Origin of the sequence: Allobosea sp. RAF48 (genome assembly GCF_052114025.1) — a bacterium.
Taxonomy (GTDB): domain Bacteria; phylum Pseudomonadota; class Alphaproteobacteria; order Rhizobiales; family Beijerinckiaceae; genus Allobosea.
On the sequence record NZ_JBFRDZ010000004.1, the window covers coordinates 228,438 to 428,084 of the forward strand.

The 199,647-nt window shown below is 65.6% G+C and carries 182 protein-coding genes, 3 tRNA genes and 5 pseudogenes (1 of these 190 cut by a window edge); 86 read left to right on the forward strand and 104 right to left on the reverse strand.

What is annotated here, in order from left to right; all coding sequences use genetic code 11:
• The 5 genes from AB4Z10_RS09925 to AB4Z10_RS09945 form a co-directional block, all read left to right on the forward strand.
• Nucleotides 1-45, forward strand: the end of a protein-coding gene (locus AB4Z10_RS09925) for a DUF1684 domain-containing protein (RefSeq protein WP_441470228.1). It extends 627 nt beyond the left edge of the window; the window shows 45 of its 672 coding nt (coding positions 628-672); its start codon lies beyond the left edge, outside the window; the stop codon is at nt 43-45.
• Between the two features lie 119 nt (nt 46-164).
• Nucleotides 165-1,040, forward strand: coding sequence for a glycine betaine ABC transporter substrate-binding protein (locus AB4Z10_RS09930; RefSeq protein WP_441470229.1), 876 nt, complete (start codon nt 165-167; stop codon nt 1,038-1,040).
• Between the two features lie 124 nt (nt 1,041-1,164).
• Entirely contained in the window at nt 1,165-1,794 is a 630-nt protein-coding gene (locus tag AB4Z10_RS09935) for an ABC transporter permease (protein ID WP_441470230.1), read from the forward strand.
• Entirely contained in the window at nt 1,794-2,429 is a 636-nt protein-coding gene (locus tag AB4Z10_RS09940) for an ABC transporter permease (protein ID WP_441470231.1), read from the forward strand. Before AB4Z10_RS09935 ends, AB4Z10_RS09940 begins: the two co-directional genes overlap by 1 nt.
• On the forward strand, nt 2,426-3,394 hold the full coding sequence (locus tag AB4Z10_RS09945) for an ABC transporter ATP-binding protein (protein WP_441470232.1): 969 nt from the start codon (nt 2,426-2,428) through the stop codon (nt 3,392-3,394). The genes AB4Z10_RS09940 and AB4Z10_RS09945 overlap by 4 nt, the downstream gene beginning before the upstream one ends.
• A gap of 33 nt (nt 3,395-3,427) precedes the next feature.
• Here AB4Z10_RS09945 and AB4Z10_RS09950 read toward each other — a convergent pair whose 3' ends face one another.
• On the reverse strand, nt 3,428-5,434 hold the full coding sequence (locus AB4Z10_RS09950; RefSeq protein WP_441470233.1) for a B12-binding domain-containing radical SAM protein: 2,007 nt from the start codon (nt 5,432-5,434) through the stop codon (nt 3,428-3,430).
• 225 nt (nt 5,435-5,659) lie between these two features.
• On the reverse strand, nt 5,660-6,886 hold the full coding sequence (locus AB4Z10_RS09955; RefSeq protein ID WP_441470234.1) for an MFS transporter: 1,227 nt from the start codon (nt 6,884-6,886) through the stop codon (nt 5,660-5,662).
• A 332-nt stretch (nt 6,887-7,218) separates the two neighbouring features.
• On the opposite strand from AB4Z10_RS09955, the gene AB4Z10_RS09960 reads away from it, so the two are divergent.
• The 6 genes from AB4Z10_RS09960 to AB4Z10_RS09985 all read left to right on the forward strand — a co-directional run bounded on the left by AB4Z10_RS09960 (nt 7,219) and on the right by AB4Z10_RS09985 (nt 13,121).
• Nucleotides 7,219-8,256 carry an ABC transporter ATP-binding protein gene (locus AB4Z10_RS09960; RefSeq protein ID WP_441470235.1) on the forward strand — a complete coding sequence of 346 codons (1,038 nt, stop codon included), beginning with the start codon at nt 7,219-7,221 and terminating at the stop codon, nt 8,254-8,256.
• A 53-nt stretch (nt 8,257-8,309) separates the two neighbouring features.
• Nucleotides 8,310-9,599: an ABC transporter substrate-binding protein gene (locus AB4Z10_RS09965; protein ID WP_441470236.1), complete on the forward strand. Its 1,290-nt coding sequence runs from the start codon at nt 8,310-8,312 to the stop codon at nt 9,597-9,599.
• Nucleotides 9,600-9,723: 124 nt separating this feature from the next.
• Nucleotides 9,724-10,602 (forward strand): carbohydrate ABC transporter permease, encoded by an 879-nt coding sequence (locus AB4Z10_RS09970; protein ID WP_441470237.1) that lies wholly within the window; start codon nt 9,724-9,726, stop codon nt 10,600-10,602.
• On the forward strand, nt 10,599-11,441 hold the full coding sequence (locus tag AB4Z10_RS09975; RefSeq protein WP_441470238.1) for a carbohydrate ABC transporter permease: 843 nt from the start codon (nt 10,599-10,601) through the stop codon (nt 11,439-11,441). Before AB4Z10_RS09970 ends, AB4Z10_RS09975 begins: the two co-directional genes overlap by 4 nt.
• 16 nt (nt 11,442-11,457) lie before the next feature.
• Nucleotides 11,458-12,300, forward strand: coding sequence for an endonuclease/exonuclease/phosphatase family protein (locus AB4Z10_RS09980; protein WP_441470239.1), 843 nt, complete (start codon nt 11,458-11,460; stop codon nt 12,298-12,300).
• On the forward strand, nt 12,297-13,121 hold the full coding sequence (locus AB4Z10_RS09985; protein ID WP_441470240.1) for an inositol monophosphatase family protein: 825 nt from the start codon (nt 12,297-12,299) through the stop codon (nt 13,119-13,121). Before AB4Z10_RS09980 ends, AB4Z10_RS09985 begins: the two co-directional genes overlap by 4 nt.
• 75 nt (nt 13,122-13,196) lie before the next feature.
• On the opposite strand, the gene AB4Z10_RS09990 is transcribed toward AB4Z10_RS09985, so the two are convergent.
• From AB4Z10_RS09990 to AB4Z10_RS10005, 4 genes are all read right to left on the reverse strand, one after another.
• Complete coding sequence (locus AB4Z10_RS09990) at nt 13,197-14,096, reverse strand: metallophosphoesterase family protein (RefSeq protein WP_441470241.1); 900 nt, start codon at nt 14,094-14,096, stop codon at nt 13,197-13,199.
• Nucleotides 14,097-14,164: 68 nt separating this feature from the next.
• Nucleotides 14,165-15,730 carry an ABC transporter substrate-binding protein gene (locus tag AB4Z10_RS09995; RefSeq protein ID WP_441470242.1) on the reverse strand — a complete coding sequence of 522 codons (1,566 nt, stop codon included), beginning with the start codon at nt 15,728-15,730 and terminating at the stop codon, nt 14,165-14,167.
• A gap of 45 nt (nt 15,731-15,775) precedes the next feature.
• The gene (locus AB4Z10_RS10000; protein WP_441470243.1) at nt 15,776-16,678 is read right to left on the reverse strand and encodes an ABC transporter permease; all 903 of its coding nucleotides are present in this window, start codon (nt 16,676-16,678) and stop codon (nt 15,776-15,778) included.
• A 5-nt stretch (nt 16,679-16,683) separates the two neighbouring features.
• A complete protein-coding gene (locus tag AB4Z10_RS10005; protein ID WP_441470244.1) occupies nt 16,684-17,607 on the reverse strand; it encodes an ABC transporter permease in 924 nt (307 codons plus the stop codon).
• Nucleotides 17,608-17,778: 171 nt separating this feature from the next.
• Here AB4Z10_RS10005 and AB4Z10_RS10010 point away from each other — a divergent pair, with 171 nt between their 5' ends.
• Together AB4Z10_RS10010 and AB4Z10_RS10015 are read left to right on the forward strand one after the other, a co-directional pair.
• Entirely contained in the window at nt 17,779-18,537 is a 759-nt protein-coding gene (locus AB4Z10_RS10010; protein ID WP_441470245.1) for an HAD-IIA family hydrolase, read from the forward strand.
• Complete coding sequence (locus AB4Z10_RS10015) at nt 18,534-19,457, forward strand: MurR/RpiR family transcriptional regulator (protein WP_441470246.1); 924 nt, start codon at nt 18,534-18,536, stop codon at nt 19,455-19,457. Before AB4Z10_RS10010 ends, AB4Z10_RS10015 begins: the two co-directional genes overlap by 4 nt.
• An 82-nt stretch (nt 19,458-19,539) precedes the next feature.
• Here the strand turns inward: AB4Z10_RS10015 and AB4Z10_RS10020 are convergent, their stop codons facing one another.
• Genes AB4Z10_RS10020 through AB4Z10_RS10030 form a run of 3 tightly spaced genes read right to left on the reverse strand, consistent with a single transcriptional unit; the run spans nt 19,540 to nt 22,938 of the window.
• A complete protein-coding gene (locus AB4Z10_RS10020; RefSeq protein ID WP_441470247.1) occupies nt 19,540-21,261 on the reverse strand; it encodes an SUMF1/EgtB/PvdO family nonheme iron enzyme in 1,722 nt (573 codons plus the stop codon).
• Between the two features lie 52 nt (nt 21,262-21,313).
• Complete coding sequence (locus tag AB4Z10_RS10025) at nt 21,314-21,769, reverse strand: DUF4399 domain-containing protein (protein ID WP_441470248.1); 456 nt, start codon at nt 21,767-21,769, stop codon at nt 21,314-21,316.
• Nucleotides 21,766-22,938 (reverse strand): DUF4399 domain-containing protein, encoded by a 1,173-nt coding sequence (locus AB4Z10_RS10030; protein ID WP_441470249.1) that lies wholly within the window; start codon nt 22,936-22,938, stop codon nt 21,766-21,768. The genes AB4Z10_RS10025 and AB4Z10_RS10030 overlap by 4 nt, the downstream gene beginning before the upstream one ends.
• 258 nt (nt 22,939-23,196) lie before the next feature.
• Between AB4Z10_RS10030 and AB4Z10_RS10035 the strand changes: the two genes are divergently transcribed.
• The 6 genes and pseudogenes from AB4Z10_RS10035 to AB4Z10_RS10060 all read left to right on the forward strand — a co-directional run bounded on the left by AB4Z10_RS10035 (nt 23,197) and on the right by AB4Z10_RS10060 (nt 28,633).
• Nucleotides 23,197-24,651 (forward strand): caspase family protein, encoded by a 1,455-nt coding sequence (locus tag AB4Z10_RS10035; protein ID WP_441470250.1) that lies wholly within the window; start codon nt 23,197-23,199, stop codon nt 24,649-24,651.
• Between the two features lie 50 nt (nt 24,652-24,701).
• Nucleotides 24,702-25,880, forward strand: coding sequence for an OmpA family protein (locus AB4Z10_RS10040; RefSeq protein ID WP_441470251.1), 1,179 nt, complete (start codon nt 24,702-24,704; stop codon nt 25,878-25,880).
• A 136-nt stretch (nt 25,881-26,016) separates the two neighbouring features.
• A pseudogene (locus tag AB4Z10_RS10045) lies at nt 26,017-26,640 on the forward strand (lysophospholipid acyltransferase family protein); the annotation flags it as partial.
• 11 nt (nt 26,641-26,651) lie between these two features.
• A complete protein-coding gene (locus AB4Z10_RS10050; protein WP_441470252.1) occupies nt 26,652-27,602 on the forward strand; it encodes a phosphatidate cytidylyltransferase in 951 nt (316 codons plus the stop codon).
• The gene (locus AB4Z10_RS10055) at nt 27,587-27,988 is read left to right on the forward strand and encodes a hypothetical protein (RefSeq protein WP_441470253.1); all 402 of its coding nucleotides are present in this window, start codon (nt 27,587-27,589) and stop codon (nt 27,986-27,988) included. Before AB4Z10_RS10050 ends, AB4Z10_RS10055 begins: the two co-directional genes overlap by 16 nt.
• A 3-nt stretch (nt 27,989-27,991) precedes the next feature.
• Nucleotides 27,992-28,633 (forward strand): CDP-alcohol phosphatidyltransferase family protein, encoded by a 642-nt coding sequence (locus AB4Z10_RS10060; RefSeq protein ID WP_441470254.1) that lies wholly within the window; start codon nt 27,992-27,994, stop codon nt 28,631-28,633.
• Nucleotides 28,634-28,731: 98 nt separating this feature from the next.
• Here the strand turns inward: AB4Z10_RS10060 and acnA are convergent, their stop codons facing one another.
• The 6 genes from acnA to AB4Z10_RS10090 all read right to left on the reverse strand — a co-directional run bounded on the left by acnA (nt 28,732) and on the right by AB4Z10_RS10090 (nt 37,136).
• Complete coding sequence (gene acnA / locus AB4Z10_RS10065) at nt 28,732-31,368, reverse strand: aconitate hydratase AcnA (RefSeq protein ID WP_441470255.1); 2,637 nt, start codon at nt 31,366-31,368, stop codon at nt 28,732-28,734.
• A gap of 115 nt (nt 31,369-31,483) precedes the next feature.
• Nucleotides 31,484-32,146: an aspartate/glutamate racemase family protein gene (locus AB4Z10_RS10070; RefSeq protein WP_441470256.1), complete on the reverse strand. Its 663-nt coding sequence runs from the start codon at nt 32,144-32,146 to the stop codon at nt 31,484-31,486.
• A gap of 10 nt (nt 32,147-32,156) precedes the next feature.
• Complete coding sequence (locus AB4Z10_RS10075) at nt 32,157-33,224, reverse strand: ABC transporter ATP-binding protein (RefSeq protein ID WP_441470257.1); 1,068 nt, start codon at nt 33,222-33,224, stop codon at nt 32,157-32,159.
• Nucleotides 33,217-34,902: an ABC transporter permease gene (locus tag AB4Z10_RS10080; protein ID WP_441470258.1), complete on the reverse strand. Its 1,686-nt coding sequence runs from the start codon at nt 34,900-34,902 to the stop codon at nt 33,217-33,219. Before AB4Z10_RS10080 ends, AB4Z10_RS10075 begins: the two co-directional genes overlap by 8 nt.
• Before the next feature lie 24 nt (nt 34,903-34,926).
• A complete protein-coding gene (locus AB4Z10_RS10085; protein WP_441470259.1) occupies nt 34,927-36,027 on the reverse strand; it encodes an ABC transporter substrate-binding protein in 1,101 nt (366 codons plus the stop codon).
• Nucleotides 36,028-36,167: 140 nt separating this feature from the next.
• Nucleotides 36,168-37,136 (reverse strand): GntR family transcriptional regulator, encoded by a 969-nt coding sequence (locus tag AB4Z10_RS10090; RefSeq protein WP_441470260.1) that lies wholly within the window; start codon nt 37,134-37,136, stop codon nt 36,168-36,170.
• A gap of 87 nt (nt 37,137-37,223) precedes the next feature.
• On the opposite strand from AB4Z10_RS10090, the gene AB4Z10_RS10095 reads away from it, so the two are divergent.
• From AB4Z10_RS10095 to AB4Z10_RS10110, 4 genes are read left to right on the forward strand one after another with little or no spacing between them, the layout of a single operon-like run.
• Nucleotides 37,224-38,300, forward strand: a complete 1,077-nt coding sequence (locus tag AB4Z10_RS10095; RefSeq protein WP_441470261.1) for an isocitrate/isopropylmalate dehydrogenase family protein — start codon at nt 37,224-37,226, stop codon at nt 38,298-38,300.
• 2 nt (nt 38,301-38,302) lie between these two features.
• Nucleotides 38,303-39,079 carry a transporter substrate-binding domain-containing protein gene (locus AB4Z10_RS10100; RefSeq protein ID WP_441470262.1) on the forward strand — a complete coding sequence of 259 codons (777 nt, stop codon included), beginning with the start codon at nt 38,303-38,305 and terminating at the stop codon, nt 39,077-39,079.
• 16 nt (nt 39,080-39,095) lie between these two features.
• A complete protein-coding gene (locus tag AB4Z10_RS10105; protein WP_441470263.1) occupies nt 39,096-39,329 on the forward strand; it encodes a class II aldolase/adducin head domain-containing protein in 234 nt (77 codons plus the stop codon).
• 5 nt (nt 39,330-39,334) lie between these two features.
• A complete protein-coding gene (locus AB4Z10_RS10110; protein WP_441470264.1) occupies nt 39,335-39,715 on the forward strand; it encodes a methylglyoxal synthase in 381 nt (126 codons plus the stop codon).
• Nucleotides 39,716-39,822: 107 nt separating this feature from the next.
• Here the strand turns inward: AB4Z10_RS10110 and sorB are convergent, their stop codons facing one another.
• From sorB to AB4Z10_RS10140, 6 genes are all read right to left on the reverse strand, one after another.
• Nucleotides 39,823-40,143, reverse strand: coding sequence for a SorB family sulfite dehydrogenase c-type cytochrome subunit (gene sorB / locus AB4Z10_RS10115; RefSeq protein ID WP_441470413.1), 321 nt, complete (start codon nt 40,141-40,143; stop codon nt 39,823-39,825).
• Between the two features lie 17 nt (nt 40,144-40,160).
• Nucleotides 40,161-41,378, reverse strand: a complete 1,218-nt coding sequence (sorA, locus tag AB4Z10_RS10120; RefSeq protein WP_441470265.1) for a SorA family sulfite dehydrogenase catalytic subunit — start codon at nt 41,376-41,378, stop codon at nt 40,161-40,163.
• A gap of 83 nt (nt 41,379-41,461) precedes the next feature.
• Nucleotides 41,462-42,262: an anti-sigma factor gene (locus AB4Z10_RS10125; protein WP_441470266.1), complete on the reverse strand. Its 801-nt coding sequence runs from the start codon at nt 42,260-42,262 to the stop codon at nt 41,462-41,464.
• The gene (locus AB4Z10_RS10130; protein ID WP_441470267.1) at nt 42,252-42,770 is read right to left on the reverse strand and encodes an RNA polymerase sigma factor; all 519 of its coding nucleotides are present in this window, start codon (nt 42,768-42,770) and stop codon (nt 42,252-42,254) included. Before AB4Z10_RS10130 ends, AB4Z10_RS10125 begins: the two co-directional genes overlap by 11 nt.
• An 80-nt stretch (nt 42,771-42,850) precedes the next feature.
• Complete coding sequence (locus AB4Z10_RS10135) at nt 42,851-43,921, reverse strand: YeiH family protein (protein WP_441470268.1); 1,071 nt, start codon at nt 43,919-43,921, stop codon at nt 42,851-42,853.
• 17 nt (nt 43,922-43,938) lie between these two features.
• Nucleotides 43,939-44,226, reverse strand: coding sequence for a hypothetical protein (locus AB4Z10_RS10140; protein WP_441470269.1), 288 nt, complete (start codon nt 44,224-44,226; stop codon nt 43,939-43,941).
• A gap of 85 nt (nt 44,227-44,311) precedes the next feature.
• On the opposite strand from AB4Z10_RS10140, the gene AB4Z10_RS10145 reads away from it, so the two are divergent.
• Genes AB4Z10_RS10145 through AB4Z10_RS10155 form a run of 3 tightly spaced genes read left to right on the forward strand, consistent with a single transcriptional unit; the run spans nt 44,312 to nt 49,147 of the window.
• Nucleotides 44,312-46,261 (forward strand): PrkA family serine protein kinase, encoded by a 1,950-nt coding sequence (locus AB4Z10_RS10145; protein WP_441470270.1) that lies wholly within the window; start codon nt 44,312-44,314, stop codon nt 46,259-46,261.
• Between the two features lie 19 nt (nt 46,262-46,280).
• A complete protein-coding gene (locus AB4Z10_RS10150) occupies nt 46,281-47,588 on the forward strand; it encodes a YeaH/YhbH family protein (protein WP_441470271.1) in 1,308 nt (435 codons plus the stop codon).
• Between the two features lie 11 nt (nt 47,589-47,599).
• Nucleotides 47,600-49,147 carry a SpoVR family protein gene (locus AB4Z10_RS10155; protein WP_441470272.1) on the forward strand — a complete coding sequence of 516 codons (1,548 nt, stop codon included), beginning with the start codon at nt 47,600-47,602 and terminating at the stop codon, nt 49,145-49,147.
• Nucleotides 49,148-50,353: 1,206 nt separating this feature from the next.
• On the opposite strand, the gene AB4Z10_RS10160 is transcribed toward AB4Z10_RS10155, so the two are convergent.
• The 11 genes from AB4Z10_RS10160 to AB4Z10_RS10210 all read right to left on the reverse strand — a co-directional run bounded on the left by AB4Z10_RS10160 (nt 50,354) and on the right by AB4Z10_RS10210 (nt 62,454).
• Complete coding sequence (locus AB4Z10_RS10160) at nt 50,354-50,665, reverse strand: hypothetical protein (RefSeq protein WP_441470273.1); 312 nt, start codon at nt 50,663-50,665, stop codon at nt 50,354-50,356.
• Between the two features lie 261 nt (nt 50,666-50,926).
• The gene (locus tag AB4Z10_RS10165; RefSeq protein WP_441470274.1) at nt 50,927-51,970 is read right to left on the reverse strand and encodes an ABC transporter ATP-binding protein; all 1,044 of its coding nucleotides are present in this window, start codon (nt 51,968-51,970) and stop codon (nt 50,927-50,929) included.
• A complete protein-coding gene (locus tag AB4Z10_RS10170) occupies nt 51,967-53,547 on the reverse strand; it encodes an ABC transporter permease (protein ID WP_441470275.1) in 1,581 nt (526 codons plus the stop codon). The genes AB4Z10_RS10165 and AB4Z10_RS10170 overlap by 4 nt, the downstream gene beginning before the upstream one ends.
• A 55-nt stretch (nt 53,548-53,602) precedes the next feature.
• On the reverse strand, nt 53,603-54,610 hold the full coding sequence (locus tag AB4Z10_RS10175) for an iron ABC transporter substrate-binding protein (RefSeq protein ID WP_441470276.1): 1,008 nt from the start codon (nt 54,608-54,610) through the stop codon (nt 53,603-53,605).
• 201 nt (nt 54,611-54,811) lie between these two features.
• Nucleotides 54,812-55,759, reverse strand: a complete 948-nt coding sequence (locus tag AB4Z10_RS10180; RefSeq protein ID WP_441470277.1) for an SIS domain-containing protein — start codon at nt 55,757-55,759, stop codon at nt 54,812-54,814.
• 73 nt (nt 55,760-55,832) lie between these two features.
• The gene (locus tag AB4Z10_RS10185) at nt 55,833-56,789 is read right to left on the reverse strand and encodes a carbohydrate kinase family protein (protein ID WP_441470278.1); all 957 of its coding nucleotides are present in this window, start codon (nt 56,787-56,789) and stop codon (nt 55,833-55,835) included.
• Complete coding sequence (locus AB4Z10_RS10190) at nt 56,789-57,856, reverse strand: ABC transporter ATP-binding protein (RefSeq protein WP_441470279.1); 1,068 nt, start codon at nt 57,854-57,856, stop codon at nt 56,789-56,791. The genes AB4Z10_RS10185 and AB4Z10_RS10190 overlap by 1 nt, the downstream gene beginning before the upstream one ends.
• Entirely contained in the window at nt 57,856-59,373 is a 1,518-nt protein-coding gene (gene argH / locus AB4Z10_RS10195; RefSeq protein ID WP_441470280.1) for an argininosuccinate lyase, read from the reverse strand. The genes AB4Z10_RS10190 and argH overlap by 1 nt, the downstream gene beginning before the upstream one ends.
• 5 nt (nt 59,374-59,378) lie before the next feature.
• Complete coding sequence (locus tag AB4Z10_RS10200) at nt 59,379-60,221, reverse strand: carbohydrate ABC transporter permease (protein WP_441470281.1); 843 nt, start codon at nt 60,219-60,221, stop codon at nt 59,379-59,381.
• Nucleotides 60,221-61,156 (reverse strand): carbohydrate ABC transporter permease, encoded by a 936-nt coding sequence (locus AB4Z10_RS10205; RefSeq protein WP_441470282.1) that lies wholly within the window; start codon nt 61,154-61,156, stop codon nt 60,221-60,223. Before AB4Z10_RS10205 ends, AB4Z10_RS10200 begins: the two co-directional genes overlap by 1 nt.
• Nucleotides 61,157-61,194: 38 nt before the next feature.
• On the reverse strand, nt 61,195-62,454 hold the full coding sequence (locus AB4Z10_RS10210; RefSeq protein WP_441470283.1) for an extracellular solute-binding protein: 1,260 nt from the start codon (nt 62,452-62,454) through the stop codon (nt 61,195-61,197).
• A 163-nt stretch (nt 62,455-62,617) separates the two neighbouring features.
• On the opposite strand from AB4Z10_RS10210, the gene AB4Z10_RS10215 reads away from it, so the two are divergent.
• Nucleotides 62,618-63,877: an ROK family transcriptional regulator gene (locus AB4Z10_RS10215; RefSeq protein WP_441470284.1), complete on the forward strand. Its 1,260-nt coding sequence runs from the start codon at nt 62,618-62,620 to the stop codon at nt 63,875-63,877.
• 46 nt (nt 63,878-63,923) lie between these two features.
• On the opposite strand, the gene AB4Z10_RS10220 is transcribed toward AB4Z10_RS10215, so the two are convergent.
• The 8 genes from AB4Z10_RS10220 to AB4Z10_RS10255 form a co-directional block, all read right to left on the reverse strand.
• On the reverse strand, nt 63,924-64,469 hold the full coding sequence (locus AB4Z10_RS10220) for a carboxymuconolactone decarboxylase family protein (protein WP_441470285.1): 546 nt from the start codon (nt 64,467-64,469) through the stop codon (nt 63,924-63,926).
• 17 nt (nt 64,470-64,486) lie between these two features.
• Nucleotides 64,487-64,741 carry a nitrilase-related carbon-nitrogen hydrolase gene (locus AB4Z10_RS10225; RefSeq protein WP_441470286.1) on the reverse strand — a complete coding sequence of 85 codons (255 nt, stop codon included), beginning with the start codon at nt 64,739-64,741 and terminating at the stop codon, nt 64,487-64,489.
• Between the two features lie 63 nt (nt 64,742-64,804).
• The gene (locus AB4Z10_RS10230; protein ID WP_441470287.1) at nt 64,805-66,379 is read right to left on the reverse strand and encodes a hypothetical protein; all 1,575 of its coding nucleotides are present in this window, start codon (nt 66,377-66,379) and stop codon (nt 64,805-64,807) included.
• Between the two features lie 291 nt (nt 66,380-66,670).
• A complete protein-coding gene (locus tag AB4Z10_RS10235) occupies nt 66,671-67,087 on the reverse strand; it encodes a GFA family protein (protein WP_441470288.1) in 417 nt (138 codons plus the stop codon).
• A gap of 85 nt (nt 67,088-67,172) precedes the next feature.
• Nucleotides 67,173-67,631 (reverse strand): SRPBCC family protein, encoded by a 459-nt coding sequence (locus AB4Z10_RS10240; RefSeq protein ID WP_441470289.1) that lies wholly within the window; start codon nt 67,629-67,631, stop codon nt 67,173-67,175.
• Nucleotides 67,628-67,957 carry an ArsR/SmtB family transcription factor gene (locus AB4Z10_RS10245; protein ID WP_441470290.1) on the reverse strand — a complete coding sequence of 110 codons (330 nt, stop codon included), beginning with the start codon at nt 67,955-67,957 and terminating at the stop codon, nt 67,628-67,630. The genes AB4Z10_RS10240 and AB4Z10_RS10245 overlap by 4 nt, the downstream gene beginning before the upstream one ends.
• 156 nt (nt 67,958-68,113) lie before the next feature.
• Nucleotides 68,114-69,457, reverse strand: coding sequence for an oxygen-independent coproporphyrinogen III oxidase (hemN, locus tag AB4Z10_RS10250; protein WP_441470291.1), 1,344 nt, complete (start codon nt 69,455-69,457; stop codon nt 68,114-68,116).
• 167 nt (nt 69,458-69,624) lie between these two features.
• A complete protein-coding gene (locus AB4Z10_RS10255; RefSeq protein WP_441470292.1) occupies nt 69,625-70,527 on the reverse strand; it encodes a LysR family transcriptional regulator ArgP in 903 nt (300 codons plus the stop codon).
• Between the two features lie 68 nt (nt 70,528-70,595).
• Here AB4Z10_RS10255 and AB4Z10_RS10260 point away from each other — a divergent pair, with 68 nt between their 5' ends.
• On the forward strand, nt 70,596-71,222 hold the full coding sequence (locus AB4Z10_RS10260; protein ID WP_441470293.1) for a LysE/ArgO family amino acid transporter: 627 nt from the start codon (nt 70,596-70,598) through the stop codon (nt 71,220-71,222).
• 103 nt (nt 71,223-71,325) lie between these two features.
• Nucleotides 71,326-72,243 (forward strand): dihydrodipicolinate synthase family protein, encoded by a 918-nt coding sequence (locus AB4Z10_RS10265; protein WP_441470294.1) that lies wholly within the window; start codon nt 71,326-71,328, stop codon nt 72,241-72,243.
• 59 nt (nt 72,244-72,302) lie between these two features.
• On the opposite strand, the gene AB4Z10_RS10270 is transcribed toward AB4Z10_RS10265, so the two are convergent.
• From AB4Z10_RS10270 to AB4Z10_RS10295, 6 genes are read right to left on the reverse strand one after another with little or no spacing between them, the layout of a single operon-like run.
• Nucleotides 72,303-73,385 (reverse strand): hypothetical protein, encoded by a 1,083-nt coding sequence (locus tag AB4Z10_RS10270; RefSeq protein ID WP_441470295.1) that lies wholly within the window; start codon nt 73,383-73,385, stop codon nt 72,303-72,305.
• A 1-nt stretch (nt 73,386) separates the two neighbouring features.
• Complete coding sequence (locus AB4Z10_RS10275) at nt 73,387-74,922, reverse strand: AMP-binding protein (RefSeq protein ID WP_441470296.1); 1,536 nt, start codon at nt 74,920-74,922, stop codon at nt 73,387-73,389.
• Between the two features lie 9 nt (nt 74,923-74,931).
• Complete coding sequence (locus tag AB4Z10_RS10280) at nt 74,932-76,695, reverse strand: ABC transporter permease subunit (RefSeq protein ID WP_441470297.1); 1,764 nt, start codon at nt 76,693-76,695, stop codon at nt 74,932-74,934.
• Nucleotides 76,692-77,750, reverse strand: a complete 1,059-nt coding sequence (locus AB4Z10_RS10285) for an ABC transporter ATP-binding protein (RefSeq protein WP_441470298.1) — start codon at nt 77,748-77,750, stop codon at nt 76,692-76,694. The genes AB4Z10_RS10280 and AB4Z10_RS10285 overlap by 4 nt, the downstream gene beginning before the upstream one ends.
• 23 nt (nt 77,751-77,773) lie before the next feature.
• Nucleotides 77,774-78,841 carry an ABC transporter substrate-binding protein gene (locus tag AB4Z10_RS10290; protein ID WP_441470299.1) on the reverse strand — a complete coding sequence of 356 codons (1,068 nt, stop codon included), beginning with the start codon at nt 78,839-78,841 and terminating at the stop codon, nt 77,774-77,776.
• A 53-nt stretch (nt 78,842-78,894) separates the two neighbouring features.
• Entirely contained in the window at nt 78,895-79,668 is a 774-nt protein-coding gene (locus AB4Z10_RS10295; protein ID WP_441470300.1) for an enoyl-CoA hydratase/isomerase family protein, read from the reverse strand.
• Nucleotides 79,669-79,789: 121 nt separating this feature from the next.
• Here AB4Z10_RS10295 and AB4Z10_RS10300 point away from each other — a divergent pair, with 121 nt between their 5' ends.
• The 4 genes from AB4Z10_RS10300 (at nt 79,790) to AB4Z10_RS10315 (ending at nt 83,528) form a co-directional block, all read left to right on the forward strand.
• On the forward strand, nt 79,790-80,614 hold the full coding sequence (locus AB4Z10_RS10300; RefSeq protein ID WP_441470301.1) for an IclR family transcriptional regulator: 825 nt from the start codon (nt 79,790-79,792) through the stop codon (nt 80,612-80,614).
• Between the two features lie 91 nt (nt 80,615-80,705).
• A complete protein-coding gene (locus AB4Z10_RS10305) occupies nt 80,706-81,020 on the forward strand; it encodes a (2Fe-2S)-binding protein (protein WP_441470302.1) in 315 nt (104 codons plus the stop codon).
• Nucleotides 81,013-82,377, forward strand: coding sequence for an FAD/NAD(P)-dependent oxidoreductase (locus AB4Z10_RS10310; protein ID WP_441470303.1), 1,365 nt, complete (start codon nt 81,013-81,015; stop codon nt 82,375-82,377). Before AB4Z10_RS10305 ends, AB4Z10_RS10310 begins: the two co-directional genes overlap by 8 nt.
• Nucleotides 82,374-83,528, forward strand: a complete 1,155-nt coding sequence (locus AB4Z10_RS10315) for an NAD(P)/FAD-dependent oxidoreductase (protein WP_441470304.1) — start codon at nt 82,374-82,376, stop codon at nt 83,526-83,528. The genes AB4Z10_RS10310 and AB4Z10_RS10315 overlap by 4 nt, the downstream gene beginning before the upstream one ends.
• A 27-nt stretch (nt 83,529-83,555) precedes the next feature.
• Here the strand turns inward: AB4Z10_RS10315 and AB4Z10_RS10320 are convergent, their stop codons facing one another.
• Entirely contained in the window at nt 83,556-84,947 is a 1,392-nt protein-coding gene (locus AB4Z10_RS10320) for a sensor histidine kinase (RefSeq protein WP_441470305.1), read from the reverse strand.
• On the reverse strand, nt 84,934-85,599 hold the full coding sequence (locus AB4Z10_RS10325) for a response regulator (protein ID WP_441470306.1): 666 nt from the start codon (nt 85,597-85,599) through the stop codon (nt 84,934-84,936). The genes AB4Z10_RS10320 and AB4Z10_RS10325 overlap by 14 nt, the downstream gene beginning before the upstream one ends.
• A 129-nt stretch (nt 85,600-85,728) precedes the next feature.
• On the opposite strand from AB4Z10_RS10325, the gene AB4Z10_RS10330 reads away from it, so the two are divergent.
• From AB4Z10_RS10330 to AB4Z10_RS10340, 3 genes are all read left to right on the forward strand, one after another.
• On the forward strand, nt 85,729-86,508 hold the full coding sequence (locus AB4Z10_RS10330; protein ID WP_441470307.1) for an ABC transporter ATP-binding protein: 780 nt from the start codon (nt 85,729-85,731) through the stop codon (nt 86,506-86,508).
• Nucleotides 86,509-86,524: 16 nt separating this feature from the next.
• Entirely contained in the window at nt 86,525-87,391 is an 867-nt protein-coding gene (locus AB4Z10_RS10335) for an ABC transporter permease (RefSeq protein ID WP_441470308.1), read from the forward strand.
• A gap of 143 nt (nt 87,392-87,534) precedes the next feature.
• A complete protein-coding gene (locus AB4Z10_RS10340; RefSeq protein WP_441470309.1) occupies nt 87,535-88,551 on the forward strand; it encodes an ABC transporter substrate-binding protein in 1,017 nt (338 codons plus the stop codon).
• Between the two features lie 90 nt (nt 88,552-88,641).
• Here AB4Z10_RS10340 and lhpI read toward each other — a convergent pair whose 3' ends face one another.
• The 3 genes from lhpI to AB4Z10_RS10355 form a co-directional block, all read right to left on the reverse strand.
• A complete protein-coding gene (gene lhpI, locus AB4Z10_RS10345; protein ID WP_441470310.1) occupies nt 88,642-90,336 on the reverse strand; it encodes a cis-3-hydroxy-L-proline dehydratase in 1,695 nt (564 codons plus the stop codon).
• 259 nt (nt 90,337-90,595) lie between these two features.
• Nucleotides 90,596-92,017, reverse strand: coding sequence for a TRAP transporter large permease subunit (locus AB4Z10_RS10350; protein WP_441470311.1), 1,422 nt, complete (start codon nt 92,015-92,017; stop codon nt 90,596-90,598).
• Complete coding sequence (locus tag AB4Z10_RS10355) at nt 92,014-92,526, reverse strand: TRAP transporter small permease subunit (protein WP_441470312.1); 513 nt, start codon at nt 92,524-92,526, stop codon at nt 92,014-92,016. Before AB4Z10_RS10355 ends, AB4Z10_RS10350 begins: the two co-directional genes overlap by 4 nt.
• A gap of 351 nt (nt 92,527-92,877) precedes the next feature.
• Here AB4Z10_RS10355 and AB4Z10_RS10360 point away from each other — a divergent pair, with 351 nt between their 5' ends.
• The 5 genes from AB4Z10_RS10360 to AB4Z10_RS10380 are packed head-to-tail and all read left to right on the forward strand — an operon-like array spanning nt 92,878 to nt 97,269.
• A complete protein-coding gene (locus AB4Z10_RS10360; protein ID WP_441470313.1) occupies nt 92,878-93,180 on the forward strand; it encodes a hypothetical protein in 303 nt (100 codons plus the stop codon).
• Nucleotides 93,180-94,931, forward strand: coding sequence for an ABC transporter permease (locus AB4Z10_RS10365; RefSeq protein ID WP_441470314.1), 1,752 nt, complete (start codon nt 93,180-93,182; stop codon nt 94,929-94,931). Before AB4Z10_RS10360 ends, AB4Z10_RS10365 begins: the two co-directional genes overlap by 1 nt.
• Before the next feature lie 22 nt (nt 94,932-94,953).
• Nucleotides 94,954-96,285: an ABC transporter ATP-binding protein gene (locus AB4Z10_RS10370; RefSeq protein WP_441470315.1), complete on the forward strand. Its 1,332-nt coding sequence runs from the start codon at nt 94,954-94,956 to the stop codon at nt 96,283-96,285.
• A gap of 35 nt (nt 96,286-96,320) precedes the next feature.
• Nucleotides 96,321-96,665, forward strand: a complete 345-nt coding sequence (locus AB4Z10_RS10375; protein ID WP_441470316.1) for an ATP-binding protein — start codon at nt 96,321-96,323, stop codon at nt 96,663-96,665.
• A complete protein-coding gene (locus AB4Z10_RS10380; RefSeq protein WP_441470317.1) occupies nt 96,658-97,269 on the forward strand; it encodes a response regulator transcription factor in 612 nt (203 codons plus the stop codon). Before AB4Z10_RS10375 ends, AB4Z10_RS10380 begins: the two co-directional genes overlap by 8 nt.
• 41 nt (nt 97,270-97,310) lie before the next feature.
• Here AB4Z10_RS10380 and AB4Z10_RS10385 read toward each other — a convergent pair whose 3' ends face one another.
• Nucleotides 97,311-97,718: a hypothetical protein gene (locus AB4Z10_RS10385; RefSeq protein WP_441470318.1), complete on the reverse strand. Its 408-nt coding sequence runs from the start codon at nt 97,716-97,718 to the stop codon at nt 97,311-97,313.
• Nucleotides 97,715-98,590, reverse strand: coding sequence for an undecaprenyl-diphosphate phosphatase (locus AB4Z10_RS10390; RefSeq protein ID WP_441470319.1), 876 nt, complete (start codon nt 98,588-98,590; stop codon nt 97,715-97,717). Before AB4Z10_RS10390 ends, AB4Z10_RS10385 begins: the two co-directional genes overlap by 4 nt.
• Before the next feature lie 644 nt (nt 98,591-99,234).
• Here AB4Z10_RS10390 and AB4Z10_RS10395 point away from each other — a divergent pair.
• From AB4Z10_RS10395 to AB4Z10_RS10405, 3 genes are all read left to right on the forward strand, one after another.
• Nucleotides 99,235-100,233 carry an ABC transporter substrate-binding protein gene (locus AB4Z10_RS10395; protein WP_441470320.1) on the forward strand — a complete coding sequence of 333 codons (999 nt, stop codon included), beginning with the start codon at nt 99,235-99,237 and terminating at the stop codon, nt 100,231-100,233.
• Nucleotides 100,234-100,333: 100 nt separating this feature from the next.
• On the forward strand, nt 100,334-101,158 hold the full coding sequence (locus AB4Z10_RS10400; protein WP_441470321.1) for an ABC transporter ATP-binding protein: 825 nt from the start codon (nt 100,334-100,336) through the stop codon (nt 101,156-101,158).
• 11 nt (nt 101,159-101,169) lie between these two features.
• Nucleotides 101,170-102,045, forward strand: coding sequence for an ABC transporter permease (locus tag AB4Z10_RS10405; protein WP_441470322.1), 876 nt, complete (start codon nt 101,170-101,172; stop codon nt 102,043-102,045).
• Nucleotides 102,046-102,049: 4 nt separating this feature from the next.
• Here the strand turns inward: AB4Z10_RS10405 and AB4Z10_RS10410 are convergent, their stop codons facing one another.
• The 5 genes from AB4Z10_RS10410 to AB4Z10_RS10430 all read right to left on the reverse strand — a co-directional run bounded on the left by AB4Z10_RS10410 (nt 102,050) and on the right by AB4Z10_RS10430 (nt 110,009).
• On the reverse strand, nt 102,050-103,444 hold the full coding sequence (locus AB4Z10_RS10410) for a sensor histidine kinase (RefSeq protein WP_441470323.1): 1,395 nt from the start codon (nt 103,442-103,444) through the stop codon (nt 102,050-102,052).
• Nucleotides 103,441-104,109: a response regulator gene (locus AB4Z10_RS10415; RefSeq protein ID WP_441470324.1), complete on the reverse strand. Its 669-nt coding sequence runs from the start codon at nt 104,107-104,109 to the stop codon at nt 103,441-103,443. Before AB4Z10_RS10415 ends, AB4Z10_RS10410 begins: the two co-directional genes overlap by 4 nt.
• A 522-nt stretch (nt 104,110-104,631) precedes the next feature.
• Nucleotides 104,632-106,182: an acyltransferase family protein gene (locus AB4Z10_RS10420; protein WP_441470325.1), complete on the reverse strand. Its 1,551-nt coding sequence runs from the start codon at nt 106,180-106,182 to the stop codon at nt 104,632-104,634.
• 299 nt (nt 106,183-106,481) lie between these two features.
• Nucleotides 106,482-107,525, reverse strand: a complete 1,044-nt coding sequence (gene ligD, locus AB4Z10_RS10425; protein ID WP_441470326.1) for a non-homologous end-joining DNA ligase — start codon at nt 107,523-107,525, stop codon at nt 106,482-106,484.
• A gap of 234 nt (nt 107,526-107,759) precedes the next feature.
• Nucleotides 107,760-110,009 carry an autotransporter outer membrane beta-barrel domain-containing protein gene (locus tag AB4Z10_RS10430; RefSeq protein WP_441470327.1) on the reverse strand — a complete coding sequence of 750 codons (2,250 nt, stop codon included), beginning with the start codon at nt 110,007-110,009 and terminating at the stop codon, nt 107,760-107,762.
• Between the two features lie 554 nt (nt 110,010-110,563).
• On the opposite strand from AB4Z10_RS10430, the gene AB4Z10_RS10435 reads away from it, so the two are divergent.
• Complete coding sequence (locus tag AB4Z10_RS10435; protein ID WP_441470328.1) at nt 110,564-110,752, forward strand: hypothetical protein; 189 nt, start codon at nt 110,564-110,566, stop codon at nt 110,750-110,752.
• A gap of 134 nt (nt 110,753-110,886) precedes the next feature.
• Here the strand turns inward: AB4Z10_RS10435 and AB4Z10_RS10440 are convergent, their stop codons facing one another.
• From AB4Z10_RS10440 to AB4Z10_RS10460, 5 genes are all read right to left on the reverse strand, one after another.
• Complete coding sequence (locus AB4Z10_RS10440) at nt 110,887-111,312, reverse strand: DUF1488 family protein (RefSeq protein WP_441470329.1); 426 nt, start codon at nt 111,310-111,312, stop codon at nt 110,887-110,889.
• Nucleotides 111,313-111,520: 208 nt separating this feature from the next.
• On the reverse strand, nt 111,521-112,867 hold the full coding sequence (locus AB4Z10_RS10445) for an HlyD family type I secretion periplasmic adaptor subunit (RefSeq protein WP_441470330.1): 1,347 nt from the start codon (nt 112,865-112,867) through the stop codon (nt 111,521-111,523).
• A 45-nt stretch (nt 112,868-112,912) separates the two neighbouring features.
• A complete protein-coding gene (locus AB4Z10_RS10450; protein WP_441470331.1) occupies nt 112,913-115,111 on the reverse strand; it encodes a cadherin-like domain-containing protein in 2,199 nt (732 codons plus the stop codon).
• Nucleotides 115,108-116,922, reverse strand: a complete 1,815-nt coding sequence (locus AB4Z10_RS10455) for a type I secretion system permease/ATPase (protein WP_441470332.1) — start codon at nt 116,920-116,922, stop codon at nt 115,108-115,110. Before AB4Z10_RS10455 ends, AB4Z10_RS10450 begins: the two co-directional genes overlap by 4 nt.
• A 79-nt stretch (nt 116,923-117,001) precedes the next feature.
• Entirely contained in the window at nt 117,002-124,831 is a 7,830-nt protein-coding gene (locus AB4Z10_RS10460; RefSeq protein ID WP_441470333.1) for a peroxidase family protein, read from the reverse strand.
• A gap of 342 nt (nt 124,832-125,173) precedes the next feature.
• Between AB4Z10_RS10460 and AB4Z10_RS10465 the strand changes: the two genes are divergently transcribed.
• The 3 genes from AB4Z10_RS10465 (at nt 125,174) to AB4Z10_RS10475 (ending at nt 128,999) form a co-directional block, all read left to right on the forward strand.
• Nucleotides 125,174-126,688, forward strand: a complete 1,515-nt coding sequence (locus AB4Z10_RS10465) for a sensor histidine kinase (RefSeq protein WP_441470334.1) — start codon at nt 125,174-125,176, stop codon at nt 126,686-126,688.
• Nucleotides 126,681-127,325 carry a response regulator gene (locus tag AB4Z10_RS10470; RefSeq protein ID WP_441470335.1) on the forward strand — a complete coding sequence of 215 codons (645 nt, stop codon included), beginning with the start codon at nt 126,681-126,683 and terminating at the stop codon, nt 127,323-127,325. Before AB4Z10_RS10465 ends, AB4Z10_RS10470 begins: the two co-directional genes overlap by 8 nt.
• 285 nt (nt 127,326-127,610) lie before the next feature.
• Nucleotides 127,611-128,999, forward strand: a complete 1,389-nt coding sequence (locus AB4Z10_RS10475; RefSeq protein WP_441470336.1) for a sensor histidine kinase — start codon at nt 127,611-127,613, stop codon at nt 128,997-128,999.
• Between the two features lie 28 nt (nt 129,000-129,027).
• Here AB4Z10_RS10475 and AB4Z10_RS10480 read toward each other — a convergent pair whose 3' ends face one another.
• A complete protein-coding gene (locus AB4Z10_RS10480) occupies nt 129,028-129,705 on the reverse strand; it encodes a response regulator (protein WP_441470337.1) in 678 nt (225 codons plus the stop codon).
• A gap of 625 nt (nt 129,706-130,330) precedes the next feature.
• On the opposite strand from AB4Z10_RS10480, the gene AB4Z10_RS10485 reads away from it, so the two are divergent.
• A complete protein-coding gene (locus AB4Z10_RS10485) occupies nt 130,331-132,991 on the forward strand; it encodes an arylsulfatase (RefSeq protein ID WP_441470338.1) in 2,661 nt (886 codons plus the stop codon).
• Between the two features lie 89 nt (nt 132,992-133,080).
• On the forward strand, nt 133,081-134,388 hold the full coding sequence (locus AB4Z10_RS10490; protein WP_441470339.1) for a TAXI family TRAP transporter solute-binding subunit: 1,308 nt from the start codon (nt 133,081-133,083) through the stop codon (nt 134,386-134,388).
• Nucleotides 134,389-134,586: 198 nt separating this feature from the next.
• Here the strand turns inward: AB4Z10_RS10490 and AB4Z10_RS10495 are convergent, their stop codons facing one another.
• Nucleotides 134,587-134,787, reverse strand: a complete 201-nt coding sequence (locus AB4Z10_RS10495) for a hypothetical protein (protein ID WP_441470340.1) — start codon at nt 134,785-134,787, stop codon at nt 134,587-134,589.
• Nucleotides 134,788-134,846: 59 nt separating this feature from the next.
• Here AB4Z10_RS10495 and AB4Z10_RS10500 point away from each other — a divergent pair, with 59 nt between their 5' ends.
• Nucleotides 134,847-135,098, forward strand: coding sequence for a hypothetical protein (locus AB4Z10_RS10500; RefSeq protein ID WP_441470341.1), 252 nt, complete (start codon nt 134,847-134,849; stop codon nt 135,096-135,098).
• A gap of 157 nt (nt 135,099-135,255) precedes the next feature.
• On the opposite strand, the pseudogene AB4Z10_RS10505 reads toward AB4Z10_RS10500, so the two are convergent.
• Nucleotides 135,256-135,528: pseudogene (locus AB4Z10_RS10505) on the reverse strand (Ku protein); the annotation flags it as partial.
• A 156-nt stretch (nt 135,529-135,684) separates the two neighbouring features.
• On the opposite strand from AB4Z10_RS10505, the pseudogene ku reads away from it, so the two are divergent.
• The 3 genes and pseudogenes from ku (at nt 135,685) to AB4Z10_RS10520 (ending at nt 137,847) form a co-directional block, all read left to right on the forward strand.
• Nucleotides 135,685-136,486 (forward strand): annotated as a pseudogene (gene ku / locus AB4Z10_RS10510) (non-homologous end joining protein Ku).
• Between the two features lie 289 nt (nt 136,487-136,775).
• Nucleotides 136,776-136,910, forward strand: coding sequence for a DUF7696 family protein (locus tag AB4Z10_RS10515; protein WP_441470342.1), 135 nt, complete (start codon nt 136,776-136,778; stop codon nt 136,908-136,910).
• A 94-nt stretch (nt 136,911-137,004) separates the two neighbouring features.
• Nucleotides 137,005-137,847 (forward strand): hypothetical protein, encoded by an 843-nt coding sequence (locus AB4Z10_RS10520; RefSeq protein WP_441470343.1) that lies wholly within the window; start codon nt 137,005-137,007, stop codon nt 137,845-137,847.
• 605 nt (nt 137,848-138,452) lie between these two features.
• Here the strand turns inward: AB4Z10_RS10520 and AB4Z10_RS10525 are convergent.
• Nucleotides 138,453-138,719: a hypothetical protein gene (locus AB4Z10_RS10525; protein ID WP_441470344.1), complete on the reverse strand. Its 267-nt coding sequence runs from the start codon at nt 138,717-138,719 to the stop codon at nt 138,453-138,455.
• Between the two features lie 454 nt (nt 138,720-139,173).
• Here AB4Z10_RS10525 and AB4Z10_RS10530 point away from each other — a divergent pair, with 454 nt between their 5' ends.
• Nucleotides 139,174-139,587 carry a hypothetical protein gene (locus tag AB4Z10_RS10530; RefSeq protein WP_441470345.1) on the forward strand — a complete coding sequence of 138 codons (414 nt, stop codon included), beginning with the start codon at nt 139,174-139,176 and terminating at the stop codon, nt 139,585-139,587.
• Here the strand turns inward: AB4Z10_RS10530 and AB4Z10_RS10535 are convergent.
• A pseudogene (locus tag AB4Z10_RS10535) lies at nt 139,547-140,440 on the reverse strand (IS3 family transposase); the annotation flags it as partial. The gene AB4Z10_RS10530 and the pseudogene AB4Z10_RS10535 overlap by 41 nt on opposite strands.
• A gap of 61 nt (nt 140,441-140,501) precedes the next feature.
• Here AB4Z10_RS10535 and AB4Z10_RS10540 point away from each other — a divergent pair.
• Entirely contained in the window at nt 140,502-141,536 is a 1,035-nt protein-coding gene (locus AB4Z10_RS10540) for an IS110 family RNA-guided transposase (RefSeq protein ID WP_441470346.1), read from the forward strand.
• Between the two features lie 253 nt (nt 141,537-141,789).
• On the opposite strand, the pseudogene AB4Z10_RS10545 reads toward AB4Z10_RS10540, so the two are convergent.
• Nucleotides 141,790-142,044, reverse strand: a pseudogene (locus AB4Z10_RS10545) (transposase); the annotation flags it as partial.
• 263 nt (nt 142,045-142,307) lie between these two features.
• Between AB4Z10_RS10545 and AB4Z10_RS10550 the strand changes: the two are divergent.
• Nucleotides 142,308-143,015 carry a hypothetical protein gene (locus tag AB4Z10_RS10550; protein WP_441470347.1) on the forward strand — a complete coding sequence of 236 codons (708 nt, stop codon included), beginning with the start codon at nt 142,308-142,310 and terminating at the stop codon, nt 143,013-143,015.
• Between the two features lie 70 nt (nt 143,016-143,085).
• Here AB4Z10_RS10550 and AB4Z10_RS10555 read toward each other — a convergent pair.
• Nucleotides 143,086-143,162: transfer RNA gene (locus tag AB4Z10_RS10555), tRNA-Asp, on the reverse strand.
• Between the two features lie 116 nt (nt 143,163-143,278).
• Nucleotides 143,279-143,815: a hypothetical protein gene (locus AB4Z10_RS10560; protein WP_441470348.1), complete on the reverse strand. Its 537-nt coding sequence runs from the start codon at nt 143,813-143,815 to the stop codon at nt 143,279-143,281.
• A 45-nt stretch (nt 143,816-143,860) separates the two neighbouring features.
• On the opposite strand from AB4Z10_RS10560, the gene AB4Z10_RS10565 reads away from it, so the two are divergent.
• A tRNA-Val gene (locus tag AB4Z10_RS10565) sits at nt 143,861-143,936 on the forward strand.
• Nucleotides 143,937-144,062: 126 nt separating this feature from the next.
• On the opposite strand, the gene lon is transcribed toward AB4Z10_RS10565, so the two are convergent.
• The 5 genes from lon to AB4Z10_RS10590 form a co-directional block, all read right to left on the reverse strand.
• Nucleotides 144,063-146,489, reverse strand: a complete 2,427-nt coding sequence (lon, locus tag AB4Z10_RS10570; protein WP_441470349.1) for an endopeptidase La — start codon at nt 146,487-146,489, stop codon at nt 144,063-144,065.
• A 349-nt stretch (nt 146,490-146,838) separates the two neighbouring features.
• Nucleotides 146,839-148,107, reverse strand: coding sequence for an ATP-dependent Clp protease ATP-binding subunit ClpX (clpX, locus tag AB4Z10_RS10575; protein WP_441470350.1), 1,269 nt, complete (start codon nt 148,105-148,107; stop codon nt 146,839-146,841).
• A gap of 273 nt (nt 148,108-148,380) precedes the next feature.
• On the reverse strand, nt 148,381-149,004 hold the full coding sequence (locus AB4Z10_RS10580; RefSeq protein ID WP_441470351.1) for an ATP-dependent Clp protease proteolytic subunit: 624 nt from the start codon (nt 149,002-149,004) through the stop codon (nt 148,381-148,383).
• Nucleotides 149,005-149,166: 162 nt separating this feature from the next.
• Nucleotides 149,167-150,597: a trigger factor gene (gene tig, locus AB4Z10_RS10585; RefSeq protein WP_441470352.1), complete on the reverse strand. Its 1,431-nt coding sequence runs from the start codon at nt 150,595-150,597 to the stop codon at nt 149,167-149,169.
• Nucleotides 150,598-150,688: 91 nt separating this feature from the next.
• Nucleotides 150,689-150,773 (reverse strand) — tRNA-Leu (locus AB4Z10_RS10590).
• A gap of 189 nt (nt 150,774-150,962) precedes the next feature.
• Between AB4Z10_RS10590 and AB4Z10_RS10595 the strand changes: the two genes are divergently transcribed.
• Nucleotides 150,963-152,399, forward strand: a complete 1,437-nt coding sequence (locus AB4Z10_RS10595) for a multicopper oxidase family protein (protein WP_441470353.1) — start codon at nt 150,963-150,965, stop codon at nt 152,397-152,399.
• A gap of 10 nt (nt 152,400-152,409) precedes the next feature.
• Here AB4Z10_RS10595 and AB4Z10_RS10600 read toward each other — a convergent pair whose 3' ends face one another.
• The 3 genes from AB4Z10_RS10600 to AB4Z10_RS10610 form a co-directional block, all read right to left on the reverse strand.
• Nucleotides 152,410-152,934: a gluconokinase gene (locus AB4Z10_RS10600; protein WP_441470354.1), complete on the reverse strand. Its 525-nt coding sequence runs from the start codon at nt 152,932-152,934 to the stop codon at nt 152,410-152,412.
• Nucleotides 152,935-152,939: 5 nt separating this feature from the next.
• A complete protein-coding gene (gnd, locus tag AB4Z10_RS10605; protein ID WP_441470355.1) occupies nt 152,940-153,935 on the reverse strand; it encodes a phosphogluconate dehydrogenase (NAD(+)-dependent, decarboxylating) in 996 nt (331 codons plus the stop codon).
• Between the two features lie 73 nt (nt 153,936-154,008).
• The gene (locus AB4Z10_RS10610) at nt 154,009-154,881 is read right to left on the reverse strand and encodes an AraC family transcriptional regulator (protein WP_441470356.1); all 873 of its coding nucleotides are present in this window, start codon (nt 154,879-154,881) and stop codon (nt 154,009-154,011) included.
• Between AB4Z10_RS10610 and AB4Z10_RS10615 the strand changes: the two genes are divergently transcribed.
• The 3 genes from AB4Z10_RS10615 to AB4Z10_RS10625 all read left to right on the forward strand — a co-directional run bounded on the left by AB4Z10_RS10615 (nt 154,880) and on the right by AB4Z10_RS10625 (nt 156,159).
• Nucleotides 154,880-155,290 (forward strand): DUF2000 family protein, encoded by a 411-nt coding sequence (locus tag AB4Z10_RS10615; RefSeq protein WP_441470357.1) that lies wholly within the window; start codon nt 154,880-154,882, stop codon nt 155,288-155,290. The two genes, AB4Z10_RS10610 and AB4Z10_RS10615, sit on opposite strands and share 2 nt — an antisense overlap.
• A 100-nt stretch (nt 155,291-155,390) precedes the next feature.
• Nucleotides 155,391-155,819, forward strand: a complete 429-nt coding sequence (locus AB4Z10_RS10620) for a MerR family transcriptional regulator (RefSeq protein WP_441470358.1) — start codon at nt 155,391-155,393, stop codon at nt 155,817-155,819.
• A complete protein-coding gene (locus AB4Z10_RS10625; RefSeq protein ID WP_441470359.1) occupies nt 155,755-156,159 on the forward strand; it encodes a carboxymuconolactone decarboxylase family protein in 405 nt (134 codons plus the stop codon). Before AB4Z10_RS10620 ends, AB4Z10_RS10625 begins: the two co-directional genes overlap by 65 nt.
• 48 nt (nt 156,160-156,207) lie before the next feature.
• Here the strand turns inward: AB4Z10_RS10625 and urtE are convergent, their stop codons facing one another.
• From urtE to urtA, 5 genes are all read right to left on the reverse strand, one after another.
• Complete coding sequence (gene urtE, locus AB4Z10_RS10630; RefSeq protein ID WP_441470360.1) at nt 156,208-156,903, reverse strand: urea ABC transporter ATP-binding subunit UrtE; 696 nt, start codon at nt 156,901-156,903, stop codon at nt 156,208-156,210.
• Between the two features lie 188 nt (nt 156,904-157,091).
• Nucleotides 157,092-157,856, reverse strand: a complete 765-nt coding sequence (urtD, locus tag AB4Z10_RS10635) for an urea ABC transporter ATP-binding protein UrtD (protein WP_441470361.1) — start codon at nt 157,854-157,856, stop codon at nt 157,092-157,094.
• 5 nt (nt 157,857-157,861) lie between these two features.
• On the reverse strand, nt 157,862-158,974 hold the full coding sequence (gene urtC, locus AB4Z10_RS10640; protein WP_441470414.1) for an urea ABC transporter permease subunit UrtC: 1,113 nt from the start codon (nt 158,972-158,974) through the stop codon (nt 157,862-157,864).
• Nucleotides 158,975-158,997: 23 nt separating this feature from the next.
• Complete coding sequence (gene urtB / locus AB4Z10_RS10645; protein ID WP_441470362.1) at nt 158,998-160,599, reverse strand: urea ABC transporter permease subunit UrtB; 1,602 nt, start codon at nt 160,597-160,599, stop codon at nt 158,998-159,000.
• A 299-nt stretch (nt 160,600-160,898) separates the two neighbouring features.
• Nucleotides 160,899-162,194, reverse strand: coding sequence for an urea ABC transporter substrate-binding protein (gene urtA / locus AB4Z10_RS10650; protein WP_441470363.1), 1,296 nt, complete (start codon nt 162,192-162,194; stop codon nt 160,899-160,901).
• 649 nt (nt 162,195-162,843) lie between these two features.
• On the opposite strand from urtA, the gene rnr reads away from it, so the two are divergent.
• The 6 genes from rnr (at nt 162,844) to AB4Z10_RS10680 (ending at nt 167,606) form a co-directional block, all read left to right on the forward strand.
• On the forward strand, nt 162,844-165,135 hold the full coding sequence (gene rnr, locus AB4Z10_RS10655) for a ribonuclease R (RefSeq protein ID WP_441470364.1): 2,292 nt from the start codon (nt 162,844-162,846) through the stop codon (nt 165,133-165,135).
• Complete coding sequence (locus AB4Z10_RS10660) at nt 165,135-165,581, forward strand: DUF983 domain-containing protein (protein WP_441470365.1); 447 nt, start codon at nt 165,135-165,137, stop codon at nt 165,579-165,581. Before rnr ends, AB4Z10_RS10660 begins: the two co-directional genes overlap by 1 nt.
• Complete coding sequence (locus tag AB4Z10_RS10665) at nt 165,578-166,312, forward strand: NUDIX hydrolase (RefSeq protein WP_441470366.1); 735 nt, start codon at nt 165,578-165,580, stop codon at nt 166,310-166,312. Before AB4Z10_RS10660 ends, AB4Z10_RS10665 begins: the two co-directional genes overlap by 4 nt.
• 165 nt (nt 166,313-166,477) lie before the next feature.
• On the forward strand, nt 166,478-166,645 hold the full coding sequence (gene rpmG, locus AB4Z10_RS10670) for a 50S ribosomal protein L33 (protein WP_038367996.1): 168 nt from the start codon (nt 166,478-166,480) through the stop codon (nt 166,643-166,645).
• A gap of 354 nt (nt 166,646-166,999) precedes the next feature.
• Complete coding sequence (locus AB4Z10_RS10675) at nt 167,000-167,275, forward strand: hypothetical protein (RefSeq protein ID WP_441470367.1); 276 nt, start codon at nt 167,000-167,002, stop codon at nt 167,273-167,275.
• A 172-nt stretch (nt 167,276-167,447) separates the two neighbouring features.
• On the forward strand, nt 167,448-167,606 hold the full coding sequence (locus AB4Z10_RS10680; RefSeq protein ID WP_441470368.1) for a hypothetical protein: 159 nt from the start codon (nt 167,448-167,450) through the stop codon (nt 167,604-167,606).
• A gap of 446 nt (nt 167,607-168,052) precedes the next feature.
• On the opposite strand, the gene AB4Z10_RS10685 is transcribed toward AB4Z10_RS10680, so the two are convergent.
• Both AB4Z10_RS10685 and AB4Z10_RS10690 read right to left on the reverse strand, forming a co-directional pair.
• A complete protein-coding gene (locus AB4Z10_RS10685; protein ID WP_441470369.1) occupies nt 168,053-169,429 on the reverse strand; it encodes a PleD family two-component system response regulator in 1,377 nt (458 codons plus the stop codon).
• 18 nt (nt 169,430-169,447) lie between these two features.
• Nucleotides 169,448-169,819 carry a response regulator gene (locus AB4Z10_RS10690; protein WP_441470415.1) on the reverse strand — a complete coding sequence of 124 codons (372 nt, stop codon included), beginning with the start codon at nt 169,817-169,819 and terminating at the stop codon, nt 169,448-169,450.
• 129 nt (nt 169,820-169,948) lie between these two features.
• Between AB4Z10_RS10690 and AB4Z10_RS10695 the strand changes: the two genes are divergently transcribed.
• Both AB4Z10_RS10695 and AB4Z10_RS10700 read left to right on the forward strand, forming a co-directional pair.
• Nucleotides 169,949-170,239 carry a DUF3572 domain-containing protein gene (locus AB4Z10_RS10695; protein WP_441470370.1) on the forward strand — a complete coding sequence of 97 codons (291 nt, stop codon included), beginning with the start codon at nt 169,949-169,951 and terminating at the stop codon, nt 170,237-170,239.
• The gene (locus tag AB4Z10_RS10700) at nt 170,236-171,585 is read left to right on the forward strand and encodes a DNA polymerase IV (protein ID WP_441470371.1); all 1,350 of its coding nucleotides are present in this window, start codon (nt 170,236-170,238) and stop codon (nt 171,583-171,585) included. The genes AB4Z10_RS10695 and AB4Z10_RS10700 overlap by 4 nt, the downstream gene beginning before the upstream one ends.
• On the opposite strand, the gene AB4Z10_RS10705 is transcribed toward AB4Z10_RS10700, so the two are convergent.
• On the reverse strand, nt 171,542-172,402 hold the full coding sequence (locus AB4Z10_RS10705; RefSeq protein WP_441470372.1) for a cell envelope integrity EipB family protein: 861 nt from the start codon (nt 172,400-172,402) through the stop codon (nt 171,542-171,544). The genes AB4Z10_RS10700 and AB4Z10_RS10705 overlap by 44 nt on opposite strands.
• A gap of 194 nt (nt 172,403-172,596) precedes the next feature.
• On the opposite strand from AB4Z10_RS10705, the gene AB4Z10_RS10710 reads away from it, so the two are divergent.
• From AB4Z10_RS10710 to AB4Z10_RS10745, 8 genes are all read left to right on the forward strand, one after another.
• Nucleotides 172,597-173,070 (forward strand): RidA family protein, encoded by a 474-nt coding sequence (locus tag AB4Z10_RS10710; protein WP_441470373.1) that lies wholly within the window; start codon nt 172,597-172,599, stop codon nt 173,068-173,070.
• A complete protein-coding gene (locus tag AB4Z10_RS10715; RefSeq protein ID WP_441470374.1) occupies nt 173,070-173,846 on the forward strand; it encodes a glycerophosphodiester phosphodiesterase family protein in 777 nt (258 codons plus the stop codon). The genes AB4Z10_RS10710 and AB4Z10_RS10715 overlap by 1 nt, the downstream gene beginning before the upstream one ends.
• Nucleotides 173,843-175,081: a GNAT family N-acetyltransferase gene (locus AB4Z10_RS10720; protein ID WP_441470375.1), complete on the forward strand. Its 1,239-nt coding sequence runs from the start codon at nt 173,843-173,845 to the stop codon at nt 175,079-175,081. The genes AB4Z10_RS10715 and AB4Z10_RS10720 overlap by 4 nt, the downstream gene beginning before the upstream one ends.
• Nucleotides 175,074-175,850 carry a 2'-5' RNA ligase family protein gene (locus AB4Z10_RS10725; protein ID WP_441470376.1) on the forward strand — a complete coding sequence of 259 codons (777 nt, stop codon included), beginning with the start codon at nt 175,074-175,076 and terminating at the stop codon, nt 175,848-175,850. The genes AB4Z10_RS10720 and AB4Z10_RS10725 overlap by 8 nt, the downstream gene beginning before the upstream one ends.
• Nucleotides 175,851-175,937: 87 nt before the next feature.
• A complete protein-coding gene (locus AB4Z10_RS10730) occupies nt 175,938-176,366 on the forward strand; it encodes an HIT family protein (RefSeq protein ID WP_441470377.1) in 429 nt (142 codons plus the stop codon).
• 62 nt (nt 176,367-176,428) lie between these two features.
• Nucleotides 176,429-176,899, forward strand: a complete 471-nt coding sequence (locus AB4Z10_RS10735; protein ID WP_441470378.1) for a carboxymuconolactone decarboxylase family protein — start codon at nt 176,429-176,431, stop codon at nt 176,897-176,899.
• A gap of 69 nt (nt 176,900-176,968) precedes the next feature.
• The gene (locus AB4Z10_RS10740) at nt 176,969-177,436 is read left to right on the forward strand and encodes a carboxymuconolactone decarboxylase family protein (protein ID WP_441470379.1); all 468 of its coding nucleotides are present in this window, start codon (nt 176,969-176,971) and stop codon (nt 177,434-177,436) included.
• Between the two features lie 21 nt (nt 177,437-177,457).
• Nucleotides 177,458-178,348 (forward strand): sigma-70 family RNA polymerase sigma factor, encoded by an 891-nt coding sequence (locus tag AB4Z10_RS10745; RefSeq protein WP_441470380.1) that lies wholly within the window; start codon nt 177,458-177,460, stop codon nt 178,346-178,348.
• Here AB4Z10_RS10745 and AB4Z10_RS10750 read toward each other — a convergent pair.
• From AB4Z10_RS10750 to clpS, 5 genes are all read right to left on the reverse strand, one after another.
• Nucleotides 178,345-178,707: an AzlD domain-containing protein gene (locus AB4Z10_RS10750; protein ID WP_441470381.1), complete on the reverse strand. Its 363-nt coding sequence runs from the start codon at nt 178,705-178,707 to the stop codon at nt 178,345-178,347. The two genes, AB4Z10_RS10745 and AB4Z10_RS10750, sit on opposite strands and share 4 nt — an antisense overlap.
• Complete coding sequence (locus AB4Z10_RS10755; protein ID WP_441470382.1) at nt 178,704-179,429, reverse strand: AzlC family ABC transporter permease; 726 nt, start codon at nt 179,427-179,429, stop codon at nt 178,704-178,706. The genes AB4Z10_RS10750 and AB4Z10_RS10755 overlap by 4 nt, the downstream gene beginning before the upstream one ends.
• Before the next feature lie 148 nt (nt 179,430-179,577).
• Nucleotides 179,578-179,817 carry a hypothetical protein gene (locus AB4Z10_RS10760; protein WP_441470383.1) on the reverse strand — a complete coding sequence of 80 codons (240 nt, stop codon included), beginning with the start codon at nt 179,815-179,817 and terminating at the stop codon, nt 179,578-179,580.
• A 55-nt stretch (nt 179,818-179,872) separates the two neighbouring features.
• Nucleotides 179,873-182,401 carry an ATP-dependent Clp protease ATP-binding subunit ClpA gene (clpA, locus tag AB4Z10_RS10765; RefSeq protein WP_441470384.1) on the reverse strand — a complete coding sequence of 843 codons (2,529 nt, stop codon included), beginning with the start codon at nt 182,399-182,401 and terminating at the stop codon, nt 179,873-179,875.
• Between the two features lie 45 nt (nt 182,402-182,446).
• Nucleotides 182,447-182,788, reverse strand: a complete 342-nt coding sequence (gene clpS, locus AB4Z10_RS10770; RefSeq protein ID WP_441470385.1) for an ATP-dependent Clp protease adapter ClpS — start codon at nt 182,786-182,788, stop codon at nt 182,447-182,449.
• A gap of 575 nt (nt 182,789-183,363) precedes the next feature.
• Between clpS and kdsA the strand changes: the two genes are divergently transcribed.
• Both kdsA and AB4Z10_RS10780 read left to right on the forward strand, forming a co-directional pair.
• Nucleotides 183,364-184,233: a 3-deoxy-8-phosphooctulonate synthase gene (kdsA, locus tag AB4Z10_RS10775; RefSeq protein WP_441470386.1), complete on the forward strand. Its 870-nt coding sequence runs from the start codon at nt 183,364-183,366 to the stop codon at nt 184,231-184,233.
• Entirely contained in the window at nt 184,226-185,422 is a 1,197-nt protein-coding gene (locus tag AB4Z10_RS10780) for an MFS transporter (RefSeq protein ID WP_441470387.1), read from the forward strand. Before kdsA ends, AB4Z10_RS10780 begins: the two co-directional genes overlap by 8 nt.
• 216 nt (nt 185,423-185,638) lie before the next feature.
• Here the strand turns inward: AB4Z10_RS10780 and queF are convergent, their stop codons facing one another.
• Nucleotides 185,639-186,094 (reverse strand): preQ(1) synthase, encoded by a 456-nt coding sequence (gene queF, locus AB4Z10_RS10785; RefSeq protein ID WP_441470388.1) that lies wholly within the window; start codon nt 186,092-186,094, stop codon nt 185,639-185,641.
• Nucleotides 186,095-186,362: 268 nt separating this feature from the next.
• Between queF and AB4Z10_RS10790 the strand changes: the two genes are divergently transcribed.
• On the forward strand, nt 186,363-186,557 hold the full coding sequence (locus AB4Z10_RS10790) for a hypothetical protein (protein WP_441470389.1): 195 nt from the start codon (nt 186,363-186,365) through the stop codon (nt 186,555-186,557).
• A 14-nt stretch (nt 186,558-186,571) separates the two neighbouring features.
• Here the strand turns inward: AB4Z10_RS10790 and AB4Z10_RS10795 are convergent, their stop codons facing one another.
• Nucleotides 186,572-186,697, reverse strand: coding sequence for a hypothetical protein (locus AB4Z10_RS10795; RefSeq protein ID WP_441470390.1), 126 nt, complete (start codon nt 186,695-186,697; stop codon nt 186,572-186,574).
• 204 nt (nt 186,698-186,901) lie between these two features.
• Here AB4Z10_RS10795 and eno point away from each other — a divergent pair, with 204 nt between their 5' ends.
• Nucleotides 186,902-188,185: a phosphopyruvate hydratase gene (gene eno, locus AB4Z10_RS10800; protein ID WP_441470391.1), complete on the forward strand. Its 1,284-nt coding sequence runs from the start codon at nt 186,902-186,904 to the stop codon at nt 188,183-188,185.
• Between the two features lie 21 nt (nt 188,186-188,206).
• On the opposite strand, the gene AB4Z10_RS10805 is transcribed toward eno, so the two are convergent.
• The gene (locus AB4Z10_RS10805) at nt 188,207-188,863 is read right to left on the reverse strand and encodes a hypothetical protein (RefSeq protein WP_441470392.1); all 657 of its coding nucleotides are present in this window, start codon (nt 188,861-188,863) and stop codon (nt 188,207-188,209) included.
• A gap of 171 nt (nt 188,864-189,034) precedes the next feature.
• Here AB4Z10_RS10805 and AB4Z10_RS10810 point away from each other — a divergent pair, with 171 nt between their 5' ends.
• Complete coding sequence (locus AB4Z10_RS10810) at nt 189,035-189,991, forward strand: DMT family transporter (protein WP_441470393.1); 957 nt, start codon at nt 189,035-189,037, stop codon at nt 189,989-189,991.
• Here the strand turns inward: AB4Z10_RS10810 and AB4Z10_RS10815 are convergent.
• The 3 genes from AB4Z10_RS10815 to AB4Z10_RS10825 form a co-directional block, all read right to left on the reverse strand.
• Complete coding sequence (locus tag AB4Z10_RS10815; RefSeq protein WP_441470394.1) at nt 189,935-190,720, reverse strand: hypothetical protein; 786 nt, start codon at nt 190,718-190,720, stop codon at nt 189,935-189,937. The two genes, AB4Z10_RS10810 and AB4Z10_RS10815, sit on opposite strands and share 57 nt — an antisense overlap.
• Complete coding sequence (gene tgt, locus AB4Z10_RS10820; RefSeq protein ID WP_441470395.1) at nt 190,717-191,880, reverse strand: tRNA guanosine(34) transglycosylase Tgt; 1,164 nt, start codon at nt 191,878-191,880, stop codon at nt 190,717-190,719. Before tgt ends, AB4Z10_RS10815 begins: the two co-directional genes overlap by 4 nt.
• A 182-nt stretch (nt 191,881-192,062) precedes the next feature.
• Nucleotides 192,063-192,419 carry an ArsC family reductase gene (locus tag AB4Z10_RS10825; RefSeq protein WP_441470396.1) on the reverse strand — a complete coding sequence of 119 codons (357 nt, stop codon included), beginning with the start codon at nt 192,417-192,419 and terminating at the stop codon, nt 192,063-192,065.
• 125 nt (nt 192,420-192,544) lie between these two features.
• Here AB4Z10_RS10825 and AB4Z10_RS10830 point away from each other — a divergent pair, with 125 nt between their 5' ends.
• Nucleotides 192,545-193,135, forward strand: coding sequence for a phosphoribosyltransferase family protein (locus AB4Z10_RS10830; protein ID WP_441470397.1), 591 nt, complete (start codon nt 192,545-192,547; stop codon nt 193,133-193,135).
• A 14-nt stretch (nt 193,136-193,149) separates the two neighbouring features.
• On the opposite strand, the gene AB4Z10_RS10835 is transcribed toward AB4Z10_RS10830, so the two are convergent.
• The 4 genes from AB4Z10_RS10835 to AB4Z10_RS10850 form a co-directional block, all read right to left on the reverse strand.
• Nucleotides 193,150-193,854, reverse strand: coding sequence for a glutathione S-transferase N-terminal domain-containing protein (locus tag AB4Z10_RS10835; RefSeq protein WP_441470398.1), 705 nt, complete (start codon nt 193,852-193,854; stop codon nt 193,150-193,152).
• An 83-nt stretch (nt 193,855-193,937) separates the two neighbouring features.
• Nucleotides 193,938-194,162, reverse strand: coding sequence for a hypothetical protein (locus AB4Z10_RS10840; RefSeq protein ID WP_441470399.1), 225 nt, complete (start codon nt 194,160-194,162; stop codon nt 193,938-193,940).
• Nucleotides 194,163-194,245: 83 nt separating this feature from the next.
• Complete coding sequence (gene guaA, locus AB4Z10_RS10845) at nt 194,246-195,814, reverse strand: glutamine-hydrolyzing GMP synthase (RefSeq protein ID WP_441470400.1); 1,569 nt, start codon at nt 195,812-195,814, stop codon at nt 194,246-194,248.
• A gap of 45 nt (nt 195,815-195,859) precedes the next feature.
• Nucleotides 195,860-197,158 (reverse strand): RsmB/NOP family class I SAM-dependent RNA methyltransferase, encoded by a 1,299-nt coding sequence (locus tag AB4Z10_RS10850; protein WP_441470401.1) that lies wholly within the window; start codon nt 197,156-197,158, stop codon nt 195,860-195,862.
• A gap of 182 nt (nt 197,159-197,340) precedes the next feature.
• On the opposite strand from AB4Z10_RS10850, the gene AB4Z10_RS10855 reads away from it, so the two are divergent.
• Both AB4Z10_RS10855 and AB4Z10_RS10860 read left to right on the forward strand, forming a co-directional pair.
• Nucleotides 197,341-197,481, forward strand: coding sequence for a hypothetical protein (locus tag AB4Z10_RS10855; protein WP_441470402.1), 141 nt, complete (start codon nt 197,341-197,343; stop codon nt 197,479-197,481).
• 168 nt (nt 197,482-197,649) lie between these two features.
• Nucleotides 197,650-198,810 (forward strand): glycerophosphodiester phosphodiesterase, encoded by a 1,161-nt coding sequence (locus AB4Z10_RS10860; protein WP_441470403.1) that lies wholly within the window; start codon nt 197,650-197,652, stop codon nt 198,808-198,810.
• Between the two features lie 113 nt (nt 198,811-198,923).
• Here AB4Z10_RS10860 and AB4Z10_RS10865 read toward each other — a convergent pair whose 3' ends face one another.
• On the reverse strand, nt 198,924-199,202 hold the full coding sequence (locus AB4Z10_RS10865; RefSeq protein ID WP_441470404.1) for a PepSY domain-containing protein: 279 nt from the start codon (nt 199,200-199,202) through the stop codon (nt 198,924-198,926).
• A 166-nt stretch (nt 199,203-199,368) separates the two neighbouring features.
• Nucleotides 199,369-199,647 (reverse strand): AAA family ATPase (locus AB4Z10_RS10870; protein WP_465247581.1); only part of this gene is annotated, 279 nt, incomplete at its 5' end.

Sequence of the window (199,647 nt, forward strand, 5' to 3'; positions counted from 1 at the left end):
AAAGCGGTCCGAGGCGGCGAACGGAACCCGCTGCCCACCGGATAGTTCGAGCATGAGCCGATCGGGCGCCGGCCAACGCGGCAGGCCAGCTTCCCGCCCCGTCGCTTGCACCGGCCGCCCCGCTTGCTAGCCTGTCACCCACCGACGCTCAGGAGCTTACCGCCATGCGTCTCATCTCCATGCTCTTCGCGGCTGCTGCGCTCATCGCCTCTTCCGTGACGGCCGTTACGGCACAGACCATCAAGATCGGCTCGAAGAACTTCACCGAGCAGTTCATCGTGGCGGAGCTCTATGCCGCCGCCCTGGAGAAGGCCGGCTTCAAGGTCGAGCGCAAGATCAACCTCGGCGGCACGCTGGTCGCGCACGAGGCTCTGAAGAGCGGCGCGATCGATCTCTATCCGGAATATACGGGCACCGGCTTCAACGCGGTGATGAAGGCGACGACGACCGAGACCGACCCAGAGAAGGTGCGCCAGATCGTCAAGGCCTACTACGAGAAGGAGTTCAACCTGACCTGGCTGAAGCCGTCCAACATCAACAACGGCTATGCCATCGTGGTCCGGCCGGAGACGGCCAGGGACTACAACCTCAAGACCCTCAGCGATCTCGGCAAGGTGGCGAACAAGCTCAGCCTCGGCGCCGGCACCGAGTTCGTCGACCGGCGTGACGGCATCGCCGGGCTGAAGGAGGTCTATGGCGCCGAGTTCCGCGAGTTCAAGCAGTTCGCCGCACTGCGCCTGCGTTACGACGCGCTGACGCAGAAGCAGATCGACATCGCCAACGGCTTCTCGACCGACTGGCAGATCGCAGCCGAGAAGTTCGTCGCGCTCGATGACGACAAGGGCCTGTTCCCGCCCTATTTCCTGGCGCCCGTCGTCCGCCCCGACATCGCGAAGAACGAGAAGGTCGTCGCGACACTCGAGAAGGTGAACGCCCTGCTCGACAACCCCGTCATGCAGGAGCTCAACCGCCAGGTCGAGGTCGACAAGAAGGAGCCACGCACAGTCGCGGCCAGCTTCCTGAAAGCCAAGGGGCTGTGAGATTCAGCGCTCGAGCATTTTCGTATTTCGATTCAAGAGAACGCCCTATCTCTCTGTTTTGTCGCATTTTCTTCACGCGAACCGGTGCCCACTTCACTCGAAAATGCTCTAGGCGATCCCTCTCATGACCTGGACGTTCGAGAACTACGACCGCCTGCTCGTGGCTCTCTGGGAGCATATCCAGCTCGTGGGTACGGGCCTTCTGATCGCGCTGGCGATCGGCCTGCCGCTCGGCGTCTTGTCGGCGCGGCGCCCTCGCCTCGCGCTCGGCGTCCTGCTGGTCGCCGGTGCGCTCTACACCGTGCCTGCCCTGGCGATCTTCGCGCTGCTCATTCCCTATCTCGGCCTCGGCTTCTGGCCGGCCATCGTCGCGCTCGTCGCCTATGCGCTCCTGATCATCATCCGCAACACCGCGACGGGTTTGCGCGAAATCCCGCGGGATATCCTCGATGCCGCAGATGGCATGGGCTACGGCCCATGGCGCCGCCTCTTCGCCATCGAGCTGCCGCTGGCGCTGCCCGTGATCATCGCGGGCATCCGCATCACCGTGGTGACGCAGGTCTCGGTCGCCACCGTCGCCGCATTCATCAATGCCGGCGGGCTCGGCGACATCATCTTCCAGGGCATCACCCAGGACTTCGGCGAGAAGGTCTTTATCGGCGCCGTCGTGACCTCGGCGCTGGCCATCTTCTGCGACGAGAGCCTGCGCAGGTTCGAGATCCGGCTGCGCGCCCATCAGGCGGAGCAGGCCTGATGTATGGCTGGATCTCGGCACATCCGGAGACCTTCGTCACCGCCCTCCGGAACCACCTCTGGCTGAGTGCGGTATCGCTCGCCGCCGTGCTGTTGATCGCCCTGCCCGCCGGCCTCGCCCTGACGCGTCATCGCAGCTGGGCTCAGCCCGCCATTGCGCTCGCCAACATCCTTCGGACTATTCCTTCGCTGGCGCTGCTCGTGCTCCTGCTCCCTGTTCTGGGAACAGGCTTCCTGCCCTCGGTGGTCGCGCTGACGCTCTACGGTCTGCCGGCCCTGCTGCTCAACACCTATACCGGGGTGAGCGAGGTCGATGCCGACATCGTCGACGCCGCGCGCGGCCAGGGCCTGTCCGATGCCCAACTGCTGACGAGGATCGAGATTCCGCTGGCCCTGCCCGTCATTTTCGCCGGCATCCGCACCGCCGCCGTCCAGATCGTATCGGCGGCGACGCTGGCCGCTTTCATCGGCGGCGGCGGGCTGGGCGAGTTGATCACCAGCGGCATGGCCAACTTCAATTTCCCGCAGTTGATCGCCGGGGCTGTCGCGGTCGCGGCCCTGGCCTTCGCGACGGAGATCATCTTCGCGGGCCTCGAAAGGCTGGCGGCCCATCGGATGCAAACGAAACCAGCATGACGATCCGCCTGGAACAGGTCACCAAGCGCTTTCCCGGCACTGCGCAGCCGGCCGTCGAAAGCCTCGACCTCACGGTCGAGGCCGGCAAGCTCTGCGTGCTGATCGGCCCGTCCGGCTGCGGCAAGACCACGACGATGCGCATGATCAACCGGCTGATCGAGCCCAGTGCGGGCCGCATCCTCGTCGGTGACCGCGACATCGCCCAGGGCGATGCGGTCGAGCTCAGGCGCCATATCGGCTACGTCATCCAGCAGGTCGGCCTGTTCCCGCACATGACGATCGCCGAGAACGTCGCGACCGTGCCGAGGCTGCTCGGCTGGGATGTCGCGCGCATCCGGGTGCGTAGCGAGGAGATGCTGGCGCTCGTCGGCCTCGACCCGGCGCAGTACCTGTCGCGCTATCCGCGCCATCTCTCAGGAGGGCAGCGCCAGCGCGTCGGCGTGGCGCGGGCGTTGGCGGCCGACCCGCCGGTGATGCTGATGGACGAGCCCTTCGGCGCCGTCGATCCGATCCTCAGGAGCCGCCTCCAGGAGGAGTTCCTGGCTATCCAGAAGCGCCTGAGAAAGACAGTGATCTTCGTCACCCACGACATCGACGAGGCGATCCGCATGGGCGACGTCGTCGCCATCATGCGCGACGGCAAGCTCGTCCAGTACGACACGCCCGATCGTCTGCTTGCCGCACCGGCCGACGATTTCGTTGCCGATTTCGTCGGCGCCGACCGTGCGCTGCGCCGGCTCTCACTGGTGAGCGCCGCCGACGCCGTCGAGCCGGGCCATGCGCTCGATGGCTTCGAACTTCCCGGCTCCCTCCAGCTTCGGGGCGTGCTGTCGGCGCTGCTCGCGGAGGGCCGCGATGCCGCGACCATCGTCGACGAGCACGGTCGGCCCCTTGGCCAGATCACGCTGGCGGCGCTGCGGGCGCGCAGCGCCGGTCGCGCCACGGCCGGGAGCGACGTGGCCTGACTCAATGCGGCGCGGCCGCATCGTCACGCGCGCTCAGCTTGCCGCTGCCGTTCTGGCCACAAGGGAGCTTGCTGCGTACGGGCTGGAAGGGGCTTTCGGCGAATGGTCGATCTGTCGTTGGACCTGAGCGACGACATGCCGGGAAAACGGCCCCAGATGGAGATAGAGCGCGACCATCATCATCACATAGGGCAGCGCCTGGCGGTTGTGCGTGAGGCAGTCGACCACGGTCTTCCAGAACTCGCGACGGACGCCTCCCTTCGCCGTCGTCATTCGCCAGATCAGGCGCCAGGAAGACTGCAGCTCTTGCCACTCCATCGATTTCGGCAGCTCCAGGCGACGATTGCTGCAGTCGAGCATGCGCCCTACCCGCCGAACGCGGCCGAAGAACGCCTGAGGCGCGTAGACGGCTTCCAGCACCGCCTTGTAGTCCTCCAGAATAGCGCGGCGCGGGCGGCTGGTCATGAAGTTGAGCCCTGCGGTGCATTGGTCGCCTAAGCCCTGCGCATGGTCGGCATCATTGGGGATGGACAGGCGGCCTTCCCGATCAAGGCGCCGGGTCAGCTGGGTGTTGGGCAGCGCATAGAGAAGGCCGACCATGCAAACCGGAATCGCCGTGTCCTCGATGCAGTCGATCATGCCCCGCGCGACACTTCCCTTCTCGCTGTCGAAGCCGAGGATGAAGCCGGCATTCACGAACAGGCCGGCCCTATAGATCCGGTGAACGCTTTCCTCGAGGCTGCGGCGGGTGTTCTGCTTCTTCTGCGTCGAGATCAGCGTATCGGTATCCGGGCTCTCGATGCCGACGAAGATCGTGAAGAAGTTGGCCTCGCTCATGGCCTGCATCAGGGCAGGATCGTCCGCGAGATTGATCGAGGCCTCGGTCGAGAACTCGAAGGGGAAATTCCTGTCCCGAATCCACTGGATCAGGACGGGCAGGAATTGCTTGAGCGCCTTCTTGTTGCCGATCAGGTTGTCGTCGACGAAGTCCACATGGCCGCGATATCCGAGGGCGTGGAGGGCCTCCAGCTCCCTGACGATCTGCGCGCTCGTCTTGGTGCGGGGCACGCGCCCATAGAGCTCGATGATGTCACAGAACTCGCAGTTGAACGGGCAGCCGCGCGAGAACTGCACGCCGATGTGCAGGTAATGCGCGAACTTAAGGAGGTCGAAGCGCGGTGTCGGGCTCTTGGTGACGTCGGTCTTGCCCATCTCGGAACGGAAGACACCGCTCCGGGTCCCCGCGCTCCAGGCCTCGACGAAGCCGTCCATGATCTCCTCTGCCTCGCCCAGCACCAGAAAATCGGCGGCTTCGTAGATCTCGGGAGTCGAGGTTGCGTCGGGGCCACCGACCACGACCGGCTTTCCCGAGGCGCGACACTGCGCGATGACGGCGAGCGTTCCGTCCTGCTGCGGCAGCATGCCTCCGGTCATGACCAGATCCGCCCAGGCGAGGTCCGGCTCGCCAAGTTCCTCCGCGTTCAGGTCGACGAGCCGAATCTCCCATGTCGCGGGAAGCAGGGCAGCGACGGTGATCAGGCCCAGCGGCGCGGCCGGGTGGCGCGCACCGGCCAGTTCGCAGGTCGCCTTGTAGTTCCAGAAGGAATTCGGGTTGAACCGCGGATAGATCATCAACACTCGGCAGCGATCGCTCGACATGTCATCTTCCCTGTTCGTGCGCAGCGAGGCGACGCAGGGCGCGTGGACCCTGCCTCCGGTCACGACGAGGCAACCGCTCCCGCCGGACCTGATGCCCGGCAGCCGTAGAGGATTTCGCTGCTTTGGATTGCAAGGCCTATGCCCGGAAGTCTGGGGTGCGATTTCCTCGATCGAACAATACGTTGGGTGAATCGGCCCCCTTGGGGGACCTCCAAAGATGTGGCGGCACGACAAAATTTGGGGGAACCTTAAGGATGGCCAACGCAACCGGCGTGCGCGTCGACCGCCGCCGCCAGGATCGCGGGAGAGTTCACTCCAGCGTTTGCCGACGTGCTGATTGCTGGGCCTGCTCGCAGCGATATGGCGAGGCCGCAGCACCATCCGCGATGCACTGACCCGGGACGGAAAGGTTGTCTCAGGGCCGGCATGATGCCGCCAACCAAATTGTCGGAGCTGCAGCCCTGGCTTACCTAAGGGCTGGCCGATCAAAAATCTGAAGGGCTCTGAACCAACTCAACGCGGAACCTCTGGGACAGCAAGCGTCACAGCGCGGATTGAGGCGCACTCGTCCGGCATCCCTGAGCGAATAGCGTTGCTCAAGCTGTATCAATGTGCCGGGCGCGCTCCGGCAGCGGTGTCGTTGAGTCGGGGCAGGAACCAGGCGAGGAGGCCGACCATCGGGATGAACGAACAGATCCTGTAGACGGTCTCAATGCCGAGCAGGTCCGCGAACTCGCCGAGCAGCGCCGCCGCCAAACCGCCGAGTCCGAAAGAGAGCCCGTAGAAGAAGCCGCCGACGAGCCCGACGCGGCCGGGGAGCAATTCGAGCGCATAGATCAGAATCGCGGCAAAGGCGCTCGACATGATCAGGTTGATCACGATGGTCAGCACGCCCGTCCAGAACAGATCGGCATAGGGCAGGATCAAGGTGAAGGGCAGCGCGCCCAGGATCGAGAACCAGATGATCTTGTTGCGGCCGATCCGATCGCCCAGCATGCCGCCGCCCAGCGCGCCCACCGCCGAGGAGGCGAGGAACAGGAACAGCATGACCTGCGAATTCTGCACGGAGATGCCGAATTTGCCGATCAGATAGAAGGTGTAGAACGAGGTGAAGCTGGCGGTGTAGGCGTTCTTCGAAAACAGCAGCACGATCAGGATCGTGATCGCGAAGGCGACCGAGCGACGGCCCGGCCGCGCGGGCGCTGCGCTCCTTGCTGCGGCGGCCTTGGGCGGACGAGCGCGGTCCAAACGGGCATAGCTCGATGCCGTCCAGATCATCAGCATCATCGCGACGAGCGCCGCGACCGAGAACCAGGCGAGGCTTCCCTGCCCGCGCGGCACGATGATGAAGGCAGCAAGCAGCGGTCCGAGCGCGCCGCCGGTCTGCCCCCCCACCTGAAAGATGCCTTGCGCAAAGCCATGCTGTCCGCCGGAGGCATTGCGCGCCATCCGTGTTGCCTCCGGATGGAAGATCGACGAGCCAATTCCGACGCAGGCCGCCGACAGGAGCAGGAACCCGTAGCTCCCGGCATAAGAGAGACCGATGAGACCGGCGAGCGTGAAGCCCATGCCGACGACCATCGAATAGGGCATCGGATGCTTGTCGGTATAGAGCCCGACCGCGGGCTGCAGCAGCGAAGCCGAAACCTGGAAGGTCAGCGTGATCAGGCCGATCTGACCGAAGTCGAGGCGATAAGCTTCCTTGATGATCGGGTAGGTCGCCGGGATCAGCGATTGGATCATGTCGTTGAGCAGATGCGTCACGCTGAGCGCGATCAGCACCGGCATCATGGCACGCTGGGGCAAGGAGGCGGTCTGTGCGCTGGTGGTCATCGCGGAGCCTTCCAGCACGCCCGGCCGGAACGATTCCCACCCGGCATGCAGAAAGCGCTCTCTAGACGATCTCCTGGGCGCAAACAATTTCGTGAGCCGGCGCCACGGCGATGCAAATAATGCATGCGCTGGCCGTAAGCCAGCCGTTGGACGCGGTATCCGGACCGCCAGCACCGTGCGTCCTTCGCTCATCGGCGCAGGAACGTGTGGTCAGGCGTGGCCCCGCTCTTGTCTCCGCACCGATTTTATCTTCAAGTTCGCCCGTCACATAGCCGACAGTCGCAGCGTCCAGCGTCGGCACGATATGGATTGCTTGGACGGCCGGGTTGCGAATGGTTTCGGTAGAGCTCAAGACCGTTTCGAAGAGCTGGGGCGGAGCCGCGGCCGTCGATGCCATCAGCTTCACCGTCGAAGGCGGCAATCTCGTCGCGCTGCTCGGCCCTTCGGGCTGCGGCAAGTCGACCACGCTGAGGCTGATCGCCGGGCTGGAGGAGACCAGCAGCGGCACGATCGCGATCGGCGGGCGAGACGTCACCCACTCCTCGCCCTCGCAGCGCGGCATTGCCATGGTGTTCCAGAACTATGCTTTGTTCCCGCATCTGAGCGTGGCCGAGAACATCATGTTCGGGCTCAAGGTCCGCAAGGTCTCGCGTGCCGAGCGCGACGAACGCCTCGCCCGCGCTGCCTCGATCCTCGGGCTTTCCGCCCTGCTCGAGCGCAAGCCGTCGCAGCTTTCCGGCGGCCAGCAGCAGCGCGTTGCGCTCGGTCGCGCCATCGTCGCCGAGGCGCCCGTCTGCCTGATGGACGAGCCGCTCTCCAACCTCGACGCCCAGCTGCGCGTCGAGATGCGCCGCGAGATCCGCGAACTGCAGCAGCGCCTCGGCATGACCATGGTCTACGTCACGCATGACCAGGTCGAAGCGATGACGATGGCCGATCAGGTCGTGCTGATGCGCAACGGCAAGATCGAGCAGGATGCTCCACCCGACGTGCTCTACGAGAACCCGGAGACGATCTTCGCGGCACGCTTCGTCGGCACGCCGCCGATGAACGTGCTCCCCCTCGCCACCGTGCAGGCGCGCGGCGGCACGCTGACCCCGCCCGCCGGCCTCGACCCGGCGGGGCTCGCGGTCGGCATCCGTCCCGAGATGATCGAGATCGCGGACAGCGGTGTCGCCGCCGATGTCGTCGCGGTCGAGTATCTCGGCTCCGACACGCTGCTCGAAACCCGCATCGACGGCCATTCCTTCATCATCAAGCGGCCCGGAAAAGTCCGGGCCACAGCCGGCGAACAGGTCTACATCACGTTGTCACAATCGGCGCTGCACTGGTTCGATCTGGCGTCCGAACGGAAGGTGGTTCGCAACTGAACCGGCCGAAGCGTCGGACGTGCGGACCATCCCAGCAAGGGAGAGAGGATATTATGGACAGGCGTGAATTTCTTGGCGGCACGGCCGCCCTTGCGGGCGCGACCGCACTCCCCGGCATCGCCCGGGCGCAGAGCACGGAGCTTTCGTTCTTCTATCCGGTCGCCGTCGGCGGGCCGATCACCAAGCTGATCGACAACTACGCCGCCGGCTTCGAGAAGGAGAACCCCTCGGTCAAGCTGAAGCCGATCTATGCCGGCACCTATCAGGAAACCATCGTCAAGGCGCTGACCGCGCATAAGAGCGGCACGCCGCCGGTGCTCTCGGTGCTGCTCTCGACCGACATGTTCACCCTGATCGACGAAGAGGCGATCGTGCCCTTCGACGACTTCATCAAGACCGACGAGGACAAGAAGTGGCTCGCCAGCTTCTTCCCCGGCTTCATGGAGAACAGCCAGACCGGCGGCAAGACCTGGGGCATCCCGTTCCAGCGCTCCACCGTGGTGCTCTACTGGAACAAGGAGCTGTTCAAGGAAGCCGGCCTCGATCCCGAGAAGCCGCCGAAGACCTGGGCCGAGCAGCTCGAATTCGCGCAGAAACTGACCAAGCGCGACGCCGCCGGCAACGTCACCCAATGGGGCATCCAGATCCCCTCCTCCGGCTTCCCCTATTGGCTGTTCCAGGGGCTATCGACGCAGGCCGGTGCGATCCTCGCCAATCCGGCGGGCGACAAGACCGATTACGCCAACCCGGGCGTGGTCGAGGCGCTGCAATACTGGGTCGACCTCGCGCAGAAGCATAAGGTCCACCCGCCTGGCATCGTCGAATGGGGCACCACGCCGCGCGACTTCTTCGAGAAGAAGGTCGCGATGATGTGGACCACCACCGGCAACCTCACCAATGTCCGTGCCAACGCCAAGTTCCCCTTCGGCGTCGCGGTGCTGCCCGCCGGCAAGAAGCCGGGCAGCCCGACCGGCGGCGGCAACTTCTATCTCTCGAAGAAGGCGACCAAGGCCGAGCAGGAAGCTGCCTTCAAGTTCGTGCGCTGGATCACCACGCCCGAGCGCGCGGCGCAGTGGAGCGCGGATACCGGCTATGTCGCGGTGACGCCGGCCTCCTACGAGACCGAAGCGATGAAGAAATACGTCGCCGACTTCCCGCAGGCGCTGGTCGCGCGCGACCAGTTGCCGAGCGCAGTGGCCGAGCTCTCGACCCATGAGAACCAGCGCGTCACCAAGGCGCTGAACGATGGTCTGCAGGCGGCGCTGACCGGCACCAAGACGCCGCAGAAGGCGATGGAAGATGCGCAGGCCGAGGCCGAGCGCATCCTCAAGCCCTACCGGTAGAGTATGTCGATGAAGTTCAGCCGTCATTGCGAGCGCAGCGAAGCAATCCATGGGACCGTCGAGCCCTGCCGTCCCTGGATTGCGTCGTCGCTCGCACTCCTCGCAATGACGGGGCGGTAAGCCGATGACGAACCGCGCGACCGCAACGATCCATGGCTGGCTGCTCCTGCTGCCGGCCATGGCGTGCCTGGCCCTGTTCACGCATTGGCCCGCGGTCGCGAGCTTCATCGAGAGCTTCTACTCGACACCGAAGGCGCGCCGCCCGGCGCGTTTCGTCGGGCTCGAAAACTATCAGCAGATGCTGGGCGACCCGATCTTCTGGAAGGCGCTGAGCAACAACTTCTGGTTCGCGCTCGGCACCATCCCGACCTCGATCGCGCTGGCGCTGCTGATGGCGGTCTGGGTCAATGACAGGATTGCGGGGCGAACACTCGTCCGCATGGCCTTTTTCACGCCGACGATCCTGCCGATGATCGCGGTCGCCAATATCTGGCTGTTCTTCTACACGCCGCAATACGGCCTGCTCGAGCAGGTCATCGGCCTGTTCGGCGGTCGCTCGACCAACTGGCTGGGATCGCAGGACACGGCGCTCTACGCCATCACCATCGTCGCGATCTGGAAGGAAGCCGGCTTCTTCATGATCTTCTACCTCGCGGCGCTGCAGGCGATCCCGCCCAGCCTCGGTGAGGCCGCGGCGATCGAGGGCGCCTCGCGCTGGACCTTCTTCCGGCGCATCCAGTTCCCGCTGCTGATGCCGACGACGCTGTTCGTACTGATCAACGCCGTGATCAACGCCTTCCGCATGGTCGACCATATCGTGGTGATGACGCGCGGCGGCCCGGACAACGCGACCACCCTGCTGCTCTATTACATCTACCAGGTCGGCTTCGGCTTCTGGGATACGGCCTATGCCGCGACGCTGACCTGCGTGCTCCTGGTGCTGCTCGCGCTGGTGGCCTTCGTCCAGTACGGCTGGCTCGAACGCAGGACGCACTATCAATGAGCGCCCCGACGCGCACAGACCCTTACGCGCCCAAAGGCTTCTCGCTCACGCTGGAATCCATCGGCGCGATCCTGCTCGCCCTCATCTGGGTGCTGCCGCTGGCCTATGCCGTCTGGGCGGCGTTCCACCCGGCCGAATACACGACGCGCTTCGTGCTGACCGCGCCGCTGACGCTGGACAATTTCACGCGGGCCTGGGCCGCGGCGCCCTTCGCCCGCTATTTCCTCAACACCTTCATCCTCGTGACCATGATCCTCGCCTTCCAGCTCGTGCTGGGGACGCTCGCGGCCTATGCGCTGGCACGGCAGGATTTCTGGGGCCGTGACATCGCCTTCGTGCTGATCCTGGCGCAGCTGATGATCATGCCGGACGCGCTGATCGTCGAGAACTACCGCACGCTGGCCAAGGTCAACCTGATCGACACGATCCCGGCGATCGCCCTGCCCTACATCGCCTCGGCCTTCGGCATCTTCCTGCTGCGGCAGACCTTCAAGACCGTGCCGAAGGAACTCGACGACGCCGCCCGCGTCGAGGGAGCGAGCCCGCTGCAGGTGCTGATGCGGGTCTATGTCCCGCTCGCGAAGCCGACCTACATCGCCTATGGCCTCGTTTCGGTCAGCTACCACTGGAACAACTTCCTCTGGCCGCTGCTCGTCACCAACTCGGTCGAGTCGCGGCCGCTGACGGTGGGCCTCCAGGTCTTCTCCTCGGCCGACCAGGGCATCGACTGGGCGGTGATCTGCGCGGCGACGCTGATGACCTCGGCACCGCTCCTCGTCGGTTTCCTTCTGTTCCAGCGCCAGTTCGTGCAGAGCTTCATGCGCGCAGGCATCAAGTAGGGTCGAGGCCGGCTCAATGAAGCTGATCACCTGGAACATCCAGTGGGCACGCGGCGTCGACGAACGCGTCGATCCGCGCCGCATCATCGACCACGCCAGGCAGATGGCCGATTTCGACGTGCTCTGCCTGCAGGAAGTCGCGGCCAACTTCCCCGATCTCGACGGCAACGACCGCACCGACCAGTTCGCCCTGTTCAGCGAGTTGCTGCCGGGCTTCACCGCCATCGAGGCGATCGGGGTCGACGTCTCCGACAGCCAGGGCGGGCGCAAGCGCTTCGGCAACCTGCTGCTGACCCGGCTGCCGGTGGCGCAGGCGCTGCGCCACACCCTGCCCTGGGAAGCGGCGGCGACGCGCAACATGCCGCGCGTGCTGGTTGAGGCCATGGTCGAGACGCCCTTCGGCCCGATCCGGCTGATGACGACGCATCTGGAATATTCCTCGCCCATCCTGCGCGCCGCGCAGGTCGAGGGCATTCGGCAGATTCATCGCATGGCCGCCGCACGGCAAGCGACGCCTCGCCAGCCCGGTCCCCACACCTATGCGCCGACGCCGAACGCTGCGAGCGCGATCCTGACGGGCGACTTCAACATGCGGCCGGACGACGCCGGGCTGGCGCAGCTACTCGCGCCGTTCGACGGGAATGTGCCGCCGTTGGTCGATCTATGGCCGGTGCTGCAGGGCGATGCGCCGCATCCGCCCTCGGCCTTCATCTGCGATCAGACCTATGGTCCGCCCGGCTGCCTCGACTATGTGCTGGCGACGCCGGATCTTGCCGAGCGGGCACGCGCCATCGTCTACGACATCGAGACGCGAGCCTCCGACCACCAGCCCATCCTGGTCGAGTTCGACCTCGGATGATCTTCACCCGGCAGGACCATGACCGGCTCGACGCCATCCTGAGCGAGGCGGCCCGCCGCGAGGTGATGCCGCGCTTCCGGCTCCTCGCCGATAGCGATATCCGCGAGAAACAGGCACCGGGCGATCTGGTTACGGAAGCCGACGAGGCCGCCGAGCGCTTCATCTGCGCCGAGCTGGCGAAGGCCTTTCCGGGTGCCGCGCTGATCGGAGAGGAGGCCGTGACGCGCGAGCCCGCGCTGCTCGGCCAATTGGGCGATGCCGATCTCGCCTTCGTCATCGATCCGATCGACGGCACGCTCAACTATGCCTGCGACCTGTCGCTCTTCGCAGTGATGGCAGCCGTCATCGCCAGGGGCGAGATCGTCGCCTCCGTGATCCACGATCCCGTTGCCGGAGACAGCGCCATGGCGCTACGCGGCGAAGGCGCCTGGCTTCGTCGCGCCGATGGCTCCAGCCGCGACCTGCGCGTCGCCCCGGCCGTCGCGACGCGCCACATGAACGGCATGGCGAGCTGGCAGTATTTCCCGGAGCCGCTGCGCAGCACGCTTCCAGGTCGCTTTCCGGCCTTCCTCGAAGTCGGCTCGCTGCGCTGCTGCGGGCAGGAATACCGGCTGGCGGCGGCAGGACGCCTGCAATTCCTGCTCTACGGCGTCCTCAACCCCTGGGACCACGCACCGGGCGTGCTGCTCTACAGCGAGGCCGGCGGCCACGCACGACTGCTCGACGGCCGCAGCTATTCCCCGGCCGAGCGCCCGGCCGGGCTGCTCTGTGCGCCCGACGCAGAAAGCTGGAAGGAAATCCGCGGGATTCTGCTCAATTGAACGGCGCCCGCCGCCCGAACCCGGACCTCTGACCGGAACCCTTCACTCCGAATCTCTCACGGCCTTGAATCCCGATCAGGCCACCGCCGCCATATCCGTCTGGACGGCGGAGACAAGACGCCTTTGCCGCAACTCGGGGTGCTCTTCGAACGGCTGGAGCGGCGTCATCCAGCGCTTCAGCGTCTGCGCCCTTGCGATGCGAGCCGAAAAAGGGTCGGCGCCGTGGACCGTCCAGGCGATGGTCTCACCGAGCTCGAGAAGAGCGAAGGCGCCGGCAGGCCCGGGCATCGTCGTGAAGCTCTCGGTAAGAGACTGCAGCGTCAGGTGCGGGATGCCGTCGACCGTGGTCAGCGTGTTCCAGTGGACATGGCCGGCGATGCAGATCACCGGCACTTTCGCCCGGGCGAGCACAGCACGGACGCGCTCGGCACCGGGATAGGTCGAGGATGCCGGATTACGCTCGAAGTAGTAGTTGCTGGTCTGGGCGTGGCCGGAGACCGGAACATGGCTCATCACGACCAGCGGCCGATCGGCGGCCTCGATGGTCGCGGCGAGCCAGATGAGGTCGGCCTCGCGCAGCACGAAGCCGCCCGGTCGGTGGATCCGCGAATCCGCGGCCCAGAGCACGAGGCGCCAGTCGCCGAGGTCGACGGTGCGATGGCCGAGCGCCTGGCCGAGGATCTCTTCGTTCTCGGCGACGCTGAGATGATCGCGATCATGGTTGCCGCAGAGATGGAAGCGCGGCGCCGCGATCGGCGCGAAGGCCTCCGCAACCTCCCGCTCCAGCCGCAGATCGGTGGCGTGATCGACGTCGGAGATGCGATCGCCGAGATCGATCACGGCGTCGGGCTGCGCATCGGCGGCGAAGCGGCGGAATTCCTCCATCAGCCGCAGGGCCGCGGTGCCGATTTTGGTGAAGCTGTTCGCACCGTGATGGATGTCGGCGACGAAGGCGAGGCGAAGGGATCGGGTCATGGCGTGGCTCGTCGAGCAGGGTCGGAAATAGGAGGCGGGAGCCGGCGATACCGGCTCCCGCAATTGCATCAGCGCGCTGCGAGCGTCGCGCGGCCGGCGCGGAAGTCGAGCACATAGGGGATGTGCCCCTGCAGCGGCCGCCAGGCGAGCGAGCGCTTCATGCCGTAGGACTCGTAGGGCTGGTAGAGCGGCAGGACCGGCGGGTCGTTCTTGATCGCCTGCATCAGCGCGGCATAGGCCTGCTTGCGCTCGGTGAGGTCGGTCGAATAGCGGAACTTGTCCCAGAGCGCGACATAGGCGTCGTCCGCCTTGAAGCGGCCTTCCGAGGCCGAGTTTCCGGTCGGTGCCCACATGATGCCAAAGGCGCCGGCGGGATCGGGGAAGTACATCGGGTTCGACCAGCCGCGGGCCATCATGGTCGGATCGGAGCCCGTCCACTGCTCGGTGACGTTGAGCTGCATCTTGACGCCCACGGCGCCCCACATCTCCTGGATCGCCTGCGCGGCGAGGAGGCCGTTGGTGTAGTAGGCCGCCTGGATGTCGTAGCGGATCGGCGCGCCGTCATAGCCGGCTTCCTTGAGCAGCGCCTTGGCCTTGGCCGGATCGTATTCGAAGGTGTTGAGCTCGGGCATGTAGAGCGGGCCGAACTGCGCGAAGCTGTGGCTCGTCGGCACCTTCGCCTTGCCGAACCAGAGCGCCTCATTCAGCGTCTTGCGGTCGATGGCGTAGGAGAGCGCCTGGCGCAGCTTCGGATTGGCCATCTTCGGATTCTGGGTGTTGAAGATGACGACGTGGAAGAGCGGCGTCTGCATGCCCTCGACCTTGAGCTTCGGATCGGCGGCGATCGGCTCGAGCTGATCCGGGGGAACATTGGTGATCAGATCGACCTCGGCGTTCTTCAGCGCCGTCAGGCGACCGGACAGCTCGGGAATGCGGGTCACCGTGACCTTCTGGAAGGGAGCCTTCTCGCCCCAGAAGCCGTCATAGCGCTCGTAGACCAGGCGCTGGTTCGGCACGAATTCGGTGATCTTGTAGGGCCCTGTGCCGACCGGCTTCAGCGCGAAAGCCTCGAAATCGGAGGCTTCGGCGACATTAGGATCGCCGGTCAGGCCCATCACGTATTTCTTCGGCACGATCATGCCCTGCTGCACGTTGAGCAGCGTCTCGAACAGCGGCTCGGGCCGGGTCGCGGTGATGCGCACGGTCTCGGCGTCGACGGCCTCGACCTTGGCCATGTTCGGCAGCGTGTCGCGCTTGCGCACGGTATAGGGCGCGAAGGTCGAGTTGATGATGCGGTCGAAGGAGAAGACCACGTCCTCGACCGTCATCGGGTCGCCGTTGTGGAAGGTCACGCCCTGGCGGATCTTCAATTCGAACACGGTCGGCGAGACCTGTTTCCAGCTCGTGGCGATGCCCGGCTGCCAAACGCTCTCGGCGCGGGTGGCGTCCTTGCCGATCAGCGGATCGAAGGCGTTGAAGTAGAACTGCGAGCCGACATTCGAGAAGTCGCGGCCGGGATCGAGCCAGGGCGCCATGTTCTGGACACCGACCTTCAGCTCCTGCGCCTGGGCGAAACTGACGAGAGGGGTCGCCGACAGCGCAGCGATCGTCAGTATTTTCAAGATCTTGAACATGTTTCTAATTCCTTTGGATGAACAGCACGAATGGCGAGCGGGCGTTCAGCGCCCGCGCAGGCGCGGATCGAGACGGTCTCGCAGCGCATCGCCGAGCAGCATGGCGACGAGGCTGACCAGCACGATCACGACAGCCGGAACGGCGACGATCCAGGGGGCGGATGCCATGTAGTCGCGCCCCTGCCCGACCATCGAGGCGAGCGTCGCCGTGGGCGGCTGGACGCCGAGACCGAGGAAGGAGAGTGCCGATTCCAGCAGGATGAGGTTCGAGAAGTTGAGGCTCGCCATCACCACGACCGGCGAGATCAGGTTCGGGATCATGTGGACGGTGGCGATGCGCCAGGGGCCGGCGCCGGCCGCTCGGGCGGCCTCGACGAAAGGCATCTCCCGCAGGCTGAGCACCTGGGCCCGGATCAGCCGAGCGAAATGGGCCCAGTAGGCGATCCCGAGCACGCAGATCAGCACCGTCACATCGGTCCCGGCGAGCGCCACGACGAAGAGCGCGACGAGGGTGAAGGGCAGCGACATCATGATGTCGACCAGGCCCATGATCAGCGCATCGGCCCAGCCGCGCAGCAGCCCCGCCGCGAGCCCGAGCGCCGCACCGATGGCGAGGCCGAGCAGGGTCCCGAAGAGCGCGAGTGAGAGAGTCAGACGCAAGCCATGGAGGCAGCGCGAGAGGAGATCGCGGCCGAGCTGGTCGGTGCCGAGCCAATGGAGCGGGTTGGCGCCGGCGATGCCGACCGGAGGCTTCAGGCGTGCGAGAAGCCGCTGCTGGTCGGGCTCGAAGGGCGAGACCAGCGGCGCCAGCGAGGCGAGCGCGACCAGGAGAAGCCCGAGCAGCGCGGCGGCTACGACCAGCGTATCGAACCTGCCTGCCCAGGCAAACCTGATCCGCAGCAGCCTGCGGGGCGGAAGCATCAACTTGGCGTCAGCGATCTCGGCCATGGCGGTCAGGCTCCGACGAGGCGCACGCGCGGATCCGACGCCGCATAAGCGAGGTCGATCGCGACGTTGACGAGGATGACCGCACTCGCGACGACGAGGACGCCGAACTGCAAAACCGGGTAGTCGCGGCGCAGCGTCGCGCCGACGAGCAGGTCCCCCACCCCGTTCCAGGCGAAGACGGTCTCGACCACGACGGCACCCGAGACCAGCGTGGTGATCTGCAGGCCAAGCACGGTGATCACCGGGATCAGCGCATTGCGCAGCCCGTGCCGCAGGACGATGGCTGGCTCGGAGAGGCCCTTGGCGCGGGCCGTGCGCATATAGTCCTCGGAGAGGACGTCGAGCATGGCGTTGCGGGTGTAGCGGGTCAGCGCAGCGACGAAATAGGCGGCCAGCGCCACGGTGGGCATCGCATAATGCAGCAGGGTGGCGGAGCCGGCGCTCGGCAGCCAGTGCAGCGTGTAGGAGAAGATGAGCAGCAGCAGGATGGCGAGGACGAAATTCGGGACCGCGTAGCCGAGAAAGGCGATGAAGAGCACACCTTGGCCGCGCGGCTGCCCACGCCAGAGCGCGGCGAGGACACCGAGCGGCACGCCGACCGCGACGGTCAGCGCCAGGGTCGCGACCAGGAGCGAGGCGCTCTGCCAGAGCCGCTCGCCGAAGATCACCGCGACCGGCCGGCGCTCCATCAGGCCGAGGCCGAAATCGCCCGAGAGCAGCGACTTCCAGAACAGCAGGTATTGTTCTGCGATGGGCCGGTCGAGGCCCCAATAGGCGATCATCTCGGCGCGGGAGGCGGCGTCGAGCCCTTCCGGCATCAGGAAGTCGATCGGATTGCCGGTCAGCCGCGTCGCCAGAAAGACGGCGGTGACGATCGCCCAGAGCGTGATCGTCATGCGCAGGAGACGGCTGCCTAGGAATACGAGCATGGCGTCCTCTGGGACGGGCTGCGGGGCGCTGCGCGGCCGCTTCAAGCGGCGGGAGCCCGAGCCTTCTGGCAGCCTTCCATGACAGGCTCATGAATATAATTTAGGTCGACGACTGTTTGACACTGAGACAATCTCAGTTCATGCCTGCCGCGATCCGAGACGGAGTTTGCAGTGCGCGCAGCGGACGATATTCGTGGCTGGCTGATCGATCTCGACGGCACATTGGTGTGCGGCGGCCGGGCGATGCCTGGCGCCAGCGCCTTCCTCGACGCCTGCGCCGGCCGTTTCGTCGTGGTTTCGAACGATGCCGAGCATACGCCGGCAGAGTTGAGGCGTGGCCTGCGGCGGATGGGGCTCGACATTCCGACTGACCGTATCGTGCTGGCGGGAGCGGTCGCGCTCGACGATATCGCCGCGCGCCGTCCCGGAGCGCGCGTGCTCATGCTGGCGAGTCGCAGCCTGATGCGCCATGCGCGCCAGCGCGGCCTCGTGCCGGTCAGGGAGCAGCCGGATGTCGTCTTTCTCGGCCGCGACCGGTGGTTCAGCCACGCGCGGCTGGCGCTGGCGGCCAATGCCGTGCGGATGGGGGCCGAGCTCGTCGTCGCCAATCCGGACCTCGTCCATCCGGGCGCCGACGGCTCGGTCGTTCCGGAAACCGGCGCGTTGCTCGCCGCGCTGCTCGCCTGCACCGGCCCCGTGAGCTACCGCCTCATCGGGAAGCCGGAGCCGACCCTGTTCGCCGCCGGCCTCGCCCTGCTCGGATTGCCCAAGCGGGCTGTCGCGATGCTCGGAGACAATCCCAGGACCGATGGCGAAGGGGCGCGCCGCTTCGGCCTGCACTATGTCGAGGTCACAGACGGGGTGCTCCCGCAACTCCATATCGAGACGACTTGCCCGCACGAGCAAGACATGATCGCCTTGTCGGCATGAGCTCATCTCATCGAAAGCCGCATGCCGACGTCATGGCGGAAAGCCCCGACAAGGCGCGCAATGGCGGCAATGACGGCTTCGATGGCGTGATCGAGCGGCTGACGGCGCTGCGCGCGACGCTGCCACCGGCCGCCGCACGCATTGCGGACGTCTTCCTCAGCCATGCGGCCGATGTCGTGCACATGTCGGTGACGGAAGTGGCCGAACGCGCGGAGGCGAGCGAGGGCAGCGTGATCTCGCTCTGCCGCCAGCTCGGCGCGCGCGGCTTCCAGCAGGTCAAGATCGCGCTGGCGCGCGATCTCGTGCAGCCGGTGCAATTCATCCACGAGGATCTCGCGCGCGCCGACGACACCGGGACGGTAATCGAGAAGATCTTCGGCAGCGACCTGCAGGCGCTCCACGACACCATGAAGGTGCTCGACCGCGGCGCAATGGAGCGTGCGGTCGCCGCGATCCGTGGGGCGCGCCGGGTCGAGCTCTACGGCATCGGCAGCGCCGCCCCGATCGCGGAGGACGCCAATTACCGGCTCCTCCGCATCGGTATCGAATCCAAGGTCGTGGTGGATTCCCACGTCCAGGCGATCAGTGCCTCGCTGACCGGCCCGGACGTCGTGACGATCACGATCTCGCATTCGGGATCGACACATGAGACTGTCACCGCGACCAGGCTTGCGCGAGAAGCCGGCGCAACCACGATCTGCATCACCAACTTCGGCAAATCGCCGCTGCTCGCCTATGCCGACATCGTGCTCAACACCATGGCGCGCGAGACCCAGTTCCGCACGGAGGCGATGACGAGCCGCATCGCCCAGCTCGCCGTCATCGACGCCCTGATCGCCTGTCTTTCGCTGGCCGATTACGACAAGGCCGTCGCGACGATCGGCAAGACCTTCGACGTGCTCTCGACGAAGCGGTTCTAGTCGTCCGGGCCGGGGCCTTGCTCTCACTCGCGTCGCGGATGCCGCGATGGCATGGCGGCCGTTCTCTGAATGCACGCGGTCGTCAGGGCTCGCGCGCAACGCGGAAACCGTTGGTGTAGAAGCGCACATCGGCTTCGTATTTGAAACGGGCGGCCGAGCGCAGATAGCGCGGGTCGTTGTTGAAGGAGCCGCCGCGCAGCACGCGCTCGCGGCAGCCGGGCACCACATAGGCGCTGCCGTCGCGCGGGGCGCTGCGATAATTCTCGCTCCAGCAATCCGCGACCCATTCGGCCGCGTTGCCAGCCATGTCGTAGAGGCCGAAGGCGTTGGGCGGAAACTGGCCCGAAGCGACGGCGCTGCGGCGCGGCTGATCGTTGCAGCCCAGGCAGTTCGCGCGGTCCTTCTCCACGGTTTGGCCCCAGGGATAGGTCGTTGTCGTGCCGGCACGCGCGGCATACTCCCATTCGCTCTCGCTGGGCAGCCGATAGCGCTTCCCCGTCTTGGCCGAGAGCCAGGCGAGATAGGCGTTGGCGTCGTTCCAATGAATATCCGTGACGGGGCGCTTTCCGCGCCCGAGCCCGCGATCGTCAGGCCGATAGTTGCAGCCGCCCTCGTTCACGCAGCGATCCCATTCCTCGAGGCTCACCTCCCGCATACCGAGATAGAAGCTGCGCACCGCAACGGGGTGAACGGGCTTCTCGAACTCGTAAAGATCGTTAGAGCCCATTTGGAAGGAGCCGGGCGGTATCGCCACCAGCTCGGGGCAGTCGCTGCAATCGCGGATCGGAGCCGTCTTGGACGCTGCTGCAGCGGGCGTTGCAGTGACCGGAAGCGGAGTGGCCGAGGCTGCAGCCGCAGCCGCCCCGGGCTTGCCGCGGTAGAGCTGCTCGCGGGTGCGCGCCAGCGCCGAGAAACGGCCATTCGGATAGGCGTCGAGATAGGCGCGGTATTCGCTGGCATTCTGGCTGTTGCGGATCGATTCCCAGAAGGCGAGTTCGAAGGCGTCCGGCGAGGCGTCGGGGCCGCTCGGTGGCAGGATGACGGCGCGGTTCGCCTGCGCGACCGCAACGGGCTGGCCGACAGGCTTCACAACGAGCCCCTTCGGCGGCTCGGATGAGAGCCAGATTTGCTGGCTGCGCCGGCTCGCCCGCGCCACCGCATCGCGCACACGGACGATTGCGGCCGCCATGTCGAGACCGGGCGTGCGGATCGCCTTCAGCCATTCCTCGACCACGGGATTGCCGCGCGGCCCGGAATCCGCGACCGTCTTTCCCGGCGAGGCCGTGAACATCACGGCAACGGTCTCGAGCGGCTCGGTCGCGCGCAAGCCCCTCCCCCGCGTCTGCCAGGGATTGTCCCGGCTGGCATCGATCAGCACGAGGGCACTGGATGGCCTGGCAATGATCAGCGGGTCGATCACCTCGTCGAGATCGACCGCGTCCTGCACCGGGTTGGGCGAGATCGGCACGAGGAAGTCGCGGTCGCGCTGTTGCACGGCGTGGCCGGAATAGAAGACCACCGCCAAGGCGCTGGGGCGCAGCTTGCCGGCAAACTCGGCAATAGCCTGCCGCATCTCGGCACGGTCGCCATTTTCCACCGCGATCACCTCGAAGCCACCTTCGCGCAGAGCCGCGGCAACCGCGCGCCCCTGTGTCGGCGCCTGTGCGACGGCCGCGTCGGGGTAGGCGCCGTTGGCGATCACCAGCGCAACCCGGGCGGGCGGCGCCGCCTCCTGCGGCAGTGCAGGCATTGCCGCGAGCGCAACGAGCGGGACGGCGAGGAGGAAGGAGCGCAACCAGTCCATGCTAGCGACCATTCGTCATCGGCGGCGTCTCGGGGCGCGGGCCGCCGCAGTCTCAGCGCACATAGATCGTGATCTTCTTCGACATCACGGGCGGATCATGCGGCGTATGGTTATGGTCCCCGACCAATAATTGCAGCGTATGAGGCCCTTTCGGCAAGGTGACGACAACCTCCGTTTGACCGTTGCCAAGATGGATATTGTTGTAATCGGACGGAATCGGCTGGTCGGGCGGGCCGGGATCGGTGTCGATCAGCAGATGATGATGGCCGGTCGCCGCGTGGTCGACGCCGGCCGGTGCGACCCCCATGTTGTGCAGCCCGATCCGGACGGTGAAGCGCTCCGGCACGCGCAACCCGTCGAGGGGATAATGGAAATAGACCTGCGCGCCGGGCGGCGCCTTCTGCCGCTTCGCGGCCTGCGCCAGCGCATCAGTCGGCCAGAAGGGACCAGCCGTCGCACAAGACCAGACCGCCAGGAGGACAGCGACGCTAAGGCGCAAAACGCTCATCGACGCCTCACCGGTTTGCGGCCGCCCGGCATCACCATGACCGTGATGCGCTCCGACATGACCGGCGGATCGTGCGGCACGTGGTTCTCGTCCGCGAGCAGGAGCTGCAGCGTGTGCTTGCCGGGCGGCAAGGTGATGCGCCGCTCCGTCTGGCCACCGCCGAGATGGATGTGGTTGAGGTCGGACGGGATCGGCTCGTCGAGCGCCGGCGTCGCCACATCGACCAGCAGGTGATGGTGCCCGGTGTTCGGCTTGGCGACGCCGGCCGGTGCGACACCCATGTTGCGTAAGCCGAAGCGGATCGTCGAGTTCGGGAAGATCGTCTCGCCATCCTTCGGATAGATGAAGTAGACGGCGGCGTCATTGGGCGAAGCTGTGCGCGGGCGCCCCGCTCCCGCCGCGGGGGCAGCGGGCGCCGCAGGGCCGGCCTGCGCGGTATCGACGACGCGCACCCGGATCCGCTCGGACATCACCGGAGGGTCATGCGGGACATGTTCGTGATCGCCCAAGAGGAGCTGCAGCGTGTGCTCGCCGGGCGGGAGCGAGAGTTCGACCTCGGTCTGGCCGCGCCCGAAATGCAGATGGTTGAAATCACTGGGGATCTCGCGGTCGAGCGCTGGGACCTCCGTGTCGACCAGCAGGTGGTGATGGCCGCCATTGGGGCTCATCGTGCCGGCGGGTGTGATGGCGATGCCCTCGATGCCGAAGCGGATCTTCGCGCGGGTCGGAATCGTGGCGCCGTCCTTGAGGTCGATGAAGAAGACCCGGGCGCCGGGAGCTGCGGCGGAGCGCGGCTTCTCGGCCGGATCGGCCGCGACCTCGACGGTGATCCGCTCCGAGACGACCGGCGGATCATGCGGCACATGGTTATGGTCGGCGAAGAGAAGCTGGAGCGTGTGCCGGCCGGGCGTCAGCGCGATCTCGGCCTCGGTCTGCCCGCCGCCGAAGTGGATGTGGTTGAAATCGCTCGGGATCGGCTGGTCGAGCGGCGGCAGCTCGGTGTCGATCAGGAGGTGATGGTGCCCGGCATAGCGCCTGGCCTGCCCGGCGGGCGCGATCTCCATGCCAGTGATCGCAAAGCGGACGGTGAACTTGCCGGGAACGCGGTCATTGTTGGCGAGGCCAACGAAGCTGAGCTTGGCGGTAGCCGGGGCCGGGCTGCGCTGCATCGCGCGCGCCTGGGCCGCAGCCTCCCCGATCGGAAGCGCGATGGCGATGGCGCATGCCAGAGCCGCCGGTACCAGGGCGGGTATGAGGCGAAGCGCCCTCGATGGCATCGACGTCCCCCATCCACGAGACGGATACAGGCACGCTACCAGCGCTGCTGCCCTCCTTCAAGCGGAACACCTGGCACTGACGCAGCTGGAGAGGCTTTGTTCTGGAGTCCGGCCAAGTCCTGCGGTAGCCTCCCCCCGAGGAAGGGGACCATGATCCTCATCGCCAGACTCTGCGGGCTGATCATGCTCATGCTGACGGGCCTGGCCATGGCGGCGCCGGCTCCAGAGCGCCGCGTTGCGCTCGTCATCGGCAATTCCAGCTATCGCAACGCGCCGGCCCTGCCGAATACGGTCAACGACGCCCGCGACATGGCCGCGGCGCTGCGCAAGGTCGGCTTCGAGGTGATCGACGGTGTCGATCTCGACAAGCGCGGCATGGATGCGGCGCTGACCCGCTTCGCACGGCTGGCGCAGGACGCCGATTCCGCCATGTTCTATTTCGCCGGCCACGGCTTCCAGTTCAACGGCGAGAACTATCTCGTGCCGGTCGAGGCCAAGATCGAGGACGAGGTCGGCGTCCAGTACGAGACGACGCGGCTGAACGACGTCGTCACGGCCCTGAACTTCGCCAAAGGCGTCAAGATCATGGTGCTGGACGCCTGTCGCAACAACCCCTTCGTCAACCAGCTCGCCAAAAGGCAGGCGACACGCGGATTCTCTGTCGGCTCCGGCCTCGCTCCCGTGGCGCGGGCGCAGGGCATGGTCATCGCCTATGCGACGCAGGCCAACGACGTCGCAGCGGACGGTGCTGGCCGCAACAGCCCGTTCACGGCGGCGCTGGTGCGCGAGATCGACCAGCCGGGGTTGGAAGTGGCGACCCTGTTCCGCCGCGTCCAGAAGAGCGTCTACGACGCCACTTCCGGCCGGCAGACCCCCGAGCTCTCGCTGTCGCTGCTCGGCGACTTCTACCTCAACCGCGAGGAGACCGACGCGGATGTCTGGCAGCGCATCCGCTCCAGCGACGAGCCCGGCGTGCTCCGGGACTTCATCCAGCGCTATCCGGCGAGCTTCTTCGCCATCGATGCACGCACGCGGCTCGACGTGATCGAGCGCCGCTCGCTCGCGACGAACGAACGCGACAAGCTGGTGCGCGAGTTCGCAGAGCGCGAGCGCGCGCTACTGGAGCGGCTCGAGCGGGCCGAACAGGGACGTCAGCAGGCCGCGACCGATCTTGCCCGGCAGGAGCGCGACGATACGGTCCCGCCGCCGCCCGCGACCGGGGATAGCACGCGGGCGAAGCCGGCTCCTATCCAACCCAAGCCACCGACCGGGGACGCGGCCGAGCGCTCCCGTCTCGCCGACGAACTGGCCCGGCGCGAGAAGGAATTGGCCGCGCTCGAAACCGAGAAGCGGCGCTTGGCCGAGGAACGCCGCAATGTCGAGCAGGCGCTGGCGGCGCGGCTCGGCACTTTGGCGCCCTCGCCGCCCGATCGCTCGACGCAGCCTCAGGCCATGCCGGCCAGCGCGGCGCGCCCGGGCGAGCGCCGCGCCGAAGCTCCGGCTGCCGGGGCGCCGGCCAAGGCGAATTGCAGCGAGCTTCTGCTTCGGGCCCAGCTCGGCGAGCTGACGCCGGCAGCGCGCGAGCAGCTTCAGCAATGCCGCTGAGCGGCATGGGATCGAGTGAGGCGAGAGCCCGGCACGGGGAGGAATGAAGCATGTCGATCGTCACGCGCCTCGGCCGCATTCTGACTCCGCTGGCGCTTCTGGCGAGTGCCGCTACCGCATGGGCACAACCGGCCCCCCCGCCCACGCCAGTGCCTTTCCCGCAGGCTCTGCAGAAGGCGGCCGACGACCTCTTCGGCAAGGCCACGCTGACCGAAGAGCAGGTCGATCTCGTCATCGACCCGCTGATCGACGCAGCCTCCGGCTCGCAATCGAGCGCCACCCGCTCGATGCAGCAGACGCTGATCGAGATCGTGCGCAAATCCTATCCGCGTTTCGCCGTGCGCGCCTTCGATAGCGAGGCACTGGCGCGCAAGCCCGTCGTGCTGGTCGGCACCTTCACCGCCGTCAACAACCAGGGGACGGCGGACGGTCCGAAGGACGCCTATCGGATCTGCCTGACGCTGGCGGATCTGAAAACGAACAGCGTCGTCTCGAAGGGCGTGGCGCGCGCTCAGATCGAGGGCGTCGACGCGACGCCGACCCCGTTCTATCGCGACTCGCCGCTCTGGGCGCAGGACCAGGCCACCAACGCCTACATCAAGACCTGTCAGGGCACGAAGCTCGGCGAGGCGATCGATCCGGCCTATGTCGAACGACTGACGGCGAATGCCTTGGTCAATGACGGCATCCTTGCCTATGAAGCGCAGCATTTCCGCGAGGCGCTGGCCTATTATCGGGCTGCGCGCAAACTGCCGGGCGGCGAGCAGCACCGGGTCAGGATTGGGACCTACCTCGCCGCCAGCAAGCTCGCGCGACGCGACGACATGGTCGATGCCTTCGGCGACCTCGTCGATTACGGGCTGGGAAACAACCAGCTGATGGTGAAGCTGCTGTTCAAGCCCGGCACCACCCAGTTCATCGACGATCCGCGGATCACCGAACCCTATCCGATGTGGCTGAGCCAGATCGCGACGCATGCCCGTCAGAAGGGAGCGTGCCTGGAGATCGTCGGACACACTTCGCACACCGGGCTACCGCAGGTGAACGAGCGACTTTCGACGCTGCGCGCTCAGTTCGTCATGGATCTGCTGCTGACCGGTGCGCCGGATAACCGCAACCGCATGATCGCGACCGGGCGCGGCTTCAAGGAAAACCTCATCGGAACCGGCAAGGACGACAGCAGCGACGCGCTCGACCGGCGGGTGGAATTCAAGGTGATTGGCTGCTGACGACGCCCTTGCGACCTCAGATGTGCGCGAGGTTTATCCGTGCGCTCCTGCGAAGTCGTTTTCGGACTACGAACAAGATCGACAGCGCCGGAATTGAACGCTACCTCAGCTGTGGGGCGACAATCGGGGCTAAGATATGCGTGGAGCATGGATCAGATTGGCGGGCACGCTGATCCTGTTCTTTGCCCGCTTCCTGACTGCCGTCCGCGGACGGTGGGCAGGCGCGGCCCCGGCTGCCGAGCAGCGGATCTATTACGCCAATCATGCAAGCCACGGCGATTTCGTTCTGATCTGGACCGTTTTGCCGCGCCGCATGCGATTTGAGACCAGGCCAGTGGCAGGGAGCGATTACTGGCTGAAGAGCCGCATGAGGCGTTTCATCGGTTGCGACGTCTTCAACGCCGTTCTGATCGATCGCGATCGCGCGAGCCGCACAAGTGACCCGATCGTCCAGATGACGGAAGCGTTGGATGCCGGCTCGTCCCTCATCGTCTTCCCGGAAGGCACGCGCAACACCACGGAGGCCCCGCTCCTGCCGTTCAAGAGCGGGCTGTTTCACCTTGCAAAGGCGCGGCCGAACGTCGTCCTCGTGCCAGCCTGGATCGACAATCTCAACCGGGTCATGCCCAAGGGCGAGTTCGTGCCGATCCCGCTGATCTGCACGGTTACATTCGGCGCACCACTTCGTCTTGCCGATGCGGAGACTAAGCAGGATTTCCTGGCCAGGGCGGAGGCGGCCCTGCTCGCCCTGTCACCGAAGGCGAACGCGTCATGTCCATGCCGCATCCCGATCTGGTGGCCGTGCTCGCCGGCATCCTCGGCGTCCTGGTCCTCGCCTCCACCATCGGCTTCGTGCTGCAGCGCAAGCTCTCGCCCGATGGCTCCAACGCCGTGGTCGAGAACCTGAACGACCGCATCCGGGCCTGGTGGGTCATGGTCGTGCTGATGGGGCTGGCGCTGGTCGGCGGCAAGACCGGCGTGACGCTGCTCTTCGCCTTCTGCTCCTTCGCGGCCCTGCGCGAGTTCATCACGCTGATCGATACGCGCCGGGCCGACCACTGGGCGCTGGCGGCCGCCTTCTTCGTCGTGCTGCCGGTGCAGTACTACCTGATCTGGATCGAGTGGTACGGCCTCTATTCGATCTTCATCCCGGTCTACGCCTTCCTGCTGATGCCGATCATCGCGGCGCTGCGCGGCGACACCGACCATTTCCTCGTGCGCATCGCGGAAGTGCAGTGGGCGCTGATGATCTGCGTCTTCAGCACCTCGCATGTGCCGGCGCTGCTGAGCCTCGATATCGCCGGTTATCAGGGACGCAACGTCCTGCTGATCGCCTTCCTCGTCATCGTCGTGCAGATCAGCGACGTCCTGCAATATGTCTGGGGCAAGCTCCTCGGCCGCACCAAGATCGCGCCGAGGCTCTCGCCCTCGAAGACGGTCGAGGGGTTCGTCGGCGGCGCGCTCAGCGCCACCGCCGTCGGTGCCGGCCTGTCCTGGATGACGCCGTTCACGCCGCTCCAGGCCGCCTTCCTCTCGCTGGTCATCGTCCTCCTCGGCTTCTGCGGCGGGCTCGTCATGTCCGCGATCAAGCGCGATCGCGGCGTCAAGGATTGGGGGCATCTGATCGCCGGCCATGGCGGCTTCATCGACCGGCTCGACTCGGTCGTGTTCTCGGCCCCGATCTTCTTCCATCTGGTCCGCTACGGATGGTCGGCCGTATGATCCGGCCGCTCGCACGCCTGATGCGCAGCAGCGTCGTCCATGTCGCCTTCGCCTTCCTCGCCATGGGGAGCTGGGCGACATTCGCCAACCGCGCCCATCCGATGCCGGCGCCGCTTCAGGCCGGGCTGATCCAGGGGGCGATCTCGGCCACGATCACGCTGATCCTGAAGCGCTCGATCGAATATCTCGCCAGTCGTTTTACCGGCCTCGCCGCGCTTCTGGCGCCGCCCGCGATCGCCGGGCTCGTCTCCGTAAGCGTGCTGACCGTCATCCACACGATCGGCGGCACGCCGGAAATCGGCAGGACGATCGCCGTCCCCCTCACCGTCGCGACCAGCTATGCGGCTCTCTACAATCTCTCGCTCTGGCGGAGCAGGAAGGCCTGAACCGTGGCGCAGGACGACAATCGACGCCCGCTGGCGAGCCGCGATTCCGGCTGGGCCCGGTCCATCGCCCGCCTGCTGAGCGCCGCGGCCGTGACGCCGAACCAGATTTCGATGGCGAGCATGGTGATGGCGGCCTTCGCCGGCATCGCCTTCTGGCAGGCGGGCGCGGTGGATGCCTGGCCCCGCGCCGCCATGCTCTTGGCGGCCGCCCTGTTCTGTCAGCTCAGATTGCTCTGCAACCTGTTCGACGGAATGGTGGCCATCGAAGGCGGCAAGCAGGAGCCCGATGGGCCGTTCTGGAACGAATTCCCGGATCGCGTTGCCGATATCCTCATTCTCGTCGGCGCCGGTTACGGGGCTGGCGTGCCGGCCTTGGGCTGGGCGGCTGCCGGTTTTGCCGTGCTGACCGCGTATACGCGCGAACTTGGCCGGGCCTGCGGGCTGCCGGCCGATTTCTCAGGCCCGATGGCCAAGCAGCACCGCATGGCGACGATCACTGCGGCAGCCCTGCTGTCACTGCTGGAACCGCTTTGGCGCGGCCACGACGAGGTACTGACGATCGCTCTCTGGCTCATCGCCGCCGGGGCCGCCGTAACCACCCTCAGGCGGGCTAGGAATATCGCACGAGGTTTGCGCGCGCGCTGAGTGCTCGCAAACCTCGGCGCAGGAGCGGAAAAGCTTTCGGGCGGCCCGAACGGATGAACATGCAGTCGCATGCACCTGGGGCCTTGGCGGTGGCGCGCTCACGCGACGCCCATGTCGGCTGGCGCGGGCCTCCCGAGAATCCCGCTCAGGACCTGCGGGATAAGTCCGCCGGATTTCAGCAGGGTGACCTCGAGCGACGTTTCGATTGCGGCGCGCAAAGTGAGCTGGACGGGTTTTCCGTGAGAGCGGAGGATCGTCAGCGGGACCGCGCAACGGGGCGTCAAATGGTCCGGGCAGAGGTCGATCGCGAACAGGTCGTCTGAGCGAATATCAAGCACGTCGGGATGGATGCCCTTCGGAAGCAGAAGCGGCAAAATCCCCATTCCAATCAGGTTCGTCCGGTGGATCCGCTCTATACTCGATGCAATGACGGCGCGAACGCCGAGCAGCGCCATCGCCTTTGCCGCCCAGTCCCGCGAGGAACCCATCCCGTACCGTTCGCCCGCAACAAGGACGAGGGGCGTCTTCTCCCGGGCATAGCGTTCGGCGGCCTCGATCAAAGGCACGATGTCCCCAGAAGGTTCGTGACGCGTGACGCCTGCTGGCACCTCTGTCGGCACCAGCCGATTGACGGCCTGCCGGTTCGTGAAGGCGCCGCGGATCATCACCTCGTAGTTGCCTCGCCTCGAGGCGAAGACGTTGAGGTCCGCAGGGGCGCCGCCTTGCGCGATGATGTGCCGGCCGGCGGCACTGTCCGGGCGGATCTGATTGGCAGGCGAGATGTGGTCGGTGGTGACGTCGTCGCCCAGGACGATCAGGGGCCTGGCATGCCCTTCTGTCGGAGGCAGCCCGCAAGTCCGGACGAACGGAGGCCTTCTCAGATAGGTGGAGGCCGGATCCCATGGAAATTGCGGTCCAGCCGGCGCATCCAGATCGACCCAAAGCGGGCGAGTGGCCGCCTCGTGATAGGCTGCATCGAAGTCCGCGACGTCCCAACCGGAGGCCACGGCAGCGTCGATTTCGGCACCTGTCGGCCAGATCTCGTGCAGCATCACCGGCCGACCATCGGCCTCAAAACCAACCGGTTCCCGCGTGATGTCGATGTTGACCGTGCCGGCGAGCGCGAAGGCGATGACAAGCGGAGGCGAAGCCAGAAATCCGTTTTCGAGATCGGGGTGGACGCGACCCGGGAAATTGCGGTTGCCGGAAAGGACCGCCACGGGCCGGAATCCTGGCCTGCCGAGCTCGCTTCGCACGACATCGAGCAAAGCTCCCGAGTTGCCGATGCAGGTCGTGCAACCGTAGCCGACGATGCCGAACCCCAGTCCCTCCAGATCGTCCAGCAGACCGGCACGACGCAGGAAGCATTCAGCGGTCGGTGACCCCGGCGCCAGGGAGGTTTTGACGTAACCGGGCGGCTTCAATCCGCGGGCGCGGGCCTTCCGGGCCAAGACGCCGGCGGCGGCGAGCAGACTGGCGTCCGATGTGTTCGTGCAACTGGTGATGGCTGCGATCACGACAGCCCCGTCCGGTATAGTAACGTCGCCCGCAGTCGACAAAGGTGGCTTGAAGGCGGAGCGAGTGCCGCCGGCAGGCAGCCTGTCCTGCGGGCGACGCGGACCTGCCACGCTTGCTTCGATGGCGTCGAGGTCGACTGTGATCGTTCTTGTGAAGCGCGGTTCAGCGTCGGGATCAAACCAGAGATCGCAGGCCTTCGCATAGGCCTCGACCAGGCTGCAGTCCCGGGGCGGCCGACCTATCCGCGCGAGATACGCCAGAACCCTCTCATCGATGGGGAAATAGCCGGTCGACGCCCCGTATTCCGGCGCCATATTGGCGATCGCAGCGCGCTCTCCAACCGAAAGCGTCGAGACGCCCCAACCGAAGAACTCGACAAAATCGCCTGTGACCCCGATGGCGCGCAGCGCGCGGGTCACCTCGAGTGCGAGGTCAGTGGCCAGCACGCCATCCCGCAGTCGCCCGACGAGTTTCACGCCGATCACATCAGGGATGCGCAGGACGACCGGGACGCCAAAGAGAGCCCCCTCGGCCTCCAGGCCGCCGACGCCCCAACCGAGCACGCCGAGACCATTGACGGTGGGTGTGTGGCTATCGGTTCCCAGCAGAACGTCCGGGAAGGCACGGCATTCGCCCTGGTGCATCTCGCTGGCGACGACCTTGGACAGTCGTTCAAGATTGATCGTGTGCATGATGCCCGATCCCGGGGGGTGAACCCGGATGCCTGGCATGGTCGAAGCCGCCCACTTCATCAGGCGATAGCGCTCGGCGTTGCGCGCAAATTCCTTCTCGAGATTCCGCTGGAATGCATCGGCGCGGCCGAAGAAGTCGACGCCGGATGAATGGTCTGTGGAGACATCGACAGGAATGCGCGGCGTCAGGAGATCCGGGTCGCGCCCGCTTTCGGCGAGGACGTCACGCATCGCGGCAATATCGACCAGCGCCGGGCCGCAGGTCGTATCGTGCATCATGATCCGGTTTGGCAGGAACGGGATTTCGACAAGACTGCTGCCGCCTGCGAGCCACTCCCGAAGCGCCCGCGGAAGATGCGCGGTCTCCTCTGCGGGAGCCGACCGCATCGCATTCTCGAGCAAAATGCGCAGGACATGCGGCAATCGCCGAAAATCCGCCCCGAGGAGCGATGCAACGTCGAGGCGGCGGAACGTCTCGCCCGCCGCCTCCAAGGACTTCCATTCGGCTTTCTGTCTCAACTGCACGTTCTCGATCGGGCTTGAAGCCCGCCTTGTTCAAGATGTCGGCTCGAGGGGGGACCCGGCCGTCACCAGCTTCTGCATGGCGGCGCCGGCCAGGCTTGCCCTTGAGCGATGTTGTTCAGCCACCCAGCAGGCGCCGAAGTTTTCTGACGGCGGCATCCGGCGACGAGAGAACCGGCCGTGACGTCAGCGCCCGGCAGGCCGCGCCTGCACGCGACGTCGAAAAATGAGCGAGCAGGATCGCGTCCCGCTCGCCGAGTTCGGCCACGCCTTCGGAAACGCGCTGATTATGCGTTTCGGCGTCGCCGGCCCTGAGCGCCTCGATGGCACCGGAGGCCAGGTACAAGGTCAGCCGGGCACTCGGCCTGAGCCGCTTTGCTTCTTCTGCAAACTCCTGCTCCATCATGGCGACGGCCGGACCGAAGGTCGCGACCATCCCGATGTTTTCGCCATAGCCGAGGGCCTCCTCGAACATCGCCGCATTCGGCTTCAGGACTGGAACCGGCAGGATGCGAGCCGCCTCCTCGATGGCCGGCCCGAAGGCCGAGCAGGTGAAGAGGATCGCGCTTGCGCCGGTCGAGAGGCCGTACCGAGCCAGCGCCGCAATGCGGCGCGACAAGGCCTCGGTGAGCTCCCCAGCGGCGGCCCGATCCAAGGCCAGGCCATCGTCCAGGACACCGATCGTATCGGCCTCAGGCCAGATATGCCGAAACGACTGGGCGATCGGATCGACGGCCACCGGCGTCGCGTGGACGAGCGCAATGCGGATGCGGTCGGACATTGGTCCACCCTCAGGGATTGTACAGCCAGGTCGCCGAAGCCGGGATCCGGCAGTGCGCGACTGCCGCGCTCAGCGGCTCGTGACCTTGTGCGCGCAGACGCAGATCCCCCCGCTTCAGCCGGTACTCCCATTTCTCTCCGAGATAGATGCAGCCCTCGACATCGAACGGCGCGCTGCCGGAGCTCGCCTCCGGCGAAACCGAGATCGCCTCCATCCGGATGACGGCACGCACGGCGTTCGGGTCCGCGGGAGCCTCCCTGTCCTTCCAGACACCCGGCAGGGACAGGCCAGCGCAGGCGATTGCATCGGCCTGCCCTGACGCCCTTACAAGCTGACCGCTCAAGACGTTGTTCGTGCCCATGAAGTCGGCGGCGTAGAACGTCTCCGGCTTGCTGTAGATGTCGAGCGGGGTTCCCGACTGGACGATGCCGCCGCCCTTCAGCAGCAGGACCTGGTCAGCGATGGCCAGGGCTTCGGCCTGGTCATGCGTGACCATGATGGCACAGATCTTCAGATCGAGGATCAACTTGCGGATCCAAAACCTTGCTTCCTCACGCAGTTTTGCGTCGAGATTCGAGAGAGGCTCGTCGAGGAGCAGGACCTTCGGTTCGTAGACCAGGGCGCGGCAGATCGCGACGCGCTGCTGCTGACCGCCCGACAACTGGTCGGGATAGCGTGCCGCAAGATGCGCAAGGCCGAGCTTCTCCAGGATGGCTTCGACCTTGGCCTTGATTTCGCTCGCACCGACATTCCGGAGCTTCAGGCCATAGGCAACGTTCTCGAAAACGGTTCTGTGCGGCCAGAGCGCATAGGACTGGAAGACGAGACCGATCTGCCTCTGCTCGGGCGGCAGCGCGACACCGGCCTTGTCGTCGAGAACGCTGGTGCCACCGATCTTGATGACACCGATCTCGGGCTGCTCCAGGCCGGCGATGCAACGCAGCAGCGTGGTCTTGCCGCTGCCCGAGGCGCCGAGCAACGCGACGATCCTGCCCTTCTCTGCAGTGAAGCTCGCCCCGGACAGGATCTGCAGGCCGCCCAGCCATTTCTGGACGTTGTCGACGACGAGGTCAGTCATGGATCTTGGCTCCCAGCCGCAGGGCCAGCGTCAAGCCGACCGCAGTCAGCAGGATTGAGATGAAGGAGAGCGCGGCGATCTGGTCCATCGCGCCCGACGTCAACAGCGACACCATCAGCGAGCCGATCACTTCGGTTCCGGCGCTCATCAGATAGACGCCGGTGGCATACTCGCGCAGGAAGACGATCATGATCATCGCCCACGCGCCGGCCAGTCCCGGGCGAACCAGCGGGATCACCACGTCCCGCCAGGTGTGGAAGGTCGTGGCACCGGCGGTGCGCGCCGATTCCTCGAGCTCCGGCGCCACCTGCAGCAACGTCGCCTGGATGATGCGAAGGCCATAGGACAGCCCGACGATGACGTAGGCGATCAACAGGCTGAACAGCGTCGTCCGCAGCGGCACCAGGAAAGGCACGAACAGGAACAGCCAGAAGAAGGCGAGACCGACGATCAAGCCCGGCAGCGCCCGCGGGATGAGGACGGAGTAATCCAGGAGCGTGCCGGTCCGGCCGTGATTGCGGTGCCCCGCAAGACCGACCAGCAGGTAGAACGCGACCGCGAGCGCACCGCCGACGGCTGCCAGCAGGACCGTATTGACGATACCGCGGGACAGGCTCTGGATCTCGAAGACCGCGCGGAAATTGGCGAGCGTCCATTGCTCGGAGAGCCGGACGCCCTCGCCCCAGTTCTCGACGAAGGCGCGCAGCACGACCCCGCCCACCGGCAGGACCACCGAAACCAGCAGCCACAGCCCGATGATCGAGAGCGCGATCAGTTGCCCCGCGCCGCCGAGCTTGAGGAGATTGGTGCGCGCCCCCTTCCCGCCCACGGCCGCGAAGCGGCGGGCATGGCGCAGGAGCCGGCGCTGGATGAAGACCAGCGGCAGGGTGATAAGGATGAGGAAGACCGTCACGGCCGCCATGACCTGATAGGTCGGCGCGCCGAAGATCGTATTGACCTTGTAGATGTAGGTCGTGAGCACCAGGATGCCATTTGGGTCTCCAAGCACCAGGGGGATGCCGAAGGTCTCGAAACCCAGCAGAAGATTGAGCGCCGCGCTGAAGACCAGTGCCGGGAGCACCATCGGCAGCGTGACGTCGAGAGACACACGCCAGATGCTGGCCCCCGCCGTTCTGGCAGCCTCTTCCAGGTCGCTGGGCAGGCGGCGCATCGCTGAAGCGACGTAGAGATAGACGGTCGGGACGTGGCTGAGGCCGCCGATCAGGATGATGCCGGGGAGCGTGTAGATGCTCCAGGGAGCTGATCCGAAGATGTTCCGGAACGCGATCGTGACGAAGCCGGACGGCCCGACGGCTACCGTGTAGCCGAAGGCGAGCACGATCGAGGACAGGAACATCGGAACCAGGACGAGCGGCTCAAGCCAGCCCCGCCCCTTGAGATCGGTGCGCGTGATCAGGAAGGCCAAAAGCCCTCCCAGCGGCACGGCGACGACGATCATGCCGATGGCGTAGAGGGTCGTCGTCCAGAGAGCCCGATAGAATTCGGGGTCTGTCAGAATGAACTGATAGGCTTCCAGGCTGGGTCGAGCCGCCTCGTCAAAGAACGGAGCGCTGAGAAAGCTCTGGTAGATGATGAGAGCGGCCGGCGCCGCGACCATCGCGAACAGGGCCAGGATAACCGTGGCCCTGAAGCGGGGTGCTTGAGCTGCGAGTGACATTGGATCCCTCGGAGGACTGACGGCTCAGCCGCGCAGCGCCTCTTTCCAGCGGCGGAAGAAATCCGTGCGGTTCTTCGGCTCGGTTGCCTCGAGGAGCGCGGCCGTGACCGGGATCGGCTTGAGGTTACCCTTGGCCATCTCGGTCAGCTTGGTCAGGTTCAGACCGCTGGTGACGTCGGTTCGGATCGAGGGCGCACCCACCGACGCCAGCGCCGACTGACCCGTGGCACCTATCAGGAAGTCAAAGAAGACCCTGGCCGCGTTGGGGTGCGGGGCGCCCTTGGAGATATTGGCAACGCGCGAAAACGCTGCGGTGTGGTCCGAGGTCAGGATGTAGCCGAGCGCCGGATTCTTCGCCGCCCACTCGATGGCGTAGGAGCCGATGACGTTGAACGCGAGCCAATGCTCTCCGGACACGATTTTTTCGCGCATCGCACCGGAACTGCCGTAGGTCTTGCCCTCGGTTGCTCCGAACGCGCGAACGAGGTCGAACGTATCCGGCATGTTGCGGGCATCGTTGCTGAAGAACAGGAAACCCGTCCCGCTCTTTTCCGGATCGAACGTTGCGAGCTTGCCCTTCAACGCATCCTTGTTGTCACGCATGAACGCCAGCAGTTCCGGCCTGGTCTGCGGCAGCTTGAACTGGGCGAGCTGAGCCTTGTTGTAAAGGATTCCGACCGGCTCGACCGTGGTGCCGTAGAGGGTGTCGTTGAAATTGGCCCAGCTCGGCAGATGGCTGGCTTCGGGCGACTTGTAGGCCTCGGCAAGCCCCTTCTGGACAAGCACCATCTGGAGGTCCATCGCCGAGGTCCAGACGATATCCGAGCCGACCTGCTTGGCAGCCGCTTCGGAAATGATGCGGTTGTAAGCGCCGTTGGTGCCGAGATCGTTGTAATCGACGCGAATGCCGGGAAAGGCCTTCTGGAAAGCCTCGACGATCGGGCGCCCTTGCACGTCGTCGGTCGAGGTGTAGATCGAAACGACACCTTCGGCGCGCGCCTTTTCGATGACCGCCTTGTAGTCGGCCGGATAGCCGGCGGGCAGTTCCTGGGCACGGGACGGCGAACCACAGCCGAGCGCCCCAAGGCCCGCAGCCGACGCGAGCACGAATTGCCGACGATCCATCATTGCTACCCTCCCGTTGCTTTTCATTGTGGGGAGGAGCCTATCTTCGCAGATTGGCTTTATCAAGATATAAAACCATTTTCCTTTTGACGCGCATTTTGGCGCCTCGAAGGCCCCTCGCGCCTCGCCGGGAAACGGAGCTAGGCGGCGCGGTCGGCGTCGCCCGATTTCGGATGCACGACCGGTGACTTGGAAGCCAATGCGCCGCTGAGATGCCGGCGCATCAAATGGGCCGCCTCCAGATTATCTCCCTTGGCAAGGAGATCGAGGATCTGGAGGTGTTCGGTGCTCTGAACAGCAATGCGCTGCGGATTCACTTTCAGGCGGTATTCCGCCAGGCGCCGGAGCTGGTTCGCCCGCTCCAAAGCATGGAAAAACATCGGATTGCCCGACATTTTGATGATGCCCTCGTGGAACTCGGCACCGGCAGCGGTCATGGCCGCGGGAGCCAGCCCCTCGAGATTGCCTGAAGCGAGGCGCTCCTGGGTTCGACGGAGCGACGCCGCCATGGCCTTGTCGAAACGGAAGCTTGGCTCGAGTAGCGCTGCCGGCTCGATCACCGCCCGGAAGCGATAGATTTCCTCGAACGCCTCGGCGGTTTTGGCGACCTGGCGCAGCTTCCAGCCATATCCCGGCTTCGGTTCCGCCCAGCCTTCGCGAGCGGCACGGGACAGAAGATCCTGAGCCTGCGAGCGCGTGAGATTGTATCGCTCCCGGACGGCCTGCTCGGTCTGTTCCGCGCCGATCCGGTCTTTCAGCCAGTCTTCCGCCAGCTGGTAATAGGGATCGCTCTCCGCAGGACCGAATGGTTCCAGCGCGCCCTCCCCGCCCTTGCGGCGCTCCGTCGCGAGCACGAAGAATCCGCGATTACGCCGATTCTCGATAACCCCCTGATCGCAAAGGAGAGCAAGCGCCTCGCGAACAGGCGAACGCGAAACCTCGAAGCGCTTGGCGAGCGCTTCGGTCGCGAGGTGCGAACCTGTTCCAAACTCTCCCATCCCAATGCGCGCGATGATGTCGTTGGCGATGCGAAGAGCGAGAGGGCTATTGGGCATGACGGGCGCCGATTGAACTCCATGAGTGATCGCAGGTCGCGTGGGCGATGGCAATCACCCCAGGCCACCTTGACCCATTATTGGTTTTATTACATTTAATAGCCAATTCAAAGACCGTGACGGTGCCCGAGGAAAGCCAAAATGAAAATTCTCGTCCTGCCCTGCGACGGCATCGGCCCGGAGATTGTCTCCGCCTCGATGGCTGTCCTCGAAGTCGCGAGCGACCGCTTCGGTCTCGGCCTCCAGTTCGAATACGACGATGTCGGCTTCAAGAGCCTCGAGAAGCACGGCACCACGCTGCGCGAAAGCGTGCTTGATCGGGCGCGGTCGGATTTCGATGGCGTGATCCTCGGCACCCAGTCGCACGCCGACTACCCGGCGCCCGAGAAAGGCGGACGCAACGTTTCCGCCGGCTTCCGCATAGGCCTCGATCTCTACGCCAATGTGCGCCCGGCCCGCACGCGCCCCTTCATCGAGTCCAACATGAAGCCCGGGAAGACGATGGATCTCGTCATCATGCGCGAGGCCACCGAGGGGTTTTATCCGGATCGCAACATGCATCTCGGCTGGGCGGAGTTGATGCCCTCGCCGGACATGGCGATCTCGCTGCGCAAGATCACGGCTCACTGTTCGAACCGCATTGCGCGGCGCGCCTTCGAGCTCGCCTCCAAGCGCCGCAAGAAGGTGACGGCCGTCCACAAGGTGAACAGCTTCCATCAGACCGACGGCCTTTTTCTGCGTGAAGTGCGCAAGGTCGCCGCGGAGTTCCCGGATGTGAAGCTCGATGACCTCCTGATCGATGCCTCGACGGCGCATCTGGTTCGGAGCCCCGAGCGGTTCGACGTCATCTGCGCAACAAACTTCTATGGCGACATCATCTCGGATCTGGCCAGCGAGCTGTCCGGCAGCCTGGGTCTTGCCGGCTCGATGATGGCCAGCGACACGCATTGCTGCGCCCAGGCCCAGCATGGTTCCGCCCCGGATATCCAGAACCAGGACAAGGCGAACCCGGTTTCGATGATCCTGTCTTGCGGCATGCTCCTGCAGTGGTTAGGCGAAAAGCGCAAGCTGCCGGCTTTCGAGCAGGCGTTCCATGCCATCGACAAGGCCATCGACACCGTGCTGACCGATCCCGCCTCACGCACTCCCGATCTTGGCGGCAAGGCCGGCACGACGCGCTTCGGCGAACTCGTCGCCGAAACCCTGCGGACGGCCTGACGATGGGCGAAGAGGCAAAGCTCATCAGCCAGATCGTCGGCGCTCCGCCGGATGCGGTTCGCCACGTGCTATCGCGTCATGGCGTGCTGCGAGCCGGCATCAACCTGTCGAACTTTCTGCTTGTTTCGAGCCAGACAGCCGATGGCGGCCCGGCCGGCGTCTCACCCGACATGGCGGCCACCTTGGCGGCCTGCCTGAGCCTGCCGCTGAAATACATTCCCTATGAATCGCCCGGCAAACTCGCAGATGCGGCTGAGCGAGACGAGTGGGACGTGGCGCTGCTTGGGGCCGAACCCCAGCGCGCCGCCGTTATCGACTTCACCCCGGCCTATGCCGAGATCGAGGCGACCTATCTGGTTCCTCCGGGATCGTCTCTGCAATCCCTGGCAGAGGTGGACATGAGGGGGCGGCGCATCGCGGTTGCCGCCCGCACGGCGTATGGCCTGTGGCTCGAACGGAACGTCCGCGAGGCCGAACTCGTGACGGGGCTCAATTTCGACGAAGCTTATCAGCATTTCGTCGACGGCAAGCTCGATGCTCTGGCAGGCCTGAGGCCGAAGCTGATCGAGGACGAAAAGAAGCTACCGGGTTCGCGGATTCTTCCCGGCCGCTTCATGGCCGTCCAGCAGGCGCTCGGCACGCCCAAGGCGTCCGGCGTCGCGCTCGATTATCTTCGCAGCTTCGTCTCGGCGGCCATCCAAACGGGACTCGTTGGTCAGTTGATCGCCAGGCACGGCGTGGTCGGGCTCTCGGTCGCCTGGACCAACACCGACAGCTGAAGCGACGAAAGGCCGGATGAACCCGGCAAGATCGGGCTCCTTCCGACAGGTGGATTTCTTCGCCCTCGCGCTCGCCACCCTCGAAGGCTTGGCGCGGGCGGTGGTTTCCGGGAAGGATCTCCGAAGCGCTGTTTACGCGGCTGACGGGCTCGACCAGATTGCGAAGCTCCTGATCCTCAGCTCCGGCCGCAGCGACAAGTTTCGTGGCGAGACCGAAGTCGAGGAACTCAAGTGCGTCTTCGGGGGCTGAGCGCGATGTCTCTCACGATCGGTATGGTGGCCCATGACAGCAAGAAGCCGGATCTCGCTGCCTGGGCCGTGCAGCACGCAAACTTGATCGCGCATCATACCGTCATCGCGACGGCGACGACGGGTGGCGTGCTGAAATCCTCGCTTCCCGATCTCAATATCCGCCTGGTCAAAAGCGGCCCGCTTGGCGGCGATCAGCGGGTTGGCGCGATGATTGCGCAAGGCGAATTGGACGTGCTTCTGTTCTTTCCCGATCCCCTCGCCGCCCAGCCTCACGACGTCGACGTCAAGGCACTGCTGAGACTGGTCCTCGTATACGACATCCCCGCAGCCTTCAGTCCCAGCACTGCGAGCGCCCTCGCCCGATCAGGCCTTTTCGATCGATAGACACGGCGCGATGCGACGCTGGCGGCCCCGCCAAGGGCCGCCACGTCTCAAAAGAGGGTCCGCGGCTGGAGACAGGCCCCTGGCAATAGGCGCCGGCCCCAGTCCGGTCAGTAGGTCTGGCCGAGGTACTCCGCGATGGCCTTGGCGTCCTTCTCGTCGATCGGGGCCTTGTAGACCTTGATCATCTTCTGGACCTCGGCATCCCAGAAGGCCTGCCCCTTCCTGCTCGGCTGGTAGTTGATGTAGTCGACCGAGTGACAGGCCGTGCAATTGTTCTTGGCGGCCTCGAAGCCCGGCTCGGAGCCGGGCTTGAGCGTGGCCGTCTCGTCCGGGAGCTTATAGGTCTTCGGAGCGGCGAGCGCGGTTCCGGCAAGGGCAAACGCCAGGATGAATACGGCGCCGAACGTGCGGGGGCGGCAAGTGGTCATCGTCATGACAATCTCCCTCACGCTGCCGTGACGCGCGTCGTCTCGACGACATTGCGCAGGTAGCCGGACGGGTTCCAGAGCGGTTGCATCGGCTGGGTCTGGCCCTTGGCGTTGGTGGCCTTGACCATGAGCTTCTGCTCGCCGGCTGCCACGGGGACATTCGCCTTCCATTCGCGGAAGGAGTACTTGCCGAGATCTTGCCCCAGACCGGCCTTGACCCAGGACTGCCCGCCATCGCCGGAAACCTGGACTTCGGCGATGCCGGCGCCCCCATCGAAGGCGATGCCGCGCAGCGCCAGTTGGCCCGCCTTGACCTTCGCGCCGTCCAGCACGTTGGTGATGAAGGAGCGAACGGTGAAGCGGTTGATCGGGATCGTCGCCACGGGCGCCTTTCCGGGCTCGACGCAGGCGCAATCATTGTCGGGAATCCGGTAGGCCGTCTTCATCCAGAAGCTGTCGAGCTCCTTGTCCAGCACGGTGATCTCGTTCAGGTGCTTGACCCAATAGGTGCCGTAATAGCCGGGCACGACGAGGCGCAGCGGATAGCCGTTGAGCCAGGGAAGATCGGTCCCGTTCATGGCATAGGCCAGCATGACTTCACCGTCGCGGGCATGGTCGAGCGCGAGCGCCTTCGTGAAGTCGGGCGTATCGGGCGAAACCGGGCCGTCGAGCCCCCCGAAGGCCACCTGCACGGCTCCCGGCTGGACCCCGGCTCGTTCCAGCACAGCCTTGAGCGAGACGCCGCGCCAGCGCGCATTGCCCATGGCACCGTTGCCGAGCTGGCCGCCGGCGACCCGCGGCTCGACGAAGCCGCGGCTATTGCCGGAGCACTGGTTGACCGCAACGACCTCGATCGCAGGGAAGCTGCCTTTCAGTTCGCGCAGCGACAGCGAGAGCGGCTTGGATACCTTGCCTTTCACCTCGAGCCGGAAGGTTTCGGGATCGATCTCCAGCGGAATGTCGGCGAGATGGTAGCGAACGAAGAAGGCGTCGTTCGGCGTGATGACACCATCGTTGAAGACAGAGAACGGCGTCTCAAGCTGCGGCGGGCGAGCTGTCTGCTGGATCAGCGGGCGTTTTCCCGGCACTTTGACGAGTTCGCGCTCGCCGTTCTCGAAAGGCAGTTTGACGGTTTCGGCGGCCAGGACCGAGAAACGCGATCCAGCGATCGCGACGGCTCCCACCCCCAATGCGGCACTGCCGGCAGATGTCAGCATCTGTCGTCTGTTCAACATGGCGTTTCTCCCGAGGACACATTCCTCGGGAGATTGAGACGCATGAGAGCGTCGATTTATTCCATATCGAGGAAAGAAAGTGGTCAGGCGCCGCAAGGCTGGCCGATATTCGGCACGTCCCGGAGAGCCGCAACCTGCTCGTCGGTCGGCGCCTGCTTCTGACGGGTCAGCTTGGCGATGACGTCGGCAAGGCGGTCGAGACGCGCTGGATCCATGCCCTGGCTGAGCAGCGCATAATCGGCTCCCACCGCACTCCACGCGCGAATGCGCAGCCCATCGCGGTCGGACCTGGCCGGCGCTGCATTCCAGCGTCCGGAATGCGGTGCCATCCAGAGCCCGAGCCGGCAGCCATGTGGGCCGCGATAGCCGGCCAGCAGGCCTCCATCGCCCGACGTCGGATCGAGCGAGAGATAAGTGAGCTCCAACGCGGAGGCACGCAAATCGGGAAGGTGTCCGCTCTGGGCGGCAGCGAGATCGATCCGGACGCGCTGCTCCAGCGCCTCAGCCTGGCGTCCTGCGATCCAGTGGCGATGAGCCTCGACCGCTGCGGCGAGCACTCCGTCAGGCGCCGTCGCCGGGCCGGAGGGGCGCAGGGCGAGGAAACCGATGCATGCTGCGAGCGCCAGAGCGGCCGCGATAGGCAGGGCCGCGCTGAAACGACGCCTGCGCGGCAGCATGAATGCCGGCGGCGCCATCTCGGGAGGCAGGCGGCGTGTGACGGCGCGCAGCCGCGACAGCGTCGCCACGCGCTCGGCCAGCCGTGGGTCACAGGCGATCGCGGCCGCAACATTGGCTGCGTCCTCGGGCGAGAGCTCGTCGTCGACGTAGGCATTCAACCTGTCGAGGGAAACTCTGTCTCCCCCAGCCGATGTTTCACCGTGCATGTCGGTGCCTCGACTGGAGCGGGCGCAGGTTCTCGCGCTCGATGACTGCCAGCAATGCCTGCCTGGCCCGGCTCAACCGGCTCATGATCGTCCCTTGCGGCATGCCCAGGATAGATGCGACCTCGCCATAGCTGAACCCGGCCAAATCAACCAGTTCGATGATCTCGCGGTGGTGGGGCGGTATTTGCTTCAAGGCCTGCCGAACGGTGATTTCAGCAATGATGCTGTCATCGTAGCGATAGTCGAAGCCGGGCCCCTCCTCCACAGCTCCGTTTTCAGGCTCGTCATGGATGTGGCGGGTGCGGCGATAATTGTCGATCCAGGCATTGCGGACGATCTTGAACAACCAAGCGCGCACGGCTTCAGGGCGGGGCTGAGCACCCGAGCTCCCGAGAGCCTTGAGAGCGCAAGACTGGAGCAGGTCCGCAGCAGCGTCGGCATTGTCGGTCAGGCGGAGCGCATAGGAAAAAAGGCTCTTCCAGTTGCTGCGCAACGCTTCTTCGATCATCGCTCGCAGGGCAACACCTCTCGAACCTGATGCTGTCTCGCTCCGTTGGCGGCGCCTCTGCCGGGAGCCCCGATACAAATTTACGAGATGCCCAGCAGTCGGATCAGGCCGACGCTGACCGCGGCGAGCGCGAGCAGAGAAAGGAAAACCGCCGCCGTTACGCTCCGACCAGCCCTGGCAACCGCGCGAATGTCGACGCCAAGCCCCAACGCGGCCATCGAGATGATCGTCAGGATCGTCGCAGCTTGAGCGATAGGTGCAAGAGCAACCGCCGGGATACCGCCGTGCGAACGGAGCGCCGCCATCGCCAGGAAGGCGATGATGAACCATGGGACGAGCTTATGCACGGGCAAGCGGCTACGGGGCTGGTTCGCTCCGGCGAAATTGTCGGCCTTGGCCTGCGCCCGGCTGCTCAGAATTGAAAGGATGAGAACGACCGGCCCAAGCATCAGCACACGCACGAGCTTCACGAGCGTTCCGATCTGGACACTGGTGGCCGCAACCGGTGCCGTTGCCGCAAGAACCTGCGGGACCGCGTAGACGGTGAGGCCCGCCAGCACGCCGTATTGGATATCCGACAGTTGCAACAGCGGCACCAGCAGCGGAAGGCCCAGCACCACCAGGACGCCCAGCACCGCGGTGAATGCGATGGATGCCGCCACGTCGTGACCGCTTGCGCCGATCACGGGCGCCACCGCCGCGATGGCCGAGTTGCCGCAGATCGAATTGCCGCAGGCAACCAAGACGGCCATGCGCTTGGGCAGGCCCAGCACGCGTCCGATCAGAAAGCTGACGGCAAGCGCGACTGCGACGACCGCGGCGATGCCAACGATCAAGCTTGGCCCGGCCGCGATGATGGCCTCGGCATTCAGCGACGCTCCGAGGAGCACGATCGCGATTTCCAGAACCATCTTCGATGAAAACGCGATCCCCGGCAGCCAGAACGTCGAAGGGCGCCAGAAGGTCCGCACGGCGGTGCCGAGCAGGATTGCCAGTACGAGAGCCTCCAGCCACGCACGGCCCGTCAGATGTGCTTCCAGCACTTCGAGGCCGTAGGCCGCGGCGCTGATGAGCACGCAAAGCCCAAAGCCAGGCAGGAGTTGCCCAGCTCGCTGGATTGGCGAACGGAAGATTGCGGAAACGTCACTCATGGATGGGGCGCCAGGGATTAGAATAACTCTTTCTTTCTGGCACCATCTTTTAGAAAAATCATCCAATCAAACGCATTGAATCGAACGTTCTGATCTGCTTTGCCGAACGCTTCCTGCTGGCCTCGGCCGATGGCGGACACCCGGCTCAACGCGCTCCGGGCAGCGTGCATCGTCAGCCGAGCTGCGCGGCAAGCGCTTTTCTTCTCCGACACGCCGCCACCTAGGCGCGAGGCCGCATCCTGTGGCGGCGAGGTATCTGCCGCCGAACACATGGCTGCCACGAGGACGCCGCAGAAGACGTTCATGCATTGGGCAGGAACTTGCGATACTATCGTCGGTTGAGTGTTGAGAGCCGTCGTCGAGGAGACCACCGATCGGTGGATGGCTGCCATGATCGAGAGAGACAGCGAGGTATTCCGCTTATTCTCCGAGGATTACCGGAGCTACTCACAGGAGGAGATGAGCCTGCAGGAATACCTGCTGGCATGTCGCGAAGATAAATCGATGTATGCCTCCGCGGCCGAGCGGATGGTCGACGCTATCGGGAAGCCGACATTGTTCGACACCAGCAAGGACGAGCGGCTCGGCCGGATTTTCGGTAACAGGACCATCAAGATCTATCCCTCCTTCGCCGATTTCTACGGCATGGAAGATACGATCGAGCGGATCGCCGGCTATTTCCGCTATGCCTCGCAAGGGCTGGAGGAGCGCAAGCAGATCGTCTATCTCCTCGGCCCGGTCGGCGGCGGCAAGTCCTCGCTGGCGGAGCGGCTGAAGAAGCTCGTGGAGGAGCGGCCGTTCTACACGCTCAAGGTGGGCGGCAAGATCAGCCCGGTGTTTGAATCACCTTTGGGCTTGTTTCACCCGGACCGCATGGGCGGTCTGTTCGAGGACAAATACGGCATCGCACGGCGGCGCCTCTCCGGCCTGATCTCGCCATGGGCGGCGAAGCGGCTCGACGAATTGTCCGGCGACATCTCCAAGTTCAGCGTCGTCAAGCTGATGCCGTCGCGGCTGCGCCAGATCGGCATCGCCAAGACGGAGCCGGGCGACGAGAACAACCAGGATGTCTCGACGCTCGTCGGCAAGGTGGACATCCGACAGCTCGAGAATTTCAGCCAGTCGGACCCCGATGCCTATTCCTATAGCGGCGGGCTGAACCGGACGACGCAAGGCCTGCTCGAATTCGTCGAGATGTTCAAGGCGCCGATCAAGGTTCTGCATCCTCTGCTGACCGCGACCCAGGAGGGCAGCTACAACGGCACAGAGAATTTCGGCGCGTTTCCCTACCAGGGCATCGTGCTGGCTCACTCCAACGAGTCGGAATGGCTCCAGTTCAAGAACAACAGGAACAACGAGGCGTTCCTTGACCGCATTCTGGTGATCAAGGTGCCTTATTGCCTGCGCGTTACCGAAGAGCGGGAGATCTACGAAAAGCTGCTGCGCGAGAGCGAACTCGCCAACAGCCCCTGCGCTCCCGAAGTGCTCGACATCCTCAGCCGATTCTCGGTCTCGACACGGCTGACCGAATTCGAGAATTCGCCGCTCTACACAAAGATGCGCGTCTATGACGGCGAGAATCTCAAGGAGCTGGAGCCCAAGGCAAAGGCAATCCAGGAATACCGCGACGCCGCCGGAGTCGACGAAGGCATGACCGGCGTGAGCACGCGCTTCGCCTTCAAGATCCTTTCGCAGACATTCAACTACGATACCCAGGAACTCGCCGCCGATCCCGTGCACCTGATGTACATCCTGGAAGGGGCGATCAAGCGCGAGCAGTTCCCCAAGGAGACGGAAGCGGCCTATCTCGACTTCATCAAGTCGGAGCTTGCCACACGCTACGCCGAGTTCATCGGGCACGAGATCCAGAAGGCCTATCTCGAATCCTATGGCGAGTACGGCCAGAACCTGTTCGACCGCTATATCGCCTATGCCGATGCGTGGGTCGAGGACCAGGACTACAAGGATACCGATACCGGCCAGATCCTGAACCGCCAGGTTCTGGACAACGAACTATCCCAGATCGAGAAGCCGGCGGGCATCGCCAATCCCAAGGATTTCCGCAACGAGGTCGTGAAGTTCACGCTGCGTGCGCGGGCCCGCAACAACGGCCGCAATCCTTCCTGGACCAGCTATGAAAAGCTCCGCGAGGTCATCGAGAAGCGGATGTTCGGACAGGTCGAGGATCTGCTTCCCGTCATCAGTTTCGGCTCGAAGCAGGACAGCGTGACCGAGAAGCGGCACCAGGGCTTCGTCGAGCGTATGGTGGAGCGGGGTTACACCGAGCGCCAGGTCCGGCGCCTGGTGGATTGGTACATGCGCGTGAACAAGGCGGGTTGACGTCGGCCCGAGCGGTCCCATGCCCATCTTCATCGACCGTCGATTGAACCCGAAAGACAAAAGCCTCGGCAATCGCCAGCGCTTCCTGCGCCGCGTGCGCACGGAGCTGAAGCGGAACATCCAAGAACAGATCCGATCCGGCAAGATCGCCGATGCGGACGGCGAGCGTGCCATCTCGATGCCCGCGAACGAGACGCGCGAGCCGAGCTTTCGCGATGCGAAGGATAGCGGTCATCGCCAATACGTCCTGCCCGGAAACAAGCATTTTTCTCCGGGGGACCGGATGCCGAAACCGGGCCAAGGTGGCGGGGCGGGATCGTCACCGGGCTCGCAGTCGTCCGAGGATGACTTTCGCTTCGTGCTGTCGCGCGAAGAGGTGCTCGACCTGTTCTTCGAGGATCTCGCGCTTCCCGACATGGTCAAGCTCAACCTCAAGGAAATTCTCGCCTTCAAGCCGCGGCGGGCCGGCTTTTCGGTGAGCGGGTCGCCCACCAACATCAGCGTCGCGCGCACCATGCGTAACAGCCACGGCCGCCGCATCGCGCTCCGACGGCCCAAGCGCGCGGAGCTCGAGGCAATCCTGCGGGAGCTGGCCAGCCTTGAATCCCACCGAGCAGATCCCGAGGCCCGCCAGCGTATCGCCAGCCTACGCGAGGAACTCGACCGGCTGGAGCGCCGGCGCAAGGTCATCGCCTTCGTCGACCCGGTCGACATCCGCTTCAATCGCTTCGACCCGCAGCCCCTGCCGAACGCGAAGGCGGTCATGTTCTGCCTCATGGACGTCTCGGGCTCGATGGGCGAACGCGAGAAGGATCTCGCCAAACGCTTCTTCGTCCTGCTGCATCTTTTCCTGAAGCGGCGCTACGACCGCACGGACATCGTCTTCATCCGCCATACCCACGCGGCGCAGGAGGTGGACGAGGACACCTTCTTCTACAGCACGCAGAGCGGGGGAACCGTCGTCTCGACTGCACTGGATGAAATGCATCGCATCATCAAGCTGCGCTATCCCAGCCGGGAGTGGAACATCTATGCCGCCCAGGCTTCGGACGGCGACAATCTTGCCACCGATTCCGAGCATTGCCTGACGCTGATGGATGGCGAGATCATGCGCCTGTGCCAGTATTTCGCCTATGTCGAGATCATCGACGAGCGCGAAAGCGAGATCTTCGGCTCGACCGACAACGGAACATCGCTCTGGCGCGCCTATCAGGCCGTCAAGGACAGGTGGTCGAATTTCGACATGAGCCGCATCGCCAAAGCGGCCGACATCTACCCGGTCTTCCGCCAGCTCTTCACCAAACAACAGGCACTGCAGCGCGACTGAAAGGAGCGCCGATGCCCAAGCACGCGCCCAGGCTCGACCTGCTGTTCTCCGGTTCGGACTGGAATTTCCGGACGCTCTCGCGTGCTTACGACGTCATCGAGGCTGTTGCGAAGGAGGAGCTCCATCTCGATATCTATCCGGTCCAGATGGAAGTCATCTCCTCCGAGCAGATGCTCGACGCCTATTCATCCATCGGCATGCCGCTGATGTATCGCCACTGGTCCTTCGGCAAGCATTACCTCCATCACGAACTGCTCTATCGCAAGGGCGGGCGCGGACTCGCCTATGAACTCGTGATCAACTCCAATCCCTGCATCGTCTATCTGATGGAGGAGAACACCATGGCCCTCCAGGCTCTGGTGACCGCGCACGCGGCATTGGGCCACAATCACTTTTTCAAGAACAACTATCTGTTCCAGCAATGGACGGACGCCGGCGCCATCCTGGGCTATCTCGATTTTGCCAAGGGCTTCATCGCCCGCTGCGAGGAAAGGCACGGCGTCGCGGCGGTGGAGGCCATTCTCGATGCCGCCCACGCGCTGATGGACCAGGGCGTGTTCCGCTATCGCCGCCCTCCGAAGCTCTCGTCCGACAAGCAGCGCGAGGGCCTTCGCGAGCGGCTGGAATACGAAGAGCGCTCCTACAATGATCTATGGCGCACAGTCCCGCGCCCGGCGGACGGCACCAAGGCCGACGAGACGGAGGATACGGTCGCCGAGCGCAAGAAGGCGCTCAATCTCCCCGAGGAGAACCTGCTCTACTTCCTCGAAAAGAACAGCCTGATCCTCGAGCCCTGGCAGCGCGAGATCCTCAGAATCGTGCGGGTCATCGCGCAGTATTTCTACCCCCAGCGGCAGACACAGGTGATGAACGAAGGCTGCGCGACCTTCGTGCACTACACGGTCATGAACGCGCTGTTCGACCAGGGCCGGATCAGCGAGGGCGCCATGCTGGAAATCCTGCGCAACCACTCGAATGTCGTCTTCCAGCCGGCCTTCGACGATCCCCGCTTTTCCGGCATCAATCCTTATGCGCTGGGCCTGGACATGATGCAGGATATCCAGCGTATCGCGACCGAACCCACTGCGGAGGATCGCGACTGGTTTCCCGAGATCGCGGGACAAGGCGACTGGCGCGCGATTCTGCTCGACGCCTGGGCTAATCACCGCGACGAGTCCTTCATGCGTCAGTATCTCAGCCCAGCCCTGATCCGAAAATGGCGGATGTTCCTGCTGTCCGACGCGGCCGATGAACGCTTCTACACTGTGGCGTCGATCCATAACGAACGCGGCTACGAGCGCATAAGGGCTGCGTTGGCCCAGAAATACGATATTGGCGCAAGCTATTCCGATATTCAGGTCGTGGATGTGGACCTGCTCGGCCAGAGGCATCTGCGTCTGCAGCACAGGGTCAATGGCGGCATTCTGCTGGAAAGCACCAGCTGCGACGCGACGCTGCGCCGTATCCATGAGCTTTGGGGCTATGAAGTCAACCTGGAAGGAGTAGACGCACAGACGGGAGCCAGGATCTACGAGCGATCCAGCCGTCAGCTTGCGTAACAACTGCTCCACCCGACAGAATTGGCCCAGCCTGAATTATATCCGCAGGCAAAGCAGTTCCAGCCATCCGGTAATTCGCGATGACTACTCACCAAAACCTCGGGAACGAGCCGTACCGCGCAGCCGGATCAGCGGGATAGATCTGATGTCGGAGTTCATTGATCATAATGAGCGCGATGGCGCCGCAATACCCCCACGTCGCAATGGAGGCACCGCACCGGCCGCAGACGACTTCACTCTCTGGCTTGAGGATGCTCGGAATCGAGACATGTGGAGAGCCACATGTCTCGCAACGAAACTCGTTCTGATCCATGCCGAACCCCCCGGCTTACTGGTTATTCGTCGCGGCAAGCCGCGTTCCAGTTCATCGTCGCCAAGGATCGTTAGGGGTCGCGCTTGCCAGCCCCGCGACCTCGAACAAGGCCGATATCGGCCCCTCTACCCGAGCAGCGCTCCGGCCCCATGCTGCCGAAACACATGTGAGTAAGGCTGGCCTGCGGGATCAAGTCGAGAAGCGACGGTCCTTCTCCGTGACGAGCAGAACAATGTCAGCAGCAAGAGATCGATCGTGGTCGGGCCAGCTGCAAAGCCGCCTGACGGAACTGAGCGGCCGCCGCAGGATCGGCGCCTCCGGCTTACATCCAAGCGCAGAGTGCGAGTTCGGAAAGCGCGCTCGATGACGGCGGGCTGAGCGCTGCCAAGGTCAGCAAATCCCATTTATCCTTGAGCAGTTTCCGGAGCTTGCCGACGTCATTTGCGGCAACGGGTGCGGAGTTATGTGTACGGAGGATAGCTTTCCTGTCGGCGACCGCGATGTATCCGGATGCCTCGCACCGGGGGCACCCTTCGATGTGCCCGGGATAGGCGAGGTTCGCGACCGAACGAAGGCCCCGGCAGCCCGGACAAACCATTTGTGTCTTCATGCTTCCCCCGCGTTCAACCCCAAGCGGACGGCCATTCTTCTTGTAGAAAGCCCCGATCTTTCAAAAGAGTAAAGCACAAATTATACGCAATGATACCATCCATTTGCGAGGCGAACACGTCGCATTGCTCCGCTGGTCCGTTACTCAAACGGGAATCGAGTTATGTTGCTGTCTTACTCTACGGCAATTTACGTCGCACACCCTGCAATTGCGAGACACCGACCGATCGAACGCAACACGGTAACGATCACATCGCGTGGCTGTTCGCGCTCTTGCACGCCCATCACCAGCGGTCGTCGTAGTCGCGGCGATAGCCATAAGCCGGCGCCCAGGGAGGCGGGCCGCCGTATCGGCGTCCGTAGCCGTATCCGTTCCCGCCACCATAGCCGTGACGACGCTCATGGTAGCGCTGGCGCTCCATATTCTCCTGAATGATCATCAGGCGCTCACGCTTGGCTTCGCTCATCGTGAACTCCACCGCCTGCTTGTCGAGGCGCCGAGCAACATCTCCGGGCAACGCCTCGCTGGCGCGCACCGACGTCAATGAAGCAGCAATGCCGAAGCCAACAAGTGCTGTGATCGCAAACCGACGCATGGGAATCTCCCTTTTTGCTCTGGCCAGTAGAGCAGTCGGTTATCGAACATGGCCTGAACAGGATTGTTCGCGGGCGTTCATCTTCCCAGCTTCCCGTTCGGCGGTATCCCCGTCTTTGAGAGCCGTACGAGAGCCATGAAGGCGTGGCGGGGGACAGGCTGGAAGGAAGAGCACGCCAGACGGCGGTTCCTCTTTGCGCCGGCGGTCAAGGAGTAGCCCTGCATCCGCCGGTCGACCGCCAAACGGCGTTGGGTTCGGCCCCTATCGGGAGCCGGGCAGCAGGAACGGCGTGCCCTTCACCGATACGAAAACGGTCTGTCCGATCTGCGGCCGGTCCATGCTCGAAACCTGTGCGGTGAAACGGATTTCCCCGCCGCCATGGTTCGTCCGCAGTGCCACAGTGCATTGCGCGCCCCGGAAAGCGACGCTCTCGATCAAGGCTTCGAGGCCCGGACCGACCGGCGACAGCTGGAACTGCTCAGGCCTGAGCATGATGGTGCCAACCCCGCGGCGACCGCCTGTCTCGGCTTCGAACTCGCCAAGCCCGCAGGAGACGCTCTTCTCCTCGATTTTGGCCTCGAACAGAACGGCGCTTCCCAGGAACAGGGCCGTTTCGACATCCGCCGGCCGCCAATAAAGCTCGGCCGGCCGGCCTGATTGCACAAGCCTGCCTTCACGCATCACCGCGAGCTGATCGGCAAAGGACAACGCCTCACCCTGATCATGAGTGACCAGGATGGTCGTGATGCCGGCTCGGGCGAGCACGCGCGCCACAGCCTGCCGGACAGTCTCGCGCAGCCCCGTATCGAGCGCGGAAAACGGCTCGTCGAGGAGCATCAGGGCCGGTTTCCGGGCGAGCGCGCGGGCGAGCGCGACACGCTGCTGCTGCCCTCCGGAGAGCTCGTGCGGCCTGCGGGTCAGCATCGCGGCATCGAGCTCGACGAGCTCCATCAGCTCGCGCAATCGGCCCGCCCGGTCCGGCTCGTTTCGCGGGATGCCGAAGCCGAGATTGCCGGCAACGTCGAGATGCGGGAACAGCGCCCCGTCCTGAGTGACATAGCCGATCCGGCGCCGATGTGCGGGGGCGATCGCCGGCCCGTCGGCCAGCACCTGCCCGTCGAGCACCACAGTTCCCGCATCGGGGGCTTCGAAGCCGGCGATGACACGCAGCAGCGTCGTCTTTCCCGAGCCGGAGGGCCCGACGATGGCGACGCGGCTGCCCGCCTCCACGGAAAGGGACACGCGATCCAACGCCACCGTCGCACCGTAGCGCTTCGAGACTTCCGAGATGACGAGCTGGGTCATGCGCCGAGGGATTTGCGTGCCTGAGCGTGCAGCAGCGCGGTCATCGGCAACGAGAGAAGGATCATCAGCACCGCATAGGGCGCGGCATTCGCATAGTCGAGCTCGCTGGTGAGCGCCCAGAACTCCGTGGCCAGCGTGCGGGTGCCGTTGGGAGCGAGCAGCAATGTCGCGGTCAGCTCCGTTGCCACGCCCATCGCGACGAGTGCCATCGCGGCGGCGACGCCGGGCGCTGCGAGCGGCAGCGTCACCGACAGAAGCGCCCGGGCCGGGTTGCGGCCGAGCGCCGCCGCAGCGCGCTCCAGTTCGACCGGGACCTGCGCGATCCCGGCACGCAGCCCGACCAGCGCGCGCGGCAGAAACATGAGGACATAGGCAAAGACCACGGTCGCAGCCGTCTGGTAGAGCGGCAAGGCGATGCGCACTGTCACGGTGACGAGGGCCAGCGCCACCACGACACCCGGCAGCGCACCCAGATAGCTGTGGCAGCTTTCCAGCAAGCGGGTCGCCCGGCCGGGTGCGCGGACCGAGAGCCACGCCATCGGCAGCGCGGTAGCAGCGGCAGCGAAGGCGCCGGCAGCGGCATAGCCCAGCGTCTCGACCAGGGACGCCGCCAGCGCGCTCTGCCGCCAGACATCGTCTCCTGCGGCCATGAGCCAGCGGGAGAGCGTCAGCGCGGGTACGCCGAGGCTGAGCGCGGCGAAGGCGAACGGCAGCGCCAGGGCCGGCAGCCGCCAGGCTCCGAGCCGCTGGCGCGGTGCCGGGCGCGGCGCGCCGGAGCCGAGCCGGGCATAGCGCGCGCCGCCGCGCAGCAGCCATTCGAGCCCGATGAGCCCGCAGCAGCTCAGCACCAGCACGCCCGCGAGCATGTTCGCCGCCGGGCCGTTATAACTCGACTGGAACTGGTCGATGATCGCCGTGGTGAAGGTGTCGAAGCGGATCATGGCGTAGAGCCCGTATTCGGCGAGCAGGTGCAACCCGACCAGAAGGCTGCCGCCACAAATCGCAAGCCGCAGTTGCGGCAGCACCACCCGCAGAAGGACGCGCGACGGAGACTGCCCGAGCGAGGCTGCTACATGTTCGAGTTCAGGGTCGAGCCGGCGCATCTGCGCGGCGACCGGCAGATAGAGGAAGGGGAGATAGGCGAGGACCGAAACCAGCACCGCGGCCGGCAGCCCGTGGAAGCGCGGCAGGAAGCTGACCCAGGCATAGGACTGGACGAAGGCCGGCACTGCGAGCGGTGCGACCGCGAGCCAGGACAAGACCTTGGCGCCGGGCATGTCGCTGCGCTCGGTGAGCCAGGCCAGCGTGACCGCCAGCAGGATCGCAGGCGGCAGCGTGCAGAGTTCGAGCAGCAACGTGTTGACGAGCAATTCGCCGACGCGTGGCCGCCAGATCAGCGAGAAGGCCGTCTGCCAACCGGTCTCGATCGCAATCCAGACGATGAATCCCAATGGCAGCAGGGCGCAGAGGGAGACGCCGCCGGCGAGCAGCAGCATTGCCCGGCCGGCAAGATTGCGTTGCCGCCTTAGCGGCAAAACCGGCAGAGCCGGCGTATCGACGGAAAGAGAAACGGTCATGGGACAATGCGCGTGCGAGCGCATCTCGCACGCGCAATTAATCTACGCAACCGGGTCAGAGCAGGCCCGCGGCGGTCATCAGCTCGGTGACCTTCTTGCTGTCGAGCTGCGAGGGCTCGACCTTCGGTGCGTCGAGCTTGGCGATCGGCTCCAGCTTCGGGTTCGAGGCCTCGCCGTTGCCGATGGCGTATTCGAAGGAATCACCCTCGCGCAGGACGGCCTGCCCTTGCTTGCCGCTCATCCACCTCACGAAGGCTTCCGCCTCCTTCTTGTGCTTGCTGGATTCGAGCACGCCCGCGCCCGAAGTGCTCAGGAAGGCGCCGGGATCCTGGCCGCGGAAATAGTGCAGCCCGACATTGCCGCTGTTCTCAGCCGTCTTCGCCTGATCGCCGAAGTAATAATAGTGGTAGATCACCGCGCCCTCGACCTCGCCGGCATTGACCGCCTTCATGGCGACGCTGTTGCCGCGGTAGGCGCTGGAGTTGTCCTTCATCGCCTTGAGCCAGTCGCCCGTGACCTTCTCGCCCTTGAGGACGAGGAGCGCGCCGACGATCGCCTGGAAGTCAGCGCCCGACGGCGAGGCGGCCCAGCGCCCCTTCCACTTGGCGTCGGCGAGATCCAGCATCGACTTCGGCAGCTCCGCCTCCTTCAGCTTGCGCTTGTCGTAGGCGAAGACGGTGCTGCGCGCGGCGACGCCCGTCCAGCGCCCGCTCGCGGGGCGAAACTGCGCCGGAACCTGATCGAGAACGTCCTTGGGCAGCGTCTCGAACAGCCCGGCCTTCTCGACCAGCACCATGGCCGGGGAATTCTCGGTGACGAAGACGTCCGCTGGAGAGGACGCGCCCTCCTGGACGATCTGGTTGGCGAGTTCGGTATCCGACCCCTTGCGGATCGTCACCTTGATGCCAGTCTCCTTGGTGAAGCCGTCGGCCCAGGCCTGCGTCAGGCTGGCGTGCTGGGCGTTGTAGACCGTGATCCCGTCCTGAGCCCGAACCGCGTTCGCCGCGCCGAGGGTGATGGCGAGAACGCCGATACGAAGAGCAAGGGACGAGTACGACGCCATGGTGACCTTCTCCTGCCAACGCAGTTCGTGAACTGGGCCGGCGTTAGATTCCCAAGCGTCAAAGCTGTCAATTATTATTGTCTAGTTTATAATCTTTCGAAACAATACGAATCCGCCGACAAGCACTACTGTCGGGCTGCGTTTCACCGCCCTCCCCCTCGGTATGATCTTCCGAACGGGATGGGCGGCGATGACGCCCGCTCACACCGTCCGCGTTACCTTGGCCAAATGGGGCGGCCGATCGGGATCCAGACCGCGGCTTTTCGCCAGAGCCGCGACCGCGCCGTAGAACGCGCGGACTTGCGCCAACGGCAGCAGCGGGGCTGGCAGCGCAGGCGGCAGAGGCAGGCTCGTGCCATGCCCCCCCTCGCGCGCACCGGCATAGCACAGGTCGGCGCCGAATTGCGCCAGGGCGGACGCGGCGTCAGCGACGCTGGTGCTGCCCTCGTCGCCCGGGTCGAGCGCCAGAGCCGGGAAGCCCGGCCCGACCAGAGCGAGCGGGCCGTGCCGCACCTCGGCGGCGCTGAAGGCCTCGGCGTGGATCCGGCAGGTTTCCTTGAACTTGAGCGCGATCTCCTGCGCGATGCCGAAGCTCAGGCCACGCCCGATCACATACAGACTGCGCGCTTCGCGCCAGGCCGAGAGAGCCGGCCCCCAGTCGCAGCGGCCGGCGGCATCGAGCGCTTCGGGCGCCTGCGCCAGCGCGGCGGACAGGGCATCGTCCTGCGCCCATTCGGCCGCCAGATGCAGGAAAGCGAGACAGGTGGCGAGGAAGCTCTTGGTCGCAGCGACGCTGTGCTCCGGCCCGGCCCGCAGCGGCACGAGCACGTCGACCATCTCGGCGAGCGGCGAAGCCTCGTCATTGACGAAGCCGACCACGAGCGCGTCGGCGCGTTTTGCGGCTTCGGTCAGGCGCAAGGCATCGGGACTGCGGCCCGACTGCGACACGGCGATGAACAGGGCACGGGAGAGGTCGAGTTCGCCGCCATAGACCGAGGCGAGGCTTGGTCCGAGCGAGGCGACGGGCAGACCGAGCGCGAGTTCGATCAGATATTTGCCGTAGGTTGCCGCATGGTCCGACGAGCCACGCGCGCAGGTCGCGACGAAGGCCGGCCGCTTGATGCGCAGGCGCCCGGCCAGATCGGCCATGATGGCCGCGTTTTCCGTCCGCTGACGGAGCGCGACAGCTGCGGACTCTGCCGCTTCTCGGGTGAGCAGAGCTTCAACCATGGTGGCGCAACGGTGTTTCGAGCAGATGGTCCGCGAGGTGGGCGACGTGCCGCGGGTCGAGCTTGCTTCCTGCACCTCCGACGCTCTGAACCGAGAGCGTGCCGCAGACGACGCCCTCGGCAAGTGCGCGAACCGGAGAGCTTCCGGCAAGCCAGGCCGCCAGGAAGCCGGCATTGAAGGCATCGCCGGCGCCTGTCGTGTCGAGCACCTCCCGGCACGGCGCGGCCGGCAGGGTGACCTGCTCGCCGCCGTGGTAGAGCCGCGCTCCAGCGCCGCCGTCCTTGATCGCTACCAGTGCAAAATGCCGGGCGAGCCGCTGCCCCGCGAGGTCGAGATCATCGCAACCGGCGATCACGCGAGCTTCCGCCGCATTGGGCAGGAAGATATCGACGCCGCTGCAGCGTGCGAGGAGATCAGGCGAGCGGATCAGCGCGTCATCCCAGCTCGGATCGAGCGAGACTGTGAGGCCGTGACGGCGGGCCTCGCTTACCACATCGGGAATCTCGGCCAGCGTCGCGAATTCGGCGATATGGAGATGGCAGGCGCGGGTATCACCGAGCGCGGCGTTCAGTGTCGCCGGGCGCGCCGGACCGGCACGGCGCGAGAGAAAGGCGCGCTCGCCATCATGGATCATCGCGACGGTGAGCTGCGGACCCGCATCGGCGGCGCATTCGAGAAAGGCGAGGTCGACGCCGCTGGCTTCGAGTGCAGGCCGCAGCGCCTGCGAGATCGGGTCCTCGCCGAGGCGCGCAAGCAGGCCGGCAGGCCGGCCGAGCCCGATCAGATGCGCAGCGGTAATGAAGCCGCCGCCACCGGGAACGACGGCGACCTCGTCGGCGAAACGCTCCTCCCCGAGCCGCGGCATGGCCGCCAGCCCCCGGAAAACGAGATCGCAATAGAGCCGGCCGATGCTCAGCACCAGCCCGTCGGGCTGCGGTTGTTCGGCCATCACAGGGCCCGCTCACTCTTGGCGTCGAACAGGCGCAGCGCCGATGCCGGAGCGCCAAGCCTGACAGCAGCGCCGATGGCAGGCGGCCTCTTGGCCGAAGCCGAGGCGAGCAGCAACCCGCCTTCGGTATCGACATGCACGAAGGTTTCCGGCCCGAGCGGCTCCACGACCGCGACCGTCCCGGAGAGCACGAGGTCCGCGCCCTCGCCCGGCTCCAGCACACGCAATTCCTGCGGGCGGACGCCGACGAGGAGCTCGGCTGGAAGCGGACCGGACCAGGCAACCGGCGCCTCGCCGAGCTGGAGGGTACTCCGACCGGCTTCGGAGGCTGCTCTCGCAGGCACGATGTTCATCGTCGGCGAGCCGATGAAGCGCGCGGTGAAGACATCCGCCGGCTTCTCGTAGAGCTCCATCGGCGCACCGACCTGCAGGATGCGCCCGTCGCGCATCACCACGATCCGGTCGGCCAGGGTCATCGCCTCGACCTGGTCGTGGGTGACGAAGACGATGGTGGTGCCGAGCCGCTGGTGCAGCCGCTTGATCTCGAGCCGCATCTGCCCGCGAAGCTGCGCATCGAGATTGGAGAGCGGTTCGTCGAACAGGAAGACGGCCGGATCGCGCACCATGGCGCGCCCGATCGCGACGCGCTGGCGCTGGCCGCCGGACAGGGCCGAGGGCCGGCGCTCCAGCAGCGCGGTCAGGCCGAGCACTTCGGCGACCTCTTCGACGCGCTTGCGCTTCTGCGCCTTGTCCAGACCGGAGGTGTAGAGGCCGAAGGCGATGTTCTCGGCCACGCTCATATGGGGATAGATCGCGTAGTTCTGGAACACCATGGCGATGTTCCGTTCCTTGGGCTCCAGCTGATTGACGATGCGCCCGCCGATCGCGATGGAGCCGCCGTCGATCTCCTCCAACCCGGCGATCATGCGCAAAGTCGTCGACTTGCCGCAGCCGGAAGGGCCGACGAAGACGACGAACTCCCCGTCCTGGATGTCGAGGTCGATGCCATGCACGACCTGCGTCGGGCCATAGCTCTTGACCAGCTTCTCGATCGCGATCCCGGCCATCAGACGGCTCCTGCCAAGGCGGCGAATGCGCCGTTCAATTCCTGCCGCGCAGCCTCCTCGCGCTGCGCCGTCGCGGCGGCGGCGTCCTCGGCTGCGGCAAGCTCGGTGCGATAGCCGGCAAGCGCCGCACCCAGCGCCTTCGGACCCGGCCCGCCGAAACGCTCGCGCAGGGCGACAAAATTCTCCGGCGAGACGGCGAGCGCGAAATCCTCGCGGCTCAGGGCAGGCTCGCGGCCAGCAGCATGGCGGAAGGCATCGACGAAGGCGTCGTAGCCATCGCGCTGCAGGTCGCCATCCCGCGCGACAACGGAGCGCGCGACCGCCGAGGCGATCTCGTGCGCGACCCGGAACGGCAGGCCCTCGCGGCGCACCAACGTGTCGGCAAGCTCGGTGATGGTGATGCAGGACCGGCGGATCGTCTCGGTGACGCGGCGGCTGTCGACCGAAAGCTTCGGCAGCAGCGCGGCGAGCAGATCGAGCACACGGCCCCCCGTCTCGAAGGCCTGATAGCCCGCTTCCTGGGTCTCGCCCTCGCTGTCATTCATGTCGGTGAACGGCGTGTTGTGAACGATGTCGCGGGCCATGCGGGCGCGGCTCATCGTCTGCGAGGAAAGATGACGCAGATGCTCGATCGGAACCGGATTGCGCTTCTGAGGCATGATCGAAGAAATCTGCACGAAGGCATTGGGAACATAGATCTGTCCGACCTCGAAGGCCGTCCAGAACTGCAGGTCCTGGATCACCCGGCCGAGATGCAGGAAGACGAGCTCGACCGCGCTGAAGACGCTGGTCACATAGTCGACCGCGGCGATGCAGCCATAGGAGTTCTGCAGCGGCGCCTTGAAGCCGAGCAGGTGCGCGACACGGTGACGGTCGAGCGGGAAACCGCTTGTGGTGATCGCGGCGGCACCCATCGGGCAGAGATCGAGGAGCTCGCGCGCCTGCGTCAGGCGCAGGTGGTCGCGCAGCATCACCTCGATGGCGGCCGAGAGATAATGCCCCAGCGTCGAGGGCTGGGCGGGCTGACCATGGGTATAGGCAACGATCAGTGTCGCCCTCTCGCGCTCGGCCAGCGTCAGCGCAGCGGCAATGACGGCGCGCAGGCGCGCGGCGAGCTGGTCCAGCCGCGGCTTTAGCGCGAGCTTGAACAAGGTGTGGTCGATGTCGTTGCGGGACCGACCGGTGTGCAGCCGGCCGTCATCCTCCGGTTTCAGGCGCTTGCGCAGCTCGGCTTCGACGAGGAAGAAATAGTCCTCGACCTCGCCGGTGTAGCTCAGCGCCGCTGGATCGATTTCGCGCTCGATCGCGGCCAGTGCGTGAGCAATGCCGGACGCCGTCTCACGGGGGAGAACGCCGGTCTCGGCCAGCATGACGAGATGGGCGCGGTCGATGGCGCGGAAACCCTCGACATGATGGGTCTTCGCCCCATCGAAGAGCGGGCGCAGCACCGTTTCCTTGTAGACCGGATCGGGAAAGATGGACTTGTCGCGCGAGCGCGGGTCGGCGTTGTCGGTCATCGGACTTATCCCTTCAGCCCGGCGAGCACGACGCCGCGGACGATATAGCGCTGCAGCACCAGGAAGACGGTGAGCGTCGGCAGGGTCGCGAGCGCCGCCCCCGTCATGATGAGTTCCCACTGCACCTGCGCCTCGACGGCGAAGCTCGTGAGGCCGACGGGGAGCGTGTAGAGCTCCTTGCTCGTCGTCACGATCAGCGGCCAGATGAAGGCCGTCCAGTTGCCCAGGAAGGTGAAGATCGCGAGCGCCGAGAGCGCAGGCGTCACCAGCGCCATGGCAATGCGCCAGAAGATCGCGAATTCGTTGAGCCCGTCGACGCGCGCCGCCTCGAGGAAATCGTTCGGCACCGTCTCGAAGAACTGCTTCATCAGGAAGGTGCCGAAGGCGGTCATCATGCCCGGGAACATGATGCCCCAGTAGCTGTCGAGCCAGCCGAAGTTCTTGGCCATGACGTACCAGGGGATGACCAGCATCTCCGTCGGGATCATCAGCGTCGAGAGGATGGCGATGAAGACCAGATAGCGGCCGCGGAACCGGAACTTCGCCAGCGTGTAGCCCACCAGGCTGTCGAAGAAGACGTTGGAGAGCGTGACCGCAGCCGCGATGCCGAAGGAGTTCGCGAACCAGCGCAGGAAACGGCCGTCAGAGAGAACCGTGACGTAGTTCTCGAGCGTCGGATGCGCCGGGAAGAAGGCGAGATCGTAGATCTCGGAGGAGTCTTTCAGCGAGGTCGCGAACATGAAGGCGAGCGGCGTCACCATCAACAGGCCGCCGCCGAAGAGAAGCAGCCAGGCGAGGATGCGACCGGGTCCGGTACGGCCGGAGAGTGGCGAGGCGATGGCGCTCATCAGCGGTCCCTCAGCAGGCGCAGCTGCAGCAGCGAGACGCAGAGCAGAACGAGGAAGAGCACGACGGTCTGGGCCGCAGCATAGCCCATGTCGAAGGAGGAGAAGGCAGTCTGATAGATCATCAGCACGAGCGGCTTGGTCGCGTTCAGCGGCCCGCCGGGGTCGCTGCTCGTCTGGCTCGTCATGTTGTAGACCTGATCGAAGATCCGCAGGAAGCCGATCGAGGAGAAGACGACGAGGAAGATGATCGTCGGCTTGAGCAAAGGCAGGGTGATCCGCCGGAGGATGGCGAGGTCGGGAAGTCCGTCGATGCGGGCCGCCTCGTAATAGGTGGTCGGGATCGCGCGCAGGCCGGCGAGGAAGATCACGACCTGGAAGCCCAGCCCCGCCCAGATCGCCGGCGCGAGCACGGCAGGCAGCGCCTGCGTCGTCGAGCGCAGGAAGGGCTGCTGGGGAATGCCAAGCCCGGCGAGCAGGTTGTTGAACAGGCCGATCGGCACCGGCTGGTAGAACCAGCGCCAAACCCAGGCCATCGCCGCCGCCGTAGTGAGGAAAGGCAGGAAATACAGCGCCCGGATGAAGCCGTGCATGAAGCGGACACGGTCGAGGTGATAGGCGATCGCGAAGGACAGGATCAGGCTCAGCGGCGTGCCGATGACGAGGTAGAGGAAGGTGTTGGCGAACACCTTCCAGAACACCGGATCGGTCAGCAGGCGCTCGAAATTCGCCAGCCCGACGTAGGTCGGCGGCGTCATCAGGTTCCACTTCGTGGTCGAGATCACGAAGGCCTCGAGCGTCGGGTAGAAGCGAACCAGCCCGTAGAACAGGATCGGCACAGCCAGGAAGGCCCAGGCCCAGACGACCTGCTTCTGTCGCAGGCTGAGGCCCTGCCAAAGGCGCCCGCCGGAGCGGGCGACATCGGTGTCGATTGTCATATGCGTCCTGTCCCGATGGCCTGCTCAGACAGCTGCGATCACTTCTTGTAGAAGCGGTCGAGGATCGCCTGCTCGGCCTTGGCGGCCTCGGCAAGCGCCGCCCTGGGCTCCTGGTCCTGGAGCAGAACGCGGTTGGCCATGTCGAGGATCACCTGGCGCTGCGGCATCTCGTCGACGAACACGGTCGCCTGCGAGTAGTTCAGCGCCTTCAGGAACGGGCCGTAGACGGGATGGGCGAGGTTCTTCTCGGTCTCAGCCGCGGCCTTGCGCGCCGGCAGCTCGCCGACGGTCTCCAACCAGAGCTGCATCGCCTCGGGCGAGGTCACGAAGGCCAAGAACTTCTTCGACGCCTCGAGCTTCTCGCCGGTCGGCTTCGTGGTGATGGCATTGACCCAATAGCTGGCGAAGTTCGACTTCGTCCCGTCGGGTCCGGCCGGCAGCTCGGCGACGCCCCACTCGAAGTTCTTGATGCCGCCGAACGCGCCGAGGCGGAACGAACCGTCGATCGTCATCGCCGCACGGCCAGCGCGGAAGGCGGCCTGGCCCTCATCCATGAAGCCGGCGAGCCCGACCTTGTGGACGCGCTGGAGATCGGCATACCAAGCGAGCGACTTGGCGCCGGCCTCGCTGTCATAGGTCACCTTGCGGTTGTCGGCGCTGTAGGGCGCGCCGCCCATCTGGCGCAGCAGCACCTCGCGCCACCAATGGTAGTCCTGGCCGGGCATGTCGAGCGTGATACCCGCCTGCAGCATGTTGCCCGCGCCGTCGCGCTTCGTGGCCTTCTTGGCGACGTCGAGGAACTCGTCGAGCGTCTTCGGCGGCTTGGCCGGATCGAGCCCCGCCTCCTGGAAGATCTTCTTGTTGTAGAACAACGCCAGCGAGCGCACCGCCGTCGGCAGGCCGTAATATTCACCGTCGCGCTTCATCGCCGAGACGATCGGATAGAACTCCTTCTCGATCATCTCCGGCGGGAAGGCGTCGCGCGGCAGCGGCCGGATGACCTTGCCGGCAATGAAGTTGTCGACCCAGCCATAGAAGAGCTGGACCACGTCCGGCCCCTGCCCCGCGGGCGCCGCTGCGACGATCTTGGTCTGGTAGTCGGCATAGGGGAAGGTCGTGTGCTTGACCTTGATGTTCGGATTGGCGGCCTCGAAGCGCTTGATCAGCTCGTTCATCGCCTTGACGCGAGCGTCGAACACATACTGCCAATATTCGATCTCGACCGCCTGGGCGCGGGCGCCGGCGATGGCGCCGACAGACATCAACATGCCCAGGAACAATCCGCGAAAGCCGCGCATGGTCTCTCCCCTCTGGTTGTGACGCCCGATTCATCTGCTCCCGGCAGACGGGGCTGTCTGGCGCCATGCTTTTCCCGGCGCAGGATCGCTGTCAACAAATTAATTCACTTGAATTGAATTAATAACCGCCGCAGCTTGTCGAGACGAAGAACCCCGGTTTCCGATGCCGCACCGCAAGCCTCCCGCAGCGCAAAGCGCCGCCCTCGGCGCCAACCCCGAAAGGGCGCGCCACCACAACCGCCGCGTTGTGCTCGAGACCTTCCGTCAGCACGGCCGGCTCGGCCGCTCGGATATCGCCCACCTGACCCGGCTGACCGCCCAGACCGTCTCGAACATCGTCGCCGAGTTGCTGGAAGAGGGATATCTGATCGAGCTCGGCCGCCGGCGCACGGCGCGGGGCCAACCGCCGGTAGAGTTCGCCCTCAACGCCGATGGCGGCCTCACCGCCGGCATGGAGATCGCGGCGGACCACATCACCACGGTACTGGTCGACCTGACCGGGGAAGTCAGGGCTCAGCGCGTCGCCCCCCTCCCCGACCTTGCCGTGGAAGCGGTACAGGCGCTGGCTGCGGGAGAACTGGCGCGGGCGCGAGCGGCACAGGGACTTCCGGAGCGCCTGCTCGGCTGCGGCGTGGTGATGCCGGGCCCGTTCGATTTCGAGGGCACGCTCACCGTCGGCTCGACGGCGCTGCCGGGGTGGACCGGCCATGATGTCACGGCCCTGATGAGCGCCGCGCTCGGCACCTCGGTCACGATCGAAAACGACGCCACGGCTGCCGCGGTCGGAGAGCATCTCTACGGGATCGGCCGCAATCTGCGGCACTTCTGCCTGGTCTATTTCGGCCTTGGCCTCGGCCTCGGGCTCATGTTCGACGGCGAGCCCTATCGCGGTGCCTTCGGCAACGCCGGCGAGATCGGCCACATTCCGGTGGTGCCGCATGGCGAGACCTGCATCTGCGGGCGCCAGGGCTGCCTCGAACGCTATGTCTCGCCGCCGGCGCTGCGGGACGCACTGCGTCGCGCCGGCATCGACCAGATCGATGCCGGCGGAATCGCGCGCCTCCACGCCGAGGGGCATCCGGTCGTGACAGGCTGGATCACCCAGGCGGGAGCATTGCTCGCCCCCGTGCTGGGCTTGCTGGAGAACCTGTTCGATCCGGAGACCATCGTGCTCGGCGGCGCACTGCCGGACAGCGTCATCGATGCGCTAATCGCAGCGGCGGGGCCGTTGCCGCTCTCCGTAGCAAGGCGTGGCGATCGCTCGGTTCCCCGCGTCCAGCGCGGCGCCACGGGCCAATTTACCGCCGCGCTCGGCGCAGCAGCGCTACCGCTCCTGGACGCGACGGCGCCGCGGCTCGTGCGCAATCCGACAACGGCCGACGAGAACCACTCCGCGGCCGCCGACGGCACTGCCGCATCCTGAGCGCCCGCCGCAGCGGCGATCCGGCAGATCGTGCTCGCTGGTGCCGCTATGCCCCTGCCAGCGGTCGCTCGGCCATCTCCGTTGCGACGCCGGCATCGATCGGCGTGTCGTAGGTCATCAGGATGTAGCCAAGGACAGAATAGAAGCCGACAGTCGCGATCAGGTCGAAAACCGCCTCGCGGCCGAGCGCGGCGGCCAGCTCGGACTCCAGCGCGACCGAGAGGCGCCGGTCGTCGAAGAGGGCATCCACCGCCCGCGCGATCAACCCGTCCTCGCCCTCCGGCATGCCGCGCAGCGCAGCGATACGCGCGTCGCTCATGCCCAGAACCCGAGCCCGGCTGACATGATGGGCCCACTCATAGGGCGAGCCCATGCGATGGGCCGCGCGCAGGATCACCACCTCCGAGCGCACCGGCCCGAGCGCACTGTCCTTGACGACGTGCTGGCGCAGCGGTGCCCAGGCCTGCAGCAGCGCCGGATGATGCGCCATCGTCCGGTAGACATTGAGCGCGCCGGCGAAACCGGTCTTCATCCCGGCGAGGGCTTCGGGCCAGTCGGCATCGCTGATCGGCGGGCAGGCAGAACGCGTCATCGGATGTCTCGCAGGGCTCAGGGCGTGAGGTATTTGGCGTAGAGCACGGCCATCCGGTCGGCCCCGATGCCGGTGAAGCTGCGATAGCGCACGACCTCGGCGAGGTCGATATCGACCCGCAGCACGTCCTCGCGATCATCGTAGAGCGCGCCGAGCGCGCGACCGTCCGGCCCGAGCGCACAGGAGCCGCCGAAGAAGCGCTGCCCGCCGCGGTTGCAGCTCAGAAAGAAGGCGCCGTTCTCGGTCGACTGCGTGCAGGCGCGATGGATCAACCGCCTCGTCCGAGGCCCCCGAGCGCGCCGAGCAGCGTGTGAAACAGCGGCAGGCTTCCGCTTTCAGCAGAACAGAAAATCACTCTCTGTCAGGGTTTCCGCGAAATTGTGGAGAGTCACCTGATCCGCCCCTGCGGTAACGATGACGTCGGAGCCACTTTGCGTAATGACGAGATCGGCGAACGATTCTACGCCCGCCACGCCACTGAACTCGATTTTATCGTGCTGGCACTGGCTGAAGTCCTCGATGGTGTTATTGGTTCCGACCGTCATTGAACCAGCGTCCTTGAACACGAACCGATCGGCACCGCCCTGAGCGTGGTCGCTCAGTTGTCCGTCACCCCACATGTCGTTGCTGACCGTGGATCCCGGTGCAGCGGTTCCGGCGATCAAGGTGTCATCGCCGCCCTTGGCGAAGCCCGACAGGCTTGCTGCGTCACCGAAGAGAACGTTCGTCACCGTGCCACTGCCGCTGTTGCTGCCGCCGGTAAGCGTATCGTTGCCAGCTCTCGCAGCTTCCGACATGAATTCCGCGTCGCCGTAGAGTTGGTAGTGAACATCACCGGCGCCGGCGTTGTCGCCGCCGGTCAGGGTATCGTTGCCGCCCCTGGCATCGCCAGACATCGTCTGGGTGTCGCCATACGCGATATCGTTGAATAGGCCTGACAGCGTCACGCTGCCTGGCAGCACCGCCACGTCGTCGCCGCCCTGGGCGTGGCCCGACATGCCGCCGGCCGCGTCGCCGTAGAATACGTTGGCAGAGTCGCTGCCAGCTATCAAAGTGTCGTTGCCGCCTTTGGCGAAGTCCGACATGTTGCCGCTCGCATCGCCGAAGAAGTTATTCGAGGAGAGGATGGCGCCGATGTAAGTGTCGTCCCCGCCCTGAGCATGGCCGGACATGCCGCCGCCCGCGTCGCCAGAGAAACTATTGGAGGAGTTGCTGCCGGGGCTGAAGGTGTCATTGCCGCCCTTGGCATGGTCGGACATGTTCCCGAGCGCATCACCCTGGAAAAAGTTGGTGGAGTTCTGCCCGCCCGTAAAGATGTCGTCGCCGCCCTGAGCGTGCCCGACCATATTGCCGCCCGCGTCCCCGTTGAAAGCGTTGATCGCGTCGCTGCCCCCGGTGAAAGCGTCGTTGCCGCCCCGACTGTGGTCCGACATATCGCCGCCCGCGTCTCCAAAGAAGTTATTGATTGCCCCCGCGCCGCCCGTGAAAGTGTCGTTGCCGCCTTGAGCATGGCCGGACATGTTGCCGCCTGCGTCGCCGAAGAAATAATTGCTCGACTCTGCGGCTCCCGTGAAGGTGTCGTTGCCGCCCTTGCCGTGGTCCGACATCTCACCACCCGCATCGCCGTAGACAGTGGTGAAGGATTGGAATGCGCCCGCAAAAGTGGCTGTGAAGGTATCGTCGCCGCCCCGCGCAGAATCAGAAATGTCGCCGAGCGCATCACCGTAAAAAGTGTAGGTGGCGGCGCCGCTCTCGGTGAAGATGTCGTTGCCGCCCCCGGAATGATCGAGCAGACTGCCGCCAGCGTCGCCGATCAGAACATTGTTGGTCGGATTGCCGGCAAGAATGTCATCGGTGCCCAATTGATGATCGGTCAGATCACCCGGGGTAAACGGGACGCGGTGAGACATGACATGCTCCCACTGAGTTACCCCAGCGCCCGCCGCGATATTAGGCTGATACGCCCCAGTCCACAACGACCGCAAACGGGCTAGTTCCTTTGGGTCGATGCCAGCCTGGGGGGCCATACTTGCTGCGATGTGGTCCACGCCGTGGCCCCGAGGCGCGCATCCATTAGCTGGCTATTCCGGATCGGGGCACCCGCGGCCCATGTGCACGGCGCCAAATCTCCGGTCGCAGGGGCCATCAAAAGTCCGCTTCCGGCACCGAGCGAGGTCGGCCAAGTGTGATCCGGCCGCCCCTCACACCGGCGGCATCGTCTCGAATTTCGGCAAGGCCGGATCGACGTGATCCCAGGCATGACCGCGCGCCGCGTAGGTCACCACCTGCGGAGCGTACCGGCTGGGATCGTCGAGGCTCGCGGCGTGCACGGTGAACAGATCGGGCATGGCCGCGAATGTCAGATATACCGGCGATCCGCAGGCGGGGCAGAAGCCGCGCGTCTTCACATTGCCGCTGTCGGCGACCACGTCCCAATGCGTCACCTCCCCCGCAAGCTTCACCTGCGCGCGCAACGGGAAGGTCAGGTAGGATCCATGCCCGGTGCCGCTCGTGTGCTGGCAGTCGCGGCACTGGCAGTCGTTCATGAAGATCGGCTCGCAAGAAATCTCGTAGCGGGCCGCGCCGCAGGCGCAGCCGCCGGTGTAAGCGTCAATCATCGCTCTCTCCTGTCATGAAGCGTCGATGGATCGCGCGCAGATAGCAGCGATCGGAGCCCGCTCCGGGGCACGGCCTCGTGCCCGGTCAGTCCTGCTCGCCGGCGATGCTGCCGATGCTCGGGACGACCTTCTTCCAACCGTTGCCCATTGTCTCGAAAGCGGACTGGTTCCTCGGCACGACGAAACCGGCATGGACGAGGCGCAAGCGTGTTCCGTTCGCTGTCCTGAAGAGCGTCCAGCTGACGACCGTGTCCAGCAGCGAGCCGTAGCCGGCATTCGCCTCGTGCCCGCCCTTCCAGCTATAGACGAGGCTCTCGTTCGGGATCACCTCCAATACCTGGCAATGAATGGTGCCGTCCCAGGCGCCGGCGGGTTTGGTCTGGAAGGTGAATCGCCTGCCCTTCACCGGCTCGAACCCCGTCGGCGCCATCAGCCAGCGGCCGATCAGTTCGCCGGTGGTCAACGTCTTCCAGAGAGTCTCCGGCGCGTACGGGAAGACCTCCTCGACCACGATATCCCTGGTGTCGGATGCGGTGTCGTTCATGGATCGATCTCCTTGAGAAGGGCACGGAGGTCGCCGAACCGGTCGCGCCAGAAGGCGCCGTAGTGACTCATCCAGTCGGCCAGCGGCTCGAGGCCTTCGGGCCGGGCGCGGTAGTAGACCTTGCGCCCCTCGGGGCGCTCGGCGACCAGGCCAGCCTGCTTCAACGACTTCAGATGCTGGGAGACTGCTCCCTGCGTCACGCCGCTTCCCCGCGTCAGCTCGACAACGGTGATCTCGCCGGACTGGATGATCCGCTCGAACACCGCCCGCCGGGTCGGAACGGCAAGCGCCTGCATGACGGCGTCGATGGCGACGGTTGCGATCATGAAAATCAAATAGCTTTCGCTAATTGATTAGTCAAGACTATTATCTGAAGCGCCGTAAGGCATGTCCGCGTTTCTCCGAAGCGCCGACATGCCTTACGGCGCTGTTTTATCGCATTTTCTTCTCGTGAACCGGTGTCCACTTCGCTCGAGAATGCTCTAGACAGCCCGGCTGTAGCGGCGCGGCGATTGCTCGACATGGGCATCGAAGACCGATGCCACCTTGCGCACGAGCAGGCGCGCATTCTCCGGGAGGAGCACGCGGCTGCCATCGAAGTCGACCACCCCCTCCGACGCCAGTTGGTCGAGGGCGCGTAACGCGGGGGCGAGAACCTGCGGATCGACCGGATGCCGTGCGCAGACGGCATCGATATCGACCGCGAGATCGCACATCACACGCTCGATCAGCTCGGCCCGCAGGCGGTCCTCGGCGCTCAGGCCGTAGCCCCTGGCGGTGGGCAGCAAGCTGTCGGCGATGCGCTCCGCATAGCGGCCGATAACCACCTCGTTCTGGACATAGCCCTGCGGCAGGCGCCCGATCGCCGACGCCCCGAAGCCGATCAGCGCCTCACAGGGATCTGTGGTGTAGCCCTGAAAGTTGCGATGGAGCCGGCCTTCCGGCAGCGCCCGGGCCATCGCGTCATCCGGCCGGGCGAAATGATCCAGCCCGATGCGGACATAGCCCGCGGCAGTGAGGCTGCGCGCCATCGCCTCCGCCTGCTCGTGCCGCGCTTGCCCGTCGGGGAGGTCTTCAGTTGCGATCCGGCGCTGGTGCTTCTTGAATTCGGGCACATGGGCATAGCCGAAGATCGAAAACCGATCGGGCCGCATCGCCAGGCATTGCTCGACCGTGTCGAGGCAGGATTGCAGCGTCTGCTTCGGCAGGCCGTAGATCAGGTCGAAGCTGACGGCGCGGATTCCCTCCTCGCGCAAGCCTGAGACCACGGCGGCGGTCTGCTCGACGCTCTGGATGCGGTTGATGGCCTTCTGCACGGCGGGATCGAAGCTCTGCACCCCAAGGCTCGCCCGATTGACGCCGGCCGCCGCCAGCGCGGCCGCCATCGCAGGTTCGAGGCGGCGTGGATCGATCTCGACCGCAATCTCGGCGTCGGGATGGACAGCGAAATGCTGGCGCAGCAACCCGACAAGCGCGACGAAATCCGCCGGCTCGAGGATCGTCGGCGTGCCGCCGCCGAAATGGACGTGACGCACGTCAACAGATGCGCAGAGATGCTCGGCGACCAGCGCGATTTCGCCGCGCAGCGCTGCGAGATAGTCGATGATCGGGCCGTTGCGCAGCGCCACCGTGGTGTGGCAACCGCAATACCAGCACATCGAACGGCAAAACGGGACGTGCAGATAGAGCGACGTCGTCGTCCCCGCCGCGAGCGCCTTCAGCCACTTCGCATAGGATGGCCCGTCCACTTCCGCATGAAAGTGAGGGGCTGTCGGGTAGCTGGTGTAGCGCGGAAGCCGCTCGTCTCGATATGGCGTGGCCTGCATGGCGCGGCTCCGATCAATTTTAAACCGAGCCCTTGTTTAGTCGTCAGCGCGATCCTCTTCTTTGACATGCTGCAAACTCGCGCGGTGTCAGAGGCCTTCCATGCATGTGTCGAGGCCATGTCTTCTCCAGGTCGCAGCCATCAGTCTTATCGCGGCGAATGTCCGGCCTACCCGGTGGGTCCAAGCTCCTGCGTTGCAACCGTCCGGACCGCCTGTGTGAGCTTGTCGAGCAGCCGCACCGCCAATCGTGTGCGCTGCCAGTAAAGCGCAACCCCGATCCGCTTTTGCGGTGGCAGCTCGATCAGGCGGCCCGCGGCAACCAGCGGGCTCGCGAGCGGCACGGGAGCCATCGACCATCCCAGCCCGGCGAGCGTCATATCCAGCATGCCCTGCGTCGACGGCGTCCAGTGAATCGGCGGCGAGATCGTCGCTCCCCATGCCTCCCGCGCCCATCGCGACTGCAGTTCATCGCGGCGGTCGAAGCGCATCATCGGAGCGCGCTGCAGGCTCGACGCATCGGCGCCCGCCGGAAAATGCCTGCTCGCAAATGCCGGGCTGGCCACGGCCAGGTATTCGACAATGCCGAGTGGGTGAATCCTGCAGCCTGCGACGGGGGCCGGGTCCGCCGTCACCGCCGCCAGGACATCGCCCGTGCGAAGCCGCTCGGCTGTATGAGCCTCGTCGTCGAGGACAAGATCGAGCAGGCCACCGGTTTCAGTCGCGAATTGAGCTGCCGCCCCGGGAAACCATGTGCTGACGCTGTCGGCGTTGACCGCGACACGCACCGCATAGGGGCCGGCGTCCGGCCCTGCCGTCAGACCGGGCAGAGCGCCGACGACTTCGGTTTCGATGAGCCGGACCCGCTCGACATGGGCACATAGCTTGGCGCCGATCTCCGTAGGGCGGCAGGGCGAGCCTCTTGTCAGCAGGATCGCTCCGAGCCGTTCCTCGAGGCCTTTCACACGTTGCGAGACTGCCGAGGGCGTAACGCCCAGCGCTGCCGCCGCCTTTTCGAAGCTGCCTTCGCGTGCGACGGCGGCGACTGCTGCCAACGCCTGATAGTCGAGCATTAGTCTGCCTAAATCAGCATAAGTGAATTTAGTTAGACTACATCGATGCCCGGACGCATCAAGCCCGCATGACCAGCGCTCTCCTGCCTGCCTTCGCCAAAGGCTTTGTTCTCTCCGCCGGCCTCATCGTCGCCATCGGCGCCCAGAACATGTTCGTCCTCCGGCAGGGGCTGAAGCGCGAACATGTCTGGCCCATCGTCCTCTTCTGCGCGGCGGCGGATGCCTGCCTGATCGTCGCGGGGGTGAGCGGCCTGGGCAGCGTGCTTGCGCTCGTTCCGGGTTTGTCGCTGGCACTCGGTCTTGCCGGAGCAGCCTTCCTCGCCTGGTACGGCGTCTCGGCGCTGCGCCGGGCAGCCAGCCCAACCGCGCTCATCGTCGATCAGCAGGCGGGGATCAGCCTCGGTGCCGCGCTTGCGGGCACCGCCGCCTTCACCTTCCTCAATCCGCACGTCTACATCGACACTGTCATGCTGATGGGCGCCGTCGGGACGAGCCTGCCGCCCGTCGAGCGCACGCCATTCATGGCCGGAGCGGCGAGCGCGAGCTTCGCCTGGTTCGCTTCGCTGGGGTTTGGCGCGCGCTTCCTGGCGCCGCTCTTCGCCCGACCGGCAGCCTGGCGCATCCTGGATCTCGCGATCGGCGTCATGATGCTGGCGCTCGCCGCGAGCCTGGTGCGCGGCGCGCTGGCGAGTTGACGAGTCGGAGTTATCCAGCCTCAGTCACCGGATCGGGATGATGCTGGCTGCATCGCCACCAGGCGATCCCGCACCAAGCCATGAAAGGCGAACGGAGCAGACCATGGCGGGAACTTCGATCTTTCGGGGATTGTCAGCCTTTCCGCTGACGCCGGCCGATGCTGACGGCGTGGTCGATACGCAAGCCTTTGCCCGCATGCTCGACCGGCTCGTCGCGGCCGGGGTCGATTCCATCGCGGTGCTGGGCAGCACCGGCACCTACGCCTATCTGGACCGGAGCGAGCGAGCCCGCGCATTGGCTGCGGCCGTCGAGACCGTCGCAGGCCGCGTCCCGCTCATTGCCGGCATCGGTGCCATGCGAACCTCATGGGTGCGGGAGCTCGCCGGGGATGCGGAGCGGATGGGCGCTGATGGGCTGCTGCTGGCTCCGGTCTCGTACACACCGCTTACGCAGGACGAGGTCTTCGCCCAATTCGAAGCGGTCTCGGCGAAAACCGAGCTTCCGGTCTGCATCTACAACAATCCCAGCACGACCCATTTCACCTTCTCGCCGGAGCTGATCGGCCGCCTTTCCAGGCTGGCGAATATCGCGGCGATCAAAATGCCGCTGCCTGCGGACGGGAATTTCGAAGGCGAAATGAGCCTGCTGCGATCGTCCTGCCAGAGTGGGATGACCGTCGGATATAGCGGCGATTGGGGCGCCGCCTCGGCGCTCCTGGCAGGCGCGGATGCCTGGTACAGCGTCGTCGCCGGCATTCTACCTGCCGCCGCTCTGCGTTTGACGCGCGCCGCGATGGCCGGTGATGAGGAATCAGCTGGCGCTGCCAATGCTGCGTTCGAGCCGCTGTGGGCGCTGTTTCGCGCCCATGGCAGCCTGCGCGTGATGTATCGGATCGCGGATCAGCTCGGGCTTCAGCCCGGATCGCCGCCATTGCCGATCCAGCCGCTCGCCGGCTCCATCGGCGCGGCGGTCGAGGAGGCACTTCAGCTTATCGAGAAATCTGCGGCAGGCGGGAGCTGACCGGCGCCTTTCGCGCCGGCCGGCGGATGTCGGCCAGTCACCGAGCGCCTGGAAGCGGGCTAAGCCTTCTGCATCAGGGCAGAGCGCAGCTGAAGCAGCTCCTCGCACACCGCCTCGAGCTCCTGCACGACGAAGCCGTTGCGTAGAGTGGGGCAGTGTTCGGCGAGCCTGTCGCCGAGGATGCCGGTGAAGGCGACCTTGCCTTCGGGCGAGACGACAAGGCCGTTTTCCTGCTCGAACGCCGCATTCCAGGCAATCGCTTCGGCATCAGTGACGCCGCCCGGAAGATCGAGCTCAAGCGCCCCGTTCACGAGCCGGACCGGATAGCCGCCCGGCAAGCCGTTCGGCCCCGGCACATGCCCGCGCCAGGAGCGGCCGGAGGCCATGGCGAGCAGCATGGGAACGCCGCTCGCTCCCGATATCTCGATGACCGGTTCGGGTGTGAGCTGGATGTCGGCGAAGCGCGCATAGACGTCCGCGACCTCGGAGCCATCCAGCCAGACGCGAGGCGGCCGCCCGCCCCGATCCTCCGGCCGGCGGCGCCAGGCTGCGAGGTTCTGATAATGGGCGAGAACCTTGACCTCGCTTCCCGGCGGCGTGGCAGCCGATCCTGCGAAGACGTTGGACAGGATCGCGACATTGCCCATGCCGCAAGCGACCTCATGGCCCATTGCACGGATCATGCCGTTGACCACGTCGGGGAAGCCGCAATTGACCAGCGTCACCGGCTTGCCTCTGCGCGTGATCGCCGCAGCGACGCGCGAAGAAAGCAGCGCCTGGAAAACCGCAGTGGCGCTCAGGCCGCCCTCGGCCACGAGCTGCGTCCAGGCATTGCCGCTCTGGGCGATCACCTGCGAGGTCTGGATCGAGGCAGCCTGGACGACGATGCGCGGGCCGGTTGCGGCGAGCAGATCATCCGATGCGTTCGGAGTGAGCAGGTCGACCGCGTGGGTGGTGAAGCGCGCCTTCTTGCCGAACAACGCCGCGCGGGCATTCGCCGCGGTCCGCAGCCAGTTCAGCCGCTCGCGGTTACGGCCGGCGATGACGACCTCGACAGGCCCCTCAGCCGTCGCGGCGATGTCGAAGGCGATGCGCGCGGCGAATCCGCCGGTTCCGGAAACAAGGATATCGCAGCCGGCCATCTCAGTGCCCCATCGCCATCGCAGCCCTGTCCCAGCAGTCGTCGAGCCGGGGCGAGAGCTTATGCTTCATGATGCGCTGGCTCGCCGTGCGTTCGAATTCGTCGACGACGGCGATGTAGCGCGGGTTCTGGTAGGGAGCGAGGCGCTGGCCGAGCCAGCCGGACAACGCGCGCGGATCGATGATCGCGCCCTCGCGCGGCTTGACGAAGAGCTTGATATCCTGCTCGCCAACGTCGGCCGCGACGCCGATCATCGCGCAATCCTCGACCGCCTCATGCTCGGCCGCGACGTGCTCGACCTCCCAGGCCGAGACGTTCTCGCCCCTGCAGCGCACGCTGTCGGTCATCCGGCCGTGGAAGTAGAGATTGCCGTCGGCGTCGAAGGAGCCGAGATCGCCGGTATGGAAGCCGTCCGCGCGCAGGGCCTTCGCCGTCGCCTCGGGGTTGTCGAGATAGCCGGGGAAGATGGCGCCGGGAATGCTGGTCTCGATGACGATCTCGCCGCGCTCGCCGGCGGCCACCGCCCGGCCTTCCGCATTCTGCAGCTTCACCGTGAACCAGGGCATCGGCCGCCCGACCGAGCCGACCACGCCGGTGACGTTGCAGGTGGTGAGGCTGGAGGCTTCCGTCATGCCGTAGCACTCGCGGATATCGATACCGAAGCGATCGCGGAACTGCGGCCAGATGTCCGGCGGGCAGCCGCCGCCCCAGGCGATGCGCACGCCATGATCGCGGTCGCGCGGCGAAGCCGGCTGCTTCAGCAGGATCTGCAGGATGCCGCCGAGATAGTGGATATGGCTCGCGCCCTCCGCCCTGACCTGATCCCAGAAGCGGCTGGCGCTGAAGCGCTCGACCATGGCGAGCGTGATGCCTCTGATCATCGGCAGAGGCAGAAGCTGCGCCCCGCCGATGTGGTAGAGCGGCTCCCAGACGAAGAAGACATCATCCTGCTTCGCAGCCGAGAGCAGCGCGACGCTCTCCGCCGCGAGCCGCAGCATGCGGTGCGAGACGATCACGCCCTTCGGGCGCCCGGTCGTGCCGGAGGTGTACATGATCGCGAAAACTGCATCGGCGGACGGAGCGGGCTCCTCGAAGGAGCCGGTGCCGGAAAGAACGGCGTCGAGCTCGCCGCCCGGCTCATGGGCGAGCAGCGAGAGCTCCGCTTCGGACGCCATCGCCTCGGCGATCTGCGGCGCAAGCTCGGCATCGGCGACGACAAGGCGCGGCTGCGAATGCGTCAGCAGGTAGCGCAGCCCCTCCCCGCGCTGCTGGGCGTTGACCGGCACCCAGGCGACGCCGGCGCGCGCGAGGCCAAAGACCACCGCGATGGTCGCGATCGAATTGCGCATCATCACGGCGACCCGGTCACCGGCGACGATGCCGCGGGCTCTCAGATGCGCGGCGAAGGCGGCTGAGCGCCGCTCGATCTCGGCATAGGTCACCGGCTCGCCGCAGAAGCGCGCATAGACGCGCTGCGGTTCCGCTGTGGCACGCGCTGTCAGAAGGCTCACGAAGCCGTTGTCGTCAGGAGGCGTCATGTTCGTCGGTCAGTCGAGTCGGGAGGTGGAGCGGAAGCGTTCCGCGATGAGCAGCATCGCCGTCACCACGACGAAGACGACGACCGAGACCGCCGCGAGCGTCGGGTTGAGCTGCAGGATCATGTCGTCCCACATCTGCTTCGGCAGCGTCGTCTTGATGCCGCCCGAGACGAAGATCGCGATGGTCAACTCGTCGAAGGAGGTGATGAAGGCGAAGAGGAAGGCCGCAACGAGACCTCCCTTGACCAGCGGGATGGTGACGCCCGTCAATGTCCGCACCCGGTTCGCGCCCAGCGTCGCCGCCGCCTGGTCGAGGCGCTGGTCGTAGGTCTTCAGCACGGCTGCGATGGTGACCAGCGTGAACGGTATTGCCAGCACGGTGTGGCCGATGACGAGGCCGAGATCGGTCGCGATCAGCCCCAGCCGCGCGAAGAGATAGAACAGCCCGACGGCGATGACGATGCGCGGCACGATCATCGGCGCGAGGAAGAAGGCGAAGATCAGCCCGGCCCAGCGGGTACGGCTGTTCGCCAGTGCCAGTGCGGCGAAGCCGCCGATCGCCGTTGCTGCCAGCGCCGTGACGAAAGCGACCGTGAAAGAGCGGATCGTCGCCTGGATCCAGAGCGGCGAGCTGAAATAGGTCTGGAACCAGCTCAGCCCGTAACCCGGCGGGGGGAACTCCAGGAACTGCGAGGAGGTGAAGGCAAGCGGAATGACGAGCAGTGTCGGCAGCACCAGGAATGCGATGACGAGCCAACAGAAGGCGGGCAGCAGCATCGCGCAGACGCGTTTGCCGAGCAGGGATTGCGCCAGCGTCGCGAGACGACCTGCGAGGGTGGCGACCGCCGAGAGGATCGCAAGGCCGAGGTCGCGGATACGGCCCGTGCCGACCTGGGCTGAGCCGCCTGCGATGGTCGAGAGCCCGAAGACCCGGTCGTAGATCACACAGGAGACCAGCGCGGCCACCAGCATCATCGCCGACAGCGCCCCGGCGAAGGACCAGTTCAGCAGCTCCTGCACCTGCGTGATGATGAGCTGCGCCAGCATGGTCTCCTGCCGCCCGCCGAGAAAGGCCGGTACGATGAAGAAGCCGAGCGAGGAGATGAAGACGAGCAGCCCCGCCGCCGCCACGCCCGGCAGGGAGAGCTTGAAGTAGACGAGCCAGAAGGCGCGCGCAGGCGCGGCGCCCAGCGTCTGAGCCGCCTGGACCAGGCGCCGGTCGATGCCGGCCAGCACCGGCAGCATGGTCATCACAGCCAGGGGCACCATGGCGTGGACCATGCCGACCATCACGCCGAACTGGTTGTTGATCAGCGAAAGCGGCTGGTCGACCACATGCGAGCCGGTCAGCAGGGAGTTGATGACCCCGCTTCGGCCGAGGATCAGCATCCAGGCGAAGGTCTTGACGAGATAGCTCGTCCAGAACGGCACCATGACGAAAAGCAACATCCGCCCGCGGAACATGTCGGGCAGGCGCGCGAGCCAATAGGCCAGCGGATAGCCGATCAGCAGCGACCACAGCGCCGTCCAGCCGGCGATGCGGAAGGTGATCCCGAGCACGCGCAGATAGACGTCGGTCGCGGCGATGCGCTGATAGGCATTCGCCGAGAAGGCTCCGCTATCCGGGTCGACGACGCTGAGACCGAGAAGCTGAGCAACCGGCCAGACGAAGAAGACCGCAAGGAACAGAACGCCGGGCACCGCCAGCCAGAGCGCGCTGAGGCGCAAACTGCTCGTGCGCGCCGGCGCGCCGCTGATGCTGACAGTGCTCATGCGACCAGCACCGCCTTGTCGCGCGGCCAGCCGGCGACGATGGTTTCGTCGATTGCGGGCACCACATCGTCGGGGCCGAGGCGCAGCACGAGCTGGCCGCCGTCCTGAAGCGCGGCGATGACGCGCGTCTCGGAGCCGGCATAGACGATCTCGCTGACGCGCCCGTTCACCGCGTTGCCGTCCTGTGCGCCGAGGCGCAGGTTCTCGGGCCGGATAACCAGCGCCGCATCCTGGCTCTCGCAACGCGCTCCGTGCGGCAGTGCGAAGCGTCCATGCGCGGTTTCGAGCGAGCCGTTGCCGTCCCAGCGGCCGCGGAAGATGTTGGAGATGCCGATGAAATCGGCGGCGAAAGCGGTGCGCGGGCGCTCGTAGATCTCGCGCGGCGTGCCGAGCTGCTCGATCCTGGCATGGTTCATCAGGCAGATGCGGTCGGACATCGCGAGCGCCTCCTCCTGATCATGCGTGACATAGACGATCGTGGCGCCGCTCTCGCGGTGCAGCCGCTTGATCTCGATCTGCATGTGCTCGCGCAGCTTCTTGTCGAGTGCGCCCAGCGGCTCATCCATCAGGATGATCGAGGGCTGGTAGACGAAGCAGCGCGCCAGCGCGACGCGCTGCTGCTGGCCCCCGGACAATTCGCGCGGGAAACGCCCCGCAAGATGCCCGAGATGCACCATCTCCAGGGTTTCCGAGACACGCTTCGCGATCTCCGCGCCCGGGCGCCCGCGCATCTTGAGCGGAAAGGCGATGTTCTCCGCCACCGTCAGGTGCGGAAACAGCGCATAATGCTGGAAGACAAGGCCGATATCGCGCTGATGCACCGGCATGGCCGACTGGTCGCGGCCATCGATGACGACCCTGCCCTCGCTCGCCTCGACCAGCCCGCAGATAAGCTGCAGCAGCGTCGTCTTGCCGGAGCCCGAAGGCCCCAGCAAAGTCAGGAACTCGCCCTCGGCGACACTGAGCGAGCTGGGCTCGAGGGCCGTGGTCGCGCCATAGCGCTTGCACAGACCCTCGACGACGAGCTTGGCGGTTCTTGTTTGGGTCATGGTCATCGCGGCGCTCGTCGCCATCGCCATCAGGTCAGGAGCCAGGAGTTGAAGCGCTCGCTCACCTTGGCGCGGTTGGCGCTCCACCAATCCTCATTGGCGATGGCCATCAGTTTCAGGTTCTCCGGCGAGGTCGGTAGGACCTTGGCGCGCTCGGCGGGGATCGTCTGATAGGCGTCGAGATTGGTCGGGCCATAGGCCAGGGCGTCGGTGAAGACCGCCTGCGCCTTCGGGTCCGAGCAGAAGCGGACGAACTGGCGGGCGACATCCGCCTTCGGGCCGCCCTTCGGCAGTCCCCAGCCCTCGATCGAATAGAGGCCCTGGTTCCAGACGATCTTCGCCGGCGCGCCGCCGTCGATCGCCGCCTGCAGCCGGGCGTTCCAGCCCGTGGTCATGTCGACCTCGCCGCTCTGCAGGAGCTGCGTCGACTGGGCGCCACCGGTCCACCAGACCGCGATATGCGGCTTGATCTTGTCGAGCACCTTGAAGGCGCGGTCGATGTCGAGCGGGTAGAGCTTGTCGAGCGGCACGCCATCGGCAAGCAGGGCCTGCTCGAGGCTGTCGATCGGGTTCTTGCGCATCGAGCGGCGGCCCGGGAACTTCTCGACGTTGAAGAAGTCGGTCCAGCTTGCGGGCGCGTTCTTCACCTTGTCGGTCCGGTAGGCGAAGATCGTCGAATAGACGTCCGTGCCCATGAATTCGGGCGAGATCGCCTGCGGCATCAGCTTCGGCACGTCGGCATGCGCGAAACCGATCGGGTCGAGCAGGCCTTGCGCCTTCAGGATGTCGCGGGCCGAGAGCGTCAGCGTGCAGACGTCCCAGGTGTAGGACTTCGTCTCGACCATCGCCTTGAACTGCGCGGTCGGCTCCGCCTCGCGCGCGACGTTGACCACCTTGTTGCCGGTCGCCTTCTCGAACGGGTCATAGAAGGCCTTGCGGAAGGCGGGACCGAACGGGCCGCCGGGATCGGCGACCGTGATCTGCACGGCGGCGCGTGCCGTGCCGATGAGATAGGGTGCCGCAAGCGCGCCTGCGGCAGCGCCACCGGCCAGTTGCAGCAGGGTACGCCTCGTCGGATTGGTGCTTCTGCTCGTCATCGTCTTCTCCCCTTCAAGCGGTTTTCCGCATTTCCCCGTGGGTGATCAGTTCGTCAGGCGCTCTTGCGCGCGGCGCGCTTGGCGAGAAACGCTTCCATCATCCGCGCCGGCTCGCCGGTCGCGTAGGCCTCGCGCTGGGTGCGGATGCCCGCGGCCAGGCACTCGCGGAAGCTCTCCTCGGTGACCTCGCGGAAGCGGGCCTTGTTGAGCCGCATGGCGACAGGCGCCTTGGCCGCGAGCTCCTCGGCCAGCGCCAGCGAGGCCTCCATGACCTTATCCTTCGGCACGATCCGGTTGATCAGGCCGATGCGGAAGCACTCGTCGGCATCCATCATGCGGCCCGTCAGGGTGAGGTCGATGGTCCGGGCGAGCCCGATCATCTCCTTCATGATCCAGGGGCCGGTCACCGAGGCGATGCCGGAATTGATCTCGGGCTGGCCCATGGTGACGCCGTCATGGCCGATACGCAGGTCGCAGAGCAGCGCGACCTGGAAGGCAGAGCCGGCCGCAACGCCGTTCAGCGCCGCGATGATCGGCTTCGAGAGCGAGCGGATGCGGTCATAGAGGCGCTCCCACTCATGCATCCAGGCTTCGGCCCGGTCGGGATCGAAAGTCTTGGTCTCGTTGAGGTCCTGACCGGCGCCGAAGGCACGGTCCCCTGCCCCGGTGAGGATGATCGCGCGCACCGCCTGGTTCGCCTCCAGCTCCTCCAGCCCCTCGACGAGGCGGGTTCGCATGGGCGCGTTCCAGGCGTTGAGGATCTGCGGGCGGTTGAGGGTCAGAAAGCCGACCGCGCCGCGCACCTCGACCAGAACAGAATCCTTCATGGCGCTCTCCGATGAGTGTTTATTTCTATACGATAACTTCTATTGAATAATCAACGAGATTGCGCCACCTTGTCAAGGCCGCCGGTCACAGCCATTGATCGACCCAGGAGAGCAGGCCCCGATGACGATGCCCGAACCGAAACAGAACGGCCGCAAGCGAGCAGCCGCGACAGCCGATGAGGCCGGGCGCAAAGACGATGTGCTGATGGTCAACTCGGTCGAGAAGGCGTTCCGCGTTCTCTCCGCCTTCGGCCGCCAGCACCAGACGCTGAACCTGTCGCAGGTCGCGTCGGAGACCGGCATGGATCTCAGTGCTGCGCAGCGCTTCACGCATACGCTCACCAAGCTCGGCTATCTGCGGAAGGACGCGCAGACCAAGCGCTTCGAGCTGACCGCCAAGACGCTCGATCTCGGCTATCATTTCGTGCGCAGCAGCCGCCTGCTCGATCGGGCGATGCCCTATCTCATGCACCTGAGCAAGGAGACCGAGGAGACGATCAACCTGACCGTGCGGGACGGCACGGAAATCATCTTCGTCTCGCGCTTCCTGAGTCGGCATGTGCTGAACACCGACGTCATCATCGGCACGCGGATGCCGGCTTATTGCACGGCGCCGGGCATCGCCATGCTGTCGCGCCTCCCCGAGGACGAGGCGATGGCGATCATCGATGCGTCCGACCTCAAGCCGCACACGCCCTCGACCACGTGGCAGCGCGAGGCGCTGCGCGAGAAGCTGCGCCAATCGGCGGCCCAGGGCTACGCCACGGCCTTCGAAGAGGTCTATCTCGGCGACGCCTCCATCGCGGCCGTGATCGTCGATCACCACGGCCAACCGGAGGCGGCCGTCAATATCGCCACGTCGACCTCGCGTTACAGCCATGCCGAGGTCGTCGCGCGCTTTTCCTCGCTCGTCATCGCAACCGCGCACGCCATTTCCCGCGTCTGAGCAATGCGGAGGAAGCGCTTGACAGGTCGTCGGCAGACTTATCAATATCCAAGAGAAACTATTGCATTGAAATAACTCGCCAGGAATTCGCATGGACGCTCCGAAGCCCCAGTTCCGCCGCGTGGCGGCGCGTGCCGGACGGCAGGCGACACTCAGCTTCGACGGCACGACCATCAAGGCGACGGTCGGCGACAGCGTCCTCGCAGCGCTGCTCGAAAGCGGCGCCTTGATCCGCCGGCTGGAATTCGGCGGCGAGCCGCGCGCCGGCTTCTGCCTCATGGGCGCCTGCCAGGACTGCTGGGTCTGGAGCGCGGAAGGCGGCCGGATCAGGGCCTGTACCACGCCGGTCTCCGACGGGATGGCGCTGTTCGCCGAGCCGCAACCGCTGGCTGCCGCCCATGGCTGACATCGTCATCGTCGGCGCCGGTCCGGCGGGCATCAGCGCCGCCGAGGTGCTTTGCGCAAAGGGCCTGAGGCCCATCCTGATCGATGAGGGGGCCAGGGCCGGCGGGCAAGGCTATCGGCGTCCCGCGGATGATCTCGCCCTCGACATGAACCGGCTGATGGGTTCGGAAGCGCAGCGTTACGCCGCCCTGCATCGCCGCTTCGAAGCTCTGCTCCCCGCCATCGACTATCGCCCCCGCACGCTCGTCTGGGCCATCGACGGCAAGCAGTTGCATCTGCTGCACGAGGGGAAGGCGGAGACGCTGGCCTTCGACAAGCTGCTGATCGCCAGCGGCGCGATGGACCGGGTGGCCCCCATGCCCGGCTGGACCCTGCCGGGAGTGTTCACGCTCGGTGGCGCCCAGGTGGCGCTGAAGGATCAGGGTTGCCTGATCGGGAGCCGCGTCGCCTTCCTCGGCTCCTCCCCGCTGCTGACGCTGGCCGCCAAGCAATATCGCGACATGGGCGCCGACATCGCCGTCATCGCCGATACGACCCCGTTGTCGGCCAAGGCCGCCGCCATGCCGGCGCTGCTTCGCGCGCCGCGAACCCTGCTCCGCGGGCTCTGGTACATGGGCGCCTCGCTGCGCGCCGGAACCGCCATGCTGCATGGGGTGACGCCGGTCGCGATCGAAGGCGCAGGGCGCGTCGAGGCGCTCGTCCTGCGCGACGCCCAGGGTCGCGAACGCCGCTTCGCCTGCGACGCCGTCGCACTCGGCTATGGCCTGAAGCCCGAAACGCAACTTGCCGACCTGGCCGGGGCGCAATTCGCCTACGACACCGATTTCAGGCTGTTCCTTCCAGAAATCGACCGAATGGGCCGGGCGCGACCGGGCCTCTACCTCGCCGGCGACGGCGTGCGAATTGGCGGGGCCGATGCGGCCGAGGCGAGCGGCGCCTTGGCTGCCCATGCGATCCTGTCGGATATCGGGCAGACTCAGGACATCGAGGCCATCAGGCAGCTGGCGCGGCAAGTCGAGCGCTTGCGCAGCTTCCAGCGGGGGCTCGCCCTCGCCTTCGCCTGGCCGAAGGCCCAAATCGCCGCCCTGCCCGATTCCGTGACGCTCTGCCGCTGCGAGAACGTGACGATCGGCGAGGTGCGCACGGCGATGGCGAGGGATCTCGGTCCGGTCGAGGTCAACCGCGTGAAGGCGATGACGCGCTGCGGGATGGGACGCTGCCAAGGCCGCGTCTGCGGCCCAGCCTTGCAGGAGATCGTCGCGGCCAGTGCCGGTAGCGACGGCGCCACTGCCGGGAGGTTGCGCGGCCAGGCACCGGTCAAGCCGATCGCGCTCGCCGCAGCCGGGGATGGCGCATGAGCCCGCACAGCACGGATGTCGCCATTATCGGCGGCGGGCTCGTCGGCGCCTGGACCGCCTTCTTCCTGGCGCGGCGCGGACAACGCGTGACCCTGGTCGAGAAGGGCGTCGTCGGCGCCCAGTCTAGCGGCGTCAACTTCGGCAATCTGCGCCTCCAGGGGCGGTTTCCGGGCCAGTATCCGCTCTCCCTGCGCTCCCAGGCGCTCTGGGAGGATTTCGACGCGCTGATCGGCGAGGACTGCGAGTTCGAGCAGACCGGGCATCTCTACCTTGCCTATGACGAGGAAGAGCACGCCAAGCTGGAGGGCTACGCCAAGGTCTCCGAGTCCTATGGGCTTGCGATCGAGCGCGTCGGTCCGGCCGATCTCAGGCGACGCTGGCCCTGGCTCGGCGAGCGCGCCGTCGCCGCCACCTACTCGGCCCGCGACGCTACCGCCAATCCACGCCTCGCCACGCCGGCTGTCGTGCGCGCCGCGGCGCGGCACGGCGCGGTGATCCGCGAGAACACATGCGTCGCCGCTGTCGATCGTTCAGGCGACGGCTTCATGCTGACGCTTGCGGATGGCGGCACGCTGAGCTGCGGCGCGCTCGTCAACAGCGCCGGCGCCTGGGCGCTGGAGATCGCGGAGCGCTTCGGCGAAACGGCGCCCCTCTTTCCCGCGGGACCGCCGCAGTTCGTGACGGAGCCTTTCCCCTACATGATCGAGCCTTCCGTCCAGGCGATCGACGGCTCGGTCATCTTCCGGCAGATCCCGCGCGGGAACATCATCCTTGCCGGCTATCCGCGCACGGCGGCCGATCCACAGGCGAACCGGGCCCCCGTACCGCCGGTCAAGACGCTCGCGGCGATGAAGGCGCTGGCGCGCGTCGCGCCCGTGCTCGCGCAATGCCATGTCATCCGCGTCTGGTCCGGCATCGAGGCCTATCTGCCCGACATGATCCCGGTCATCGGGCCGAGCGAGACGACGCCGGGGCTGTTCCACGCCTTCGGTTTCTGCGGCCATGGCTTCCAGATCAGCCCCGGCGTGGGGCTATGCCTCGCCGAGATGATCGTCGACGGAGCGACGCAGACGCCCCTGGAGCCGTTCTCAATCGGCCGCTTCCGGTCAGCAGCTACGGTCAGCGAAAAGTTCCGCAAGGAATTCGACTGAGGCTCGCCGGGATCGGTGCCAGCCCCATCAACGGGCCACCGTTCGGAAGCCCGGCCATGTCCGCGCAAGGGTGAGGCGCACCCGCGTCATCCGGCCGTCGCGCGAGACGGCAAGCTCACCGCCATGGGCCGTCGCAACCTCCACCGCGATGGACAGGCCAAGCCCCGAACCGGTGGAGGCTGCGCCTTTCGCGAAAGGGAGGAGGAGATCTTCGGGCGGCTCCGGAAACCCGCCGCCGTCATCGGCCACGTCGATCCATGCATGCTCCGCGTCCTCGCCCACCGTCACGACAAGCCGACTCTCGGCACCGTGCTTCAGCGCGTTGTCGATCAGGTTTCCCAGGGCTTCGCGCAGGCTCACGGCATCGCCGTTCACGATCGGCGGCGGCTCGGCCGGTATGAAGGCGATGTCGACCTCGCGGGACAGCGAGAGCGGCACCGTCTTGGCCAGAACGGCCTTCGCCAGCTGGTTCAGATCGACCGCCGCCATCGCGGCGGCATCCTTGCGGTGGATCACCATCGCATGGTCAAGAAGCTGCCCGGTGAGGCGGCCGAGTTCGGCTGTGCGTTCATGGATCCGCTTGACGGTATCGACCTTGCGCCGCGATGCGGGCGTCGCAAGCAGGATTTCGACCTGGGCATCGAGCGCCGCCAGCGGCGTGCGGATCTGATGGGCGGCGTCGGCGATGAAGCGCTGCATGATCGCCATGCGCTCGGACAAACGGCGCATGAAGTCGTCGATCGCCTCGACGAGATTGCGGATTTCCGCCGGGGGCTCGGCCGCGATCGGCCTGAGATCGTCGGGCCGGCGGCTCGCGATCTCGCGCTCGATGCGCGTCAGGGGCTTCAGCGCCAGCGTCACGGCATAACCCGTCGCCAACAGGGCGAGCAGGCTCATGACCGCAATGACGCCGAGCGCCTTGAGCGTCAGGTCGCGGGCGAGCGCGCGCCTCGCATCGGTCGTCTGCGCGACGACGATGGTCGCCCAGTTGTTCGTTCCGGGAAGATCGATCTGCCGGGCGAGGCTGGCGATACGCACCGGCTGGCCTTGATAGAGACCATCCTCCAGAACGACCCCGGCACGGATATCGACGGGGTCGGCATCCGAAGCGAGATCATCGTAGCCGGCGACCACGACACCGCGCGGATCGACGACCTTGTAGAAGACGAGATCGTAGGCGGCGAGCGTCGCGATCGTGGAGACGGGCGGATCGACCGTCACCACCCCGCCCTGCACATAGACATTCTCGGCGATCTGCACCGCGCCGCCGGCAAGCAGCCGGTCGTAAGCCTGCCGCGCGGCAAGCGAGGATGAGTGCCAGGCCGCCAATCCGAGCAAAATCGCCCCTGCCGACAGCACCGCCGAGAGCACGGCGACGATGCGGAAACGGAGCGACAGGCGCAGATCAGAGAGCAGCAAGCTGATACCCCAATCCGCGCAGGGTCCGGATTTCGACCGGCGTGTCCGCGAGCTTGCGGCGCAGCCGCGCCACGAATTGCTCGACTGCGTTGGGGCTGGCCTCCTGGTCGAAGTTGAAGAGCTGTTCGACCAGTTCCTCCTTGGGCACGATCCGCTCCGGCCGGGCGGCGAGGATTTCGAGTACGGTCAGCTCGCGGCGCGTCAGGTTGAGGGGCCGGTCGCCGACTGTCGCGACGCGCCCTGCCCGGTCGATGGCGAGAGGCCCGACGCGCAGCATGTTGTCGGGCTGGCCAGCACTGCGCCTGAGCAGTGCCCGCGCCCGCGCTTCGAGCTCACCATAGTCGAAGGGCTTGACCAGGTAGTCATCGGCGCCGAGATCGAGCGCGCCGATGCGCTCGTCCACGGCCGAACGCGCCGTCAGCACAAGCACCGGCGTCGTCAGCCGCCGCGCCCGCATCTGCCGGAGAACCGCCAGCCCATCCTGCCCCGGCAGGCTGAGGTCGAGGATGACGAGGTCATAGGCCTGCACCGCCAGCAACTCGGCAGCCGTGACGCCGTCCTGCTCCCAATCGACGGCGTGACCGATCTTCTCGAGCCGCATCACGACGGCCTCGGCGATATCGGCGGTGTCTTCGACGACGAGCACGCGCAAGCGGATCTACCTCCCTCAACGAGCTTCCGACAGGCCGGGCAGCGCCGGTCAGGTTCACGTCAGCTTGCTACGCTATCTCATCTCGCAAGCGCCCATAAGTGCGCATGGAAACGAGACATGGGAGGGTGCATGCTGGCCCCGTTCGACGCTGCTTCTGCGACTCCGCTCCTCACGGTCGAGGGCGTGACGCTGCAATACAAGACGCCGGACGCGGTGGTGACCGCGACGCGGCGCGTGTCCTTCGACGTCTATCCGTCCGACCGCTTCGTCCTGCTCGGCCCGTCCGGCTGTGGCAAGTCGACTCTGCTCAAGGCGATCGGCGGCTACCTGACGCCCGTCGAGGGCGACATCAGCCTGAAGGGCCGCAAGGTCTCCGAACCCGGGCCGGACCGAATGATGGTGTTCCAGGAATTCGACCAGCTCCTGCCCTGGAAGACGGTGCGCGAGAACGTGGTCTTCGCGCTGACGGCCTCGGGCCGTGCCACGCAGGCGGAAGCCGCCGAGCGCGCCCGCTCCTATATCGACAAGGTCGGCCTGACCAAGTTCATCGACAGCTACCCGCACATGCTCTCCGGCGGCATGAAACAGCGCGTCGCCATCGCCCGCGGCATGGCGATGGAGCCCGACGTGCTGCTGATGGACGAGCCCTTCGCCGCGCTCGACGCGCTGACCCGCCGCAAGATGCAGGACGAATTGCTGCGGCTCTGGGACGATACGAAGTTCACCGTGCTGTTCGTCACCCATTCCATCGAGGAAGCCATCCGCATCGGCACCCGCATCCTGCTGCTTTCGCCGCATCCGGGCGAGGTCAAGGCCGAGCTCAACAGCGTGCCGCCCGAGGAGATGGGCACCGGCAAGCAGGCCGCGCTCGAAACCCGCATCAACGACATGCTGTTCGCGCATCATTGAGCCGGAGGTGACCGACATGACCGATCTCGTCAGCTTCCGTCCGGAAATCATCCGCGACGTCAACTCCAGCGACGCCCCCGTCGTCGCCAAGACCATCGGCTGGGCCGAGCGGATCTATCGCCTCGGCTTCGTCCGCAAGGGCTTGATCCTCGCCGTCCTCGCCATCGCCTGGGAGGTCTATGGCCGCTGGCTCGGCAACCCGCTGCTCTTCCCGACCTTCGGCCAGACCCTCGCGGCCTTTGTCGAGAACATCGCAAATGGCGTCATTCCGCAGCGCATGCTGGTTTCGCTGCAGACCCTCATCATCGGCTACAGCATCGGCATCGTGCTCGCCGCTCTGCTCACGACACTGGCGATCGGCTCGCGCATCGGTGCAGACCTGCTGGAAACGCTGACCTCGATGTTCAACCCCTTGCCCGCCATCGCGCTGCTGCCTCTCGCGCTGATCTGGTTCGGGCTCGGCACCGGCAGCGTGATCTTCGTGCTCGTCCACTCAGTGCTCTGGGCGATCGCGCTCAACACCCATGCCGGCTTCCGCTCGGTGTCGAACACGCTGCGCATGGTCGGGCAGAACTATGGGCTGCGCGGCCTGAAGCTGGTGCGGCTCATCCTGATCCCGGCCGCCTTCCCGGCGATCCTGACCGGCCTCAAGGTCGGCTGGGCCTTCGCCTGGCGCACGCTGATCGCGGCCGAGCTCGTCTTCGGCGTCTCGTCGGGCTCGGGCGGCCTCGGCTGGTTCATCTTCGAGAACCGCAACCAGCTGGAGACGGCGAATGTCTTCGCCGGCCTGTTCACGGTGATCCTGATCGGCCTCTTCGTCGAGAACGTCATATTCGCCACCATCGAGCGCAAGACGATCCGCCGCTGGGGCATGCAGCACTGACACCGAGGCATTTCCGCGTTTTTCCGAAACGCGGAAATGCCCTTGTCTTATCGCATCTTCCTCGCGCAAGCCGGCATCCACTTCGCTCGAAAATGCTCTGGTTTCACAAGGCCGAACGGCCGTCACTCGGAGGGAAACATCCAATGACATTCAAGACTTTCCTGCGCACCGCCTTCACGGCCGTAGCGCTCGGCGCGGCACTTGCCGCCCCGGCCCGCGCCGAGGTCAGCGAGGTCCGCGTCTCAAAAGGCTTCGGCATCCTCTACCTGCCGCTCATCGTGATGCAGGACCAGCAGTTCCTGGAGAAGCGCGCCAAGGCCGCCGGCCTCGGCGACATCAAGGTGACCTGGCTGATGCTCGATGGCGGCAACGTCATCAATGACGCGATGATGGCCGGCACGCTCGACTTCGCCGGCACCGGCGCGCCGGGCTTCGTCACGCTCTGGGCCAAGGCCAAGGGCATCCCAGGCGTCGAGGTCGTCGGCGTCTCCGGCATGAGCTCGACCTCGCTGTGGCTGATGGCGAACAAGCCGGAGCTGAAGTCGCTCAAGGACTTCACCGCGACGGACAAGATCGCCCTGCCCGGCATCAAGACCTCGCTCGCCGCCGTCGTGCTGCAGATGATCGCGGCCAAGGAATTCGGCGACGCCAACTACGCCAAGATGGACCCGATGACGGTGAGCCTGCCGCATCCGGAGGCGCTCGCCGCGCTGATCGGCGGCAAGACCGAGATCAAGGCGCATTTCACCTCGCCGCCCTTCCAGTACATCGAGGCCAAGAGCCCGGGCATCCAGCGCGTGCTCAACTCGGTCGACTATCTCGGCAACCTGACGCTCGACGTCACCTTCGCGCCGAAGAAGTTCGTCGACGCCAATCCGAAGATGACCCAGGCCTTCATCGACGCGATGGACGATGCCACCGCACTGATCGAGAAGGACAAGAAACTCGCCGCCGAGATCTTCGCCAAGAGCTCGAAGGTGAAGGTCGATGCCGCCGAGGTGCAGCAGATGATCGAGGACAAGGACTCGCGCTTCACCGCCACGCCCGAAGGCGTGATGCAGTTCGCCGAGTTCATGCACAAGGCCGGCTCGATCAAGGTGAAGCCCGCCAAGTGGAGCGACATGTTCGTGCCGCAGCTCGCAGGCCGTTCGGGCAGCTGAACCGGGCACGGATCGAACTGAATATATCCTGTGGGGCGCAGCCGCGTGCCCCGCAGCGCCGGACCGGCGAGCAGCGGGCCGCCGGCCGACTCAGGAAAGCCAGCCTGGCAACCGGGCTGGCGCGGCGCCGGTGAGAGCCGCTTCGATGCAGTCCTCGAATGTCCCGAGCCTGACGGTGCAGCCGGAGAGCCCCGGTCCGTAATGCGCGTATTTTCCGGAGTTGGTGAGGACCACCTTCGCCCTCTCCGGAAAGACCGGGCGCGTAATCGAGCACCAGCAGAGATCGGGAACCACGTCGACGCCGCTCCGCCGCAGACCTGCCAGCGTTCCCTCGGCCTCTGCTGCTGCGACGACGTCCCGCCCCGTGGTGATGATGACGGAGAGATTTCCGGCAAGGCGATGTCCGTCAAGTCGCTCAGCGACGGCCCTGCACTCTTCCAGTGAGGCGTGAGGGCTGCCGATCGCGACGAGATCGATGCCCGCCGGTCCGTCATTCAGGTGGCGCCAGCCGGCTGCCAGCGCAGCACGCGTGATGACGACCTCGTCTTCGGGGCTGCCGCCGAGGCTGTCCGCTTCCGGCGTGATGCCCTCGATATGCAGCATGGCCGCCGCCGAGGTCGTACCGAACGCGGCGCAGAGTGCCTTGAGATCGTCCCGCGCCGGGCGCGCCTTCGCGAGCCCCTTGATCAGCGGGACCCGGTCCGGCGAAGCCAGGCCGGTGAGATAGCCGATGAGCGGCCAGGCCGAGCTGTCCGCTCCTTCCGGCAACTCCACCCGAACCGCACGGCGCGCACGCCGGCCTTCGTCGAGAAACGCCCCGGCAAGCGGCGCACGACCGGAGACCGCGATGCAGAAATCCAGGAAGTCGGGGTGTTTCGCGGTCCGGGCTCCCAATACCGAATTGGCAAAGATCACGGCATTCGATTCCGACCAGCCGATCGCCTCCCCCAGGGCGGGCGGCCCCGGCAGGGAATAGGGAGCGCAGGTGAAGCTCGGCCGGCAGCCCATCCGCACATAGGCGTCCGCCAGGCGCGCCGCAGGCTCGCCGAACTCCGGCGCCACTCCCTGGCGGCGCCAGTTGGCGTGATCCACCGAAATCGCGTTCATCGTCGTCGGGACGCGAGTTCGGGCGCCCAACTGCTCCATCTTCTCGGCGAAGATGAGATTGGCCGGACCGGCATAGATGCAGCCATCGACATGGGCCCGCGTCACGTCGACGAGCGCCGTCGCGCCCTGCTGGCGTGCCATGGCACAGACGATCCGCATGGCCTGCTGCGCTGCGATCCCCTCGTCGCCAGCGAGCAAGCGGCGATCGCTGGTGGAAAGCTGCAGGTCGCCATGCACAGCCGCGGAAAGCGGGATTTGCACCCGCCCGCCATCAGCCAGGACAGCGTCCGGCACGATCTCCGCCTCGGCAGCGGAAGCGAGAGCGGCGAACGCTTCTTCCGGCAGGCGAACGACCGGAATGGAGCGTCCGAACATCTCCGCCGCGACGATGGCGCCGAGCGTCAGCGTATCCTCAGGGCCGGCGAAGATCAGCGCCGCGGGACAGCGCCCCGAGAGCGCGAGCTCCAGCAACACGCCGGATCCTGAGCAGGAGCCACGGCTGGTCGGCATCAGCACGACCGCGCCGGCAAGCGAGACGCCGTGCGAGGGATGGTGCACGTCGATCACCGTTCCCGTAGCCGGATCGACACCGCCCCAGAAGCTCAGCGGCTCCGCCATCACGACGATCGGCCCGGAGGCCGTGCCGGGAAGGAGGGAGATTCCGGCGTGGTGCTGCAAGGATGAGTCCCTATCGCTGATCATTGGATGCCGCAGTCGATGGCAGGGGGCACGGAGAAGCACTTCCCCAGCACTAGAGCATTTCCGCGTTTCTCTGAATCGCTGAAATGCTCCATCTCTTTGTTTGATCGCATGCTCTTCACGCGAGCGGGAGATCATCCGGTCGAGGATTTCCTTTGTGAAGCCCGGTGCGGCAAGCCAAGCGACTCCCTTTTTTTAAGCCAGGCACTTCCTGTGAGCCGAGTTTGTCCGGCCTCCGTCAAAACTTCGGCGGCCCGATCTCCAACAGGTCGGAGGGAGGAACGATATCGCGCAGGCGGCGTGTGGCGTCGGCTTCGGAAGGAGCCGCAACAGCCGGCTCTGGCGCCCTCCCCAAATGCGCGAGGCTCGGCCAGTAAACCACCGCCGCCGTCACGCATAGCTGCACCAGGATGAAGGGAGCGAGCGACGCCATAGCGGCCCGCAACGGCGCTCGCCGGGTCGAGGCTGCCCGCGTCATCGTCAAAGCGTAGCCGAGCGGCGGAAGCAGGAAGCTCGTCTGGAGGATGAGCAGAGTCAGGACAGCGACCCATTGCGCATCCTCGACCCGCATCAAGATCGGCGGCAGCAGGATCGGAATCAGCACGAAGATGATCTCGAAGGCATCGAGAACGAAGGCTGCCAGGAAAATCAGGCCGAGACCCGCCCCCAGAATCCCCAGAGGACCGCCGGGCACCGCCTCCATCCAGCCCGCGATGAGCCGGTCGCTTCCGAGCACGCGAAAGACGAGCGTGAAAGTCGTCGCCGCAACCAGCAGCGCCATCAATGCGCCGGTCATCGCCAGCGTATCGTCGAGGGCCGCCTTCAGCCGCGCAAGATTCAGCTGGCGGCTCAGCACTCCCGCGGCCAGCAGGCCGACCGCCCCCATCGCAGCGGCTTCGACCGCGTAGAAATAGCCGAGCGCGACGCCGACGAGCAGCCCGCCGATGAAGCCGACGGTGAGGAGCGCGAGAGCAGCTTCCGCCAGCGTCGGCACCGGAAGGCGCCGGCCGGACTCCCGGCGCAGAAACGCCAGGGCGAGGCAGGTCGCGAGAAACAACCCGGCCGGCAACATGGCGCCGCGGAAAACGTCCTGTGTGTTGACGATGCGATCGACCCGTCCGGTCGCATTGAGCGCGATGGTATGAGCCGCCATCATCGCATCGCCGAGCAGGATCAGGACGAGCGAAGGTGGAACCAGCACGCCGAGCGTGCTGGCGACCGTCAACAATGCAACGCTCTCGGCGGGCGTGACCTCATGTTCGGCCAGAGCGGGCTCGATCGCTCGCGTCAGGGCGATAGCATTGGCGCTGACGGAACCGTTCATCGGCCCCAGGATGGCACCGAGCGCGAGCGTCGCTCCGCGTGCACCACCGAAGGGGCACAACGCCGCGCGGAACAGAATTCGAGCGAGCGGCAGGCGGTTCAGCAGCGCTCCCATGAAGACGAACAGCGGCAGTGCCTGTAGCAGATCCGATTCCAGCAGGCCGACGAGCCGGCTCGGCAGCGCGGCAAAGAGCCCGGCTCCGGAAGCGTCGAGAACAGCGGACACGGCGGCACCTATCGCCGCGAGGCAGATCAGAACGCCCCAGACAGGCAACCCCGTCGTGATAGCGCCCAGCGCGACGCCGCCGAGCATGACAAGTCCGAGCCACTGGCTCACGCGGGCCTCCGCAGCAAACCGAGCACGCCGGATGCGAAGACGAGCGCAGCCAGGATGAAGCCCGAGGCGCGAATGAGGAAATAGCCGGGATTGCCGGTATCCGGGAACGATTCGAGCCCCCGAAGGCTGGCCAGCAAAGCCGGCCAACCGACGATCAGCAGGAACAGGGACCAGGGCAGAAGCCCAAGCACGATGAGCCCGATCTCAAGCGCCCGGCGCAGCTTCTCCCCATGCCGATGCGCCAGGGCATCGCTCGCCAGGTGAGCACCGGAACGGGTGGCCGCCGTCAGCGATACGGCGACGTAAAGAGCGAACACGCATTGCCCGAGATCGTTCGCTTCACGCGACCAAGCTTTGAAAAGGTCGCGCAATGGCCTTTGCAAGAACAGTAAAAGGACGAGCGGCAACGCAAGCCATCGGGCTGCCAGACAGATCGCACCCAGGCCCCGATCGAGCCCGTCAACGAAGACTTGCATGGAATCGCTCCCGAACGAGCCTCCATCAAACATCTTTCCCTAACGCAGGTAAGCCACCCCGATAGCGATCGACGCCTGTTGAGTTGATCGAGCTGTCGAGGCGCTCTTCACCCTGCGGCGCGGTCCTCGACCGACCTATACCTAGGTATAATCGGCGATGCCTTCGTCCGATTGATCCAGCCCATGACAGGGCGCAAACAAGGCATGGCGTCGCAGCAATCGGGCGGCTCCTCCACACATCGCACGGCGCTCCTGCGGGAGGGAGAGTGACGTCGATCGGCTGCGAGGTCGATCTGCGATCTCGCACGCCTGCGTTTCCCCGTACGCGCGCCGGGCATTGCCCGGTGCGAAGGACGACTTCGAGCAGATCGAAGGAGATGCGTCATGAACAATGTGCTCGCCTTTCGCCGGCCGGCGCTCCCATTCGAATACGGGACGACGCGGCCGGATTGCTGCCGCGTGCTGCACTTTGCTCCGCGCATGGCGGCGAAACGGCCCCGCCTCGTTGTCGAATGGCGGCTCAACGATGTGGATGGGCGCCTGGAATGCCGCTGGCAGTCGGCAGGTGGCGAGGACGCGGCCCGACGATCCTGTTTCGCGCATTCCCGGACCTTCCGGCGGCGGGCAAGCGGCAACGCGGCATTCTCCATTGGCCATGCTGGCCACTGTTCAGCCGGTGCTCCGTGATGACATTCCTGTCCAACAGCCCCGAGCGGTCCAGCACCCTTGCCGCCCTCGCCCGCGAGCGCGTGCTGCCGAATACCTACGACCTCGCCGCCTTCGCGCTGCTTGCCGCGCTCGCCGTGCTGGTATTCCACGGCGCGGTGGCGATGCATGCGCCGCTCGCCGGCCTCTCCACTGCGCCCATGGCGCTCGATCCGGCCTTGCTGCCCGAATATGCCCTGCGCACGACGATGCGGATGTTCGCCGCGATCATCGCCGCGCTGGTCTTCACCTTCGCGGTAGCGCCCCTGGCAGCCAAGAGCCGCCGCGCCGAAATGCTCATCATCCCGGCGCTCGACATCCTGCAATCAGTTCCGGTCCTCGGGTTCCTGACATTCACCGTCGCCTTCTTCATGGGGCTGTTTCCGGGCAGCCAACTCGGCGCGGAATGCGCCTCGATCTTCGCGATCTTCACCAGCCAGGCCTGGAACATGGCCTTCTCCTTCTACCAGTCGCTGCGGACCGTCCCCCGCGACCTGGACGAGGTCAGCCGCAGCTTCGGCCTGTCGTCCTGGCAGCGCTTCTGGCGGCTGGAGGCTCCGTTCGCGATGCCCGGCCTGGTGTGGAACACCATGATGTCGATGTCGGGCGGCTGGTTCTTCGTCGTGGCGTCGGAAGCGATCACCGTCGGCGACACCACTGTCCAGCTCCCGGGGCTCGGCTCCTGGCTCGCCGTCGCCATCAAGGAACAGGACTTCAAGGCCGTGGGCTGGGCCGTGCTCGCCATGGCGGTCGTGATCGCCCTCTACGACCAGCTCCTGTTCGGCCCGGTCGTCGCCTGGGCCGACAAGTTCCGCTTCGAGCAGACGGCGGGGCAGCGCAAGCCCCACTCATGGGTCTACGGACTGGCGCGCCGCACCCGGCTGTTCAAGCGACTGATGAAGCCATTCGCCTGGCTCGGCAGCCGCCTGCTGCTCTTGCGGCTTCGGCGCGTATCCTCACGAGCGGTCAGGATCGCCCCGGCGGCGAGCCGCGCGCTGGACTACGCCTGGCTCGGCCTGATCGTGGCTCTGGGCTCCTGGCCCGGCTGGGTCGCCGTTTCCTATGTCGGGCAAAGCCTGACCTGGGTGGATGCCGGGGACGCGCTGATGCGCGGGCTCGTCACCCTGCTGCGGGTCGTCGTGCTGATCGCCGTCGCGAGCGTGATCTGGGTGCCGGTCGGCATATGGGTCGGTCTGCGACCCGGCGTTTCCGAGCGCGTCCAGCCGGTGGCGCAGTTCCTCGCCGCCTTTCCGGCAAATGTGCTGTTTCCCTTCGCGGTCATCGCGATCGTCAGCACCGGCGCGAGCCCGGAGATCTGGCTCTCGCCGCTGATGGTGCTCGGCACACAATGGTACATTCTGTTCAACGTCATCGCCGGGGCCAGCGCCTTTCCGACCGACCTGCGTGAGGCGGCCCGTGTCTATCAGCTCCGCTCATGGGTCTGGTGGCGCCGCGTCATCCTGCCGGGGATCTTTCCGTACTACGTCACCGGTGCCCTCACGGCCTCCGGAGGCTCCTGGAACGCCAGCATCGTCGCCGAAGTCGCGAGCTGGGGTGACACCAAGCTCGAGGCCTACGGGCTCGGCTCCTACATCGCCAACGCGACCGAGGCCGGCGACTTTCCCCGTGTCGTGCTGGGCATCGCCGTGATGTCGCTCTTCGTCACCCTGCTGAACCGCCTGCTCTGGCGCCCGCTCTATGTCCTCGCCGAGCGCCGCATGCGCCTCGACTGAAGCTCTCGAAAGGACTTGATCCATGGACAGCGTCACCGCGCCTTCCGCATCGAACGGCAACCTCTCGGCCCCGCTGATCCGGGCACGGCAGGTCTGCCAGAGCTACGACAAGGGCGCAACGGGCTCCCTCGTCGTGCTCGACAAGGTCGACATCGCGCTGAAACCCGGCGAGATCGTAGGACTGCTCGGGCGCTCCGGCTCCGGGAAATCCACCCTTCTGCGGGCGATCGCGGGGCTGATCCAGGCGAGCGGAGGAACCGTGGAATTCTGCGGCCGGCCGGTGACGGGACCGAGTGCCAGCGTCGCCGTCGTCTTCCAGAGCTTCGCACTGTTCCCCTGGCTGACGGTGCTGGAGAATGTCGAGCTCGGCCTGGAGGCGCAGGGCGTGGCGCCAGCCGAGCGGCGCAAGCGGGCTCTCGCCGCCATCGACCTCATCGGCCTCGACGGCTTCGAAAGCGCCTATCCGAAGGAGCTATCGGGCGGCATGCGCCAGCGTGTCGGGCTTGCTCGCGCGCTGGTCGTGCATCCCAAGGTCCTGCTGATGGACGAGCCGTTCTCGGCGCTCGATGTCCTGACCGCCGAGACCCTGCGCACGGATCTGCTCGACCTGTGGTGCGAGGGTCGGATGCCGATCGAGGCGATCCTGATGGTTACCCACAACATCGAGGAGGCGGTGCTGATGTGCGACCGCATCCTGATCTTCGGCTCCAACCCCGGCCGCGTCATCGCGGAGCTGCGCGTCGAATTGCCCCAGCCGCGCAACCGCCTCGAACCCGCCTTTCGCGCTTTGGTGGACGATATCTATGCACGCATGACCGCCCGCCCGGGCGCGCCGGCGCGCGAAGGCTTCTTCCCCGGCACCGGCATCGCAATGTCGCTGCCGCGCGTCTCGACCAACCTGATGGCCGGCCTCATCGAGGCGATCGCGGCCGAGCCCTACAAGGGCGAGGCCGATCTGCCGCTGCTTGCGGCGCAGCTCCACCACGAGATCGACGATCTCTTCCCGGTGGCAGAGACGCTGCAGCTGCTCCGCTTCGCCGACCTCGAAGGCGGCGACATCAGGCTCACCGCGCCGGGGCTGCGCTTCGCCGACAGCGAAGTCGACGAGCGCAAGCGGCTCTTTGCCCAGCAGCTCGCCACCTATGTGCCGCTGGCGGCCCATATCCGCCGCGTGCTCGACGAACGGTCAAGCCACCGGGCTCCGGCCGGACGCTTCCGCGACGAGCTCGAGGACCACATGTCGGAGGATTACGCTGCGACAACCCTCAAGGCCGTCACCAACTGGGCCCGATACGGCGAATACTTCGCCTATGACGAGGCCGCCGACCTCTTCACGCTCGAAAATCCGAGCTGAGGCACCCTCGGTATCGAGGCCGGGCTTGCCGCCCCTTGCGCCCGAGGACGGCTTCCCTCGACCATAAACGCTTCCGCCTGGGACGAACGGGGCTCGGCCTTGCCCTCCCCGTGCTGGCAGGCGCGATCTTCCTTGCGGACACGATCACCGTGAGCGTCCGCGATACCGGCATCAGCCTCGCCCCTGCCGCAATCGAGCGGATCTTCGACGCTTTCCACTCGACCAAGCCCGGCGGGATGGGCATGGGCTTGGCCATCAGCCGCTCGATCGTCGAGGCGCATGGCGGGACGATCTATGCCGCCGCCAATCCTCCCCGCGGCATGGTCTTCGGTTTCACCTTGCCGGCCGGCGAAACGGGATCGGAACGGAACCATGCATGACGAGCAGCCGATCGTCTTCGTCGTCGACGACGATCCTTCCGTCCGCGACGGGCTGGACAGCCTGTTCCGGTCCGTCGGCTATGCGGTCGCGACCTTTGGCTCGGTCCCGGCCTTTTCGCTGCACAGGCGGCCCGACAGGCCTTGCTGCCTCGTCCTCGACGTCAGGATCCCCGGGCCGAGCGGCATCGACTTCCAGGCGGAGCTTGCGGGCATCGGCGACCCACTCCCTATCGTCTTTCTGACCGGCCATGGCGACGTGCCCATGGCGGTGCGCGCCATGAAGACGGGCGCGGTGGAATTCCTGCTTAAACCGTTCCGCGAACAGGATCTGCTGGATGCGGTGCGCGCGGCGATCGAACAGGATCGAGCGCGCAGATCGGAGGAAGCGGGTCTGGCGGAACTCAGGGCGCGCTTCGCGACGTTGACGATGCGCGAGAAGGATGTGCTGGCCTTCGTCGTCGCAGGCCGGCTGAACAAGCAGATCGCAGCCGACCTCAAGCTGAGCGAAGTGACGGTAAAGGTGCATCGCGGCCAAGTCATGCGCAAGATGGGCGCCGCGACGCTGGCCGACCTGATCGGGCTGGCCGGCAAGCTGACAAGATAGCCTTTTTGCGGGTCCGGCAGCCGGTCCCGGCGCCACGGCGTTCACGGGGCGGGCTGCCAATCGAGCTCGACGGCACTGCGGCCCTGCCCTGCATTGTAGCGAATGGCCGATCTGAGGGAGGCCTCGACCGCCGCGCGGTCGGCGCCTCGCGGGCATCCGGTCGTCTCGTATCGCAATGCTTGCCGCCTCAACCAGACCCCCCACTGCCGTTCGATGACATCCAGGGAGCCGCCTGCCGGAAACGGCTGCGAAACATAGAAGCGGCGATCATTGCCAGAGCCCGCGTAGCAGAAGCGCCAATCCGCGGCCGACGCCGGCAGCGCAGGCTGAACCAATGCGCACAGCAGAAAAAGAGCGATCGTCGCAAGCTTACGCCTGCCTCTTCGATGAAAATGCTTCATCCGGGCGCTCATGCCGATCAGCGGCTTGCCTCGCACCACGGGTTTCAAGCGAACATGCCGGTCGCGACCGCCCATAGCAGGAAGATGCCCATCCCGGCCCGATAGATCACGAAGGCCCAGCTCGACATCCGCTCCAGATACCGCATCAAGCCCCAGATCGCGGCGAAGGAAGCCAGCGAGCCCGCGATCAGGCCGACCGCCAGCAGTGCTACGGCATGGGCGTCTATGCCGACCTTGGCGATCTCCCAGGCTTCCTTGAGCCCGGCCAGAGCGATGGCCGGCAGGCCGAGCAGGAACGAGAACCGCGCGGCCTCGTCACGCTTGAAGCCCAGCCCCAGCGCCGCGGTCAGGGTCGAGCCCGAGCGCGAGACACCGGGGATCAAGGCGCCGACCTGGGCGAGGCCGACCAGCAGGAAATCCCGCCAACTCGCCTGCTCCACCGTACGACGGTGGCTCGCAAACCATTCCGTCGCCGCCAGCAGCAGCGCCATCACCAGCGACGCCGCGCCGATTACCTCCAGCGAACGCAAAGGCGAGCCGCAGCGATTGAGCATGGGCGCAAGCGCAACACCCGCCACCACGATCGGAATCGTCGCAAGCACGATGCCGAGCGCCAGCCGGCCCGGCCCTGTCGCGAACTTGCGGGTCCTGAGCGCCGCGAGCCCCCCGCCGACGATGCTGCCGACATCGCGCCTGAAATAGCTGACCACAGCCGCCAGCGCGGCCAGTTGCATGAGCGCCGAGAACGCGGAACCGGGATCGGGCCAGCCAAGCAGGGCCGGCACAACCCGCATATGGGCGGTCGAGGAGATCGGCAGCAATTCGCTGACGCCCTGAACGAGCCCGAGCACGACGATCTGCCCGAAATCGAGCATGGCGAACCCCGTATCGAGTCCGGCGGAACAGGCGGCTGCGGCCATAGTGATGGGTCTCGTGAGAAAAGTGGCGCGCCCGAAGCATAAAGCGTTCCAGAATGGATGGCCGATCCGAAGCCTCCGCCATCACGCGAGATGGGCCCTTCCATGCGCGCCTCGCGCGTCCCGCCGCCTCGTCGCATATGCGTTCGTGGCCACGACCCGCGCTCCAAGTTTTGTAGCTCCGCTCAATCCTTGAAGTTCGTGCAGCGCATCAATTCGGAGGAACAGGCCCTCGCCCGGCCGTCGGCGGACGACGCACCGAACGCCGGCCGCCTCGAGCAGGTCGAAGGATCTTGTCGGCGTGATCTTCGCCACGCTCGACGCCACTGTCATGCCACCAACATCAGAAGCCTGTGCGGCACTCTAGAAAGCACGAGTCAGGCACAGGCAGGCACCTGGCCTGATCATCTCGATCGAGTCGGCCGCAAGCTGGCGGCCGCACCCGAAGTCGGACGAGTATCGCGCCCACCGATCGCGCCTGCGCCGACAGGATCGCAACAATTGATGCCGGTGGCTGGATGGGTGGCTTCAGCGGCCATGCATCCGAAAGGTTGGTGAAAGTTTGGCGGACTAGAGAACTGGCATCGCCGCCAAACCGCCCTCAGAGAGCGGGGCTCGGCGAGAGGACACAAACAAGGAGCTTGCCCATGCGCATCCGTGCCGCCATCTATTCGCTTGCCCTAGCGTCAGCGCTAGCCGGCTCCACCGCAGCGCTCGCCGCTGACAAGATCACGATCATTGTCGGCGGCTACGAAAAGCAGATCTACCTGCCCGCCAAGCTCGCCGAGAGGCTGGGCTACTTCAAGGACGAGGGGCTCGACGTCGATCTGCTCAACGAGGCGGCCGGCGTCGATGCCGAGAACGAGATGCTGGCCGGGGCGGTCCAGGGCGTCGTCGGCTTCTACGACCACTGCGTCGACCTGCAGGCCAAGGGCAAGTTCGTCGAGTCGGTCGTCCAGTTCAGTCAGGCGCCGGGCGAGGTCGAGCTCGTCTCCAGCAAATATCCCGACGTCAAGTCGATGGCCGATCTCAAGGGCAAGAACCTCGGCGTGACCGGCCTCGGTTCCTCCACCAACTTCCTGACCCAGTACCTGATGATGAAGTCGGGTGTGCAGCTCAGCGACTTCACCTCCGTGCCCGTCGGTGCCGGCGCCACCTTCATCGCCGCGATTCAGCAGGACAAGATCCAGGCGGGCATGACCACGGAGCCGACGATCACACGGCTGCTCAAGACCGGCGAGGCACGCATCCTCGTCGACATGCGCACGGTGGAAAAGACCAAGGCCGCGCTCGGCGGCACTTACCCCGCCGCTTCGCTCTACATGACCTCCGCCTGGGTGGAGAAGAACAAGCCGACGGTGCAGAAGCTCGCCAACGCCTTCGTCAAGACACTGAATTTCATCAAGACGCATAGCGCCGAAGAGATCGCCGACAAGATGCCGAAGGACTACTATATCGGCGACAGGGAAGGCTATGTGAAGGCACTGGCCGACGGCAAAGAGATGTTCACCTCGGATGGCGTGATGCCGCAGGGCGGCCCCGAGACGGTTCTCGCCGTGCTCTCCGGCTTCTCGAAGAACATCAAGGGCAAGCAGATCGACCTGTCGAAGACCTACACGACCGAGTTCGTGAAGGCGGCGAGGTAGGCTGCGCATCCCGAGGGTGGCCGGAACACCGGCCGTTCCTCACCCTGCCCTGTCACCAAGCGCCATCGAGCGACGCCGCTTTCGCGGCGAAGGAGGCCTTATGTCCGTAACCGACACGGCCGGCAGCCCGGTCGTCGAACTGATCAACGTCTCGCGCCGCTTCATCACGCCGGACGGCAAGTCGATGACCGCGATCAGGGACTTCAACATGAGCGTGGCGCGCGGCGAGTTTGTCGCCGTCGTCGGCCCGACGGGCTGCGGCAAGTCGACGACGCTCAACCTCGTCACTGGCCTGGCGCGACCGTCGAGCGGCGAGGTTCGGCTCTTCGGCCAGCCTGTCACCGATATCGACCCGCGCATCGGCTTCGCCTTCCAGACGGATGCGCTGTTCCCCTGGCGCAGTGTCATCGACAATGTCGTCGCCGGCCCGCTGTTCCGCGGCAAGCCGCGCGACGAAGCCTATGCCAAGGCGCGCGAATGGCTCGCCCGCGTGCATCTGAGTGGCCACGAGACCAAGTACCCGCACCAGCTCTCCGGCGGCATGAGAAAGCGCGTCTCGCTGGCGCAGACCTTCATCAACGAGCCGCAGGTGCTGCTGATGGATGAGCCGTTCTCTGCTCTCGACGTCCAGACGCGCGTTGTCATGCACGAGGTGTTGCTCAACCTCTGGTCGGAAGCCAGGGCCTCGGTGATCTTCGTCACACATGACCTCGAGGAGGCCATCGCACTCGCCGACAAGGTCGTTGTGCTGACATCCGGTCCCGGCACGGTGAAGGCGGTCTATCCGGTCGAGCTGCCGCGCCCGCGCGTTGTCAGCGAGATCCGCTACCAGGACGACTTCATCGCGCTGTCCCGCCGGATCTGGGACGATTTGCGCGCCGAGGTCGAGCGTGGCGCCGCCCGCGACGAAGCCCGCGCAGCTTGAGGAGAGCGGCCATGACCGATGCAGTTCTCACGACCTCCACCGCATTCCGCCCGGGAACATCCGACGCCGAAATCGAGGCCGCCGCGGCCAAGGCAGCCCGCCACCGTCGTCACAAGGTGCTGTTTTGGCGTTGGGCGATTCTGCTCGCCATTCTTGGCGGCTGGGAACTCGGATCCCGTACCGGTGTCATCGACGAGTTCTTTTTCTCCAGCCCGAGCGCGATCTGGAGTCGACTCGTCGAATGGACGGTCGAAGGCACCTCCGAAGGATCGCTTTGGCTGCACCTCTATGTGACGATGGAAGAGGCGTTACTTGGCTTCGCGCTTGGATCAATCGCTGGCATCGTCGTCGGCATCGCGCTCGGCCGCAATCAGATGCTCGCGGACATCTTCTCGATCTACATCAAGGTGTTCAATTCGATTCCTCGTGTCGTGCTGGCGCCGATCTTCATCATGATCTTCGGGCTCGGCATCGGCTCGAAGGTGGCGCTCGCCTTCATCATGGTCTTCTTCGTCGTCTTCGCCAACGCCTTCCAGGGCGTGCGAGAGGCTGACCGGAATCTCATGGCCAACGCACAGATTCTCGGCGCTCGCGGCTGGCAGCTCACCCGCGCAGTGGTGATCCCTTCGGCCATGAGCTGGATCTTCGCCTCGCTGCATGTGAGCTTCGGCTTTGCCATCATCGGCGCCATCGTCGGCGAGTTCGTCGGCTCGCGCCACGGCATCGGCCTGCTGATCAACATCGCCAAGGGCACCTTCGACTCGGCCGGCATGTATGCGGCGATCGTGGTGATCATGATCGTGGCGCTCGCCGCCGAGTATCTCATGACCTGGGTCGAGGGCCGGCTCGCGACCTGGCGCCCGGCGCCCTTGCAGGACCAGTACTGAAGCCTCATGCCGGCGGCGCTTCTCCGGGAGCCGCCGGCAACCTGACCTCGACACGCAGTCCCGGCGGGGGCTGCGTCTGCGTGAGCAGGATCGTGCCGTGATGAGCGGAGACGATCTCCCTGACGATCGCAAGCCCGAGCCCGGTGCCCTCGACGGTCGAAGGAGCGAGGCGGTGGAAGCGCTCCAACACCCGTTCGCGATCCTCCGCCGGAATCCCGGGGCCGTTGTCCTCGACGACCAGCAGGATGGCTGCCCCTGCCCGCTCCAGCTTCACCGCGACCGCACCGCCCTGCGGAATGTGGCGCAGGGCGTTCTCGACCAGATTGACGACGAGCGCACGCAGCAGCGTGACATGGCCGATAACGGGCAGCGGCTCCTCGGCAGCATCATAGGAGAGGTCGATCGCACGGTCGAAGGCGATGCCGGCCAGCCCCTCGGTGGCTGAACGCGCAATCTCGCCGAAATCGAGCTCCTCCTTGCGCAAGGCCGCGCCGCCGGGCTCCGCCCGCGCCAGGGTCAGAAGCTGGTTCACCAACCGGCCCATCGCATCGACGCCACCGTCGATCGCGGCAAGCGCTTCCTGTCGCAACTGCGGGTCTTCGTCGCGACGGGCCATCGCGATCTGTGTCTTCAGCACGGCAAGCGGCGTCCTGAGCTGGTGCGATGCGTCGGCGACGAAGCGCCGCTGCAGGGCGATGTAGGCCTGCACGCGCTCGAGAGCATGGTTGAGCGCATCGATCATCGGCCTGAGCTCGCTTTGCACGCCGTCGCGATCCAGTGCCTGCAACGATTCCGGGCTCCGGCTGCGCAGCTCGTTGCGCAAGCGCAGCAGCGGCGCGAGGCCGCGCCGCAGTCCGAACAGCGTCAACAGCGCGGCCATACCCACGAGGAGGAGCTGGTCCCGCAGCGAGGTCAGCCAGATCTCGTCGACGAGCCGGTCGCGGCCATGGAGCGTGGTTGCGACGATCACCAGCGCATTGCCGCCGTCCACCTTCGAGATGACCGGCTGAGCGAGAGCGACGGCGCGCATGGCCTCGGTGCGGAACGTACCCTCGTAATAGGCGGGCTCCAGTCCGCGCGGTGGTGCTGGCGGCGCGACCACGTCTGGAAAGCCGGCGATGAGCTCGCCTGAAGGCGAAAGCACCCGATAGATCACCTTGTCGCGGTCGGGCGAGGCGAACATCTCGAGTGCCGAAGGCGGAATCAGCGCCTCGACGCGGCCGTCGGTCTCCTTGACCTGTTCGGCGATGACACGGGCCGAGGCGAGCAGCGTGCGGTCTGTGATCAGATCGGCCGTCCGCATGGCATCCCGGTGCGAGGTCCAGCCGTTGAAGGCGACGACCGCCACCAGTGGCAGCAGCAGCCAGCCCAGCAATTCGGCGCGCAGGCTCCTGCTCACCCCGCAAGCCTCAGCGCATAGCCGAGGCCGCGCAGCGTACCGATCGAGACGCTGCCTCCGCCGAGCTTCTTGCGGACGCGATGGACGTAGATCTCCAGCGCATTGTCGGTCGCATCGTCGTCGAAGCCGAAGACGGTGCCCGTCAGCTTGGCCTTGGGCACGACGCGCCCGCCCGCCAGGATCAGCGCCTCGAGCACGCTGAACTCCCGCGCCGTCAGATCGAGCTGGACGCCGTCCAGCGTGAACCGCCGCGCATCCGTCTCCAGCATCAGCGCCCCGAAGCTGACCTGGGCCGTGCGGCTGTCCTGCCTGCGCCGCAGCTGGGCGCGGATGCGGGCTTCGAGTTCGTCGGGCTCGAAGGGCTTGACCAGATAGTCGTCGGCGCCTGCGTCCAGCCCGGCGACGCGGCTGGAGACGGCGTCGTTGGCCGTCAGGATGATCACGGGCGTCACGCCACGCCGCTGGCGAAAGCGACGCAGCAATTCCAGCCCGCTCATCTGCGGCAAACCGATGTCGAGAATGATCAGGTCATAGTCCTGCGTGGCCAGGGCGGCATCCGCGTCGATGCCGTCATGGGCGCAGTCGACGACATAGCGGCTCCTCTGCAGCAACCGCGACAGCCAGTCTGCAAGTTCGCGATTATCCTCGATCAGCAAGATCCGCATGCAGTTGAATACCTAGCCCTGAGATTATCGAAAGGCAGAATCGAACAGGATCACGAAAGAGGCAGAGGGGGCGAATATCCGTATCCGTAGCGGCTTTCCGCCCTGTCCACAAAGCTCGACGTGTTGGCAGAACCGCTCCGAGGCAGAACGCGCTCCCGAGCGCACCGCTTCATTGCGGAGCGGGCACAGGAGCCCTCGCGTTCGACCTCTGCAAGCCAGCTATTTCTGATCGACCTACCCCTCGGAGCCGATCCAGGCGCGCACCGTTTTTTCGGGCAGCCGGAAGACGCCGGCGCCGGTTGCGCGAGCGTCCTCGCGATGTGCTCTCGCCTGGAACTGTCAACCCGGAACATCGGGCGGGACGCTTCCCAAAACGTGAACCCTGTTTCCGAAAAGCCCGAACAGGGCGAGAACGACTTCCCGGGCAGTACCGCCGGGAAGTCGTTCTCCGGCAGGGTGCGGTTCCAGAGCGTCTGGCGCCAGCGCTCGATCTTGCCCTGGGTCCGGGGATGAGCGGGTGCTCTATTGCAGGCAGAGCGCCGACAGGGGATCGGCCGGAATCTTGACGGCACGCCCGTCCTCGATAGCGATGACGCCTTCCAGTGGCCCCTTCGTGCAGTCGATGCCATCAAGCAGCAGCATGAAGCCGAACCGCTTGCCCTTCAGATCGGGCCTTTCGAATATCGTCGCCATGTCCGGCCGTACGCGGCGGGTGCCGACGATCCCGAGGATGTTGCCGTTCTGGCGGATCGCGAAATGCGCGACGAGATCCGGCGCGGCGAGATCAATGGCGTAGCCGCGGATCACCCAGGTGCCCTTGGACAGGCGCTCGACCTGATCCACATCCGCCCGGACAGCCTCTGCCTCCGACTGCGTCGGTGCCATCAGGATGCGGCGAGCCTGTTCCAGCTGGGTCTCGGCCTGGCGCGTCTCGCGTCCGGTGACGAAGGCGATCGCCAGGAAGGCGGCGATGAAGGTGAGAGCAGCCGCCCGCAGCCGCGCCGGGCGCTCAGCATCGATCGCGCGCTTCAGCCGGCGATACAGTGCGACGTCGAGCGGGCCGAGCAGCAGGGCGACGCCGATCGAGCCTACCAGCCAAGAGACCCACACGAGGGGCGTCGGCGCGGCAGCGCCGAGTAGCGCACCGAGGATCGTGATCACCGGCACATGGCAGAGATAGAGCGCGTAGCTTGCATCGCCCAGCCGCGCACCCGCGCGGCCGAGCCAGCCCCGGCCTCCGAGCGCCGGCGCACAGATCAGCCCGGCAACGAGAAAGCTTGCGGAGACCCCGATCAACAGCCGGAAATGCGCCTCCTGCGAAAGGATGCTCGCTACTGCGAGTGGCAGGGCGAGGCAGGCGAGCAGCGGATGCAGCCAACCACGCGTCTGCGCCTCGGAGGCCAGGTATCCAAGCAGGAACGGGAACGTCACGACGCTGAGCGGGATCGTGCTCAGGATGGGCATGCCCTCGACGTGCTCCCCTCCGCCCAGGCTGTAGGCAAAGCAGAGAAGGCCGAGCCAGGCGATGACGATGCGCGTCCGGAGCGCGGCGAGCCCGACGAAGCCGAGCAGGCCGAGGCCGATGTAATAGGACATCTCGTAGAGCAGCGTCCATTCGACGCCGAGGAAATAGCCGCGCGGCCCGGAGGGCACGAGCGAGAGGGAAATCAGGTTGATGCCGCGCGGCGCGCCGAGCAGCAGCAGGGCCAGGGCGAAGAGCCCAACCATGAGCAGCATCAGCGGATAGATCCGTGCGACGCGGCTCATGACGAAGCGCGCCGGATCGTCCCGTCGCAGGACCTCGGCGATCAGGTATCCCGAGATCGCAAAGAAGATCGCGACACCGAATGCTCCGAAGAAGCCGGAGAATATCGACAGAAAGCGATCGTCTCCCCGGTAGGCCGACAGGTATTCGGAGCAGTGGTAGAGCACCACGAAGAGGGCGGCGAGGCCTCGCAGATAGTGCAGATAGAGGTTGCGCTGGTCGACCTTGCTGACGGCAGCCCCGGCGATCGTATCCGGAATCCTGGCTGGTTCCAGAGGATTGCCATAGCGGTCAGCCAGATCGGTCAAAATGCCGCTCCTCCGACGCGGCCACCTTCTGCGAGCGGCTCGATCCCATTATTTCCTGTCTAACGGGAATCCAGCATCTCTGGAAAGTCTCATTTTTTACTTTCCAAGATCAATCGAGACCCAACTCCACTGAAAAGCCGCCTTCGAAGGGCGAAAGTCGGGACGAGGAGCGCGAGCCAGCGGCGATCACCGATGCGATCGACCGTTACCAGGAAGCCGGATCTGAAGCCGTCACGTGGCGGTCAAGGCCGCCGCCCTCCTGCCAAAAGGAGCGCCAAGCATCTGCGGGGCCGAATAGGCTATGTCTTCAGCAGCTCATAGATTTCGGTCTCATCGGCGCTCTCGCGCAGCCCCTTGAACGATGCGTGGCGCAGCTTGCCATCATCTGTCCAGGCACGGAATTCGATCTCTGCGACCAGCTCTGGCTTGACCCAGCGATAAGCCTTACTTCGACCTGTCATGTTGACCGCGGGCTTTTCAGTAATGATCCGATCCATCTGTTTCCGCAGCGCTATCGCGCTCGCATCGGTGAAACCAGTGCCGGCACTTCCGACATAGACGAGCTGGCTGCCCTCCCGAGCGGCAACCAGAATGCGACCGACACCGCCCAACGCCTCGGTGGAGGCCTCATAGCCAATGATGATGAAGCTCTCGGACTGGACGCACTTGATCTTGAGCCATTCCCCACCTCGCCCGGATCGGTAGGGGGCGGATCGGCGCTTCGCAATAATGCCCTCCAGCCCCATCTCGCAGGCCATCCGCAAGAATGCCGGCCCATCCGCGTTGATGTCCTCGCTCAGGTGGATGGAATTGTGCGGGGAGTCTCCCAGGATGTCCTCGAGAATGCCTCTTCGCTCCTCGCAGCCGAGCGCGCGGACATCATGGCCGTTCAGATAGAGCAGGTCGAACGCATAGAAGATCGCCTGGGTAACGATCCGCGTCCCGCCGAAACCGCCTAAAGCCTTCTGCAATGCTCCGAAGTCCGGGGCGCCGCGTTCGTCGACGACGACTGCCTCCCCATCCAGAATTGCGCTGTCGACACCAAGTTCGAGGGCGTCGTGCGCAATGACGGGAAAGCGTGACGTCCAGTCATGCCCACCGCGTGTGATGATCCGAACCCGCTCGCCAGGCTCAATGTGGAGAGCGACGCGATAACCATCCCATTTGATCTCATAAGACCAATCACGGCCGTTCGGCGCCTTGCTGCTCAATAAGGCGAGGCATGGCTCGACGCGCTGCGGCATTGGATCGGTAAAGAGACGCTCTAACTTCCGCCGCCGGGTGAGCGGCCCCTGAAGCGTATGCCCGCCCAGCCCGGCCCTGAGAACTCGCCGCGCACACATGGACGCAACTCCGCAACGAACGAGTAGAAAACGAGCGACGGATCGAATCGTTCCACCATGGAACCGCGCCTCGATCGACCCGGTAAAATCCCTCACCAGGGTGTTGCGTGAGATGCGAAATGCCCAGCTATCGGCGCAATTTCCGAACTGCGCAGGCGAAATCGTCCTACCATTCGCCCAACAAAAAAGCCCCGCCAGCCAGAGCTGACGGGGCCATGGGGGCGTGCGCCGACGCTAGAAGCTGACCCTGAGCTGCGCCGATCCACCGATGCGGCTTCTGTTGGACGCAAGTTCGCCGTCGAGGTTGAGGCCAAGCGTGACGCGCTCGCTGAGCCTGGCGCTGATGCCGGCGGCAAGCAGCGCGCTGTTGCGGTCAGCTTTGGCGCCGGTGGCCGTGAAGGCCGCACCGGGGAGACCGACGAAGCTTGCGGTCAGCTCAGCATCGCGCTGGAAGTAATGCGCCCAGGCCGCCCGGACATAGCCGGTGACGGGAACCCCGGCGAAGACGCTGTCAGCGTCGAGTTGCACGCCGAGTTCGCTGCGCGAGGTCGTCTCGCTACGCGTGGCCAGGGCGAGCGCGCCGGCGCTGGCACCGGCCCAGTTCGCCTCCGTTACGGCCGGATTGTGTGTCCGCGTCGCCTGGACCGCGGCAAGCGGCGAGAAGCTCAATCCGTTCCAGGCGAACGCCGCCACGCTCGCCTGCAGGCGTCCGCTCCAGGCCGTGGTCTCGTAGGACGAGGACAGGCTCGAGCCCAGCGCCGGGATGCCGCGGCTGACGTCGTTGTCGAGCCGGGCATAGCCTGCTGCGGCACCAAGCTTCACCGGGCCGAGCTGCGTCACTCCGTAGAGGCCGGCCTGGAACACGTCGGCGTCGATCTTGCCGAGCAAACCTGGCAGTGAGGCACGCGCCTTGCCGCCTGCCATCGCAAGGCCGGCGACCGTGCCCGGCATCAGCCGCACGTCGATGCCGGTAGCGAGATGGGCGTCGTCGATCGTGCGCCGGGCCGACCCGACCGCAGCGTTTCCATCGGTGCGGCCATAGGAGCCGAAGGCCGAGCCCCAGACCGAATAGTTGGGCGCATCGAGCCGCGCCGGCGCGGGCGGCTGATCGGTGCCCTTGCGCACCAGCCCGGAGAAGGCGGCCGCCCCCGGCCCAGCCGCGCCGGTGCCAAGCCGGCCTGCCGCCATTGGATCGAGCATGGCGCGCAGGAACTGATCGGCCGCAGCATTCGCCATCGCCGGCGCGGCGGTGTGGATCTCGCCGGAGAGCTGGTTGACCGCGGCGGGGATCGCCGCCGCCGGCAGGTTGTAGATGCCGAACAGCGATGACGGGTTGCCCCCGGCCGCGACCGCCCCGTCGATCGCCGACGCCACCGCATAGGCGTTGGACGGTGCGACGACGCCGAGGCGGGGCGCGCCGGGTGTGGGTGTCGTCGGGCCCACGACGATCGGGGCCAGCGGCTTCGGGGTCAGGGTGAGCTGCACGTCGGTCGCGGTGTAGTTCACCGCCGTGGTGACGCCATCGCCGAAGGAGCCGTTGGTCTCGACCGGGTTGAAGGTGCCGCTACGCCCGCTCTGGGCCGAGAGCAGCGTGTACGGGCTGTTGAAGCTGTAGGCGCCGCCGAGCGGAATGATCTTGAGCGTGCCGGCGAGCGCGGCCGTGCCGGTGACGTTGACCCGGTCCGAGACCGCGCCCTGCACCTCGGCCTCGTAGACAGAGCCTGAGCCGAGCGTCAGGTTGCCATTGACTGTCATCGTGCCCGGCGAGTTGCCCGGGGCCAGCGTGCCGGTGATCACAACGCCGGGAACCTGGCCGGTGCCGCTGAGACGGGCACCCGGCGCAATTGTGAGGCCGGACGAGGAAGCGATCGAGCCGTTGACAACAAGAGTGCCGCCGGTGATCGACGTTTCGCCAGTGTAAGTATGGTTCCCCGTCAAAGTCAGGACACCCGGCCCTGCCTGCTCGACGCGCCCGCTGCCGGAAATGATGCCGGCATATGAAACGCTGTTCGAGCGGTTATAGACCAGCGCGCCGTTATTGTTGATCGCACCGACATATGAACCTGTGCCGCCGAGCCAGCCCGAAGTGCCGCCGTTGCCAAGCTGAAGCGTGGTGCCCGCATCAATGGTGACAGGAGCCCGCGAACTGCTCGTTCCAGTCAGGATCAACCGGCCACCGCCGGCAACGGAAATCGCGCTCGTGTTCGGCCCTGTCACAACCCCGGCATAGATAGAGTCGTTCGAGCGATTGAAAATGAGCGTGCCGTAATTGGTGATATCGCTCGTAATCGAACCGGAAGCTCCACCGTCGCCGATGCGGAGCGTTGCGCCAGCGGAAATGCCCGCACCTCCGGTAAAGTCGCTGGCACCCGTGAGGGTTTGCGTTCCGCCGGTAATCTGGAGACCACCGGCGCCATGGATCGTGCCGGCGAAAGTTCCGGAGGCGCTATGCCCAATTTCCGGTGCCGGCTGCGTTGCCGCCATTGCCACCTCTGCCGCCGGTGATTGTCGATGTGTTGGTCAGTGTCGAAGCCACAGTGGCGCCACGCCCACCGCCACCGCCACCGCCGCCTGCGCCGACCAAGCCAGAGCTGCGGCCACCGCCGCCGCCGCTATCCGGGCCGCCGCCAGTGCCGGTCCCGGAACCGGTTGGCCCGGTTGCGCCACCAGCCGGGCCGCCGCCGGCGCCGCCGCCGCTATTGACGCCACCCACACCGCCGGAGCCGCCGACAAAACTCCCATCGCCAGCTAGGCCGCCGGTGCCACCAGAACCGCCCGTGCCGCCAACGGCATTTCCGCCGTCGCCACCGTTCGCGCCGGTAAACTGGGCGTTGGCCGCGCTGCTACTCGCAAGCGTTACGGCTAGGATTGAGGCACTTCCCAACAGCACGGAAGCGGCTGCGCTCAAGGCGATAGCGCGGGTTTGACGAGGCGCAGGCATGGAATCGGTCTCGAATCGGTAAAGGCAACGGACCGGCAATGATTGCTTTTTGGGCAGTCCGCGACCACCCGAAATCGCCCATTAATGAAATGCCGCAATGGCCGTTGCTCGTTTCCCACACTCGTGCCGCGCCCCTCAGTCGGATCGCGCCGATGCTGATTTCCAGATCGGCATCTTCGAAGAGATGGTGGCGGAGATACGCCAGACGACGCCGAGCGTCGTGCAGGAAAGCTGCTCTAGTGTGCAACGCCTGCGGGAACCTGTGCTGCAGCCGATGCGGACGTGACTGCTGACCGGATGAAGAGTGCTGGCCGGAGGAGCGCGGCTTCGACGACGCTTGCGACGATTTCGGCCTCGGGGGCTGCTGCCAACAGCCGGCGCCGGCTTGTCTGCGAGGCGGCCGAAGCCGTCGTTCCGCGCTCAGACCAAGTTCGCCCGCATGATCTGCACGACTGTTCCGCCCCCGTGCGCCCCGGCAGCAAGCAGGCGCGCAGCAGCAGTCGCGATCACCCCGCGATACAGATGGAATCGGTCCAGGCAATCCCGGCTTGTCTCGATCGCATCCGGCTCAAGCTCGTTCAAAGTCGCGTATCCGATCTGGCAGGTCGCCCGCTCGCGGCCATCCACCATGCAAAACCGAACGCTCTGCCTCCAATGTTGGAGATCAGGTTCGGTGTGCTCATCAAAAATGAAAGCCATGGCTGTTTGCCCCGTGAATTCGAGGGCGAGGAAAGTCTCTATGGCAAGCGCTGCCGACAGAACGCCGCGCGGAACGCTCAAAATGTTCAATGCCGGCAGAACGGCAGAGTTCCATTGCGCGACAGGATTGTTGGGGAGGGCCGCCATGTCCGATCGGCGAGACCACGACTTCAGTGACATCGGCGACTGCTGCCCGAGGCGCTGGATGCCAAAGCCTCGGCCAGCACGCTAAGTAGGGCATGACGATGCCCAATGAGCCGATCTTCCGGACAAACGGAAGCGGAGCAACGAAGAAGGGCGGGAAGCCGCAGCCGCCCTCCCCGCACGCCTGCGATTGCGGACGCGCGCCTCCCTTTCACCGTTCGCGGAAGATGCGCGTCGCGTGATCCATGAACGGCTTGATCAGGTAGGACAGCGCCGTGCGTTCCTCGGTTGAGATGAAGACCTCGACGGGCATGCCGGGCAGCAGGCGGCGGTCGCCGAGGGACATGGCGGCCTCCTCGATCTGGACCTCGCCGATATAGAAGCTCTGCCCGCTCACGGGATCCTTCGTCGTCGCCGGCGAGAGGTGCGTGAGCTTGCCGGCGACCTCCGGCGTGGTGTTGCGGCTGAAGGCCGAGAAGCGCATTCGCGCGGTCTGTCCGACGTGAACCTGGTCGACATCGTTCGGCCCGATACGGACTTCGACCATCAGGCGCGAATCCTTCGGGACGACTGTGGCAAGCCGCGCCGCCGGGGTGATCACGCCCCCGACGGTGAAGATCATCAACTCGTTGACCGTACCCGCGATCGGCGCCCGGATCTCCATCCGGGCCAGCCTATCCTCGTTGGCGACACGGCGGTCGTTCAACTCGGAAATCCTGGCCTCGACCTGGCGCAACTCGCGCTGGGCCTCGGTCCTGGCGGTCTCGTCGATCGCGATGATCTGCAGGCGCGCATCGCTGATGCGCAGCTTGGCGCGGGCGAGCGTCGCGTCGATCTCGCCGCGCTCACCCAGCAGCCGGGCCCATTCGCGATTGATGTTGAAGACCTTGACGCCCTCGATGATGCCCTTTTCGAAGAGTTTCAGGTATTTGTGGCGCTCGAGATCGACGAGACGTATTTCTTCGATCTTGGCGACCTGACGCGCTTCCAGCCCGCGGATCTCCTCGCCCGACTGGACGATCGATATCTCCAGCTGCTCCTTGCGGCTGTCGCGGTTGGCCTTGTTGCCGGCGAACAGCCGGCTTTCACCCTCGAGGATATGGCCGACTTCGTCCGAGAGCTTCGCGATCTCAGACGGATAGGTGACGCTCGCCAGGTTATCGCGCTCGGCGACGAGCCTGGCCTTGCGGCCGAGATTCTCCGCGAGCTGCGAGCGGATGATTGAGAGTTCGGCCCGGATCTGGACGTCGTCGAGGCGGAAGAGAACCTGCCCCTCCTCGACATGGTCGCCCTGGCGGACTGCTATCGACTGGACGATGCCGCCATCGCGATGCTGCACCTCCTTGAGGTTCTGGTCGATCTTGACCGCCCCCTGCGTGACGACGGCGCCGTTCAGCGCTGCGTTCGCGGCCCATCCGCCACAGCCGACCACCAGCAGCAGGGCGAACGCCGAGCCGGCGACGACATGGCCGCGCAGCCCGAAGCTCAGGCGGCTGTCCCGCTTCTTGTTCGTGGCCTTCGCGAAGCCGGCCGTGAAATCGTGATTATGGGCGTTCATCGGCATTTTCTCCTCGCCGGCCGTTCGGTGCGGCCGGTTCTTGCCTCAGACGTAGTAGAGCTTGTGGTTGCCATAGATCTCGATCGAGAAGTCCTTCGCATCCTCCTGCTCGACATAGACGTCGACATAGGTGCGCTCGTCCTCGCCGATCTTCTCGATGCGGAAGCGGAAGGGGCGATTGTCGCTGTCGTCGCCGTAAGCCTGACCGAAGCCGTCGTCGTTCTCCCGGCGATCCCTGTCGTCATCGTCATCATCGTCGTCGCGGCGCGAGCGGAGCTGATACTGCTTGATGACGATGCGGTCCCCGGCCTCGAGATCGAGGATCTGGTGGACGAGATCCTGCGTCCGTTCTGCATCGTCGTCGCGCGTGAAGACGAAGCGGTCGTCGCCTTCGCCGCCCTTCAGCGTGACGGCCTTCTCTCCGACGATCAGGCAATCGTCGCCGCGGCCGCCGAGGATGGTTTCGAAGTCGATCACCGTATCCTCGCCGATCTCGACGCCGACGGCCTTGCCGCGCTTCAGATCGACCGTGACGCCCTGCCTGGTGGCGGAGAGATCGAGCGTGTCCTGCCCCTCTCCACCGTCGTAGCAGTCGGCGTCGGCATCCGCCGTAGCGACGATCCAGTCGTCACCCGCCCCACCCTCCACCCGGTCGGAGCCCGCACCGCCGTCGAGAACGTCATCGCCGCCGCCGCCGGCGATGGTATCGGTCCCCTCTCCGCCGAAAACGCGGTCGTTGCCACCGCCGGCCGAGACCCAATCGTCGCCAGGACCGGCATCGACGAGGTCGTTGCCATCGCCGAGGGTCACGCGGTCGTTGCCGCTGCCGGCGAGCACGATGTTGTTGCCGTCACCGGCCGTGACGGTGTCGTCGCCGTCGCCGGCATCGACAATGTTGTCGCCGGAGCCGCCGTCGACCGTATCGTCGCCGTCGCCGCCATCGATGATGTCGTCGCCCTCGCCCCCGGTGATCACGTCATTGCCCGCGCCGCCATAGATCGTGTCGTGGCCGTCGCCGCCATGCAGGCTGTCATTGCCGGCGCCGCCATGGATGATGTCGTTGCCCGCGCCGCCGAAGACGATGTCCTCGCCGGCTCCCGCGTCGATCTGATCGTCCCCTGYGCCACCGACGATGTGATCGTTGCCGGCTCCGGTCACGACGATGTCGTTTCCGCCGCGCGCGTCGACGATGTCATTGCCGGCTAGGCCTGTGATCCGGTCTCCGCATTCGCTGCCAAGCAGCCGGTCGTCGCCGGGGGTGCCGACGATCTCCTGATATTCGAGCACGCGCAGCGTCGCCGTCTGGCGCACATAATCCTCACCATCGCTGATCCAGTAGGACAGCGTGACCGTGCCGTACCAGCCCGCCTGCGGCTTGAACGTCCAGCCAGCCTCGGCGACGGTGAGCTGGCCATAGGAGGCCTTGAGCCCAACGACGGAGAGCGGGTCGGCATCGGCGTCGGTCGCGCCCATGAGCAGGGCAAGGCTGGCAATCATCAGGGTCTGGCAACCGCCGATATCGGCCAGTTGGACCGGGCCTGAGACGCGCGGGGCGCGATTGCGCACCTCCCCCGGCGGGTCACCATCATCGTCCTCGTCCGTCCCCCCGCCGCCAGCGTTCGGGCCTGGACCCGGACCACGCGTGTCCGGGCCGGGGTCGACGCTGCGATCCGTTTCGGCCTGCCGCGCCGGAGTGCCGCCACCCCGCGCCCCGGAGCCGCCGCCATCGATGGCACTCAGGGTGAAACTGCGCCAGCCATTGTCGTTGTTCGCCATGAAGCCGACGCCGAACTCGAGGATCGGCGAGGGATAGCGCGGCAGCGGCAGCTGGCTGTAATCGATCAGCCGGGAGTCGATGTTGAGGAAGTCCGGCAAGCCCGGCACGCTAAGACCAAGCCCGCCCGAGCCTATCGCCTCGGCATCGGCCGGCTCCTTGCCCAGCGAACCGGTCTCGTCGACCTCCTCGCCCGAGGCCGGCAACGGTTCCTCGCCTTCGGCCAGGGACGGCTTGCGCGGGGCTTCCCCCGCCTGGGCATTTTCCTTCGTGGCGGGGGGCGCCGCCGCGTCGGTTTTCGCCTGGCCGGGGAACAGGCTCTTGAGATAGATCGCCACCGCGGTGATGGCGAGCGCGAGCACGCCGGGCCAGCGCGGCGCGCGCGCGGATTCGGCCTGCGCCTTGCGATAGATCTGTGCCGCGTCGGGAGCCTGAGGCTCCGTCGCCTTCTTGGTCTTGATCGTGATCATGCCGGCACCCGGCCGTGAAGGGCCCCCGGATGCTCGCCGAACCCGACCGCTCGCGGCATGGAAACGGCGCGCTCGCTGCCGGCCTGGGCCGGCGCCGGAGCGCTGGCCGCAGCACGCGGCTGGGTCGGGGCGAGCACCTTGTCGCGCGGGCCGAAGGCGACGAGCTTGCCCGCCTGGATCAGCCCGACATCGTCCACGGCCTGGAGCGCGCTCGGGCGATGGGCGACGATGACGACGATGCCGCCGCGCGCCTTAACCTGCTCGATCGCGGCCGTCAGCGCCGCCTCGCCCTCGCCGTCGAGGTTGGAATTGGGTTCGTCCATGACGACAAGGAAGGGATTGCCGTAGAGCGCACGGGCGAGGCCGATGCGCTGGCGCTGGCCAGCCGACAGGGCAGTGCCCTGCGGGCCGAGCTGGGTCTTGTAGCCCTGGGGCAGCCGCAGGATCATCTCGTGAATGCCTGCGGCCATCGCCGCCGCGACGACCTCGGCCGGATCGGCGTTCTCGGCCAGGCGCGAGATGTTCTCCTCGACGGTGGCATCGAGGAGCGCGACCTCCTGCGGCAGGTAGCCGAGATGGCGGCCGAGCGTTTCCTCCGGCCATTGCTCGAGCTCGGCGCCGTCGAGGCGCACCGCGCCGCGCAGGATCGGCCAGATGCCGGTGATCGCCCGGACCAACGTGGTCTTGCCTCCACCGCTCGGCCCAATGATGCCCACAGCCCTGCCGGCCTGGATATCGAAGCTCGCCTCGCTCAGGAGCACCTGGCCGCTGCCGGGTGCCGCCACCGTGATCTTGTCGACCTTCAGCGCATGGCGCGGCGCCGGCAGTTCCATCGGCTCGACGGCCTTGCTCAGCGCCGTCATGGTCTCGCGCAGGCGCTGGAAAGCCATGCGGGCGGCGACGAAAGGCTTCCAGTTGGCGATCGCCTGATCGACCGGCGCGAGCGCCCGGGCGGAGGCGACGGAAGCCGCGATGATCGCACCGGCGGAGAGCTCGCCCTTGATCGTCAGGTAGGCGCCGAGCCCCAGGGTCGCCGATTGCAGGACCATGCGCAGCACGCGCGAGATCGCGCCGAAGGTGCCGCCGAGATCGCTGGAGCGGGTCTGGAGCAGCAGGTGCTCGCGGTTGACCTCGTCGAAGCGCTCGACAGCGCGCGGCGCGAAGCCCATCGCCTTGAGAACCTCGGCATTGCGGGCGTTGCTGTCGGCGATGGCACCGCGCGCGACCGCCGCTTGCCGGGTCTCGTTGTTGATGCGGCGGGTCATCACCTCGCTGAGCAGCGTCAGCAGAGTCAGCACGAGGGCGCCAGCCAGCGTCAGTCCGCCCAGCCAGGGGTGCAGGAAGTAGACGAAGGCCAGATAGAGCGGGATCCAGGGTAGGTCGAACAGCGCGCCGGGCCCCTGCCCGCCCAGGAAACTGCGGACCGTGTCGACGTCGCGGCCCCGCTCCATCGCCTCGGCTGTCGAGAAGCCGAAGCGCGGCATGTCGATGGTGACGCGATGCGCAATCGGCGCGATCTCCTTGTCGAAGCGCGCACCGACACGCACCAGCACCTGCGAGCGGATGACGTCGAAGCAGCCCTGGAAGAGGTAGAGGCCGATGGCGAGCGCCGAGAGCGCCGCCAGCGTCTGGAGGCTGCCGCTGGTGAGCGCCCGGTCGTAGACCTGCATCATGTAGAAGGAGCCGGTCAGCGCCAGCACGTTGATGAGGCCGGAGACGGCAAAGAGAAAGAGCGCGATGCTGCGCAGCCCGCGCGTCAGCCGGGCGGCGTCGCGCTTGCGAGCGGAGGAGAGCGTCTTGGACGGTGCCATTCTGGCCCCCGAGAACAATGAGTGAAAGAGAAGGATCGGGCGGGCGGCCCCCCGGTCCGCCCGCCCGCCGCCGGTTCGATCAGACGATGAAGCTGTTGGCGGTCAGGTTGTGACTGCCCTTCAGGTTGATCTGGAACTCGGCATCGGTCGCCGCATCGACGTTGCCCTTGACGATGGTGTACTGGCCATCCGCCCGGGTCTCGTAGGTGACCGTGAGCTGGCCCGAGGCGGTGAAGCTTGCGCCATTGACCAGAGTGAAGCTCTGGTTGCCGGCCTGGCTCGCATCCGCGTCGATCGCGCTGAGGTCGAGACGATCACCGGGCTGGAAGTCGAGGATGGTGTCGCCATCCGCGCCCGTCGTGCTGAGGAAGCGGAAGGTGTCGTTGCCGGTGCCGCCCTCCATCACGTTCACCGCTTCGCTGGCGGTGATCGTGTCGTTGCCCGAGCCGGTCGCGACGTTCTCTATGCTCCACAGCGTGTCGGTGCCGCTCTGGCTGCTGACCGCGCTGCCGCGTCCGTTGAGGCCATTGCCGAGATCGACGGTGAGGTTCGCCGTGATCGCCGAGAGATCGAGCGTGTCGATGCCGCTGCCGCCGTCGGTGTTGTCGCCGAAATAGGTGTCGTCACCGTCGCCGGCCGCGCCGACGATGAGATCGTCCCCATCGCCCGCAACCACCGTGTCGTTGCCGGCACCGGCATCGATCAGATCGTCGCCTGCCCCGCCGAAGATCCGGTCGTTGCCGGCCTCGCCGTAGAGCATGTCGGCTCCTCCGCCGCCGAAGACCTGGTCGTCGCCTGCCCCGGCAAAGACCACGTCGCGGCCGTCTCCGGCATCGATGAAGTCCGCCCCGTCTCCGGCCGAGATCGCATCGGCGCCGGCATTGCCGATCAGGGTGTCGTCGCCGGCGAGGCCGACGATGTTGTCGGCGCCCGCCGTGCCGATCAGGACATCCGCCGCCGCCGTGCCGGTGCGCAACGCGCCGCCGGTCGTGGGATTGGGCGCCGGCGTGCCCGGACCATCGTCATCGTCGTCGCAGCCACAGGACGGATCGTCGTCATCGTCCCCGCCACCGTCGGGCGTATCGTCATCGTCCTCGTGATCGTCGTCGTCATCATCATCGTCGTCGCCGGCGATGCGAACATGCTGAACGCCGTCGCTGGAGAAGGTCACCGCGTGGTTCGGCCCTTCCAGGGTGATGGTGCCGTCGCCGTTATCGATGACGTCGTAGTCGTCGATGCTCGAGCCTTCCGGCAGCTCGACGACATCCTGAGGGCGCATTGTGCCGACGATGGTGTCCCGTCCGCCATTGCTGCGGAAGACGATCCGGTGGGCCGAGGTGAGGCTGGAAATGTCGACGACATCGTCCCCGGCCGAGCCCTCGATGGTGATCGTCGAGTAATTCAGGCTCGTGCTGTCGAAATTGCCGATGACCTGGATCGTGTCGGCTCCGCTGCTGCCGGCATCCGGCCCGCCGTTGCCGTTGTTGGCGGTCACGTTCAGCGAGCCGACGGAGATCTCCTCGATGTCATCGAGTTCCGCGACGACGCTTTCGACGCCGTTGACGGTCCGGGTGATGACGATCTCCGTCGAGGCGAGGAATGTGGTGTTCAGTGTTGCCGCGAGACCGGAATTCTGACCGGCGGTGACGGCATAGATGCGGAACAGCTCCGCGCCCTGGACGCCGGTCAGCACATAGGTATCGGTGCCGGCGCCGCCATCGATGATGTCGCGGCCCTGATTGCTGGTCTGGTTGATCGTATCGTTGCCGCCGCCGGCGAAGATGATGTCGTTGCCGGCACCACCGTTGAGCGTGTTGGCCGCGTTGTCGCCGACGAGGATATCGTTTCCATCGCCGCCGTTGATGGTGTTGTCGTCACGCACGACCGTAACGCTGGCCGTATCGGTGCCGGTGCCGCGGTAGGTGAAGGACCCGCCGTTGTTACCATTGCCGTTGCCGGTATCGGTGATCGTCACGCCGTTTGTGCCGAGTGTAGCGGTCAGGCTGTTGGTCGCCGTGATCGCCGCGATCGCCATCGGGCTGTCGGGATCGACGTCATTGGCCAGCAGCGCCCAGTTCGGGATCGTGAACGGGTTGCCGTTGGTCCAGCTCGTCACGATGCGGTCGTTGTTGGCGATCATCGGGTCGTCCACCGCGACGACATTGATCGTCGCCGTCGCCGCCTGGCTGTCGCGGATGCCGTCATTGACCGTGACTTCGATTGTCCGCGGCGTGGTGCCCGGATTGTCGGAGCTGCTGGAGAAACGGACGGCGTCGAGCGCCCGCTGATAGTCCGCAGCACTCGCCTGGCCGGTCAGCAGGAGGACGATCTCGCCGTTGACGACCGTCTGCGCCACGGCGATGGCGGCGGGGCGGCCGTTGGCGGTCGTCGCCGAAAGCGTGTCGCCGGCGGCCATGTTCTTCAGGACGACGCGGGCCGACGCGATCGTGTTGCTTCCGGAAATGCCGGAGAGGCTGGAAATGCCAACCGCGGCCTGGTTTTCGGTGAACGTACCGGTCCAGGCCGTCGATCCGTCATTGGACGGCGTGGTGTACAGCACGTTCACATTGTCGATCAGGACGGACTCGTTGTTGTTGTTTACCCCGCTGAAGACGAAACGGACCGCCGAACTGGCCGAGAACGGGCCGGTCAAGATCAGGTTGGCCGTGCCGCCGCCGGAGGCGCCGTCGATCGTTTGTACCGTGGTGAAGTTGGTGCCATCGGCTGAGAACTGCACCAGCAGGTTCTCGCCGTTGTCGAGGCCGCTTTCGTCGTAGCTGAAGCTCAGCGTCGCGGTGCCCGCACCGACCATGGACAGATCGACCGTTCGGGTGATGGAAGCCCCCGGCGTCGTCGAGCCCTGGCCCGTATCCTGCCGGAATTCAAGCTGGCCTCCGCTGATCCGGATCTCGCCGGTGGTCGCGGCGTTCGTCGCGCGGTCTCCGGTCTCGGTCCAGGCCGTCGCCCATGTCGCCGTTCCGTTCGAGTTCGCATAGTTCGCGGAACCGAAGGTGTCGCGGTAGTTCGCGCTGTCATAGGCGTGGAGGTCTACCGTCAGACCGCGAAGATCGAGCACGCGGTCAGCGAACTGGATGCGTTCGATGTTGAACAGCCGGTCGGTGCCCTCGGATTCGAGATTGCGGCCGGTCGCGGCATCGATCACGCCCACTGTCGGATTGACGTGGGCGACCGTGACGCTGCCGTCGGCGTTATAGGTGACCTCGTAGTTCTCGAAATTGTCGTAGTAGACCGCGGTATCGACGTCGCCTTCCCTGCCGCCGTCGAGGATCTCGCGGATGACCTGCAGCTGTCGCGGCTTGATCTCGCCGGAGAACAGGCGGGTCTGGATCTGCGCGATCGAGTCGATGCTGAAGGCGGACCAGCTCTGGCCGCGCGTTTCATCGGGCGAGACCAGGATGCGGACATTCAGCCACTTGTCGCCGTCGATGATGTCGTTGCCGCCCATGCCGCGAATCGTGTCCGAACCGCCGCCGCCGAGGATGATGTCCGAACCATCGGACGTATCCATGACGGCGATCTCCCTCGCCCCTGCGGGATCGATCGGGTTGCCGTCCGCGCCCAGATTGTGCGGATTGTAGATTGTGAAGCGCTGGAGGTGGGCGACGAGCTCGCGCAGCCCCTCGATCCGGTCGACATTCTTCTCGAGCAAGGCGTTCGAGAAGCTTTCGATCGGCGCGTCAGGATCGACCTGCGTGGCGTTGCCATTGGGGTCGTACCCGCCGATCACCACGTCGCGCCCGGTCAGCTTGTCGTTGCGGTCCCAGCCCGAAAGCCCCTCGACCAGATCGTAGCGGTCGCGCAGGATGTTGTTCTGCTGGTTGACGAAGATGCTGATGTTCATGTTCGCATCAGCGTCGTAGTTATTGTTCTTGAACGTCGTCCAGTCGAAGCCGGCCATGCCGTTCGAGCGGTTGACGCCGATGCCCTGCACCATGATGTCGTCGCCGGATTCCGCGTCGAAATCGGTGTCGTTCTCGCCGGCGATCATCACGTCGTGGCCGATGATGCGCGAGTTGAAGAACAGCTGGGAATTGTCGCCGGTCAGGGTCGTCATGTTGCCCTGAGCCTCCATCCAGTCGTCGCCCTCGTTGCCGAGGATCGCGCCGCCGCCGCCCGTCGGCGCCCGGATGAAGTCGTTGCCCTGGCCTCCGGACAGGGTCTTCTGATCCTCGCCGCCGGTCAGCACGTCATTGCCGTCGCCACCGAAGATCAGGTCGAGGCCCATGCCGCCGTTGATGACGTCGTCGCCGCCCTCGCCCTTGATCACATCGCTGGCGCCGATATCGGTGCCGCTGTCGGTGATGATGTCGTCGCCGTCGCCGCCGTGCAGGTGGTCGACGCCGAAGCCGCCCTCGATGCGGTCATCGCCGCCCTCGCCCCAGATGGTGTCGTCGCCCGTGCCGCCGATCAGGGTTTCGCCGGCATTCGTGCCGCCGAGCACGACATGCTGATCACCCGTGAAGCGCAGATAGTTCGTGCCGCGGACGACCAGGGATTCCGTGCCGGTGACGGCGGAGATGACGTCTGCCTCGCGTGTCGGATCCGCATTGCCGATGCCATGGTTCCACTGCTTGGACTGATCCATGGTGATGATGTAGTCGGCCGTCTGGAACGCGGCGCCGTTGATATGCAGGCCGCTGTCCTCGGTGTCCGTATTGCGGCGGATTAGATCCGCAAAGCTGTCGGCCTCCAGCTGATTGAGCAGGTTCAGGCCCTGCGTGCGGCTGAGATAGTAGAACCGGTCGCCGTTCTGCAGGTTCTGGATCTGGAGTTCGAAGACAAAAGTAAAGGTCGAGCCGAGCATGCCGCCGAAGGGCATCAATTGTTCGGCGAGGCCGCCGATCCAGAAGTCGACCTTGTTGAGACCTGTTTCGCGGGTTGCCCAGCTGCCGGTGGCGTTGAGGTAGTCAAGGCGGGCCTGCCGTTCCCCGGATGTCTCGCCGGAAACGCCGAAGACCAGGTCCCAGGCGGCATCGCGCTTCGCCTCGGCTGTCGTCGCACCGGTGATCGTCTCGTGGGTGCCGTAGGCCGCGATGAAATTGACGATCGAGAGCGGGTTCTTGATGTGCTGGGCGAAATCAGCCCAGCTCGCATAGGGCTTGAGATAGCTGTCGTTGGTCTGTTCGAAGATCTGGCGCCGCGCCTCGTTGAGCGAGGGGATGCCGGTTTCCCGGGCGCGGGTCATGTTCACTGCGGCAAGGTCGAGCGGCAGGCCGACGAGATTGTTGCGCAGAGCGCTGGTCAGGAACTCGTCGATCTCGTTGCCGGCCTGCTGGGACATACCCCGCAGGATTGCGCCCGAGGCAGCGTGGGCGTCGACGCCCGCATTGTCGAAGGCGAGAGGGTTGAGGAACGCCTGGATCAGGCCAAGCTCCGACGGGGCCGCCGCCCCCTGGGCGTTGAGCCCGAGCATCTCGACGTTCTCGTTCAGCATCGAGTGGCCGAAGCGGTAGACGACCTGCGCAAACTCCTCGAAGATCCGGCTGTCGACCTCGACGGAGTGCGAGAAGACGAAAGCGTCGATCTGCGGCGCAACGGCACGCACGAACTCCTCGAAGACGAGGTGCTGGTAGACCATCTCGGTCGAGAAGCGCGCCGCCTGGAAGAGACGCTCGCCATCCCAGACGAGCGCGCTTGCGTCGGTCGGGAACGTCGTGACGTCGACCAGCAGCCATTCGTTGATCAGCGCGAGATCGCCTTCGGCCAGCAGCGTCTCCTTGATCGCGTTGATCTGCCGGTTGTGCTCGCTGTGAAAGACCGTATGCGTCGCCGTCAGCGCGATGTTCTCGTTGCCACGACCGTCTCCGACGACGAAATGGGCGTTCAGCAGCTCATCATCATAAGTAAGATTGAAGCCGAACACGTTGGGAACGATCGGATTTCCGGCGACGCCATCGGCGTCGGGCAACACCTCGACCGGCGCGGTTGCGGGATTGCGGTCGTGATCGATCGGCGCGCTCGGCACGGCATTGTGGGCGATGTCGTTGAGGAATGCGCGGCCCGCGCCCAGGCTGGTCAGCCCATCCAGCGGTTGCTGGAGGTTGCCTTCGACGGGGCCGGACGCAGTGACCATCAGCGGCAAGCCGTTCGCGCCGCGAACGAACTCGCCGTAGAGGTCCGTCACGAGCAGCGGCACGCTGTGAACGTTGAGGTCTTTCAGCTCGATGCCGAGCATGTTCCGGGCCTGAGCCTTGATGTCGGCCCAGGTCGGCGGTCCGCCGGTCGCGCTCGCCAGCATCTCGCCGGTCGCCATCGGCTTGCCGTTGACCATGACATATTCGCGCAGGAACACCTGGTGCGACGGGTTGGAGGTGTAGACCTGATTGAGGTCGATCCACGGCGTCGTCTCGTTGCGGTGGTCGCGAATGTCGTCGGCCGTGCCGAGCTGTCCATCCGGCCCCGGATCGTTGGTGGCGCGGGTCAGCACCATGAAGTTGGTCGCGCTTCCCGGGACATAGAGCGGATCGTCCGGCTGCAGCGGGATGATGACGTTTCCGCTTCCGCCCTTCGAGGTGAGGTCGAGGCCGTGATCGAAGAACTGGCCGAAAATCGTCATGAAGCCGTTGAAGGAGGCGGTGTCGCCGAGATCGGCCGCGATGTTCTTGATGAAGACGTTGTCGCCATCCATCGTCACGCCATGCGAGGTGACTTCGTCGAGCACCGCCTGTTCCGCAGCCGCCGCAGCAGCAGCGGCAGCCGCCGTCGCGGCAGCGCCCGTCGGGATCGCGTCGCGAGCCGCCACCGCATCCGCCAGCGCTTCGGTCGCCTGCGCGAGATCGCCGTTCGCGGCAGTAAGGGTCGCGTTGGCAGCAGCGAGATCGCCCGCAGCCTCATCGGCTTCTGCCTGCGCCGCCCCCACCCCGTCGGACAACGCCTGCTGCTGTGAAACCGCGGTCTGCAGCGTCGCGACGTTAGCCGCATGCTGCGCCTGGGCTGAGTTGAGGGCGGCCATCGCGTCCTCGTGGCCCTCGACAGCCAGGGCATGCGCGATTTGCGCGTCTTCCCGCACGTCTGCCGCCGCCGCAAACGCTGCGGCATTGGCGGGGGTCGGGTTGGCCTGGAATGCGCTGAGCGCAGCGGATTCCGCTGCCTGCGCCAGGCCGAGCTCGGCAAACGCCGTGTTCTTGGCAATCTCGGCGTCGGCGGCTGCAGCCGCCGCGGTCTGGCTGGCGACCAGCGAAGTGGCCGCAACCTGCTGCGCAGCGGCAAGGACGGGCGCGTGCGCGTTCCGCGCCGCAATGGCCGAGGCCAGGGCCGCGGCGGCGGCGCTGGCGGCGCTCGCGGCGCTGGCCTGCTGCGCCGTGACGGTATCGACCGCAGCCTGCGCTGCATTCCGGGCGACCTGCGCATTCGCGACGACGGCCTCAGCGGCAGCAACCGCGGTGCCAGCCGCTGCTGCGGCGCCGGCAACAGCCGCCTGCGCTGCACGAGCGACAGCCTGCAGTTGCATGACTTGGCCGACGATCGCGAGGGCGCCAGCGCCGGTGATGCCGACGGACGACAGCGCTGCCGCAAGTGCCGCCGGATTGTTCAACGACTGGTCGGCGACGATATTGGAGATCAGGCGGGGCTGGCTGTCGTAGACCGAGCCTGTCGGGTCCGCATAGCTCGTCGGCGCTCCGGTGCGCGGATTGATTTCCGCAGGCGCGTAGTTCGGCGTCAGCAGCCGGACCATCACCTGATCCGACGAGCCGAAATGCGTCATGTTCGGCTGGAAGTTGTTGAAGGACCCATCGACCGTGCGTAGGCCATAGGGAAGCAGCGGGTTCGAGACGAGTTGCTCCAGCGCGACGCGCGGATCGACGCCGGCGTTGATTGCGGCGGTATGCGCCTCGGCGATCTTGATCTGCTTCAGGATGAATTCGAGATCCTGCGTGTCGAGTTTCATGGCGTCCTCGCTCAGCGCGCCAGCGCTTCCTGGTTCCGTGCCCCACGGTCCGCCGAGCATTTCGGGCGCCTCACCAAAAGGAAGCGGCACCCATGATCTGAGGATCAACCCGACAAAGCGCGAATTAACGTTTCGTTAACTCGCATGATCGCGTTGTCTCATCTGCCGCGAAAGAGCGGAAAGTCGCACGGTTTTCGAAGACTTTAGTACGCGGCAGGAATCGACTTCTGGACCTGCTGTCTCTGCCCTCAAGACCAGCAGCGAAACTAGACCTTGGTCCAGCTTCCTACCCGCGCGATACTTTAGTCATGCGCAAGAATTATCAGAATATAATGTGCTACCTTGGCGGCGATGATATCGATCCGAGCGGCCGACCCAGCGGCCACACGAGTAACAATGTCGATTGACGAACAAGACGGCAGGAACGCCGCCGGCATTTCCTTCGGGAAGGCTGCGCAAAAGCCCGCAGCGACGACCGGGGCATGGCTTCCCGGCAGCCTCTCGGCGCAGTTCCTGGCTGCCGGCGGCCTTCTTATGCTCATAGCGATGCTGGTGGCGGGCTATCTGATCACGGAACTGGTGACGGGCGGCGCGATCAGACACAAGGCGGCTTCGACCGCCCTCTTCATGGAAAGCCTCGTCGGCCCGGCCGCGCAGGAACTGTCGGTTTCGAAGAAGCTCTCCGGCGCCGCCGTTGCGAAGCTTGACGCGCTCCTGTCCGACGAACAGTTCAAGCGCCGCTTTCCCTATCTGGAAATTTGGACACCGGACGGGGTCGTCGCCTATTCGAACACCGCGCAGATCATCGGGCAACGGTTCAAGCAGCCCGAAGGACTGAAGCGCGCGCTGGGTGGCGAAGTCGCGGCCGCCTTCACCGACCTCTCGGCGGCCGAGCATGTGATCCGCGGCATCGGGACCCGCTATCTCGAAATCTACAGCCCTATCCGACAGCACGCATCGGGCCAGATCATCGCGGTCGCCGAGATACACGAGCAGACCGAGCATCTGCACAGCGACCTGGCGAGCCTGAGGACGAGCAGCTGGGCAGTCGTCGCGATGGTCACGCTGGCGATCATGGCAGGTCTTTTCGGCATCGTTCACCGCGGCAGCAAGACGATCGAGACCCAGCGCGCAGCGCTGGCGCGAAGGGTCTTCGAGATGGAAGAGGTCTCCCGCCACAACCGCCTACTGAAGGAGCGGTCCCAACGCGCCTCGGCGCGTGTGACGGAGCTGAACGAGCAATTCATCCGCACGCTCGGAGCAGACCTTCACGACGGGCCGGCCCAGCTGATCGGCTTTTCGATCCTCAAGATCGACGAGATCCGCAAATCCACCGGTCCAGCGGCGACCGAAAAGCTGCTCCAGCCGATGCAATCCGCGCTCGACGAAGCGATGCGGGAGATCAGAAGCATCGCCAAGGGCCTCCTCCTGCCAGAGATCGCCGAACTGCCCCTTCATGAAGTGATTTCGCGGGCGGTGCGGGCGCATGAGGTGCGCACGTCCTCGCAGGTCGCCCTGGCGACGGCGGAAGTCCGGGCTCCCGTTTCCGATGCCGTCAAGATCTGCGTGTTCCGGTTCGTCCAGGAAGGACTGAACAACGCGTACCGCCATGGTGGCGGCATCGGCCAGGAAGTCGGCAACCTCATCGACGGCTTCGCCCTGCGTGTCTGGGTGCTCGACCGCGGCTCGAACCAGATTGCGTCGTCGGACTGGGCAACGAAAGGCGGGATGGGCCTGTACGGCCTGCGCGAGCGCGTGGAAAGTCTCGGTGGCAGTTTGACGGTGGAGGCGGAGCGCGATGCGGGAACCCGGATCCAGATGACCCTCGACCTCAGTGGAGGACTGCTCCTTGGATGAACGGCGCTCCATCATCGTCGTCGATGATCACGCGATCTTCCGGGCTGGCGTGGTCCAGATCCTGTCGACGAGCCCGAACCTCGAAGTCGTCGGACAAGGCGCCTCCGCCAGCGACGCCGTCAAACTCGCTGAAACCCTGCGGCCCGACCTGGCCTTGATCGATATTTCCATGCCGGGCGGAGGGATAGCCGCAGCCAGCGAAATCCATGCCTGCTGGCCACAGGTAAAGATCGTGATGCTGACGGTTTCAGAGGAGGAACATGTCGTTCTGCACGCCCTGGAGGCCGGGGCCTCGGGCTATGCGCTGAAGGGCATACCCGCGACGCAGCTCGTCTCCGTGGTGCATTCGGTCCTGAACGGAGAGTCCTATCTGCCGGCAAGCATGGCAGCGCGGCTGGTGAGCACGATGCTGGGACGTCAGGGAGACCACACGCCGGCAGCCCGGATCGCCGCTTTGTCCCCCAAGGAGGAGCGCACTCTACGATTGCTGGGGCGGGGCCTGACCAACAAGGAAATTGCCGAGGCGACAGGGGTTCAGGTCAAAACCGTCAAATTTCATATCTCCAACGTCTTCTCGAAACTCGGCGTGAGAAGCCGCGTCGAGGCAGCGCTCTTTGCGCAGAAGCATCTTGTCTAAGGCTGCCGCACTCCGAACCCCGACCGGCGATGCGTGCGAAACCTCCGCAGCATTAACCTAGAGGCGCCCGAACAGAGATATCGTATAACCTCCCTATCGTTCACCTATTCGCCTTGCACGATAGAGAAACTACGGTAACGTCTACCTTCAATCAACTATTCTGTTGAACAACAGAGCGTCTCACGGATGCCGAATCCGGAAACTCAAAAACCTGCAGAAGAATCAGAGGCCGGAGGCCGGACCGTTGCATCGCCCTCGGGCGGATCTAGATATCGGCTAAGCTTCTTGTCCATTCTCGGCGCCCTGCAGCAGCATTGGGCTGCCCAGAGCCTGGAGCGACGCTTTGCGATCGCTGTTTCGCTCGTCATCGGACTGTCGATGGTGACCCTGGGATACTGGGTCGAACGCCGCATCCGCAGCGGCTGGGAGCAGGGCATGGCCGAGATCGGCGCCCACTATCTCGAAGCCTTCCTCGCCCCGCATATCCTAGACCTCGAGCAGGCCGATACGCTGTCGGAAGACAGCAAGCGAAGAATCAAGGCGCTGGTCACGGACAGCCGCCTCGGCCAGCGCGTCACGATGATCAAGATCTGGAACCGGGCGGGAAAGCTGGTCTACAGCACCGGCAAGGCCCGGGAGGGAACACAGGTTCCGCTTCAGCCCCCGCTCCTCGCCCGGCTCATGAACGGGCAGGTCGTCGTCTTGACCCAGAGCGACAGCCATGGCGACGAACAGCCCGCTCAGCGGCTGCTGGAAAGCTACGCCCCCATCTACAAGCCGGGCACAGGCACGATCCTCGCCATTGGCGAATTCTACGAAGTAAGCCATTCGCTCGATCGCGAGATCCAGCAGTTGCGCTACGCGACCTGGTTCCTCATCCTCAACGTCGCGATCATCATCGGCTTCCTGCTCTACCTGACGATCCGTCGCGCCAGCCGCATCATCAGCTCACAGCAATCGCAGCTCGAAGCCAATCTCGCGCGCGCATCGGCGCTGGCCAAGCGCAACAACATGCTGCGCCGCGCAGCGGATCGCGCCAGGCTCGACGCGGCCGTCTCGAACGAGGTGTATCTCGCCCGTATCGGGGCAGACCTGCACGACGGCCCGATCCAGATGCTGAGCCTGCTCATGCTGCGGCTCCCCGACGAACCGCCGGAGCTGCGCGCTCAACTCGAGCGGCTGATCCAGCAGACGCTGGCGGAACTGCGCAATCTCTCGGCCGGATTGGTGCTACCCGAGATCCGGGACTTCTCGCCAGCCGACACGATCGAGGCCGCGATCAAGCGGCACGAACAGCAGACCGGCACGGGCGTCGCGCGCGACCTTGCCGAACTGCCGGAGCAGATGCCCGAGGCAATCCGCTTCTGCGCCTTCCGTGTCGTGCAGGAGGCGCTGATGAACGCCTACAAGCACGCGCAAGGCCGCGGCCAGCGCGTCGCAACCCGCTTCGCCGCCGAAACGCTGGAGATCGTCATCTCCGATGACGGCCCGAGCCGTGGGGTTCCGCTGGCGCAACCCTCGCAGCAGCGACCGCGGCTCGGCCTGCAAGGGCTGGAAACCCGCGTGAAAGCCTTGCGCGGCAGCCTTGCCATCACGCCGCAGCCCGAGGGCGGGCTTCTGCTCAGGGCGCTCCTGCCCGTGCGCCGGCGCTCCCTGACGACGAAAGTGGAATGAGCAGGCGGGGACCGCGGCCGAGCCGGCGTCAGCGACCAGTTGAGGCGAGGTCGGCCGGTCTCAGCTTCTGTGCGGCGATGACCACCTCGAGCCGGTTGCGGGCCCTGAGCTTGGCCATCAGATTGGTCATGTAGCTCTTGACCGTCTTCTCGCTGAGATCGAGGCTGCGCGCGATCTCGCGGTTCTGCTTGCCGCAGAGTAGGAGGCGGACGATCTGCTCCTCGCGGACGCTCAGTTTCGCGCTGAGGAGAGCCTGCTTCTCGACGGCTTTGTTGTTGAGAGCGCCGATCACCTTCGCCGCAAAGGCAGGAGTGATATAGACCTCGCCACGTAGCGCGGCCTCGACCGCATCGAGCAGCTCGCTGGCGCTGCTCCCCTTCAGCACATAGCCCGCTGCGCCCGCGCCAAGCGCCTTCACGGCATGCTCGGTTTCGGTCGAGGCGGTGAAGACCACCACCCGACAGGCCGGCGCAATCTCGCGCAACTCGGCGATCGCGCCAAAGACGTCGCCAGGCATATTCAGATCGACGATCAGAACGTCGCAGGCGCGCCGGCTGAGTATCTCAGCGATGTCTGCCGCGCTCGCGCCCGTCTCGACCACGAGATAATTGTCGCGACGGGACAGCACAGCCGAGATCCCCTCCGCCAGAAGCGGATGGTCATCGACGATCGCAATGGAGATCTGGGCAGCCGATCTATCTTGCATTCTTCAATTCTGGCTCAGAATAAACCCGCAGTAAAGGCGCCGATTAACGTACGGTTAACCCAACGTAGCCGTTTCTCATCCTGTTGCCTTTTGGCATAGATAGATCGCCTACTGGAGTGCGCCCTTGAGGCGGACAGCGTGACAGCGCGCAATTGACCGGGGAGCCGGGCTTTCGAAGGATGGAAGCCCATGGCCCGACAGCACACCCACGGCCTCGCGTTCCAGCGCCAGGTGACGCAGGATTATCTCGTCGTCGAGACGCTCCACAGCCTCGCTCGTCGGCATGATCCGTCACGCAGCCTGATCCGATCTGCATCCGGCAGTTCGCCGACCCAGCTCTGGCGGTGCCTTGTCCTGAGGTACAATAGCGCGTCGAGACCATTTGGGCGCCAACTGACAAGTCCTATCAGCTTTTGCGGGCTGCCGAGCCGCCAGGCTTGTAAGCCGGCGAGTGCCGGAGCCCCACCCTATCCGGATGGAAGGGGCAAACTGCGATCTCCTCGTCGACGATGTGGCGGAGAAAATTACGCCCGCGCTCAGAACGCGAGACAGTGAACTGACACTGGGCGCGAAATTCCGGTGCAAGCCCGACGGCCACGCACATTCTCGTCTAAGGGAGGCAGCCATGAAGCTCGCAGGACTCCTGTCCTCGATTTCGGCACTGGGCATTCTCGCCCTCGCGGCGGCGCCGGCTAGCGCCCAGACCACCGACGGCGCCACAGGCGCGCCAAACGCGACCATTGTGATCGACGGCAAGCAGTTGCCGGCTCCCCCGCAGAAATTCGAGGGCGTCATCAACCAGCTCGCCCAGGATTCAAAGCCGTTCTGGCCGGCGCGCATTGCGCCGCGCCAGGGCGCACCGAACGTGCTGCTGATCATGACGGACGATGTCGGCTACGGAGCGCCTTCGACCTTCGGCGGTGTCATTCCGACGCCGGCATTGGACCGGATCGCGAATGATGGCCTGCGCTACACCAACTTTCATTCGACGGCGCTGTGCTCGCCCACGCGCGCGGCTCTCATCACCGGACGCAACCATCACTCCGCGGGCTTCGGGGTCGTCTCCGAGCAGGCCACGGGCTACCCCGGCTACAACAGCATCATCACCGAGGACAAGGCGACCATTGGCCGTATCCTCCTCGACAACGGCTACCGCACCTCCTGGTTCGGCAAGAACCACAACACGCCAGCCTTCGAAGCCTCTGCCACCGGTCCCTTCAAGCAGTGGCCGAGCGGCATGGGTTTCGAATATTTCTACGGTTTCATGGGCGGCGACACCAGCCAGTGGCAGCCGGGAACCCTGGTCCGAAACACGACCTATATCTATCCCTACCTGGGCAATCCGAAGTGGAACCTCACGACGGCGATGGCCGATGACGCCATCAGCTACATGAATCAGGTCAACACACTCACGCCGAACCAGCCCTTCTTCCTCTACTACGTGCCGGGCGGCACCCATGCTCCGCATCATCCCACGCCCGAATGGATCGAAAAGGCGACGAACCTGCACCTATTCGACAAGGGCTGGAACGAACTGCGCGAACAGATCTTCGCCAACCAGAAGAAGCTGGGCACGATCCCGCAGAACGCCAGGCTCACCCCCTGGCCCGATGACCTGCTTAAGCGCTGGGATGCCCTCTCGGACGACGAGAGGAAGATGTTCAAGCGTCAGGTCGAGGTCTACGCAGCGTATCTGATGTACACGGACCACGAGATTGGCCGCGTCATCCAGGCGGTCGAGGACATGGGCAAGCTGGACAATACGCTGATCATCTACATCAGCGGCGACAACGGCTCGAGCGCCGAAGGCACGCTGGTCGGCACGCCCAACGAGGTCGCGATGTTCAACGGCGTCGAGGTCTCGGTCGAGGATCAGCTGAAATACTTTTACGACGTCTGGGGCTCGGACCGAACCTACAACCACATGGCGGTGCCATGGAGCTGGGCCTTCAGCACGCCGTTCAGCTGGACCAAGCAGATCGCCTCGCATTTCGGCGGGACCCGCCAGGGAATGGCGATCTCCTGGCCGAAGGTGATCACGGACAAGGGCGGCATCCGCCAACAGTTCCACCACGTCATCGATATCGTACCGACGATCCTGGAGGCGGCCGGCGTCGCCCAGCCGGACGTTGTCGACGGCATCAAGCAGAGCCCGATCGACGGCGTGAGCATGGCCTACACTTTCGACAAGGCCAATGCGAACGCACCGTCGACCCACAAGGTCCAGTATTTCGAGATGATGGGGGACCATGCCATCTACAATGACGGCTGGATGGCCAGCAGCAAGGTGATGCGCGCACCCTGGCAGATCCAGGGCGGCCTCGGAGCCGACCCCGCCAAATATCCGTGGGAGCTCTATGACCTGCGCAACGACTGGACACAGGCCGAGAACGTGGCCGCGAAATATCCCGAAAAAGTCAAGGAGATGGACGCCCTGTTCTGGCAGGAGGCGAAGACGTATCAGGTGCTGCCGCTCGATGCGACCGTCGCCACTCGCATGGTAACGCCACGGCCCAGCCTCACCGCCGGCCGCAGCCAGTTCACCTGGACCACCCCGCTGACGGGCATCCCGAACGGCGACGCCCCCTCCATCCTGAACACCTCCTATACGTTCAAGGCGGAGGTCGAGGTCCCGGCCGACGGCGGCGACGGCATGCTGATCACCCAAGGCGGGCGCTTCGGGGGCTATGGCCTCTACATCCTGAAGGGCAAGCCGACCTTCACCTGGAATCTCGTCGACCTGAAGCGGGTGAAGTGGCAGAGTCCGGCCGTGCTCACGGCCGGCAAGCACGTGCTCGAGTTCGACTTCAAATATGACGGGCTGGGCATGGGCACGCTCGCCTTCGCCAGCCCCAGCGGCATCGGCCGCAGCGGAACCGGCACGCTCAAGGTGGATGGCCAGGTCGTCGCCACCCAGGCTATGCCGCACACCATCCCGCTCATACTGGCCTTCGACGAGAGCCAGGACATCGGGTCCGACACCGGAACGCCGGTCGACGACCAGGACTACCAGACCCCCTTCGCCTTCACCGGAAAGATCGGAAAGATCACGCTTTCGATCGACCGCCCGCAGCTCACGCCGGCGGATGTCGAGAAGCTCAGGGCCGCTCTGGCGAAGGCCGGCGACGGGCCCGCGCCCGATGAGACGGTGGGCGTGAATCCGATCGGCGGGCTGAGCGGCGTCGCCGCCAGGGTTGAGAAGCTGCAGGACTGCCGGCAGCAGGCCTTGGCTCAGAACCTCACCCTGTTCGACCGCATCAAGTTCGTCCAGTCTTGCGCCCGCTAGAACAGGACTGGCGTCCATGACCGGCCGGGGCCCCCTGCAGGCGCCCCGGCCGGTCATGGTGCCGCCGCATGAGACGGGGGACCAGGGTCATGCGATTTGCCCTATGGACAGGGGCTCTCCTCGTCATCGCCGCTATCGCGGCCGCAGTCCATTTCTGGTCCCCGCACGCGACTTTGCGGGTGACGACGGGCGCCTTCGGCACGGATGCCCAGCGCTTGATCGGTGCCCTCATCACCGAGGTGACCAGGGATCATCCCCGCGTGAAGCTCCAGCCGGTTCAGGTCGACGACCTGGCTGCCAGTTCGAGAGCGATCGAAAACGGCGCTGCCGATCTCGCCATAATCCGCAGCGACGTCTCGCCGCCGATCAATGGCCAGACCATCGCGATTCTGCGCCGCGACGTCGTCGCGTTCGTGCTGCCGCCGAAATCGGCCATCGACAGTATCGACAAACTCTCCGGCAAGACGATCGCAATTCCGCAAGGGCGCCTGCAGGAGGTCAACGCCGCGCTGCTCGACCTCATCCTGGGCTATTACAATGTCGCGCCGCATGAGGTGAAACGGCTCTTCCTGTCGCCCGAGGAGATGGTCGCCGCCGTTCATCAACGGCATATCGCCGCCATTCTTGCCGTCGGCCCGGTCGGACCGGGGGATGTGGTCGGCGCCGTGCTGGCCATGGCGAGGGGAACGGCGGGAACGCCGACGATCCTGGCGTTCTCCGACGGGGATGCCTTCAATCGGCGTTTTCCGGCCTTCGAGTCCTATGATGTGCCGGAAGGTGCCTTCAGAGCTCGCCCGGAAACCCCCGACGACACCGTGACGACGCTCTCGGTAACCTATCGGCTCGTCGCGCCCGACAGGATGCTCGATCTCGTCGCCGGGGCGATCGGCCGGACCCTGTTCACGTCGAAGCCCAAGCTGGTCGCGCTCACACCCCTGGCGAGCCAGATTGAAGCGCCCGACCCTGATGCCAAGAATCCAATCCTGCCGATCCATCCCGGCGTCGCCAACTATCTCAACAACGGCGAACAGAGCTTTTTCGATGAGATCCAAGGCTATTTCTATCTCGCCGCCGCTGTCCTCAGCATCCTCGGCTCGGTAGCCACGATCATCATCGGGCGTGCGAAGACGGGGCGGATGCGCCAGGAGCAGAAGCGGATCGGGCAGTTGATCCAGATCGCCGATCAAGCCCGAGGCGCCGATGCCGAGACGCTGGAGGCGCTCGAGCACTCGCTTCATCGCCTGATCGACGAAGCCGTGGGTGCCGCCGGCCGCTCGGGCGGCGATTCCACGATGGTCCTCGCGATCAACCACGCCCGTTATTCAGTGACGGCGCGTCGAGCACAACTGAACTCCCAGGGGGCGCCGAGTCCGACGCAGCCTTCCCTGTCGATGTAGAAAGCGATGCCCTCGGCCCCGGCGGCCTGCGTCGCGTCCGGGGGCTCCTCTGGAACCGCGGGCTCGGCCCGACGACCGCCCCGTGCTGGAGCCTATCACAGGCATAGCCATCGCGGTGCTGGGATCCACAGTCGCATAGGCGCGCGCGCTACTGATTTTGGCATGCCGGGCGAGGCGAGCAAAGGTCTCCACCAGCTATCACCACTCTCGTCTCGCCGAAGTCGAACGTCTGACGGACCCGCGCGAGACGGAACGATCGGCGTCGGCGAGCAGAACGGCGAAATCGTGCAGAACTGCCCGTAGCGCGGCCCGCTCGCCGCCATACTCAGCGACCAGATCGTTGCTTTCGCATTCGATTTCATTCGCCAAGTCGGTTTCGGGTGCGGGTTCGGGTGACATGGCTTGCGCCCTCGAGTATCAGAACATTTTAAGAACAAACCGCCCCTGGGAGTCAGGCCATGAACGTCGATACCTTCTTCCTGCAGCCATTCAAGACGCATCGAAAGAAGCTGGTTCCGGCGCAGCGCGTGCTGGCGAAAACCAAGCACCACGCGCTGAATGAGGGCGAGCGGCTTGGACGCATTGCCGAAGGCGTGGCGGTCGTGCACGTCGTCGCTGACGACGAGACCGGCGAGGTTGCTTCCATCGACGTCCTCGCCCGCCACGGCGCCATCCCAGAGGAGTTCGAGGAGCAGATCAGAGCGCTATGAAGCGCAACGCACGTCGCGCCTACGACAAGGACGGACAGGAACTCTCACCGGCGACCGTCTCCGGCCATCAGCAGTTGGGGCTTCGCCGGATCGAGATTTACTGCAACGATTGTGGCCACCACCGGAACGGGATCGACATCGCAGATTTGCCGCCCGAACAGGGGATGAAAGCGGCGACGGCAAGGGTTTTGTTGCTCTCTGGAACCGACTTTGCGATTTCCTCGGGCTCAACCTCGGCGTAGCGGTCTTTGTCGATCTCGAAGCCCTTGATCTGGTGTTCGCGGTCGACCGGCTCATCCGTAACCGGATCGACGAATTCGCGCCGCACCCGATGGCCGGTATCGCGATTGATCATGTGGAACGAAATGCGCTCCGATGTGCTGGCCCCGGTATAGGGCGCGACCGGGCAGCTGATCTCGCCAAACTTCAGATAGCCTTTTCAGTTCGCACGCGCCGCGACCATGGCCCCCACCCCGCGCGCAACAACACGATTCAATGCCGGGCCACCGCACATGTTCCCGCCTCGCGGAACTGATTCGTTCGCCCGGCATTGAGTCCGTCGTTTCGTTGCCGGAGTTGCGTTGTCATGGCCGAACGAACCTATTGGAAGGGCTATCTCAAACTGTCGCTGGTAACCTGCCCGGTCGCGATGTCGCCGGCGACATCCGAAAGCGAGTAAAGTCCGGTTCCACACACTGAACCGCGAAACCGGCAACCGGATCGTCAGCCGCTACGTTGACGCCGACAGCGGCAAACCCGTCGGGCCCGATCACCAGGCCAAAGGCTACGAGGCCGAAGCCGGCCGCTTCGTCGTCATAGAGGATGAGGAGCTTGAAGCGGTGCGGCTCGACACCGTCCGCACGATCGACATCGACAAGTTCGTGCCGCGCGACTCGATTCCGTGGCTCTATCTCGATAGTCCCCGCTACCTCGTTCCGGACTGCGATGTCGGCGAAGAAGCCTTCTCGGTGATCCGCGACACTATGACCGCGTCCAAGATGGTCGGCATCTCACGCGTGGTTTTGTATCGCCGGGAGCGCGCCGTCATGCTCGAAGCCCGCGACCGCGGCATCGTGCTTTGGACGCTCCGCTACGGCGACAAAGTCCGCGACGAGCAAGCGTATTTCTCCAGCATCGAGCGGGAGAAGCCTGAGCCCGAACTGCTCGATCTGGCGCAGAAATTCATCAAATCGAAGACCGCAGACTGGTCGCCGGAGATGGTCAAGGATCCGGTGCAAGCACACCTGCTTAAGCTGATCGCGTCGAAGAAGCGCCGGAGGGGCGCGCGGGTTTCTGCTACTCGCGAGGACGGACGGCCGGCCAATGTCGTCAACCTCTTCGACGCTCTGAAGAAGCGCCTCCAGGCTGACAAGTCGCTTCGCAGCTAAGCGCCATGGGTCATAGTGCAAACCCCCATCGTCCCCGTACGCCGGCCCCCGGCGAGCAGGCGAGAACTCTATCGAGAGCGCTGCCAGGACGATGAAGGCAACCGCTACACGGTGATCGTTTGGCAGAACAAGCCGGGGCTATCGACCGTCTCATACTCGCTGGAGGACGGGACACCGGTCCATTACGAGGACGAGTGCCTCTCGCTTCCATCGGGAAAAATGATAACCTGTTGTCTGGACTGACGGTCAGCCCATTTCGGGCAGCACGCGAATCTGGCACGGCCGGCGCATGCCCTACCCGCCTGACAACCCGCCCACGGAGTTCTCAGTTTTCGCCGGCCGCGAGGTGTCCACGTGGTCGGAGGAATGGAAGCACGAGTGCGAGGTGCGGTTTCCGGCCGAGGTCGATCGCCAACGGCTATAGATTGATCCAAGACTTGCCGGGGCGGCACACCTATGGCGAATTGACGAGTATTGTCGACGGTTTCTGGCTTCTAAGACGGTTTGATCAACACGCCATGGCGCTCGCAAAGTCGCTCACCAGCATGTTACATCAGTCGATCGATCCCTGGCTATCGGCGACCCGAAAGGTGCGGTTGCGGGATTACGGCCTGAAGCCAGGCGAGATCCTACCAGTAGCGCATCTTCATCCCGAAACGCCGCACTGCTGCGGACACCCGCTATGCGGTCTTATTGTTGCCGACGCGCGTCGGTTCCATCGCCGCAATGCGCCTCAAACGGGCCTTCGGCGCTGGGTCGTGCCAACTGCGATGCTGGTTGATATGGGTCGTTTTCCGACATCGGACGCCTATATGCGAGCCGTTTCAAAGCGCTCTCGCGGCAATATCGTGCGTGCCGCCAAAAAGGCCGCACGCCTCGGTGTCAGCTGCGTGCCAATCCACGCGGACGGTTATGCAGCAAGCATTGCAGCCATTGCCGCGTCCAAACGCTTCAGATCCGGTGGCCCAGTCCTGTCAGCATGGGTCAGTTCTGGGGCAGGCCTCGTCGATTCACGGGAGCAACCTACGGCGCCTCCCTGCGCCTCGCATTGGACACTGACGTGGGGCGCTTTCGTTCACGAAGATTGTGGTGCGCGGCTGATCGCACATGTTTCGCTGAGACGGGTCGGTGACATGTGCCGCACGCACGAGATCATGTGCCACGGTGACTATCTAAAAACCGGAGCCTTGAAATTTCTGTTCCTCGAGGTGGCCCGCTGGCTCATGGACAGACGAGCACCTGAAGCTCAGGGGCTCCGCTGGTTTATGTATGGCGCCATGGAACACGGCGGCGTCGGACTGCATGAATGGAAGCGATTGCTCTGTTTCGAGCCCGCCAACCTGGCTTTTGCGCCGGGATGACCCTTCCTGTTTCACCATCGCAGCACTGATGGTTACGTAGTGTTCGCCGAGTGGCATGGGCCTCTGATGCTCGAGGAGGCAGCAGGCCCGCCCGCCGCCCGTGGGATGGCAATGTTTGCCGTCAGCGCCCTCGGCTTTCTGGCTGGCTGGTCGTTGGGAATCATGACCTGGTCGGCTACCTGGCGACGTGCAAAAGCTTTGTCCGCATCTTCTGATCGCAGTCATCCGTAGGTCGGCTATCGACCCATCTTGGACGTTGGCGCGAACGCAAAAAGCCGGCGCCACCCTGAAGGATGACGGCAGCCAAGTTTAGGGAGGAAACGCCCGAAGGCAGCCGGCTAGGCCGGCCAGTCCGTTTTGCGGCGTTCAGCCGCCCGATTTCGGGGGCATCGGGATAGACGGCGGGCCATCCCGCCAGCAGCGCGCCCAGCGGATCACTGCGTCACAAACCGTCATACCGACGAGGCCGAGCAGCGAAGCCGACCGAACCCTCGATATCGCCTGTCGGATAGGCCCAGAGGTCGAGCCATTTCCGGATGAGTGTCATCGCCACTGGCGTCGCGTAACCGGCCCCGCCGCCGCGGACGACCGCAGGGCCAGAACCTTCAACCGCCCATGACCTTCATGGCGGCGTCCATCGCCTTCTCCTTTGGGTTTGCGGTGCAGTAGGTCTTCATCTTGGCATCGACCTCAGCGGCCATCTTGTCCATGGCAGCGTCGCCGGTCTTCGGCGTGCCGCCACTGGCCACGACGGTCTTGAGATAATCCGCGCAGGTCATCTCGGGGTCGGTGGCCTGAGCAGAGGCAGAGAGGGAAACGAGCGTCAACGCAAAGGCCGCGGCGGCAGTGCGGCGTGTCGTAGTCATAGGCATGATGAAAATCCTGAAACGCCAGCCGACATGATGCCGGTAATGCGCACGCTTCAGGTGCACAGCGCCGCACGATCGCGCAAGCGATATTTCCTTGGCGAATCTTCCAATGGGCGGTCGCTCTACACCGGAGGATGGGGAAACGAAGGTGGCCCATCGCGCCAGCGCTGCACCCAGCGGATCACTGCGTCGTAGGCGGTCATGCCACAGAGGCCGACGACGAAGACGACAGAACCGCCCACATCGACCGAGGACAGGGGGAAGCCTCACCATTCGAGCCAACGCATGGCGATGGCGTTGGCTGTCGGGCCGACGCCTCCGGCTGTGAGGGCTCCGTATCCGACGAGCAGGCCCTCGACCGTGGTGATCAGGTAATCGGCCCTCACGCCTTCGGGCTTGAGCGCGATGCTCGTGATGTTATCGCCGAGCGCCTCGCTATGTTGGCTTAGAGGCGCCGATGAACCTCGAGCTCGAAATGGGGCAAGATAAAATCCGCCATCTGGTTCTGATGAGAAACCTATGGCGCTACAGGCCATCGCAGATCATGACGCCGCACGACTTCAAGTTCATCACCTTTGGCCCTGGCATGCTTGTCGGGAACCAGAACCTCCCTCCGCCTGAGTATCAGCGGCGAGCGATCGAGCTGAATGCCGACTGGGATACGGTTCGAAAGGGACACGCGAAAGCCGCCAAACCAGGCTATGCCGCCGGAACTGCAGGCGCGGCCTATCAGCGCGTGATCAAGATCCGCACTGGGGAGTTCGCGAAACAAGGGCTGAAGCAGACTAAGGATCAGCAAACTGGCCTGCTGCCGGTTTGTGAACAGTCGGTTAGGCTAATCCGACCTTCTTTTCGAACTCGGCCGGGCTGATGTAGCCGATGGTCGAGTGCCTGCGAACGGCGTTGTAGAACCGCTCGATGTAATCGAACACGTCGGCGCGAGCATCGTCGCGTGTCCGGTAAACCCTGCCTCTGATCCGCTCGGTCTTCAGCGACGAGAAGAAGCTCTCCATCGCGGCATTGTCCCAGACGTTACCCGCGCGGCTCATCGAGCAGGTGACGCCGTTGTCGGTCATGAGCTTCTGGAACTGCTCGCTGGCATACTGACTGCCTTGGTCCGAATGGTGCAGCAGGGCATCAGGTTTTCCCCGACGCCAGATCGCCATCATTAGCGCATCGGTTACGAGGCCGGCGGTCATCTCAGCCTTCATCGACCAACCCACCACCCGGCGGGAGAAGAGGTCGATGACCGCTGCAACGTAAAGCCAACCCTCCGCGGTCCATATATAAGTAAAGTCGGCGATCCAGCGCTGGTTGGGCCGTTCGGCGTGGAACTCCCGGCCGAGCGTATTCGGGGCGATGGCCGATCGCCGGCCCTCATCCCTCGGAAGGCTGCGCCGACGCGGCCTGGCACGCAAAGCCTGGGCACGCATCAGCCGCTCGATGCGATGCAGGCCGCAATCGATGCCTTCCGCCAGCACGTCCCGCCAGACGCGCCTGGCGCCATAGGTCCGATCCGAACCAAGGAAGCTTGCCCGGACCCTGTTGCCGATCTCCTCGTCGTCGCGTGCACGCCTGCTCGGCGATCGGTTGAGCCAGGCATGGAAGCCCGAGCGCGACACATCCAGCGCTTCGCAAAGCCATGCCACCGGCCAGATTCCCCGGTGCTTCGTAATGAACGTGAACCTCATGTCACGTCCTACGCGAAGTAGGCTGCGGCCTTTATGGAATGGCCCGCCCCTCCCTCTGGCGCCATGTTGGCACCGGAACCTGGAGGAGAGGGCGATGACTAGGACTCCGATAGCCGTGCTCGGAATCGATCTCGGCAAGAACAGCTGCAGCCTCGCCGGTCTCGACGCGACCGGCGCAGTCATCCTGCGTCGGAAGATGACACGAGAGCGCCTTGTGGCGTTCGCTGCCGAGCTGCCTTCGTGCGTCGTCGCGATGGAGGCGTGTTGCGGCGCGCACTTCCTGGGGCGCGCCTTTGCGGATCGAGGACCCCAGGTGCGATTGATGTCCCCTGAGTACGTGCAGCCCTACGTCAAGGCGCAGAAGACCGACGATCGAGACGCGGAGGCGATCGCGGAGGCGGCCACGCGGCCGACCATGCGGTTCGTGTCTCTCAAGACCGAGGCCCAGCTCGACCTCCAGGCCCTGCATCGGGCGCGTGAACGCCTGGTGCTCGCTCGAACGGCGCTGATCAACCAGCTTCGAGCTGTCCTGCTCGAACGCGGGATCATCCTTCCGAAGGGGCGAAGCGTCCTCATGCGACGCCTGGACGAGGTTGGCGCCGACGGCTTGGCAAGCAGCCCCCGCACCCGGGAGTTGGTCAAGGACCTAAGAGATGAGTGCGCGGTTCTCGATCAGCGGATCATGGCTTACGACGCCGAGTTCGCAGCCCTTGCGCGTGACGATGTTCAAGCGCGTCGATTGTCCGGGATTCCCGGTATCGGCGTGATCAACGCTACGGCTCTTCTGGCAGCCGTAGGCGATGGCAGTGCTTTCGCCAGAGGGCGAGACCTCGCGGCCTGGCTTGGTCTGACACCGCGCCAGCACTCTACCGGCGGCAAGACGAAGATGCTGGGCATCAGCAAGCGCGGCAACCGCTACCTGCGCAAACAGCTGATCCACGGCGCACGCGCGGCCCTGCCACACTTAGCCGCCAAGTCGACGAGAATGGGTGACTGGTTGAGAAACATGCTGGCTCGGGCCCATACGAACGTCGTTGTCGTGGCGCTGGCCGCAAAACTGGCTCGGGTTATCTGGGCGGTTCTACGCCACGGGAAGAACTTCGATCCAGGCGCCGCTGCGGCAGCCTGATCGGCGAGGAATGCGGCTGGCCGAACCCGGCCGCCCGAAATCTGCGAGAGGTGAAAGACAGATGGCATAACGGTCAGACCGGCGGCTCGGAGATCCTGGTCCTAAATGCGGCGCCCGACGCCGTGGCTTTTATGAGGACCCGGGACGCGCGGATATCCATCTTGGCCAGGGCCAGCCCCTGAGACCGGATACGTTGATGCAGACCGATCATGCCAACCAGACGACACCCTTGCAGACGGGGCGGGCCATACGTTTTTAGGATGTCGCGCTCCGCCTTGAGCTTGGCCACCTCTCGCCGCAGCTTCTCGATCTCAAGCTGCTCCGACTTCATTTGACCGTGGCCGGGAAAGGCCTGCGCAGGATCGGCCGAGAAGAGCTTCACCCATTTGCGCAGCTGGTTCTCATGGACATCCAAATCCCGAGACGCCTGCGCCACACTCACTCCGCGATCCTTGATCAGGCGGACCGCCTCGATCTTGAACTCACGCCCAAACTGTCTTCGCCGCATACCCCACCTCCGGGTTCATGAAACACCCAATCTCGGTGTCCACGAAACCGGCAGCAGGCCAAGCACGCGACGACCGGCCTCGTGCTTGGCACTGGATAGACCCGCTATGGGGCGACACTGATCCGAAGACCATCCAACCCGAGGCGTTCCTGTCGTTCGACGAGAGAACCGGCGAGGCTACCGGGTTGGCGCCGTTGATTGAGAAGCTAGTTTCGATCTGAGCGCTACGTTTCATCAAAGTCTGGCGGGCCCTTTGGAAAAAGATGTCGGCGATGGGCTACTGTGCACTCGACGCTGACCCTTCGCTCATTTTCGGCAATAAGGCTCCAGACGCGCGCCAAGCGGTCTGGACCGAGGGAGAGGTCGTCAGGCTCTGCAAGCGAGCCCAGCGGGTGGGCCACAAGGGACTCGCCGCCTACATGGCCACGGCATGGGACAGCCAGCTCTCCCCTATCGACCTGCGCTCTCTGACGACCGGCCAGCGAGCCGACGACGTTCAGGGCGCAATCTTCTCGCTGGCGCGGACCAAGACAGGGAGGGCCGCAGCGGCTTCGCTCGGCAAGCGGGCGACCTGGCGCTCGACTCCTACATCGCTAACCTTGCGTTCGAGCGATGCCGCATGTCCCGATCTTCAGGACGCGTGGCGCCCCATGATGCCGAAGGGAGGCAAGCCTCAGCCGCCCTCGCCCTACACGAAGAACAAGCTCGCTGAGGACTTCCGGACGATTCGCACGGCGGAGTTCGGCGAGGCCGAGGATCGCAAGCTGTCCGACATGCGACGGTCGGGAACTGTCGAGGCGACTGTGGGCGGGTTGGACGCCCAAGCCGTAACGACCAAGATGCCAAAAACCCTCGCAGCCTCCGCCCGACTTCAGAAGACCTATGACCCAGTCAACCTGGCGACGGTGCGCGAGGTGGACGCGATAAGGAGAGAGGGGCGGGCCAAGCTTCGCGAGGACAAAACGCGATGAAATTTGCAACGGGGCCGGCTGAGGATTTGTAACGGATAAAGGAGCGCATGATGCAACCCCTTGATTTAAATGGCGCGGGCGACGGGGCTCGAACCCGCGACCTCCGGCGTGACAGGCCGGCACTCTAACCAACTGAGCTACGCCCGCGCTGGGCGGCTGAGGCATTCGCCGTCAGCGACGTGGTGAGTATTGCCCCAGGCCGGAAGTGTCAAGCGCGTGATGCCGGCAAATTCACAGCTGGGGAAAAATCCCTTCGCCGGCATTCACGGTTCAGGCGTTCCGCCTTCCGTTTCCGGCGACGCAAGACAGGGATCGAGCAGCACGTGCCGGCGGTCCTGGCGGCTATATCCGCCCCGCAGGATGGCTTTGTCGCCCAATTTGAGATCGTTGGCGCTGTAGGTCACGCACAGCACGCGGACGCCCGGCTCGGCACAGACGGCGACGTACCAGAGCGCGCCATCGGTCTGAATCAGGGACACCGTGCCGGCGATCGCCATGTCGACGCGCGAATCGGGCGGCACCGAGTCGGGCAATTGCCCGGAGATGTCCTCACAGCTCGCAGGCTTGCCGGGCTGCTCCGGCTGGGAGAATGCCGGACGGCCGACAAAGAACGAATCCGGTAGCAGGGTTTGTGCCAGCGCCGGCTCCAGGCCCGAAGCGGCGGATAGGCTGGCGACGGCAAGGGCGTACCGGCGGCGGCGGGAGCGGATCAGGGATAGCGCGTTCACCCGCGTCACCCTGGCCATCAAGATGGCGGAATTCCGTCCGCCCTCGCGATTCCTCCACGCCTTGAAGCGCATGGTGCTTGCGATACGGCTCCCGAGGCCTTAAACGGCGAGCGCCGGGGGCGGTTAGCTCAGTTGGTAGAGCGCCTCGTTTACACCGAGGATGTCGGCGGTTCGAGCCCGTCACTGCCCACCACCCTTTCCCTTGATGTCCAGGCTTATCAGGCGGCCCCACCGGGCTGGAGCCGTGGGTGAGTCTTGCGCCCAAAAGAAAACCGCCGGGCGCTTGCGCGCCGGCGGCTCTCATTCCTCAGATCGAAGATCAGTGGGCGACGGCGCCCGCCGCCTCATCATCCGGGCCCGGGGCGGGCACGGCCTTCAGATCCTCTTCCCAGACGATCGGAACCGGCTGGCGGGTCAGCGCATGCTGCAGCACCTGCTCCATGCGCGAGACCGGGACGATCTCCATGCCGTCCTTCACCGACTTGGGAAGATCGATCAGATCCTTGGCGTTCTCCTCCGGGATCAGCACCTTCTTGATGCCGCCCCGCAGCGCCGCCAGGAGCTTCTCCTTCAACCCGCCGATCGGCAGCACCCTGCCCCGCAGCGTGATCTCGCCGGTCATGGCGACGTCACGGTTGGTCGGGATGCCGGTCAGGATCGAGACGATGGCGGTGGCCATCGCGATGCCGGCCGACGGACCGTCCTTCGGAGTAGCCCCCTCGGGAACGTGGACGTGGATGTCGCGCCGGTCGAAGAGCGGCGGCTCGATCCCGAAATCGACGGCCCGCGAGCGGACATAGGACGCCGCCGCAGAGATCGATTCCTTCATCACGTCGCGCAGGTTGCCGGTGACGGTCATGCGGCCCTTGCCGGGCACCATGACGCCCTCGATCGTCAGCAGCTCGCCGCCGACCTCGGTCCAGGCCAGGCCGGTGACGACACCGACCTGATTCTCCGTCTCCGCCATGCCGTAACGATAGCGCGGCGGGCCGAGATATTCCTCGAGCAGCGGCTCGTCGACGACGACCTTGTCCTTCTTGCCAAGCACGATGTCCTTCACGCCCTTGCGGACCGTGTTGGAGATCTCGCGCTCGAGGTTACGGACGCCGGCCTCGCGGGTGTAACGCCGCACCAGGGTCTGCAGAGCCTCGTCGGTGATCGACCACTCCTTACCGGTCAGCCCGTGCTTCTTGATCGCGTTCGCGATCAGGTGCTTGCGCGCAATCTCGGTCTTCTCTTCCTCGGTGTAGCCGGCGATGCGGATCACCTCCATCCGGTCCAGCAGGGCCGGCGGGATGTTCAGCGTGTTCGCCGTCGTCACGAACATCACGTTCGACAGGTCGTAATCGACCTCGAGGTAATGGTCGTTGAAGGTCGAGTTCTGCTCGGGGTCGAGCACCTCCAGCAGGGCCGCCGAGGGATCGCCGCGGAAGTCCTGGCCCATCTTGTCGATCTCGTCGAGCAGGATGAGCGGGTTCGAGGTCTTGGCCTTCTTCATCGACTGGATGATCTTGCCGGGCATCGAGCCGATATAGGTACGCCGGTGACCGCGGATCTCGGCTTCGTCACGCACGCCGCCGAGCGACATGCGGACGAACTCGCGCCCCGTCGCCTTGGCGATCGACTTGCCGAGCGAGGTCTTGCCGACACCCGGAGGGCCGACGAGGCACAGGATCGGGCCGGCGAGCTTGTTGGCGCGCTGCTGCACGGCGAGATACTCGACGATGCGATCCTTGACCTTGTCCAGGCCGAAGTGATCGTCGTCCAGCACCAGCTGGGCGGCGTTGAGGTCCTTCTTGATCTTCGAGCGCTTGCCCCACGGGATGCCGAGCATCCAGTCGAGATAGTTGCGCACGACAGTCGCCTCCGCCGACATCGGCGACATCTGGCGAAGCTTCTTCAGCTCGGCCGTCGCCTTGTCGCGGGCTTCCTTGGTCAGCTTGGTCCGGGCGATGCGCTCTTCCAGCTCGGCCAGCTCGTCACGGCCTTCCTCGCCGTCGCCCAGCTCCTTCTGGATCGCCTTCATCTGCTCGTTGAGGTAGTACTCGCGCTGGGTCTTCTCCATCTGACGCTTGACGCGCGAGCGGATGCGCTTCTCGACCTGGAGCACGGACATCTCGCTTTCCATGAGCGAGAGCACCTTCTCCAGACGATGAGCGACGTTGGTGATCTCCAGCACGCCCTGGCGATCGGCGATCTTGACCGCCAGATGCGAGGCGACCGTATCGGCGAGCTTGGCCGGCTCGTCGATCTGCGAGACCGCAGCGACGATCTCTCCCGAGATCTTCTTGTTGAGCTTCACATAGCTCTCGAACTCGCTGACGACCGAGCGGGCCAGCGCCTCGACCTCGACCTTCTTGCCTTCCTCCTCGGCCTGGCCGGTGGCCTCCGCCTCGTAGTAGGATTCGGTCGCGGAATAGGACACCGCCTTGGCGCGGCCGACGCCCTCGACCAGCACCTTCACGGTGGAGTCGGGCAGCTTGAGAAGCTGCAGCACGCGGGCGAGCGTGCCGATTTCATAGATATCCTTGGTCTGCGGGTCATCGTCGCCGGCGTTCTTCTGGGTCGCCAGCAGGATGAGCCCGTCCGTCTTCACCACTTCCTCGAGCGCGCGGATCGACTTCTCGCGCCCCACGAAGAGCGGGACGATCATATGCGGGAAGACGACGATGTCGCGCAAAGGCAGAACCGGGTAGGTGCCGGTCTCGCCTGGGACGAAGGGAGCGCGTGGCGTCGAGCCAGTCATGGCAGTTCCTTTGCAGTTGCGCCCGGCGGACCCCCAAGATGGGCGGAGCGATCGGACGTATGCGGCCGGAGCGACCATTCGCTCCTCCGCCCCTGCGCATCGCACCCTAGCTAGGCATGCGACTCTCGCAAGTGCACCTAAAGTGGAGACTTCCTCGCCGGCTTTCAAGCGAGGTATCCGGGCCATGCACCGCTGTCCTGCAGCGGGCGAAGGGCGGAAACCACGACCTGCGACGGTTCAGTCCCGGACGGAGCTGTCGCAGTGCGGCACTGCGATCAGCCCATGCCCATCACAACGCAAAACGCGCGCCAACGGCGCGCGTCGCGTTGTCGCAAGGCCTGAGAAAACCTCAGGCCGAGGCCGTCTTGGTTTCGTCCTCGCGCTCGGCGTAGATGAACAGCGGCCGCGCCTTGTTCTCCACGGCCTCCGGCCCGATCACGATCTGCTCAACGCCCTCGAGCCCGGGCAGCTCGTACATGGTCTCGAGCAGAATGCCCTCCATGATCGAACGCAGGCCGCGCGCGCCGGTCTTCCGCTCGATCGCCTTGCGGGCGATCAGGCTGACGGCCTCGTCGGTGAAGGTGAGCTGGGTGTCCTCCATCTCGAAGAGACGCTGATACTGCTTGACCAACGCGTTCTTCGGCTCGGTCAGGATGGTCTTCAGCGCCGGCTCGTCAAGGTCTTCCAGCGTCGCCAGGACCGGCAGGCGGCCGACGAATTCCGGGATCAGGCCGAACCTCAGCAGATCCTCGGGCTCGACCTCGCGGAAGATCGCGCCCGTGCGGCGCTCGTCGGGCGCCTTGACGGTCGCGCCGAAGCCGATCGAGGTGCCCTTGCCGCGGCTCGAAATGATCTTGTCGAGACCGGCGAAGGCGCCGCCGCAGATGAAGAGGATGTTGGTCGTGTCGACCTGCAGGAATTCCTGCTGCGGATGCTTGCGCCCGCCCTGCGGCGGCACGGAGGCGACGGTGCCTTCCATGATCTTCAGCAGCGCCTGCTGGACGCCCTCGCCCGACACGTCGCGGGTGATCGAGGGGTTGTCCGACTTGCGGCTGATCTTGTCGATCTCGTCGATATAGACGATGCCGCGCTGGGCCCGCTCGACATTGTAGTCGGAGGCCTGGAGCAGCTTGAGGATGATGTTCTCGACATCCTCGCCGACATAGCCGGCCTCGGTCAGCGTCGTGGCGTCGGCCATGGTGAAGGGCACGTCGAGGATACGGGCGAGCGTCTGCGCGAGCAGCGTCTTGCCCGAGCCGGTCGGCCCGATCAGCAGGATGTTCGATTTGGCCAGCTCGACGTCGTTGTGCTTCGTCGCGTGGCTGAGGCGCTTGTAGTGGTTGTGGACCGCTACCGAGAGCACCTTCTTGGCGTGATCCTGGCCGATGACATAGTCGTCCAGAACCTTGCGGATCTCCTTAGGCGTCGGCACGCCGTCCTTCGACTTCACCAGCGCGGATTTCGATTCCTCGCGGATGATGTCCATGCAGAGCTCAACGCATTCATCGCAGATGAACACGGTCGGGCCCGCGATGAGCTTGCGGACCTCGTGTTGGCTCTTGCCGCAGAAAGAGCAGTACAGCGTGCTCTTCGAGTCGCCGCCGGGCTTATTAGCCATTGTCCATCTCCAGTTCCGGAGACCGGGACCACACCAGCCGAGGCGGATGCAACCGTCGTCTCTCCGTCATAAATAAGCGCTCAGATCACGATGATTAGGTTAACGACCCGTTCCGATACATCCGGATACGCTGGGCCAATCCAAACCGGATCATAGTGGAGCGCTAGTCCGCTCACCCCCGACCCCATGCAAACACGGGGCCGATCTGCTTTCAATATGGCCCCTGTGAGCCGGCGCGCCAACCCACAGGTTCCACACCCCGCGTCGCAGGGCTCAGGCCGCCTCTTCCGGCCGCTTCTCGATGACCTGATCGATCAGACCGAACTCCTTGGCCTGCTCCGCGGTCATGAAATTATCGCGCTCCAGCGCGTTGTGGACGTCCTCGTAGGGACGGCCGGTGTGCTTCACGTAGATTTCATTGAGCCGCTTCTTCAGGCTCTCGACTTCCTTGGCATGGATCAGGATGTCGGTGACCTGGCCCTGATAGCCGCCGGAGGGCTGGTGAACCATGATGCGGGCGTTCGGCAGCGCGAAGCGCATGTCCTTGGCGCCGGCCGTCAGCAGCAGCGAGCCCATCGAGGCGGCCTGGCCGACGCAGAGCGTCGTCACCGGGCAGCGGATGAACTGCATCGTGTCGTAGATCGACAGGCCGGAGGTGACCACGCCGCCGGGCGAGTTGATGTAGAAGGAGATCTCCTTCTTGGGGTTCTCGGCCTCGAGGAAAAGCAGCTGGGCGACGACCAGCGAGGCGGAGAAGTCCTCGACCGGGCCGGTCAGGAAGATGATGCGCTCCCGCAGCAGGCGCGAGTAGATGTCGAAGGCGCGCTCGCCCCGGCTCGACTGCTCGACCACCATCGGGACGAGATTGTTGTAGGTCTCGATCGGATCGCGAAGCATTGATCTGTCCTCGATGAGTGCGCCGGATTGCGGCGGTTTTGTCGAATCAGCGGCTGTCTCGGAAGACATTCACATAAGCACGCCGAACGTGACTGAAAAGGGAAGCGCCGCCGGTCACGAAGGCCGGCGGCGCGAATGCTGAAATTAAGGTTGCCGGCAGCCTCAGGCGGAGGCTTCGTCGGCCTTGTCCTCGGCCTTCTTGCTCTTCTTGGCAGCAGCCTTCTTCGGCTTGGCCTCGGCGGTCTCCTCAGCCTCGTCGTCGGCGTAGAGCGCCTCGCGTGACACCGTCTGATCGGCGACCTTCACCTGGCCGAGCAGATGGTCGACGACCTTCTCCTCGAAGATCGGGGCGCGGATCTCGGCGAGCGCCTGCGGGTTCTTGCGGTAGAACTCCCAGACCTCCTTCTCCTGGCCCGGGAACTGGCGGGCGCGCTCGATCAGGGCCTGGGTGACCTCGTCATCCGAGATCTGGACCTTGGCCTGCTCGCCGATCTCGGCCAGCACGAGGCCGAGGCGCACGCGGCGCTCGGCGATCTTGCGGTAATCCGCGCGGGCGGCGTCCTCGGTGGTGTCCTCGTCGGCGAAGGTCTTGTTGGCGGCCTTCATGTCGGCCTCGACCTGGCTCCAGACGCTGCTGAACTCCTGCTCGACCAGGGTCGGCGGCAGCTCGAAGGTGTACTTGCCGTCGAGCGCGTCGAGCAGGCCCTTCTTGAGCTTGCGACGGGACTGAGCCTGGAAGTCGCGGCCGATCTGCTCGCGCACGGCGGTCTTCAGGGCGTCGAGCGACTCCATGCCGAAGGCCTTGGCGAGCTCGTCGTCGATCTTGGCCGCATCGGCCTTCTGGATCTCGGTGACGGTGACCTCGAACTCGGCGGGCTGGCCGGCGAGGTGGGCCGCCCCGTAGTTCTCCGGGAAGGTGACCTTGATCGTGCGGGTCTCGCCCTGCTTCGCGCCTTCGAGCTGCTCCTCGAAGCCAGGGATGAACTGGCCGCCGCCGAGATCGAGCGGGATCCCCTCGCCGGTGCCGCCCTCGAAGGCCTTGCCGTCGATGGTGCCGACATAGGAGATGATCAGGCGGTCGCCGCTCTCGGCCTTGGACTTCTCGCCCTTCGGCGAATAGGTGCGGTTGCCGGCAGCCATGCGCTCCAGCGCGGCGTCGACATCGGCGTCAGGAACCTCGGCGACGGGCTTCGTCAGCGAAACGTCGGAGATGTCCGCAAGTTCGATCTTCGGCAGCACCTCGAGCGCGACGGTGAAGGCGAGATCGCCCTTGGCCTCCATCGCGGCCTCGATCTCTTCCTTGTTCTCGGGGAAGCGGATCTGCGGCTCGAAGGCGAGCTTCAGGTTGTTGTCGGCGACGATCTTCTGGTTGGCTTCGTTGACGGCGTTCTGCAGCACGTCCGACATCACCGAACGGCCATAGAGGCGGCGCAGATGCGCGACCGGCACCTTGCCGGGACGGAAGCCGTTGATCTTGGCCTTGCCCTGAAGGTCCTGCAGGCTGTCGTCGAGCCTGGTCTTCAGGTCGGCGGCGTTCAGCACCACCTGGAATTCGCGCTTGAGGCCCTGGGACAGGGTTTCGGTCACGTTCATTTTTTTACCGCCAACAGCTCGTTTACGTCTCAATGTCCAAAGCGCGACGCCGGTTCCGACCGCCGCCGCGCTCGCGAAAAAACCAAGCCGATGGTGCGGGCGGAGGGACTCGAACCCCCACGACTTTCGCCGCTGGTACCTAAAACCAGTGCGTCTACCAATTCCGCCACGCCCGCCGGCCCGATAGCGCTGCGCGCGAGCAAACGCAGCGCGGCCATCGTCAAGCCGCAGCGCTATACGCATTTCGGCCGCGCCATGCAGCAAAAAAATGACGGTTCTGCAAAGAACGCCTTTGGCGACGGTTTTTGCCGCGGGCGCCGCCGCGCCTCTCGCCTCGGAGGCCTGCCCGGATTATGCGATATCCCATGACGATATCGCGCCCTGCCCGACCACCGCTTCCGTCCCGTCGGCTCGTGCTCGCCGGCCTTGGCGGCGCCGGGCTCTTCCCGCCAGCGAAGGGCTTCGCACAGGCATCGGCCGACGCACCGAAAGCGCCGGATGCCGCGCAGCCCCGCGCGCTCACGGCCGCATCAGCCAAGGCGCGGCTGCGCCCGACGCCACCGGTCGACACCGAGATCTGGGCCTTCGATGGCGCAACACCGGGCCCGACGCTGCGAATCAAGCAGGGCGAAACGCTGAGCCTGAAACTGGAGAACCGGACCACCGCTCCGCTCGGGCTGCATTGCTACGGTCTGCGCGGCCCAGCAGCACGCGACGGCGTCGGCGGCTTCAGCCAGCCGCCGATCCCTCCGGGCGAGACCGGCGAGATCCGCCTGACCCCGCCGGACAGCGGCACCCTGCTCTACCGGCCACTGGTCCTCGGCGGCTCCTCGGAGCCTTGTGGCCGCGGTCTGAGCGGCCTGCTGATCGTCGAGGAGCCGGAGCCGCCTGCGGTCGAGCTCGACCTGCCCGTGCTGGTGACGGACTGGCTCCTGGGTGACGACCAGTCGCTTCAGCCCTTCGTTCTGCAAGGGAACCCCGCCGCTTCCGCCGGACGGCTCGGCAGCTGGCTCACTGTGAATGGCCGCTCGCCGCCCCTGCCGGTGACGGCAAGGCCGGGCGCGCGGATCCGACTGCGCCTCGCCAATGCCTGCAACGCCCGGATCATGCGGCTGCGCTTCGACGGCGGCAAGCCGACCGTGATCGCGGTCGACAGCCAGCCGACGGAGAGCTTCGAGCCGGTCCGCTCGCAACTGCCCTTCGCGCCGGGAACGCGCTACGACGTGATCCTCGACCTGCCGGTGGAAGTCGGCGCCTCGGTCAACGTCACCGCCCTGATCGGGCCGGGCCTGCCGCTGGTGCGAATCGTGACCGCGGGAGAGCCGAGGGTCCCGCCCGCCGCTGTTCCCCAGCTCAAGCTCAACCCGGCGCTGCCCGCAGCTGTCCGCATGCAGGATGCGACGCGCCCGGAAATCGTGATCGAAGGCGGCGCGAAGCTCTCCGACGACCAGAAGCTGGATTTCTCGGGCCTCGACCTCGCCAGGCCTTGGCTCATCAATGGCGGGGTCGGCAGCCTCGACAGCAAGCCCCTGTTCAGCGCGAAGCGCGGCACGCCGATGGTGATCGCCATCGACAACCGCACCGCCTTCATCCAGCCGATGCACGTCCATGGCCACAGCTTCCGGCTGCTGCACCCGCTCGACGACGGCTGGGAGAACTATTTCCTCGACACCGTACAGATTCCGGAGCGCAAGAGGCTGCACATCGCCTTCATTGCCGACAATCCCGGCCGCTGGCTGATCTCCTCGACCGTGCTGGAACGCTTCGACCTCGGCGTCTGGACCTGGTTCGAGGTGACGTGAGGCCGGGCCGTCAGAGGCCCAACCGGTCGACCACGTCCTGCACGATCGCGTCCTTGCTGTCCTCGACCGAGACGACCAGCGGCCGCTCGTCCGGTCCGGGCTCCTCCAGCGCCGCGAACTGGCTGTCGAGCAGCGCCGGCGGCATGAAATGGTGCTGGCGGGCGGCCATGCGCCGGCCGATCAGCTCGCGCGAGCCCTTGAGATAGACCAGCGCCACGTCTGGGCGGTCGCCGACGATTACCTGCCGATAGGCGCGCTTCAGCGCCGAGCAGGTGACGATGCCGTGCTCGCCCTTCGCCCTGAGATCGTCGATCCAGGCGGCGATGGCTGCGAGCCAGGGCTTGCGATCCTCGTCGGTCAGCGGCGTGCCGCCGGCCATCTTGGCGACGTTCTCGGGAGGGTGGAAGGAATCGGCGTCGCGGAAGGGCCAGCCGAGACGCGCGGCCAGCCGCTCGCCCAGCGAGGTCTTGCCGGAGCTGGCGACGCCCATGACGACGATGACGGCCGGATCGCCGTCCTTATGCTCTGCAATCACGCTGATCAGCCCTGCTTCTTCGGCTCGACATGRCCGCCGAAGCCGGCGCGCATGGCGGAGAGGATCTTCTCGCCGAACGTATGGTCCACCCGCGAGCGAAAGCGCGCGAACAGCGCCGAGGTCAGCACCTCGGCCGGCGTCGCCGTCTCGACGGCGGCATCGACCGTCCAGCGCCCCTCGCCCGAGTCTGAGACGTTGCCGGTGTAGGAGGACAGCTCCTCATCGGCCGCCAGCGCCTCCGCCGTCAGGTCGAGCAGCCAGGAGGTGACGACCGAGCCGCGCCGCCAGACCTCGGCGATCTCGGTGACGTCGAAGTCGAAGCCGTATTCGGCCGGCAGGCCCTCCTTGGCGGAGGCATTGCGGAGCAGGTCGAAGCCTTCGGCGAAAGCCTGCATCATGCCGTATTCGATGCCGTTATGGACCATCTTGACGAAGTGGCCGGCGCCGGTGGGACCACAATGCAGATAGCCCTGCTCGGCCGTCGGGTTGCGGCCCTCGCGATGCCGGGTCGGTTCGATGTCGCCCTTGCCAGGCGCCAGAGCCTTGAAGATCGGCTCCAGCCGGTCGAAGGCCGCCTTGTCGCCGCCGATCATCAGGCAGTAGCCACGCTCCAGCCCATGGACGCCGCCGGAGGTGCCGATGTCCATGTAGTGGATGCCCTTGGCCGCGAGTTCCTTGCCGCGGCGGACATCGTCCTTCCAGAAGGCGTTGCCGCCATCGATGAGGATGTCGTCGGCACTGGCAAGGCTGGCGAGCTCGGCGAGCGTCGCCTCGGTGATCTTGCCGGCCGGCAGCATCACCCAGATCGCGCGCGGCGCCTTGAGCTTGGCGACCATGTCCTTGAGATCGGCCGCCACGATCGCGCCGTCGGCGGCGAGCGCCTGCCCCGGCTTCGGATCGCGGTCATAGACCACGCATTCATGGCCGGCGCGCATCAGGCGGCGCACGATGTTGGCCCCCATGCGGCCGAGGCCGATCACTCCAAGCTGCATATCCGACACTCCGCGAAGCCCGCTTTTATCGCTGCTTCAAGCATGGAGGCGGCGGGCGGGGCAAGCCGGCGCAGTTCGGACGCTAGCCTTCGACGCGCTTCTGCAGGGCGCGCCACCGCCCCGGCGTAACACCATAAGCGCGGCGGAACTGGCGGGTCAGATGGCTCTGGTCTGCGAACCCACAGGCGAAGGCGGCGTCCGCGAGGGAGACGTCCCGCACCAGCATGCGGCGGGCGCGGTCAAGCCGGCGCATCACCAGATAATTGTAGGGGCTCGTGCCGAAGGCGGCGCGAAACTGGCGCGCCAGCGCAAAGCGGTCGAGCCCGGCAACAGCTTCGAGCCGCGCCGAATCGACGGCCTCCGTCGCGTGGGCATCGAGATAGTCGCGCGTCCGCTCCAGCGCGACCGGGTCGATGCGCTGCGCCCGGGAGCAAGCCGCCGAGGGATCGAGCGCGAGCAAGGCCCCGGCCAGCCGCTCGAGCATGTCATCGACGGCCATCGGATCGAGCGGCATCTCCAGGTCGCGCAGCGCGCGCGCAATGGCGCCTGCCAGCCGCGCGTCCTGCGACACCGCAGCCGAGACGAAGGGCAAGGCCCGGCCGCGCTCGCCCATCGCATCGCGAATTAGCCGCGGCTCGACATAGAGCATGCGGTAGCGGAAACCCTCGGCGATGCCGGAACGCCCGTTATGAACCTCGTCCGGGTGGATGACGATCGCGTGTCCGCTGAGGCTGTCTCGCCGGGTGCCGCGATAATCGAAGGACTGCACGCCCGAGAGCGTGAGGCCGAAGGCATAGGTGTCGTGGCGGTGTGGATCATAGGCGTAGCCGCGGAAGAAGGCCTCGATCCGCTCGATCCCGGGCGCGCCGGTGCCGAGGCGGATCCAATCCCGCCACTCCGGTCCGCACGATCGTTCAAGACGGGCCTTCCCGGCCTCGGTTAGCGATGAGCCCATGCGCTACGATACCAAGATCGCCCTCGTGGTTCGCGAAAATCTCGCAGCCTGGCAGAAACTCAACGTCGCCAGCTTCCTGGCCGGCGGGCTCGTCGGAGCAACCCCGGAAATTTCCGGAGACCCATACCACGACGGATCAGGCCGGTTCTACGGCCCGCTGATCCGGCAGCCGGTACTGATCTTCGCCGCCACGAGCGAGGAGCTGAAGCAAGTACTGCAACGCGCCCAGGGGCGCGGCGTGCGGGCTCACCTCTACACCAACGAGCTGTTCGCAACCGGCAACGACATCGACAACCGCGCGGCGGTGGCTGCCGTCGCGACCGACGATCTCGACCTTGTCGGCCTCGGGCTCCACGCCGAGCGCAAGGAAATCGACAAGATCGTCAAGGGGCTGAAGCTGCACGGGTGAGATTTCGATTCAGCAGGCGGATTTTCCGGGAACGAGCGCTTGACTTAGAGTGCGCTCGAACCCGTAGCTTCCCGGGCGTCGTGATGAGAAGCGTGTGCTCATGAAGATCGGCGAACTGGCCAGGCGTTCAGGACTATCGGCCCATACGATCCGCTACTACGAGCGGATCGGGCTCCTGCCCTATGCCGACAGGGACCGGTCGAGCCAGCGTGACTACGACGCTTCGATCCTCGTCTGGATCGAGTTCCTCGGCAGGCTGAAGACCACGGGCATGCCGATCCGCGAGATGCTGCGCTACGCGGCCTTGCGGGAACGGGGTTCCAGCACGGAATCCGAGCGTCGCGCGCAGCTGGAACGCCACCGCGAGCAGGTTCGCGCCCGCGTTGCCGAACTCCAAGCCTGCCTTCTCGTCCTCGACACCAAGATCGCCGGCTATGCCGACGTCGAGAAGAGGATCGAAGACCATGACGCATATCAACGCAAACGCCGAAACCAACAGGCGGGAGCGCGGCAGGCGCGCCCTCGCTGAGATCGACGGCGAAGCCGGCCACAAGGTGATTGCAGCGCTCGCCGACATTGCACCCGATTTCGCCGACTACGTGTTCGAATTTTCGTTCGGAGACATCTACTCGCGGCCGGGGCTCGACCTGCGCTCCCGCGAGATCGCGACGATTGCGGCTCTGGCCGCGATGGGTAACGCCCAGCCGCAGCTCAAGGTGCATATCGAGGCGGGTTTGAACGTTGGATTGTCGCGCCAGGAAATCACCGAAATCCTGATACAGATGGCGGTTTATGCCGGCTTCCCGGCAGCGCTCAACGGGCTGTTCGCGGCGAAGGAGGTGTTTGCGACGCGCGATCTCGCGGCCTGAGGCGAGGCGCATCTCGACCCGCTGACTCCTAATCAGCGTGTCTTGCCCTCACACCTGAATGAGCCGCTGCACCTGATTGCCGTCGAGCGTGTCCATCGGGCCGGAGAGCACGACCTCGCCGCGATCCATCACGAACATCGTATCGGCGAGATCGCGGGCGAAGTCGAAATACTGCTCGACGAGCACGATCGCCATGCCGCCCTTCTGGCGGAGATAGTCGATGGCGCGACCGATGTCCTTGATGATCGAGGGCTGGATGCCCTCGGTCGGCTCGTCCAGCACCAGCAGCCTGGGTCGGGTGACCAGCGCCCGCGCGATTGCGAGCTGCTGCTGCTGGCCACCCGAGAGGTCTCCGCCGCGCCGGCCGAGCATCGACTTCAGCACGGGGAACAGGTCGAAGAGTTCATCCGGGACGTAGCGCTCCTTGCGCTTCAGCGGCGCAAAGCCCGTCTCCAGATTCTCCTTCACCGTCAGCAACGGGAAGATCTCCCGCCCCTGCGGCACATAGGCAATGCCGGCGCGCGCGCGCTCCTCGCTGCGCAGGCCGGAAATCTCCTCTCCGTCGAAACGGATATGCCCCGCCGAGATCGCCTGATGGCCGACGATGGCGCGCATCAGCGAGGTCTTGCCGACGCCGTTGCGGCCCATCACGCAGGTGACCTTGCCGGGTTCGGCCGTGATGGAGACGTGGCGCAGGGCCTGGGCGGCGCCGTAGTGCAGGTTGATGGCGTCGACGGTCAGCATGCCTTCGCCTCCACTGCGATCGTGCAGGAGAAAGCGCGGGTCATCCCGGGCAGAGCGCAGCGCAGACCCGGGATCCATGCCTGAACCTCTGTCGGAGGCGCTCCGGCAAGGATTCCGGATCGGCGCGGCTGCGCCGCTTGTCCGGGATGACGGCAGAGGAGAACCGAGGCGTGTGTCGCGATCATCCCTCACCGCCCCAGATAGACTTCGACGACGCGCTCATTGGCGCTGACCTGGTCGAGCGGCCCCTCAGCCAACACCGAGCCTTCGTGCAGCACCGTGACCTTCACGCCGAGTTCGCGGATGAAGCCCATGTCGTGCTCGACGACGATGACCGAATGATCCCGCGCGATCTCCTTGAGCAGCACAGCGGTCTGCGCCGTCTCGCCGTCGGTCATGCCGGCAGCGGGCTCGTCGACGAGCAGGAGCCTGGGGTCCTGCGCGAGCAGCATGCCGATCTCGAGCCACTGCTTCTGGCCGTGCGAGAGCGAGCCCGCGAGCCGGTCGCGTTTGTCGGCCAATTTCACGATGCCAAGGATGTCGTCGATGCGCTTCTGCTGCGGCGGCTCGGTTTTCCAGAACAGCGTTTTGCCGACCGTGCGCTTCGATTTCAGCGCCAGCAGGATGTTGTCCTCGATGGTGTGGAAGTCGAAGACCGTCGGCTTCTGGAATTTACGGCCGATGCCGAGATTGGCGATCGCGGCTTCGTCGAGCTTGGTGAGATCGACGGTGCCGCCGAACATGACGGTGCCGACATCGGGCTTCGTCTTGCCGGTGATGATGTCCATCATCGTGGTCTTGCCGGCGCCGTTGGGGCCGATGATCGCACGCATCTCGCCGGGCGCGATGGTGAGCGACAGGCCGCGGATCGCCTTGAAGCCGTCGAAGGAGACGCTGACGCCGTCGAGATAGAGCAGCGAAGAGGTCAATGCGCCGGGCACGGGAGCGTTCATCGCATTCACTCCGCCGGGGCCGGCTCGGCGGCCGGTGTCGCGTCGGGTTTGCGGCGGCGCGCCCAGAGCGCCTCGGCGGTGCCAAGGATTCCCTTGGGCAGGAAGAGCGTGACGACGACGAAGAGACCGCCCAGCGCGAAGAGCCAGTAAGGCGCCATGAAGCCCGAGGTGAACACCGTTTTGGCCCAGTTCACCACGCCCGCGCCGAGTGCTGCGCCGACCAGTGTGCCGCGCCCGCCGACCGCGACCCAGATCACGGTCTCGATCGAGTTGGCCGGGGCGAACTCGCTGGGGTTGATGATGCCGACCTGCGGCACGTAGAGCGCTCCCGCGACGCCGGCCATGCAGGCCGAGACGGTGAAGACGAAGAGCTTGAAGCGGTCGACCCGGTAACCGAGGAAGCGGGTACGTGACTCCGCATCGCGGATCGCGATGACGACCTTGCCGAGCTTCGAGACGACGATGCCCCGCGCGATGAGAAAGCCGGCGGCCAGCATCACGCAGGTCATCGAAAACAGAGCGGCGCGAGTCCCTTGCGCCTGGACGTTGAAACCGAGGAGATCCTTGAAGTCGGTCAGGCCGTTGTTGCCGCCAAAGCCCATGTCGTTGCGGAAGAAGGCGAGCAGCAGCGCATAGGTCAGCGCCTGGGTGATGATCGAGAGATAGACGCCGGTGACGCGCGAGCGGAAGGCGAACCAGCCGAAGACGAAGGCGAGCAGCCCGGGCACCAGCAGCACCATCAACATGGCGAAGGGAAAGGAGGAAAAGCCCCACCAGTACCAGGGCAGTTCCTGCCAGTTCAGGAAGACCATGAAGTCGGGCAGGATCGGGTTGCCGTAGACGCCGCGGGTGCCGATCTGGCGCATCAGATACATGCCCATGGCGTAGCCGCCGAGAGCGAAGAAGGCGCCGTGACCGAGGCTCAATATGCCGCAATAGCCCCAGACGAGATCGAGCGAGACCGCCAGCAGCGCGTAGCAGAGATACTTGCCCCAGAGCGACATGGTCGAGGTCGGGACATGGAAGGGCGAGCTTGCCGGCAGCAGCAGGTTCGCCAGCGGCACCAGCACCGCGAGGCCGATCAGGATGGCGAGGAAGACCCCGCCGCGCTTGTCCATGTTCTGGAGGAGGAAGCGGGTGATCATGCTTCCACCGCCCTGCCCTTGAGCGCGAACAGTCCGCGCGGTCGCTTCTGGATGAAGAGGATGATGCAGACCAGCAGCGCGATCTTGCCGAGCACGGCCCCGGCATAGGGTTCGAGCAACTTGTTGGCGACGCCGAGCGTCATGGCGCCGACCAGCGTGCCCCAGAGATTGCCGACGCCGCCGAAGACCACCACCATGAACGAGTCGATGATGTAGCTCTGGCCGAGATTCGGACTGACATTGTCGATCTGCGAGAGCGCAACACCCGCAAGCCCCGCGACGCCCGAGCCGAGCCCGAAGGTGAGCGCGTCGATGCGGCCGGTGCGGATGCCCATGGCCGAGGCCATGCGCCGGTTCTGGGTGACGGCGCGCATCTGCAGGCCCATCGGCGTCAGCTTGAGGATGGCGAGCAGCGCGGCGAAGACCAGCGCCGCGAAGACGATGATCCAGAGTCGGTTATAGGTGATTGCTAATCCACCGAGTTCGAATGCGCCCGACATGAAGGCGGGCGCGCCGACCTCGCGGTTGGTCGGGCCGAAGGCGGTGCGCACCGCCTGCTGCAGGATCAGGCTGATGCCCCAGGTCGCGAGTAGCGTCTCCAGCGGGCGGCCATAGAGGAAGCGGATGACGCCGCGCTCGATGGCGATGCCGACCGCACCGGCGACGATGAAGGCCGCCGGGAGCGCAATCGCCAGCGACCAGTCGAACAGCCAGGGCGCATTGGTGCGGATCAGCTCCTGCACCACGAAGGTCGTGTAGGCGCCGAGCATCACCATCTCGCCATGGGCCATGTTGATGACGCCCATCACGCCGAAGGTGATGGCGAGACCGATGGCGGCGAGCAGCAGCACCGAGCCGAGCGAAAGGCCGTACCAGAGGTTCTGGACGACGGCCCAGAGCTTCAGCCTGCCCTCTATGGCAGCGACCGCTCTGCTCTGCGCATCGCGGAGCGTCGGCGTGATCTCTCCGGAGAGGCTGCGCAGCGCCGCCAGCGCATCCTGATCGCCGCGCTCGCGCAGCACCTCGACGGCCGCGACCCGGTCGAGCGGCTGGGCATCGGGCTTGGCGATCAGGATCGCGGCCTGGGCCTGGCGCAAGGCGGCGAGCGCGCGCGGATCGGTCTCCTTGCCGATCGCGGCCTCGACGATCGGCAGCAGGCCAGCATCGCGCGACTTGAACACGGCCTCGGCCGCAGCGGCGCGCCTCGCCGGATCGGGATTGAGCAAGCCAAGACCGCCGAGCGCGGCCTGTACGGCGCGACGTACGGCGTTGTTCAGGCGGACGGGCTTCACACCGGCGGGAGCGGCGGCCAAAGCCTGCCCTGTACGGGCATCGACGAAGCCTCCGGCGGCCGTCTTCACCGCCACACCGCCCGGCCCCGCCTGCAAGCGTCCATCATTGAGAGCTTCGACGATCAGCGCCGCATTCGGATGGGCGGTCGAGACGAGGATTTCGATCGCGCGGGAGGTATCGGAATAGCTGTCGGCGGCGAGCCGCGTGAAGGCTTCGTCGGCGGTCTGCGCGAAGGATGCGACCGAGGCCGCGACCAGCGCGACGAGGATGACAAGAGCATGCTTCAGGCGGTGGAACAGGGACATCGGTTCGCTTTTCATCGTGAAGCACGGCGTGAGAAAAGGAAGCGTGGGGAACCCCTCTCCCGGATGGGAGAGGGGTAGGGGTGAGGGCCCGCCCGAAAACGCCGAGGCTCGCCTCTTGCCAAACCGCCGAAGCGGAAGTCGCTCGCCTTGTTCGGCACCGGCCTTCCCTCACCCCTGCCCCTCTCCCATCCGGGAGAGGGGTTCCCCGCGCCTTCTCGCTCTCGGTCGGCACACCCGGCATGGGCGGCGAATGAAGGGCGGCCGGGATTTTTCCCGTGCCGCCCTTCCCCCTCATGATCTCAGACGGCGCCGCACTTGCCGGTCTTAACGTTGAAGTTGCCGCACTTCTTCTCAACCCAGTCGCCGATCAGGTCCTTGGAGCCGTCGAGTTCCTTCGACCAGGCATCGCCGGGGACAAGGCCGCTGGTCTTCCAGACGACGTCGAACTGGCCGTCTTCCTTGATCTCGCCAATGAAGACCGGCTTGGTGATGTGGTGGTTCGGGAGCATCTTCGAGATGCCGCCGGTCAGGTTCGGCGCCTCGATGCCCGGCAGCGCGTCGATGACCTTGTCCGCGTCGGTGCTCTTCACCTTCTCGACCGCCTTCACCCACATGGCGAAGCCGACGACATGGGCTTCCATCGGGTCGTTGGTGACGCGCTTCGGGTTCTTGGTGAAGGCCTGCCACTGCTTGATGAAGGCCTCGTTCTCCGGCGTCTTGATCGACTGGAAGTAGTTCCAGGCGGCGAGATGGCCGACGAGCGGCTTCGTGTCGATGCCGGCAAGCTCCTCCTCGCCGACCGAGAACGCGACCACGGGAATGTCGGTCGCCTTGATGCCCTGGTTGCCCAGCTCCTTGTAGAACGGCACGTTCGCGTCGCCGTTGATGGTCGAGACCACGGCGGTCTTCTTGCCGGCCGAGCCGAACTTCTTGATGTCGGAGACGATGGTCTGCCAGTCGGAATGGCCGAAGGGCGTGTAGTTGATCAGGATGTCCTCGGGCTTCACGCCCTTGGACTTGAGATAGGCCTCGAGGATCTTGTTGGTCGTGCGCGGGTAGACGTAGTCGGTGCCGGCGAGCACCCAGCGCTCGACCTTCTCCTCCTTGGCGAGATAGTCGACGGCGGGGATCGCCTGCTGGTTCGGCGCGGCGCCGGTATAGAAGACGTTGCGCTCGCTCTCCTCGCCCTCGTACTGGACGGGGTAGAACAGGATGTTGTTGAGCTCCTTGAAGACCGGCAGCACCGATTTGCGCGACACGGAGGTCCAGCAGCCGAAAGTGGCCGCAACCTTGTCTTTGGTGATCAGTTCGCGTGCCTTCTCGGCGAAGAGCGGCCAGTTCGAGGCGGGATCGACGACGACGGCCTCGAGCTTCTTGCCGAGCAGGCCGCCCTTCTTGTTCTGCTCCTCGATGAGCATCAGCATGACGTCTTTCAGCGTCGTCTCGGAGATGGCCATCGTGCCCGAGAGCGAATGAAGGATGCCGACCTTGATGGTCTCCTGCTGCGCCGCCGCCGGCAGATGGGAGGATCCGAGGAAAGCGGCGCCGGCCAGAGCCGTGCCGAGGAATTCGCGACGATTGCTGTTCACGGACATCTCCGAAGGATGTTTGTTGGCGGCGCCCCTCGACGCCGGCAGGCCTCCCTGGCCCGGAAGCGACGTTCGCAAGGGCCGTGCCAAGGGCACGCAACGTCCGCCACCTGACGCAAATCTCTGCCGCGAGACGCGCCCTTGAGGAATTTCCTGCGATCATAAGCCAACGCCGCGCAATCATCGGGCTTCAGGCGGTAATTTTGGCTATTTCTTGGTCAAATCCCCTGCCGCATGTTTGTGCACCGCACCATATGCCCGCAATTTCATCGACGGACACGGGCTTTCCTTTGACGGGCACAGCTTTTTTTTTGGCATTTACGAGTCGCAGAGAATCGCCTTAGCCTCGTCTTCGTCGGTAACAACTGAAAGGAGGTGATCCAGTGTCTCATTGTCATCAACCGCTGGTGCAGGGCGGCTGGAGCTGGACCTCTTTTTGCTGGGGTACTTGTTCCGCGTGAGTTTTCGCACCTTTGATCCGGCTCGCTGGATCGCGGTTCGACAATGGAAGGGCTGTCCGAAAGGACGGCCCTTCTTCTTTTGATCTCGCGAATGCTGGCGCGAGCCCAAAAGGCGTGGCAGACAGGCGGGGTGACCTCCTTTCCCAGCCTTTACCCGTCGAGTACCAGCATTGTCCGTTCCTGAACCGAGCCGCGTGGCAATCCTCGACTTCATCGAGGAGGAGCGCGCCGCCGGCCGCGAGGTCGGCCGCCGCGAGATCGCCAAGGCCTTCGGGCTGGACCAGGGCGGCAAGATCTGGCTGAAGCGGCTGCTGAAGGAACTTGCCGAGGAAGGCGAGATCGGCGGCGACGGCAAGGATCGCCCGGTGCATCCGCGCGGCGCGCTGCCTCCCGTGCTGCTGTCCGAGATCAAGCGCCGCGACCGCGAGGGCGACCTCGTCGCCCAGCCTCTCGAATGGGACGAGGCGGAAAGCGGTGCACCCCCGCACATCCTGGTCGAGCGCGTCCGCGACGGACGACGGAAACCGAACGCAGCGGCCCCGGCACCCGGCGTCGGCGATCAGGTCATCCTGAAGCTGACCCGGCTGAGGGGCGTCGAGGGCTTCGCCTATTCCGGCCGCGTGCTCAAGATCATGGGCAAGGCCAGGGCCGCCGTGCTCGGCATCTTCCGGGCCCTGCCCGACGGGTCGGGCCGGCTGGTGCCGATCGACAAGAAGGCGCAGGGGCGCGAGGCGATCATCCCCAAGGGCCGCACCGGCGAGGCCGAGGATGGCGACCTCGTCTCGGTTTCGCTGCGCCGCGAGAGCCGCTTCGGCCCGCCAGAGGCGCATGTGCGCGAACGGCTGGGGTCGATCAAGTCCGAACGCGCCGTCAGCCTGATCGCGATCCACGCCCACGGCATCCCGCATGAATTCCCGCCGGCAGCCCTTCAGGAAGCGGCGGACGCACCGACCGCGACGCTGAAGGGGCGCGAGGACTGGCGCGAGCTGCCGCTCGTCACCATCGACCCGGCGGACGCCAAGGACCATGACGACGCGGTCCATGCGGCGCCCGATGAGGATCCGTCCAATCCAGGCGGCTTCGTCGTCACCGTCGCCATCGCCGATGTCGCGGCCTATGTCCGGCCGGGCTCGGCGCTCGATCGCGAGGCGCTGCAGCGCGGCAATTCGGTTTATTTCCCCGATCGCGTCGTGCCGATGCTGCCGGAACGGATCTCGAACGACCTGTGTTCTCTTCGCGAGAATGAAGACCGCCCGGCTATGGCGGTGCGGCTCGTACTCAAATCCGACGGATCGAAGAAGAGCCACTCCTTCCATCGCGTGCTGATGCGCTCGGCCGCCAAGCTCTCCTACCAGCAGGCGCAGGCCGCCATCGACGGCAAGCCGGACGGGAAGACCGGACCGATCCGCGAGAGCGTGCTGATGCCGCTCTGGGCGGCCTATGGCGTGGCGGCCCGCGCCCGCGACCAGCGCCAGCCGCTCGATCTCGACCTGCCCGAGCGCAAGTTGATCCTGAAGCCCGACGGCGCGGTCGAGCGCGTGATCGTGCCGGAGCGATTGGCGGCGCATCGGCTGATCGAGGAGTTCATGATCCTCGCCAATGTCGCGGCGGCCGAGACGCTGGAGAAGGCCGGGAGCCTGCTGGTCTATCGCTGCCATGACGAGCCTTCGCTCGAGAAGATGCGCGCGCTCGGCGAGGTCCTGGCCTCGATCGGCATCAAGCTGCCGAAGGACGGGGCGCTCAGGCCCGTGCTGTTCAACCGCATCCTGGCGATGATCAAGGGTTCGGAGAACGAGACGCTGATCAACGAGGTGGTACTGCGCACGCAGGCGCAGGCCGAATATGTGGCCGAGAATTACGGGCACTTCGGGCTCAATCTGCACCGCTATGCGCATTTCACCTCGCCGATCCGCCGCTATGCCGATCTGATCGTCCACCGCGCGCTCGTCACCGCGCTCAAGCTCGGCGATGATGGCCTGCCGAAGAACACGACGCTCGCCGAACTGCGCGAGGTGGCGACCCGCATCTCCGCCGCCGAGCGCCGCGCCATGGCGGCGGAGCGCGAGACCACCGACAGGCTGATCGCGCACTTCCTCGCCGATCAAATCGGCGCGAGCTTCGACGGACGCGTCGGCGGGGTGAACCGCGCCGGGCTTTTCGTGAAGCTCAACGACACCGGCGCCGACGGTTTCATCCCCGCCTCCACGCTCGGTGGCGACTATTACCGCTATGACGAGGCTGCCCATGCCCTGATCGGCGAGCGCACCGGCGAAAGCTGGCGCCTCGGCGATAAGGTGCACGTCAAGCTGGTCGAGGCCGCCCCCGTCGCAGGTGCGCTGCGCTTCGAGTTGCTCTCTGCCGGCAGAACTGTGGCGACTGGCCGCGCTGGCAAGCGCCGCGGCGGCGCGCCATATGGGGAAAGCCGGCCGGCGACCTTTGGCAAAAGGGCCAAGCCGGGCCGGGCCAAGCCCGGCAAGAGGCGGTGATGAGCGTCCAGATCCACAGCGCGGAAACGCATGTCGAGGCGCGCGACTGGCGCGAATCCGTGGCGCGCGGGCTGAAAGGCCGCTGCCCGCATTGCGGGCAGGGCCGGCTGTTCCGCGCCTTCCTGAAGCCGGTCGATGCCTGCGAAGCCTGCGGCGAGGAGTTGCATCATCAGCGCGCCGACGACCTGCCGCCCTATATCGTCATCACCATCGTCGGCCATATCGTGGTCGGCGGCATCCTGCTCGCTGAGAAGTACGGCGACTGGCCGATGTGGTGGCACATGGCGCTCTGGCCGGCGTTGACGCTGATCCTGTCCATCGCCCTGATGCAGCCCGTGAAGGGCGGCGTCGTCGGCCTGCAATGGGCCGTGCGCATGCACGGCTTCGGCGGCGAGCCCGACCGGCCCGAACGCCAGCCCCTGCCCTCACCTGGACCGCGCGCATGACCGATCATACCGTCACCCTGACCCAGGCCGAGCGGGTCCGCACCACGGTCAACCTGCGTCCGAAGGACGCCGCCACCATGCTGATCCTCGACAGGAGCGGCGCGCGCCCGAAGGTTCTGATGGGCAAGCGCCATCCGGGCCACAAGTTCATGCCGGGCAAATACGTCTTCCCCGGCGGGCGGATCGACGAGGGCGATCGACGCATGGTCGCCACCGGGGCAGTGCCGCAGATCTGCGAAGACCGTCTCGGCAAGCGCTGCCTGCGCCCCAGCGCCGGCAAGGCGCGCGCGCTGGCGCTCGCCGCGATCCGGGAGACCTTCGAGGAGACCGGGCTGCTCTTCGGCTCCGACGAATTCGGCACGCCCGAGAACCCGCCGGCCGGCAGCTGGAGCGACTTCGCGGCCCAGGGCATCTTTCCCGATCTCTCGGCCGTCACCTTCGTCGCCCGCGCGATCACGCCGCCGCGCCGGCCGAAGCGCTTCGACACGCGCTTCTTCACGATCGATGCCTCCGCCGTCGCCAAGAAGATCGACGGCGTGATCGGACCCGATTCGGAACTCGTCGATCTCGTCTGGGTCGACTTCGACGAGGCCAAGGCGCTCGACCTGCCGACGATCACCACGGTCATCCTGCAGGAGGTCGAATCGCGCATAGCCGGCGGCTTCGCGCCCTATCTGCCGGTGCCGTTCTATTGGGAGAAGCGTGGCAGCTTTGTGCGTGAGGAACTCTGAAAGCCCCGGTTTTCCGCCCCGGGCGCCGGCTGCGTCATCAGATCGTCTTTCTTTCTTGACTTCGCCGGCCCTTTGCGGCATCTCCCACGCCGACGGTTTGCCGGGTTCGCCCGGCCATTTTCTTTTCCGAGGGCCCTGCGGCCCGCATGGTTCGAGGATAGACCCATGGCCAAGGCCGTGACGATCAAGATCAAGCTGCTTTCGACCGCAGACACCGGTTTCTTCTACGTGACGAAGAAGAACTCGCGCACGATGACTGAGAAGATGTCGAAGAAGAAGTACGACCCGGTCGCGCGCAAGCACGTCGAGTTCAAGGAGACCAAGATCAAGTAAGGCACAGCCTTACCGATCCGGTCGACAAAGAACCGCCCTTTCGGGCGGTTTTTTGTTGCCTGCACGTCAGGCTGCACTTCTGTCGGCTGAGCGGCTCAGCTATCATCCCGCCGGCTCGGCCGGCGAAGCCCCACGGGTCACATTTCAAGCGGAAGATGCGTGAGATCGGCGATCAGCCACGACAACAAGCCCGTGCCGATCATCAGCACGGCCACCAACACGGCCTGGACCATAACGCTACACCGCCCCCGTTTCCCGCGCGGCAATAGCTAGAATTTTAACGATTTGTAAATGAATTTATTCGGCAGAATCGCGCTCATGAAGGCTGCATGACGCCAGTGGAGGCAGCCCGACATGGATGAACTCTCTGAAGCCGGGCTGGATCTCGAGCTCCGCGAGTTCGGCAAGCGATTGGATTCGCTACTGATCTCCCGCGGATGGAATCCCCGAGCACGGCGGAGCCCGCGTTCGAGCTTCGAGTTTTCGGCGAAGCGGTATTCGCCGGACACTGTCCACATCGTCCTGGACGCCGTCATGCCGGAAGCCGCAGCCAGGGAAATCATGGCCCTCGCTCTCCGGCACGGCCTGGCCGAACCGACCAAGCAAGACGCGCCGCCTGAGCCCCGCTGAACGAAGCGGCTCGCCGTGCAACCGCCCTGCGCGCACCTCAGTGCGTTCAGTCGCGCCCCACCCCGCTTCGCAGCGGGGTCATTGACTCTTCCAGGAAAGCCCCCACCTGTTGCGCTTTGCGCCGTCGCCCGGATGTCGAGCCGGGATAGCAGAATAGCGAGGCCCGAACGGCATGGTGCGACAGTTGCTGAAGCTGCTGGTCGAGATTGATTCCTCGCGCTTCCTGACCACACGCATCGGCGCCGCGATCGGCGTGCTGGCTTTGCTCGCGGCCTTCGGCGCTGCAGGGTACTGGTTGCCGGCGGCGATCTCGGGCTATCTCTACCGCTGAAGCGGCAGCTCCAGAAACAAGGTGGCCGGCCGGCGGCGGTTCTGAGGAGGCCAGAATTCCGTCACCGACCGGCCGAGCCCTTCGGTTACCCAGGAGATGCGGCGGACCTGAGCTCCCGAGGGGCGTTCCGGAGCGGTCACCGGGACCGCTGCGTTGCAACGACCCTTACAATGCAACGTATCCGAATCAATCAAATCCAACCGATTCCCCTGCGTTCATCGATCGTTAACCCTACCGGCTAATCTTAAATTTCCGCGCGACGCAGCTGACTCTACGGCAATTCCAGAAACAACTTCAGATCGTTGCCGATTGTTGTTGACGCACCGCCTTAGCATTTTGCCGGAAGTGCCCTCATGTCGCAGATCACCGCCGTGGAGGGCAGCCAGACAAGGCCCGCCAGGCGAGCCCCAACGTCCATCGACCTGGCTTGAGCGAAGCTTGGTCGCCTACGCCGCGCTTGCCGCGACGACGCGGTTGCGGCCGCCAGCCTTGGCCCGATAGAGGGCGTCATCGGCGCGCTTCATGATATCGGCCGAGGAGGCGTCCCCGGCTCGGCGGTTCGCGACGCCCACCGAAACCGTGACCCTGATATCGTGCGTATCGCTCTGGATCGCGAAGGGCTCGCTCTCGACCCGCTCGCGAATGCGTTCCGCGACCTGGCAGGCGGCATCGCGCCCGGTATCGGGCAGGACGACGACAACCTCTTCGCCGCCCATCCGAGCAACGAGATCGATACCGCGGGTGCAGGCGCGGACGCGGTTGGCGAACTCGCGCAGCACCTCGTCGCCGGCGTCATGCCCCCAGCTGTCGTTGACAGCCTTGAAGTGATCGACATCGAGCAGAAGGATCGAGAGCGAGCGGGCACGCAGCGCCGACTCGTCGAACATCATGGCGAGCCGGCTGGTCATGAAGCGACGATTGTGCAGCCCTGTGAGCTGGTCCATCACGGCCATCTCCATCGAGGACTGCACGCTGTCGCGCAGCCGCTCGGTGAAGCGCTTCCGGCGCACCTGGGTACGAACCCGGGCGAGCAATTCGTTGCGGTCGATCGGGCGGAGCAGGAAGTCATGCGCGCCGATATCGAGACCGCGCAGGATGCGGGCGCGATCCTCGGCCTCCCCCATCAACAGCACGGAGACGTTGCGCGTGCGCTCCAGCGAGCGCAGCTGGCTGCACAGGCGCAAGCCGTCCTGGTCCTGCAGGTCGAGGCTGATGATGACGCTGTCGAAGCCGCCCTCGGCAGCCCGCTGCGCCGCCTGCTGGGCATCTTTCTCGACCTCGACGGCATGGAAGGCCGAGAGCGCGCTCTGAAGCCGCTCGACCACGCTGGGCCGGTCCTCGACCAGCAGGATGCGGCCATTGAGCCCGGTTTCGGCGGCGGCGGCGGCCAGCGGATCGGCCATGCCGAGCCGGACCGAAGCGACGGCACGGCCGCGCAGCTCGTCAGTCATCTCCTTCAGCCGCGCCAGGCTCCGCACCCGGGCGAAGAGCGCGGCATCGTCGAGCGGCTTGGTCAGGAAGTCGTCGGCGCCGGCATCGAGCCCCTGCAGGCGGTCTCGCGGCTGATCCAGCGCGGTGACCATGACGATCGGAATATGCGCGGTCGCCGGCGTGCTCTTCAGATAGCGGCAGACCTCGAAACCGTTCATGCCGGGCATCATGACGTCGAGCAGGACGATGTCCGCCTCGCCGCGCTCACAGATCGCAATCGCGTCCGCGCCGTTCAACGCCGTCACCACGCCGAAGTACTCTGCCGAGAGCTTGGCCTCGAGCAGCTTCACATTGGCGGCGATGTCATCGACGACGAGGACGCGGGCAGTCATGGAACGCTCTTGCGCGGCTCAGGCGGCGCCGGCATAGGCGCGGACGGTCTCCAGGAACTTTGCAACCGAAATGGGCTTGGAGAGATAGGCCTCGCAGCCGCCCTCCCGAATCCGCTCCTCGTCGCCCTTCATGGCAAAGGCCGTGACGGCCACCACGGGGATCGACTTGAGGTCGTCGTCCTCCTTGATCCATTTGGTGACTTCGAGCCCGGAAACCTCCGGAAGCTGGATATCCATCAGGATCAGCGCCGGATGGTGCGTCCGCGCCAGCTCGATGGCTTCGATGCCATCCGACGTCTTCAAGGTCGCATAGCCATGCGCCTCGAGAAGATCGTTGAAGAGCTTCATGTTGAGTTCGTTGTCTTCGACGATCAGAACCGTCTTCATCAGGCCGCCCTTCATTTGCGCCAGGGATGTCCGCCGCCAGGCAGCGGTCTTCCCAAAATGGCGGCGTCGTTCGATGATTGCTATCACGCGAGCAGTTGACGAAACGCAAACCGGATACGCGACTCCCAGGCCATGGCACCACGACTGACCACCGAGGACGCAGAGACACTGGCGCTACGCGCCCTCGGCTTCCTGGCCGCCGAACCGGAACGGATCGAGCCGTTCCTGAGCGCGACCGGCCTCAATCCGGCCAATCTGCGCTCCGCCGCGAGCGAACCCGGCTTCCTCGCAGCCGTGCTCGACCATATCGCAGGAAGCGATTCTCTCCTGCTCGAATTTGCCGAAAATTTAAGGCTGAATCCGGAAATCATCGGCGAGGCGCGCCGCCTGATGGCCGGGCCGGAGCCGGACGACTTCTCTTGACCGCGAATCCCCTTTCGCTGCGCAGCCTGTGCCGCGACTGCCTGGCGGATCACGAGGCGGCTGGGCCGCTCCGGCGCTGCCCGGCCTGCGGCTCGCCGCGCCTGATCCGCCACGCCGAGCGCGACACGCTCAGCCTCGCCCATATCGACTGCGACGCCTTCTACGCGACGATCGAGAAGCGCGACGATCCGAGCCTGCAGGACAAGCCGGTGATCGTCGGTGGCGGCAAGCGCGGCGTGGTCTCGACCTGCTGCTACATCGCCCGCACCTTTGGGGTGCGCTCGGCGATGCCGATGTTCAAGGCGCTGAAGGCCTGTCCCGAGGCGGTGGTGGTCAAGCCGAACATGGCGAAATACGTCACCGTCGGCCGCGAGGTCCGGCAGATGATGCGCGAGTTGACACCGCTGGTCGAACCGCTCTCGATCGACGAGGCCTTCCTCGACCTCGGCGGCACAGAGCGTCTCCACCACGCCAGCCCGGCCGTGACTCTGGCGCGCTTCGCCAAACGCATCGAGGCAGAACTCGGCATCACCATCTCGGTCGGCCTGTCCTATGCAAAGTTCCTGGCCAAGGTCGCGTCCGACCTCGACAAGCCGCGGGGCTTCTCGATCATCGGCCGAGGCGACGCGGTCCCATTTCTGGCCGACAAGCCGGTCAGCCTGATCCCCGGCATGGGGCCGGCGAGCGTGGCGAAGCTGGCGGAAGGCGGGTTCAAGTTGATCGGAGACCTCCGCGAGGCGCCGGTCGAAAAGCTCTTCCGCATCGCGGGCAAGGACGGCCCGCGGCTCAAGAACCTCGCCAACGGCATCGATCCGCGCGAGGTCACGCCCGAGCGCGAGACCAAGAGCGTCTCGAGCGAAACCACGCTCGACGTCGATCTCTCCGCCTTCGACGAGATGGAGCCGATCCTGTGGCGGCTCTGCGAGAAGACGTCGAAGCGACTGAAGGCGCAGGAACTCGCCGGCCGGACCATCACGCTGAAGCTGAAGACCGCCGACTTCCACACCATCACCCGCGCCACGCGGCTGCCAGAGCCGACACAGCTCGCCGCCCGGCTCTTTACCGCCGGGCGCGACCTGTTGAAGCGCGAATGCAACGGCCCGCGCTACCGGCTGATCGGCATCGGCACCAGCGATTTCAGTCCGCCTGCGGAGGCGGACCATGGTGACCTCGCCGATACCGCGACGCCGCGCCTCAAGGCGATGGAAGGCGCGCTCGACAAGCTGCGCGCCCGCTTCGGCGACGAGGCGATCGGCAAGGGGCTGAGCCTCAGGCTGCCGGAGCGCCGATCGTCCAATCCGGCTATTTCACGCAAGCTTCCTGAGGAAGAAGATCCAGACGCGTGAGCGTGCCGCGTAGTGCGAAGCTGCCATAGTCGAGCTTGATCGCGCCGGTGACGCCGTTTTCGTAGAGCTCGAACGATATCGAATAGGACGGCGTCGATTCACCCGAGTCGACCTTGAAATAGGAGATCGTCACTGGCCAACGCGCCATCTTCTCGAATTCAGGACGCTGCAGCGGCTTTTCGGAAGGCTCGCTCTCGATGCGCTTCCCGATGACCGAGAGCGTGTCGTAGACCTCCTTGCCCGAATTGGCGCCGTCATAAAGCCGCACGTTGAGGGTGTGCTTGCCAGTGCGCGCGGCCTGGATGACAGCCTTCATCTGGGCATTCGGGAACAGCGCATCGGCGCCGTCGCGATGGATTTCGGCCTTGGGCTGGCGCAGCTTCACCTCATAGCCGCCGCTGTTCTTCTCGGCAGTGCCGTCGACGGTTTCTGGAGTGGCGCCGCCCGAGGAGCTTTCGGTCTTGAAGCGATAGCTTGCGCCGTCGCCTGCCTCGAAGCTGGTCGTGCGCGCATCGATGACACGTGGCCCCGCTTCAGTGCCGAGCTGCGTCACCTGCCGGAACGACAGGGCGTAGCCCTCACAGGCGTCGCCGGTGAACTCGAAGGCGATGCGGCCCTTGGCCGTCTCGATGTTGCCGGATGGCTTGGCGTTGTCGAGGACGAGGTCGTAGACCGCGCGATGCGGTGCGAGCACCACCCGGTCCGGCGCGGGTTGCGCCACATTTGCCTGCGCCCAGGCCGGCCCGCCGGCCAGCATCAGGGCTGCGATACCGACCTGTCTCGCATGGGCCGCGAGCCTCAAACCTGTGTCGTTCATGCGCCGCTTTCCGTTCGATCCTCGATGGAAATCTAGGTGCATTGCGGCAATGGCGCAAACATGGCGATGAGCCCGCTTCCTGACGCCGCATCACCCCTGCTGGCGTCGCATGCCGCAATGCTTGCGGGCCGTCCGGGCTTCGGCCATGAAAGACCAGTCTTGAAAGACCCTGCCTCGCTCGCGGAGCCATGCCCATGAACGTCGTCGAAACGCGCCTCGCCGAACTCGGAATCACCCTGCCGAGCCCGGCTGCTCCCGTTGCCAATTACGTCCCCTATGTCATCACCGGCAACCTGCTGATCATCTCGGGGCAGATCTGCTTCGGCCTCGACGGCAAGCTTTCCGACAAGCACAAGGGCAAGCTCGGCGCTGAAATCTTCAACGAGGCCGGCCTCGAAGCGGCTCGGCTCTGCGCCATCAACGTTCTGGCCCAGGCCAAGGCGGCGCTCGATGGCGATCTCGGCCGGATCGTGCGCTGCGTGCGTCTCGGCGGCTTCATCAATGCCGCCCCGCATTTCGCGGCCCTGCCGGCGATCATGAACGGCGCCTCCGATCTCATGGTCGAAGTGCTCGGCGACAACGGCCGCCATGCCCGCTCGACCGTGGGCGTCGCCGAATTGCCGGCCGACGCCGCCGTCGAGGTCGAGGCGATGTTCGAGATTCTCTGATGGCACAGGGTTCCAACAATGCCGGCCGGCCCGACCTGGGCTGGCTGGTCGCGCGGCCGATCGCGCATCGCGGCCTGCATGATCTCGCTGCTGGCGTTATCGAGAACAGCTCCTCGGCGGCGCAGGCTGCGATCGCCAGCGGCTTCGGCATCGAGTGCGACGTCCAGCTCACCGCCGATGGCGAGGCGGTCGTGTTCCACGATTTCGTGCTCGACCGGCTGACGGGTGAGAGCGGTGCCGTCGTCGAACGCAAGGCCGAGGCGCTCTCCGCCATCACGCTCAAGGGCAGCGGCGACCGTATCCAGACCTTGTCGGCCTTCCTCGACCTGATCGGCGGGCGGGTACCTGTTGTCATCGAGATCAAGAGCCGCTTCGACGGCGATCTGGCGCTGACGCGCCGGACGGTCGAGGTCGTCGCCGGCTACCGGGATCATCCGATCGTGATCAAGTCCTTCGATCCCGCGATCGTGACCGCTCTGCGCGAGATTGCGCCGGAGATTCCGCGCGGCATCGTGGCGATGAACGCCTATGATTACGGGGACTACGACAAGCTCTCCGCGGAACGGAAACATGCGCTGGCGAATCTGCTGCATTTCACCGAGAGCCGGCCGCACTTCCTGTCCTGGAAGGTCACGGACCTCGAAAGCGCCGCGCCCTATCTCTGCCGCAACGTGCTCGGGCTGCCGCTGATGAGCTGGACCGTACGCACGCCGGAGGAACGGCAGCGGGCGGCCAGGTTCGCCGACCAGATGGTCTTCGAGGGCTTTCGTCCTTGAGCAAACGCGAGAGCGACGATCTGATCGTTCGCGTCGCGACCTCGCTCAAGGCCGTAGCTGCAGGCGCATGGAACGCCTGCGCCAACCCTCTCGCCTTGCAGGACGCCGTCTCGGCGCCCTGCCCCGCCGATGCGGATGGTGGCATCGACCGGGACAACCCCTTCGTCAGCCATGAATTCCTGACCGCGCTGGAGGAAAGCGGCTGCACCGGTGGCCGCAGCGGCTGGTCGCCAGCCTATCTCCTTGTGGAGGATAGCGCGGGCGAACTGCTCGCCGCCGCGCCCAGCTTCCTCAAGAGCCACAGCCAGGGCGAATACGTCTTCGACCATGGCTGGGCCGATGCCTATGAACGCGCCGGCGGGCGCTACTATCCCAAGCTCCAGGTCGCGGCGCCCTTCACCCCGGCGACGGGCCCGCGCCTACTGGTTACCGACGGGCCGCGCGCTGCCGAGGCCCGCGCAGCCTTGATCGCCGGGCTGGAGGCGCTGCGGGGGCAGACGCAGGCCTCCTCGGTGCATGTCACCTTCGCGCAGGAACCGGATGTCGCAGCGCTGAAGCAGGCCGGATATCTCGAGCGCAACGATCTGCAGTTCCATTGGCAGAACGAAAGCTTCGGGAGCTATGACGACTTCCTGGCGACGCTCGCCTCGCGCAAGCGCAAGGCCCTGAAGCGCGAGCGGCGCGAGGCACTCTCGGCCGGTATCACGATCGAGGCGCTGTCGGGCTGCGACCTGACCGAAGCGGTCTGGGACGATTTCTTCGCCTTCTACCAAGACACCGGCTCGCGCAAATGGGGCCGGCCCTATCTCAACCGCGCATTCTTCTCGCGCGTCGGCGCGGCGATGGGCGAGCGCATCGTGCTGATGATGGCGAAACGCGCCGGCCGCTATATCGCCGGCGCCATCAACTTCCGCGGCGCCAACACCCTCTACGGCCGCAACTGGGGCTGCATCGAGGACCATCCCTTCCTGCATTTCGAGGTCTGCTATCATCAGGCCATCGATTATGCGATCGCGCATGGGCTTGCCCGCGTCGAGGCCGGAGCGCAGGGCGAGCACAAGCTGGCGCGGGGCTATCGGCCCGTCATCACCCACTCCCTGCACCATATCGCCGATCCCGGGCTGCGCCGGCCGGTCGCCGCCTATCTGACGCAGGAGCGCGAGCAGATCGCCGCCGCACAGGCCGCGCTCGCGGCCGAAACTCCGTTTCGCAAGACGGGAGTGCTCGATGAATGACGCGGTGACGTTCGCAGCGGCGGTAGATCAGTCGATGTTCTGCCGAGATGCCGAACTCGGCTATCGGCGCAGCCTGACCGATTTCTCCGCTCCGCTGCTGCTCGATGATAGCTACAGGCTGGCGCATCTGCCGCTGGTGGCACCGGAGCATCCGCGCGTGATCGCCCGGCGCGAAGGCAAGTTTTACGAGATGGGCCGGCATCCGCGGGTATTCTCGCTGGTGTTGCCGGTTCATGATGCCGCCCTGCAGACATCGGCCGCCTTTCGCGCCTTGGAAGAAGAGCTCAGGACCGCGCCCTTCGCCGACAAGATCGCCTGGGAGATCCTGCCGAAGCGGCGCGACAAGCTGCACGCCACGGTGTGCGGCTCGCTCGGGATCGAGGAACCGCCAGCGATCGCGCAGGCCACGCGCGACGCGCTCGCCCAGATCGAGCCCTTCGCCGTCGAGTTGCGCGGATTGTTCTCCGGCAACGTCAACCGCGGCCGGCTCTATCTGGCCGTCTATCCCGAGAAGCGCGATGGCGCGAATATGCTGCAGGCGGTGCAGGGTGCCTTTGGGCGCCCTCCCGGCGATCTCTGGCTCGTTGGCCTCTACAACCTCCGGGATGATCTCGATGCCGCCGAAACGGCAGCGCTGGCTGATATCGTCGCGCGCTGGTGGGACCAGCCGCTCTTGCGTTTGGACGTGACGGCGCTGCAGGTGATGAGCGCTGGCGACGACCTCGTTTTCGACGGTGCCGTCGAGGAGACATTGTCGCTGGGCGCCTGACGCGGGCGAGACCCGCCTCCCCGGCCTTGACGCCCTTGCGTGGGGGCCACAGGTTCAGCGCTCCGCTTCCAAGCCATCGGAACCGCCATGACCGCCTATGATCCGTCCAACGTCTTCGCCAAGATCCTGCGCGGCGAGCTGCCTTCCCACACGGTCTATGAGGATGCCGAGACGATCGCGATCATGGACATCATGCCGCGCGCCGAAGGGCATGTGCTGGTGCTCCCGAAGATTGCGTGCCGCAACGTCTTCGACGCGCCGGCAGAAGCGCTGAATGCCGTCGCCTCAACGACCCAGAAGCTGGCGCGTGCCGTCAAGGCCGCCTTCGCCGCCGAGGGCGTCACCATCCAGCAATTCAACGAGGCCGCCGGCGGTCAGGTCGTCTTCCATCTCCATGTCCACGTCATGCCGCGGTTCGATGGCGTGGCGCTGCGTCCGCATACGGGCGCGATGGAGAAGAACGAGGTGCTCGCCAGCAATGCCGAGAAAATTCGGGAGGCCCTGAAAAAAATCTGAGGGGCATGTCACAAGGGGCCTGGCTGCCTCGTCTTGTCGTCATCAACCGATGGAGAAAGACCATGAGCCAACGCCTCAATGCCTTCCAGGTCGCCCCCGGCGCGATCGAAGCGCTGCTGAAGACCCAGAATTACGTCAACGAGAGCGGGCTGGAGCACAGCCTGCTCGAACTGGTGAAGATGCGGGCGTCGCAGATCAACGCCTGCGCCTATTGCCTGCACATGCACTCCATGGATGCCCGCAAGGCAGGGGAGAGCGAAGCCCGGCTCTACCTGCTCGATGCCTGGCATGAATCCGACCTCTACACGCCGCGCGAGAAGGCCGCACTCGGCTGGACGGAAGCGCTGACCCGTCTTTCGGAGGGCAGCCCGAGTGACGAGGCCTTCGCCGGGCTGCGCGCCCATTTCAGCGAGAAGGAGTGCGTCGATCTCTCGCTCTCGATCGCCACGATCAACGCCTGGAACCGGATCAATGCCGGCTTCCGCTCGCGCCACCCGGCCGACCGTGCGCGCAAGACCGAAGCCGCCGCCTAAGCAGGTAACGTGCCTCCTGCCGGCGGGCTTCGCCCGCTGGCCGACACCTGTCCCACAGCGAGAACCACCATGAGCAAACGCCTCAACCCCTATACGACAGCGCCGGAGACGATGAAGCCACTGATCGCGCTCGAAGCCGCGATCAAGGAGTCCGGCCTCGAACACAGCCTGATCGAACTGGTGAAGATGCGGGCATCGCAGATCAATGGCTGCGCCTATTGCCTGCACATGCATTCGGCCGACGCCCGCAAGGTCGGCGAAAGCGAGGCGCGGCTCTATCTGCTGAGCGCCTGGCGCGAATCCGCGCTCTACACGCCGCGCGAGCGCGCCGCGCTGGCCTGGACAGAGGCGTTGACGCTGCTGCCGCAGACCCATGCGCCCGATGCCGATTACGAGGAGGCCTTGCGCCATTTCAGCGGGGAGGAGATGGTCAAGCTCACGTTGCTCATCGGCACGATCAATGTCTGGAACCGGATCGCGGTCGGCTTCCGCTCGCATCATCCGAACGACAGGGCACCCAAGGTCGACGCCGCCTAGGATCCGCACTCACAGGATTGCATGACGGACGTCACCGCCGCCGGCTTCGAGACCCACCGGTCCTATCTGACCCGCCTCGCCTACCGCATGCTCGGCTCGCTCAGCGACGCCGAGGACGTGGTGCAGGACGCCTGGCTGCGCTGGCACGATTCCGCGCCGGAAGCGCTGGCGAATCCGCGCGCCTGGCTCGGGCGCGTGGTCACGCGGCTCTGTCTCGACCTGATGAAATCGGCTACGCGGCGGCGCGAGAACTATGTCGGCGCCTGGCTGCCCGAGCCGCTGATCGAGGAGATCGGCGGCACCGCGAGCAGTGACGAGGGCCTCGACGTTCCCTATGTGCTCCAGCTCGCGCTGGAGCGCCTTTCGCCGCTCGAACGCGCCGCCTTTCTGCTGCACGACGTGTTCGACCTGCCCTTCTCCGAGATCGCCGAGACGCTCGGGCGCAGCGAGGCCGCCTGCCGGCAGCTCGTCTCGCGGGCACGCCGGCATGCAAGGCAAGAGGGTCCGCGCCACCCGCTCTCAGCCGAAGAGGCGCGTCGCTATGCCGTCGCCTTCTTCGAAGCGGCCCATAGCACCGACCCGACGAGCCTGAAGGGCTTGCTGGCGCAGGATGCAGTGCTGCATGGCGATGGCGGCGGCAAGGCGAGTTCGGTGCTCAACCCGATTTTCGGCAGCGAGAAGATCGGCCGCTTCTTCGCCGGCCTCGCCCGCAAGCCGGAACGGCAGGGCTTCGTCCCGCGCTACGAGCCGGTGCTGATCAACGGCATGCCCGGCTATATCAGCATGGAAACCGACACCGCGCAGGCGCTCGTTCTCGACATCCGCGACGGGCAGGTCCAGGCGATCTACGTCATTCGCAACCCGGACAAGCTCCGCCCTGTGCGGGATCGGCTCGAGGCCGGAAGGGGCTAAGCCGCCCCGAACAGCCAGACGCCGCCGACCAGCACGACTTCACCGACCAGAACGGCCAGCATCATCCGGCGGCGGCTGACGGCCATCACGGCCGCGGAGGCGGCGAGCGCAGCGACCCGCACGAACAGCGGGGCATAGGCCAGCGCGCCCGGTGGTGTGACCATCAACTTGGCAACGATGCCGGCAAGCAGCGCCGTCGCGACCGCCCTCACCCATTCGAGCAGCGGCGAGTCGGCATCGAGCCCACGCGCGAAGCCGACGGCGAGCCAGCGCCAGATCTCGGTCGGCAGCACGGCGAAGAGCATCAGCGCGAGATAGGGCCAGAGCGGCCCGTCGAGCAGGGCGATCGGTTGGGTCATGCGGCCGCCTTGCGCTTGCGGCCCACCATGAAGGCGATGCTGCCGGCGATGAGCCCGGCGACGATGAGGTCGAAGCCGCCACCGATGAAGCGCTCGCAGAGCGGCGCGAGCGCCAGCCCCAGAACCAGTGCGGTGACGTCGCCGCGATGGCGTAAGCCAGCCGTCAGCGAGACCAGGAAGAAGATCGGCGTCAGGCAGAGCAGTCCGGCTGCAAAGGGAATCGGCAGGGTGTCGAGCAGGTAGTAACCGGCGAATGTGCCGACCGAGCTCACCGCCATGCAGGTATTGGCGAAGCCGAGGAAATAGGCCACGCGCTGGTGCACCGGGATGCCCGGCAGGCGGCGCAGCCCCTCGGTCCAGGCCGTCACTGCGACGTAGTGCGAAAGAAAGAGCTGCTGCCAGATGCTCTGACCGGGCCGGCGCAGCAGCGGCAGGATCGCCATCGTCATCGGCAGGAAGCGCAGCGAGGCGAAGGCTACCGCGATCGCGATCGCGCTCCAGGCGGCGCCGGCAGCGATGGAGGCGAAGAACAGCACCTGCGAAGGGCCGGCCCAGACGAGAATAGTCGAGAGTACGGCGACATCGACCGGGTAACCGACGTCACGGGCGAGCGAACCGATACCGATCAGCCCGAAGCCGACGATCCAGGCCGGGAGCCGCAGCGCATCGCTCACACCGGCCAGCGCGACGCGCTGCCAGGTCCAGTCGGCGGATACGCTCATGGGATCACCGCTGCGAGCAGCCTCGGGGAAAGCAAGACGGCCCGTGCAAAGCGCACGGGCCATTCAACCCCTATGGCTTACCTCGCAAGGGCCCGCCAAGCTTCGGGAAGGAGGAACGGCCCTGCGCTCCCTGCAAGGCCGCGGGTGCTCAGCCCTTGCCGCCCTTCATCGCCATGGTGACGAGCTCATTGGCGAAGTCGATCAGCTCTTTGGGTATGCCGCCGACCGCCTGGACGCCGAGATAGATCAGATAGATGAAGGCCGGCACGAGGATCCAGCCCAGCACCTCCTCGAAGATCTTGCGGCGGCGGCGGCGGYGGTCGCGCTTCTCGAACCAGCCCAGTTTTTCCTTGGGCGGGCGCTGCGGCGCGGGAGCCGCCGTGGGCATTATGCCCTCGCCGGTTTCGGCGAGGGCTGCTTTCTTGCGTCGGAACAACACGTTCTCAGGCCTTCGTCAGCGGTACTTTCGGAACAGTACGGACCGTGCGTCCGGATGTCTTCGGCGGATTGCCGGTGTCGTCATCCGGGCCAGAGCCCCCCTTGGGAGCCTTGCGGGGCGGCATCTTCGTGGTCTTGTCGCCGCCGACAGCCTTGGCGCGCGGCTTTGTCGCTCGCTTGGCCGTCGCGGTCGCGACGTCCTTCTCCGGCTTGGGCTTGGCCGGGCCGTCGGGGAATTCGAGCCCGAGCACCTTGATGCCGGTCTCGGACTGGACCACCACGACCCTGACGGCGCCACCGTTCTTGAGCCGGCCGAACAGAACCTCATCGGCAAGCGGCGTCTTGATCGTCTGCTGGATGAGCCGGGCCATCGGCCGGGCGCCCATCGCCTCGTCATAGCCGTTCTCGACCAGCCATTCGCGCGCCTCGTCCGAGAGCTCGATGGTGACGTTGCGGTCGGCGAGCTGGGCCTCGAGCTGCAGCACGAACTTGTCGACCACGCGGGCGACCACGCTCTTCGGCAGATGGCTGAAGGAGATGGTGGCGTCGAGACGGTTGCGGAACTCCGGCGCGAACAGCTTGTTGATCGCCTCGGTGTCGTCACCCTCGCGCTTCTGGCGCGTGAAGCCGTAGGCGTTGCGGGCCATGTCGGCGGCTCCGGCATTGGTGGTCATGATCAGGATGACGTTCCTGAAATCGACCTGCCTGCCGTTGTTGTCGGTCAGCTTGCCGTGGTCCATCACCTGCAGGAGGATGTTGAACAGGTCGGGATGGGCCTTCTCGATCTCGTCGAGCAGCAGCACGCTGTGCGGATGCTGGTCGATCTGATCGGTCAGCAGGCCGCCCTGATCGAAGCCGACATAGCCGGGAGGCGCGCCGATCAGCCGCGAGACGGTGTGGCGTTCCATGTATTCCGACATGTCGAAGCGGATCAGCTCGACACCCAGCGAGGAAGCGAGCTGGCGCGCCACCTCGGTCTTGCCGACGCCGGTCGGGCCGGCGAAGAGGTAGCAGCCGATCGGCTTCTCGCCGTCGCGCAAGCCGGCGCGGGCGAGCTTGATCGCGGAGGACAGCGCCTCGATCGCCTTCTCCTGCCCATAGACCGAGCGCTTCAGCGTCTGCTCGAGATTGCGCAGCACCTCGGCATCGTCCTTCGAGACGGTCTTGGCCGGGATGCGCGCCATGGTCGAAACCGCGACCTCGACCTCCTTCACGCCGATGACCTTCTTGCGCTTGCCCTCGGGCAGCAGCATCTGCGAGGCCCCGGTCTCGTCGATGACGTCGATCGCCTTGTCCGGCAGCTTGCGGTCATGGATGTAGCGCGCCGAGAGCTCCACCGCGGCCTTGATGGCGTCGCTGGTGTAGCGCAGCTTGTGGAACTCCTCGAAATAGGGCTTGAGGCCCTTCAGGATCTCGATCGTGTCCGGGATCGACGGCTCGTTGACGTCGATCTTCTGGAAGCGGCGCACCAGCGCCCGGTCCTTCTCGAAATACTGGCGGTATTCCTTGTAGGTGGTCGAGCCGATGCAGCGCAGCGTGCCGGAGGCCAGCGCCGGCTTGAGCAGGTTCGAGGCGTCCATCGCACCGCCCGAGGTCGCACCGGCGCCGATCACCGTGTGGATCTCGTCGATGAACATGATCGCCTTGGGGTGCTGCTCGATCTCCTTCATCACCTGCTTGAGGCGCTCCTCGAAGTCGCCGCGATAGCGTGTGCCGGCGAGCAGCGTGCCCATGTCGAGCGAGAAGACGGTCGCGTCCTTCAGCACCTCGGGAACTTCCCCGCGGGTGATCTTCAGGGCCAGGCCCTCGGCAATCGCCGTCTTGCCGACGCCGGGGTCGCCGACCAGGAGCGGATTGTTCTTCTGACGGCGGCAGAGGATCTGGATCGTGCGCTGCACCTCGGCCTCGCGTCCGATCAGCGGATCGATCCGCCCGTCCTTCGCTTTCCGATTCAGGTTGACGCAATAAGCCTCTAGCGCGCTTTCCTTTTTCTTCTTGTCCTTGTCCTCGGTGTTGCCCTGCTCGGAACGCTGCTCGCGCTGGGGCTCGCTCTCCTCCTCGGAGCCGCGCACCGGGCGGCTCTCGGTCGCGCCGGGGCGCTTGGCGATGCCGTGGCTGATGTAATTGACCGCGTCGTAGCGGGTCATGTCCTGCTCCTGCAGGAAATAGGCGGCGTGGCTCTCGCGCTCGGCGAACATGGCGACGAGCACATTGGCGCCGGTCACTTCCTCGCGGCCGGAAGACTGGACATGAATGACGGCGCGCTGGATCACGCGCTGGAAGCCGGCGGTCGGCTTGGAATCGTCGCGCCCGTCAGTGACGAGATTCGTCAGCTCGGCGTCGATGTAGTCGACGAGATTGCGCCTGAGCAGGTCGAGGTCGACGCTGCAGGCGCGCATCACGGCGGCCGCGTCCTGATCGTCTACCAGGGCGAGCAGGAGATGTTCGAGGGTGGCGTATTCGTGACGGCGCTCATTGGCGAGAGCCAGAGCCCGGTGAAGCGCCTGTTCGAGACTGCGCGAGAAACTCGGCAAGGGAGCGCTCCTATCTGTTTCCGGAAGGTGAGTTCTGACCCAAGGCTACTTCTTCTCCATCACGCATTGCAGCGGGTGCATATGCTTGCGCGCCAGATCCATGACGAGCGTAACCTTGGTCTCGGCGACTTCGTAGGTGAAGACACCGCATTCGCCGACGCCGTTCTGATGCACATGCATCATGATCCGCGTGGCTTCGGCGCGGTCCTTGTTGAAGAACCGCTCCAGAACGTGAACGACGAACTCCATCGGAGTGTAGTCGTCGTTCAGCAGCAGGACACGATAGAGATTGGGCTTACGCGTCCGCGTGCGGGTCAACACCGCAGTGCCGGTGCCTTCCTTGCTGCCGTCGGCCGGTGGGCCGGCACGCCGCGGGCGATCAGCCATGGCCTCCGCGCCCGCGCCCCCCGGCAGGCGCGAGGTCGGTTCGGCTTGCATTGCTGTGCCCTGACCTGCCTGCATCACTTGCGCCCCGCCATGCCTATCGCATTCCAATCCAAATCGATCTTCGTTTCCCACCCGAGATAGTGCTTCGCGTACGAATTTACAGACCTCTCTCCTGCTTCGCCAGTCCGTTCCCGCCAGCTACACGCAACTCTTCGCGACATGGCTGCCAACCGCCTGCCGCGGCTTGACCCGCCCCGGCCCGGCCAGACATAGAGGCTGCCAGGGATCATGGACAGGATTTGGGCGTCGGCGATTTTTGCCCGAGGGCCAGGAGCCTGGCGCGGGCAAGCCTTCCAGCTTACCCGCGACGGGCGACGCCGCGATCGGACAAAAGCGACACGCCGGTGCGCGGTGAGGTGGAACAGGGCGACTGCAGCGTCGCGTGGCTTGCCGATAGCAATGATATCGGCTGCGCGACGCTCCTGGCATTCGACCTGCTTGACCGGCCCAAACCCTGTCCATGATCCCTGGCAGCCTCTAAGCCTCTCGCGGGCCCGCTGGACAAGGACACCACCATGACACCCAACGCCGTCGTCACCATCGGCGAGGAACTCGCCAGGCCCGTGCGTTTCGGCAATGCCTTGCCGCTCGCGCTGATCGCCGGCCCCTGCCAGATGGAAAGCCGCGACCATGCGCTCGAATGCGCGCTGGCGCTGAAGGAAATCGCGGTCGCTCTCAACATCGGACTGGTGTTCAAGGCCTCCTTCGACAAGGCGAACCGGACCAGCGTCAGAGGCGCGCGCGGCATGGGCCTGAAAACCGCCCTGCCCGTCTTCGCCGAGATCCGCGAGCGCACCGGAATGCCGGTCCTGACCGATGTGCACGACGCGGGCCAATGCGCTCCTGTCGCCGAGGTCGTCGACGTGCTGCAGATTCCCGCCTTCCTCTGCCGCCAGACCGATCTGCTCGTCGCGGCGGCCCAGACCGGCCGGGTCGTCAACGTCAAGAAAGGCCAGTTCCTGGCGCCCTGGGATATGGTCAACGTCGCCGCGAAGCTGACCGAGAGCGGCAACCCGAACGTCATGCTGACCGAACGCGGTGTCTCCTTCGGCTACAACACGCTGGTTTCGGATATGCGCGCCCTGCCGACCATGGCCGAGATCGGCGCGCCGGTGATCTTCGACGCCACCCATTCCGTGCAGCAGCCGGGCGGCAAGGGCGCCTCCACGGGCGGCCAGCGCGAGTTTGTGCCGGTGCTGTCGCGGGCAGCCGTCGCCGTCGGGGTCGCCGGACTCTTCATCGAGACCCATCCCGATCCCGATCGCGCACCGTCCGACGGCCCGAACATGGTGCCCCTCTCCGAATTCCAGGATCTGATCGCCGAACTGCAGGGCTTCGACCGACTGGCCAAGAACCGCCAGGCGCCAGCCGTCGCCTATGTCTAAACCCGCGCAGGCGTCCAAATCCGATCTGGGCGCCCTGATCCCGATCCTGGGGCTCTGCGGCTTCGCCTCCACCTTCACCATGCGGCTGATCGACCCGCTGGTCCCGACCCTCGCGGGCGAGTTCGGCCAGAGCGTCCACCAGATCGCCTTCGTAGCGACCGCCTTCTCCAGCTGCTACGCCCTGGGCCAGCCCTTCCTTGGTCCCATCGCCGACTCGGTCGGCAAGCTGCGCAGCATCTCGACCTGCCTCGCCGCGCTCTGCGTGCTCTCGATACTCGCGGCCTTCGCCACCAGCTTCGGCGCCCTCCTGGTACTGCGTGCGGCCGGCGGCGCGATGGCGGGCGGCGTCATTCCTGCTGCGATGGCCGCCATAGGCGACCGTGCGCCGATGGCGGAGCGGCAGATCATGCTCGGCCGCTTCCTGGTGATCATGATCATCGGGCAGATGGCCGGCGCCACCTTCTCCGGCCTCGTTGCCGACTATATCGGCTGGCGTGCCGTGCTCGTCATTGCAGGCGTGCTCGCCGGCGGCGGCGCGCTCCTGGTGCGGGTCGTGCTGAAACCGCGGCCGGACGCCGCGCGTGCGCCGCTCAGCCTCGCGGGCGCGATCACGAGCTACAAGGCGGTCTTCGCCAATCCGCGCAGCAAGCTGCTTTATCTGCTCGTCCTGCTGGAAGGATCGCTCGTCTTCGGATTGTCGCCTTTCATCGCCGCCATCCTGCACGAGCGTTCGGGCACCAGCTCTTCACAGGCCGGCCTTGCCATCGGCGCAATGGGTCTCGGCGGGCTCGTCTACGGCGTGCTGACGCGCATCCTGGTCGAACGGGTCGGGCCACGGCAGATGATGCGCTATGGCGGCCTCGCGGTGGCGCTGGCCTATTTCGCCTTCACCGTGCCCGCGCCGTGGTGGACGGCCATCGGCGTATTCCTGCTGACCGGCTTCGGCTTCTTCCTGCTCCATGGCACGTTCCAGGCGCAGGCGACGGAGCTCGCGCCGACGGCGCGCGGCTCGGCGATGGCGCTGTTCGCCTGTTTCTTCTTCATGGGGCACGCCACCGGGCCGCTGGTCATGGGTGCATTGCTGAATCTGCTCGGGACTCAGCATGCACTGATCGTCTTCGGTATCGGGATCGGTGTGCTCGGGCTCCTCACGCCGCGCCTGCTGCCGCCGCTCGGCTCGCGGAGCTGAACAGAGCCCGCCGCCCGAACGGAATTTCGCCGCTGATCGCGCGGAGCCCCTTCTCCTGCGTCGAAGTCGGCTGTTGCCGACTTCGACGCATCAAATGCTGATCTCTGGCCGGCCCGTGATCATTTGGAGGCGCAGGGGTGAGGCGCAGGCCCTTCGCCGAGCAAGCTGCGCTATCCCCGCCGCAGCCGTCCGAGCCTCGCTCTCGCGCCCGGTGCCTCAGCGTCCGCGATAGGGCGCGACGCCCTGATCCGGCAGCCAGAGGCCTTTCGGCGGCTCGCCGGTCTGCCAGAACACGTCGATCGGAATGCCCCCGCGCGGATACCAGTAGCCGCCGATGCGGAACCATTCCGGCTCGAGCAGATCGACCAGCGTCTTGCCGATCGAGACGGTGCAATCCTCGTGGAAGGCGCCGTGATTGCGGAACGCGCCGAGATAGAGCTTCAGCGACTTCGACTCCACCAGCCACTGGCCCGGCAGATAATCGATGACGAGGATGCCGAAATCAGGCTGTCCCGTCACCGGGCAGATCGAGGTGAATTCCGGGCAGGTGAAGCGCGCGAGATAGCGCGTGCCGGCATGGGGGTTGGGCACGCGGTCGAGCCGCGCTTCCTCGGGCGAGGTGGGCAACGGGCCGCTCTGGCCGAGCTGCAAGGTCGAGGCGTCGATGGCCATGGAAGATGCTCCTCAAGTTTGCCGGAGCGTGTAGCTCATCTTCCGCGAAGGGGGAAAGCCGCGAATGCCACGCGCTCGCCATCGTCGGACGCTACGAGCGCGCATCGACGCCCAAAGCTCATGCCTGCTTCAACTCGATCAATATTTATCGAGTTTCCACACGCTTCCTTGCTTCGACAGAAGCCAGACTATAGCCCCAAAGCAACTATTCGGCACCGATCAATACAATTCTATGATAATTGCAGGCATATTGTTTCTGGTCGGGTTCTTGATCGGTCTCTCGCACGGATATCCGGCGATCGTGCTCGCCAGCGCGATCATGACCTTTGTTGCCTTCCCCCTCTGGCTGGTTCGGGGGGAGCTCGGCCTGTTCAGTATCCTCGTCTGGATCGGCTATCTCTTTGCGCTGCAGAGCGGCTTCATGCTCGGCACCTATCTCGGCATGTCGAACGACGAGAGTTAGATCTCCCGGCTGTCCTACCAGAACCAGATCGGCCGCCCGGCGAAGGCGCACAGCCCGGCCCACCACAGGATCGTCAGACCGCACCAGAACAGGACAGCAAGCAAGGAGGGTCGGTGGCGGCCCGTAAGATTCTGGAACATGTTCGTTTCTCGAAGGAAAGCTGGACGGCGTTCGTCCGGCTCTCCCGCAACCTGCGAGCCAGCAGCGAGGTCGGTACGCGCGGCTTTGCCACCCACGACCGAACATCGATGGCTCGAAGCGCCCGGATGCGGATCGGGGCTTTCGCGACGGCAGGCTGTTGGCTAGAAGCGCCTCACCCTTCCTCGTCCTCTCCGGAGCCTGCCATGACCGCGATCATCGACATCATCGGACGCCAGATCCTCGATTCCCGCGGCAACCCGACGGTCGAGGTCGATGTCGTGCTCGAAGACGGCTCGATGGGCCGCGCCGCCGTCCCTTCCGGCGCCTCGACCGGCGCGCATGAGGCGGTCGAGCTGCGCGACGGCGACAAAAGCCGCTATCTCGGCAAGGGCGTGCTCAAGGCCGTGGAGTCGGTGAACATCGCTATCGCGGAGGCGATCGTCGCGATGGACGCCGAAGACCAGACCGCCATCGACCAGACGATGATCGAGCTCGACGGCACGCCCAACAAGGCGAAGCTCGGCGCCAACGCCATCCTCGGCGTCTCGCTTGCCGTCGCCAAGGCTGCGGCGGAAGCCTCGGGCCTGCCGCTCTACCGCTATGTCGGCGGCACCTCGGCCCGCGTCCTGCCCGTGCCGATGATGAACATCGTCAATGGCGGCGCCCATGCCGACAACCCGATCGACTTCCAGGAATTCATGATCATGCCGGTCGGCGCGGAGTCCTTCGCCGAAGGCCTGCGCATGGGCTCGGAGATCTTCCACACGCTGAAGAAGAAGCTGCACGACGCCGGCCACAACACCAATGTCGGCGACGAGGGCGGCTTCGCCCCCAACATCAAGTCGGCGGAAGCCGCACTCGATTTCGTGATGCAGGCGATCGAGAGCGCCGGCTATCGGCCCGGCGAGGACATCGCGCTGGCCCTCGACTGCGCCGCGACCGAGTTCTTCAAGGATGGCGCCTATGTCTATGAGGGCGAGCGCAAGACGCGCGACCCCAAGGCGCAGGCCAAGTACCTCGCCAAGCTCGTCGGCAACTACCCGATCGTCTCGATCGAGGACGGCATGTCGGAGGATGACTGGGAGGGCTGGAAGGCGCTGACCGACCTCGTCGGCGCCAAGTGCCAGCTCGTCGGCGACGATCTGTTCGTCACCAATGTCGAGCGCCTGTCACAGGGCATCAAGGGCAAGACGGCCAACTCGATCCTGGTCAAGGTGAACCAGATCGGCTCGCTGACCGAGACGCTGGCCGCCGTCGAGATGGCGCAGCGCGCCGGCTACACCGCCGTGATGTCGCATCGCTCGGGCGAGACCGAGGATTCGACGATTGCCGACCTCGCGGTCGCGACCAATTGCGGGCAGATCAAGACCGGCTCGCTCGCCCGCTCCGACCGGACGGCGAAGTACAACCAGCTACTGCGCATCGAGGAGGAGCTGGGCGCGCAGGCGATCTATGCCGGCCGCGCAGCGCTGAAGGCACTGGCCTGATCGAGGCCTCGGCTGCCGCGCTCACCAGCGCGGCAGCAGGCTCGTTGCCTGGGAGAGCCCCCAGACACCGGCCGCCTGCACGCTGCCGGCGGCGCCCGATACTGCGTCGGAGACTTTGGTCGCCGGCGCCACGACGAAGCGGCTCCAGGAATCGTCGCGGGACTCCTCGCCCCCCTGTGCCATTTCGATTGCCGTCGCCGCGGCCGGAGGCAGGATCACGAGCGGGGTTGCGACGACGACGTTGCGCTCTGGCGGTGAAGCGGTTCGCCGCGCCGGGGGCGAATGTCTCGCCTTGCCCGGCGTTTCCAGCCGCGGCTTGCCGAGCTCCGCGAATTGCGGTGGGGCCCATTCGTCGCCCTCCGGCCAGCTCACCGACATCGGCATCGCCAGGGCGGCCGGCGTAACCTGCTGATTGGCCGCGAGACCCTCGTTCGCAGCAAGGTCAGACCCATCGAGCCGATCGGCGATCTTGCCGTCCCGGAGCAGCGCGAGTTTCGGCAGCGCCGCCTGCTCGACCCGCGCATGCGCGGCCCTATGGCGCGGCACGGCGCCGGACAGCAGGCCGGGAAGCGTCGCGACCACCGCTGTCGCTGTGGCGATGCCCAATGACAGTAGGAGATGGTGGCCGAGGCGGCTCGCCATGGCAGCAGGCCTGGGGGAATAGCGGTTGCCGGGCATCGGCGATCACTCCGGTGGCTGGCCGATCTTGATATCGCAGTGCAAGGAAACCGGCGCGTCACGGCGCCAGCGGGGCCGAAACGCGGCGCAATTGCGGTCCGTCGCCGCAGGCGCAGGTGCCATGCACAGCGGCCGGTAACGGCACCGCAGCAATCCACGCTATGCCGGCGCATGGATCAGCGCGTCGTCAGCCTTCCTGCGCCTCACGACAAGGAGCGCCGCCGGCGCAGGCTGGCTGTAGCCGGGATGCTGCTCAGCGTCCTGATCTTCGGCTCGAACTTCGCCATCAGTCGCCATGCCGTGCTGCACGGCATCACGCCTTACGATCTGCTGGCACTTCGCTTCGCCACGGCCGGCCTCCTGCTGCTGCCGCTTTTCCTGCGGCCGGGCCTCGCCAGCTGCGGCGGCGTCGGGTGGGGGCGCGGATTGCTGCTGACGCTGTCGAGCGGCTTCCCCATGACCTTCCTGATGCTGATGGGATTGACCCTCGCACCGGCGGCGCATGGCGCCACGATCGGACCGGGCACCGTGACGCTCATCGGTATCGTCGGCTCGATCGTGCTGTTCGGCGCGGTGCTCACACGCAATCTCGTGATCGGCATCTGCGGCGTGCTCGCCGGTCTGGCCTGTCTCGCCATCGCCGGCACGAGCGGCTCGAGCGCCGGTACGCTGCGAGGAGACCTGATGTTCCTCGGCGTAGGCCTGCTCTGGGGCTTCTATCCGCTGATGATCCAGCTCTGGAAGGTCGATGGCCTGCGCGCGGCAGCTATCGTCTCGGTACTGTCGCTGGTGTGGCTGCCGATCTACGCCCTGTTCTTCTTCCGCGGCTTCGACATCGCACCATGGTGGCTGCTGTCGCTGCATGCGCTCTACCAGGGCGTGGCCAATGTCATTATCGGCCTGTGGATCTGGGGCTGGGCGGCGCATGTCCTGGGGCCGGCGGTCGTCGGCCGCTTCCCGCCCCTGATCCCTGTCACCGGCACATTGCTAGCGATCCCGGTGCTGGGCGAGATCCCCTCCTCGCTGCAGCTCGCCGGCATCATGCTGATCATCGCCGGGCTGTTCGTCGCCTCATGGCGCAAGCCGGCGCGCAAGGCCGGTCAGGACCAGATTCCAGCCGACCGATAAGGCGAGCCCCATGGCGAGCGCCGTCCACGAGCCGAACGGCACCGCCATCCAATGCACGACGGCAAGCCCAAGCCCCGTGCCCAGCAGCCCGAGAGCCCCGCTGCCGATCACCGCTGCGGTGGCCTTCCCGCCGATGCGGGGATGCAGGATCACAATCAGGCTCGACAGGACGATCGGCAGACCGGCAAGGACACCCGACCAGAGCGGCCCGACCCGATCGCTCGCGGTTGTGACGATTCCCGCCAGCACCGCGACGCAGCCTGCCCGGATCGGAATGGCATAGCGCGAAAGTGCGGCGGGGGCGGCCGTGCGCACGGAGAGATAAGGCCGCACGAGCATATGCACGACACCGAAGGCAAGGATGGTCAGGACCGTGAGCGGCAGCGCCGGCAGTGCCAGGCTGCGCACGCYGGCCAGCACGAGAACCCAGACGGCCGCGGCGGCCACGAGCGAGGGCAGCATCGTCAGGCGCTGGGCCAGAAGCACATAGCTCAGGATGAAGGCGGAATGGGTAAGATTGGCGTTCATCGTGCCCAGCGCGCTGGCGGCGATGAAAGCGGCGTCATGATCGAGCGCGAGGAAGACAAGCACCGGCCCGAGTGAGATCGGCAGCGTCGCGATCATCGCCGCGACCAGCGGCCCCGTGCGCTCGGCCAGAACGGAACAGCCGACCACGACCGAGGCAGCGATCGCCATCTTGATCGGTAGAAGGGCCAGCCCTGCGCTCAAGCCGTCTCGCCCCTGGCCCAGCCTTCCTTGGTCTCGGCGATGAAATCGGCGAGGCGACCGGCGGCAATGGCAGCGCGCAGGCCTGCCATCAGATCCTGGTAATAGGCGAGGTTGACCCAGGTCAGCAGCATCTTGCCGAGCATCTCCTCGGCCTTGACGAGATGATGCAGATAAGCGCGCGACCAGCTGTTCGCCGCAGGGCAGGAGGATTGCTCGTCGATCGGCCGCGGGTCCTCGGCGTGCTTGGCGTTCTTGAGGTTCATCCGGCCGAAGCGGGTGAAGATCTGGCCGTGGCGGCCGGCGCGGGTTGGCATCACGCAATCGAACATGTCGATGCCGCGCGCCACCGCTTGGACGATGTCGTCCGGCGTGCCGACGCCCATGAGGTAGCGTGGCTTTTCCTGCGGCAGATGCGGCTCGACCGTCTCGATCATCGCCAGCATGATTTCCTGCGGCTCGCCGACCGCGAGACCGCCGACGGCGTAGCCCTTGAGGCCCATCGCGGCGAGCTCGCGCGCGCTCTCGACACGCAGATGCGGCACCGCCCCGCCCTGCACGATGCCGAACAGCGCCCGTCCGGGATGGTTGCCGAAGGCCGCCTTGCAGCGCTCGGCCCAGCGCAGCGACAGGCGCATCGCCTTCTCCGCCACCTTGTCCTCGCAGGGCAGCGCGACGCATTCGTCGAGCTGCATGACGATGTCGGAGCCGAGCAGATTCTGGATCTCGACCGAGCGCTCGGGCGTAAGGACATGCTTCGAGCCGTCGATATGCGACTGGAAGGTAACGCCCTCCTCCGTCAGCTTCCTCAGCTGCGACAGCGACATCACCTGGAAGCCGCCGGAGTCGGTCAGGATCGGATGCGGCCAGTTCATGAACTTGTGCAGCCCGCCGAGCCTGGCGACGCGCTCGGCACCCGGGCGGAGCATCAGGTGATAGGTGTTGCCGAGCACGACATCGGCGCCGAGCGCCCTCACCTGATCGGGATACATGCCCTTCACGGTTGCGGCGGTGCCGACCGGCATGAAGGCGGGCGTGCGGATGACGCCGCGCGGCATGCTGATCGCGCCGGTGCGGGCGGCGCCGTCGCGGGCGGCGACATGGAAGGCGAAGTCGGTTGTCGCGGCGGTCTGGGGCTGCGCGAGTTCGGGCTGTGCGTTCATGCGCTGCGAGGTAGAGCAGCACGCGCCTTTAGGGAAGAGGCGCGCGCGCTGGATGGGCGTTCGCCGCCGTCATGCTCGAGCTTGCCCCGAGCATCTCAGGACTAGAGGGCTCTTGAGCCTCATTCAGGAGATTCTTAGGTCGGCGCTAGGCGCCGCCCGAGAATGACGGCAGTCGCCCAGGCTCAGCCCTTCGCCAGCGCCGCCTCGTAGATTTCGGGCTTGAAGCCGACGACCGTCCTGCCTTTGCCGAGATCGAGCACCGGGCGCTTGATCATCGAGGGCTGGGCGAGCATCAGCGCGATGGCCTTGGCCGCATCGAGCCCCTGCTTCTCGGCGTCGGGAAGCGCACGGAAGGTCGTGCCGGCGCGGTTGAGCACCGTCTCCCAGCCATGCTCCTTCACCCAGCGCTCGAGCGAGGCCTTGTCGATACCACTCGCCTTGTAGTCGTGGAACGCGTAGGTCGCACCATGGCCGTCGAGCCAGCTGCGCGCCTTCTTCATCGTGTCGCAGTTCTTGATGCCGTAGATGGTGATCGTCATGCCTTCGCCCGGACTGTGTGGAATGTCGCAGCATCCGCCACCCAGCTGTCATCCGGGTTTGTCAGCAAGACTGCAAACAGGCATGACATGGCGGATGACATCGTCGGATGCAGGCAGGAGATAGCATGGATATCGTCTCGGCCTCAGCGCAGAAAACGCCGGCGCCACCTGCTTTTCCCCATCGCCGCTGGAAGGACCACCCGGTCGTCGGCGTCGACTTTCCCGATGCCACGACCTTCACCTGCGACGGCCGCTGGATGCAAACGGCCTGCGAAGCCCTGGCGGCCCATCTCGATGAGGAAACCGACCTTCTTGCCGGAATCGACGTCGGCGGCCTCGGCTTTGCGGGCGCGCTGGCATTCCGAAACGGCCTCGGCTTCATCGATATCCGCAAGGTCGGTTCGATCCGCGCGGACGTCGTCCGCAGTCTCGCGGCCAATTACGAGCTCGGCAATGGCGTCGCCCTGTCGAAGGGCCATCGGCTCGACGGACGTCATGTCGCCATCATCGACGACTGCCTGATCACGGGCGGCATCGCGCTGGCGACGGCGCAGCTGCTTCGCCGACTTGGCGCACACTGCACGCATGCGCTCTTCGTCTTCGAACTCGACGGGCTGGGAGGCCGCGAACGACTTGCCCAGGGCGGCATCTCCGTGCACGCCCTGGAAAGACTGGCACCGGTTCAGCCCGTGCCCTCCCCCAGCGATATGCCCTGAGGGAGTGCCGGCATTCAGGGGCGCTTCGGGATGTCGAGGCCGCGCTGGACCGCGGGGCGCGACAGGCAGCGCTCCAGCCAGATCGGCACATGCGTCAGGGTGGAATAGTCAACGAGTTCGCCTGCCCCGTAGAAGCCGACGAGATTGCGCACCCAGCCGAGGATCGCGATGTCGGCGATGGTGAATTCGTCACCCATGATCCAGGTGCGGCTCGCCAGGCGCTCCTCCAACACAGCGAGCAGGCGCTTGCTCTCGCTGGCGTAGCGGTCGCGCGGGCGCTTGTCCTCGTATTCGCGGCCGGCGAACTTGTGGAAGAAGCCGAGCTGGCCGAACATCGGGCCAATCGCCGCCATCTGGAAGAACACCCACTGGATGGTCTCGTAGCGCGCGGCCGGATCCTTCGGCAGCAGCTTGCCGGTCTTCTCGGCGAGATAGAGCAGGATCGCGCCCGACTCCCACAGGCCGAGCGGCTTTCCATCCGGCCCGTTCGGATCGATGATCGCGGGAATCTTGCCGTTCGGGTTGAGCGAGAGGAATTCCGGGCCCCAGGTCTCGTTCTTGCCGATGTCGATGAGGTGGGGCTCGTAAGGCAGTTCCAGTTCCTCCAGCGCGATCGACACCTTCACGCCGTTCGGCGTCGGCAGCGAATAGAGCTGGATGCGGTCGGGATGGCTGGCGGGCCAGCGCTTGCTGATCGGGAAAGCGGAGAGATCGGCCATAGGGTGCTCCGGTTGAATCGGAAGAGCTTCGGTGCCGGACGATAGAGCCGCGCGCGCCCAAAGCAACGGGGCGCCCGGCTCAATCACCACAAGGCCGGCTTGCGAGGTTGCACGATCTCGGGTCGACCAAGGGCCAACGGCCGAGGATTTCGTCCGGTTTGCGGGGGAACGCTGCGGATCAGGACGAAATTCTTCACCGTCCAGCTCAGCGGCAGCACGCGAAACGCCAGCGTGCGATAGCGGTCGTAGAGCAATGTCAGGTGGGGCCTGCACGCAAGCCGCTTGCTGCGAAAACCGCCTGCCCTCATTTCCCGATCCAGGGCAAGCGACGGGCAGCGCCGTCAGGGCGGCATGCGCTCATGGCCGATGACGCGGCCGCGAGCGCCCGCGCTCACTCCCACTCGATCGTGCCGGGCGGCTTCGAGGTCACGTCGTAGACGACGCGGTTGATGCCCTTGACCTCGTTGATGATGCGGGTCGCGGCGCGGCCGAGGAAGTTCATGTCGAAGGGATAGAAATCCGCGGTCATGCCGTCGACCGAGGTCACGGCGCGCAGCGCGCAGACATGATCGTAGGTGCGGTAGTCGCCCATCACGCCGACGGTGCGCACCGGCAACAGCACGGCGAAGGCCTGCCAGATCACGTCGTAGAGCCCGGCCTTGCGGATCTCGTCGAGATAGATCGCATCCGCCTTGCGCAGGATGTCGAGCTTCTCCTTGGTGATCTCGCCGGGGCAGCGGATGGCGAGGCCGGGCCCCGGGAAGGGATGGCGGCCGACGAAGGCCTCGGGCAGGCCGAGCTCGCGGCCGAGCACGCGGACCTCGTCCTTGAACAGCTCGCGCAGCGGCTCGACGAGCTTCATCTTCATGCGCTCGGGCAGACCGCCGACATTGTGGTGGCTCTTGATCGTCACCGAGGGGCCGCCGGAGAAGGAGACGCTCTCGATCACGTCAGGATAGAGCGTGCCCTGCGCCAGGAAATCGGCGCCGCCGAGCTTGGCCGCCTCTGCGTCGAAGACGTCGATGAAGAGCCGGCCGATGGTCTTGCGCTTGGCCTCGGGATCGGCACCGCACTTGGCAAGCTCGGAGAGGAACAGCTCCTCGGCCTCAACATGGACCAGCGGGATGTTGTAGTGATCCCGGAACAGGCGAACGACCTCTTCGGCCTCGTTCATCCGCATCAAGCCATGGTCGACGAAGACACATGTGAGCTGATCGCCGATCGCCTCGTGGATCAGCACGGCCGCGACAGCCGAGTCGACGCCGCCGGAAAGGCCGCAGATGACGCGGCCGGTGCCGACCTGCTCGCGGATCTTCTTCTGCATCTCGGCGCGATAGGCCGACATGCTCCAGTCCGGCTTGCAGCCGCAGATCTCTACGACGAAGTTGCGCAGCAGCTTGCCGCCATCCGGGGTGTGGACCACCTCGGGGTGGAACATCGTGGTGTAGAAGCGCCTGATCTCGTCGCTCGCCACCGCGAAGGGCGCGTTCTCCGAGGTCGCCTTGACCGAGAAGCCCTGCGGCAGCTCAGTGACGCGGTCGCCATGGCTCATCCAGACCGGGTAGCGGGAGCCCTTCTCCCAGACGCCGGCGAAGAGCGCCGAAGGAGCAAGGATTTCGACATCGGCACGGCCGAACTCGGCGGCGTGCCCGCCCTCGACCTTGCCCCCGAGCTGATGCGCCATGGTCTGCTGGCCGTAGCAGATACCCATCAGCGGGATATCAGCCGTGAAGACCGCCTCGGGCGCGCGCGGGCTGCCCTCGTCCGGCACCGAGGCCGGGCCACCCGAGAAGATCACGCCCTTGGGCTTCAGCCGCCCGAACGCCTCATCCGCAGACTGGAACGGGGCGATCTCGCAATAGACGCCGATCTCGCGGATGCGCCGCGCGATCAGCTGCGTCACCTGCGAGCCGAAATCGATGATGAGGATGGAGTCGTGATGGGGCTGAGCGCTCGTCATCGCGTCCCGTTAATGGATCGCGCGGGCGTGCGCAACGGCCGCGTCTCAATCCCCCCGCTGGAGGCAAGCCAGATAGAACCCGTCCGTGCCGGCGCGCAGCGGCGAGAGCTGCAGGCCGAATTCCGTGGCGAAGCGGGCGAGCAGGGAGAAGTCGCTTTCCGCGCCCTTGAGCACGTCGATCGGTGCGACCAGAGCAAAGCCGGGATGGCGGCCGAGGAAGGCGCGGATGGCCTCGTCATTCTCGTCCGGCAGCATGGAGCAGGTGATGTAGGCGATGCGTCCACCGGGGCGCACCAGCTTGGCGGCGCGGGCCAGCACCTCGGCTTGGTCCTTGATCCGCTCGGCGAGCGCACCGGGGCGCACGCGCCATTTCGCATCAGGGTTGCGCCTCCAGGTGCCCGAGCCCGTGCAGGGCGCATCGACGAGCACCAGATCGGCGTGGCCGGCAACATCCGCCAGGGGCTCGTGGCCGCGCGAGCGTGGGATGCGCACCTCGACGATACCAGCGCCCGAGCGGGCCACGCGGTCGTGCAACGGTGCGAGCCGCCGGCTGTCGAGATCGGTGGCATAGAGGCTACCGCGGTTCGCCATCAGCGCGGCGAGCGCCAGCGTCTTGCCGCCTGCCCCGGCGCAGAGATCGATGACGGTCTGGCCCGGCCGGGCGCCGGCGAGCAATGTCACCAGCTGCGAGCCTTCGTCCTGAACCTCGAACGCGCCGGCAAAGAAGCCGGGCTCCGTCTGCAGCGAAGGGCCGCGCCCGTCATGACCCGGCTGGAAACGCAGCGCATCGGGCGACCAGGCGCCGGTCTCGGGCTGATGGTGAGCGAGATCCTTGAGCACGGCGTCGCGGGTCGCCTTCAGGCGGTTGACGCGCAGATCGATCGGCGCACGGGCGGCCAGTGCCTGCCCTTCCGCCATCGCTGCCTCGCCGAAGCCGCGTTCGAATGAGGGCCAGAGCCATTCGGGCACATCGGCCCGCACCCAGTCGGGCGCGCCCTCGTCGGAAAAGGCGGTCAGAAGCGCGGTCTCATCGGCGGTGAGCGGCGCAGGGGCGTGGTTCTCGCCCGAAAACAGCGCGGCGATCTCGTCCAGCGGCAGGCCTCGCAGCCCCGCGAGCATGCCGAGAACCAGCGCGCGCGGCTCCTCGGAAGCCATGGCGTAGCCGGCGGACGCCTTGCGCCGCAGCGCATCATAGACGAGCGAGGCGACGGCCGCGCGGTCCTTCGAGCCGGCGAAGCGGCGGGACAGCCCCCAATCCTTCAGCGCATCGGCTGCCGGGCGGCGGCGCTCGATGATGTCCTGCAGCACCTCGATGGCGGCGCTGATCCGGGCGGCTGGCGTCATGGTGTTTCAATCCTGGCACGGACGGCTCGGGCCCGGCGCCGCAAGGCGGTGAGTGGGTGTGCTTCGACCAATTCGAACATGACGCCGAGGCATGGTGGCCCATGCGGCATGCACTTGACGCGGTCGTTTCACAAGCGGAAACACGATGCAACCGCATGTCGCGGCCACCGGGATATTCGCACATGAAAAGCGCCAGCCGCATCGTCATTCTGAGCCTTGTCGCCTTCGGCCTTGCCGCTTGCGCAACCCAGCCGCAGCCGGAATTCACGCCGCCGCCCTCCAAGCGCCTCGACGCGAAGACCACGCTCGAAAACCGCCGTTGACAGCGAGCGCACGCAGGATCGCCCGCGCCCTCGACCGGGGTCGCGGACTTTTTTTGGGGTATCGCATCGCGCGTCAGCCTTTGCTCACGATCCGACGTATTCTTTTCATGGGCCTGTCACATCGCCCGACCTAAGTTCGCGCGCATTTCTGCGAGCCGGGGTCAAACCATGAAAAAAACGCTGCTTCTCTCGACATCGCTTCTCGCCGCACTGGCCATGCAGGCACTGGCGGCCCTCGCCCAGCAGGCGTCCCCCTCGACCGCCCGCAAGCCGCTGATCATCGCCCATCGCGGCGCGAGCGGCTACATGCCCGAGCACACGATCGAAGGCTACAAGCTCGCTATCGAGATGGGCGCGGACTTCATCGAGCCCGACCTGGTGTCGACAAAGGACGGCGTTCTGGTCGTGCGGCACGAGCCGATGCTGAGCGGCACCACCGACGTCGCCGACCGGCCGGAATTCGCCAATCGCAAGACGACGCGCAAGGTCGACGGCATCGACACCACCGACTGGTTCGCCAATGATTTCACCCTGGCCGAGATCAAGACCCTGCGGGCCAAGCAGGCCTTCGCCGATCGCGACCAGTCGCACAACGGCAAGTACCAGATCCCGGCCTTCCAGGAGGTGATCGACCTTGCCAAGTCGGAAAGCGCCCGCACCGGCCACACCATCGGCATCTACCCGGAAACCAAGCACCCGACCTATCACGCCGCGCTCGGCCTCGCCTTCGAGGACAAGCTCCTCGACATGCTCAAGGCTGCCGGCTGGAGCGAGAAGACCTCGCCGGTGTTCATCCAGAGCTTCGAGACCGGCAATCTGAAGTACCTGCGCAAGAAGACGCAGCTGCGCCTCATCCAGCTTGTCGACGGCGACGACGTCGACAAGGACGGCAAGGTCACGCTCGTGGCCCCGTTCGACCGCCCCTATGACTTCGCGGTGCTCGGCGACAAGCGGACGTTCCAGGACATGCTCTCCGCCGAAGGGCTCAAGGAGATCGCGACCTATGCCGACGGCGTCGGCCCCTGGAAGCCCTACATCATGGCTGCCAAGCAGACGATCGGCGCTGACGGCAAGCCGCAGGACCTCAACGGCGACGGCGCCATCGACGAGCGCGACCGCACGCTGATCGCGCCGACGAACGTGGTCAAGGATGCCCATGCCGCCGGCCTTCTCGTCCATACCTGGACCTTCCGCAGCGAGCCGAAGCGGCTGGCCTCGGACTTCAAGGGTGACGCCGCGGCCGAGTACAAGGCCTTCATTGCGCTCGGCATCGACGGCCTGTTCTCGGATTTCTCGGATCAGGCCGTGAAGGCGCGCGACGCGAAGTAAGCTTTTCAACCGGGCAAGGCTAACAGCCGGATAAACCAAAGTCCGCGGCGTCTCCCGCCGCGGGCTTTGGTCGTCAGCGGGCTTCTCGCCCGCTCCCCTTCAAATCAGATTGGTCAATCGCAGACGCGGGTCGTGCGCCGCACCACGCCGCGCGGCGTCTCCCGCTCGGTCGTGACCGTGCGGCAATCGTCGCCGCGGTAATAGTTGGCGCGTCGCCATTCGCGCTCGCGCCTTTGCTCGTAGCGCTCCTGACGCATCTCGCGATCGATCGCCCGCTCATGGGGCGTACGGGGGTCGACGCTCACGCCGCCCGGACCAATGTTGATCGACTGAGCATAGGCACCGCCGCTCGCCAGAAGAGCAAGAGCTATGACTGGGACAAAACGTTTCATCACGTATCCTCCGTTTGCGCCATCAACGCACCGGACGAGGACTCGTTCCGTAGAAGGGTTCGCCTACACCTGAAGATGCTTTGCGCTTCCTTGTGATTCGCTCGTTAAACGAAAAAACGCGCCGGCAAAGCCGACGCGCTTCCATCGCTCGCTGAGCTGTTCTTGGTCAGTGCAGGATCTGGCTAAGGAAGAGCTTGGTGCGCTCGTGCTGCGGGTTCTTGAAGAACTCGTTGGGGGTGTTCATCTCGACGATCTGGCCGGCGTCCATGAAGATGACGCGGTCGGCGACCTGGCGAGCGAAGCCCATCTCGTGGGTGACGCAGAGCATGGTCATGCCCTCCTCCGCCAGCGAGACCATGGTGTCGAGCACCTCCTTCACCATCTCCGGGTCGAGCGCCGAGGTCGGCTCATCGAACAGCATGATTTTCGGGCTCATGCACAGCGA

Coding starts and splice junctions, on each gene's coding strand:
- AB4Z10_RS09930 (WP_441470229.1), top strand. CDS start 165: ATGCGTCTCATCTCCATGCTCTTCGCGGCTGCTGCGCTCATCGCCTCT.
- AB4Z10_RS09935 (WP_441470230.1), top strand. CDS start 1,165: ATGACCTGGACGTTCGAGAACTACGACCGCCTGCTCGTGGCTCTCTGG.
- AB4Z10_RS09940 (WP_441470231.1), top strand. CDS start 1,794: ATGTATGGCTGGATCTCGGCACATCCGGAGACCTTCGTCACCGCCCTC.
- AB4Z10_RS09945 (WP_441470232.1), top strand. CDS start 2,426: ATGACGATCCGCCTGGAACAGGTCACCAAGCGCTTTCCCGGCACTGCG.
- AB4Z10_RS09950 (WP_441470233.1), bottom strand. CDS start 5,434: ATGGTGCTGCGGCCTCGCCATATCGCTGCGAGCAGGCCCAGCAATCAG.
- AB4Z10_RS09955 (WP_441470234.1), bottom strand. CDS start 6,886: ATGACCACCAGCGCACAGACCGCCTCCTTGCCCCAGCGTGCCATGATG.
- AB4Z10_RS09960 (WP_441470235.1), top strand. CDS start 7,219: ATGGTTTCGGTAGAGCTCAAGACCGTTTCGAAGAGCTGGGGCGGAGCC.
- AB4Z10_RS09965 (WP_441470236.1), top strand. CDS start 8,310: ATGGACAGGCGTGAATTTCTTGGCGGCACGGCCGCCCTTGCGGGCGCG.
- AB4Z10_RS09970 (WP_441470237.1), top strand. CDS start 9,724: ATGACGAACCGCGCGACCGCAACGATCCATGGCTGGCTGCTCCTGCTG.
- AB4Z10_RS09975 (WP_441470238.1), top strand. CDS start 10,599: ATGAGCGCCCCGACGCGCACAGACCCTTACGCGCCCAAAGGCTTCTCG.
- AB4Z10_RS09980 (WP_441470239.1), top strand. CDS start 11,458: ATGAAGCTGATCACCTGGAACATCCAGTGGGCACGCGGCGTCGACGAA.
- AB4Z10_RS09985 (WP_441470240.1), top strand. CDS start 12,297: ATGATCTTCACCCGGCAGGACCATGACCGGCTCGACGCCATCCTGAGC.
- AB4Z10_RS09990 (WP_441470241.1), bottom strand. CDS start 14,096: ATGACCCGATCCCTTCGCCTCGCCTTCGTCGCCGACATCCATCACGGT.
- AB4Z10_RS09995 (WP_441470242.1), bottom strand. CDS start 15,730: ATGTTCAAGATCTTGAAAATACTGACGATCGCTGCGCTGTCGGCGACC.
- AB4Z10_RS10000 (WP_441470243.1), bottom strand. CDS start 16,678: ATGGCCGAGATCGCTGACGCCAAGTTGATGCTTCCGCCCCGCAGGCTG.
- AB4Z10_RS10005 (WP_441470244.1), bottom strand. CDS start 17,607: ATGCTCGTATTCCTAGGCAGCCGTCTCCTGCGCATGACGATCACGCTC.
- AB4Z10_RS10015 (WP_441470246.1), top strand. CDS start 18,534: ATGAGCTCATCTCATCGAAAGCCGCATGCCGACGTCATGGCGGAAAGC.
- AB4Z10_RS10020 (WP_441470247.1), bottom strand. CDS start 21,261: ATGGACTGGTTGCGCTCCTTCCTCCTCGCCGTCCCGCTCGTTGCGCTC.
- AB4Z10_RS10025 (WP_441470248.1), bottom strand. CDS start 21,769: ATGAGCGTTTTGCGCCTTAGCGTCGCTGTCCTCCTGGCGGTCTGGTCT.
- AB4Z10_RS10030 (WP_441470249.1), bottom strand. CDS start 22,938: ATGCAGCGCAGCCCGGCCCCGGCTACCGCCAAGCTCAGCTTCGTTGGC.
- AB4Z10_RS10035 (WP_441470250.1), top strand. CDS start 23,197: ATGATCCTCATCGCCAGACTCTGCGGGCTGATCATGCTCATGCTGACG.
- AB4Z10_RS10040 (WP_441470251.1), top strand. CDS start 24,702: ATGTCGATCGTCACGCGCCTCGGCCGCATTCTGACTCCGCTGGCGCTT.
- AB4Z10_RS10050 (WP_441470252.1), top strand. CDS start 26,652: ATGTCCATGCCGCATCCCGATCTGGTGGCCGTGCTCGCCGGCATCCTC.
- AB4Z10_RS10055 (WP_441470253.1), top strand. CDS start 27,587: ATGGTCGGCCGTATGATCCGGCCGCTCGCACGCCTGATGCGCAGCAGC.
- AB4Z10_RS10070 (WP_441470256.1), bottom strand. CDS start 32,146: ATGTCCGACCGCATCCGCATTGCGCTCGTCCACGCGACGCCGGTGGCC.
- AB4Z10_RS10075 (WP_441470257.1), bottom strand. CDS start 33,224: ATGACTGACCTCGTCGTCGACAACGTCCAGAAATGGCTGGGCGGCCTG.
- AB4Z10_RS10080 (WP_441470258.1), bottom strand. CDS start 34,902: ATGTCACTCGCAGCTCAAGCACCCCGCTTCAGGGCCACGGTTATCCTG.
- AB4Z10_RS10085 (WP_441470259.1), bottom strand. CDS start 36,027: ATGGATCGTCGGCAATTCGTGCTCGCGTCGGCTGCGGGCCTTGGGGCG.
- AB4Z10_RS10095 (WP_441470261.1), top strand. CDS start 37,224: ATGAAAATTCTCGTCCTGCCCTGCGACGGCATCGGCCCGGAGATTGTC.
- AB4Z10_RS10100 (WP_441470262.1), top strand. CDS start 38,303: ATGGGCGAAGAGGCAAAGCTCATCAGCCAGATCGTCGGCGCTCCGCCG.
- AB4Z10_RS10105 (WP_441470263.1), top strand. CDS start 39,096: ATGAACCCGGCAAGATCGGGCTCCTTCCGACAGGTGGATTTCTTCGCC.
- AB4Z10_RS10110 (WP_441470264.1), top strand. CDS start 39,335: ATGTCTCTCACGATCGGTATGGTGGCCCATGACAGCAAGAAGCCGGAT.
- sorB (WP_441470413.1), bottom strand. CDS start 40,143: ATGACCACTTGCCGCCCCCGCACGTTCGGCGCCGTATTCATCCTGGCG.
- sorA (WP_441470265.1), bottom strand. CDS start 41,378: ATGTTGAACAGACGACAGATGCTGACATCTGCCGGCAGTGCCGCATTG.
- AB4Z10_RS10125 (WP_441470266.1), bottom strand. CDS start 42,262: ATGCACGGTGAAACATCGGCTGGGGGAGACAGAGTTTCCCTCGACAGG.
- AB4Z10_RS10130 (WP_441470267.1), bottom strand. CDS start 42,770: ATGATCGAAGAAGCGTTGCGCAGCAACTGGAAGAGCCTTTTTTCCTAT.
- AB4Z10_RS10135 (WP_441470268.1), bottom strand. CDS start 43,921: ATGAGTGACGTTTCCGCAATCTTCCGTTCGCCAATCCAGCGAGCTGGG.
- AB4Z10_RS10140 (WP_441470269.1), bottom strand. CDS start 44,226: ATGAACGTCTTCTGCGGCGTCCTCGTGGCAGCCATGTGTTCGGCGGCA.
- AB4Z10_RS10145 (WP_441470270.1), top strand. CDS start 44,312: ATGATCGAGAGAGACAGCGAGGTATTCCGCTTATTCTCCGAGGATTAC.
- AB4Z10_RS10150 (WP_441470271.1), top strand. CDS start 46,281: ATGCCCATCTTCATCGACCGTCGATTGAACCCGAAAGACAAAAGCCTC.
- AB4Z10_RS10155 (WP_441470272.1), top strand. CDS start 47,600: ATGCCCAAGCACGCGCCCAGGCTCGACCTGCTGTTCTCCGGTTCGGAC.
- AB4Z10_RS10160 (WP_441470273.1), bottom strand. CDS start 50,665: ATGCGTCGGTTTGCGATCACAGCACTTGTTGGCTTCGGCATTGCTGCT.
- AB4Z10_RS10165 (WP_441470274.1), bottom strand. CDS start 51,970: ATGACCCAGCTCGTCATCTCGGAAGTCTCGAAGCGCTACGGTGCGACG.
- AB4Z10_RS10170 (WP_441470275.1), bottom strand. CDS start 53,547: ATGACCGTTTCTCTTTCCGTCGATACGCCGGCTCTGCCGGTTTTGCCG.
- AB4Z10_RS10175 (WP_441470276.1), bottom strand. CDS start 54,610: ATGGCGTCGTACTCGTCCCTTGCTCTTCGTATCGGCGTTCTCGCCATC.
- AB4Z10_RS10180 (WP_441470277.1), bottom strand. CDS start 55,759: ATGGCCGATCTGGCCGGGCGCCTGCGCATCAAGCGGCCGGCCTTCGTC.
- AB4Z10_RS10185 (WP_441470278.1), bottom strand. CDS start 56,789: ATGGCCGAACAACCGCAGCCCGACGGGCTGGTGCTGAGCATCGGCCGG.
- AB4Z10_RS10190 (WP_441470279.1), bottom strand. CDS start 57,856: ATGGCCGGGATCGCGATCGAGAAGCTGGTCAAGAGCTATGGCCCGACG.
- argH (WP_441470280.1), bottom strand. CDS start 59,373: ATGACCGACAACGCCGACCCGCGCTCGCGCGACAAGTCCATCTTTCCC.
- AB4Z10_RS10200 (WP_441470281.1), bottom strand. CDS start 60,221: ATGAGCGCCATCGCCTCGCCACTCTCCGGCCGTACCGGACCCGGTCGC.
- AB4Z10_RS10205 (WP_441470282.1), bottom strand. CDS start 61,156: ATGACAATCGACACCGATGTCGCCCGCTCCGGCGGGCGCCTTTGGCAG.
- AB4Z10_RS10210 (WP_441470283.1), bottom strand. CDS start 62,454: ATGCGCGGCTTTCGCGGATTGTTCCTGGGCATGTTGATGTCTGTCGGC.
- AB4Z10_RS10215 (WP_441470284.1), top strand. CDS start 62,618: ATGCCGCACCGCAAGCCTCCCGCAGCGCAAAGCGCCGCCCTCGGCGCC.
- AB4Z10_RS10220 (WP_441470285.1), bottom strand. CDS start 64,469: ATGACGCGTTCTGCCTGCCCGCCGATCAGCGATGCCGACTGGCCCGAA.
- AB4Z10_RS10230 (WP_441470287.1), bottom strand. CDS start 66,379: ATGTCTCACCGCGTCCCGTTTACCCCGGGTGATCTGACCGATCATCAA.
- AB4Z10_RS10235 (WP_441470288.1), bottom strand. CDS start 67,087: ATGATTGACGCTTACACCGGCGGCTGCGCCTGCGGCGCGGCCCGCTAC.
- AB4Z10_RS10240 (WP_441470289.1), bottom strand. CDS start 67,631: ATGAACGACACCGCATCCGACACCAGGGATATCGTGGTCGAGGAGGTC.
- AB4Z10_RS10245 (WP_441470290.1), bottom strand. CDS start 67,957: ATGATCGCAACCGTCGCCATCGACGCCGTCATGCAGGCGCTTGCCGTT.
- hemN (WP_441470291.1), bottom strand. CDS start 69,457: ATGCAGGCCACGCCATATCGAGACGAGCGGCTTCCGCGCTACACCAGC.
- AB4Z10_RS10255 (WP_441470292.1), bottom strand. CDS start 70,527: ATGCTCGACTATCAGGCGTTGGCAGCAGTCGCCGCCGTCGCACGCGAA.
- AB4Z10_RS10260 (WP_441470293.1), top strand. CDS start 70,596: ATGACCAGCGCTCTCCTGCCTGCCTTCGCCAAAGGCTTTGTTCTCTCC.
- AB4Z10_RS10265 (WP_441470294.1), top strand. CDS start 71,326: ATGGCGGGAACTTCGATCTTTCGGGGATTGTCAGCCTTTCCGCTGACG.
- AB4Z10_RS10270 (WP_441470295.1), bottom strand. CDS start 73,385: ATGGCCGGCTGCGATATCCTTGTTTCCGGAACCGGCGGATTCGCCGCG.
- AB4Z10_RS10275 (WP_441470296.1), bottom strand. CDS start 74,922: ATGACGCCTCCTGACGACAACGGCTTCGTGAGCCTTCTGACAGCGCGT.
- AB4Z10_RS10280 (WP_441470297.1), bottom strand. CDS start 76,695: ATGAGCACTGTCAGCATCAGCGGCGCGCCGGCGCGCACGAGCAGTTTG.
- AB4Z10_RS10285 (WP_441470298.1), bottom strand. CDS start 77,750: ATGACCATGACCCAAACAAGAACCGCCAAGCTCGTCGTCGAGGGTCTG.
- AB4Z10_RS10290 (WP_441470299.1), bottom strand. CDS start 78,841: ATGACGAGCAGAAGCACCAATCCGACGAGGCGTACCCTGCTGCAACTG.
- AB4Z10_RS10295 (WP_441470300.1), bottom strand. CDS start 79,668: ATGAAGGATTCTGTTCTGGTCGAGGTGCGCGGCGCGGTCGGCTTTCTG.
- AB4Z10_RS10300 (WP_441470301.1), top strand. CDS start 79,790: ATGACGATGCCCGAACCGAAACAGAACGGCCGCAAGCGAGCAGCCGCG.
- AB4Z10_RS10305 (WP_441470302.1), top strand. CDS start 80,706: ATGGACGCTCCGAAGCCCCAGTTCCGCCGCGTGGCGGCGCGTGCCGGA.
- AB4Z10_RS10310 (WP_441470303.1), top strand. CDS start 81,013: ATGGCTGACATCGTCATCGTCGGCGCCGGTCCGGCGGGCATCAGCGCC.
- AB4Z10_RS10315 (WP_441470304.1), top strand. CDS start 82,374: ATGAGCCCGCACAGCACGGATGTCGCCATTATCGGCGGCGGGCTCGTC.
- AB4Z10_RS10330 (WP_441470307.1), top strand. CDS start 85,729: ATGCTGGCCCCGTTCGACGCTGCTTCTGCGACTCCGCTCCTCACGGTC.
- AB4Z10_RS10335 (WP_441470308.1), top strand. CDS start 86,525: ATGACCGATCTCGTCAGCTTCCGTCCGGAAATCATCCGCGACGTCAAC.
- AB4Z10_RS10340 (WP_441470309.1), top strand. CDS start 87,535: ATGACATTCAAGACTTTCCTGCGCACCGCCTTCACGGCCGTAGCGCTC.
- AB4Z10_RS10355 (WP_441470312.1), bottom strand. CDS start 92,526: ATGTTTGATGGAGGCTCGTTCGGGAGCGATTCCATGCAAGTCTTCGTT.
- AB4Z10_RS10360 (WP_441470313.1), top strand. CDS start 92,878: ATGAACAATGTGCTCGCCTTTCGCCGGCCGGCGCTCCCATTCGAATAC.
- AB4Z10_RS10365 (WP_441470314.1), top strand. CDS start 93,180: ATGACATTCCTGTCCAACAGCCCCGAGCGGTCCAGCACCCTTGCCGCC.
- AB4Z10_RS10370 (WP_441470315.1), top strand. CDS start 94,954: ATGGACAGCGTCACCGCGCCTTCCGCATCGAACGGCAACCTCTCGGCC.
- AB4Z10_RS10380 (WP_441470317.1), top strand. CDS start 96,658: ATGCATGACGAGCAGCCGATCGTCTTCGTCGTCGACGACGATCCTTCC.
- AB4Z10_RS10390 (WP_441470319.1), bottom strand. CDS start 98,590: ATGGCCGCAGCCGCCTGTTCCGCCGGACTCGATACGGGGTTCGCCATG.
- AB4Z10_RS10395 (WP_441470320.1), top strand. CDS start 99,235: ATGCGCATCCGTGCCGCCATCTATTCGCTTGCCCTAGCGTCAGCGCTA.
- AB4Z10_RS10400 (WP_441470321.1), top strand. CDS start 100,334: ATGTCCGTAACCGACACGGCCGGCAGCCCGGTCGTCGAACTGATCAAC.
- AB4Z10_RS10405 (WP_441470322.1), top strand. CDS start 101,170: ATGACCGATGCAGTTCTCACGACCTCCACCGCATTCCGCCCGGGAACA.
- AB4Z10_RS10415 (WP_441470324.1), bottom strand. CDS start 104,109: ATGCGGATCTTGCTGATCGAGGATAATCGCGAACTTGCAGACTGGCTG.
- ligD (WP_441470326.1), bottom strand. CDS start 107,525: ATGTGTGCGCGGCGAGTTCTCAGGGCCGGGCTGGGCGGGCATACGCTT.
- AB4Z10_RS10430 (WP_441470327.1), bottom strand. CDS start 110,009: ATGGCGGCAACGCAGCCGGCACCGGAAATTGGGCATAGCGCCTCCGGA.
- AB4Z10_RS10435 (WP_441470328.1), top strand. CDS start 110,564: ATGGCCGTTGCTCGTTTCCCACACTCGTGCCGCGCCCCTCAGTCGGAT.
- AB4Z10_RS10440 (WP_441470329.1), bottom strand. CDS start 111,312: ATGGCGGCCCTCCCCAACAATCCTGTCGCGCAATGGAACTCTGCCGTT.
- AB4Z10_RS10445 (WP_441470330.1), bottom strand. CDS start 112,867: ATGAACGCCCATAATCACGATTTCACGGCCGGCTTCGCGAAGGCCACG.
- AB4Z10_RS10455 (WP_441470332.1), bottom strand. CDS start 116,922: ATGGCACCGTCCAAGACGCTCTCCTCCGCTCGCAAGCGCGACGCCGCC.
- AB4Z10_RS10460 (WP_441470333.1), bottom strand. CDS start 124,831: ATGAAACTCGACACGCAGGATCTCGAATTCATCCTGAAGCAGATCAAG.
- AB4Z10_RS10480 (WP_441470337.1), bottom strand. CDS start 129,705: ATGCAAGATAGATCGGCTGCCCAGATCTCCATTGCGATCGTCGATGAC.
- AB4Z10_RS10485 (WP_441470338.1), top strand. CDS start 130,331: ATGAAGCTCGCAGGACTCCTGTCCTCGATTTCGGCACTGGGCATTCTC.
- AB4Z10_RS10490 (WP_441470339.1), top strand. CDS start 133,081: ATGCGATTTGCCCTATGGACAGGGGCTCTCCTCGTCATCGCCGCTATC.
- AB4Z10_RS10495 (WP_441470340.1), bottom strand. CDS start 134,787: ATGTCACCCGAACCCGCACCCGAAACCGACTTGGCGAATGAAATCGAA.
- AB4Z10_RS10500 (WP_441470341.1), top strand. CDS start 134,847: ATGAACGTCGATACCTTCTTCCTGCAGCCATTCAAGACGCATCGAAAG.
- AB4Z10_RS10515 (WP_441470342.1), top strand. CDS start 136,776: ATGCCCTACCCGCCTGACAACCCGCCCACGGAGTTCTCAGTTTTCGCC.
- AB4Z10_RS10520 (WP_441470343.1), top strand. CDS start 137,005: ATGGCGCTCGCAAAGTCGCTCACCAGCATGTTACATCAGTCGATCGAT.
- AB4Z10_RS10525 (WP_441470344.1), bottom strand. CDS start 138,719: ATGCCTATGACTACGACACGCCGCACTGCCGCCGCGGCCTTTGCGTTG.
- AB4Z10_RS10530 (WP_441470345.1), top strand. CDS start 139,174: ATGAACCTCGAGCTCGAAATGGGGCAAGATAAAATCCGCCATCTGGTT.
- AB4Z10_RS10540 (WP_441470346.1), top strand. CDS start 140,502: ATGACTAGGACTCCGATAGCCGTGCTCGGAATCGATCTCGGCAAGAAC.
- AB4Z10_RS10550 (WP_441470347.1), top strand. CDS start 142,308: ATGTCGGCGATGGGCTACTGTGCACTCGACGCTGACCCTTCGCTCATT.
- AB4Z10_RS10560 (WP_441470348.1), bottom strand. CDS start 143,815: ATGCGCTTCAAGGCGTGGAGGAATCGCGAGGGCGGACGGAATTCCGCC.
- lon (WP_441470349.1), bottom strand. CDS start 146,489: ATGACTGGCTCGACGCCACGCGCTCCCTTCGTCCCAGGCGAGACCGGC.
- clpX (WP_441470350.1), bottom strand. CDS start 148,107: ATGGCTAATAAGCCCGGCGGCGACTCGAAGAGCACGCTGTACTGCTCT.
- AB4Z10_RS10580 (WP_441470351.1), bottom strand. CDS start 149,004: ATGCTTCGCGATCCGATCGAGACCTACAACAATCTCGTCCCGATGGTG.
- tig (WP_441470352.1), bottom strand. CDS start 150,597: ATGAACGTGACCGAAACCCTGTCCCAGGGCCTCAAGCGCGAATTCCAG.
- AB4Z10_RS10595 (WP_441470353.1), top strand. CDS start 150,963: ATGACGATATCGCGCCCTGCCCGACCACCGCTTCCGTCCCGTCGGCTC.
- AB4Z10_RS10615 (WP_441470357.1), top strand. CDS start 154,880: ATGCGCTACGATACCAAGATCGCCCTCGTGGTTCGCGAAAATCTCGCA.
- AB4Z10_RS10610 (WP_441470356.1), bottom strand. CDS start 154,881: ATGGGCTCATCGCTAACCGAGGCCGGGAAGGCCCGTCTTGAACGATCG.
- AB4Z10_RS10620 (WP_441470358.1), top strand. CDS start 155,391: ATGAAGATCGGCGAACTGGCCAGGCGTTCAGGACTATCGGCCCATACG.
- AB4Z10_RS10625 (WP_441470359.1), top strand. CDS start 155,755: ATGACGCATATCAACGCAAACGCCGAAACCAACAGGCGGGAGCGCGGC.
- urtE (WP_441470360.1), bottom strand. CDS start 156,903: ATGCTGACCGTCGACGCCATCAACCTGCACTACGGCGCCGCCCAGGCC.
- urtD (WP_441470361.1), bottom strand. CDS start 157,856: ATGAACGCTCCCGTGCCCGGCGCATTGACCTCTTCGCTGCTCTATCTC.
- urtC (WP_441470414.1), bottom strand. CDS start 158,974: ATGGACAAGCGCGGCGGGGTCTTCCTCGCCATCCTGATCGGCCTCGCG.
- urtB (WP_441470362.1), bottom strand. CDS start 160,599: ATGTCCCTGTTCCACCGCCTGAAGCATGCTCTTGTCATCCTCGTCGCG.
- urtA (WP_441470363.1), bottom strand. CDS start 162,194: ATGTCCGTGAACAGCAATCGTCGCGAATTCCTCGGCACGGCTCTGGCC.
- AB4Z10_RS10660 (WP_441470365.1), top strand. CDS start 165,135: ATGAGCGTCCAGATCCACAGCGCGGAAACGCATGTCGAGGCGCGCGAC.
- AB4Z10_RS10665 (WP_441470366.1), top strand. CDS start 165,578: ATGACCGATCATACCGTCACCCTGACCCAGGCCGAGCGGGTCCGCACC.
- rpmG (WP_038367996.1), top strand. CDS start 166,478: ATGGCCAAGGCCGTGACGATCAAGATCAAGCTGCTTTCGACCGCAGAC.
- AB4Z10_RS10675 (WP_441470367.1), top strand. CDS start 167,000: ATGGATGAACTCTCTGAAGCCGGGCTGGATCTCGAGCTCCGCGAGTTC.
- AB4Z10_RS10680 (WP_441470368.1), top strand. CDS start 167,448: ATGGTGCGACAGTTGCTGAAGCTGCTGGTCGAGATTGATTCCTCGCGC.
- AB4Z10_RS10685 (WP_441470369.1), bottom strand. CDS start 169,429: ATGACTGCCCGCGTCCTCGTCGTCGATGACATCGCCGCCAATGTGAAG.
- AB4Z10_RS10695 (WP_441470370.1), top strand. CDS start 169,949: ATGGCACCACGACTGACCACCGAGGACGCAGAGACACTGGCGCTACGC.
- AB4Z10_RS10705 (WP_441470372.1), bottom strand. CDS start 172,402: ATGAACGACACAGGTTTGAGGCTCGCGGCCCATGCGAGACAGGTCGGT.
- AB4Z10_RS10710 (WP_441470373.1), top strand. CDS start 172,597: ATGAACGTCGTCGAAACGCGCCTCGCCGAACTCGGAATCACCCTGCCG.
- AB4Z10_RS10715 (WP_441470374.1), top strand. CDS start 173,070: ATGGCACAGGGTTCCAACAATGCCGGCCGGCCCGACCTGGGCTGGCTG.
- AB4Z10_RS10725 (WP_441470376.1), top strand. CDS start 175,074: ATGAATGACGCGGTGACGTTCGCAGCGGCGGTAGATCAGTCGATGTTC.
- AB4Z10_RS10730 (WP_441470377.1), top strand. CDS start 175,938: ATGACCGCCTATGATCCGTCCAACGTCTTCGCCAAGATCCTGCGCGGC.
- AB4Z10_RS10735 (WP_441470378.1), top strand. CDS start 176,429: ATGAGCCAACGCCTCAATGCCTTCCAGGTCGCCCCCGGCGCGATCGAA.
- AB4Z10_RS10740 (WP_441470379.1), top strand. CDS start 176,969: ATGAGCAAACGCCTCAACCCCTATACGACAGCGCCGGAGACGATGAAG.
- AB4Z10_RS10745 (WP_441470380.1), top strand. CDS start 177,458: ATGACGGACGTCACCGCCGCCGGCTTCGAGACCCACCGGTCCTATCTG.
- AB4Z10_RS10750 (WP_441470381.1), bottom strand. CDS start 178,707: ATGACCCAACCGATCGCCCTGCTCGACGGGCCGCTCTGGCCCTATCTC.
- AB4Z10_RS10755 (WP_441470382.1), bottom strand. CDS start 179,429: ATGAGCGTATCCGCCGACTGGACCTGGCAGCGCGTCGCGCTGGCCGGT.
- clpS (WP_441470385.1), bottom strand. CDS start 182,788: ATGGCTGATCGCCCGCGGCGTGCCGGCCCACCGGCCGACGGCAGCAAG.
- kdsA (WP_441470386.1), top strand. CDS start 183,364: ATGACACCCAACGCCGTCGTCACCATCGGCGAGGAACTCGCCAGGCCC.
- AB4Z10_RS10780 (WP_441470387.1), top strand. CDS start 184,226: ATGTCTAAACCCGCGCAGGCGTCCAAATCCGATCTGGGCGCCCTGATC.
- queF (WP_441470388.1), bottom strand. CDS start 186,094: ATGGCCATCGACGCCTCGACCTTGCAGCTCGGCCAGAGCGGCCCGTTG.
- AB4Z10_RS10795 (WP_441470390.1), bottom strand. CDS start 186,697: ATGTTCCAGAATCTTACGGGCCGCCACCGACCCTCCTTGCTTGCTGTC.
- eno (WP_441470391.1), top strand. CDS start 186,902: ATGACCGCGATCATCGACATCATCGGACGCCAGATCCTCGATTCCCGC.
- AB4Z10_RS10805 (WP_441470392.1), bottom strand. CDS start 188,863: ATGCCCGGCAACCGCTATTCCCCCAGGCCTGCTGCCATGGCGAGCCGC.
- AB4Z10_RS10810 (WP_441470393.1), top strand. CDS start 189,035: ATGGATCAGCGCGTCGTCAGCCTTCCTGCGCCTCACGACAAGGAGCGC.
- tgt (WP_441470395.1), bottom strand. CDS start 191,880: ATGAACGCACAGCCCGAACTCGCGCAGCCCCAGACCGCCGCGACAACC.
- AB4Z10_RS10825 (WP_441470396.1), bottom strand. CDS start 192,419: ATGACGATCACCATCTACGGCATCAAGAACTGCGACACGATGAAGAAG.
- AB4Z10_RS10830 (WP_441470397.1), top strand. CDS start 192,545: ATGGATATCGTCTCGGCCTCAGCGCAGAAAACGCCGGCGCCACCTGCT.
- AB4Z10_RS10835 (WP_441470398.1), bottom strand. CDS start 193,854: ATGGCCGATCTCTCCGCTTTCCCGATCAGCAAGCGCTGGCCCGCCAGC.
- AB4Z10_RS10840 (WP_441470399.1), bottom strand. CDS start 194,162: ATGAGGGCAGGCGGTTTTCGCAGCAAGCGGCTTGCGTGCAGGCCCCAC.
- guaA (WP_441470400.1), bottom strand. CDS start 195,814: ATGACGAGCGCTCAGCCCCATCACGACTCCATCCTCATCATCGATTTC.
- AB4Z10_RS10850 (WP_441470401.1), bottom strand. CDS start 197,158: ATGACGCCAGCCGCCCGGATCAGCGCCGCCATCGAGGTGCTGCAGGAC.
- AB4Z10_RS10855 (WP_441470402.1), top strand. CDS start 197,341: ATGAAAAGCGCCAGCCGCATCGTCATTCTGAGCCTTGTCGCCTTCGGC.
- AB4Z10_RS10860 (WP_441470403.1), top strand. CDS start 197,650: ATGAAAAAAACGCTGCTTCTCTCGACATCGCTTCTCGCCGCACTGGCC.
- AB4Z10_RS10865 (WP_441470404.1), bottom strand. CDS start 199,202: ATGAAACGTTTTGTCCCAGTCATAGCTCTTGCTCTTCTGGCGAGCGGC.